Below are 230,686 nucleotides of genomic sequence, written 5' to 3' on the forward strand. Positions count from 1 at the left end.
GGTATTTTAAATAGGTTAGGAAATCAATTTTCTATAGATCCTAAAAATACAAAAAAGGACTATTATATATCGCGATCTTTTGAACCAGGAGGAAGAGCTCCAAAATTTTCCCTTCCTCAATGGAGATCCGCTATTTTAGCTCGTGTTTTTACTAGGAACTATGCTATGAATAAAGTGGTTATGAACTCTAAGCCAGAAGAAGTTCATTTTAAAGCAATGGGTAGTCATGAATTTGTTGAATGGGAAATTAAGGAAGGAGAGGAAGTTGTTTTTCATTTTAAAAATTTTGTTGGGATGAGTGACGGAATTAAAATCGCTGCAGTAGTTAGTCTTAGATTAACATCGTTGTTATTTGGCCGCGTGATTTTTACTACAGCTAAAGGTCCTGGTAAACTGATATTACTTACAAAAGGAGAACCTATTACCACAGGTCAGACAGAAGCCAATACTAGTATAGCCACTAGCCGAATTTTAGCCTGGCAAAAGAATACTAGATTTAATGTAGAATCAGAATTAAACTTGGTAGATGTTTTTATGAGTGGAATCTATCTTAAGAAGAAAGATGATGATTTGATTTTAATTGATGCAGATGTTAAAGGGCCAGCAAAGAATGGAATTATTAGATTTATTAAAAATTTTATATTGCCTGTATAGTCTTATTTCGGTTCTAAACTCATAACATAATCATAACTCTCATTTAAATAGTTAGATACATTATCTAAATCGCTTAACATATGATCAGGAATTAAGATATATCCTTTCATTGTAGCTCCATAAGAGGTGTAATAAGTTGTTTTAAGTTCTTGAATATATTTTTCTTGAACATCCTTTGAGAATCGTATTCCAATCTCTCCTGCCTTATTAAACAATGAAAACATGTATCCATTTGCAGATGTATAAGGCATAGTTTTTCCTTTTCTTTCGAATCTTGTACATTTCGAGACTAAGCTATCGTAAATCTTTAATTTTTCTTCCCACATCGATTTGCATTTTATTTGGTATTAAACGTATTAAAAATTATTGGTAAATCAAATAAAGATTTGATAACCAGTTATTAAAATCTAAAAAATGACTTTAGTATTTGGAAGTCCTTGTTGAATTCGTAATTTTTCTTTGGCATTAAAATTATTACTACTTAATTCTAATACCTTTAATGAATAAAATCCGCTTAAATCTTCAGGCAGATTGGTCAAATCATTATTTCTAAGCAATACGACTTTTATATTGGGGGTATGCATCAATTGTTCTGCTAATGTTGAGATGATAAGATTTGGATTTTGATCTAGAACCAGGCCTTCAATTTGTTTAAGAGAATTTAGGCTCTTTGGCAATTTATGCAATTGATTTTTGGATAGAACAAGGATTTTTAAAGACGAAATTTCAGAAAGCACTTGAAAAGTTTGTTGTAAATCTAGTTTTGGGTTATTACTTAAATGAAGTTCTTTAAGATTTTGATTATCAGTAAAATGTTGAGGTAATTTTGTAAGGTTATTTCCGTTTAAATATAGAAAATCAAGATTTTTGATTTTTGAAAACACATGAGAGGCTTGAGATATATCTAAGTCTATATTATTGGCTAAATCAATTTCTCTTAGTTGTGGTAAATTAGCTAACCAGATTGGTATTTCCCGAAATGAGTTATTTCTAAGGTTTAATACGGTTATTTTATCCAATACAGAAAAATTGTCTGGTAGTGTATCTAAATTATTTCCTTGTAAATTTAGTAAAGCTAATTTTTTTAGGTGTTTGATTTCTGAAGGGACTTGTTCTAAGTTGCATGTAGTTAAATAAAATGAAGTTACATTCTGTAGTTTTTGTGCATGCTTAGAAAATGATGTTACTTCCTTACAATTGATATCTAACCATGTAACTAATTCGGGGTTTTGTAAAGCCTCGGGAATTGAAGTATATTTTTTATGTTGTGTAAATCCAGAAAATTGAAGAAATACAACAAGAAATATTAATATGTATATTCTCACCTTAAATAAATAAATTAATTTGATCTCTGGAAATTAATGAAATTATTCGGGATAGATTTGTTTTTAGATATTTTATATCATACTAGAAACTAAGACATACTTAGTAATGCTTTAGACTGATCTACAATTAAATCATGTAATCTTAAATCAGGAATATCTTCATTGCTAATTTCAAGAAATTTTAAAAGTGAGTTAGAAGCCTCTTCGCTGCAGGAAGTAATATAATTACTATTAAACCTTTTGTATTTTCTATGCAAAGATTTTGTTTCCAAAATCTTTAAAATATTATAGTGTCTATTATCCCTTTGTATCCTTTGAAAAAGAGACATGGTCTTATGATATTCACCCTCTATAATCTGAAAGAAGTTTCGATCTATATAAACTAATATACCTCTTATATTGTTTCTATTATTATTTACTTTGGTATCGATCATTAACATTTCTATATCTTCGATTGTTAATTTTTCTGATGCACTACTCACATAACTTATAGTAAGAAACATAACTTAAAAATATTTTACCCTTTGGATGCATAGCATTCATACGCATTTGTTAAACAAAAACACATTTAGAACAATTCTAGATGAGAGGGGGTAATTGACGATGATATATTTTCTCTAAGATAATGATAATCAATCAACATTGACACTTCTTTTTAAGTATAAATTTTATGGTTTTTAAATTTTGAATATTTTTGGATTAGAAAACAGAAGAATTAATTAAAAAAGAAAAGAGTAGGGTATAAGTTCCTACTCTCTTTTGTTGTGTTATGTTTATTCTTGTTTATAGTGCGACTTCTTGCATGTATTCGTGAAGTCTATCAAAGACTGATCCCCAGCCATTCATGAAGCCCATTTTTTCTTGTTGTTGACAATACTCTGCCGTAGGATGTACAACATTAAATGTGAAATTTGTTTTGTCTCCTGAGGCTTCAAAAATTGCTTGTATTTCTACGCCTTCTGTCATCGGTCTAAAATTAGCAGAAGAACAAATTTTTGCTAATTCTATGATTTCTAAGTATTCTCCTTCGGCAATAAATTCATTTCCATCAGGCATTTCCATAGTGTATTTCCATGTGCCTCCAACATTAAAATTGTGCTCGATCACCTTGGTTTTCATTCCTTTGGGCCCCCACCAGTTAGCTATGTGTTCTGGCTGTGTCCAAGCTTCCCAAACTAATTGTATAGGAGCATTAAATGTTCTTTTTAAAGTTAAAGTGCGATTGTTCGTGTCATCCATTTTGGTCATTGTTTTTATTTTTTGTTTGTAATTCTAGTAAGTAGTTTTCAAAAGAGTCAAGTTTTTCTTCCCACAAAGTTTTGTACTGTTCTATCCATAAAAATGCAGGGATAAGATTTTTTGGTTCAATTTGACAAAAGCGTTCTCGTCCGTCTTGATTGATTGTGATTATTCCACATTCTTTAAGAATTTTTAAATGTTTAGAAACGGCAGGTCTGCTAACTTCAAATTTTTTAGCCACAGCATTAACGGTCATAGGTTGTTTAGCCAATAAGCTTATGATATCTCTTCGTAAAGGGTCGGCTATTGCCTGAAATACATCTCTTCTCATTTTTATTTATGTAACTGAACGGTTACAAATATAAGTGTAACTATTCGGTTACGCAATTGTTTTCTAAACTTTTTAATCTTTAATGATTAAAAATGACATTGTTTAGTTACTTAATCTGTTGCGTTTTTATCATGTAATCTAAGTCCTTTTTGTAATCTATCCATCATCGTTAGAATCCGATTAGCCTTAGTTTCATCACTTTTAGCTTGATATATCCAATCTAGATAAGATTTTTTTTGACCTTCTGTAAATGAGAGAAAAGTTGTGTATGTTATTTTGGGTTCGTTCTTAAAACATTCTATTATTTCTTGAGGAATTTTTAAGGAAGAATCATCAGTATAGAGTATAACCTTGACGTAATCGCCTTTTTCTTTTTTTATTTTCTTTCGTATTTCAGCTTTAACAGGCAAAAACAGCTTTCCATTTCCCATTGGCATTAATTTATATTGATTTAATTCAAAATCATCTATGCTACCTTTTACTTTGACCCACCCAAAAGGATTATTTTTATTTTGAAAAACTTCAGGGATTTCAACATATGTCCATCCACCTTTACCGGGAAATTTTTGTAAGATATATTCAAAATTAACCAAGGGTTTTTCTTTTTTCATTGTTTTTAATGTGAATAAATTGGAAATAATATTTTTTTGCTTACCAAAGTTATGCGTAATTTTATTTTTTTAATAACATAGAGCTACTATTTCATGAAAAGAAGAAAAACAAAATCAAAAGAAGCTGTTCTATCTGTTTTAAAAGAATCTGGCACTGCTTTAAATCATGAAATGATTCAGTCAGAACTTTCTACTAAAGCAGATAGAGCTACGATATACCGCATCTTAAATCAATTTAGTGAAGATGGCGTAGTACATCAGATAATAGGTGATGACGGAAAACAATACTTTGCATTATGCCTAAACTGTCTTGATAAAAATCATAATCATAATCATTTGCATTTTAGATGCGAAAAATGTGGAACAGTCGAATGTCTAAACAATGAAATCGATTTTAAACTCCCTAACGGTTATGTTTCGACAAATTTTAATGGAGTTGTTTCTGGGTTTTGTTTAAACTGTTCGTAATACGAGTAATAATTCACTCATTTTTAAATTCAAGTATAAGAAACTCTTTTTATATTGATTAAATCCATGCGTTAAGGTGATTCTAAAGAAATAGCAGCTTTCAGAATTTAATTAAAAACTGCTATTCATTGTATTTTTTTGATAAGAGCTAATTTACAATGTTTTAACCAAGAATGTAGGTTTATGTTTTACAATAAAGTTCACAGAATTAGCTATAAAACAGAATTTGTTTGCCTTATTATGTAGCTCTTTACCTTTTTGAATCATTGAATGATTAGTAAGCGTAATAATAGGATTTAGAATTACCTCTGTAAATTGTCCACTACCATTGGTTTTCTCTGTCATAGTACCTGTAACATTATCGATATAGTCAACTACAATTACTCCACCTTCAGCGCATAAATGTAGATACCATAACATATGACATGAAGATAGTGAAGCAAGCAATAGATCTTCAGGGTTGTGTTTAGTTTTGTCACCTCTAAAAGCAGGATCTGATGAAGCAAAAATATCTGTTTTATGAGCAACAGATATTGTGTGGCTTCTTTCAAATTCTTTATAGTTCGATGTCCCAGATCCTTTATTTCCAGTCCATTTTATTGTTGCTTGATACTGATGTTCTTTTTTCATAATCTAGATGTCTGTTTTAGAAGTTAGTTCCACCAAGTTTCTGTCCATTTTTTGGATATTTTTTGCGCTTTAATATAGTTGTCTGGCACAATAATCAACTGATTCGAGTGATCGCTGTATTGTACTACTATGTTTATATTATCATTGGCCAATTGCTTGCAAAACTCACCCAATTGTCCTGGTACATCTTGTCTAAGCTTTTGGATTATAACATTATTAATTTTAACTACTGTTATACCTATGTCCTTTAAAACGGTTTTTGCTTTCTCTGCTTCTTCTACCAAAAAATGAGCAATAGCTACATTACCATTTTGAAAAACACCACCACCTTCTAGGCTTATATTATGTTTTCCCAATGTTTCCCCCATAAGTCCTAGGATACCAGGCTTATTTTCTAATATGATTTCTATATCTTTCATTTATTAAAATTTTAGTGAAGTACAAACTAAGGTTAATTTGTATTGTTATATTTCATCTCAGAATGAATAATGGATAGGTATTACTTTATGAAAGAGTAATTTTTAATTTTAAAATATCTTTTGCTTAGTTGCTTAAAACTGTTCTTATTTCAACATGTATTAAAATTCCTATAATAAAAAGTTCAGTAACAAAATAAGCAATGCTTGCAGGCGTAAGTTGCTGAGCAAAATAGATTAATACGACAATAGTACTACAACAATATATGATGTTTGCCAAAGTAATTATTTTCAAGAAAGGTTTCCAGTTTTTTATAAGAAACAAATAACAGAAAAATGAATAAAAAGAAAATAGTAGAGCGATAGAGGATAAGATATATAGCACCTGTTTGGGTATGCCAAAAAAGGTTTCAAACCTAGAAAGTACTAGCCCTAATAAGGTTGCAGTTACTAATGCACCTAAGCTATCTATTAGAAAGAGTTTTGACGGAGCTATCGAGATCTTAAAAAAAGTCATTCTAAATTTAGTTTATAAATAAGTATTTAATACTCTTTTTAGGAATATAAAAATATAAAAAACGCAAGATAGAGTATCTTGCGTATGAGATTTAATTTGAATTGTTATTCAATTTTATTAAGAAAAATATTATAGGCTTTTTGTGCAGAAACTTTGCATCCATTAATTTTTCCGGCTTCGTTTCTTGTAAATTCTATTTCCCCATATATGCTTGATTTGTTCTAAAAACATCTTTACTAATAGGCTCTAATAATAGATCTGGGTTATAATTATGTGTCATTTTAATTTGATTATCTTCGGTTATCAAAGTATATGAAGTCTCGACTTCAGCACTTCTATAAACTCCTGTATATTCTGATATATTTATTTCTTCATATTTTGGAGGATTTAAAAACACCTTTTTCCCTGGATAATAGAAATCAGACAAATGCCATACAAGCCCATCTTTGGTAAATCTAAATTTGCTATGATGGATATACGGAAAAAGAAACTCATTTTCTCCTATAGTAGGTAGTTTTAATTTTTCTTCTGATCCGTAGTTTTTAAAGTATAAGGTATCACTTTTGGCTTCTATCGTTATATAAAATCCATTAAAGATTTTATAATCGCCTTCAAACTTTTTTAAATCTTTAGTTTTATAAACAGGAACCTCTTTTTTCTTTTTCTTTTGTATATTCTTAGAAAGAAATATATCAACTAATCCATATGAGATGTTTAGTGGATTAAAGGACTCGAAATTTCCTGAAATAGCTACAGTTAATTTATGTGAAGGCACTCGTAGTAAATAAGATCTAAAACCTGCATCTCCACCACCGTGAAAAATAACATCCAATCCTTTGTGATTTTTTAACTCTTGACCAAGGGCATAAGGTATGATTTCTCCAGTATTTAAAGAGCTCTTTGTTTTCATCTTTTGAAAAATAGTTTTATTTCCAATTGTCTGGTTTTCAAAATTGTTGGCCCAGAGACCTAAATCATGTATTGTAGTATAAAGGCCTGTTGATCCTACTACAGAACGATTAAGAGGAATGTAGTGAAAGCCATCTTTTTGTTTAATATAGGAGTCGGCTTTATTGGTTACCATAAGAGTTGGATCATCTAAAAACACGCTTTGATGCATTTTAAGTGGCTTGAATATTTTTTCTTGAGTAAATTGAGAAAAGCTTATCCCGGAAACCCGTTTTACAATCTCGGCCAGTAATATGTAGCCCGAATTGCAATATTGAAACCTTGAACCAGGAGTAAAGTTTAAACTTTTTTGTCTAAGTAAAAGTGCTACCACTTCTTCTTGACTAATCAAATCTTCATCGGTTCTACCTTTTAAATTATTCAGGTTAGTATTATCCCTAAAGCCACTAGTATGGTTCATGAGTTGTTTTATTGTTACTTTATGTGGTAAATGATTAAGTTCTGGTAAATAGTTTGTTATGCTGTTGTCAATTGAAAGTAGGCCTTCATTTTCTAATAGTAAAATAGCAAATGCAGTAAATTGTTTAGCGATAGAACCGATTACAAATTTTGTAGAATCTGTTATCAGAATTCGATGCTCTAAATTTGCATATCCTTTGTGCCTTTTAAAAATAGCTTTACCATCTTTAATAACAGCAACAGAAATTCCCGGACCATTACTAATAGGATATTCACTTAATAATGAATCTACTTTTTGGATTGTATTTTCTGATAAATGTTGTCTTGCAAAAAGAGATGCGTTAAGTATTACGGTAGTAAACGCTAGTAAAATAAGATTCTTCATTTTTATATTGTTTGGATTCAAAGCAAAAATGAAAATATGGCAGCAATAAGACGTACAACTAAAAAAAGTAGTACTCTTTTTTAATCAGAAAAAGAGTACTACTTTTTTTTATAAGCGTATTACTTTTTTATAAAGTGCTTGTTATGAAAGTTTTGCGCGGTATTCTGTAGGGGTTAATCCCGTATGTTTTTTAAATGCTTTATTAAAAGGGGATTTTGAGTTAAAACCAACATCATATAGAATTTCCAAAATTGTTAGCTTTTTATTCATTGGATTCTTTAATAAAAGGATAGCTTTTTTGATGCGAAATGAAGTTATAAAATCAAAAAAATGTTGATTTAAATGATGGTTTATAAGAATAGAGAGTTCTCGTGAGGGCATTTGAAATTGATGGGCTAATTTTTGAATGGTAAGTGAAGAATCAAGAAATGGTTCTTCTTCTTCCATGAATTTATTAAGTCTTTGAATGTTAGCTTCAATTGATTCTTGTTGAGATGATTCAGAAACTGTTTTAGAATTGTCTTTTTTAACTAACGTTTTAACCAGTTTGTGACCTGAATCTATTCCTTTAAATAATTCTGGTTGATACATGCTTTTTAGCATAATCCAAGTTAAAAAACCTAATAAAAGTATGATTAGAACTATTCTTAGAATATTAAGTGTCTCAATATCGGTACCTGTGAATTTGTAGAGTTGTTTAAATTGAGAAAAAACAAAAATAGATGAGATCACTATCGTCAATTGATATAACCAATTATAGTTGAAAGAAGTAGTACTGGAATAATTTTCGACGAGCAGGTGTCTATATTTTTTTAGTTCTGAAAACATTAAGATCAAATAGAATAAACTTATTACAGATCCCACAACTACAGAGATTTTAACGATGATTTGTGAATTATAATTTTCTGTAAAAATTACTCTTTCTTCATGATTTACTCCATAAAAATTAGGAATAAATAGTATGATTTCTATAAGAAAGGGGAGTAGATGATATAAATGAATATATCGAAGTTTAAAATCGGAATAAATATTGGCTACTAAATACAAAAATAGTAGGGGACTGGATAATGAGATAATCTGATCTCGCAACATTTCGATAACGAGAGGTAATTCAATATATGAAGTATAGAAGAAAACACTAATATGAATTGAGAATACAATAAAGTATAGCGCTAAAAGTCTATTGGCTATTTTGTTTTGTGTCTTTACGGTTAAAAGAAAAATAGATAAGAGTAAGCCTACAAATACTATAATTAGGGTAATAAAACCTAGTAAAGAATATTTATCCATTTAGTTTAAGAAAAGCAATTTATTTTGTGAATTAATGTTTTAATGATATACTATAAGTATACTAATACATGGTATTAGGGTTTGCAGAATTTTCTGGAATTTGTTGTATCGAATCCCAGTGTTCACAAATTTTGCCATCGTTATTAAATCTAAAAAAATCCATAGTTATATATTGATCATTTCCTGGCCAGGTTTGATGTGTATGTAGCGCTACTAAATTTCCTTCTGCAATACATCTTACAAATTCGATTGACTTACTTGGATATTCACGTTGCATCCTTTCAAAGTAGGTAATAAACCCCTCGAGTCCATCTGCTACATCAGGGTTATGTTGTATGTATTGATCACCAACATATAAATCAATGGCCTTTCTTGGGTTACCCTCATAAGCGATTTTATAAAAAGCAATCGCATTTTCTTTGTTTTTTTGTAAATCCATATACTTTGTCAATGACATTAATGTTTTAAATATATGGAAAGTATAGCAGCTAACAAATGGTAATTTAAATAATAGATTATTTGTGTAAGTAAGTTCTATAAGTCTGTTTTGATTCTTTTATTCAAATTTTGCATCCATTGCTCCCTTTCATTTACTACAAAATCAAAATTTTTACCATCTTTTGTTGTAATTCGAATTCCGTTATCAATAAGTTTAGCGGTTTTTCTTAGTAGTATCTCTTTAATGTTATCATACTGAATATTGGTTTGTCCTTTTTGAATATTCATAGTATGCGATTTAAAGATCACATTTTTATTCGTTAAGAATAACTTTCCTCCAGTGGCCTCTATTCCACGAAATAAATTTGCTGGACCACTAATTTCAATTTCTTCTGTATCGGATAATACTGGAGTAACGTTTCCACCAAGTTTAGAGGTAAATTTTCCTCCAAATTTCTCGGTAATAAGAGGAAAACCTAATCCCGTAGCTATTCCAAAAAATACTCCCTGAAAAATTAGACTATATGTACTATAAAGTTTATCGTTTGAAAAATAATCGAATGCAAATAGAATTGCACTATACAACAATCCAGTTATGATCATTGATCCAAATTTATACTTCCAACTTACTCTATTTGGCTTGGTTCCTATTTCCATAAAACGTGATTTATTATATATGTGTCATAAGAGAATAAAATGTTACCTTGATTAAGTTAACTTATAATATTTATGCTGATTTTATTACTACTTATTGTTGTTTTCTTTTCTTGTAAACCTTAAAATTAATAGTTCTTCTTAAGATCTATTTGAATTTTCGAAAGATAAACAAATTAAAAAGCGTAAACACTTAGTGCCTACGCTTTTTAATTTGTTTATAAAATGACATGAGATCTATTTTTTATCTCTTTTGTAGTACGTTACAATACTAGCTTTTGCCAAAGTGTTATTCCAAAGATAATAGCCAACAACCGCTGGGTTAGTTTCTTTAGTAAGTCCAAGTTTTTCTGTTTTTAAAGCATGTACGGTAATGATGTATTGATGTAGGCCATGTCCTTCTGGGGGACAAGGACCTCCGTATCCATGAGCACCATAATCAGTAATACTTTGAATAGCTTCTTTGGGCATTAAATTAAGAGAAACATCTCCTGAATCTGATTTAAGGGAGGTTGTTGTTGATGGTATGTCAAAAACAACCCAATGCCACCATCCACTTCCTGTAGGAGCATCTGGGTCATACATGGTAACTGCGAAACTTTTAGTTCCTTTAGGAGCGTTATTCCATGATAATTGAGGAGATTGATTATTACCAGTGCATCCAAAACCATTAAATTCTTCATTAATAGTAGCAGAACCTCCTAGATCATTGCTAGATAATGTAAAGGTATTTTGAGCATTAGCGATACTAGTTATCGTCAAGAACACTCCTAAGATTAAATTTATTTTTTTCATAATTATAAGTATTTAAATGTGAATACAAAATTATGAGATACTTAGGCGTAAGTTATGTTTGATTTAGCTCAAAAAGTATTGCTAAACGTTCAATTTAATTGATACTGTTTTGGGGTTACGCCAAACTTAGTTTTAAATGCTTGAATAAAATTAGATAAGTTTTCATAACCCACTTCTTCAAATATATCTGAAGGCCTTTTAGATTTGTTTTTTAATAAAAAAGCAGAATGTTCGAGTCTTTTATCTTGAAACCATTTACTTGGAGTGCTATTAAAGGTTTTTTCAAATTCTCTTTTGAAAGTAGATACACTCATATTTGATAAAAAAGATAGTTCTTTAACTGTAAGCTTGTTTAATTTATTAGTTTCAACTGTATCAATAAAATGTTGAGACCTATCATTAAAACTTGAAATTAACGAGAATATAAAATCAACTCCTTTGATTTCTTTTAGATAGATCATTAATTCTTCAAATTTTAGTTCTAATAATTTTGTTTGAAGCTCAGGTTTAAGCCGATTAATATCGATCAATCCATTTACAAAAGTTTGCAAGAAATTATCATATTCAAAAGAATATATAGATTCTTGATTTTGATTTTTATAGTTCTGGAGGTTATACTTTTTAATGAAGTCTAAAAGTGCTTTGTCAGAAAAGAAGAATAATATACTACGATAATTATCCGAGGTATTAGGAAGTTTTTCTGTCATTAGGCAATGACCGGTTTTCATTAATAAAAAATGTGATTTTCTAATAGAAATGGTTTTAGTATTAGAATGCACTTGTTTACTTCCTTCAATTAAAAAACTGAAGGTGTTCTGTTTTAAGGATACCATTTGGTTGAAACATTCCTTTGATGTTTGATAATCAAAAATTTGAAATGTAGAAGCCTCATTAGTAGTTAAATTATATGGTAAGTTAATTATTTCCACAGTATACTTGTGTTAGTCATGACTTTATCGTTTTTAATGGTTGAAGCACTATTATTTAATAGTAAATGAAAATAAAACTTAAAATTATCAAAAGAATTGGTTTATATGTAATATGAAAAGTATATAAAAATATCTTTTAACTTATTTTTTTCTATTTAAATCTATACTAGTAAGTACCATAGAAAAAATTAATAATACATTGGATATAATCCCTGTAAAATCGATTATTTCCATACTAGCAGTATTTAATCTAGATACATTGATAATTAGTAAAATTATACCTGCAATCAATACAGTATAGGTAATTTTTTTCCCCATAATCGAATTGTTTTTTGAGCCTTTTAATTAAAAATCTTTTCTTTAATATGTCTCTTGGTGATATAAAATGTTACAATAACCATATATCATCAGAAGCGATAGTAGTATCATGAACATTATAAATTTACTTTGGTGATTAAATAATTGAAGTTAAGACCCTTCTGTTAATGCGTATAATCTTTACAATTCATCCTAAATTCTTTTGACATGATTATATAGGTATATTCTTTTTTTAATTCACAAATGTAGGAAGGAAAACATCATTTAAGATTGCAAAAGGTAGTTTGTCTTCTTGAGAATTATAGGCTCCGCCGGTAAATACGGCAACCATATCTAGTTTTGGAAAAACCATAATATATTGTCCCCCATTTCCAGTTGCTATTTTGGAATTTATCACTTTGCCATTTATTTTAAAAGGAATATTCCACCATAAATAACAATAATCGATTCCCGTTATTTTTGTTTTAGGAGAGGTGGACTCCTCTATCCATTTTTTAGAAACAATTTGTGTTTCATTAAAGATTCCGTTGTGTAGTATTAGTCGTCCAATTTTGGCCATGTCTCTAGAGGTCATATACAACCTTTTACCCGATGCAATAACATCTTTATCAGAAGTATGTCCCCAACTTATATTTGAAATCCCCAAAGGACTAAATAAATATTTTTCTGAAAAATTGTCGATAGACATGCCCGAAGCTTGGCTTATTATTTCAGCCAGTATAACTACTCCCATAGAACAATAATTAGAAACAGTTCCAGGTTCATTAATCATCGGAAGATCTAAGGTATACTGGATCCAATCCTTTTTTTTGTAAACCTTATCTTCTTGTCCTTTCGATTTTTTATCCCAATCATTACAATCAAGTCCAGTAGACATAGTTACTAGATGTTTGATTGTGATTTTTTCTTTTCGATCGTCAAGGTTCTTATTCGGAATTTTATTTTTAAGATATTTGGAAATTGGATCATCAATACTATCAATGAACCCTTTATCTATAGCAATTCCAAGTAAAATTGATCGAATACTTTTGGTCGTAGAACGCAGATCATGAGGCTTATCTACAACGTGACCATTAAAATATTCTTCAATAATGATTTGATTATTTTTAACTAACAAAACACTATGCAATTTGTGTTTATTGTTATGCAACTGAGTAAACATTTTATAGATTCTTGTGGTATCTATATGTTGTGATTTTAGATTTTCTGTTTTCCATTCGTCGTTTAAGTCTTTAGGTTCAGAATATTGATATTTGATTTGGCTATGGCAAATTGTACAAAAGAATAAAATGAAAATTACAGAAGTTGCTAGTTTTTTTATCATCATAATACCCTTTTTATTAGTTGTTAATCTTTACCTTTCATAAAAAACCAATCAAATTTGGCTACATTTTTACTCTCTAGACCAGACGACGTAGCATACATTCCAACATAAACGCCATTAAATTTTTGTGCGACGTCATCAGAAACAATAGTATAATCCTGAGCATCTCCAATTGATTTTAAAGCATCTTCATGCTCGCCATACAAGAATTGAATTTTTAAACCATCAACTTTTAGACCAAATATCACTTCTTTATCTTGAAAGGGAACTGTAGCAATAATCTGAGGAGTAAACTTACCTTTATTGTTTTTTTGTAAGGTTTTGATTAATACAATTTCTTTTTTACTTTTTAATAACTGATAGTGATTGCCATGACGACGGTAAACAACTAAACCAGCTTTTTCATTTTTATTTTTAGCAGTAAAAGCAAGTTTTGTATGAACTTGATAATTAAAATTACGAGTACGTTTAGCAATCAGAGAAGGATTTACTAATTGAGTAATTTCTTCTGGGCGCAATTGAATATTCATTTGACCATTACTTTGGGTATACCAGTTAGAACGAGGTGTTCGTAAAAAATTCCATTCTAAATCAAGATCTTTATCATTAAAATCATCACGTTCTTTGATAGCAGGAATGGGAGTCCATGGCAAGTTAGGTCGTTCTTGTTGCTCTTGTAATAAACCAATACCGGGATTATATATAGGAGTAATACCACTTTCTTGAACAGTCATATCTACTTTTGCCAAAAAGGTTTCACGAGCTAAAGTAATAAACCCTTCGTTTTGTCTTTTGGCTAACAACACACTCCACCAATCTTCCTTTTGAGTTTGCACCAGATCTGCGTGTCCTGTTTGACCAATTAAGTGTGTTTTTCCCAGATGACGATGCGTCATAATTGGATTAGCATGATTTGGTATATAAGGTCCCCAAAGACTCTTACTGTTAAAAACCGTAACAGAGTGATATTCTCCGGTTCCGCCTTCGCCGATTAATAATAAATACTCGCCCTTGATTTTATATAAATGTGGTCCTTCGGCCCAACGTGCGTTTGAAGCATGACCATAAGTAAGTTGTTTTTTTGATCCAATTAATACTCCGGTATCGGGGTTTATTTCTTGCATCCAAACACCGTTTTTACCAGGCCATTCACCACCAGATTTATCTATGATTCCAGCACCAGTGTAATAACAACGATCATCATCATCCCAAAAAAGAGAAGGATCAATACCAGGGGCATCTTTGATCCAAACGGGATCACTCCAGGGACCCGAAGGATCTTTCGACGATATAATAAAATTACCTTTTTGACCAACCATGGTCGTAATGATGTAAAATGTTCCTTTATGGTAACGTATCGTGGGAGCGAATATACCATTTGAGTTTTTTAAACCGTCTTTATACACAATTTGATCAGGTCGATGTAATCCATGACCAATTTTTTCCCAGTTTACTAAATCCTTACTTCTGTGAATAGGCAACCCAGGGTACCATTCAAAACTAGAGTTTACCATATAATAGGTGTCATCAACACGACAAATAGAGGGGTCAGGATAAAAACCGGGTAAAATAGGATTTTTAAAGTCTTTTGGCGCCGATTGTCCAAAAACTCCAAAAGAAACTATTAATATCAAATACGTAATTACTGTTTTTAAAGACATTATAAAGTTTTAATTATTGCATTTATTTTTGGTTATCAGTTTTACGAACTTTTTTCTAATGTATCAAAGAATTCTAGATTGCTTCTATACAGTTTATGATATATAAATGCTGGGTTATTTGTGATAATAATTCATGTTATACGAGTCAGTCTCAACATCCCCGAGACTAAGCAATATAATAGTTTAGTTTTTATTTCACCATAAATCTTAGTGAAATTGCTTGCACTTTTAAACAAAAAACTTTGATTAAAACAATAGTTGAACTTTTGCCCATAAAACATTTTTATTTAATAGAGTATAAATTTTAAACTATATATTACATCATATAATTTGTAGGTTTGTTTTGGCAGTATGACTTGAAATAGAATGTCTATGACGAAGAAAAAAAATAGCTCTAAAAAAATAAAAAGACCTTGGCCTACAAAAGATGCTATGGAACAAATTTATGAAATGAAATTGTGGGGGGACAATACAACGGATTTTTATTCGGGAGTAGGATCACATAATCCAGAGATTATTAATCCGTATATCGATGTTTTAACATCATTTTTAACATCATTTAGAAACCCAATTGTAGTGTGTGATTTAGGATGTGGAGACTTTAATGTAGGAAAAGAATTAGTAAAACATACTAAAAAATACGTTGCGGTAGATATTGTAAATGATTTGATAGAATTTAATAAAACAAAGTTTAAAGATGAAAATCTAGAATTTTATTGTTTGGATATAGCAATCGATGATCTACCATCTGGAGACTGCGCTTTATTAAGACAAGTATTGCAACATTTGTCGAATACTGAAGTACAAAAAATACTAGATAAATTAGTTGATTTTAAGTATGTTATTTTAACCGAACATTTACCCGTAGGAGAGTTTGTACCCAATAAAGAAATAATTTCAGGACAAGGAATTAGATTAAAAAAGCAAAGTGGAATTAACTTATTAGCATCACCATTTAATTTCAAAGTAGAAGAAGAAAAACAATTATTATCAATTGTTTTAAATGATAATAAAGGAGTTATAGTAACAACATTGTATCGAGTTTTTTAAATTCTTTTAAAACCTATTTCTGTGCTTTATTTGTTCTAGGGGCTAACTTTGAATGTTGAATTAATTGCAAATTTTTTATAGTTGCATAGCTAATCTTATTAAAAATGAAGTTGGAAAGACTACTAACCCTATATAAAATATGTATTTTCCTTGCTTTCTATCTTTTTCAGAGTAAGAATATACTTTTTGACCATTAGGAAGTGTTTTTTTGGAAGTCCATAAAAAATATCCAATAATTAGCCCTAGCATTCCGCCGATAATCGAGAAAAAGTAACCCGCAAATATCCAAGATTTTTGGTTTTCTTCAGGTTTAGATAATTGTTTTAAACGTTCGGTTTTTAAAGAGTTTAGTAACTCTGTATTTATTGATTTTCCGCGATCTCTTAGTATTTGTTGGGATAGAGTATAATCAAATTCACTCCATTCATCTGACTTCAAAAGTATTTCATAAAGTTCCTCATTAGTAAATTCAAAAAGATAATAATCATTAGCTACTTCGGTAATAAGATTTTGAGCTTGCTTTTCGAGTATTTTCTCAGCTTTTTCAAAATCTATTTGTTTAATCCTTATTTCTATTTCATTATTTAAAGGACTAGCTCCGAATGTTGAATCTATTGTAGGAGCATTGTCTGCAATAATTGATTCTATACCTTCTTTAGATAAAAGTGATTCAATTTGTTTAGCTTGATCTAGGGTAGAGTATTTTCTAAATATCGAGTATTCTTTGCCCATTCAATTTATATTATAGCGTAAGTATAATGATTATTAGTATATCGCACTTTACTTTGATAACATCTTATTTTTTCTCAATTATTACTTTTGAACTATTGGGTTCAAACATTTTGAGAGGTATTTCTTTTTCATTAATAGATATAGCTTCTTGAATAGTTTTAAAAAGAGGAAAGAATTCTGTTTCGTTTCTGATGCTTATCGAATTAGATTCTTTTACAAACAAGTGCCAAAATCCATCTGTGTAGCTTTCGTATAACTTTGGATTTAATTTGTATTTTGGATTGAAATAGTACTTACCCCTAAATGTTTCAAAAAAAGCTTCAGAACCTAATGGTTGATAGTTAATTGTAATTGATTCACACAGCTCACCGAGTACTTTTTTTTGATCATCTAAATTGTGATTAAATTCAAGTAGTTTTTCTTTTTCAAGTCCAAATTTGGTTTTTGTGATTGTATCTTTTTTTTCATACTCAGTGTACGAATATCCTTGATCTAAACGCACTATTATCTTCATCCAACCTAGTTCTCCTTTTCCATGATAAATCATGGCATATCTATCTTCTTTAACAAAAGCAGTAAAAGTATCTCCAAGTTCTGTAGATAAATAATTTTTTGGAATGTTTGGATTTATAGGTTCATAATCAATTTTGTATTCAATTTGACCTTCAAAGTAATTTTGACCCTGAATGCCAGAAATGAATACTAAAAATAATATCGCCTGGACTTTAAGAATTTTGTTCATTTTTATTCTTTAACTATTTAATTCGTATTCTTTTTTTAACCACAAATCTTTTAATTAATTTCAATGTAGAATTATTTGTTTGTGTCTTCACAGAAGAATTTGTTACCAAACGATTGAATAGTAATAATGATTTTGGGTTTTAAAACCTATGTTAGAGAATAAATGTTTGAGGTGTTTTTTAAATAGTTTGACGACTAAATGTCTTTTTTAAGGTGTTTTTTGATAAGAATTACTTGCCCTAGATGATAATACGTATGTTCTATCATAGCATCAATATTTCTTAGATAACTCCCATATTTTTGGTCAACAAAGTTGCTCAATAACTTTTCTTCTGGCATGGTTTGGACTAGATTTATAAATTTTTCTGAATCAGAACAAAACTTATCTACCAAATTTCGCCAATCTTGCTGGTTTTTAATAGGAGGAGCGTCAAAACTAAATTTATCTTTGATATCAAGAGTACCCCCTTCAAATACTTGTATCACTCCCGAAATATAATAGTGAATATGAAATGTTATATCTGCAATAGTATTTAAACTATCTACTTTTTTTAGAGCATCATCCCATTCTAAATCAAAGATTTCTTTTTTGAAATTAGTTCCCGTAACCCATTTTCCTTCGGTAAAAACTTCCTTAAGACGATTGCTTAAATAACTATTTAATTTCATTGTGATTTATGATGAGTATGTAAAGATTAGGTGATTTAACAGTTTGTTTATAAAAAGTAGCGATTTCGAAATGATAAATTCTTATGATATTATAAATATATTAAAAAAGCCCAAGCTTTATAGAGATGGGCTAAGTAAGCACTTTTAAGATATGATAAAGTATAGATTTAGCAACCCATTGTTCCAAAGAAAAATACAAGTTCTTGATCAACTTTTTCTCCTTTCGTATTTTCAGCAGGTTTCCACTTTTCTGGAGCTTTATAGATTAACTCCATCATCTTTTGATCAACAGATGGATGACCAGATGAAGTTCCAAGTTTTACATTTGAAATCACTCCGTTTTTGGTTACCGTAAAAAATAATTTACCTGCTTGTACCTTGTTTTGCCTTATAATACTTACTTCTAATCTGCTATTTTCTTTGAGGTACTGTATGAGTGCATTCTCATCATTACCATATGTGGCAGGTTTTTCTGGTGCAACGGTAAAATGGGGAGTAGCATAACTGTCATATATACCACCTGTACTAGTATACTTTTTTTGATAATCTGCCCTAATCAAAATGTTGGTTGAGTAACCGGCCGATTGCAAAAGTTTAATCTGAGCATTAGTTAAAAGATCACTAGTTCCTGTCTCTCTAATATCTGTTTGCTTATTATCCTTTAGAATAATAACACTCACAGATTTGTAGGATGTAATAGATTTTATATCTTCTAGAGTAATGAAATCATGTATAGATATGGCATTATTGATTTTGTCTTTTTTAATAGCCTGAAATCTTGTGTCTACATGATATAAAAAATCTGGAAAAAAATTAAAATTATAGTTGTCGGTAATTTGCCCTTCTGGAACGAGAGGTTTACTGGTAGTTTTTGTTATGGGGGTGTTTACAGAAACATTTCGGTTGTTAAAACCAAAGATTAACATAGAAATGGTTATAAGTGCTATCGCGAAAATAAGAGTGTTTTTTTTCATACTTGATTTGTATTATTTAGGTGTTATCAAATCTATTCTGAAATGTGGTGCTAATCGCTAAATGAAATGTAAAATAATGTAAATTTTGCGTAAAACGTTATTAATTGTCTCAGATTCGAATAGTTTTGTAAAATGAACTCAAGGTGTCTTAAAATAGTTCCGTTGTTTTTTATATTGTTAGTATTACCTATTTCCAGAAGTGTTGCTCAAGATATTCAGGATGATAGTCATATAGAGGTATCCTTACGCATGATAGGGCATAAGGTTTTGCTTAGTGTAGGAGATAGTATTTCTAGAGTGTTACCAATTATAAAAGAAAACAATCGATACAAAATTCAATTTGAATCTGAGTTTGAATTTACTCCAGAAAAATTGGTTGAAACTGTTGATCATGTTGTTAAAGAAACAGAGCTTGCCAATCATTATATTGTTGAAGTAGAGCAGTGCAAAACTAAAGAGCTTGTTTATAGTTTTAAAATGAATTTTCGAGAACAAGCAGACATCATACCATGCAAAACAAGAACTCAACCTAAATCTTGTTACAACCTAATATTTGTGTTTACTAAGAAAAGAGCAAAGAATGAAACAGCATTTAACAACGTTTCGAATTTCTCAAATGAATCAAATACAGATACTAACACGATATATTATAGTATTTCGATTATAATAATCTTCCTTTTAACAAGTATCTTTTATTTTCTGAAGAAGAAAAAATTGAAACGAGGTGTCGATTCAAATATAGTTTCTTTGGGTGATTACCATTTTGATAAGAGAAATACAGAACTTTTAATTAAAGATCAGATAATAGAGCTAACCAATAAAGAAGCAGATTTACTTATTTTGCTTTATAACGCTGTTAATACAACTGTAAGACGAGAAGTTATTTTAAAAATGGTATGGGAAGACGAAGGCGGCTATGTTGGTAGAACCTTGGATGTTTTTATTTCTAAATTGCGTAAGAAACTAGAATTTGATTCAAAAGTAAAAATAGTAAATGTACGTGGCGTTGGTTACAAACTTGTTCTTGATGTTTAGTCTATCTAAGATGAAATAGAGTAGATATAGAGCAGATAAATTATGCTTTTACTGAAATGTAATTATTATAAGCTATGACTTATTGTTTTAAATATTTTATAATTAGCCCTAATTGTCCTAAATGATAAATATCATGATGAAGCATTCCGTTTAATAAGAATGAATATTCATAATTACCTTTAAAATCAGTGTCATAATATTCTTTTTTCAAAAATGAATCATCTTTTTCTTTCAATAATGTAATTAATTCAGTTAATGTATTGTCATACTCAGTTTTTATTGTATCCCAACCTTTCTCTTGTAACTTAGAATTTGTTAACCAGTTTTCTTCACAATCGTCTGTTTTACTACCAGTACCAGTTTTGATTTTAATAGTGCTTCATTTCTCCACAAAGTAAGATGAGAAATGATCTCGGCTATGCTATGCATATCTTTAATAGGTCTTTTAAAGACCAGACTATTATCGATTGAATTTAATTTACTGGTATAAGAACTTCCTATCCATATTTTACCATTTTGGATATTTTTTAGTTCTTCTATAATATATTTTAATAAAGTGTTCATTGTCTTCAGGTTAAGAGATTTTTCTTCTTTTAAAAGCCTTTCTTACTCTTTATTTTTAACTGCTATGTGTTATTCCTACCAAAATATGAAAAATGGATGGCACATTCTATATTTAAAGTATTAGGTATAACTTTTTTACTTTAATTGTCACACTGGGTCAATGAGAATTGTCTAATTTATAGAAGTTATGAAAGATAAACTGAATATACTCGTAGAAAAAGCAAATTTAGGCGATAGAAAGGCTCTTGAACTGGTTATAATTGAAATCAAGGATTTGGTCTTTAACCTTTCTCTTAAAATGCTATTGTTTCCAGAAGATGCAAAAGATGCAACACAGGAAATATTGATTAAAGTTATTACTCATTTAAGTACGTTTAATAATAAAAGTCAATTTAAGTCGTGGGTGTATAGTGTTGCAACTAATTATTTACTAACACAAAAAGGGAAACGATCTAAAGAATTTGCAATGCCTTTTGAGGATTATGCAGACTTAATTGATTTGGGACAATCTAATGAGGTAAGATATTCCAAAAATGAAGGCGAGCTTTCACTTTTAGAGGAAGAGGTGAAGGTAAGCTGTACACAAGGGTTACTTTTATGTCTTAATGATCTGGATAGGATAGTGTATATACTCACAGATATTCTTGAGTTTAATGGTGTCGAAGGTGCTAAAATTTTAAAGATAACAGCAGAAAACTATAGACAGATACTTTCTAGATCTAGGAAAAAAATTAGAAGTTTTTTAAACAAGAAATGTGGACTTGCTAACCCTAAAAATCCTTGTCGATGTACTAGAAAGATTGATTTTTTAATTGATCAGAAAATTGTTAATCCAAAAAAATTACGGTTTGCAAAATTCTCAAATAGAAGTATTGATTTAGTCCATCAGATTAGTGATTTAGAAAACTCGATTGCAATTTACAGGTCAACTCCTAGTTTTCCTGCTCCTCAAGCTATTTTAAAAGAAATAAAGAAAACCCTTAATATTGATTAGAATGACTACTAGTATATTTAGACCAAAACAATTTGTCTTAATTGTTTTAATAACAAGTGTATGGATTAATATATCCGAGGTTTTTCGCTATTTTGTTTTAGTAATGCCACGAGTTAAACAGTTTTTCGAATATAAAGAAGGTATAGCAGAAATGGATTGGGTTATTTTTACTATTTGGGGTTTTTGGGATACCCTTTTGACAGCCCTTTTAGTACTATTTTTTTGGTTATATGCCAATTCTTTTGGCTTTAATCTAAAGTCTGTTTTAATTTCTAGCACAATTCTATGGTCTGCTGTATTTGTTATTTTTTGGATAGCGACGGCAAATATGGGATTGTCTGATTGGAATATACTACTAATTACACTTCCTTTAAGTTGGTTGGAAATGGTTGTCGGCACATGGATTGTTTATAAGTTATACATTAAGATAAGCGGTAAAAAAATACTAGAAAAAACTATGCCTAATGTTTAAGAGGTATAATTAGTTTTTATATCCCGTTGTAAATAAGTTTCGAGCTCCTTTTATTCCACATTTTTGATATTTATTATATGCTTGTGCAGCTCTTTCGTCTATCTGTTTACCATTTTCATTATTGATCCATCCATCAATTGCCGCTTTTAATGTGTATGCTTCTGGAGCCATTAAATGTGTTGTCCATAAAATAGGATTAGCATTTGCTTTTCTAATTTCAGTTGTGAAATAGTTTCTACTAAAACATGCTAATATGATGACATCTCTTTTCTTTTTATAGGTTTCATTGTAATCGATATCAACTTCAAAATCCATTAACCCATCATGCCCAACGTAGGAGATCAAATCAGAGTCTCCTCCAAAATTAAGTGTTAAATTATTTTCTTTTATTGTAAATCCATTTTGCGAGTTTGAGGCTTTTAGAAAATCTTCAACACAAGTTTTTATCTTTTCACCATCATAAGCATCAGCTAATAAATAAACGTTTTTTGTAGAATGCTTAAATAGTAATCTATCTAGGATAATAGGATTTGATGATTTCAATTGTTTTACTAAAACCCAATCTTTTGTCTTTATTTTGAAAAATGATTTTACACCGTATCCGGCTCCCCAATATAAATTTAATGCAGGATCTTTTCCATTTCCAATTTTTTCGGGTACTGGAACAATTCCTTGAAATGTATTATCACATAATGCTACAAAAACATGAATCGTTCTGGTTTCAGCGTAATTTTTACTAGCTAAAGAAAAGATTAATAAGAGTACTAAATTTTTTATCATAACATTTAGTAATTAATGATGTCGGTTATTCAACATGTTAGCTTATTTGAATTGGTAGTATACAATATCTCTTGTTTACTTGTGGTTACCTTAAACGGTATATATTATTAATTATGTTTTATTTTAAATAAAATCCATCTTCTTCTACAACTATTGTGGTTAATTCTACAATATGTCCATCTGGGTCTTTTGTATAGATTGAATGGAAATAATAATGATCTTGAATATTAAAATCTAGATTTAGCGCTGTATATCGTTTTTTTGCTTTTTCAAAATTTTCATTAGTCACATTAAAAGCAAAATGATCAATTTTTATATTTCTAGAATTAAAATCAAGTTTAGCATCATTTAAGTTGGCAGGAAACAATGCTATTCCTGTTTTTCCTGAAAGTAGAAAGATCGGAAATTCTCCCCATTCAGGGAGCTGGTATTTCTTTAAACCTAAAACTTTTTGATACCATTCTGAGGAAATTTTTAAATCCTTTACACGAATAGCTACATGGTCTAAAAATTCAATTGCTATTCCATCATCCATTATTGGTTATTTCTTAAATTAAATAATTTTTAATATAGGTATATATCAAAGCTGCATAATTTATTACCTAGCTATCAACAACCTATTGATTTTATGATTTTTTAGTCTAAAACCTTTGTGTTATAACAAATATACAAGAATAGGTTTTGTGTATTGATACTACTAATATTTCTCTTTCATGAAAATATGATACTTCATCTAAAAATAAAAACGGTTTGGATAAGCATCCAAACCGTTACAACTTATGTGTGTTTTTGAAACCGTCTTAGTTATTCTACATGAGTAAATATCTTGTTAACGATTTTCCATTGATTATCAATTCTAGCAAGGGATAAATAATCATAATAATTATAACCAAGCATAGGAAGATGTAGTTTTGCCATGGCAATTTTTCCCATAATATCAATTCCTATAATTTTCATTTTTAACCTCTCGTTTAAATCTTTAGGACTTTTTCTGTTTTTAACACCTTCAAGATATTCATTTACACTTTTTAAATATCCCATTCCTTTAAGATCTCCGTAGATATATACGTTTGTATGAAAACAAGTTTCAAGTTTGATTGTATCACCATTAAAAATCCCTTCAAAATACCTGTTAATCAAGTTTTCAATATCTCTTATATGATCTGTATACATAATTACTTTTTTTTTAGATAGCATGACCTACAGTGTGTCCACCGGCTACATTAATTGTTTCTCCTGTTATAAAATTTGATGTTGCTAAATAATATGCGGCTTCTGCAATTTCATTTGTTTCTCCAATTCTGTTTAATAAGTGTAATCCAGCTAAACTATCTGCATCTTTAATCCCTATTTTACTTTGTAACGGACTTCTTATAATTCCTGGAGCAATTGTATTCACCTTAATATTTTGTTTACCAAATTCTGCAGCTAATTGCCTTGTTAAAGCATGAATTGCTCCTTTACTTGTAAGTGGTGCAGTTGCAGGAAACCCATCAATGGCATGATCTACTAAAACAGTTCCTATATTTATTATTGAACCGTTTTGTTGTTCTACCATTTTAGGAATAACTGCTTGAGTAGCAAAGTATGTTCCTTTTAGATTTACATTAAAATAAAGATCTAAATCTTTTTCTTCAACATCTAAAAATGGTTTTGGAGAAAATATTCCTGCATTATTAATAAGAACATCTATAGACTTAAACTTCTTTAAAGCTAAGGCTACAAGTTTTTTACTTGTTTCTTGTTTACTAATATCTCCAGCTAAGTAAATCGTATTAGAAGGAGAACCCAATTCATTGTAAGCTTTTCTTAAATTTTCTTCATTTGACGAGTTCATTACAACATTACTTTTATGAGCTATAAAGTATTTTGCAATTTCTTTCCCAATTCCTGTAGATGCGCCCGTAATGATTACCGTTTTGTTTTTCATTTTCTTTATTTTTTCGTTCCTAAATATTGTTTTCCATCAACTCCCCAATTTTCAATAGGTATTTCGTCAATAATTACATGAGTAGTTTTAGGATCTTTGTTGAGTATATCAACTACCAGTTGAGTTGCTCCCTGTATTAATTGATATTTTTGTTCTTGTGTTACACGTTCATCGGTAACTTTGATATTAATGTATGGCATAACTTATATATTAAATTAATTGTCATACAAAGGTGTCGAGAACTTAATATTTTGGAAAGGAGGGATGTCACTTCTTTGAAGTGATATAGATCACATTGTGTGATAAAAGAAAGTAATTAAGAATTTAATCTGCTAAGTGTTTCTCTAGAAACACCTAAATAAGCTGCAATCATTTTTTTAGGAACGCGTTGAAAAAGTTTTGGATATTGTTCTAGAAGTAGGTCATATCTTTCTTTTGTCGAATTTTTTAATAATGATAAAATCCTATTTTGAAGTGAAATTCTACCAATTTTACTCTTTTTGGCCCAAAACCGCTCCATTTTGTGCATTTGAGCAGTTAGTTTATCTCTATTTTCATAGGATATAAAGAGTAATTCACTATCTTCTATACAATCGATAGAAGTTTTGGATTTGGTTTGTTTTACGAAAGATTCATAATCTGTAATCCACCAATTTTCCATTCCGAATTGAAGTATATGTTCTTTACCGGTAGTATCAACAAAGTAGCTTTTTAAACAACCTTTTATGATCCAGTATTCTTTATTAACTATTTCTCCTTCTTGAACAATATATTGATGTTTACGTTTTTTGATGTGCTCAAAATGGCCTATTACAAAATTAAACTCTTCATCGGTAAGGCTAATTACTTCTTCAATATGTTTTCGTAAAGGGTGTGTCATTCTAATATGTTGCTAACTTTTAATTTAAGAATTGTAATGACCAAATGTCGGTTATTATTTTAAACGTACTATTTATGGTTAGTTATTTCATTTTCTAATACTGGTTACCCTAGATCCATATTTTGATTAGAGTAACTTAACTTATTGTTTTAATTAGTTACCAGATTCTAATAATATCAGATCATTTTACTTCTGGTAAAGAGGATAAAACAAAGATAATAGAATAGAGCCATATTTTAGGTTTGATGTTTTGCTACTATTTTTTATATATAAAGTTGACAGTAGTTATTTATTCTCTAATTCTTTTTGCCAGTTATCTAATAATTCTTCGCAAATTTTATTGAACTTCTTTTTCATAAACGGATGAATTAAAAGGTTATAAATTTTCTTTTTATATGTAAAATTAAAGGTCATAGTTATTTTAGTCTTACTTTTAGAATATTCTTTTACTTTCCAATTGCCTTTTAAGTATTTTAATGGATATGGATAATCCTCTGCATCTGTATTTACTTGAAAAGAGTATTGTTCTCCTTCTTCCCATAAAGTTGCTACTTCTGTCCAACTGTCTGTTTTATGAGAACAACTTCGTACCATACCTTTTCCATGACCAGAAATAATTTCAACACTATCTATATTTGGAGCAACTTTATGATAATTAGAAACATTTGATATTGCTTTCCAAGTATTTTGTTTTGAAGTATTTATTATTCTTTCAAAAGTTAATTGCTTAATATTTTGGTTTTTAATACTATCTGTTTGCGCAAGTCCGATAGATTGTCCTACTCCAAAAACACACACAACAAATGCTACAATACCAATAATTTTATGCCCAATAGGTGATATGTTGAAAGGTTTAATGAAGAGTATCAAAGTACTTGCTAGGACCCAAACGAAGTCTTGAATGATAATATATAATAACTCATCAAGCTTTAGGTTTTTTAATTGCATAAAAATTGAAAAAGAAAAGTATAGCAATCCCAGTCCTATTATTAAGAATACCAGTGATTTTTCTTGTCCAAACCATCGAGCGACTCTATTTCTAAAAAACAATAAGAAGAATCCAGTCGACATAGAAAATATTCCGTTGCCAATTAATGCTATTTGTAAAATGTTCATAGTAGTAAGATTTTTGTTTTTACAAATTTCCTACGATTTATACTATGTTCTCTTGATAATTGTTAAGAAATTGATTTAACTAGGCTTTTTCATTATACTTACTTATTTGGTGGTTGTGCATTGCGTAGTATGATACTTGGTAAAGATGTGTTGTTAAAAAAGGAATTTTTTAAAAAAAAGGAAAGCTATAATCTTGTTTTTATTGTAGTTGACATCCAACTTTTTTCATTGAAAAAACTATATATAGTATTAGAGGCAGTTTTATGATAATCCATCAAGTATCCCACTAATGACATCCCCAATCCCATCAAGTACTCCATCAAAAACATCTCCAAAGTCTAACCAAGAAGTATCAATATCCAAATCAGGGATATCCATCCAATCACTATTTGGAGAAACAGATAATCCGTTTAGCATTTCTGTTTTCATTTGAGTATAATCACAAATTTCTCCTGTTTCTTGATGATATCTGTCAAAATCAGAATGAGAAGAATAAGTGCTCATTGCCCAGCAAGAAAAATCAAGTCCATCGTACCATTTACTTTTTCTATGAGCTTTTTTTACTTCTTCGGGTTCGTAAAATTGTTTTTTTCCATGTTCTTTGACTAATACTTTTCCGATATCAGAAATATATTCTTTTTTGTTGATAGGAGCAGGTGCACAAGATGTTGCCATAGTTTTATTTTATATTTACTTTATTTTACCGAAACGTTTTATATCCAATATATCAAATAAGGTTATTACTAAATCCATCTGGAATTTCATTTAGCTGTGCTAAAGTATATTTATCAAAATCTATGATAAAAGTAGAATGATTAATATTTTGCAAGTTGTATAAAAAATAAGATATCATTTTCAGTTTAATACACGCAGACTTATATATCGTTTAGTTTATCACTATTTTTAATTTGGTCCATTTCTCTTTCCATCTTTTCTTTTCAATTCTGGACGTATACATAGTTAAATCAAATTTTGGTGTTGGTCGTACTAAAAGACTAAACAAATCTTCTAATCCATAAGGTGCTATATATTCGATTTGGTTTTTAAAATTTAGTCTTACCGCTATTGCAGTTGCCGTTTCCGGCCAAAAAGAAATAGCTTCATTACAATTAGCATAAGGCTTGTGTCTATTTCTTAGATGCATTCTTGATTGATTTTTAACAGACCAATTTAGATTTGAGTTAGCACTTTTTAATTTATTTTCAATTTTTATATCAAACGCTTTGGTCGAATTCGATGTGTCAAAGTATATTACATCAATGTCATTAAGTTTTGTTCTATTTATTTTGTGCTTTTCGTCCCAAATCTTATTTCTAACAAAACCTGCTCCAATCCAACAATCCTTTAATTGTAAATCTCTAACAACACTCAAAATATCCATCATCCAGATATCATTTTCGATGATTTTTATAAACTCAGTTTCATATTGTTTAGTCATTTTTAAATCAATTATACTTGTTGTTGATATCTAAGGTTATAACTAGTTTTTTTCTAAGTGTTAAATTGAAAATTTGATGATTTCACAAATAGACATAACTTTATTAAAGGTATAAAAATAGCCTTGTTTTTAGATGATTTTGTGATTCGTTATTTTTTGTTTTTAAAGAGTTCAATGGCTTTTAAGTACTTTATTCCGCCACTCTTTGTTTGGTCATATAAAAAACCGTTTAATTCAGGGTGATTTTTTTCTATCCAGGTTAATAATTTAGTTCTGTTTTCCCCCCAAGTATTTTCATTAAAAGTCACGTTCTTCCTTTCGATACTACTTATTTTATCAACATTAAATCGGATTACTGCACTCCAAACGGTTGGGCCTTCATGAAGAAAACGTATTCTTTTATCTATTTTTGAAACTTTTGCAACAACAACCTCGTTTTCTTGTTTAATTTCAAGGATTTTGTATGTAGGATCAAATACTGAATCCCATTTCAACCATTTATTAATGTATTCATTTTGCGAAAATGTCTGTTCGTAATCATAATCCATCTCTTTGGTCATAAGACTATCAGTCAGTAAAATTTTCATAGCGGTACCATCAGAATTGTCAAGAGCCTTATAATATCGTTTTGCAATCTCAAGTTTATCAACTTTATTTTCAGAAGTTTTGCAGGATATAAATCCAATTATCAAAAAAAATGATAGAATTATAATTTTACGCATTGGTGTGTAGTTTTGCTTAATTTCCTTAAACGTTTAATATATTGGTGTAGGAGGAAAGCAAAATGTTACTAAACTATTCTATTTTTCTGCATTTTGGCTGCTAATTTTCTTTTTTGAACAGATTTAATTAAATCTATCTATACCTAGAACCGTTATGATTGGATATATGGTATTACAATGGTTTTATATAAAAAGAGAGTCTTTATCATAATGAGGTTTTTTTTTGGATGTTATTGTTTTAAAGGTAGGAGGGGACTAAAAAAGATAACCAAATTTAGTTTTTTAGAAGCATCGTTCTTCTTGGGGTTTTCAATCTTGAGTGAGACATTTATCAATAAATTCGTTTAAAATTTCAGTTAGTTTTTTGGGAACGCTTAACATTGGTAAATGACCACTTTCAAGTGCTACAATATTTTCGCAATTCAGGTTTTTTGCCATTCTTTTTTGGACTGATATAGAAAGTTCTTTATCGTTGGTTAGTTTTATATATAACTTCTTTATACTAGGAATTTTGGTATTAGAATTTTGAGTGTATAGATTTCTTGATTCAGCAGTGAATTTCTGTATGATTTTTTTTGTTTGATCTTGTGTTAAATCATTACATAATCCTTTTTCAATTGCTGATTTTGGAGGTTTAGTACCAGCCAATCTCATTAGTAATGGAATTATTATTTTTTGAGGAAATGGAAGACAGGAAACGAATGATTTTCCATTTTTTGGGATTGCCGAACCAATAGCAATAAAGCCAATGGCCTTGTCTTTTAGATGTTCTGCAATTCTCAATCCAATAATTCCTCCAATAGAGTGAGTAATAATAATAATTTTCTGTTTTTCATAATTTTCAATATCAGAAATTGCTTTTGAAACATAATCTTCTAAACTCAAAAAAGAATTTGTTCTGTCCTTTGAATTTCTATTGGGAAATTCGATTGAAATCGATGAATAATTTAAGTTGGCTACAAGGTCATTCCAAATATATTTTCCCAATCCTGCACCATGAATAAATAGTATCCCTAATTCCTCTTTAATCGATTTATTTTTGACAGTAAGCATAACGTTACATATGTTTATAATAGCAGAGTAGAATGTCACTAAATTATTTATAAATCTAGGGCAGTATGTAATTTTTCATGACAGTCTTTTTATAACCTTACGTAAATATGTAAAAATCTATACGTAATCATTTATCTGTTATGATGATATAGTATTGTAGTTGTTTATTAGCTATGTTTTTGGTGGTTAATTATTCTTTTAAAGTCAAGTTTCTGAATCTTCCAGAGGAACCGAAACCTGTCCAAATTCCTATTTTCTTTGATATTGTTGAAGTTAATCTATCAACGATCAAAATAGGTTGAGGCACATCATTGATAAAAACTTTAACTTTTTTTTCGTCTATATGAATTATAGCTTTGAACCAATCATCAGGGTTTGGTGGCATTTTAATTTCATTCTCAAATTCTCCGGTTTTCTCTTTTCTAAGTTTTTTCCAAGTAAATTCAGGGTGATAAATGTATTGAACCATATGTTCTTTTCTTATTTGCTCTTTTGCAACAAAGTTGAAGGGCCTGAAATATATTGCTTCATAAGTTTTATCATCTTGAATATTAAAAGCTATTCCGATAAAGCTTTTACCTGGATTATTTTCACCTAAAAATTCTATTTCGATAATTCCTTTCTCAAATTCTACATCTTTAATTATCCCAATTCCACTTCCGTTCTTTGCATTCATTTCTACAGCATCTTGTTGATCACCGAATAATGATATCGAACGATTTATAGCTTTTATTTGATTGTTTTCCAATTTGCTAGGTAAACTTATCCCTTGTTGACAAAAAGAATTGATAGAAATCATAATAATTGTAACAAGGGCACTAATTTTTTGCATTTCCATATTCTAAAGTTTTAATTACTACCGATAGGTTTTTGTCTTGTTTGTTTCAGAATTTTCTAAAGAAAGATTTTGATGAGTCACTAAGGTAGTAAAATTGCAATAAATTCTAATCGAAAATGCAGTTCTAATACGTTAGACGTTGTGTTGGAAATTATTTTCTTTTTTAATTACAAAACAAAAAAAAATGGTGGACTTGATGAACATACTCTATTTTTGAATGTAGTACTTACCAACTTGTTTATTGTCCTAGTGGTTATTAGTGTTTTTTTGCGGCCATATTGTTTCAAATCTTACGCAAACAATTAGCATATCATCGGTTGGTTTACTTCCGTTTTCCTTTAAAAAGCTTTCAAAAAAATCCCAGTGTGCCTTTTTCCATTTTTTAAGCGATTCGATATTCGTTCCCATATCTAATTCGGCATAATCTTCAGAAATTTTATTGAAAGGAATTGTATCTACGCTTATATTTTCTATTATCGCTTTTGCTTTTCCGTCAAAATCGGTTACAATTTGTTTTGTTCCGACTTTTGGTACATCAACACTATACTGTTTATATAAACTAAGCAATCCGGAAAAAGCTTTCTTTTTTCCATTTAATGTTAATTCTGCTAGTCGCATAGCATCTTCTCTATTATTATGAAAAAAATCAGCTTCAGGAATTTTTTCATCTTTAAAATTAGGATTTGCTTCTACATAGTTGTTCCACATTTCGTAAACTGATTTGTCAGTTTTGTTTTCAGATTCTGCCTGTGCTGCTGTTTCCGTTTGAATCTCGGCTTCGGATTTTTTGTCTTGTTTACAAGAAAAAAGAAAAATTACTAATAAGATAATTGATATGAATTTCATTTTTTTTATCATTATAACTAATGCTCTGAATATGGCATACTTAGTTTTTTGAAATGCTATTTTATTAAAGCTGAGTAAATTGTACCAGAAAGAAGTTTTAAATTTACATTCTTCTTTTTAACTTGTATTGTTACGTTTTGTTCTTTATTGCTTTGATTTGAAAGTATTAAAACAATATTTCCATTCGGATTTTTAAAAGCTAAGGACTGAATACCATCTTTAGTTTTGCATGAAACCCTTTTAGCTTGGGGCTTAACAAACTGAGTAAAATGCCTTACTGCCCAATATTGAGGATGTATTTGATATGTTTTATTAAAAGTATCAACAGTAATCATCGTATTTTGTTTCCACCCCCAAGAGCTCATACCGGTTTCATTTAGTACCATATTCCATTGTAAATAATAGGATGCATTTCTTTCAAGATACCAAACCATTTGATTATAGGTTTCAAAAGCGTATTTCCAATCGTTTGTTCCCCAACCGCATTTGGTTTCGGTTTGCATTATTTTCTTATTAGGAAATTCTTTATTAGTACGTTCAACGGCAGAATCACCATCCCACTGAAATCCTGCTCCTGTTATGTATTTTGCCACTTCAGGATCACCAAAAATTGGTTGTATATATTCTGAAAACTCATCTGTTTCTTTATTACCATTTATGGTTCCTAACCAAATTTCGCAATTTGGCACATGTTTCTTAAAACGGGGCCCCAAGTAATCTTTTATAAATGTCTTTAAGTTTTGCCCACTCCATCCACATGACGGGAAAGCTGGTAAGTGTAATGGTTCATTTTGAGGATGCACTGCTACAATATTAACTCCTTCATTTCTATAGGCTTCAACGTACTTCTGAAAATACAATGCATAAGCTTCTAGGGTCTGGGGATCCATTTTAATTAAGCCTTTGTTATAGCTATTATTCTCTTTCATCCAAGCAGGAGGAGTCCATGGAGATCCCCAGACTTTAAGTTCAGGATTAATTTCTATGGCAGCTTTAATATATGGAAATAAGTATTTACGATCTCTGTCAATCGAGAAATGATTCATTTTATAATCACCATGTGTATCATTTAAAGAATAGTAATCTAAGGCATAATCACTTGCTCCAATGGGCATTCTGCAATATGAAAATGCACAGCCATTATCTGAAAAAAGCTTGGTCATTATCTCTTTTTGCTTTTCACCTGTTAAATATTGTAAGGCTTTCCAACCGCGTTCATTAAAACAGCCTCCCCATCCATCTATCGTTTGGTACGTATTTTCTTCGTTTACAATTATATCAGCTTCTATCTGTTTTTTGGTATTACTCCATTCTAGTGTTTCCGTTTTCCACTGATATTCTTGATTGGATGAAAAAATATTTACCTGTGCTATTAAATAATTACATAGCATTAAATATACAGTTAAGGCAACTGTTTTTTTAATATTCATACTTTTTGAACTTATTGATTTTATCATGTTTCATTGCATACACTATGTATATGTCATTAAACATTAAATATAGGGCAAGTAGGGGAGAAAACAAGTAATTATTTTTGGGGTTATAGCAAGTTGTTTTTCGTTTATGTCTTTATTTAGTTTTTAACATCAAAAGTTTAATAGCTTGTATAAGCAATATCGTTTTTTTTATTTTTAGTATGTTTAATGCATTTATGACAGAGCAGTGGAAAATGTTACCTCGTTTTTTACAGTAATCGCTAACTCTTCTCTGGACAAGCATTGCGCTTTTAGAAAAATGAAGAATAGTTGATCTGTTGCTAAATGAGTTATAACTACCTATAAAGTATGAGAAAGTTATTTATTCCTCAAATAATTGTACTTTTTTTATTTCAGATTTTTCTTTCAATAATCCAAAAAACTCAGCAAGTGGTAGTTCAGCTTCTAAAGTTTTAGAATATAACATTTTCATTAGAGCGAAAAAATTAACCTTTTTACCTAATCCTAATTGAGTAAAGTTGTATTTAGAAAACAAACTGTCAGATTTGGTTATGAATAGGTAATACGTATTTCTGTTAAATTCGAAAACTTTTAAATTTTTAATATCACTAAATTTTGTTTTTTTACCGTTAAAATATACAAAGTCACTAGTGTATTCTACTTTTTTCAAGATTAAACAGAATACAAAAAAAAACATTGATAGTGTCAATCCTAAGAAGAACCAGAAATCGTTAAAATTTGCGACTTTAGAAAAAATATAAAAGAAAAATAAAACAAACCATGACCAAAAATATTTTTTAGTTTTTATTCCAGATGAGATTAATTTTCGTTTCTCCATTTTATATTGGCTAAGAACTTTATATAATTATGGCAACTATTTTTCTGATTACAATATACTTTATTTAGATGAAAAATGATTTAATATTGTATTGCAAACTACTTTTACTTAGATATCACATGAAGTAAATTATTTCATGTACTTTATGGCATATATTAGTAATATATTTTTTTGATCATTCTCTTTTATAACATTGTTTCTATTGCTTCCATCGCAAATGAGGACGTTAACTCTCTACTCCCGAAGTATTCTTTAGATTTAGCCGCGATAAAAAGCCCATTCATAGGCCATCCTCCATCGTGTAATTGAGTTTCTAAGAGTTTTATAAAATCTAATCGATTTATAATTCCGAACTTCTTTAAAGAAATAACTCGCAGTGCACGATCAAGTGGATGCACAGTAGTATCAATACGAGAAATTAAATTACTTTTTAATTCACTAGTCAAACTTTTAAATTGATCAGGGAAATCTGATACTAACCGGGACAGAAAAAAAAGAAAGACATCTGGAGAGGGGTAATATCTCGTTCCTTTTAAATATTCTTGATGTATTAAAAAATCATAAATATAATTTTTTGTAGCTTTTAAATCTTCTTCATTAGCATAACCAATTTGATACATAAGATATAATACATTAACAGCAACCGCTGCATCTATCCTAGGTCTATTTTTATCAAAATACACTTGTATAATTCCCTCTTCGTTACGATTAGAAAGCATTTCATGTACTACTGGCAATATCATTTTCTTTGTTACTTTCTGGTTTTTCAATAGAAACGATAGAATCATTGATGTTGTGTCTAAATCATCTGGAAAATTTTCTGGTCTCGCTTCTTCTTTATAAAAACACCAACGAAAATTATTCTGGTTATGTGCATTAATTTCATGCGTCATAGCTTCAACAATTTCTTTGGGTAATGAAGAATTCGTATGTAGAATAACTATTGTCGAAAAAATTTCTTTAGAGAATTCTTTTCCTTGTGTTAACTCTATATCTTTTGAAATGTAACTTTTACAAAATGGAGATTGTAGTAAATGCCCATGTAGATAAGCATTTCCTTTTTTCTTTCTTTCTAATAAATTTAATAGTTCAGAACTCGTTGACAAATCGGTTGAAATATTGACTTTATTTAATTGATAAGCGTAATTTTTTACATTAAAAGTATGTATTCCTAATTTTCTTGCTATTTCGAGGTTGGATGTTTTATCATCTAAAAAAATGGTTTTATTTGGATCTAGATGAGCATTGTCAATTACATATTGAAAAACCCTAATGTTTGGTTTGCTCATAGATAAAAGTGACGAGACATAAACAAATTCAAAGTACTGCCAAAAATCAAACTCAGAGAATAGATAAAAAAAAGAATTTTTATCCATATTTGTAAGACAAATTAATTTCTTGTTTAATTGCTTAAGTTCTTTTAACAGTCTTACCATTGGTTGATTGACCGTAACACTTTTCATACCTTTGTTAACAAGTCTTTCGAGCGTGATATATGGGATGTTTATTTCACTACTTAAAAGTGTAAATGCATTTTCTTTTTTTAAGATACCTTTTTCATAATCTTTCCAAATAGGGTGCTTAATAATTTGTCTTAAATCGTGAGTCTCATTTTTAGAATTCCAGTTTAAAATAACATCTCCAATATCAAAGATTATATTATCATAATTGGTTAAAATATTTTTTAAATCATCAATTTGATTTAATTCTAATTCTTTCATTTTTTGTGTGTAAATTTTGAAAATTTTGTTTTAAGAGTAATTCGTAAGAAAATAAGTTCTAGTTTGATAAAAAATTTGCTTTCAAGGTTTTTCGAAATATTTCTAATTCTTTTTCTAAGTTTAGATTCTCTTCTTTGTGAACGTTATATATAGCATATGTCTGTAACATTTGAAGCCCGCAAAATTGAAAAATTTTATGTGTACCAATATTAGCATCATCTATACTTTTACCGTCATAAAACCCATTAGTATCGTCAAATTCTATTTTAGGTGATGCATATGTCAGAGATAACATATAAGATTTATCGTTCATCAATCCACCTGTTCCATAGCGGCGACTTGGATCTTCACGAGTTCGTCCGTCTCCAGAGCATGTCACGGTAGTGTATCCTGCAGACCATACTTCATCAAAGTATTTTTTTGTTATCCATGGTACACCAAACCAATATATTGGACTTTGAAAAATAATAAAATCTGCTTTTACTAGTTTCTGGAGTTCATCGTCAATAGAGTAAGGTTGTTCTGTATGCGTATGAATAACGTTAAATTTGTTTTCTTTTAGATAAGCTGTTGCAGTATCAACAAACGCTTTATTCAGTTTACCTTCTGATATTCCATCATATTTTTGATGTGCATTAATAATCAGTATTGTTTTTTTCATTGTGGGTAATTTTTTTCTTAATGATTATATTTTGCATTAAACAGATTTCAAAACTTGATTTGGTCCATGTTCAAAAATTTTCTTGGCATTTTCGATATGATTAGATTTCCCCAACATTTTTAGTCCAATTTTATTTAGAAAAGACAAAGGGAAAGGTAATTTTCTAACAAAATCAAATATTAAAATTACTCGTATACTTTCAGAATTATTCCAAGCTTCATGTTCATTTGTATGATCGAAAATAAATATTTCACCCTCTTTCCAATGGAAAAAATCATCATTCACCCTTATTTTACATTCTTCGGGAGAATCAACTTTTAATCCTAAATGGCAACGTAATAAGCCTGCATATTCGCCCCGATGTGCCTTGATATGAGCTTTTGGTTGTAATATTGAAAATAATGCAGTTTGTATTCCTGGAATTTTTTCAAGTAGTTTTCCGGTGGCCGGAGAGCGCTTAAAGCCACGTTTTATGCGATGACCATAGAGATAAAATTGTTCTATTTTCCAAGAGTCTTTCTTTTTAGTTTTTTCATCACCAGTTTCTCTAGAATATCGCTTATCTACATCTTCATAATAAACAACGGTATCTAATTGGTCCAATAGTAAATCTAATTCCTTACGTATAGTAGTCCAATTCTTTTCTAAAGCATATAGCTCTTTGTAATTTGCAATATCTGTTTCTCCCACCTTGTTCTTTACAGTTTTTATAATCATACGATCTACAAAGCCTAAGTAAGATTTCATAATTTTTGATACAAATCTGTCCTTAAAGGTTGAGGACTTTTTGCCTCCATCTACCAATTTTATTTCTTGATTCTTCATAATTAATTCTATTATATTTTATGGCTGTTTTTGATGCTGGTTATCATCAGAACCTTATAAAGATTCATGATTTTTTTTGATTTTCTGTTAGAGGTTAGTTTTTTTGTACTTTGATTTTATATTGAAGTTTTAGTCGTGTATTTAAGAAATCACTGACATTTTTATGTTTAAGATAATGTAATTTTTAATTTGCTTTAACATACCATAATCGTTAAGTGTATGTACTTTAGAGATTTATATTTTAGGCTCGTTTTAAGGTTTTTTTTGACGTTGGTTATTAACTTTTCAATTGCAAGTAGTACGTTTTAAGAAAAACACGATAACCATTCTATTTGTGAACCATGAGTGCTTATATATTGTTGTACTACATTTATAGTTTATGACTAAGTTTAATAAAACAATCTTTGTCATTTAATTCAGTTCCGATTTGATTTAAAATTTTCTGAGTTAATTCTAGCGTAGGGATAACTATTAAGAGATTTGTTAAATATAAATATTTTTGCTCTTTCCCTTTTCTTTAATAAACCCCAAAACTTTATGTTTACTGAACTTTATTAGTACTTAGTTAACTATGAGTTAAACATAAATGTCTTATGTTTTCTATGGATTGTTAGCCAACGTACTTTTTTAATATTAATGCAGAGCAATGTCCTCCAAATCCAAAACTATTACTTAAAGCGTAATTAATTTTTTTATGAGATTTTGTTCCAAGTGATAAATTCAATTCATTAGGTATGTTTTCATCTATTTTTGTTGTGTTAATTGTAGGGGGTATTAAGTCTTTATTTACAGATAAACAAGTCGCTATTGCTTCGATAGCACCTGTTGCACCCAATAAATGTCCTGTCATAGATTTAGTAGCGCTAATTTGTATGTTATTAATATTGGATTGAAAGAGTTTTTCAATGGCTTTTATTTCAGATAAATCTCCTAATCCTGTAGAAGTAGCGTGTGCATTAATATAGTCGATATCTTTAGGAGTAATTTTCGCTTCTTTTATTCCATTTTCCATAGCAAGATATGCACCTAATCCCTCGGGGTGTGTTCCAGTTATATGATAAGCATCAGATGTTTCTCCACCTCCAATAATTTCTGCATAAATATTTGCATTTCTTTTTAAAGCCGAATCTAAACTTTCTATAATTAAAGTACCAGCACCTTCACCAACAACAAAACCATCTCTATTGGTATCGAATGGTTTTGAAGCAGTAATATAGTTGGTGTTATTTGTAGACATTGCTTTCATAGCATTAAAACCACCGATTGAAGCTTGGGTTATTGGAGCTTCTGAACCCCCGGTAATTATTATGTCAGCTTTTTCTAATCTTATATAGTTAAAGGCTTGAATGATACTTTGTGTTGAAGAAGCACAAGCCGTTACAGGAGTATAATTTACGCCTCTAAGTCCATACTTAATAGAAATCATACCAGAAAGACCGTTAGCTATTATTTTTGGTATGAAAAAAGGATTAAATCTTGGGTTGAAATCATTTTTTGTGTATTCAATAACTTCGTTTTCGAAAGTTTCAAAACCACCAATTCCACTTGAAAAAATAACTCCTATTCTATTAGTGTTTAATGTAGAGAATTCTAATTTAGCATCTTTAATAGCTTCTTCTGTTGATATTAATCCATATTGGCTATATCTATCCAGTTTTCTGGCTTCCTTTCTACCGAAATAGTCTAAAACATCATATTCTTTTATTTCACACGCAAATTGAGTTTTAAAATTAGTGGAATCAAAGCGTGTTATCTTATTGGCTCCTGATATTCCATTTAAAAGATTTTTCCAATAGTGGGTTACATTTTTTCCAATTGGTGTTATTGCCCCTAATCCTGTTATTACAACTCTTTTCATAATTACATTATTTGTATATACCGTACGGTATATGTGTATTTAAATTTTTTTAATCTAATTTTATTTGATGTATTTCTTCTATTAAAAAGTCTATATTATTTATTAAAATTTCGGGTTTATTTAATGTCTTTGCCAATAAAATGCTTCCCTCAATTAAGGAAATCATTCTGTACGAAAATGTTTCGATATCTATATTTTTAAGTTCATTGTTTTTAACACCATCAGCTAGAATTAAGTTGATTTTTTGATGCCAATTATGAATAGTTTTTATTACTTCTTTGTTAAGTAAATCATTACCGTTATCAGCATCTACTGCCGTATTTAATATAGCGCAACCCCCATTATTAAAAATGGGCTTAAATTCTGTTTTATAATGATTTAAAAAAGCAAGTAATTTATTATCAGAGTTATTTTCTTTTTCAATTTTAGATAGTACTTGTTCTGTTTGGAATTTATAGTTATATCTAAAAGCTTCAAGAGCAACTTCGTTTTTATCTTTAAAATTTCCATAGATACTACCTTTTGTTAATCCAGTAGCATTCGTTAAATCAGATAAATAAGTTCCGGTATATCCTTTTTTATTGAATATAGAAGCTGTTTTTTTAATTATTAATTGTCTCGTTTTTTCAGACCTTATCATACTACAAATATACTCTACGGTATATGATGTAGCAAATTTTTTATTTCCTTTAGTGTTTATATTTCAAATTTCAACAGTTCTTTATAAGGATTTCCAGTCAAGCCCAATAATTTTGCAAAAGCAGGCTCTGTCTTTAGTCCTTCTTGTTTCAGCCGTATTATTTCTGCTCTAAATCTATCATCTTCTGAGTTCAGAATTTTATGCTCGATTATCATATGTTTATATGCATCTTGATTTTCAGTTGGGCAATCCTGTCCAAAAATTTCAATTTTAAATTTACCCGATTGAAATATAGCAATAGTTGATTTTAGCTCATTGAAATTACCCGTTTGTATTTCGAAACTGTCCTTATTAGAATATAACGATTTAAGAGTCTTAGTAAACCCAATATGATCTGAGCTTTCGCAAATGATATCTAAGTCACTTTTAGGAAGATCTATCCCAATGGGAATGGTTCCTGTTAATATGGGATTATAGTCTTGGAGGTTTTCAAAAAGTGATAACTTCATCAGTTCTGTATAAGCTCTTTGCTGACGATCATTTCCTGCCCTGAGATATTCAATATTCGTAAAATCTATTGTCAATTTCTTCTAATTGTATACATTATTTAATATAAAAATATAGGGTAGGTGATAAGCACTTTAGTTTCGGCTTACTAATTCGCTAAATACACTATTTTGTGTTTATCGTCAATCATTAAAATACCAAATTTTGTATTGGTCGATATAACAAATAAGCCTAGTCTTTTCGATGGATTTTAGTTCATACTAGGTTTTGATACAGTGTTGTAACCAGTTTTACAACCATTCAGCTTTAATTCCTTTATTATTAAATTCTTCAAATACGTTTTTTTTAGCATAACATAACACCACTTTTTTTAAGTTCGGAAAATGCTTAGTATCTTCAGTTTTCTCTATGTCCCAGTAATCTTCCCAACCCTCGGCAAACCTCAAAAGTTGCATATAAATATCGTTTCCTCCATCTTGATATATTTCGGTTACTTCACTTGCTAATTTTTTTGGTATAGGAAGTTTTTTAAAGTAATTTGTTACCTCTGGTATTGGTTCGTAACCTTCCTTTTCAAGATCAATCTCTCTCTTGGTATACCCTATAACAAATTCAAATAAGTCAAATTTTGGTTGAAGAAGTTCTTTGTTATACATCAATTCCTGAATAATAGATAATTTAAAACCAAAATCTGAAAATTCAATCGTTTCTTCATTTAATTCTTTAATCAGATACTTATCCCGAGGTATTTCTTTAATTGTCGAACCTTTAAAAGTAGCTATTTCAATGGCTACAATGTTGTTATCAATAGAGTCAAACCAGACACTAATATTATTAAGAACTAGTGCACCAGATGAGTCTCCGTCAAAAAGCTTAATTCTTTTGTCTTTATTATTTTTATAATAACTAATGAGTTCTTCATTATCAAAATAAAATTTTCCTTTGAAAATCTGTTTAGGACTAAAATCAAAATCCTCTTTTTTTAATTCAAGTAGTAAACTTTCTGCAACTTTACCATTTTTTGAATAAGCAAGGATTCCTAAATCATCCCAAGTGTAGATTGTGTTATTTTTTCCTTTTTTTGTTCTTTTGGTAACAGAAAGTAATTTGCTTAAAAATTCAATTTCTATTGGAAAACTCAAAGCAACACCATTAATATTAAATTTTTCTTCAGATAAACTTAACTCAATCATATTTTTTTGTCTTATTGGTAACAAGGGTTAGTATATGATGCTTAAAATTTCGCAGGGTAGCCATAGATTTTATAGCTTGTTAATACCAATTTTCACTTCTTTTCTTTACGTAAAATTTTATCCATTTTACGACCTCTTGCCAATTCATCAATTAGCTTTTCCATACGTCTACATTGTCTATACAATTCAAATTCATCCTCTATCTCTTCAATTCGATAACCACAAACGACCCCTTTAATCAGGTGCGCGTTTGGATGTATTTCAGCTTTTTCAAAAAAAGTTCTAAAAGTTGCTTTTTCATCTATAAGAGCTTGTAAAGAATCTTGATCAAAACCTGTAAACCATTTAATTATTTGGTTGAGTTCTTCTTTTGTTCTACCATTTTTTTCCAATCTGTTTAGGTAAAGGGGGTAAATTGATCCAAATATCATATTGGCAACCTTTTCATTTTTTTCGGATGTAACTTTCATTTTTACTTGAATTTGAATTGATGAGTACCAACATTAAATGTAAACATCTGTAGGTACAGAAAGTCAGTCACTTTCAAAAATAAACAAGGTGTTACACTTTTTTTGGTTCTAAATTTTTACTGTTAAAATAATAAAAATTATAACTCTGACATCAGAAATACAAAACTTCCTATGTTCAAAGTACTTAAAAGCATTGTGTTTACATATTGATGTAGTGTTTTATTCTTCATTCCATTGCTCTACATCATTAACCGGGTTTGGTAATCTACCTTCTAACCATTTCATTAAAGTACCGGGTTTAAAATCGGTATTTTTAGTTTCAATTACCCATGATAAAAAATCAGTTGGTCCTCCATTCATATATGGAGGAGGAGAGACAGGATAAAATACAGTAGGTAATCTTTCATCGATTGAGATATAGTTAATTACAAAACCTAATTCTTGCACAACATTCCAAGCTAGTTTATGATTGGTATCAAGAGAGAATTTTAACCACCAATATCCGTCGGTGTCTCCAAAAGAAATTGGCTTTTGAATACTTGGTATCTTTTCTAAAAAATCAGTTAATGTTTTAAATGCTCTTTTATCCATTTATTGTAGTTTGTTTTTTAAATATTCTAGTATTTTTCAATTCCAATAATATTTTTGGGTACTTGTTATTTTTAAATCCGTACATACAATTTTGATAATCATATAGTTAATAAGCGCATTTGTGGGATAACACTTTCATTTTAGGGTTATCAGTAACGAAATCACTTTTGCATTCGGAACAAATGCAAATTATCCTATTCATTTGGATGTTAGAATTAATATTTTAAAAATTATTTTCAAACTTTATACTTCTCTGATATGTGATAACATTTAATATATGTGTCGTAGCAGGGCAAAATATTACCTTGCTTTTCGGTTTTTCTGTGCATTGGTTGCTAATTTTACTTTTGCAATCATTGTGTCTTATCAAAAATACACTTACCATTTGATTGATCATTTAGCTATTTATGATCACATATATAGTATTGTACACTGTTCTATTTTTTTATTTCGGAAAAAAAATGATTAAATTCAATGGTATCTCCATTCAGATCAAACATTTTTTCTTCAAATTGATATTCTAAGAGGGGACCATAAATATTTTTTTCATCTTTATTTAAGTCAATAACATAAAAGTCAGTTTTTGTTGTGTCTACATTCCATTGGTTAGTGTAATAATTTGGATGAGTTTTTACGATTATCATATTTTCATTACTCCCATAAGCGAAAACGTAATCAGGTACAATAGTTTCCCAAATTCCATTTTCAAGTATTGAGTCCGTCTTTTTTCCAACAAACTGAATTCCGTTAAAATCAATCTTTTTTAAGTAGTAATCCTTAGCAATATTTTTTTCATAACCTTTCTGTGTACAGCTTGAAATAGTCGCAAATAATGTTATATAAAGTATTAGTTTTCTCATATTGTATAAAACGTCAAATACATGAATCGGAGTAAGGCAAACAATCCAGAATCAATACATTTATCTGCGCTTTTTTATTTCTTATTTAATTCATAAAAATCTAACGCCATTGCAAAAAGGAAATGACCTTTTGATGTAGCATTAAACTTTGCTCTAATTTCGTATATAATGTTATCAGCTTTTTATTCTTTAAAATTTAGAACATCCAGTTTCATTTCTTTATTCCAAAAATCTACTTTGTCTTTGTAGATTCTTGTAATTGGGTAACCATCAATTTCTTTTTTCGATTTCCAAGTTAGATGAACAACAGCAATTCTTTTATCTTCTAGTTCCAATACAATATCATCATTATTCGTCTTTCTTGCAATTAGTTTAGCGTTATCATTACATAACATATGATCTTTAGGTAATTCAAGTTTGAGTTCGTTCATTAACATTTGAATACTTTTCTCTTCCATTTCGATCGCACTCCAATAGGGTTCAATAAATTTCAATTCAAAAGTTAAGTTGTTTAAATCTGATCCTAGATTTTCTGCTCTATGACATTCTAAACATGCTTTTTTGTGTCCCATAAATATGCTAATTGTAAGTTTATAATATTAGATATTTCTTTAGCTCTATTTACTATCATGAAATGCCCTCCATTCTTAACCCAAATTACACCTCTTAATTTACGATTATTAAAAATTCTGTCACTATCCCCTTGAATATGTGTTAGATCAAGTTTTGAAGCTCTAGAATTTTTCCATTTCATGATTTTGTTAATAGCCCAGACCATAAATTTCTCATCAGTACTATCGATTATTCTATTTAGTAGTTCCGATTCGTCTTTAGATTCAACGCCAAAGAAATAATCAGCAGTCAATTTATTTGACCATTTGAGAATGAATGAAGGGACTATTTTATAAATCTTTGTAAAGCTTACTAGTTTGAGATCAAATCCATACTCTTTGAAGCTTTTTACACTAGATATAATTATCAATTTTTCTATATCAATATGCTTAGATATTTCTTGTGCTACAATCCCTCCAAATGATACTCCTACAAGTATTACATCTTTAGAAAGATCAATTTGTAGAATCAATCTTTGAGAATAAGAGCTTAAAGACTCATTTTTTAAAGGGTCTAACCATTTGATATGCGTTTCAATCACATTATCAATTCTTAAGAAATTAAAAACTCTTTCATCAGCTCCTAATCCGCTTACATAATATATATTTTTTGTCAATTTTTTGAATAATTAGTCACAACAATTTGTGTATGAAAAGTAGCAGATGATAATCTACTACTTTTTACGATATCTAGGCAAAATAATAAAAAAAAATGCAAACCAATTGATCTGTGTTGATCCTACTATTTTTTATATACGTTGTTGTTGGTAAACGTTATTTTTAAGGTTAGATATTCATATTTTAACTATGTTTTCTAGTGTTTCATATTTTCTTTATTTTTTAGCTTCTGCTTTTTAGTTGATTTTTTTGAAATAACATATAAATTGCATGTGGTAACATTAAAAATGTCATTCCAGAAACGGGTATCATATAAACTCCGATTACTATGATAATCAAGTAAGTCAAAATAAATTTTTCAGGTAGTTGTCCTCTTATTTTTTCTACATAATTGACTAAAATTCCAAGAGGAATGAGCAACAGACCATAGTAGACAAACCAAAACGCTTAAAAATTTTCGAAGTTCATTTGTCCATTCAGTAATGGAAATTCAAAAAGTCCCTCACTAATTTTGAAAAAGAAATTGTCTGCAAATTTTACAAATTGTTCACCAAAAGCAAAAGGTGAAATCCCTAAAAGTGTATGGGTAATTCCAAAAAATACTAAAATCTTTCCGTTCATTATTTTCTGTTAATTATTTTATATTACCTACCAGTTTCACCTAGTTTTTGAACTCTTTTCAACCATTTTGTTCTAAATTTTTCTTTGGATAGTCTGATTGGTCCTATGGTTGTAATTCTTACTTTTTTTACTCCAACAAAGTTCATTGTTAATTTTTTCATTGCCTTATGACTAGGATTTCCATAAAACCACTTGTAATACCAACTAGGTTGGTCTAAAGTGCAAATTATACGAGCTGTTTTGCCAATAAAAAGTTTATCCCACCATATTGAGTTTTTCCTTTTGTTAAAAGCAAACCCAGGAAGAAGAACTCTATCTAAAAAACCTTTCATAATTGCAGGTACTGAACCCCACCAAACTGGATAAATCCAAACTAAATGGTTTGCCCATTTCAATATTTCTTGACCCTTTAATAAATCAGGTTCAAGTTCGGTTCGTTTCCTATAACCATATTGAAGGTTAGGATTAAATTCTAAATCTTGTATAACAATTTCTTGAATTTCAAATTCTGATGTCTTTGCACCTTTTTTATAGGCTTCTGCTAAAGCGTAATTATAACTTTCTTTGTCTGGATGCCCTATTATTAATGCTATTCGTTTGTTCATTTGTTTGTTTTAAGTTCCTAGAAAAGTTAAAATACTAATCCCCAATAAAATTATCCACCCAGGGTGTTTGCCTTTTGTTGCTGTAAAAACTAAAATAGATGAACAAAACATTGAAATTGAAATTGAAGCAATTATGAATTTTAATAATTCTTTACTCACTAAATTTTGGTCAAGGGCAATTTTTATAAGTAAAGTACCGATACACCAACCAAAAAATGATGTTAAATGCCAAGTAGCCCAAATAATTCTAAGATGTCTTTCTTTTAGGCCATTAGTGACTAATGTTGGCACTAATTTATTAGTTTTTTTTTTCGTTCTAAAAATTAACAATTCACCGAGTATAGAATGTAACAAGCCTAGAATGAGACAAAGAATACCAGAAATAATTAAATAAATATTCATATTTTTAGAATTAGATTTGTTTTGTGGTGTAGGCTCTTTTGACTATTTGTTTCATAATTAATTTATGAAACGGTTTGACGATTACCATATAGACTTTACCGAAACTTTTATTGTATTGAACTATTGTAGAAACTTTAATATTATAAGTGGGGTCGTGAGAATTGTAAATACTAACTCTAAAATCGAGATGTTTATCATCAGCACCCAAATTAATTTCATCAGTCATTATTTTGTATATCTTAAAAAAACCTATATAACCTCCAATTTTGAATTCTGTGCTATAATCTGATGGTTTTTGGGTTTTTAGTTCAATTTTTTTCGCAATTACATTTCTTAGTTTCATTAGTGTTTTAACCCAATCTGGAAAGTCGGCAAATACCTTATTTGTAATTTTATCTAAACTATCTGAATGATTTGTCGTAGCATAAGTGTCTGAATAATCTACCTTTTTTGAAATGGTATTAATTAAACTGTTGATAGGTATGTTTTCTAAAATAACTTTCATACTTATTTGTTTATTTGATGCTTGATGAATAATTAAAAGTTAGAAGTATTTTTTTATTTTTTGTTCAAATGTGTTGCTTGCAAAATTGTTTTTTGTAAAGAATCTATATAAGGTGAGACAAGTAGGGATTGTCAAATAAAAGGAGCAAATGATGAAAGTAACAATACTTAAAAATACAGCTAAAATTTGTATAATAATTTCCCCTAAATAGTTTTGCTGTTCCATTATAAATTGATGGACGGCTATAGAATAATTGTAAAAACGAATTGAGACTTCATAGAGTAGCCAAGCTGGATAAAACCATTTTCTAATAGGTTCCCACCATTCACCCCAAATTGATTTTAGTTGTTTGTTGTTTTCTTCCATTTTTAAATCTTTTTACAAAAGTCATTTTAATGGAATACTTATCATTTGATATAAATCAAATTCGAATTTTAGGGTTGCGGATCCGGCTTAATGTTTCAAGTGTAATTCCTAAATATGATGCAATGTGTGTAAGTGGTATCCTTTGGGTAATGTCTGGATAAATACCGATTAAGTTCTTATACCTTTCATCTGCTTTTGAAAATTGAATAGTGTGTAGCCTTTCGCAAAGACCTAACATCGTTTCTGTAACAACTTTACTAATAAATCGTTCAAAATCGTGGAATTTGTTAGAAAGTGAGTCTACCGTTTCTTTTGAGAACTCTATGACAATTGATTCTTCTACAAATTCTACATAATGTGGGCTGGGTTGGCTGCTAAAAAAACTTACAATAGAAGCCATAAACTGATTTTCAAAAGTAAACCAGTCTGAAATGTCTTTTCCGTCTTTTAAATAATAAGCTCTGGCACAACCTTGTACAATTAAATAAGCTTTTTTAGAGTATTGTCCTTCTCGGACAACAGTATCACCTTTTCTATAAGTAATAAGTTTTAATTTAGCAATGAATTCTTGCTGACAATCATTAGATAATGGTGAATAAATTTGTCCAATTTTATTTAATATATTTTCAATATCCATTTTTTATTGATTACAGTTTTTTGGTTTAATAAAGAGGTTGATTATAAGATTTGCCAATGTCTCGTAGAGGAAACGTAGGGCAGGTGACAAGCGATACGTTTCGGATTGGTACTAAGCCAAATATAAATATTTTGCTTTTATCATTTTTTGTAAGCGCCAAATTTTATATTTGACGACTTTGGAAATAAACAGAGACCTTTCAATTAAGCTCAAAAGCCCTATGTTTTTTTTATACGTTGTCATCACATGTTTTTTTAAGTTGCATAAATACTGATTTCGTGATTCAGTAATTCCTCTTGAAGAGCTTTTTTATATCCATCCGTTTTTTCAATTTCGGATTTCCATTCAGTTGCATCTCCAAAATCCATCGCCCAAAAGTTAACACTTTCAATTCCGTCAAAATTTTTAGGATCAAAAGTCAATTTAAGTTTAATTTGATAGTATTCTTCTTCTCCGTCAAGTTGTATTTGTCGAGTTAAAGTAAATTCAAACTGCTGGTCTTCTTCAGGATTCCAATTATTCGTTCCATATTCGGCAAGTAATTCGTCTGTTTCTTCGTTTGTTGAGCAATTTTGTATTTCATAATGAGCTTTAAATTCTAGTATAGTGTCAAATGCCCATTCAATCCAAGGCTTAGATTCAGACGTAATATGTTTTTCTAGAATTTTGTTTAAAATTTCCGTTGATTGCTCAAGTTTTATTTTCATATGTTATCTTTCTGAATATGTGCTAACGTTTAATATATGTGTCGTAGCAGGGCAAAATGTTATCTTGCTTTTTTGGTTTTTTTGTGCATTGATAGCTATCTTTTACTTTTTGTAAGTATTGCGCCTTATGAAAAATACAACAACCATTTGATTGATAACTTGATTGCTATGATCATATATATGTTGGCGTAAAACGTTTTTTATTCAAATCATTTTTTGTACTGAAGCTGGTATAGTTCATCTCTATTTGAATTAAAATCCACATCAATGCTAAATTCGTGATTTTGCTTTTCTCTTAATAAAGCTCCTGACAGGTGAAGTATATCCTTCCCTTTATAAGGAGCAATCATAAATCCGAAGAAACGATATTCTTTAATATCTCCAAATTGTGGTTCAAGTTTGATTAAACGTGGTACAAGCTCGTTCTTATCAAAGGGAATTAATTCGTTATTAAGCATGGTTTTTAGATTTTCAAATTTTTTCTCTTTAAGCAAATTCACGGTTTTATCATTCAAAGATATTCTTTGTTCAACTTTTTCAAGTGTTGAAACAGGGTATTTAAATTCTTGTTCAACATTGTTTTTAGAAACAAGAATTACGTGGATGGCATCGTAATTCTTTTTTTCTTCCTTTAGATTCTTGTAGAATATGTATGCTATATTTGAGGAAGGTAATATTGGTTTATCTAATCTTTTCTCAATCTCATCACTTTGACTCATTTCAATTTCGAAGTATTTTTTTGTTCCATCGCTTGTTGAAGCTGATACTCCTATAGAATATTCGCAACGACCTCCATAAAAATTCAGAATTTCTTCAATTCCATTATTTTCATTATCAGTTATGTTAATTAAATTAGATAGTAAGCTAGGTTTTTCTTCTCCTTCATGTTTATTTCCGCAAGAGACAAGTAAAAGGACGCAAATTAGTAGGCTTATAATTTTCTTCATAGGTTTTGTTAAAATGTTTTACAATGGCTTCGACTATGATTAGTAGGGGAGTAGTAGAGCGGTAATTTGCGTACTTACACTTAGTCAAACCTTTTAATTTTGTTTTATTTTTCATTTTAGAAGCCAAATCAAGAAGTTTGGCGGACCTTAACAATTACGCTAAACTTTGGATTAAACACGAACCCGTATTAATTATACCCATTGTTATGTGGTCGTTTTTTATTCAAGGATGTTTTTTATGTCGTTTATGAATTTCAGTGATTCTTTTTCAATTCGTTCAGTTAAATTTCTTTTATTATTAAAATCAGGGTTTTTTAGTATGGTTTGGTCAATTATTGATAAACTATTATCAATTGATTCTGCTAAATGGTACTTGTTCCAATCGCTACCTTTAAAAATTTTCCAATACTTTTTTCGAATACTTTTGTTTTGACCTGATAAACAAATCGAAAAATACAGTTCTTTGTGATTTAAAATGATAACGAATTTAAGCTTTTGCTTTTTTAATTCATCTGTCGTTAAAGAAAAATAAGAAAAATTAGGGGCTCCTTGATAAATCTTTCCGAGTTTAAAAATTGTATCATATTCTTTTTGAAAAAAGAGCCTCAATTCTTTCATATAACTTATCAATTGATGATAATCTAAGTTGCCTTTATATTTCGATAGATCTAAATTGTTGATTTCTCCAAGTTTAATATTTTCAGTCTTTTGTAAAGGAATACAAATGTCTATTATGAATTTTTGTTCAGGATGAGTTTTGTAGTCATTATGATACATCTCAAAATAATCTCCATCTCTAAATTTATAACCATTTTCAATTACCCAAATAGACATACTTTTCCAAGCTTTTGAAATTTCTTCTGCTTTAATTTCAAAATGCCCAATGCTATAAATCCCTTTCTTTAGATTATGTTGGTTAATTTCTCCATCTGTATTTATATTTTCAGATATTGTTACACAAGCGCTAAATCTCACTTTTGAGGTTTGGGTAATATTCGGGTTGTCATGATAAATTGTTATTGCTTTAAAGTTTGAAGTGTCTAAGACTCTTTTTTGATGTCCCCATTCCATCAATTTTTGAAACATACTACCTGCTTTTTCAAAGTTTCCGATATTAGATATACTTGCAAGTTTTAATTCAGGTAATTCTTTAATCGTTATTTGCGCATTCATTTTAGTCCATTGTTTAATATTATCAATGGAACAAATGTATTTTTCTGACGAAAAAGGTTCTATACCAATCTTGCTAAGTAATTCTTTTCCCTCGGATTTAAATTTAGTTGGACTAATACCGTAGTATTTCTTAAATGCTCTTGAAAAAGAATTATCACTATTAAAACCATATTTATATGCTAGGTTTTTTAAAGAAGAATTTGGTTTAACCAATAAAATTGCGGCAATACGTTCAATCCGCTTCCTATTGACGTATTCGTTTAAGCTTTCGTTTACTAATGTCAAAAATACTCTATGGAAATGGTAAGCCGAATAATGGGCTTTCTTAGATAAATATTCAAGTGATAGTTTAGTGTCAAGATTATTCTCTATGAAATCCAAGACGATATTTATTCTTTTAATGTATTCTCGTCTTGTTTCATTCATTTTATTTTCGGTTTTTCAAATGCCGCGCACCGGTTGGTTTATGGTTAGTTGCAGAAAAGGCGTAAGTCATTTTCTGCTATTGGCTAAGATAATTAATGCGTGCTAGTTTCTGTTTAGGAAATTCTGCAGCAATGAACGATACATGTTGTTGGCTGGTCGTTGTTAGTTTCTACAAGCACATTCATGGTGTTCGTTAAGATATGCAATCGTTTCCATACTAAGTTTTTCTAAAATTGGAATATTTATGTCAGTTAGTTTCTTAAAATAAATACAGGCTTTACCCATTTTGAATTTGCCTAAATCCATCAAAAGAGTATCACTTTTTTCTGTTTTCGAATAGATATAGAGTGAAAATTGCGTTTTTCGGGGAGAGAAACCTAACAAAGGAGCATTACCCTCATGACCACTTTCATATTTATAGTGATAGCTTCCAAAACCTATTATTGTTGGCCCCCACATTTTTGGTTCAAAACCTGACCATTCACTCATCAATTCGATTAATTTACGACTATCAGCTTTTTTTTGATCATTGTCTACATATGATTCAATAAAATCAAAGACGTCTACTTCAGTTTCGGTGGTTTTATTTTTAGCCATTTTGTAATTATTTTGAGTGCATTTTCAATACCTACCAACGGTCTTGTGTATGAAACTTAGGGCGTAAAAAGATGCTTAATTTTCGGATAAACATAGAGTCGAATTTTTATATTTTGTTTTTACTTTTTATTATAAAAGCCAAATTTTCAAATTTGGTGGTCTTTACAAATAAGAGCAGAACTATTAGTTTATCGCATGTTAGCTATGTTTTATACGCGTTGTTGGCGGTAGTTATTTTTTATTGTTTAGGCCTTAACCTTTCAATAACCTGAGCATCCACCCAGAACATATCCGTATTCTCGTACTTGTCAGTTGGTTTAACCTTTCCAACATTTCTGTTAAAGAACAGATATTTTCCGTCAGGTGTCACACTTGCACCATATTCAGAAGCTTCAGTGTTTATATTTTCGCCGAGGTTAATAGCTTTACTCCATGAATCATCTTTTTGTCGAAAACTAACATAGATATCAGCATTACCATAGCCACTATCTCGTCTACCATCCCAAAGAATATAAGACTCATCTGGCGCAATAAAAGGATGGGCATTCGATTTTCCAGTATTAATCTCTTTTCCAAATGATCTGGGTTCTTCACGTTCCCCATCTATTAATCTAGAGTAACGGAGATGACCTTCTTCAGACATCTCATCGAAAACATAGGTTCCTTTAGCCGACGTGGTAAGTCTCATAATAGGGATTTTCATAAATACGGTGTCGAGTTTTTTTATCTCCGACCAACCAGTACCAGTACGCTCTTTATACCTTCTTCCCAAGTGCATTTTTTTCCCATCGGGTGATATGAAAGGTTGTCCAACCCTTGATGATATAACAGAATCCTGCCATTGGTTGTTTTTATATTGGAAGACAACAAATTCCATTTTTTTATCTTCCTCTTTTTCTCCAACTTCTCTGATGAAATAAAACTCTTTAAGATCAGGCGTAAAAACACCATCAATTTCCCAATTCAAAGTTGTAACTAATCCAGGGGCAAAAGGTTCTGGTATTAAACCAGGCGGCTTTTGACCAAGGTAAGGACTTTCCGTGGTCGAAAAATCATTCTCTTTTGTTTTCGGTTTTTCAGTTTTGCAAGCATTTAATAATATTATGAATGCTAACACTGAAAATTTAATTATGTGATTTCTCAAAGTTTAATTTGTTTTAATTACCGCAAAGATTTAGTATATGAATCGGAACAAGGCAAGTATGTCTAAACCAATAGATCTATCTGCGCATTTTTGTTTCTTGTTTAATTTATAAAAATCTAGCGCCATTGCAAAAAGAAAAAGACCTTTCGAGCTAACACTAAACTTTACTCTGATTTCATATATGATGTTACACACTTTACTTTTCTTTTACCTCTTGTTTACTAAATCGTTCTCCAGTCTTTTTATCAACTTCACAATTTATAGTAACAGTTTTTACTTTGGTTTTATAAAGAGGTAATCGAATTTTTGGCAGTTCTTTTTTCCATTGCCAATTTTCCATATGAGGCTCATAATCATAAGTGATATTAAACTCAGTGATATACTTTTCAGAATCATTTTTTGTCAAATTCTCGTTCGCTATAATCAAAGTCCTTATTATATCTTTTCGAAAATTATTGGTTTCGTCAATGGGTATTATTTCAATTCCCTTATCATCCCCATTATTAATTAATAATACTCTGACAATTACATCATCCTGATTTTTTCTATAGTCGTAATCAGTATTTATTTTTCTGTGTATTGTTTTTACATAATTATATCCACTATCAATAGTTTTAACCTTTAGAAAATCTTCGTATTTATACTTTTTATATAAATCCGTATTCTGAGCTTTTATTCCACCACAATAAATAAATATAGAGGATATGAGTATTAATAGTTTCATTTTTTGAGGTTTTGTGTGTAACAAAACTGCAACGACCTTTGGTTAAGCCTAAAACAGTAATTATTTTTATACGGTGTTAGCATACGTATTTTGTTTTTTCAAGGTCGATTATCCATAAATGTTATTAGAAATATGATATTTAACTCTTCCCCATGTCTATAATAATAGTCAAAATTGGGTAATTTATTTATAACTTCAACAAGTTTTTTTTCTAAGCTTTTATCGGTAATTCCTTTGACTTTTGAAATAGAAAAATCATTTTTTGACTTGCCAGTTTTTAAATAAATAGAAATCTTTCTATTTTTCAATTCATTTATACTTTTTTGGTCTAAATTATTTTCAATAAAAGCAATTAAGTTTTTCGGACTCTCAGTGTAAATGGATTTATAATAGTTGCCATTTTTAAGTTCCATATTTTCAATTTGTCCTTTTTCGATAATTAATTTCCACTCTGATTCGTAAATTGGGAAACCTGGACTTTGACTCATCCAAATATGTTCTCCTTTTGGAACAAAAAGATTGCCTGAATACCAATCTGCTAAAACCACATTGTTTTTTATTTTATCAGGAAATAGTTTATTTAAGTCAGTTTTTATACTGTCCTTTTTAAAGTTGAAACTGTATATGTTAGATAAATAAAGTTTACTATTTATAATTTTCCATTCGGCAATATAGTTTTTTAAACAACCCCAACATTCAGGTTTTGCTTCTTTGTTATCGAAAAGATTTTTTTGGTCAAATGTAGAGAGGCAGTATAAAGGAAAAGTTTGAATTTGAATTGTATCATTCTCCCATATCAACAAATCAGGTTCGGCATACGGTTGTCCGGCTTTTTGTCGATATTGACAAAAACCAATGTTTATTGACAAAAAGATTATATAAAGGACTGTTCTTTTCATATGTATGCTAACGGCTCGACTATAGTTAGTACGGGAATTAAAAATAGGGAACTTTCGATTAAGTACTTAGCCAAAACTTTTTATTTTAAATCAATTTCTTCGTTGGTTAGCCAACCACTTTTGATAATCAGCTTTACCTTTAGAAAACTCGGTAGCGCTAGGGTAAAAGTGGTGTGACCCGTCATTGGCCTCTACATTAAGCACGTAATAAAGATTTTCCGTTTGTTCCGGATTTAGAGCCGCTTCAATAGCCGTTTTGCTCGGGGAACTTATTGGACCAGGAGGTAAGCCAAGTACTTTTCGAGTATTGTAAGGGTGATTCACTTCAAGATCACTTTTGTGAATTATGCCATCCCAACGGCCGAGTAATTTGGCAATGTATACATTTGTTGCATCAATACCCAAAGGAATCTTGCTCTCAAGGCGATTGTAAATTACGGAAGCAACTAAACCACGTTCGGCATCTATTTTTGACTCATTTTCAATGAGACTAGCAATGATAATAATTTCTCGCTTAGTTCTTCCCATCTCTTGTGCCAACCCACCCCATTCTGTTTGCCAAACTGATTTAAATTGTTGAACCATTTTAGCAATTACATCCTTGGGGTGAGTACCGTATTTAAATTCATAAGTTGTAGGGTAAAGATAGCCTTCAAGATTTTTTGCCTTAGAATCAATCTCTTGAATTAGTCTGGTATCGTCCATCAACGACAGAACTTCTTTTTCAGTCAATAACGATTCTACTGGAAACTCTTTTACAATACGTTTGGCAATCTCAAACCGTGTCCAGCCCTCAGGGATAGTAAGCGTTTTGGTCCGTTTTTTTCCTTGCTTTAGTTGGTTTATTACATCTATAGGGCTGATGGGTGAAGGAAATTTGTAATCACCCGCTTCCATCTTATCATCCATTTTAGAGAATCGCAAATATATCTTTGTTGCCAGAGGAGCTTGTAGTATTTTATTTCTTTCTAATACTTCGAGAATTCTATTCGATGAGGAACCTTGTTCAATTGTAATGTATTTCGTTGCACAATTATGGCTTATTGGGCTATGTAAAGCGTTATATAACCAAAAAGAGAATCCTCCAGTAATTAGGATTACCAATATAAAAATTACCATTATCGGGTGAGTCAATTTCATCTGGAAATATATTTTAGATTTCGAAGTTTAATAAAGGAATTTTTCTATTTTGTTAGTGGTTTAAACTAGTTTCAATCTTTTAATTGAGCTTTATCTATTTTCAAAATGTTTTACGACGTTATAAATATGTGTCGTAGCAAAATAAATTGTTACCTAGCCATCGACAACCTGCGCTGGTTTTATAACTTTTCTCTCTAGAACCTTTGCGCCATAGCAAATATACTAGAACCTTTGGTTTATCACTTAACAGCTATGATCACATATATATATATACCATACGTTTATTATTTCAGGAACTCATAACCTTTGTGTCTCAAGTATGTAGTTCCGCCAATCTTAAATTTCGTTTTGGTCAGTTGATCAATTTTTGTTGTGTCTTGTCCATCTAATGAAACGAATTGCATTTGAACTTCCTTATTTACCTTTATCAAAGTAACAATTGTTGGACAAGATTTATAAGGTAATATTTCCGTTTGCTTTATTTCGTCAGTATAGGGTATAGTTTCCCAGTCGGTTAAATTCTTATTTGATTCAAAATTTAGCCACAGGATTTCTTGTCCGTTTCGGTCATTTTCTGGAATCCAAAATCCATTTAGATTTTCTCGAACAGAGTCCAATTCAGTCAAATCAATTTCATAGTCATTTTCGACTGCTATCAAATTTCGATTTGGATTTAAACAACCAAATAGGAGGAATATCAGAATTATTATTTTCAAACGTTATATTTCTTAGATGTGTGGTAACGGTTCGGCTATGGGTAGTTGATTAACAGTACTAAGTTAGCAAAAAGGCACAGAGCGAGGAATATTCGGAGAATATTCCGATTAGCACTTACTATACTCAAGCAATTATTTACAGCCATTGTTATACAACATTTTTATTTACTTTTTTTAATCCACTTTCCAAATACGATTCCGACTAAAATTGCAGGCAAAAAGCCAATTAATGTTATCCAATAGAATGGTTTAAAAATATAATCCTCAAACGAGTCCCAAAAAGTATCGTAAGGTTCCATTCCCTCTTGTACAAATCCAGTCCATCCAACAAGAAAAGCAGTTATTATCAAAGTCAAAAATCCGTATTTTGCTCCGACTTTATCAGAATCTTTTTTCTTAATCAAAATTTCATACCCAGCATTTTTCCCGAACCAGTATGCAAGTCCGTAAAAAATTCCAATTCCGATTAATATATTTATCCAGTAATTCCAGTCAAACATCCATTGAAAACTACCACCAGCAAGTAAGATCATAAAAAGAAGCGCGATTAAGATTCCAATTGTTGCAGACTGCAAAGCTTTTTTTATTCCAATATTTTTAGCTGTTTCAGGTTTCATTTTATGTTTTTGGCAAATGTCGTGCAACGTTTTTTAATTGTTTTGTTTTTTATCAAACCTTTTTCTATAAATTTTAATCAAATATTCCAATCTTAATGAGCTAATATTTAATTCGTTAATATAAAATTCCGTTTTGTCTTTATTTGTGTTTACAACAAGATATTCCTGTTGAATTGAAGATGAATAATTTGGTTTAACAATCACCTCCATTTTTTTTATTTCAGACCAGTTAATAAAAGATTCGTTTTTTAAAGTCAATCCTTTGTTGGATAGTCTCAACTGAATTTTAGGTTCTTTTTTAGCTTTTTTTACATTTTGATAAACTCCATATAGAAACAAAAAAAATAGTAATAATGCTAAATATCTTAATCCATAAAGGTTAAAGTAAGCAGAATAAAGACAAACAATCATTAAGGTGCTCCATAAAATATTTTCTGTTAACAGTTTTGTTCTTGAAAGTTTAATTATTGTTTCATCTGGAGCATAGCTGTTTCCTTTCATTGATATTAAGAGAATTGGTTTATGTTGTACAACGGTTGAGCTATGAACAGTACGGGAGCAAACTGGAGTTTGCTTTCCGCCACGCACATAGCGAGATCTTTTGGTTTTGATTTATTTTTTCCTGTCCAGAGCAAAATCCCAAAGATTTTGCCCGAACCCGTATTGTTTATAGGTTGTGTTGTACTTAGTTATTCCTTCACGAGCCATTGTTCGAAATATAGTTTTTCAATCAACTTTCTATTAGCAGGATTAACGATTTCCTTTAGAGAATTCTTTTCAGACAAGTCAATTTGATACCAAATGAGCTCATCATCTTTATCAAAATTTAGGTCTGAATCAATGTCCCTACTAGTTCTAAAAATTATTTTGTCCGTTTTTGGAACAATTTTATAACTTTCTAAGTTCTCATTTAATGGTGAAAGTCTAACTAATTCGCTTCCGTCAATTTTTGAAATAAATAAATGCAGGGGGTCTTCATAATTAAGTCTTTTGTCTTTATTATAATCCTTGTCGCCGATTTTATATAAAATACGGTTTCTTAATATTGGACCCGAATTTTTAATGTTACACTCAAAGTCCGCGATACGAATTTTGGAATTTATCAATAAATTGGTTGTATCATTATCGCTATTAAAGAATAGAATATTCCAATACCGAGGGTAATCTTCTGCTTCATATTCATAACTACTATATCTTTTTTCATAATTTTTTTGAGTAGTTATTGGCAATAGTACCTGACTAGTACTATCTATAAACGTCAAATCTGAGTACACAAAATTATACTCATTTAATATAGAGTCAATTTGCGTTTGAGTTAAATCCCTTTCTTCAATTACACCAATTCTGGGTTTATCATTATTACATGAAAAGAAAAATAAAATAATAAATAATAGTTTTTTCATAATTAAGTACAACGTGTTTGTGTATGATTTCATTGCGTGTTTCAGTAATTAAAATAGCAAATACAAACCGAATAGAAAATCCGCGAGGATTTTCTTGAGTAGGCGAGTACTAGCAATGAATTATACATGGTGTTAGTTGTAGTTTTTTTAATATTTTTCAAGCCTTGGTTTATCTCCTGCTAAAAACCAAACCTTATTATATTCAAAAATGGAATTTAATATTAAACGATATGATTTAGTTTTATAATTAAAAATCACATTCAAATCCGTCACTGGAATAGTTTTGCCTTCTTCACTTATTTGCTGTTCACGTGTATTTATCTCGATATCTTTGAATTCAGCAAATTCCAATTCAATTCCAAGCTTAATTCCGTAATCTTTTAGATTTTCAAAACGATTTATGAATTGTTTTACTTCGTTTGGATATTTAGTAAAGAATTCAGTTATCTCTTTTTTATTTCTTTTAATTCCGATACTCTTTGAAAATTCAATCAAGGTTTCAGGCTCAGGAATGATTTTCATAATTTTAGTTGAGTCATTAGACTTTAGAGCATTAAAAAAATCTATTCCAAGTTGTTTCGGACTATTTTGCCCAAAAGATTTCGAAATGGTTATAATTCCAATCGATAGGATGATTATTATTCTGTTTTTCAACGTCATTTTTTAAATTAGAGCTAACGTTTAATGTAACAAACGTTGCTGACCGGAAGGGCAGTTATGTTTTGTTATATAGTGTTATAAGCTTTTTTATTTTTCAGATTCTAACTTTTCAAGCCTAGATTGTAATTCAAGAAACTTTTTGTTTTGTAGTTTTAATTCTTCTATTTCCTTTTGTTGTTGGATTGTGTATAGGGTCAGTTCTTCAATTTTTTGAAGTAATTGGATGTTCATTTTTGCAAGATAAATCCCATCCTTTTCCATCTCATTGGCAGGAGCAATCTCAGGTAAATGATTATATTCTTTAATAAAAGATTCTACATATTCTAAAGTTGGGAGGTTGTAATCGTTAGCAAATACAAAATCGGCACCGCCACCTATTTGAACTTTAACTTCACTACAAGTTAATTTTCCTCTCATTCCAATATTGCCTCCTATTCCAAAAGAAATAACCCTTCCATTATTATAGTCGTTAAAATATACAGCATCATCTGCAGGGTCATAATCAAATCCCCTTGCCTCTGAAAACCTTATCTTATTTCCCTTAGTGGTCAAATTTCCGTTTAATTCAATATTGCCTCCTATTCCAAAAGAAATAACCCTTCCATTATTATAGTCGTTAAAATATAAAGCATCATTTGTAGGGTCATAATCAAATCCCCTTGCTTCCGAAAACCTTATCTTATTTCCTTTAGTGGTCAAATTTCCATTTAATTCAATATTGCCTCCTATTCCAAAAGAAATGACCCTTCCATTATTATAGTCATTAAAGTATACAGCATCTTTTGTGGGGTCATAATCAAACCCTCTTGCTTCTGAAAACCTTATAGCATTTTCTGGGACATTGAGTTGCCCAATTAATTTTATTGATAATGATAGCAGAAATAAAGTGGATACTAATGTCGTTTTTTTCATTTTTCTTGTTTTTATAGTTGTCTTTATATTAATTGTCATACATCTATAAAATGTTACCTCAAAATTTTGAGAAATTGCTTATAACGTTTAATATATGTGTCGTAGAAGGGCAAAATGTTACCTTGCTTTTTGATTTTTCTGCACATTGGTTGCTAACTTTTACTTTCTGCAGGCATTGCGCCTCGCCAAAAATGCAAGAACTATTCGATTAAACACTTAGCTGCGATGATCACATATATAGTGTTAGACACTGGACTTAATTTTCACTGAAAGTTATAATATTCACAGCAAATACTTTATCAAGTTCAGAAATCAGTTTATCAAGTTTTTCTGAGTTAATAATTTCCAATGAGTGTAAATGATAAAACATTGCATATTGAAATTCATAATTCAAATTTGGGTTTACTTTTTCAAATCTCTTTTCTAAGTATTTATCTCTTCGATTGAATAATTCGTTAATAAATAATTCCATTTCTTTTTTTGAAGGTTCATTTTTATAAAATTCAATTCCTTCATAATCTATACACCTAAGAACAGTTGATGCCATTTTAAAATTAAAAACTCCAAAAGCTCCACCAATAAGGAATATTAAAATTGCTCCATAAATTTTCTCTAGGCTTTCTATGTTGTACATCTTTAAAACAAGAAAAGAAAATATTATTAGTACAAAAAGAACAAAGATTAATAAATAATGTATTGGATTGAATTTTAAAGCAACAAACTCATTAGTTATGTTTTCAAAGGGAATATTTCGACTACTATCTCCAAATGAACTATTTTCAGAAATCTTTAATCCATTTTCTTGAATAAGAAATATTCTTTTTTCTCCTCTATGTTTTTGTTCTAATCTCAATTTTCCTTGTCTTGTGTCTAACGTTTAATATATGTGTCGTAGCAAGGCAGTTTGTTACCTTGCTTTTTGATTTTTCTGCGCACTGATTGCTAACTTTTCATTCTGCAAGCATTACGCCTTACCAAGGCTACAACAACCTTTTGATTCATCGCTTTGCTGCTGTAAGCACATATATCGTGTTGTGAGCTTGCTTTTTATTTTACTTTATAAATCTCTTTGTCAATCAGTTTTCTCAATTCCAAAATTGAAATTCCATCCTTCACAGTTTTTTCTTCGTCCAAGTGAAAAAAATCTACATATCCGATTTTTGTAATTGAATTGAATTCACCAAGAATATTATCCAAATATAGCCAAGCCATAGTTTGGTATTTATCTTTATCCAAGTCCATATTTCTTATAAAGACTCGAATATTTATTTTTTCATTTTCTGCATCTAATTCAGGCAAAATTTCAATATCCGAACTTGGATATTCAAGTCCGTCGTATTTAAATTTTAATTCATCTTTTGGCTGTCTAAATTTTTCGACTATCCAATTCTCAATTTCAGGCTTCGAGTTGTAAAGTTTTTCGGTGTGCGGAATCCCGCTTGGTTTTCCATCTGGTGTGATAATCAAAACATACTTTCCGTCATTGTTTTGAGTTATCTCCGGAAAAAGTAATTCAGAAAATTCGTGAATTTCGTCAGTCAGATTATTGTAAGCTGTGTAGTCGGACAAGTCCGAATTGATAAATTCCTCAAGTGACTTTTTATTTTTCGTGAAGTAATTCCAAAATTTCTCTTCTTTGGTTAATTGCTTTTTCTTTCTTAGAAAATCAAACATTCAGATTTGGTTTTTTCAGCTTGCTCACAACGTTTAATATATGTGTAGTAGCAGTGCAAAATGTTACCCTATTTTCGATTTTTCTGTACAGTGGTTGCTAACTTTTACTTTTTGCAAGCATTTCGCCTTATCAAAAATACAACAACCATTCGATTTATCACCTAGCTGCTATGATCACATATATGGTGTTAGCCTACGTTTTTTATCTCCACAATCTTTTCCGTAGAGATTAGTAATTCCGTTATTATGCTAAACGAAAAATTACTTGGTCTTCTATTTTCTTCCAGAGTATAGTGTATAAATGCTATTTGGATTTTGGATTTGTTCTGAAATTCAAGAATTAGTTCTACAAAACGCTCTTCTTTTTCCATTCTCATTGTGTAGTCGACAACATACTCAAATTCCATACTTTTAAAACTGGAATTCACAACATTTAATCCAACATATTTTTTTAATTCAGAGATGTTTTTATTGTCTAGTTGATACAAATTATCTTGTCCGTATATAGTTTCGACAGATTTGTTTTCCATAACATAGCATTCGAGTTTAGAATTCCAAGCTGTGGAAATAATTCCGGAAGGGAATTTCAATTCAATTCCAGCATCGATTATCCAAATACCTTCGTTTGACAATTCAAAAAAGTTGTCATTAACTTGATAGAAGTTTATTTCCTTTAAAGGTCCTGAAAGGATAATCGATTTTAAAGTTTGTTTTAATTCGTCAATACTTTCTGTCATGTTATATATGTAGACTAACGATTCGTGTATAAAACGTAGCGTACAAAAAGACACTAATTTTTCGGATATACACAGAGCCGAATTTTTATATTTTGTTTTAACTTTTTCTATTTAAAGCCAAATTAAAAATTTGGCGGTTTCAGCAAATAAATCCAAACCTTTCGATTTAGCACTTACTAGCTATGTTTTTATACACCTTGTTACCACACGTTTTTATGCTAATTCTTCGGAAACAATTTCAAGTTTAATTTCATTTTCATTAATCGCCCAGATTTGTAATGTGTCAAAACCATTTCGTTTTACTTTTTCGAAATCAATTTTCTTTTCACTTATCAATTCTATTTCTCCATTTGAGTCAACTTCGTCTCTAAATTCATCTTCGTAATCTATTCCGTTATAAGTCGATATAATCAATTCAAATTTGCTGTTTCCTTCTTCGTCAATGTATATTTTGTCGGTAATTCTATTATTTATTTGCTCGTCAGAATATTTGTCACAAAACATAGCGTTATATCCGTGATTACATCCGTCAAATAATAAGTATTCACTTTTATCATTTGTATCAATCGCAATAATTTTAGCAGGAGCAAAGTCAGTTTCTACGATTAAGTTTTTATAATCAGAGTGAAGTTGTCCGTAATACTTGATTTCGAAAAATGTTTCACCAGTTTTTGATTTAAGTTTACGTCTCCATTCGTGAGAATGTAATTTCTTTGGATTAGAAATATGCTCAACATTTCCTTCAAGAAAAGTCGGTCCTAAAACTCCATTTTCAGTTGTAGAGTTTGAGTTTGATTTTTCTTTTTTGAAGATGTCAAATATTCCCATTTTTTCGTTTTTAGTAATGTGTGGTAACGGTTTGTGTATGGCTTGTTGCGGAATTTTCCGAAGGAAGATTCCGATGAAACACTAAGGTAGCAAATCTGCAATGAATTCCGTTAAGGAATTCAGCCGCAATGAGCTATACACGGTGTTGGGCACTGGCTTTTTTTATTTTCAGTTGATATATTATTCCATAAATCATTCCGATTATTCCGCCAAGATAGCTGAAATTGTGCATTGTTCCAGCTGTCAAAAAACTTTTTCGGTCATTCAATTCAGCTGGTAGATTCCAATTCGTATCCAAGTTTGAGATTATAAACTTACCAACCACAATTCCCACGATTCCAATTCCGATTGCGATTCCCAAAGTACGTATTATTGCTCCAATTGAGCTTTTCCACATAATTTTATAATTCTGCTGAAACATTCCCACAATTCCGATTATCAATCCGAGTAAAAGCCCGAACCACCATGTTGAGGCAATTCCAATTAATCCTGCACTCATACGAGGAAAGTCAAGAGTATATTTAACTGACCAAAATTGTTCAAATTTGAATTCAGTAAAATATTCAGTTGAGATTGAATAGGAAATTTGGTTGTGCAAAAATCCGTAAACCGAAGCGAGAATTATCGATAAAAAAATCACTAAAATTAAAATTCCAATTTTTTTCGCCATTTCGATTTTTAGCTTGTGCCCAACGTTTCTTGTATGGTGCGTTTGCATCCCGCAGGGTGCATATGCATTATACAAATTGTTGGGTTTTAGTTTTTTTATTAGTTCAGTTTTCCATTTGATATCAGACCAGTTCCCTTTAAGGTTATTTCAAGTTTAGGATACGTCTCAGTAATTTTTAAGCAACTCATCAATTTCATTATCGAATTCAGAACCCAAAATAACAGATTTCGGCTCTTTTTGGGTAAGCAATTTTATCAATCCTGTTTTTGTTATCGAGGTATTCTCAATATGAATCAATTCCAATTGCTCAATATCCGATAAAAACTCAATACAATCATTTGTCAATTGAGGGTTGTCCTTGAGTCTTAATTCTCGTAATCGCTTCAATGAATTCAAATTTCTAAGACCATTATCAGTTATTTCTGTTAAATCTAAATCAAGTAATTCTAGTGTTTCTAACTGTCCGATAAATATCAAATGTTTATCAAATAAATCAGAGCTTGATATATTCAAATGCTTTAGATTTTTTAACTGAATCAGTTTATTTAATTCAATGGTCTCAATTTCTCCATAAAATGAAAGATTCAGATAATCCGTATTTATGTTTACTTCTTTATCAATTATCAGCATTTTCTCTAGTTGCTCTTAACTAAACCTAACGTCTCTTGTATGTTGCGTTTGCTTCCCGAAGGGAGCATATGCAATATACAAACTGTTGTGTGTATGTTTTATTTAGTTTCGTCCATTATTTCTTCCTCAACATCATCAACTATTTCTATTGGAGTTTTTTCATCCCAATATTTATTATCCTCAAATAAGTCAACTACACGAATTGCTTTTGGTTTTTTATTATAATTTTTAATCACAAAATCAAAATATATAAAACAATCACAAAGTGTCATTGGATACTCTCCATTATCAGAATGAGGTCTGTCCAACTTGACAATCAATGTATCATTCCGTTCAGTAATATTTTTTAAGTATCCTTCTTTCCATGAACAGTTTATGATATATCCTAATTTCACTTTTAAACCGTCATCTATGGTTTTACTTGTCCGAACTCCGATAGAATCAATCCCACAATCTGTTCTGCATTCAGAAACTTGAAATTTCTCGACCCTTTGATTTATAGGTAGCTCTTTTTCTTTAGCACATCCAAATATTAGAAATATTAGTGATATTATTAGTAGGTTTCTCATTCAGATAATTGTCATTTCCTCGAATTACACACAACGTTTAATATATGTGTCTTAGCGGCACAAAATGTTACCTGACCTTGGACACTTCTGCGCAGATTTTATACATTATTTAGCTTTAAAATCACTGCGTCATCATAAATATACAAGAACCATTTGATTTAGTCTTAATCAGCTATGATCACATATATAGTGTTACAGTACGTACTTTTATATTTCAGCCGCTTTAATTAGAGCCAATATAATTGTCATTGACATTCCAAAAATTGAAGCAATAATGTTATAAATAATCAATTTAGATTTAGTAATTCCATATACTTGATTCCTAATTTTTTTTAAACTCATCAGGATTATGAAAAATACAATTATTAGAAACACAACAATGAGGGCTACAAACTGTGTACTGTCAGTTAAATCACTTTTTTCTGTCGGAAAAATCAGATTTGAGATTAAGAAATAGAAATATGCTTGTATTAATATCCAACCAATTTTTTTGTTAATAAAAATTCCAATGAATGGAATTAGTAATATTATAGCTGGTCTGTAAAAAGAAGTTTCTTTTAAAACGTTGAAATAATTTTTTAATCCGCTTCCAGTTTCCGCAACAAAATTCCAATAAATTGAAGTTTCGATATTTCCTTGGATTAGTCTAAAAATAAATAAACATATAATCAACAGCTTTACTGTCAGGATCAGATAATTATTCTTTATGTATTCCGAAGTCAACTTCATAATGTGCTGTAACCGTTAGTATAAGAGTAGTAGCGGGATTAGTATACAACTACTTTTCGGAAAACAATATACTTAATTAAACGCAAAAACGGCTTGGATTAAAACCAAACCGCTATCACTTTTATACATTGTTAGGCACTGGCTTTATTTTACCAATTTGATTATACTTTCAACCATTTCCACTCTTGCCGTTGTTATAAACCCATCAAATTGTTCTTTGGTCATATTTGGATTTTCCATAAAGTCATAACTAGATGTCCAAACAATCATTGATTTATTGTAGCCTAAATCAACAACTTTTATCATATTGTTCATATTTTTTGCTGGTACGCCTTCTATTACCTGATAAGAATAAGTTCTAGTTTTGTCATCGAAAGCTGTTACTTTTTCTTTAAAGTGCCCTTTTCCATCTGTAGAAGTACAAACTCTTTCACCACCAACACCTTTTGGTCCTTTCCATTGCACTTTAGATACAAAAGATGATAACTCATCAATATTGTCCATTTTACGAATTTGTTCCCAGATCTCATCGGCAGAACTTTCTATTTCTGTTACTAGTGGTGTTTGCGCTTGCAACATACTTGTTAAAGAAATTAATAAGGTAAATAAGACTTTTGCTTTTTTCATTGTTTTGATTTTTAGATGTTAATTAAAATTTATTATTTAAGTTTTGATTATTGTAGCTTTCGGATATCTCTTTTTAATTTCTTTGTATTTGTTTGTCCCTCCAGTTACACGTTCTCTAGTCTCTATATAATGTTTCAGTCCAACAAGAGTTCCAGACATTTGTTTTTTGAATCCACCTTTTGCAATTATTGCAAGAAAAGCAGGTTTTGTTCTAAATTGAAATTCATAAGATGCAGTAGATGTACCATCTCCATTATCTTTAACACGATAGAAAGCCTGAGAATTATCAAAGTTTAGGGGAAGTTTTGCTCCATCAATAACTAAATTACGCATTACCATATTTTCGCTATCGATTTCTGCAATACGCTCCTTAGACCATTGTGTTCCTTTTTCATTAAAATTACACTTACGCTCGGCTCCTAATTTTCCATTTAAAGAACCGTTGGTGTACTCAGACGTATATATGTATGGTGAGAAGTTTGATATTTCTCCATAATCTAAAACCATTACTTCCCATACGCGTTCTGCAGGTGCATCTATTTTCATTTCTACTTTAACTGTACGGAATTTTTTCTCCATACTTTGTGCTGTCATTATTGTGCTTACTAGCGTAAACATAGCTAGTGTGACTATTGATTTTATTGTGATTTTCATTTTATCTGTTTTAAAAATTGTTATTTATAAGCTTTCGCGAAAGCTTGTTTGATTTTGTTTTTTTATTATGCAGATTTATTGCCTTTTTTCTTGTTGAATTTTGCATCAGATTTTTTCTTAACGTCTGTTTGTCTTCCTGTTTCGACATAATGTTTTAAATCAATCATCGTTTGATTAATGTCTTTTTTCATCTTTGGCTTAATTAACCATCCCATTAATGCAATTGGAATTTTAGCAAATGCCATATTTAGATTCATTGTGACCTCTGTAGTATTTATACTAGTAGGTTTCAATTTCCATTTAGCTACGCCAGATTTAATCATTGCAGGCATACCATCTAAATGATATTGAAGTGTCATATCTTTTTCATTTACACTATCTACAATCTCACTTACTTCTCCAAAAGAAGAATGACAACTACGACCACCAAACTCATTTACAGTGTCTTTTCTCATTTCTGAAGTATTTACTGTACTTGCCCAATCACAAGCCTTTCCATATTGTCCCCAAAGGACCTCCCAAACTTTAACAGCTGCTGCATCAATTTGTATTGTTTTGTTTATTTCCATTTCTAATAGTTTTGTGCACGCTTTATGAAAACACGCTTGTTTAACTTGCTATGTTTTACTTAGATTCAGAATTGATGTAGCTGTGACAACTTTGCATAAAAAAAGCCCTAACAATTGTTAAGGCTTAAAAGAATTAATAAGTGAAACTACCAGGCAATATAGTCTGGCGCTTTGATTTTATTTAATCGCAAATATAAAATTGCTTGCGCTCTGTGATGCGTAATGTGATCGTTTGTGAGGTTAAGGATTTTTCTTCTGGTCATTCTGCCAGCCCAAAAAGAAACAGACTCTTCAAATTTCGATTCATCTGTATTTTTTAATGCGATTTTTACTGCATTAAATTGACTTTTCAAATAGTCCAAGACTTCTTCTTTACTATTTGTATCTCCTTTGAACTTTGAATGTTCTACATCTATTGCAGATTTTGAATGGTAGGTCATTGCCATTGCAAGGTGTTCTATCTGCTCTCCAAAGGTTCTTATTTCAGTATTCGGTCTAAAACTGTACTTATCCATAGGCATCTTTTCGGCTACCTCAATAGTATAGTTTATAATGTTAGACCATTTTTTAAGGAACTCATTTTTAAATGTTGTTTGTTGTGCTGTCATAGAAAACCAAAAAGTAATTAATAATACGATTAATGATGATAAAGTTTTCATATTAGTTAAGTTTCATTAAATTCTTAATATGATCATTGTTTACAATATCCCGTAAGAATGTCTCTTTATCAAAATCTTGTTTGTACGGTAAGTTGCTATACAATCTTGAATACTTTTCATCTATGATGTCCATCATTTCATCAGTATCAGGTTTTATTCGCTCTTTAAAACTTGCATATTCATCTCTATTAAACAGCAAATTTTTACTATCAATGATTTTATTATCAAGAGCAAATTTTACTTTTTTATGACATCTACACGGATTTGATTTATTGACTAATCCGCACTTATTATTCATAAAATTAAAAAGGTCTTTTCGAGATCTTGATAATCTCTGACGAAAATTATCTTTAGATATTTCTAATATTTCTGAACCTATACTATGGTCTGCATTAAACATTTCTCCCAATATGTAAACCAATCTTTGTTCTCTAGTTAAACACAATAACATACCATTCATACACGAATAGTTCATCTCTTTTATAAAAGCTTTGTTTTCTTTCTTTTCAGTTTCAGACATTTCTGAATCTGGTGTTTGGTCTAGTCCTTTAGCCATAGCATCAAAATTCGTGAATAAGCTCTCACTTGATTTACGTTTGCTTACTAAAAAGTGATTTGCAACTATGCGATATGACCAAGTTCTAAAAGAGCTTTCTCCTCTAAACTGGTTTAACTTCGTAATAACTTTAATGAGTGATTCTTGAGTAAGGTCTTCTGCATCTGATGGATTTCTAACCATCTTCCAAGCAACGTTATATATGAAAGGCTGATGTTTTAATATGAGATTTTCTAACGCCTGCTTATCTCCATTTTTAGCTAATGAAACTAATTCTATATCGGTCTTACCCCCGCTGTATTCTTTTAAAAAAGGATTTTTCATAATCTTGTAGTTTATAACTTAGATTCTAAAACATCTAATGTGTGACAACTTCATAGTAAAATAATGAAATTAAGATTAGTAGAGATTAGTCAGCTTTTTTCCGAAAGATATTTTTTGCTTGTGTCTAACGCCAAATATATGAATGGGAGCAAGGCAAGCAAGCTTGAACCAATCGATCTATCTGCGCATTTTTATTTCTTGATTAATTTATAAAAATCTAGCGCCACCACAAAAAGGGAATGACCTCTCGATCTAACACTAAACTTTGCTCTGATTTTATATATAATGTTACCACACGTTTCATTTTTTTTCCATTAGTGTCATTCCATAGAAGTATTTTCCTTTTGGTAATCGGTCGCGAAATTTGGTGAAATTTTCCCAAAGATCGAATTCAGAGTTAATTGATTTTAAAATTTCTCGAACTTTTAAAACTTCGGGAATTATGTCATCTTTATAATAAAAATCGGATTCAGGCTCCCAATATGAGTAATTCCATTCAGTTCCGCTTTTTATTACGGAAAAAGAGATAGTTGTTCCGTCTAATCCTTGAATGCAATTCTTAGTATCCTTACAGTCTGGAATATTTTCAAAATCCTTTTTCAGTAAATCAGATATTAATTTTTCAACCATCAAGTTCGGGATTTTAATTTTTTGAGTAATTAATTTATTTATGTGATGTTTCCTATTCGCTTTCCATATAGTATTTGTAAGACTTCCATTAAATTTTCCACTTTTAAATTCGGTTAGTTCCACAATTTGATAGTTATCAACTTGAATTCGATAAATTCGTTTGTGTAATATACTATTATACTCGGTCAGTTTCAATTCAGTTTTCCAGTCATTTTGAGCAGTTAAAAAATTTGTGATTAGAAGTACTAAAACCAAAATGTAAAATGACTTTTTCATCGTTATGATTATTTTCTCAAATATATTTATAGTTTAAGTTTTGGAATAATATAAATGAGCAAACGCATAATTTCAATTAGGGAATGATTTGATTTTTTAAATGTGTGGTAACGTTTAGCTATGCGTAGTGCGGAAGCAAAAAATCACTGATTTTCAATCTAACACTTAGCCAAAGTTTATGTTTTGTTTTTATATTTTTTTAAAATACTAAATTTAAATCTTTGGCGACAAACCAAATTAGCAATAACTTTTCGATTAATCACAAAACCCGCATTATCGCATAGGTTTTGTTACCACACGTTTTATTCCCAGAATTCATATTCAAAATATCTTGGCACATATCCGCGAATACTTTTCAAAAGTCCGTTGTCGTAATACTTATAAATTAGTTGGTATTGGTTTATTCGGTCGTTCATAAATTTCGAATAGATATCGGACTTTATAAGTTGGTCTTTTTCGTTGAAAGAATTTGTAATAGTATTGTCGTCGTTAAATTTTTCTAGATCCTTATAATCTTTATAGGAGATTGTGTTTGAAATTCCGTTAATAGTATCCACCATTTTTTTAAGTTTTGGCTCAAAATAATATCCATAAAACCTTTTCACATAAAAGTCATTGTCGTATTCTTTAGTCTTATGATATACGATAATCGAATCATTTTTTCTTGTGGTTGTAGATTCATAAGGTTGATAACTATACGACGTTTCATAGACAAAATTTCCCAAATTCTTTCTGGAAAAAGTCAATTTTTCACTACTCTCATATTTAAAAATTATAGAATCCCGTCCAATCGAATCTGTTATTTTAACCAGTTGATTTTTTTTGTTATAGTCAAACAGATTTATTTTTTCAATCCATTTTCTTTTCCGTGTCTTTCGATTATACGAGGCACTATATTTTGTCGAGCGTATTCTTTTTCCAGTTCGGTCAAATTCTATGATTTCAGATAAGTCTTTTGGTGAATTCATATAGACAAATATTTTCTTTACTTGTCGGTTTGTATAAATACTGTCAGGTTGCCATCTATTTTCAATCTGTCCAAAACTGAATATTGGAATAGAAATAAAGATTAAAAAAAGAATTCTGTTCATTTTATCCAATTCGGTTTTTCAAATGTGTGGTAACGTCTCGGCTATGATTAGTGCGGGAATTAAAAGTAGTAAACTTTCGATTGAGCACTTAGCCAAAACTTTTTATTTTGTTTTAATTTTTTCATTTTAAAAGCCAAATCAAAAGATTTGACGGAAATATACCCATACTTAGCGTTAAGCACCAAAATCCGTATTAATTATAGCTATTGTTACCTGGTGGCTTTTTTCACGTTAATTCCGACAGTATGAATGTTAATCGTTTCAAAAAAGTCAATTACATATCTGTCATCTACCCGAAATAGTTCATTTCCGTTCTGCTCAACTTTTAATTCTACAAGGTTTTCTTTTAAAATAAGAGCTTCGTTTGGGTTTGTCAGAGTAAAATTCAAATCGTGTCCAATCCAAAGTGCTTGTCCGCTTTTCAATTCACACGTAATGATTTTATTTTCAGAATCAGTTTTACGTTCAGTTTTATATTCGAAGGCTTTTTTTATTTCACGAGAATCAAAATCCGAGTCAAATTCCATAATTCTAGGGTCAGTCACGAAAGCTTTTCCATATGGTCCAGATTCATACGTAACAATAATTGGCTTGTCAGTTGTATTGAAAATATAAAAATCAGTGTTGTAAGAACAACTCGTTAAAGTCAATAATAATATTAGTCCGATTATTTTTCGCATTTCTGTTTTCAGATTGCAGGTAACGTTTAATATATGTGTTGTAGCAGGGCAAAATGTTACCCTATTTTTCGGTTTTTCTGCGCATTGGTTGCTAACTTTTACTTTTTGCAAGCATTGTGTCTTACCAAAAATACAAGAACCATTCGATCCATCAATTAGCTGCTATGATCACATATATGGTGTTACCCAACGTTTTTAATTCCAATTTTGTTTTCAATCCAATCGTGGAAATATATTACTAATCCAATTATGAGATGAAAACCAATTAATATTTGTCCAAGTAATTCTGTTGAACCTTTTGAATATATTCCTAATAGTCCAGTAACAATATGATAAACCATCAAAAGGAAAAGTCCTATGTTGGATTTACTATTCATAACCCATAAAATCAGAATTAACTGAACTGCAAGTCGTCCAATTTGATAGGGTAACCTTTCAGTTCCCACTTTATTATATACCAAAATTATTAATACAAGTTCAATAATTATTGTCAGAATGATTGCCGAAGTTAAAACAGGTCTTTCTTTCATTAATTAGCTTGTTTTTTTACGAAAACTACACAAGAAATAGTTGTCAAAATTAAAAGCCCAATTGTACCAAAAAGAATCAGGTTCAACCACATCACAACATCGTGAAAACCTGGGGCTAGCAATTTCAATAATGATTCTGCAGAAAAGAACAAAATTAGGGTTAGGATTATAAATGATATCAGGTGAATTAATATAATTTTTCTTTTCTTCATTCAATTTGATATGTTGGGTAACGTTTAATATATGTGTCTTAGCAGGGCAAAATGTTACCTTGCTTTTTGATTTTTCTGAGCATTGGTTGCTAACTTTTCCATTCTGCAAACATTGCGCCTTACCAAAAATACAACAACCATTCGGTTCATCACTTAGCTGCTATGATCACATATATCGTGTTTTAAACAGTTTTTAACATCCACAATACATATCAATTTTCGTATTGTTTTCCGTTTCTTTTATTTCGTAATAACAGCCAACTCCATTGTCAGTCGGTCCAAATTTGGTTTTATCCGAATTCCATCCGTGTTCTATGTCCATTGGGGAACTTTTGAAAATTAATTCAACACATTGAATTAGGTTTTGTTTGTCGGTTTTCGGTAAAGTTAGTTTTGTTGTTATTCCACCAGCTTCTCTACATTGCTCTTCCGAGTATACAATTCCGTTTTCAAATTTTTGTTTAAAAGCACAAATGTCATAATCGGGATAGTCATACTTTTTAACTTCTAATTTTTTAGATTCCGCCTTGTAATTCCGATTTAGATACAAGTATGTCACGTCTTGCGTATAATTTGTCTTTTTCAATTTCGCATTCAGTTCCGCAACGTTTGGTTTTTTCAGCTCAAAATCTTGTGCGTTACCGAAAATTGGTAAAATCAGAAATATTAATATTGCGAATCTCGATTTCATAATTGTTTACAACGGTAAATATAACAAACCTTGTTGTCCCGAAGAGCAACTATGTTTTGTTATATAATGTTATAAGCTTTACTTTTTAGATTCTAGTAATTGTTTTACCAAAGATTTTAATTCGTTAATTTCCTTAGTTTGTTTTTCCAATATTTTGATTTTTTTCTCTTGAGAAATTGTATAAAGAGTCAGTTCTTCTATTTTTTGAAGTAATTGTATTTGAAACTCTCCAATATTTACACCATTTTTTTCCATTTCTCTGGCAGAAGCTATTTCTGGTAAATGTTTTTTCTCTTTAATGTGATTTTCAATAAATTCAAGCGTTGGTAAATCATAATTATTTTCAAATACGAAATCAGCCGTTGGAGTTAGACTTATTTTTACTTCTTTTGATTCTAACTTGCCATATATGACAACATTTCCATTATCTGCAAAAATTACATTTGGTTCTCCAGTTTGTCCGTGCCTAAAGTATAAGTCTTTATTGGTTTGGTTTCGCGAGTGGTAAATATTCCATCCAGAATATCCCGCACCAAATCCAGCAACTCCACCTGCTATTTCAAGTTTTGCCATTCCAGCATGTTGATTGGTAAAAATTCTAGCGTGAGATAGTCCGTCAAATCTATAAACCTCCAAGTTAGCATTAGGATTTTTTACTCCAATTCCTAAATTACCATTATCGGTAAAAACAATATTGGGGTCTCCAGTTTGTCCATGTCTAAAGTATAGGTCTTTGCTTGTTTGATTTCTTGAATGATAAATATTCCATCCAGAATATCCAGTACCAAATCCAGCAACTCCACCTGCTATTTCAAGTTTTGCTATTCCAGCATGTTGATTGGTAAAAATTCTAGCGTGAGATAGTCCGTCAAATCTATAAACTTCCAAGTTGGCTGTTGGGTTTGTCGTTCCTATTCCTACATTTCCTGTTGATTCAATTTTGTTATTCTGTGCCATAAGTCCAATAGAACTCCCTATAATCATCAGTGATAATATTATTTTCTTCATTTTAATTTTGTTTATGAATGATGTATAAGAGTAAGTGTCTTATTTATATGAAATGTTACCCCCTATATTTTGAGAAATTGCTTATAACGTTTAATATATGTGTCGTAGCAGAGCAAAATGTTACCTGCTTTTCGATTTTTCTGCGTATTGGATGCTTACTTTTACTTTCTGCAAGCACTGCGCCTTACCAAAAATACAACAACCATTGGATTGATCACTTTGCTGCTATGATCACATATATGGTGTTGTGGCCAGTTTATTTATTTAATCTTGTTATCATAATCATAATATTCCAGAGAGAGAATAAGTCATTTCCTTTTTTCGTAATAAAAATCGTTTCTTTCCCGTCAAATTCGATAACTAACAATTCGCGTTCGTTGCGTTTTTTAATTTTTTTGAGCTTAGTTTCGCCAGCTTCTGCTTTTTCGAAATATTCTTTCCGATTTTTAGAATCCACATCTTCAATTGCATCTAATTTTACAGAGTTGAATTTTGTTCCATCATACCCAATAATTCTTTTTGTTCCCAATGCTGTCCAATTATTATTTGAATCCGTAAATAGTAAGATTATTTTTCCGCTATCTTTTTCGTCAAAATGATTTAAGTATTTCATTTTGACTTCGTCAGTCAAGTTCTCAAATAAAAATGCAGTTTTATTCGGCAGATTATGTTGAGAAGCTCTCCACTTAATTCTATCTTCTATAAATTCGACTGTTTTTCGCATTCAGTTTAATTGGCTACAACGTTTAATATATGTGTCGTAGCATAGCAAAATGTTACCTTGCTTTTCGGTTTTTTTTTGCGCATTGGTTGCTAACTTTTACTTTTTACAAGCATTGCGCCTTACCAAATATACAAGAACCATTCGATTCATCACTTTGCTGCTATGATCACATATATGGTGTTGTAGTATGTATTTTGTTATTTTCGATACGCAATCATTTCCATTGGTCCAGTTGGGATTGCATAAAGTTTTAATAATTTAGTCGAAACTTCCTTTATTGCGAAAGAAACATCTCTTTTTCCATTAGAATATATTGACACAAAAAATGTAGAATCAATTTGTTCAATCATTTTTTTCTCACCTTCTTTTCTTTTAAATAATTCTAAACGTTCTTTATCCCAAAGTTCTTTGTTAAATTCAAATTCCGATTCTCGTCCGTTTTCTGTCAGGACGAAAGTCAGTTTTTCAATATCTTCTTTTTTCAGAGTTGTGATTGTCGGTTTAAGTCGATAAAAATCAAACTCAAAAACAGCATTTTTATCGTTTGACTTTCCGTTGACAAACCATTTTATATGATTTTCATTGACAATTTCGTACTTAGAGGTTTTCTCATTGTTGTAGTTCAATAAATCTCCATTTTCCATTTTCAATGTTGATGCTTTTTCGTTGAGCGAAAAATCCATATAAATGTCAACTTTGTTGCCGTTGATTTCCAAAAGTTGAAAACCAGGATAACTCTTTTTTTCATTTCCAGAATCAACGTCTTTCAAAATCCATTTTCCGCTTAAATTTTGTCCAATAACTGAATTAGAAATCATTATTCATATTATGAAGATTGTTGCTTTTCTCATATATGCTACAACGTTTAATATATGTGTCGTAGCAGAGCAAAATGTTACCTTGTTTTTCGATTTTTTTGCGCATTGGTTGCTAACTTTAACTTTCTGCAAGCATTGCGTCTAACCAAAAATACAACAACCATTCGATTGATTATGTAGCTGCTATGATCACATATATAGTGTTGGCAACTGTACTTTTTTTATTTTCAGTTCAGAATTAGAAATTGTCCAAAGTTTTCCAGCCTAAAATGTGATATTTGTCTTTTACTTTGTCGTATTGCAATCTAATTCCGATATTCTTGTAGTCCGTTTTGATTATCAAAATTGCGTCTGCTTGATTATCTCCAAAAGGTTCGTCAAAGTCACCTTCTTTAGTTTGAAATTCAAATTCAGTGGTGTTCTTTTGTAATTCCGTCATTTTTTCTCTCAATCCATTTCCTACAATTATAATATCAGAAATTTGTTTAGAATCCATTTGAGTAAATTCCGTTTGAGTGAGTTTTTTTCCAATTCCGATAATTCTTTCTTTATCCAATTCATTTTGTTGACAGGAAATCAGGGATAATAATATCAGAATTTTAATTATATTCTTCATTTTTTGGTATTGTTGGCAACGGTCTTGTGTATGATTTCGTTGCGTGTTTCAGCAACTAAATTAATAAACTAAAACGAACCAGAGGAAATTCCGAAGGAATTTCCAAGTGGGCGGTAACTAGCAATGAATTATACATGTTGTTGTAGCCAGTTTTTATTTATATAAATTTATATTGATGACATTATCTTTAATATCAAAAAATCCGATTTCCTTTCCATATCCAATTTGAAAATTATTGACATAGTGATTGTCATCTGTAATTTTAATTCCAGTTTCGTAAGTGTAAACTTTAAAGTCCAGTAACTTTTTAATTTTAATCAATTCGGATTCTTTTCTTTCAGTTAGATAAGTTCCGTCTCTGTCAGAAGTTATAAAATAAAGTTTATCCTTATATGGAAAGCTGACGAGTATTGTTCCGCCAATATTTCTGTACAATTCTTTAAGTCCACTATCTGATTTCTTTTTAAAAAATTTATCCTTTTCAGTGTCGTCTTCTTTTAATTCAGTCAGTTTTGTTGGCTCAACAATTTCATAAATTCCAGAAAATCCAGACATATGAGCCAATGAAGTCGTTAGATAATACTTTCCGTCTATTTTGATTAAAGACGATGGACACGTAGCTTTAGAAACGTAGACTTTGTTGGTCTTTTTATTTCTAAATTCAACTGTTCCACCGAATTCGCCTCTACAAGAATCTTTTACTATATAATTCTCATCTTCGTAGAAAAAGTCAAATTTATGTTCAAACGAATTGAAGTCAGATTTGAATTCAACTTTTCCTTTATTGTTTAATTGAACTTTAAATTCAGCTTTTTTCTCTTGTGAAGAAATCAATTGAATAATTAATAAAAAAACGACTGTTAAATTAAATCTCATTAGTTTTCTCAAATTGGCTACAACGTCAAATGTAAAATGCGTTTTAATGCATTTTTACATAGTGTTATATACTTTTTTTATAATTCACCTTGAAGTTTAAGTATTTCCGAGGTTTCTGATTGGAAATCGAAATAAAGACTTAGTGCATGATTTTGCTCCCCTCTTCTTACGAATCCTGAAATATGAATAATATTCATTTGATTTTCAGTTTTATATGTATCATATCCGAAAGAATTGAAGCTAGAAATTTTACCATAAATACTATCCATTCTTTTCAAATCATTAATCAGTTTTCTTTTACTTTTTCCATAGCGTTCATTGCTTAATAGTGATTCTATAAAATCATATTTACTAACTTTCATTGAATCTATTATTTTATTCACTAGAACAGCTTTTTTATGTATGGAATCTAAGGTTTTTATATCGAAAGAGTAGGATTCTTTATAGCTGTCTGTGGTTATAAAAGCTACATCTATCTTACCGTAGGATTTCTTCTCATCTTTAAGATTATTATAGAATCGATATGCGATATTGGATGCGGGGACTTCTAATTTGTCCTCAAGTTGATACAATTTATCACTCTTGCTAATTTTTAATTCAATAAATTTCTTATTGATTTTCCCATCTGAAGTTAAGAAGCCACCAGTATATTCACAATTTCCACCATAAAAATTTAAAATTTCATCTATTGCACGATTCTCATTTTTTGTCAGTTTAATATTGTTACTTATTTGATTGAATTGAGATTGAATATTTCCACTTTGCTTACAGGAAAAGAGAATAGAAATAAAAGGAATTATAATGTAATATTTATTCATTTGATTTATTGTATATAACGTTTAATATATGTATCGTAGCAGGAGAAAATGTTACCAAACCATCGACTTTTTCTGCGCATTGGTTGTTAATTTTTACTTTCTGCAAGCATTGCGCCTTACCAAAAACGCAATAACCTTTCGATTCATCACTTAACTGCTATGATCACATATATAGTGTTGTGCGATCGTTTATTGTTTTCTATAATATTCGTTCAATTCCACTATAAATCTATTTCCTCTTTCATTATCAGCGGTCATTAATTCCTTAAAATCATTTGAATAATGGTGTTTTTTAGTCAAATCCTCATGATCAATAAAGACAATAGGATATTCACTATTTTCTCGTTTTTTCGTTGAATCAAAGCATAAAAGTCCATAATCCTCAAATCCCGCAAAATAAATAAGTCCTTTTTCTATTAAAAGTTCAGGTTCGTAATATTCAAAAAACCATTCTTTAAATCCATTGAGGCTTTTATCTGGTAAATGAGTTGGAAAGTTAACTGTAAAATCAGGAATATCTAATTCATAAAAATGCTTATATTTTAAAAAATGTCGATAGGAGCGAGGTAATTCAATTCCGATCATTTTCTCAAGTCGGTTTAAATCCGAATCATCCAATACGCTAGGAATCGGTTTCCAACCCTTCCAATCACTATCAATTGGAATAGTTGGGTCAAACATTTCTTCGGACATATCTGGGTCAGGAGTAGACATTAAAATTTTTTCCTTTGCCATTTTATCAAAAGTACTATCAATAATATCTTCCAACCACCTCATATTAATTCTTTTTTAATGACGCACAACGGTCTGTGTATGGGCAGTAGGGCAGGTTTGAAGCACTTCACTTTCGGTTTACCACCAAGCCAGAACAAACGTTTTTACTTTTAATTTTCTTTTTTGTTAAACGTCAAAACTTTGTTTTGGCGTTGCCTGCTCAAAGAACAGAACTTTCAATTTACCTTTAAATGCCCTATTGACTATACACCTTGTTGTGTGTAGTTTTTTTAATTCGCCAAAGTCGAAATGTGAGTTCCCGAAAACCATTTTTCTTCTATTTTTTTAAGCTTTCCAATATTTCTTTTTCGTTCAATATGAGATTTTCCTAAAGGTAAATAGACAACAAAATGTACAACATCACGAAAGTCAGACTCTTTATTGCAATTTGGTGCTTGAAATATGATTGTTCCGTCTTCATGACATTCTACAAACTCAATTTGATTAAAAAGATTAGTTTCAATCGGACTTGTTGATTCATTAAATGACTTGACGACCCTATAATATGGCTCTTCACTATTCATTTTCAGATTTAAAGATTTGAGATCTTTCACTGCTTTATAAAATGAGTCAGAGTCTTTTTTGAAGTCAATTTTACAAGATTCCGATTCACAGCTTGTTAAAATATTTATCAAGAGAAAAATTAATACTATTTTTTTCATGTAGCTTTTAATTACACACAACGCTAAATATAACAAACGTTGTTGTCCCTTAGGACAACTATGTTTTGTTATATAATGTTATAAGTTTTTTATTTTTTCGATTCTAGTAATTTTTCCATAAGTATTTTTAATTCCAAAATTTCCTTTGATTGCTTATTTAGTTGTTTTTCTTGTTGAATAGTATAAAGTGTAAGTTCCTCTATCTTTTGAAGCAGTTTAGAATCCATTTCACCTAATAAAATTCCATTTTTTTCAACTTCTTTTGCACTTGGAATACCTTTTAAATGTCCTTTTTCTTTAATATGATTTTCTACTTCACTAAGTGTTGGAAGTTTATAGTTATCATAAAAAACAAAGTCAGACCATCCTGTTTCTACTTTTATTTCTTTTGCTCTTATTTTACCATTTACAGCTAATTTCCAACCATTAGGGTTTGTTGTTCCTATACCAATATTGCCAGTGCTATTTATGAACATACTTGTTAAATAATTTGTTCCGTTGTTATTTGTCAAAAATTTTAAATTGCCCGAACTTGATATAAATCCATCGTGTGTATTTGATATAATTCCAAATACTGATTTTGCACCATTTCCTCTCTCAATTGCATAATGAACATAAGAATCGGATTTAAGTAAAATATTACCCTTAACCTCCAGTTTTTGTGTTGGTGATATTGTGCCAATTCCAATATTACCATTATTAGATAAAAGCAAAGAAGCATACGGTCTATCATCCCAACCATTACCCGTTTGAAATCTTATGTCAGCTCCTTGTCCATACGAAGAAAAAAACATTCCTTTACTACTACTATTTGTGTAAATGAACATTTTATCTTTTAAATGATTGTATTGACTCCAGTTGGATGACATATTTCCATATGCAAGATGTAGGTTATTGACTAAGATGTCATTAGCTGTCACTTTACCAGTTGTTGAATTGTTGCCGTTAGTATTCCATTGTGCATTAATTGGAATAGTGAACCCTAATAATATTATTATTAAAGATGCTTTTTTCATTTTTAATCATTTATTAGTTTGACTTTACTATATAGTGTCTTACTATATTGAAATAGTTACCTTAATATTTTGAGAAATTACTTATAATGGTCTAGGCTATGAGTAGTTGCGTGGATTAGCACTTAACTTTGCCAGTACACACCAAGTTGAAAATTCCGCAGGAATTTCCAAAGTAGGCGAGAAAAAGCAATTACTTATAGCCATTGTTAGCGGTTGTTTATTTCCATCTTAATTTTTTCATATCTTTTTAGTATTGGCCCGACAATTGTTTGTTTTTTCAAAATTTCGATTTGCTTATTTAATGCGTTAAGATGTGTTGTTTTTATAGATTCGGTATTACTGCTAGTGGCTATATTGGGAATTACACCCGTTCCTTCCCAATCTGTTTGAGTTATGGGATGAATATTATGTGATATTGGAAGTTGAATCATAAAATTATCATTTACTTCTATATAATCAATTCCATGCGCTGCGCCAGCAGAGGTTTGTCCAACGATTGTTGCTTTATTAAAATGTTTCATACAATATGCGAATTTTTCTCCAAGAGAAAAAGTTTCCTCACTGACTAAAATAAATATAAGTTTATTAAGATAGCGTTCTCCTCCGACTTCTTTAAAGGTGTATTCGGATTCTGTCTCTTCTGTGGGTCTAGTATAGCTAGATGACCATAATATGGATTCTTTATCAAAAAAATAACTTCCTAAGTAACTATCAGTAGGGCTATATCCGCCTCCGTTTTCAGTTAAATCGATTATTAATGCGTCTGTATTGGCGATGAATTTCATTGTAGCATCAAGAGTAGATTTTGTCCACTCTAAAGGGTACCAAAAGTTATATTTTATATATCCGATATTTCCACCAAGTATTTCAACTTTCTCAAAGCCAAAATTCTCTTTTTTTGCGTACCATAAGTCCCAATCGATTCTTACTTCTTTTTTAGGTTTTTTTTCATTCTCGCGTGCAGCCTGTCGGTTGAGTTGTTCACGACTATTTTTTACATATTCGGGGTGGTATCGAACTTTAAAATGAAGGTCTTTGGTTACTTCTACAAGGTCATCGGTTAAAACCTTTTCGAATTTTTTGTAGTCTATAATATCATTATATTTCCCTGTTAAATTTAAACTATCTAATGAATTATTTATAGACTTAACTTTGTCATTGAAAACATAATTTGAATCGATTAAGACTTTGATGTTTTCAATCACAATATTTTTTTCGCTCTCTGATATGGATTTTTGAGAATAAATTAAAATAGGTTGTAAGATTAATAATATGATTAAAACTTGTTTAAATCGTAGCATACTTGTTTTTTTGAATTTGATTATAAAGTTTAATATTTAGAGCTGTAAATATTTTTGCGTTTTTTTGGTAAAGAAAACTTTTTTGGTCGTAAGATGTTTTGAATTTTCATCATTAAATGTCCTAAACTATAGTTTCAGACTATTTTTTGATTATGTTCTTTCGTTTGACTCTATACTTAGATGAAAAGATCATTATAGCAAAATAGAATGTTAATCTTTAAGGGTGATAAAGTATTAAACTTATTTTTTTGTTAGAATAAATTATAACAATATTTGAACTCAAAAATAAATCTTAATCAAATGCATATATCTCTATATGAGTTTTTCCTTATATTAATTATAGGTCAGTGTATCTTTTTAATTTTTGCAATACAGTATATTCCGAAAAAAAATTCAGGAACAAATAGAATTATACAGTACTTATTAGCTATTTATAGCTTCTACTTACTTGAGAGGGTTATTAGTTCTGAAATAGGATATTATGTTGTCTATAAATATCGATATCTATTTAATGTTTTTTATCTTTTTATTGGTCCTTTGGTGTATACTTATATTCGTCGGTTGTTGTTTTATGAAAATGACAAATACCACTTAGCATACTACCATTATCTACCAGTAATATTTTATTTGATATATGGTTTTTTTCATATTTACAATTATGATTCTATAGAAAACTTAAGTAATTACGCAGACACTTTATATTTAACAATTGAAATCTCATTTTTTATCTCTATTACCGTTTACCTGATTAAATCTTACAGCCTTTTTAATTATTATAAGAAGAATGAAACTAAAGAGTTATCCTTTAGTCCAAATAGTATAGAATACATACAAGTAATGCTCTTTTGCTTGGCAATGTATATGTTTTTTTGGTTACTAGGTGTTTTTGAATTGTTCGATCTTATTACATGGATTAAAAGGCCGTTAATTCATGACATATCCTGTTTAATCTTTGGTGTCCAAATTTATATTGTTAGTTTTTATAACCTAAAATACCCTGAGATATTTAAAATTCGATTTCCCTCCAATAATGAAAATGAGTATAAAAAGAAAACTAAACTTGACAAAAAAGAAATAAATAAGATTCAAAATTTGGTTAAAGCTTACTTCGAAGAAAATAAAGGATATCGTAGATCAGAATTAAGTTTGTCTATTTTAGCGAATGAAATTAATACGACAACGAATAAGTTATCATGGGTTTTAAATAACATCTATAAAAAAAAGTTTTACGAACTGGTTAATGAATATCGTGTTGCCGATTTTTCACAAAGAATCAACGAAAATAAGCATAAAGAATTTACATTAATTTCTATAGCATATGAAGTTGGATTTAATTCTAAATCTACCTTTTACAAAGCGTTTAAAGAGATTACAAAAGTCACTCCTACAGAGTATATAAAAAAGATTGAAAATTCTAAGGAATCAGATAAAAGTGAATAGTTTTCTGAAATGACCGCTAACGGTTTCGTATAACCGTCAGTTACGGGTTAATATGCGTTAACTTTAGGTTTAGCACTGATATTAGCAATTCCGAGTGGATTCGGACGTAGTTGAATCCGCCGTAATTGCGGTTATACATTGTTGTACACAGTACTTTTATTTCCATTTTGCGATTAATTCCGTAATTCCTTTTTCAATTCCGTTGTAATATTCGCTGTTTTTGAATTCAGGAATAATAGTTTGGTCAATTACTTTCTTACAGATTTCGTCGGTCAGTATTTTTTCAGTACCATAACCTGTCGAAATTCTTATTTTTCTCAAGTTTTTACTGAAAACAATTGTCAGTCCGTTATCTTTTTCCTTTTGTCCAACTCCGTTGTAATTCGATAAGTCAATTGCGAATTGGTCAAAATCAGTATGTTTTCCAATTGAGTCTATTGAAACTACAGCAATTTGATTAGTCGTTTCTTTTTCAAATTCACGAATTATTAGGGTCAATTTTTTTAACTGTTCAGGTGTGAAAACAAATTCATAATCATTTACTTCTCGTTTTAGTTTAGGTAAATCACTTTCTCTTAAATCGAATTCCGTAAAATCAACCTTTGGTGCTTTTGGACTTGGTTCGGTTTTATCAATCTGTTTTGATTTACAACCAGAAATGGTTAAAAATGCTAGTAATATTATTTTAGATATGAGTTTCATTCGTATTGTGTACAACGGACTTGTGTATGAAACGTAGCGTGCAAAAAGACACTAACTTTTCGGATAAACACAGAGCCGAATTTTTATATTTTGTTTTTAATTTTTTTCTCTTTTAAAAGCCAAATTAAAAATTTGGCGGTCTTTTCAAATAAGAGCAATCCTTTCGGTTTTGCCATTATCAGCTATGTTTTATACACCGTGTTGTACACAGTTTTTATATGTTTAATTCATCCGATAGATTAGAATATTTACCTATCCAAGTTTCTATTTCTTCAAATAAATCTTTATACTTATTAATATATTCTCTTAAAGTGCAATCATTTCCATTTTCTACTAGCCAAAATTTATCTTCATTTAATTTTTTGGCTCCAACTTTAGAAAAGTATATTCGGGCTCTATAAAGTTCTTTGTTTTCGGTAGGAGATTGCCCTCCTTTTTTTGTCAAGAACTCTAATTTATTTCTAATTGACTTTGGCAATAATGAATGATTTTCAATTATTTCAATTTTCTTGATATAATCATCTTTTTCTCCAATTTGGAACAGTATTTTAGAATCCAGTTGTTCCTTTGTATAAGATGTTAAAAAATTACTTATGTCTTTTTTAGGAAAAAAAGGGCCATTACTAGTACCCTGACTTGTTTTGTTATGAATTCTGAAATAGATGTTTTTAAGTTCTATTAATAAGTCTACGATAATTTCTGTTCTTTTTTCCGCAATTTTTTTGTTTAGACCGAATCTATCATAAATTTTTAAAGCAATTATAAGTGTTATAAATGAGAACCCTAGTCTTAAAATTTCAGATGTTTTACTTAGCGATTTGTCTAAATCGCAATAATAGAAGTAAAGTCCAATAAAAATGGAAAGACTTAAAATTACTATTATTATAATTTTATAATTTTTCATTTACGTAATTGTGTACAACGGCTCCATATATGAAAAGTAGCGCTGAAAATAAGCGATAACTTTTCGAATTAAACACAAGCCGAATTTTTAAATTTTACTATTTATCTATTTTATTGGAAATCGTCAAATTTAAAAATTTAGTGACTTTCCAAAAATGCTCAAGCCTTAATGTTAGCAGAGACTTGCGCTATTTTTTATATACAATGTTGTGTGTAGTGCTACCACGTATTATTTTAGTCTTTCATATAAATCTTGTAATTGACCTCTACCCATATCATCATCCATAATCGATGTATTTCCGTGCGTTATTTGTAAATCAACTACAAATTTGGGATGATTTTTAGCATCAAAATCTTTAATGGTCTTATTAATATCTTCCTCAAGATGAAGGTCAAGTCCATAAAAAATTCTTCTGCAGAATTGTTCTGACATTGTATGAGCTATTCGATTATGATTCCGATTAACTTTTTTTCCATCTGAAACCATATATAAAGGAAAACAAACACATTGAGTAATTAATTGTCGGTTATTGTCATCTCTATACATTCTGCGCCATTCATCAAGATAATAAATTGGTTTCACGTGTTGACTTATCGGTTCATAATCATATAACAAGATTTGTGAATATGGTTTGTTTTCACATATCGTTTTATATTGGTCTTTTCTACTTTGCTTTTGATAATCAAAACTATCTTTTATTCTTTTTTTTGCTTCAAAATTGGCAACTCCTTTAAATTCTAATCCATTATCGAATCGAATATTAGTGAGAAATGCTATGTCGCCAAATTCCGTTTCCGCTTTGCCTTTTAGTTTATAAGCCGAAAATTTGATTTTTGTCTCGCGATTCAGATTATCAGAAAAAGTGTGTTTATTAAAAAATGCTCCTATTGATTTTAATAATTCATTCGTTATCAGGTCTTCTGTCCAACTATGAGGATAAGAGGAATTAATGGCATCACTAATGACTTTCTCTAATTTAATTTCGTAATTTATTATATCCATATTTTTTTTCGCATTACACACAACGTTTAATATATGTGTTGTAGCAGAGCAAAATGTTACCTAACTTTCGACGTTTTCTGCGCATTGGTTGCTAACTTTTACCTTCTGCAAGCATTGCGCCTTACCAAAAATACAATAACCATTCGATAGATCACTTTGCTGCTATGACATCATATATGGTGTTGTGGTTAGTTTTTATTTATTTCGATCCACTTTTTTAGGTCAAACTTTATTTTTTGTTTTTCCAATAAGTAAACCTCATTATTAATTTCGTTACGTTGTTTACTTTGTCTCAACTTGCTTAATTCATTCGGTAATTGGGAGTAATTCATTAACGCTGTTAAGGCTTTTTGATTTTGATAAAACACCTTAATTTGCGTCAATGCCTGTTGAAGTTTATCCTGTTCGATTAGTGATTCTACTTCTGAAACAATTTCCTTGGTTAGATGCTCTGATTCCCAGTTTTTAAGATTTTCAAGATTATTTAAGAGAACAGTCTCAAATTCGGAGTAGGGGATTTCTGCTAATAGGAATAGGATTGAACTTACTCTTTTCTTCAGAATTTTATCATTTACGTTTTCAGTAAGTTTTTTTCTTATAGTTTGTCCTTTATTGAATCCTACACCGAACCCAACTAGCCATTCACCCTTAAGTTTATCATATTCCAAAGTTCTGGTGTGTTCCCATAATATCAAATTCGTATCTAGTCCAATTTTAAGACCTTCAATCTCACCTTTTACTATTGGAGCATATAATCCCATTATTATTTTTAATTAACCACAACGTTTAATGTATGATTTCGTAGCGGGACAATCAACAACTAATATTCCGCAACTGCCCAAATTTAGTAAACCTGCGTGAAATTCCGTTAGGAATTTCCGTCGCTATGAATTATACATCTTGTTATGCACTGGCTTTTTTTATTCAGCCGTTACTTTGTAAAGTTACCTAAGCAAAGCGATGATTGCTTGCGTAACTATTTGCGTTATATTTTTCAAATTCCCGCGATCGCTTTGCGACTTTAGGTTAAACGATGACCATCACAAAATAGCGATGACCTTTATTCCGCCCGATGCCGATAGGAGAGAACTTTTGTGTCAGAAATTACCTTTACAAAAACACTCAGATCTTTGACCATTATCCCGTCCGATTATTCATTTTGCTTTTCAGATTACACATGCTTGTGCATAACGTTTAATATATGTGTCGTAGCAGGGCTAGATGTTACCTTGCTTTTCGATTTTTCTGCGCATTGGTTGCTAACTTTCCTTTTTACCAGCATTGCGCTTAACCAAAAATACAACAACCATTCTCGATTCATCACTTAACTGCTATGATCACATATATAGTGTTATCTATTTTTTTTATGTTGATGAGTCCGTCCAGGTAATCATTTTCCACTTTCCGTCAACTTTTTCGAATTCAAAATCATTATGAATTCCATTGTCTATTCCACGAAGTTCGATTCTCGCTTTAGAACCGTCCAATATAACTTCTTGAGTATATTTGTCATATTCTCTAGTTTCAAAAGATTTATCGTAAGTCAGATCCATTTTTTCATAATCCTGAAGTTCTATTGTTCTTGGTTCAACATCTGACATCTCTCCGTTCATTTCCATTATTTTTAAAGGAAAATTTATTCGACTTATTTGAAAAGCAGAATCTTTATTGAAAAATTCAAAGAAAATCTTAAACTCGGAGTCAACATTACTAGGGATTTCTATTTTTTTCTTAATCTTTTGAACAATTTTAGGTTCCGATTTCGATTCAGGTTCGGATGTCACGTTTTGTTTACAACTAAGTATAGTTAGAATTATTAATAAATATGTTGTGGACGATAGTATTTTCATTTGATCTAATTGTAGATAACGTTTAGCTATGCGTAGTGCGTAAGCAGAAAATCATTGGTTTTCGATCGAGCACTTAGCCAAAGTTTATGTTTTGTTTTTATTTTTTCTAAAATACTAAATTTAAATCTTTGGCGACAAACGAAATAGGTGAGGGCTTTTTGATTAATCCCGAAATCTGCATTATTGCATAGGTGTTGTTATGCTACGTTACTTTTAATGAACTCCAATTCCGTCAAACATTAGCAAACTAATAGCTGTATCAGCATATTTATCTCCTTCATATACCTCAGTAATTTCAAACTTCAATTTTGTTATTGTATTTTTTGGAAACATTATTGTTTCCCCAATTTCTATAGTTTGAATTTCAAATGAGTCAAGGAGATTAATAATTGAGTGTAATTTGTCATTGAGATAAACTTTCAATTGTTTTACTCGAGAGTTGTTTTTCCAAGTCTTTAAACTCTTCTTGTAACCATTTGCAATTAAGAATCTATTAATTCCTAAATTCCCAGAGTATTTTTCAGTTTTTTGATAATCAAAAGTGTACTCAATAAACTCTCCAATCCCATAGTCATTTTTGCCCTCAATCCAAGCAGTGTTTTTATCAAAATCATGTGCGTTTTTAGCAGAATATGTAATTCCATTATTCTCTTCAAGTTCGGATGAAGATGACAATGAGCTAACTCCACCACCGCAATACCAACTACAACCTTTTAGAAATACAAGTTTACCAATAGGCTTGTCAGGAGCTTCATAATCTTCGTATTCAAAAAAATCCGAATCTTTTTTCTGTTCTGCTTTATACTCTTTAATTTCTTGAGAAAAAGAGAAAAAATTAAAGAAGATAAATTGGGATAATATTAGATACTTATATTTCATTTTTTTGATGTAGCATAACGTCTCGGCTATGGTTAGTACGGGAATTAAAAGTAGTGAACTTTCGATTAAGCACTTAGCCAAAACTTTTTATTTTGTTTTATCTTTTTTGTTCTAAAGCCAAATCAAAAGATTTGGCGGACTTGGTTAAAAACACTGAACTTTTGATTAAGTACTAAAACCCGTATTAATTATAGCCATTGTTAGCAAATCGTACCTTATTTAATTCCGTTTTCGGCAAGCAATTTATCTAACGCTTTTCCTCCCCAATCTTCATTCAGATTTTTATTTCGCTTTCTGGTTTTTAGAATTCGCTGGTTGATTTCTTTATTATCATACTCAATTAACGTTTTGACTAAATCTAAATAAATGTGAGCATTCCAAGCGTCCTCTAATCTTTCAAACAATGGTTCAATAAAAATATTCTGCTTGTTTACTTTAGAAGTATATGAAGATAAATTGTGAACGTTTGAATTTAAGATTTGTTCTGCAATTACTTTATTTGCAAGGTCTTTGTCATTTACAGTTAAAACGTTTAACATTGTTTCATAAATACCTTCGGTAAACTCAACTCCATTTGAGGTTGGCACAAAATCAGATTTCTGTGGTTGATAGTTTCCTATCATTTCCTTTTTGGTCAGTTCGTAAGTTTTTGAAGGATTTTCATTAAATAGATATTTGTAAATTTCTGGTGAAATGTTGCCTTCTTCTTCCCAAATTCTCCAATAAAGCTCATTATATATTGGGTCTTGGAATTCTTGGATTGCTCCGTAAACAAATCTTATGTGGTATTTTTTAATGTTTTGATGTTCAACTTTTGAAAAAGGTACTTTAAGCAACTCTACCGCTTTTTTGTTTTTGTAACTAGCAATAGCTTTATATAGTTCGCGCCATTCATTACTAAAATGAGTATTGTCTAATGTCTTTTTCAGGTTGGTTTCTAGTAATGGAATAAATTCGGATCTTGGAAATTGACTTATAGCAACATAGGTATGATAATATCCGCTTTCAATCTTTTCATTTTCTGAACGATTACTTTTAATAATTTCTATGTCTTGTTCTTTCTGATATTTTGCCAATGTGACCAAAGCACTTTGGTTTTTCTCTTCTATTACCAGTTCTCTAATTTTCGGATAAAGGTTTTCTGTTGGTTTTGCTCGATTTATAGCAGAATATCTTGAGGATAAATTGTTTGGTTGGTATATGAGTAAACTATCCAATTCTGTTAATTCTGTTGAATTCATTTTTTCTGAATTTAAATCAACATACTCTGGTGTCAATATATCTATGAAGAAGTCTCCGACTTTATCATTGTTAATTATACATCCAAACATTGTACTTATTTCTTCATCATCGTTTATGTGCCCTTTGACAATGGAAAATAAATCAACATCTTTTATATGAGATAATGCCCAAAAAGAATAACTTCTAACAACTCCATTTGGGTGATTTGTCAGTTCAATTAGTTCCTCTTTTGTTGCAGTTTTTTTCAGTTCTTCAAAATTATTCCATTGTTCAGGACGCATTCCAGCAGCTCCAACCGCTGAACTCATTAATTGATTTACTTCCTCAATATTTTTTACAGCCTTAATGGTTCGTTTTGAAATTGAACTTTCATCAAAAGTGGTTTGAGCACACGAAATAAGTGTAGTAAAAAGAATTATGATGGTAAGCTTTATTTTCATTTTAGTATGTTTGCTAACGTTTAATATATGTGTCGTAGCAGAGCAAAATGTTACCTTGCTTTTCGGTTTTTTCCACGCATTGGTTGCTAACTTTAACCTTTTGCAGGCATTGTGTCTTACCAAAAATACAACAACCATTCGATTGATCACTTAGCTGCTATGATCACATATATAGTGTTACCCAACGTTTTTATTTAGTTATTTAATTTTTTCCAATATTTTCAAGTTCAATAACTAGTTCCGTCATCTCTAATTCATCCAATTCAGATTGACACCAATCAATAAAACTTTTAATAGAGTCAGGAGCAAATTCGGGAATTATTTGAGTAACGTTTTCATTTGTTATATAATACCAAATACAACTAATATTACAATTATGACAAATACCAGAATGATGATCCATTGTTGCAATTTCATTTTGAGTTTTACCACAATTTGCACAATTGATGTTTTTGTAAGTTCCTTTACTGAACCATTTCTTTTCCATTTTACCTCAAGTATTAGTCAATTGTTTTATCTCACTATTTATTTTTCCTATCCAATTTTTGTCAGTTGGGTCTACAATAATCACTTTGAAATCAAATCTCTCGCTTTCAATTCCGACACCTTTTAAATCATCAATATGTAAGTCAAAATCAAATGCTGGCGGATACTTTGAAGAGTTAATATTCCGAGATTTTAGAACTTTTTGGTTTTCTGTCTGGGTTACAATTCGGTTAACTTTTATTCCATAATATTTCAAAGTCCGTCTTATTTTTCCTTTTGTCCGAAATGATGTTGTATAGATATGAACTTTATGTCCTTGACGTTGCAAATCAGAAATCAATTCATCCGTTCCTTTCCGTATTTCTTCAATTCCAAGAAGTTTTGCGATTCCGTTTCTTTTTTCGGTTTCGAATTCTTTTCCATTTGGAATTAACGTGCTATCGAGGTCAAAACTGATATTCATTTCAAATGTTGGGTAACGTTATAAGTATGTGTCGTAGTAATGTAAAATGTTACCTTACCATCGACAAATCTGCGCAGGTTTTATAATTTCCTTACCATAAAATCTTTGCGCCATAGCAAATATACAAGAACCTTTGAGTTATCACTTAACCGCTATGATCACATACTTGGTGTTACCAACATGCTTTATTTAATTTCATTTATTAATTAAGATCCGTTTGTATCTTACTGTTTTTCTCAATTCACCTCTCCTATTCGGATAAAAGAAGACTATACTGTTGTCAGTAATTTTAACAGTCCAAGTATAGTTAGTTTTGTTTCCGTTCCTGTATTCAGTTAAAATGTGAAACTTTCCTTTACGAGTTATACGTCCGCTATCAATTTCAGGTTTGACATCCTTGTAATTTCTCCAATTCTTTTTTGAAGTCTGATAACTTTTGGAAATAAATGTTGAGTCCGATTTTAGGATTAATTCTCCTACTTGATAAGAGTATGTAGTACTATAATTATGGGCTCTATTAAGATAGATCTTATTATTTTCTTGCCCATAAATATTCGACAAATAAAGAAAGAAGATTAATATTAAAATTTTGTATTTCAATTTTCTAGTTTGTTGGTAACGCCAAATATATGAATCGGAGCAAGGCAAAACACCCGAACCAATTGATTTATCTGCGCATTTTTATTTCTTGTTTAATTTATAAAAATCTAGCGCCACTGCAAAAAGGAAATGACCTTCGAGCAAGCACTAAACTTTACTCTGATTTTATATATGATGTTAGCAACTGGCTATTTATTCTGTTAGTTCTTTCGAGAAATATATTCGTCTGTGTCCTTCTGGAAAACCATTCATTTCTCCAATTGGTTTATATCCGTTTTTTAAGTAAAATTCTTCTGCTTGAAAATCAAACGTGTCAAGCATTGAAATTTTCGCTCCTTTTTTAATAGCTATTTTTTCAGCGTGTTTTAAAATCCGTGTACCAACTCCTTTTTTTCGGTATTCTTCTTTTACCCACAAAATATTAATTTCAAGTCCATTCCAATATCCAAGTCCGGCTAATATTCCACCAATTTCGATTCCGTTTTCATCTTTGGCTACAAATTCCAAGCGAGTCCAAATGTCAGCAATTGCTGGAACTTTACTTAAATTATATTCGTTAATTCCGTCGACGATTTTTTTTATATTTTCCTTTTCGCAAGGTTCAATACTAAATTCAGTCTTCATTTCCATTTGAGTGATCAGCTTGTTGCTAACGGTCTTGTGTATGATTAGTTGCGTGTTTCAGCAACCAATTTAGCAAACATTCATGAACTAGAGGAATTTCCGATAGGAAATTCCGAGTAGACATGAACCAAGCAATTAATTATACACGTTGTTGTAACCAGTTTTATATTCCATTATTTTTCTAAAATATAAATCCACTTTTTTACTATCAGGTCCATAAATATTCAAACTTGGTTTGAGTTCATTATTTTCCATTCCAATATTTAATTCATATTTATTTGTATTCCAATTATTCATTTTGAAGTGCCCAAATTCATAAACTTGTTTTCCTTTCCAAAACAATTCAAAAGAGCAATGTCCATATTCGTTTTTAATTCCTTTTCGGTTTTTTCCGTCCACAAAGATTGTCTTTCCGCTATTTTGGTTCACAACTTTAAAATCCGATAAATTCAGAGAAGAGTCAACTATTAAGTTAAACGTATTAAAGTCAAATATTTTAGATGAAATTTGAGTAGCAAGACAATGTTCGTCTTTTATTTTTTCCGCATAGTTTTTAAAACTATAGAAACTTAAAATTCCGATTAATATAACTGCAACTAAAATCAGATTTTTGTTCTTTCGCATTAGGTTTCTCAAATTGGTTACAACGTCTCGTATAAGAAACGTAGGGCAGGTGATAAGCGATACGTTTCGGTTTGGTACTAAGCCAAATATAATATTTTGCTTTTATTTTTTTTTGTAAATGTCGAATTTTATAGTTGGCGACACAGCAAATAAACACTGACCTTTCGATTAAGCCCAAAAGCCCTATGTTTTTTTATACATTGTTGTAAGTCGTTTTTCTATTTTATGAGTTTCAAAACAGATACTGTTTTTCGTTCTTTTTCTGTAAAATAATATTCCAGTTGTTCTACAAATTCAGTCAAATGTTTTTCGGTTAGGCCTAATAAATATGAGGTGCCAGTAGATTTAGGGGCAGACTTTTTAAAATCTAATTTTCCCTCTTTATGATAGTGTTTTTTTAATTCCTTTAAGTCTTGTTCATTTATAATGCCAATCGCAGGTATTCCATAAGTTCTAGAGCCTAGATTCGGTTGAAACTTAATTTGTCCATATATAAATCTATCCATAGCACTTTTTTTTTCATTAAGTAACACAGGTGCAAAAGAATAGTATTTACCGCCTTGACCTTGGTGTATTTCAAATAGCATTAATCCAATCCCAAATTCTCTATTTGAAGAGCAAAAACAATCTCCAAGAAACAAATCGTTATCTAAATCTGAGTCTAATGATGTGGGATAATCTGCTTTTGATTTATCTGATTTCCAAAATTGCCACCATTTTCTATCTTTTGACTTAAATTCATTTGTTGGTTGTTTACCTAATAAATTCTTCTCATCATATTTTTCTCCTTCTTCTCCAAGAACTATAGATTCAAGATCATGAGCAATGGAAATCATTTTTTTAATAATCTTTTCATCTGGATTTTTTACACTTATCCAACCATATTTCTCGTCAAAAGTAAAGGGCACTTCTCCTTTTTCAGTTTTCCATAATCCTGCATTTGGAGTCGGTACTGTTAAAAATTTTCCATCATCAATCTCTGCAGAGAATTCTTCAATCTGTTCAAATTCAGAATCGGATTTTATATAGTCAATCCAATCTTCTTTTGTCAATGTTATTTGATTTTCCTCTCTCTGAATACTTAATTCATATCCCATTTCTAATCAATATAGATAATTTTACCAATGACTTACAACGTGTTTATGTATGGTTTCGTTGCGTGTTTCAGCAACTAATTTAGCAAATACAAACCGAATAGAAAATCCGCGAGGATTTTCGTAAGTAGGCGAGTATTAGCAATGAATTATACATGGTGTTGTGGTGTCGTTTTTTATTCTGTGATTTTATATTTTCGACCAATTAATTCACATTTTTTAGTAACGTTCCAAAAAGCAAAGCCAGGTTCGCCAGTCGGTATTTTTCGAGTTATTATCTCTCCGTTTGTCTTTCGAATTCTAAAATCGGCGAAATGGCCATTTTGCTTAACACTTATTCCATCTTCTCTGTTGGTCACAAAGGCTTTAAATCCGTTATGCCATTCAAATTCAGAGTATTCAATAAATTCAGATTTTGAGTTATCCAATAGAACAAACTTATGAGTTGAGTTTATAATAAATTTAGATTCCGATATTTTTAAAATCAAAACAGGAATTTCATTTTTTTTCAACTTCATTTTTTCAGTAAACTCATTTTTTTCAGATTCAGGAATTAAATCGAACAGAGTAAATAATTCGGTTCCATTAAAATCAGATTTTTTTTTGCCGAAAAACCCAAAAAACCAAAATTCAATTTGGTTTTTTACTTTTTTAGACGATTTTTCTATTATCTCACTCATTTTCTTAAATGCACTACAACGTTGAATATATGGCAGGTAGGGCAGAAAACAAGCGATTATTTTCGTTCTAGCAACAAGCCAAATCTTTTGTGTTTTGTTTTAATTTTTCTCTTTAACACCAAATCAAAAGATTTGGTGACTTTGCAAATTGACAATGACCTTTTGGTTAAATACTAATAGCCCTATTTGCTATATATAGTGTTGTATGGCGTTTATATTTCGTATTCAATCACTCCAAGATATTTAAGAACGATTCCTGTATCTTTTATTGATCTGGGGTTTTTGATCTGATCAGCGTTAATAAAAATCAGAGTATTATATTCAGATTCATTCAATTTGGAATATCTATTTTCAAATTCAGTACCCCAATTGTAAGAATAAGAGTATTTTTTGAATTGATTTTTTATATCCTTAATTGGTTTTTCAAATCCAGATTCCATAAAATCGTGATCAATCCATATTTCTCCTTGGGATTCGGCAAATTTAGAGACAGGGACGTCATCATAATCCTCTAACTCATATCTACTGTCATCTTCACCAACAAAATCATAATATAATTTTTCCGATTCAAATTTACCTATCCAAAAGTGACTTTTTTCAGTTCTCATTTCTTATTTTCAATGGCATACAACGGTTTGTGTATGATTAGTTGCGAGAAAGTACGCGAGTACTTTCCGCCATTGCTAAACATAATTAATGTGAGTGAATTTCCGATTGGGAAATTCCGTAGCAATTAATTATACATCTTGTTAGCATTAGTTATTTTAATTCGTTGTTTTTGTTTTCCGTTGTCAGATATCAAGGTGAGATTGTTGTGTTTGTCTTTTTCTATCTCCCAAAAAAATGAGTTAATACCATACTCAATTATATCAATCTGATTCTTGTCAGTATCGTAAAAAATTAGGTCAGTTTTTGCATCTTGTTTAGAATTCCACTTTTGTAAATAAACTCCGTTGTCAGCTTTATATATCCAATCACCAAAGATTTGCTTTTCAAATATATTTTCAGGTTCCGATTTTAAATAAATATAAGCAGGGCCGAATCTAATCTCTCCAGCATATTTGCTTAATATTTTAACTGTTCCAGAACTTATCAAAATCGACCACTCATTTTTTTTATCAAAATAAGTATCAAGATCCATTTTTTTGGTATAGAACAATTTTCGGATCAATACAATTACCGCTAATGATCCAAAAACTATTAATAAAATTGCTTTGATTTCCATCATTAATGCTAACGTTTAATATATGTGTCGTAGCAGAGCAAAATGTTACCTTGCTTTTCGACTTTATCTGCGCATTGGTTGCTAACTTTTCCATTCTGCAAGCATTGCGCCTTGTCAAAAATACAACAACCTTTTGATTCATCGCTTTGCTGCTATGATCGCATATATAGTGTTGTACAGCGTTTTTTATAATGGTGCAGTAATTTCTAATATAGCACCTAAAGCAATTGCTGAAATTGATATGACTATAGTTTTATTTAATTTGAAATTACCTTTTATAGTTTTAAGACTAAATAAAATCATCAAGAATCCAAGAATTACATTTATCACGAGGACATAGTTTGGTAACATCGTAAAAAATAACAAATCTGTGAAATAATATAAATATGCTTTATAAGAGTAATGTAGTATCCAAAGTATAGCTAAAACTTTAATTATTACTCCGACAATATTATTCTTTTTCATTTATTGTCTTATTTAGTTATTGCTTTTTGAGCACGTTCTATAATTGGTTCATAATCAAAGTGAGAACAACCACTTTCACTCATCACTCTTTTTCCAGTCTTTTTGTATTTTCCTTCTCCCATTTCCCAATTGAAAACAAAAAATTCCTGTTTAAAAACTTGATCGAGTTTTGAGTAATTTAAACCGTCATCCGTTTGTTCAAAGTTTTCTTCTGTTTCGATAACTTTTATAGGGATTTCATTAGTCAAATAAATAGTCGTCCTAATTCGTCCATAAGAAAGTCCAATTTCTTGAACGACTTTATGAATATTGTTGTTACTCTTCCAGACTTTTAAAATTCCACCACCGTCTGTTACAATTCCCGTCAATTCAACCCAATCGAACTCATTTATAGTCAGTTCAGAGTTCAAATCTATTAAATTCACCTTTCGATCAATTTGTTCCAGATTATTTTCTTGCCCAAATGTTAATAGTCCAATTAAAAATAATATTATAAAGAATACGTTTTTCATTTGGTGTACAACGTTTAATATATGTGTTGTAGCAGGGCAAAATGTTACCCTATTTTTCGGTTTTTCTGCGCATTGGTTGCTAACTTTTACTTTTTGCAAGCATTGTGTCTTACCAAAAATACAAGAACCATTCGATCCATCAATTAGCTGCTATGATCACATATATGGTGTTACCCAACGTTTTTAATTCCAATTTTGTTTTCAATCCAATCGTGGAAATATATTACTAATCCAATTATGAGATGAAAACCAATTAATATTTGTCCAAGTAATTCTGTTGAACCTTTTGAATATATTCCTAATAGTCCAGTAACAATATGATAAACCATCAAAAGGAAAAGTCCTATGTTGGATTTACTATTCATAACCCATAAAATCAGAATTAACTGAACTGCAAGTCGTCCAATTTGATAGGGTAACCTTTCAGTTCCCACTTTATTATATACCAAAATTATTAATACAAGTTCAATAATTATTGTCAGAATGATTGCCGAAGTTAAAACAGGTCTTTCTTTCATTAATTAGCTTGTTTTTTTACGAAAACTACACAAGAAATAGTTGTCAAAATTAAAAGCCCAATTGTACCAAAAAGAATCAGGTTCAACCACATCACAACATCGTGAAAACCTGGGGCTAGCAATTTCAATAATGATTCTGCAGAAAAGAACAAAATTAGGGTTAGGATTATAAATGATATCAGGTGAATTAATATAATTTTTCTTTTCTTCATTCAATTTGATATGTTGGGTAACGGACTTGTGTATGAAACGTAGCGTGTAAAAATGTACTAAGTTTCGGTTTAACACAGAGCCGAATTTTTATATTTTGTTTTTAATTTTTCTCATTTTAAAAGCCAAATTAAAAATTTGACGGACTTTCTAAATATACACAAACCTTTCGGTTTAGCATTTATTAGTTATGTTTTATACACCGTGTTGGCAACAGTTTTTATTCTTAATCTCCTTTTCCGACTGGAACTATAACAAAAGCAAAATCAATTTCATTCGGTACTCCATAGTCAGTCAAATATTTTCCTCCAAGTCCACTTACTTGTGATTTTTTGTCCTCAACTTCTAGCCCATAAGTTTCTCCAAACATAAACTTAACTCCATTCTCTAATTTAAGAGTATCAGTGTCTGTAACATTAAATACTTTAAATTCCTTTGGTTTTATAATTAAACCTTCTATTATTCCAATATTTTTAGTCGTTTCATTGTAAAGAAAGACTTTATATTTTTTTCCTGTTTTATCGTATTTCACTGGTATAATTGAAACTTCAGTTCCTTTTTCAATAAATATGTTTCCGTGAGAATCAGTCCACTTTTTTTCTTTTGGCTGTTCCATTGGGTCAAAACCATACATAAATTTATTGAGTTGACCATTCGAGCTTTCCAGTCCGACAATATCCATTAACTCCTCAAAATACATACAAACTCTTTCTCTATCTTCGGTATCTAACTCCTGATAAATGTCTGTAAATCTTGAAAGTCCTATTCCGATTTTTTCTTGATATTTTATATCAGTCGGTTTTTTAGATTGCGCAATAGTTTTAAAATCAGTTGTAACTAGGTCTATTTTTTCCGTGAAAATTGGTCGCATTTTTTCGTTTACAATTCCAGGATAGAAATTCGGATATGGTTGTTCAACAAATTTCTTCTTTGCAATGAATTTCGCAAACATTTCATTCGCATTTTCTGGTGTTTTCATTTCATTCACATTTTGTCCGCAAGCAGATAATGTCAATAGAATTAATGAAATTTGAATGTATTTCGCCATTTGTCAAATTGTTGCCAACGTTTAATATATGTGTCGTAGCCGTGCAAATTGTTACCTTGCTTTTTGATTTTTCTGCGCATTGATTGCTAACTTTCACCTTCTGCAAGCGTTGCGCTCTACCAAAACTACAACAACTATTCGATTGATCTCTTAGCCGCTATGATCACATATATAGTGTTGTGGTTAGTTTTTATTCATTCAATATTTCATTCAGCTTTGGGAATTCTGATTCCATTCGTTTATTATCTCTTTTTCCATCATAATCATTATCTCCGTATTCAAGTCCAACCATAATGAACCCGACAAAACCTTTTCGTTCAGATTTTGGTATTTCGCTAATTATTTTTGCGAAATCTTTTTCACCAATTCGATATATTATTTGAGTCAGAACATAACCTAAATCGTATCCGCTTGCTGCTCCACCATTTGGAAAATCTTTTAGTTCAATAATTGCATTCTTATCTTTCGTTAGAGCTTTGGAAATCAGTTTTTTCATTTTCTGGTTTTCAGAGAAAGATTGGTGAGCAAATAATGTGTCTCCAATAACAACTCCGTTAACTTTGTCAGATTTACAGCTGACTATTGAAATCGATATTAAGAATAGGGATAAGATTTTTTTCACAACTTTAATTCAGAATTAACCACAACGTTTAATATATGTGTCGTAGCAGTGCAAATTGTTACCTGGCTTTTTGATTTTTCTGCGCATTGATTGCTAACTTTCACCTTCTGTAAGCGTTGCGCCTTACCAAAACTACAACAATCATTAGATTGATCTCTTAGCCGTTATGATCACATATATAGTGTTACCTGCTGGCTTTTTATCATTCCATTACTTCTTTAACTTGAGTTTCCAAGTCTTTAATTCCGTTAAACTTTCTAAAATTCAAATCCTTTCCGATTGATTTTAATTCATCCGATAGGTCTATTATTAACTCCAAAGGTTCTGCTTCAAACCCGAACATATTTTGGTCAAATTGGGTTCCAATTAAAAGCCCATCATTTTCCATTCCTACACACCAGTTTTCCATAAACTCAGATAATGGGATTTCAGTTGGCTCATAGTTTTTCCATCCGTCTTTTATACAGGACTTTGCTCTTGCCTTTTCAGCCCAAAAGCAAATCATTCCAATGGGTTCCCCATTTTCGTCATCATAATGAACAGAACTTGATGTTGCAAATCCATCTTTGTTTTTTAATCCGTAAACTATTTCAGTTTCACATACTGTTTTTATGAACTTCGTATGTCGGTTTTTGACTGTTATATGATTTTGAAACATTATTTTTAATTCAGTTTTATTTCCAGCGTTTTACTTTCTGTATCAATTTCAATCCATTCAGTTTGAGATTCCAATTCAGGAATACAATTGGTCAAATCGCTTCCTTTTGCATACTTACTCAATGCTCTACGACCGAAATGGATAGTCGCTTTATATACATCTTGCCCAGTTTCCCCAATCCACGCTTTAGTTTCTATTTTCCGTTTGTCATTCACATGTTTTTTAGTCAACTGATTGTCGGTCGGAAACCAAGAAACTCCGTCACACCAAAAACCTTTTAATTCTGGGTCAGTAGATTTTTCCAATTCGTGACAAATTCGGTATTCAAGTCGAGTGCAGAATTCCTCGTTAAATGGTGTTTCGATATTTTGTCGTGCGTTCGTCATTTCAGCTTGTAGGTAACGTTTAATATATGTGTCGTAGCAGAGCAAAATGTTACCTTGCTTTTCGACTTTATCTGCGCATTGGTTGCTAACTTTTCCATTCTGCAAGCATTACGCCTTACCAAGGCTACAACAACCATTCGATATTGATCTCTTTCTCTTAGTCGCTATGATCACATATATGTTGTTGGCACACGTAATTTTTAGTGTACGTCAATTCCATCAAAATTAATTTCACTAATGACCAAATCCGAGTATTTTTCCCCTTCATAAGATTCTAATATCTCTAAAGTCAGAACTAAATCTTGGTTTTCGATAGTTGATTGTATGGGTTGAATTTCAAACCTTTGGGAAGCAGTCGTATCCTCTAATTCCAAAATTGCAATTGTCTTATTGTCTATTTTTAATTTCAATTTTTTCGCTCTAGAGTTGTTTTTCCAGAGCTTTTTTGTTTTTACATATCCATTATAGATTTCGATCGTATTTATTCTTGGGGAATTTGCTTTAAAATGAAAACTAATAGATTCTCCTATTCCGTTTTTTGATTTAGGAACCCAAGCTGTCAACAAGTCAAAGTCATGAATATTTTGATCAGAATAGTTTATGTTCTTTTTTAAAATACTTGAGGACGAAATCTTGTACGGTCCACCACCGCAATACCAACTACAACCAATCCCTTGAGTCTTTGGTCCGTGACCCATTTCGAGGGAATCAATCGCTTTTTTAGTTCTCTTGGTCATTTCAAAATAATTGATTTCATTCTTACTGTTATCACTTAAAACCAATGAATCAATGGCACTTCTCCAGTATTTAAATTCCGTTTTTGAGTAATTATTTTCATTCCCCAAAATCGGTTTTAAAGTGTTAACATTCTGTCCGTAAGTTAGAATACTAAAAAATAGGAATAGGATTGAAATTATTTTTTGCATAGAGTTTCTCTTATGTGTGCCAACGTTTAATATATGTGTCGTAGCATGGCAAAATGTTACCGAACTATCGACATTATGTACGCATTGGTTGTTAACTTTTCCTTATTGCAAGCATTGCGCCTTACCAAATATACACAGGCCAATCGATTTATTACTTTGCTGCTATGATCACATATATCGTGTTGTACCTATGTACTTTTTTTTCTTTTTTCGAAAAGTGCTTTTGTATAGTTTCGATAAAATTCTTTCCAGACATTTCGTTGTTCATCACTAAATGAGTAAAACTTTTTCTCTTCTACATCATAGAAGAACCCTCCATAACCACTAACTTTAATTCTTCTTGTTTCTCCATTATTAAATTTAGCAATAACTAACCATCCTCCACCTTTCCAAACATATTTTTCCTCAGTAGGCATAGATTGATTAAGAATTTTCTTTGCAGAATTGATATCAACTTCTATAAATTCCATTGAGTTTAAATCTACATTACTTATGGATTCGATCTTTACTTTAGGCAAAGTACTGTTGTCATAAAATCTCAATGAAGATAAGTTGTCCCAAATAATACTATTATCCTCATTCAAGTTTTCATTACTGCAAGATAAAAGAGCAATCAAAATTAGTAGTGTATAAATGTTTTTATTTAGTTTCATTGAGTTCTTTAGCGGTATTAGGTACAACGTTCCTTGTATGTTGTGTTTGCCTGCCAAAGGCGGCATATGCAATATACAAATTGTTGTGTATAGTTTTTTAATAAGCAAATCGATTAAAAACTCCAATCAATTTCCATTCTTCATTCAAGTTTTGATATAGGCTGGAGTAGCCTCCATTATTACCGAATTTAAAACTAATAATGCTGTATTTATTATCGTCAGAAAAAATAGGTCTAGATATTGATAATGGCCAACCTCTCCATTTATTTGGATTATTATTATACTGTCTTATTTTTCTTTTCAGCTCTCTTTGTTGTTCTTTAGATTTCGGTTTAATAGCTTCCAAAGCAGTATTTATAATAATTTTCTGATTCTTTTTTGTCAGATAAACTTCATTTAGTTCGTCCACATTCCATTCCATCAAGTTTTGAGTAGTACTTTTTGAAATTAGTTCAATTAAGATCATCGAATCATTCAAAATCAGCTTACTTTCATTTAACTCATAGAGATAATTATTTATGTTCCATTTGTCCGTTTTTAAATTAGGTTTGTAACCCTCTTTGTTAACAATCTTTGTTTTATCAATTAAAGCTAAATCTAATACATCTTGAGAGGACAGATTATAACTTAAAAGTATTACGAATAAGTAAAGTAGTTTTTTCATTATTTGGTCAGTTTATCCCCAAAACTAAATTCGTTAGCATACACATAAAACTTAAAATGAGTAAACCTACTTTTTTAGAAGATTAACTATCCGGATCATTTAGTTATTAGACTTGATAATTATACACAACGTCTCTTGTATGGTGCGTTTGCTTCCCAAAGGGAGCATATGCATTATACAAATTGTTATCTATAGTTTTTTATATATTTTATTTTCAGATAATCTTGGTGATTCGTAAGAGGTCAGCTTATTATCTTTATATTTAAACTTATGTTCATAATACTGGTTGATCGAATCCGGTGATTGGTTCAATCGGATAATTATATTGTCAACTTTTTCATCAATGGAGAATTGCTCAGAAATAGTATCACTATAAATAACATAATCCATACCAATTACTACTACTTCCTTATCTAAAGATTCAATTTTAAATTTTGGTAACTTAACTATACCTTTGTTATCTGTTTTTACTTCATATTTTGGTAATCCATTAATCAGACTTTCATATTTTATTTTAAAACCTCCTATTGATTCTCCATTAAATGATTTTACATTTATCCTTATGGAATCGCTAGAGTTATCAAAATAATTACGTTCAATTTCGGAAGTTACATCCAAAGTTCTTTTTGTCTCAAATAAGGTGAGTGTAATATCTTCTAATTTCCATTTCCCGGTAAAATCATTCCATAACCAACAACTATCACCTCTTTCTTTATAAGTATAGGTTCCGTTTTTCCTTATCTCTATAGTATCTTCATTAAGGTCATCTATGATTTTAAAAATTCCGATAACTCTTTCCGAATCAGAACTTATCAAAATGAGTAATATAAAAAGTATATAGTGTTTCATTAATTGTAGATAACGTTTAATATATGTGTCGTAGCAAGGTAAATTGTTACCTAGCCATCGATATTTTCTGCGCATTGGTTGCTAACTTTTACTTCGTGCAAGCAATTACGTCTTACCAAAAATACAAAGACCATTCGATTCGTCTATTAGCTGCTATGATCACATATATCTTGTTATGCATAGTGTTTTTATTTTTTCGTCAACTTGACAATCAGATAAGGTGTTAATATTCCTATTCCAACTAATATTGTTGAATATAAATCAAATGGTTCTGCTTTTAGAGAGTTTGGAATTAAAGGACTTGAATGTTTTGCCGAAAAAACCATAATGAAAAGTCCAATTCCAAATACTATTATCACGAAAAAGATAACAGTTAATATATCTGTAATCAACTCTTTTATTTTAAAGTATTCTCTTGTTGAATTGTAGATCATTCCAAACAAAGGAATAGTTGCTAAAGCTAAATAGTCAAGCATATTTGTTGAAATTCCAAAAAAATAGTCAGTAAGCTTTTGTAGGTTTTCAGTCAGTCCAATCTGAAGTTTTGCTCCAAAGCCAAAATTTAGAGCAATAAAAATCAGTCCACAAAGTCCGTAAATCCAAAGTTTTATTTTTCGTGGTGTTTTATTTAAATCAATTTTCATTTTCCAGCATTATGCACAACGTCTCTTGTATGGTGCGTTTGCTTCCCGAAGGGAGCATATGCATTATACAAATTGTTATCGGTTTTATTTTACATTATTCCTGATATTGAAATCGTTTCAGCATCATTATATAATTCCTGTTTTTGTTCTTCTGTCAGTTCTTCAGTTGTTTTGTTCACGATACTTCCTGATACGTCTAGATTTTCTTCAATTAGTTCAATGTTTTTATAAACTTTGAGCTGTCTGGAACAATCAAAATATTCTACATTTAGGCTATCCAAAATAGAAAAGAACTTGTTTTCAGCAATTAAATTAGGATTTGGTGGTGTTAGCCAATTCTTTCTCACTGCTTCATATGCCAAAATCCAATATTCAGAAAACAAAACATTATCGATTAGTTCTGATGTAATTGATGAATAATCAGGTGTTCCATTAACTAGTTTATGTTCCTTATCAATGCATAATAAAATCAAAATTGCCGCAGGGTCTTTTGTTTCTATCACAACATTTGCTATTCTTTCTTCAATTCGTATTTCAAATGATTTTGCAAGCCAAAGAGCCCAAGTAACCTCGAAATTATGATTTATTTGACTATGATTTAATATCACAGATTCAATCAAGTCTTTTATCTTTGATTTGGATGTTGAGTCAACATAACTTTTATAAGTTATTAGTATTCTTGTTGTAATGTCTAATATTGCAGGTTGAATTAATGAAGTTTTGAGTAAAAGGTTCTCAAAAAGTCTCCAGCTTTTATTGGGTATCATTACTGTTCCAAATTCAAATAGTCTGAGAGAATATTTAAATATCCAATCAGTCCTTGATTTGTTTCTTTGACCAATTTCCCAAATTAAACTAAAGTAATGTTTAATACTATTTGAGAGGTTAGTAGACTTAAATTCAAACCTATTTAAATCAGTAACCCAATCATTTTCAAAGGGAATAGGATATTGATCTATTTCTATTTTTTTATCATTTAATTCTAATTGATATTTATTCAATATTTTTTGTAATCCCTTAACAGCTATATCGGCTTCATCATTCGTATTTACAAAAATATAATAGTCATCATAGTATCTACAGCCTTTTGCCTTTGGGGGTATGTAACAGCAAATTCTTCATCTATTTTACAAGCTATAAGTTCAGAGAGTATATGCGAAGTGTCAGGACCTATAGGAATACCTACTGATTGTTTATCTTGACAAGCTCTAATTGCATTATCAAGTTTATTGGAGTATTCATATCCTAGTGCCAAAGGTTCATTAGCCGCAAGCTCTACCTGAAAATCAACTTTGGTCATTTTAAAGTATTTTTTTGACTGCTCCTTTCCGATCCAAGACCAAGGAATAATGTGAGTATAAATTGTTGGATAGAATTTTGAAATATCCAGCTTTACCTGAATTAATTTATTCACTGAGGATTCTAATATTCTTTCTCGCAGATCAGAAACATTCTTGCTAGATGTTTTTACAGCTCTTTTGTTACTATTAGTTTCTTCTATTGGATAACTTGTGCTGAATTTAGAACTTTTAAATATTGTTTGGAAATCGGACCATTTTTCAGATATGAGTTCCGCCACTTTTATAAAATGTTTCGGATTTGGAACTTCAAGAGGTCTTCTTGATAATTTGCCTTTGGATATGTTGAATTTCCAACATTTTGAGGAACTATATTTATTAATAAAATCCCCTTTTCTTAGTTTGAAATCACTTCCCGATTCTCCTGAATTTCGAGTTGTCTCTTGATTGAATATTGTTGTCCATTGTGCCTTAATATCATCTAAATTATCAGCCATTTGTTCAGTATAGAATGGCGGTGGTAATTCTTTTGGGAAATAGCCATTCCTAATAAACTTTTCTTCTTGCATAATATTTCTTTAGGATTACCGATAACGTCTCGTATAAGAAACGTAGGGCAGATGATAAGCACTTTCGTTTCGATTTATTACTTAGCTAAATATAAATATTTTGCTTTTATCTTTTCTTCTATAAACGCCAAATTTTATATTTAGCGGACTTTAATAATATGCACAGAACTTTCGGTTAATTACAAACGCCCTATGTTTTTTATACATTGTTACCTGTAGTGCTTTTTCGCAAACTTGCTAGCGTTGACAGAAGTCATACTCTTTTATAGTTTTGGTGAAGCTTTGATGGCGCGACTGTAAATGTGTATGCTTTTGCGTTGGCTTATTCGAACACATATTCTTTAAAATCAGTTTTAAATTCATTCATTGTATTGTCATTTTTATGGCGAGCTAAAATCAGTTTATTATCAGCTGTCCGAAAACACTTGCCATTGATATTTCTAAAATTAGATTCTACAAAATGTTCTATATCATTTTTCTTGAATTCATAAAATTCAAAATCTGATTTACTCTTATCAGAAAAAAAGTCTATAAAATTTTCTCTAAACCTTGTTTTAGTTTGTTCTCTGAATTTTTCGATTCTTTGTGCGCCAAATTGGGTATATGCTTTTAAAACGTAGAGGAAATTTATTTTATACTGATGAACAAATAATGTGTCTCTATCAAATAGTCTTTCTTCAAAATGAAAAGATTTTACAATGTCGCTTTTTTCATTTAGTTCATCGCTATCAAAATTTTTGTAGTCATCAATATAACCATATATAAAAAAGTTAGGTGTAATATTATAGCCTTCTGTCAATTCATCTCTATATCTTAATTTGTCTGTGTAGTAATTACCAGTTTCATTTAACAGGTCAATATTGTACTGAATGACATTTTTAGCATATGTAAATTGCTTAAATTTAGATACTTTACCTGCTTTACTATCTGACTTATAATATTTTGAATCTCCAATATAAAATATGTCACTCGTATCTAAAAGAGACTGATAGTCGAATATGTGGTCAATTATTTTACCATCATCATTATATTTCAGGTTTTTGAGGGAAATTCCGTCTTTTGTTTTTTTATCGATGATTGGGTCTGAAAATAGTTTGTCAACCATATCTTCAAAAACAAGATTATAATTCTTTACCGAAATGAATTCTTCTTTTCTGTTTCTTACGCTACTTTTATCGGTTTGTGAAAAATAAATTTCGCAAAGATGATACATCTTTTTTAAGGTGTCATTAAAATAACGATACTTGATTTTACGCAATTTTGACAAACCGTTTTCTTGTAGTTGTTTGAATTTACTATCTTTTATTAATTGATAAGATTGGTCAATTTTAAGATATAAATTATGGTCATTATTAAAATGATTAAGAATTGAAAAGAAATAGACTAGTAGTTCTTCTTCCGTATTAACTATTTTCTTTTTGTTTGTATAGACTGTATAAATAGGTTGTTTATTATTGGTAATTAATGGAATAGATTTACGAATTGTTTTATCCCAATTAGGCTTTCTTGCCTGCTGAGATTTAAATTCAATATGCTTGAAAAGTATATTGTTTTTGTTTTTTTTATAAAAGTTGACAAAGCTTAAAAGTAAATCTAAGTAAGAGTATTCCTGTTCGTTTAAATTTGTACTCAAATTGGTTGAAAGAGAGCTTTGCACTATAGTTGATGATTTATTTCTACGTTTAAATTCTAACAAACTATTGTAAAAATATACAGAAATTTGTCGAATCCAATTGTATTCATCTTTATGTTTAAAGGTTTCAGATTCTTCTAAATTTAGAAGATTAGTTTTGTTAATACCAAAAACTGTTTCTTGATTAGTTTTCATAAAAACCTTAGGAAGCATATAAATAAGTTGTGCTTTCTTAGACGTCTGTGAAAAAGAATGATAATAACCAACAGATAAAATTGTCCCATCTAAACCTTCTTGATGATAGAATTTTGGGTCATCAAAAATTTCTTTTAAATCGGTTAATGGATATTTTTCTCCTTCGATTAAAATTTTCATTTATCAGAAGGGATGTTAGAAATATCGATTTTTAGAATATCAAGAACTTCTCTAAGTTTTAGAATACCATTAGGTCTAATAGGGAAGAAGTCTTCATAGGACGTATTGTCCTTAAAAATGTTATGTTCCTCTATCTCATCTTTAAATACGTCGTTCCATAAATAGAATATTGCTTTGTTGATAAATGTGTCAATTTCAATTATATCGTTTTCAGGTTTTAGAAAGTAATTACCTAAGCATTTGTCCATACCCAAATTATCATTTTGTTTAATGACATCATTAACTGATTTGATAAAAGATAACCAAGAAAAACTTTCTGTTTTAGAAATTTGCACTTCAAATTTTGATGAAGCATTATCGTCAGAAAACTCATAATTTATTGGAATATATTCCCAATCCCATCTTCTTTTAAATGCACTATCCATAGGAAATAGTGATTGGTCAGATGTATTCATTGTAGCCAAAATAGTTAAGTTTGACGGTAAAATTAATTTACTTCCATCTGTTTTGTCATTGTCAGAAAAAACCTGTATTAAGTATTCTTTTAACTCTTTTGATGGCGTAATATCATAATTGTTTGACCTGTCTAATAGTTGAAAAATATCTCCAAAAATTTCAGCGCAATTACCTCTATTTATTTCTTCAATTACTAGGTAGTAATCATCATTTAAATTATTCCAAGCTTCTACATAGATGTTTGTAAAAGCTTGTGGAACAAATTCATATCTTATATCATTTTCTAACATTGTTGGTTTGTAACCACCAACGAAAGATGCGTAGTCATATTCTGGATGAAAAGTTACTCTTTCAGTTCTTTGCAGTTTATCATTTATAAGTTGGTTTATCTTATGAGATTTTCCTGTTCCTGGTGCCCCGTAAAAAATTATATTTTTTGCAAGACCTTTGTCTATTGAAATATTTCTTTGAGATTTAGGATAATATTCATCTAAATCAAATTTTGTAAGTAATACAAGTTCTTGAATTGCCATACCTGAGTATAGTGTTTGGATAAATGGTCCTCTGCTCAATTCACTAGGATGGCTTTTTACCAAAAAGTTACTTTCAAAAGAAATGGTTTCATAATCACTAGTCAAATTATGATTTTGTTTATAACTGCTTAAAAGCTCTTTATTTGAATAATCTTCCTCTGATAGTTTAATAATTCTATTTTCATAGTTTAAATCAAAAATTATTTCAATTGCAGATTTTGATATATTTAGTTTATCTAGAACGTCCTTGACTAAAGTTTGAGAATCTGGTGAATTTTCAAATTTGTTGTTTTTGAAGTAGAAAATCGCAAAATCTAGAATATTTGTTTTGCGTTCGCTTAATAAATCTTTAACGGATGTTTCCCATTTTTTAGAAAGTCTATAATACCAAAACTCTTTGTTATTATATTCTCTTAAATCATCTCCAAAATAGAACAAACCTTGCAATTGACTAGACAAATCTGATATGTCAATTCGATAGGTTGTATTAGTCTGTATTTCTTCTATATTATTAGTTGAAACGAATAGAGTTAAAAGTCCAAAAAGTTTATTATTTATAGTTTCGTTTAATTCTAATGTTGATTTAAGAATCTCGTTTTGGTCTATTCTTTTCATAAATGCTTGGTCATTTCTTCAATTATCAATTCAATTACAGGTACAGATACACTGTTACCAAGTTGTTTGTAAGCTTGGTTATCTGAAACAGGAAAATCATACTTATCTGGAAACCCTTGAAGTCTTTGAGCTTCAAGTACAGATAATTTCCTGCCAATATCCCATAATTTAGGCACTCTATTGGCAATGATAGTAGGTGAATATGTATCTAAAGTACAGTAAAATGCTTCTTGTATTTGTGTTTTTGCGTGATCGCCAACGTGAAACCTAAGTGAACCATCTTTTTTTTGAAAGGAAAAAACACCGTGCTTCCCTTTTTTTGTATTTGGTTCGTATTTTGAAGAATCGTGTTCAACTCTCTCGTAGTTATCAGTTACGTTTTGAAAATGATAATCTATTCGTTTTTGTTCAAATTCTGTAAGTTTTAAATTGTCAGAATCTTCATTTGGGTCAATAATACTTCTTAAAGTTACTTGCTCGTTTTTCTTTTCAGGGAATTCAAAATTGATAGGTTTTAAAGAACCTACGCAGTACCATCTTTCTCTTTTTTGAGGAAGTCCAAAGTCGGTACTTTTTAAAACTTCCCAATTTAAATGATAGCCAAGATTTGTTAATGAATCTATTATTATCTGTAATGTTTTACCATTGTTATGTGATTTTAGTCCTTTAACGTTCTCTAAAAGAAACATTTTTGGTTTTTTGGTTTCTAAAATTCGTAGAATATCAAAAAATAAAGTTCCTCGTGTTTTATCCTTGAAACCTTCATTTCTACCAGAATAGCTGAAAGGTTGACAAGGAAAACCTGCAAACAAAATATCGTGATTAGGAATTGAATTTGCATCAATTTTTGTAATGTCGCCAAAAGGAATTTCTCCAAAATTTGACTGGTAAGTTTCCTGCGCGAATTTGTCCCATTCTGAACTAAAAACACATTTACCGTTGTTGTTTTGTGCTCCAATTCTAAATCCACCAATTCCTGCAAATAGGTCGATAAATTTAAAAGTTGGATTTTCCGGTGAAGGAAATCTAGCAGTTTTATTCAAATCGAAAAGTAAATACTGTAGAGCACTTTCAGCAACTTCTGTTGTTATTTGAGTTGAAGGGTACTCTTTTTCGAGGATTCCTTTTACGTAAGATATAGCTTCTGTCTTGTAAAATTTCGAAACTCCATTTTTATGGTTATGCAAGTAGTGAGTAAAAGACGCAGGTTTAGAGTCGTCTGGTTCTATAATTTTTATCTCAAATATCTGTCCATTAATATTTTCTATGTCTATTCTTTCCTTTATCATACCTTGTTCAATTCAATCTCACAAGTTATAAAAGTTAACTTTTGAATTTTGGATTTACTCGTTTTTTTGTTCACATTATTTTGTCGATAAGATTGATCGAGCGCAAAGGCTAAAAAAAGCTCTTTTATTTTTTTCAGCGTTGGCTTTTCGCATTGGAAAAAAAATAAATGTGCTGTTTGCGCATTAGCATTTTTAGAACACTGTTCAATGGTTTGCGCAATTTTCCGCATTACAGGTAACGTCTCGTATAAGAAACGTAGGGCAGGTGATAAGCAATACATTTCGGTTTGGTACTAAGCCAAATATAAATATTTTGCTTTTATCTTTTTCCTACTAAACGCCAAATTTTATAGTTGGCGACTTTCGTAAATAAACACAGACTTTTCGGAAATCGAAATCCGCCCTATGTTTTTTATACCTTGTTACCTGCTGGCTTTATATTACTTTATATTTTAAGCCACCATTTTATAGTTTTCAATTTGTCCGATTCTGTCTCGTTCAGATTTTGAGTTTCATATTCGTTCAATTTATTTTTAACCTGTTCGATTCCGTAATTTTCTTTTATCCAAAAAGGGAACTCCTCAACACTTTTATTCCAATTTTCAATTGTAGATTTTAAAACCTTAAGTAAATCTAAATCAGATTTTGGTTTTAATTTCTCTAATATTTTTCCAGCGTATTTTTGGTCAGTATATTCCGTTTCTGGTCTCATTTTATTTTCAAACACTTTTATAATTCCGCCCACTATTATTTTGTCAGAAACTTTATTAAGCCTATTCATAAATTGCCTAATTCTTAAATCTCCAATTTTGTCAAAAAAATCAATTGACGAATAAAATTCAATTTTAAAATCCTCTGAAGTTTCTGGTATATTCATTTTTTGTGCTTGCAGGTAACGTTTAATGTATGATTTCGTAGCGGGACAATCAACAACTAATATTCCGCGACTGCCCAAATTTAGTAAACCTGCGTGAATTTCCGTTAGGAATTTCCGTCGCTATGAATTATACATCTTGTTATGCACTGGCTTTTTTTATTCAGCCGTTACTTTGTAAAGTTACCTAAGCAAAGCGATAATTGCTTGCGTAACTATTTGCGTTATATTTTTCAAATTCCCGCGATCGCTTTGCGACTTTAGGTTAAACGATGACCATCACAAAATAGCGATGACCTTTATTCCGTCCGATGCTGATAGGAGAGAACTTTTGTGTCAGAAATTACCTTTACAAAAACACTCAGATCTTTGACCATTATCCCGTCCGATTTATTCATTTTGCTTTTCAGATTACACATGCTTGTGCATAACGTTTAGTATAAGAAACGTAGGGCAGGTGATAAGTACTATCGTTTCGATTTATTACTTAGCTAAATATAAATATTTTGCTTTTATCTTTTCTTTTATAAATGCCAAATTTTATAATTTAGCGGACTTTGTTAATATTCACAGAACTTATAGTTTAGCACAAATGCCCTATGTTTTTTATACATTGTTAGCCGTAGTTTTTTATTCTTCATCTTTAAATGGGTCGAAGCTAACGTATTTGGGTTTTTTAAAATATGGGTATTCAATATTTAAGAGTTTTGTTTGGTCTTCTTCCTCAATTACAACTGAAAAAGTTGGGTCTATATGTTTTCCTAAAACAACATTTTCAATTTGATTTATATCATATATTCTGTAAACAGAATTATACATATAAAATGTAGGTGTATTGATAATAAAAATGCCCTCAACAGAATACCCTGATATGTCAATTTTAGGATTTTTATATTTAATCTGTAAATGTTGATTTACTAAAGATAAATTGTCATTAAACCATTTTACCTTTCTTTTTAAAGTTTCATTATATGGCTTTTTACCACCAGTAAAAGCATTGTAGTCGTTTCTTTGATTAGCAATGTCATATCTACCAAGAAGATGTTTACAATCCGCTATATATAATTTCTGTGTTTCCTTTGAAGCAATAATGAAGTCTATTTCTCCTAAATCTTTCACGTCAATACTTGTTTTTCCAGAGTTGTGACTAATGACTTTTACATTTCTATCATAGTAAATATCGTTTTCGGACATTTTTTTTTCAACCGCATCATCTAACCATTTATCATGGTCATCTTCTTTTCTATGAACATATTTTTTGAAACATTTGTTTTTTAGCCAAGTTTCTGGTGCTTTTCCCCAAGGAATTGCATTAGATGCCAACTGAATAAATGTTTCTGCCCAAGCATTTTTACCGAATAAAGCATAATCATTTCCGTCTATATTCCATATTATAATAGGTTTGTAGATATATCTATTTAGCTTATAAGGTTTGCAAGCTAAATCAAGTAATGGCATTTTATTGTTTCTGTCTAAGGTTAAGCCTCTGAAGAATTGTTCTGCTACTTGCTTTTCTACTCCATAAGCTTGAGTTAAATTAATGGGAAGTGTTTCCCAACCAACACCGACAACATCTCCTCCTTTTGATTTATTCATTTCGTGTATTGAAGCTATAAGATGCCCAACATTTCCATATTTTATATTGAAACAATTCTCAAGAGCTTTTTTTAAATCACTCAATCCAGCTAAATCTGTATCATCAACAACCGCCTTTGATAATTGAGGTCCAAACTCTTTAGACATATGTTCAAAAATGAAGTTATAGTGATGTCTTCGACTGAAGACAAATAAATTATCTTTATCAAAGCTTATATCAGCGACATCTTCTATCATAGTTTGTTCAGAATAAAAGCTAACACAAGTAAAAATCATATCACCTAAGTACAAAAGGTCATTTAGTTTTTCTTCGAATCGTTTCTTGAATGCGCCATCCATTTTTTCATTATTGTGCATTGAGACATCACATCCCATTTCAAGAATAAATTTAAGAACCCTTCTATAAATGGCTATATATTTAAAATCTATCTCTTCTGAAATACTTTCATTTGAGAATTTATATACTACTTCGGTAGCTTGTTCGTGAAACCTTAATATTTGCTGATAAAACCTAACAGAAGTTTCATTTAAACATATTTTTTGAAAGTTGTCAATAAAGTATTCTAAGCTAAAATTAAGTATTTCGGTAATTTTTTCCGCATCGTAACTAGGTTTACCAAATTTTGATAAGATTTTCTCTGACAATTCCATTCTAAACTTTTTTTCCGATGAATTATCACCTTTAAAAATCAGATATTTATCTTTCACTTTGTATACTTCCATTTCAGTTTTGTCAAATTACGGCTAACGTCTCTTGTATGTTGCGTTTGCCTGCCGAAGGCGGCATATGCAATATACAAATTGTTATATACAGTTTTTTATTTAATTGCGTCTTCAAACGTTGGTCTTTGTCGCTTTCCAGAAATAACATCCTTGATCAACGACTCTATATTTCTATTTACAGAATCATTAGGCTGTATTTTAATAGCTTTGTCAATTGTTTCTTTAGCTTCTAGGTCTTTTTCGGCGACTAATAAGTTCATAGCATGATTCCCTATTAAAGCAAAGTCATTTGGTTTTCTTTTTAAAGATTCTTCAGAGTAATGTAAAGCTTTATCAAGGTCTTTTAGGTGCATGGCTTCTAAAGAGGCTTCCATTGCAATTGAATGGTTCTCTAACTCTATTTTTAAAGCAGTTTCCAATTGTTCAAGAGCTTCTGAATGTCTTTCTAATCTTTGAAGTGACTTAGCCATTAACATCATGCTTTGCCAATGGTCAGGAACTATATCAAGACATTTTTTAAAATCTTTTATGGACTCTTCAAGTATTGACTTTTCAGATTCATTAAGTTCTTTTATTCTATATCCATCTAGAAAAATCAATCCTTTCTGCCTATTTCCTGCTCGTTCAAATATATTGTTAAACTCTTGATATTTTTTATTTTCTATTTCTTGTTCATCAATCTTATCATAGATTGTCCCATTCAAGAGATTTTCAATTTCTTCAGGCAATAATTCTTTTCCATAGTCAGAATAAGGATTTAGTATAAATGTTGACCCTTTCGCTACTCCAAATAAGTCCTGACCTTTTAAACTCACATAAGCAACTTCTTCTTTTACTATTCCTTTATCAAAAATCCTATTTGTAGAAGTGAAAATTGGAATCTGACCTTCTTCAAAAGTGACAAACTGAACAGTTGTATCCTTCTCTAATGTGTGAATTCCTTCTTCCGAATCCGAATGTCCATCAGTCAACACAAACAATTGATTCCATAATAATTTTTGATAAAATTCTTTTTGAGCAGATATTTCCGATGCAGCTCGCATTAGACTTTTTTCTAATTCATTTTCCGGAAATGTCGAGGCAATTTTCTTTTTTTAAATATATCAAGTATTCCCATTTGTATTGCTCTAATTGTATATAACGTTTAATATATGTGTCGTAGCAGAGCAAAATGTTACCAAGCCATCAACATTATCTGAGCATTGGTTGCTAACTTTTACTTTCTGCAAGCATTGCGCCTTACCAAATATACAAGAACCTTTCGATTCATCACTTAGCTGCTATGATCACATATATGTTGTTGGCAAATCGTTTCTTTAATTTATAATTCGCAATAGTAGAAATAATCCATAAAAGTAAATTCCACCGATTATTAAAATTCCGATAAAATTTGATTTCAATGTTGTGCTTTTTAAATCAGTCCATATTGACTTTAATTTTTCTTTTTCTGATTCTACGACTTCAGTATTTGCTATAAAATCTCCAATTCTTCTTCCGGGATTCATAAATCCCACAACAACTTCCAAAGGCCAAGCAACAAAGATTGTTAAATTACGCACAAAACATTGTAATTCAGTAGCGGGGCTTTTTGTTCTTCGATTAATTACTTGGTAACCTGAAATTCTTTTTGCCGGGCTTTTGCTATTAAAAAAATCTTTATTTAAGTAAACAAAAATCATTAGAAAGAAAGCGTAAAATTCTTTTCCTTCACTAAGTCTCAGTCCAATAAGATCGAAGAATATTGCCAATATAATTGCTAAAGGTATTATTGACATTGATATTATTAAATGATCTAAAAACATACTCGAAACTCTACGAATTCTGGTGTTATTATTTACTTTCTTTTTTTGAAGTCCCATAACTGAAATCTCTTTAATAGTTTATTGTTTCCATTCATTTCGCAAATGTTTGCCAACGGACTTGTGTATGAAACGTAGCGTGTAAAAAAATACTAGCTTTTCGGATAAACACAGAGCCGAATTTTTATATTTTGTTTTTAATTTTTCTCTTTTTAAAAGCCAAATTAAAAATTTGGCGGACTTTCTAATATACACAAACCTTTCGGTTAAGCACTTATTAGCTATGTTTTATACACCGTGTTGTAAGCCGTTTTTATTCGGTTTTTTTAATCAGTTCGATATTATAAAGTTCAATTTCGGTCAAATATTGTTCAACCTTTTCGTGTTGAGCTCTATACCATTCTTGCTTTCTAAAATACTTGGCCATTTCTCCTCCTTTTTTAAAAGTATAACCATATCTAGCAAAAATTTCATTTCTCATTAATTTCAAATCTTCCGAACTCATTTGTTTTAACTCTTCTATATTTAATTTTCTAGAAGATGCTTGATTATATTTTCCATAATAGATGTTCTCAAACTTGAGTTGCGTTTTAGTTCCAATTTCAAATTCACTATCCTGAATCCAACTCGTCCAAGGATTGTCAATCCTAAGTCCCTTTACCAAATCGCCAGATTCTGTTTTATATCTTATGAATTGTCCAGAATGTTGGTCGCTTGTAAACTTTCCTTTTTTATCTATCGATATGTTTGTTAATGTTATGTAATTACTTTTCCAAATTCCAGTATTTTCTTCCCAATATCCATTCTGAACTTGTCCAATTATACAATCTCCTGAGAAAAATAAGTGAAAATCAGATTCGCTTTCACTTTCTCCAAAATGATAAGTCCCAGCGTATTCAATTTCAAATTTTGGTGTCCAATTGGTTAAATCTGATTCATTAATCTCTAATCCTCCCCAATATTGAGCAAAAGTGAATTTTGAAGTAAAGATTAGGATTATTAATAATATTCTCATTTTTTTCTCAAATGGCTTACAACGTTAAATGTAAACGTCTGTGCGTGTAGAAAGTCACTGACTTTCGGAAGGGCACAAGGCGTTACACTTTTTGTTTTTTGAAATTAATTCGATTGTAAAATAATAAAATTTGTAACGCCGACCTCACAAATACAAAACTCCCTTAGCTCAAAACACTAAAAAGCATTGCGATTACATCTTGTTGTGCGTTCGTTATTATTTTTCAAATTCGTAATCTCGTTCTACTTTTGCAATTCTTGTTTTAAAACTCCTATACCATCCATTTCGTCCCTTCTCTCTTGCTATTGAATGTGCTGCGTTATCCTTCCATTTTTTAATTGCATTCAAATCTCTCCAATATGAAACAGTTATTCCAAGTTCATTTCTTGCACTTTCAACTCCAAGGAATCCATCTTGTTCCTTTGCTAAATCAACCATTTTATCAGCCATTTTTGAATAGCCATTATCTCCTTCTGTCCGAGTCGAACTGAAAATTACTGCATAATAAGGTGGAGTTGGTGTTTTTGCTATCATATTTTATTTCCCTTAGCGTTTTTTATTTTTCCAGCAGACCAAAAAATAAAATCAAGTTTTTTAACTTCTGTCAATCCGTGATTCTCAAAGTTTAAATCAAATAACAAATTTGTTTTTGGAATTAAGCCAGAGTTTAATATTTGAGCGTACCCTTTAGTTATTACTTCAAATTGTTCTTTATACTTATTCAATTTTTTGTCAAAATCTGACTGATAAGGACGAGACAAGTTAAACATCCTCGCTACTTCACTATCATATATAGGAAAAGTGTCATCAATAGTGTTAATTAACTTTGTGAAGAATGAAAATTGAAACGTATTTTGCCCCTTTCTATTTGGCAGATAGTAGAGCCTTTTTAAAATCTTATTGAAATCAAATTTCTTTTCATTCCTATTTTCTTCCAATATTTTGAAATATTCACATTTAAATTCAGGCGTTAAACCTGCATTGTCTATTCGATAAAAACTCCTAAATACAAATTGAAATAAGTGATTTTTTAAAATATCAGAATTCTCAAACTCTGTTTTTAGAAAATTATAAACATCAATACTTTCTTGTTCAAGATTACCAATTATCTCACTCGAATGATTTTCAATCCAGTATGATATTTCTTCAATTTTATTCATTGTAATTTATCTTGGCTCTAATGACGCACAACGTTTGATATATGTGTCGTAGCAGGGCAAATTGTTACCTTGCTTTTTGATTTTTCTGCGCATTGGTTGCTAACTTTTTATTTTTGCAATCATTGCACTTTACCAAAAATACAACAACCATTCGGTTCATCACTTTGCTGCTATGATCACATATATAGTGTTGTGGTGCGTTACTTTTTTATTTCTATTTTCCACTTAGTAGTGTCTAATTCCATAATTTCATTTCTACTCCAATTTGTAAACTCTTCACAAGTGAATTCTAGTTTATTTCCATCCCATTTTTTAAATCGGATATCGTCCATTTTAAAAGGGCTTTCAATTTCTCTCATTTCTTTAAGTGATTTTTCCATCTTTTCGATTTCGTAAAAAGTATGAAATATAAAATCCCCATTTGGCGAAACTTCTATATCTTGATATTGAGTTTGGCTTTCCGTTTCGATTATATCCAGTTCCGTTGTGTCAAGTCTGAATATATAATCAGAAGTTAAAACAATAATTTCGTTTCTTGGTTCAGATACTTTCACTTCTTTCGGCATACCGCAAAATTGTCCGACTTTTTCAAACCCGTTTTTATCTGTAAATTTTATCCATGTCCAAGATTGCGAATTCCAGGGACTTTCTACATCATAAATTCGCTCTTCATATTCTCCAGAATAAGGTTGGTTTATTATATCCGCTTTCACAAATTTTGCTTATTTCTTATTTTTTTTGCAATGAACCACAACGTTTAATATATGTGTCGTAGCAGGAGAAAATGTTACCAAGCCATCGACTTTTTCTGCGCATTGGTTGTTAATTTTTACTTTCTGCAAGCATTGCGCCTTACCAAAAACACAATAACCTTTCGATTCATCACTTAACTGCTATGATCACATATATAGTGTTGTGCGATCGTTTATTGTTTTCTATAATATTCGTTCAATTCCACTATAAATCTATTTCCTCTTTCATTATCAGCGGTCATTAATTCCTTAAAATCATTTGAATAATGGTGTTTTTTAGTCAAATCCTCATGATCAATAAAGACAATAGGATATTCACTATTTTCTCGTTTTTTCGTTGAATCAAAGCATAAAAGTCCATAATCCTCAAATCCCGCAAAATAAATAAGTCCTTTTTCTATTAAAAGTTTAGGTTCGTAATATTCAAAAAACCATTCTTTAAATCCATTGAGGCTTTTATCTGGTAAATGAGTTGGAAAGTTAACTGTAAAATCAGGAATATCTAATTCATAAAAATGCTTATATTTTAAAAAATGTCGATAGGAGCGAGGTAATTCAATTCCGATCATTTTCTCAAGTCGGTTTAAATCCGAATCATCCAATACGCTAGGAATCGGTTTCCAACCCTTCCAATCACTATCAATTGGAATAGTTGGGTCAAACATTTCTTCGGACATATCTGGGTCAGGAGTAGACATTAAAATTTTTTCCTTTGCCATTTTATCAAAAGTACTATCAATAATATCTTCCAACCACCTCATATTAATTCTTTTTTAATGACGCACAACGGTTTGGCTATACGCAGTGTCCCGAAGGGCATTGCGTATAGGTGTTGTTGTGCTGCGTTATTTCTTTTTTATTCAACTTCTGTAAATTCTGTTCCTGTCCAAATTTCGTGATTGACTTCACAGTAAGCACATACTTCAATTAAATTTGCTATAGTGTCAATTGCTCCAACATTTCTAATTATCATTTTGCTGTCCTTTCTATATTCTGAACCGAGTGAAGTTCCATATCCACCAAATATTTCACCTGTTTTTCTGTCAACAACAACTCCACTTTGACAAGGCGAACCACAACCCCAAGTCACCAATGTATATTGTCCTGCGAAGTTTATTCCATTGGCACATTCATTTTTAATTTGGGTTATGAATCGTTTTGCATCTGGGTCTGTCGAAAAATCAGGGTCAGCTAATTTTCCGTTATAAATGTCAGCTGGATAATCCTTGAATGCGGTTTTGGGTTGGTATTTTTTATAGATCTTTACATTATCGTAGTCGATATTTTCTCCGATAATCACATCATTATGATATCCGATTAAAATTTCAAATGTCGGGAAGTTGTCAACTTCATTTTCATTCACAACTTTAACCTTCGCTAGCTTGTCTCCAAGTATCAAATAGCCGTCAGTATTCAGTAAAGTGTCAGGTTGATTTTCCTTTTGTTGAGTGTCTGTCTTTGTTGAATCGGAAATATTCAATACTCCTTTTTCTGAGTTGTCCTTATTGGATTGACAAGACAGAATCAAAAAACAAGTTAAATATGTTAGTATTCGTTTCATTTTAAATGCAGCACAACGTGTTTGTGTATGGTTTCGTTGCGTTGAGTACTAAGTTAGCAAATAAACACAAACCCATTGTTCAGCAGCAAGGATTTTCCGAAAGGAAAATCAGACGCAATGAACTATACACGTTGTTGTACCTAGTTTTTTTAACAATAATCATCTATAGAATCTTTTCCAGTCCATCCAAGACCTTGTGCTAAGTAAAACTGTTTTTGTGCTCCGATTAAAGTGAAAAATGAGCCAAGGCTTTCATGAATAAATTTTTCATTCTCAATATATACTTTTGCTAGTGCAAATTGTTTTACGTTGTCACTAGTTGTGATAACTAACAATTCTTTATCGTTTTTAGATGTTTCTGCGTTCTCAATAGTAGATTCTCCATATTGATTCTTTGAAAAAACACTTCCTATCACAAGTTTTTCCTTATACGCTTTAATTGAGTCATCGGTTAATGATGTTGGACAATTTGGAAATTCAGATTGAGTTTTCCAATTTTTTTGAATTGCATTATATGTTAGAGAATCAGTCAGTGGGTTTTCCTCAACATAATTATCAGTTTTTTTATTAAGATTTTTGAATATCCATTCCCCTAATTGACCTCCTTTTGGGATTTTACCTTCTTTAGCCCACTTTTCTAAATTCTTTCTGGTATTGTCCGATTCTTCTTTTGTAACTGTTCTCATCCATTCAAAATTTTGTTCAAGCTCTCCGTTTGTTGGATTGGATGGATCTGCAAGGAAATTGTCAACACTTCCGTACATGAAAATTATTCTTGATAGAGTTATTTGGTTTAGTAGAATGTTTTCTAACCTCGTTATCCACCTTAAGTTGTCAGGTCTATTATTTTTCCTATTAGTGTCAATATGATCGACAACATGTTTTTCTGATGGTTGTTTTCCATGATAAGCAGTTGCTACAATTCTATGAACTTTTTCCGATGCAAAATTCCAATAACCATATTGTTTATCAGGTGTTCCGAAAGTCCATTTTTCGTCTAATGGCCTTTTCCTTTTGTTTCTTCTTTGTAGTCTGAAAATAGAACCATTTTCTCTTACACGATAAGTTTCACCACGATATTCGCAGATTTTTTCAGGTTCATTTATGTCAAATAGATTGTACAAATCTTTCAATAATAACTTGGCTCTAAAATTAGGTACAACGTCTCGTATAAGAAACGTAGGGCAGGTGATAAGCACTTTCGTTTCGGTTTATTACTTAGCTAAATATAAATATTTTGCTTTTATCTTTTTTACTATAAACGCCAAATTTTATATTTAGCGGACTTTGTAAATATTTACAGACCTTTCGATTTAGCACAAACGCCCTATGTTTTTTATACCTTGTTAGCATTAGTTTTTTTAGTCGAATGATCGATAAAATTACCGTCTTCATCAAAGAGGTAATTCCGTTTTCCGTTTTCAATTTCATTCAGTATTTGTTCCTTATTCTCAATATCTCCAATCATATCTTTAACATAATACCTAAGAAATTGACCTGGCGAAGTAAATCTTTCGTTCTCATCTAATAATATTACTTCATCCGGAACTTCAGCTACGATTTTATATTTTCCATCGTACCCAATCAATGAGCGATAAACAGGTCTCTCTTTTAGACTTAAATTGATAAAGTTCATATGAGCAACAATTTCTCTTAATTGAAAACCAGACAAAGAACCATTTAACTTCATCATTTGTTCATTAAAAGCAGTTAGTCCAGCACAAGAATCATTCAAGTTTGCGATTATTGAAATATCTCCAGTTTGTAACATTATAGTTTTTCCAGTTTGACTGTCCAAGTAGTCAAATCCGCCTAAACTATCGTGAACTATTGCTGGTAAAATAAACATTGTTCCGTAAACTCTTTTGTCAATATCCGCTTTAGTATGATGACTTCTTGCTATACAATGTATGTGATGAAAATCTTCCCAGTAGTAATCGTCAGAAATGTAGCCTAGATCTTTTCTCCTGTCTTGACTTGATAAAAGATTTCTATCTTTTAAATGAGTTTTTAAATAAATCAACGAAAGCCACTTAAAAAGTAACTTAACTATTTCAGTGTCCTGTTGAATTTCTTTTATCATTTGCTCATATGGCTTTGATAAAAGTTTGCTAATTGGAGTTTCGTAAACATCACCTAGTTCACTATTGCAATCAACACAGCAAGGCACAACATATTGACCATATCTAAATTTTGTTCCATTAGGTAAAGTCACAAATTGTTTATGAAGACTATGCTTTTTTAGTAACCAATTTGGAATAATGTGTTCGTCATTAAAATCCTTGGAATCAGGACTTGCTCCACAAATAAAACAATTATCGTTTTCGATTATTGATTTAATGAAATCTTGGAGATTATAAAAGACTATTTGTCCTTTAGAATTTAATATCGTTAAGTTTCGTAAGTCTTTTTTCAAAATTAATGCTAACGTTTAATATATGTGTCGTAGCAGAGCTAAATGTTACTGAGCCATCGACTTTATCTGCGCATTGGTTGCTAATTTTTGCTTTCTACAAGTATTGCGCCTTACCAAAAATATAATAACCATTCGATTGATCACTAAGCTGCTATGATCACATATATAGTGTTGTGTATAGTTTTTATATTTCCCGTAATATTTTTCCGTTTTCGAATTCAAATTCCAGGATAATTTTTTGGTCATTTGATTCAGGCAATCTTTTTATAGATTTCGCATCGTCAATTCTAAAAAACTCATTATTTATTTCAAAGTTAAAATCAGTTTTGCCTATCTCACGTTCGAATATCCAGTAATCCTTTAATACAGATATATATGGCATCGCGATTACACTTTTTGAAGTTTCACGAATATGGATTTCATTATCTATTTTTATTGAATCCTGACTAACTATTGCAAATCCAATTGTAGTTAGAAAAGGCACCATCATTGGCAATAAACTCATACCAATCATTATAATCAAAATTCCACCATAAATTTTAGCCCATCTTCTTCTAATGTACTTGAAAACAATATAAAACGTACTAATGAACCAAACCCATAATATAGTTCGATCTATTAAATTTCCTATAAAAGAAATTTCAAAAGTTAGATAAAAAATTAAATCTATCAACAGCAAAGAGGTTAACCCGATATATATCTTAATTTCTTTATTCACTTTTCGATTTATTCAAGAATATTGTACACAACGTTAAATATAACAAACGTTGTTGTCCCGAAGGGCAACTATGTTTTGTTATATAGTGTTAGACACAGTGTTTTTATTTAAAATTTAATACCATTCTTTTCTAAAGACTTCATAAACCAGTCTTCCTCAGCTTTCCAGGAATCGTCTTTTTTTAATTTATTAATTGCGATTTTTTTTAAATCAGAATCTTCACTTTCTACCAAAAAATCAATAAAACCAAGTAAATCATAGATTTCATTTTCAGTCTCAAATTTGGCATCTAAAAATTTAGTTTTAAAATAAGTTCTGAATTGCAAATCGTATTCTTTAGGATAATGTTTGTTTAGATAATTAAAAGCTACAAAATCATTATAGTTTAATAATAATTCCAATATTCTTGAATTATATCCTCTGCTATAAGTTCTGTTGGAAAGGGCTTTTCCATAAAGTAAAGGATCAACTTTGTTTTTTGAGAAAATTATTATACTATCGGTCTTTTTCATTTCGATATCGGCTTTTACTTTCTTCGACATCACCAAATTTTTTATAGAATCGTTGTTGGAGGTACCTTCTAAGGCTTCAAATCTGATTTTGTTCCAATATTCATTATAAATTACAGAAGAAGTGCTTTCATAATCTCCTAAACAACCATCCAACGTTTCAATTAAAGCAGGCTTTGTTAGTTCAAAGTTTAAAATTTTTGACAAAGGATATTTACTTGTTTGGATCAATTCGGTTGCAGCGTAAGTGCGAATTACAGGGTTTTGATGTTTGGATAATTCTACGATTTCATCAGTTGAGAGTTTACTTTTTAATTTTTCCCAATTCAAATATTGTTTTGATTTCCAACATCCAGGACCAGTACACTCCGTATGAAATTCATTGACTTTAATAATAGAATCAATCAATTGAGTTGATGTTTGAGAAAAACAAAAACTAAAAGTTAACACAAAAAGTACATTCAATAATTTTTTCATATTGTGTCTAACGGTCTAGTGTATGGTTTCGTTGCGTGTTTAAGCAATAAAGTTAGCAAATAAATCACAGATAGAAAGTCCGCGAGGACTTTCGTAAGTAGGCTCTAACTAGCAATGAATTATACACATTGTTGGCAGTAGTTATTTTTTCAGTTGCCTATTTTTAATTATAGCAAAAACAAATACTATTAGAACGTGAACCAATAAAGAAACTGCTAATCTAAAAAGGAAGCCTAAACCATATTCATCGTGTTCCCAAATAGATTTACCACAAATTAAAAAAAGTACATATGCTATGATTAGAATTCCATTCGTTACAAAAAATGACTTAAACTTGTTCCAGTCCGAAAGCATATAGATACTTGAAATCCATAAAATGAGTGGCACGAGAATTATTAAAAGTATTTCCATTAATTTTTTAGTGTTTTGTCAAATTCTATTAGCGATACTTTATTTTTCTGTTTTGTGTATTCTCCGTGAGCAATTCTGTTCTCATAATCAACGGTCAGATAATCAGTCCAGCAGGCAAAGAATTCATAATCTCCTTTATTTCCTACATCAGAGTCATTTTCAATTCGCAATGGTGAGATTAAGTAATGTTTTCCGACCTCAAAATTCGAGATATATGGTCTACATAAAATTCCATTGTCTCCCCAAATTTTAATTCGTTTTTTTGATTCAGTTCCTTTATATTTTTTAATTATCTCAACGGTCATTGAAAAAGGCATTTTTTTATCATATCCGTCAATTTCATAGTCCAGAAAATCAGAATATTCAATAACTTTTACAAGAGCAACTAATTCATTTCGGTGTGATATTACACTAAACGAACAATCTCCGTCGCAATCACAGTCACAAGCAAATGAGTTGAAAGAAATCAACATCATTGTCAGTATTGATATTTTCTTTAGATACGGGTTTTTCATAATTATTGCCAACGTCTCGGCTATGGTTAGTATGGGAATTAAAAGTAGTGAACTTTCGATTAAGCACTCAGCCAAAACTTTTTATTTTGTTTTATCTTTTCTTTTACAAAGCCAAATCAAAAGATTTGGCGGACTTAGTTTAAAAGCACTAAACTTTTTGGGTTAAGCACCAAAACCCGTATTAATTATAGCCATTGTTAGCATTTCGTTATTTTTTATTCATTCCAACCTTCAAATTTGTGCATTCTCCATTCAGTTGGTTTTAGAGAGTTCTCATATTCAAGAAGTTCTTTATGAGCATCTTCAACTATTGTTTTATTGTCATACCAAATATCGTCAGCAGGATAGGAACAGATTCCATTTGTCAATTCCGATATTATAGCAGAAGAAAGAGAAGACATTCTTAATTCAAGAGAATTATGCGAACCCCAATTAAATGTCAGAACTAATTTACAATCAGCAAGCTTTGAGTCAATTTCAGTGTTTGCGTATTCCACTTTTTCATTTGATTTATTAATCAACTTTTGGAAGAATGACTTTTTAGGCTGAAGAGATTCAAGTTCTTTTTGTAAATCAAATTCATCTTTGTAAAATTCAAATCCAGAAATGAATTCCTTGTCTTTCAATTCCTCATTTTTGGGGTTTTTAAGTCGAATTTTAAAAGGTAAAAACCCACTATGGTCATTAAATGAAAAGTCAGGATGTATTTCACATTCCATATCAAATTGATTCATTCTTTCAATCCATTTAGGAATAATAGAATCATCAATTTGTTTTACATAAACATTTAAATCTAAACTCATATTTTTAATTTTGTTCTAATGAATGCTAACGTTTAATATATGTGTCGTAGCAGTGCAAAATATTACCTTGCTTTTCGATTTTTCTGCGAATTGGTTGCTAACTTTTGCCTTGTGCAAACATTGCGCCTTCATAAATATACAATAACCTTTGGATTGATCACTTATCTGCTATGACATCATATATGTTGTTGTAGCGGGTTTTATTTTTCTTAGTAAGATGCTCCAGATTTACTCACTCCATATTCGTCAGGAACATACAAATGAAATGTATTTTGTTCGTCATAAAAGTCTGGTTCCGAAATTATTGTTACCGTTTCACCAATATTATCTATCAAAACCTCTTTTAGTTCGTTAACATTCTCAACAGTATTCCATTCCGAATCACCTTTCTCTTGATATTCTCGGTAAGTATTATTTACAATTAAGAATTCAGGTTCAAAATTGTCTTTGACTTGAGATTCCGTTATGGTTTTTATAAAATCCTCAGTTACTAATCCATTATTTAATTCATTAATTGCTTTAAATACAGTTATTGAGTCACTTGTATTACTCTCATTAATAAGTTCACCTATTTGATTTGGATTTTCCAGAAAGAAATAATTCCGATTGTTTCCAGAATTTGGTATTCTAACCAATGCTAAAACTCTATTGTTGTCTTTTAGCAATTCAGTTACAGATTTTATAAAGTCATCTTTCGTCATTTATAGACTTTGATTTAATTAGCTACAATGGTTCGTGTATAAAACGTAGCGTGTAAAAAGATACTACATTTTGGGTTTAGCACAGAGCCAATTTTTTATATTTTGATTTAACGTTACAGTTTAAAAGCCAAATTAAAAACTTAGCGGTCTTAGCAAATAAAACGCAAACCTTTTGGTTAAGCACATATTTAGCTATGTTTTATACATCGTGTTAGCAATAGTTATTTTATTTTTCCAATTATTCCCTCTCCAGTTTTTTTGTCTATAAATCCGCTTTCCAATCCAGATTTATTATCCAAATTTTTATGGTCAATTATGTTTTCTCCAAACGACATTTTATTCCTCATTTTTTTTAAGTCAAATACCTTGTCAAAATAAATCCAATTTGCAGTGTTTTGAGACCAAGCTTTTCCGAAAAACGTAATCTTTGTATTTTCCTTAATCAAACGTTTCGCTAATTTTTTTAAGTCAGGGGAGTCAATCGAATTAGAAAAGTCAGAGAAATAATTTTCAAATTCGATTATTTTCTCTCCGATTTTGAGCTCAAACCCAAGACTGTCAACAACTGTTCGACTTAAAGCTCCGTTTAGTTCAGAAAAAGAGTTATGCGATTTTAAAATCCGATTTAAAGATTTCAAAACTTCGTTATTGGGATTACTAATAATTTCAGAATCCAATTCCAATAATAATCTGTCTTTTTCTATGTTGAAGTCTGTCATTACTAATTATTGCTAACGTTTAATATATGTGTCGTAGCAGAGCAAAATGTTACCTAGCTTTTCGACTTTTCTGCCCATTGGTTGCTAACTTTTCCATTTTGCAAGCATTGCGCCTTCATAAATATACAACAACCAATCGATTGATCACTTTGCTGCTATGATCACATATATGTTGTTGTGGCACGTTTTTATTTTCTTTGTGATAACATTATGTCATCAATATTTTCTAGACATTTAAATCGTATTCGATTACTTCCCCAATGGAAAGAATTCATTTTTTTCTCATTCGTTATGTCGAATTCTATTTTCTCTCCGTTATAACTTTCATCATCATCGGCTCCAATTATTGGAGTTATTTCGATTATTGCGTCAAGGTTTTCCGTAGAATCATTTAATTGAGGCAGAAACCTTTCAGATAGATGTATTTCTTTAATGAATGGCCTCCAACCTTTTTTATATGCCAGACTTCCTTTTATTCGGTAACTAATAAGGGACTTACTGTTGAATAAATTTAGTTTACTGTCAATTATTTTAACCTCAAAAGTGTTCACATTAAGAGCTTCTTGTTTAGACCACCATCCAATTGAGTGAGTTTCCGTTATTTCAATTTTCGGATTTCTTGGTTCTGTCGATAAACTATAAAATAATAATTTAGGTAAAAGAAAGTAATAAGCAAGAGTAAGAGTTATTATAATTACTCCGCTCCATATTAATAATTTTTTCTTTTTTGTCATTTTTTTACTCAATGTGCTACAACGCCAAATATATGAATCGGAGCAAGGCAAACAAGCTTGAACCAATCGATCTATCTGCGCATTTTTATTTCTTGTTTAATTTATAAAAATCTAGCGCCACTGTAAAAAGGAAATGACCCTATGATCTAGCACTAAACTTTGCTCTGATTTCATATATGATGTTACCAGTTTTTTTATTCCGATTGACTAATTATTTCAATTGTCTGCTTTTCCTCAATGGGTTTTTTAATTCGGATATTGATTTTGATATACTTCCATTCTCCGTTTATTCTATTAGCAGAAATATCCATAGAAGCTTTTCTTTTACTTCCTTTAACACGAATAGATAAATCAACCGATTTATTATCTTCAGAATAACGAACTTCACCTTCCAAAATAGCTAAATTATCTATAGGTTCTAATTCACCTAAAAGATCAGTCACTCTTTTATTCCGTTGAGCTTTTTCAAGTGCATTTTCATAAAGTTCCGTATCCGCGTATGCTTGAGCAAAATCAGTCATATGTCCTCCCATTCCAGAAGAGAAAAATAAAACTATAGAAATCAAAGTAAAACTCATAAGCGGCAAAAACCACTTCCAATTCCGTTTCCACCAACTTTTTCTCTCAATTATTTCGTTATTCATTTCACTTTTTTGAATTACTGGTAACAATTGTGTATGTGTAAAAGTAAACATATTTTCATTATAGCAATCTTAATCAAGAGGATTCTTAATGGTGTTAAAAACCGTAGTAGCTACATGAGTATAGATCTCTGTGGTTTTAGTAGAATTATGTCCTAATAATCGCTGGATGTACCTTAAATCAGTACCGCTTTCTAACAAATGAGTTGCAAAACTATGCCTTAAAACATGCGGAGTAATAGTTTTTTTAATCCCAGCTCGATGAGCAGCTTGCATTACTACTTTTACAATACTTGCCCCAGAATATTTTGATCTTTTTTGACCTTCAAATAAATAATGAGTTGGTTTATATTCTCGGTAATACAATCGTAAATCTTTTAGTATAGTTTTAGATAATAAACTAACTCTACTTTTACCTCCTTTTCCATTTGTCACCTTGACTACCATTCGTTTACTGTCAATATCTTCTAGTATGAGATTTTGTAATTCACCTCGCCTCAGACCAGAAGAATATAATAACCCAATAATACATCTATGCTTACTATTATTAGTGAGTCGTATCATCATTAAAACTTCTTCTTTACTTATGACCTTTGGTAGTGTTTCCTTTTTTCTAGGTCGCTCTATACTATAAAACCTGTTGGGCATTCCTAAAACAACTTCATAATAAAACTTTATTGCATTAATAGCTTGATTTATAGATGAATTTGATTTTCCTTGCTGAATTAAATATTGTAAGTATAGCCTAATGTCATTTTCATCTAATTTGATAAGATCAATATTTGGGTAATAGTTTATAAAAGCTTCAAATGCCAGAACATATGTTTTTACAGTACTATTAGAGTATCTTTTTAATTCTAGTTTCTGTAAATAGGATTCTGGACAATAACGATAGGAGCTAGAAGGTGCTCTATTTCTAAACCATTGTGTATCTATATGCAAGTTGTCTGAGTTTATAATCCTGTTTTTGAAAAAGAAACTACTGTTCACCCAAGCCACACCTTTGAATGTATTAAAAATTAAATCCAAATTTTCTTTAGTATTACTAATATATGCCATGGCGTACTTGGTACTCCATTTTGGATCAGGAAGTTCCTTAATTAATGCCTGTATGACCTTGTCAGGGTGAAATTGCAAGCCAATTTTTTTCTGACTACCAATTAGTAAGTGTTTTAATGTAATGTTTTTAAGATGACTCATAGAAGTAAAAATGAATAAATTAAAAATAGTAATCGAATTTTATTCGTATAATATTCGGATATTATGCGAATAAATATTAAAATATGAGTGAGTGCCTTTCTTGTGGAAATATAATTATAGGTAGATCAGATAAAAAATACTGTTCTGTATATTGTAAATCAGCACATCAATATCAAAGGCGTAAGTCAGAAGAAGAACAATATTATAGTATAGATAGACAATTAAAAACCAACCGAAAAATATTAAAAGCGTATAATAAATCGGGTTTGTCAACCGTGCGAAAAGAAAAGTTGATTGCAGAAGGATTTGATCCAAAATATTTCACGCACTATTGGAAAAATAACAAGGGTCAGGTGTATCTTTTTTGCTATTAATATGGGTATTTGTCGTTAAAAGAAAATCAAAAAGAGAAATATGTACTTATAACTTGGCAAAAGTATATGGACAAATAAAAGCAGTATTCATTCTGGTTTATGATTTAGCAACCGCAAAGAGTAAATGAGTTCCCGAATTAGTAGCGGTATCTAATTTTATGGCTATTGTACTAGTTTGAGAATCAAAAACATGAGTAACGGATAGTGTTCCTTTTTTTTTGGATTCTACAAGTGAATAGTCAGAAATAAATCGTGATAGTAATTTTAAAACATAGTTTTGGTCATTAGTCATATACGTTACCTGACCTGATTTGTTGTTAACCCGTATACCGTAAAAAATACCTTTAGTTTCTTTCCATTGATAAAAAGTATATTTTTCATTGGATTCATCAGATTTTATAAAACTCTTCTGCTTTATAAAAGATTCAAAACTTGTATTATCCTTTGCTTTTACATATTCGGATAGTGCAGACCAATCTTTTTCATTTAAAAATTGTCCAAAAATTGTAGTAGAATAGAGTAGGAGTAGAACACAGATAACAAAAGAATACTTCATGAAACTATATTTGGTGTGTATTTCATAACGAATAATGTAAGTATTTATGATGTATTAGTCGATATAATTTTGGGTAATTATGTTTGATTCATTGTTTTCAAATAGCTTAAATAGCAGCTAATTATAAGATTTTTTATTTGATACCTTATTTTTAGAGTTTTATACCAAAATTTCTAGGCTTTATTACATTTTTTTGGATGTTGATAGTTATTTCATTGTTCCTTTACAAAAGAATTACTGGTACTTATACACTAGTAGTTCGATAGCACTAAATAATAACTTTTAAACCTTATACTACAATGGAAAATACTATTTCAAACGGAAAAATTGAGAATCTAGAACTTGAAGGGTTCCCTCCACAACAACTAATGACTTATCAATCAATTCAACTGACTAAAATCTGTTGCTCTGAAGAAATCTCTTTTAACAATATTTCATCAAACGAAATAATACCTCCAGTTGTTAAAGCATATTTTTCTGAAAAGAAAGACCAGATTATAGTTGAAGCAAAACTTTTCATAATTTCTTCATTCATTCCTAGTGAAATCACAATGACTTATCAATATACTACTTGTACTACAGGAGTGCCTCAGATAACTATTTATTTTATTTATAATACAGGTGTTGTAACGGAATCATTAGCTCTTAATGGTCCAAATGGAAAATCATCAACTTCTATTTATAACCTTTATTCCTGTAAGCCATTTACATTAAAAGCGCAGAACCCTATTACGGGACCAATTATAAACATACAAAGTTTTCTTAGAGATATAGATCCTGTAACCTCAAGAGGTACTGTGACAACAGTGCAACCTAGCTAATAGTAACGTATTCTTATTTTACTTCACAAACTTTGGTTAAAAGCAGGGATTTTTCCCTGCTTTTTGTATATTGTATTAGTAGTACTTTATGAAGAATACTAATGCGACCAACTTTTATAATAGCCCTTCTATTTTTTTGTTTTACAATAGAAAACAACCTATTTGCACAACAAAAAAAAGATCCAATCCTTTTTGAAAAGGAAATAAGAATTAAAAGTGACCCGTTTATCGGGGAAACTAATTTTTATAAGGCACGATCATTCTTTTTACAAAAAGAGTGGGACTCTACCTTGGTTTACTCTGCGCAACAACTCAATCAACCCGTTAAAGATTCCAAAATTCAAGATTTTTGTCATTTTTTTAGAGCCTATAGTTTCAATAAAAAGAAATTGTTTCAAGAAGCTAAAAAAGAGTTTTCTAAAATTTCTTATGACTTTGAGTTTTACATTCAAACCAACATTTATTTAGGAGAAATTGCTATAGAACAAAGAGAATTTCAGAAGGCTATTGATTATTTTAAAATTATTGAGAAATCAAATGACCACAAGTTAATCAGTAAGGTAAAAGTGAATATAGAACATAATTTAGGGATTTGTTATTTACACCTGAAGCAATATGATAAATCAGAGGCGTATTTATTAAAAAGTATTGAAGCTCCAGAAGTAAAAAAAGATACCTTAAAATTAGCACGTTTCTATGGTGATATGGGGGTTTTATATTATGAACAATATAATGATGAACTGGCGATATCATACTTTCAAAAAGCATATCAATTATCTAAATCTACAAAAGACTATAAAGTAAAACAAAATATGGCGCTTAATATGGCTGTTGTAGAGGAAAACAGGAAAAAGTTTTCAGAATCATTACGATATCGAAAAGAATACGAAAAGTGGAAAGATTCACTAAATAATCAAAGTAAAATTTGGGAAGTCGCGCGGATAGAAAAAGAATTTGCAATAAAACAAAAACAAAAAGAAGTTAGCTTGCTAAAGTCAGAGAACAAAGCTAAGGTAGCAGAGCGAAATGGCTTCTTGTATACGGCTATAGCATTGTTATTACTGTTACTTACGACTATTTATTTTTATAGAGAAAAAGTAAAGTCTACTAGGATCATCACAACCCAAAAAGAAGACCTTGATGCTTTAAACGCAACAAAAGATCAAATTTTATCAATTTTAAGTCACGACTTACGCTCATCAATAATAGCTTTAAAATATAGTAATAGACTGTTGTCTGATGAGCTGGCTCCTAACAATCTTGATAACGTAAATAGCTTACTTGATCAAAACAGTACGATGGTGAATAGTTTATATAATTTATTAGATAATCTATTACATTGGGCATTATCACAAACTAAAAATTCATATTTTGAGATCACTTCATTGCGGTTACTTTCTATAACAGAACAAGTAGTGTATAATTACCTACCGCTCATGAAAGAAAAAAATATCATATTTACCAATAACGTATTAAAAAGTGATATGATTCAAGCAGATCAAGAGTCTTTTAAAATTGTGCTTCGCAATTTAATTGATAATGCCATTAAGTTTTCTGATCAAGATGGTACCATAACCTTGTATACTCAAAATACTCATGATATGTATTGTGACCTTGTGATACAAGATACAGGTGCTGGTATGACAGAAGAGACAAGATTAGAACTTCTTAAAGATTCTGTTTTATTGGCTAAAAAAGAGCACGAAGATAAAATTGGTACCGGTTTAGGGGTGCAGTTGTGTAAAACCATGATCAAAAAGAATCAAGGGATGTTTGCTATCGAAAGCACTTTGGGAAAAGGGACAAAAATGATTGTATCTTTACCTAAAGCATTAACCAATGGATAATATAAACGTACTTATTGTAGAAGATAACCCTAACGAGAGTGAACCTCTAGTCGCATTGCTTAAAACCCATGGGTATACTATTGCGGGTGTTGCGACAAATTTAAAAGATGCGTTAAATATATTTTACAATAGCAATACTATTGATATTGTAATTCTTGATATTTTTTTGAACCAGATACCCGACGGTATTGCCTTTGCAGAAACAATTAATGCGGTACCTAATGCTTCAAAACCCTTTGTGTTTTTAACCAGTGCTACAGATCGTACGATATTCGAAAGAGCTAAATTAACTCAACCTTTTAGTTATTTATTAAAACCGTTTAACGAGTTAGAATTACTATACGCTATAGAAATGGCATTAGAACGATTTTATGCGCAAAAGAACGTCTTTTTAAGTGAGGATCAGGATACAGTTATTAGCGATACCTATTTATACATAAAGAAAGGAAAGGGATTAAAAAAAGTATTTCTTGAAGATATTATCTATATCGAAGTAGAAGAGAAGTATTGTAATATAATTACTAAAAAAGAAAAGTTCGTTATTTTAATTTCGTTAACCAAAATATTAAATTTACTAGATGCCAATATGTTTAGTAGAACACATAGAAACTTTGTAGTTAATATGCAAAAAATAGAAGAAATAATACCTGCCGATAATCTTATTATATTATCAGATAATCATCAAGTTACTTTAAGTGAAACCTATAAAGGGATTATCAAAAAAGTGCGAACATTAAAATAAATAGCTTTTCTGTAGTATCTAGGTATGGATATTATCAATTAGTTTTATAACATGAGAAGATATCTAGATTCCCTATTTATCTGATTTTATGAATAAAATACCTCGTCTTATTCCATTTTTTCTACTCTGCACGGTATTTAAGTGTAACTTCATAATAGAAATCACAGCAATAGAATACCTGTTTTACAGGATGTTTTATCGTCATTTCAAAGTCTAATTTTAAGTTGTATTAGGTATTTTGTTACTTTTTAAATAAATACATTAAAAATAATAAGGTGTAACCCGAAAAACCATCAATAAATAGAGTAGGGATAATCAAACTTGGAACAATGAAAACTTTTGAAGGAAAATGGGTGGATTTTGCTGACCAAATTATTTTGGTAACAGAAAATAAGAGAAGTTTAGAAGTTAGATATCATAACGGTCCGGGTCCGTTTTATGGGCAAACGTTAAACCTATATTCATTTGTGATTAATGTGGATTTTGAAGAGTTGTCACCATCCACAGGAGTTTTATCTGATGATGAAAATATTATTTTTTGGAGTAATGAGACAAAATGGACAAGGGTTGATTGTATTTTATGATAAATGAATTGAAAATATATACAATAGGGGGCTCTGAAAACCTATACTATGCAAATGTCTTTTTTAATCATAACTTTTCTTGACGTTTTCTTAAGGTTTTTAGAAAGGAAAGGTTGTCCGTTTATGGCAACCTTTTTCTTTTTATAAAATAGCAATATAGTTATGTGCATACATTAACTAATATAATTCCAAATATTCTTATGCTTTGCTAATTGTTGATAGGTATACAGTATCACTTTATTTTTTTCTGAGGCTAACGAGGGGTCATCACCTAGTATTTTCATAGCATAATATCGAGCCGTTTTAAGAATATCATTATCTCGAACAATATCGGCTATTTTTAGATTTAATACCCCACTTTGTTGCGTACCCATAATGTCCCCAGGACCCCTAAGTTTTAAATCAACTTCTGCAATATCAAACCCATCATTAGTCCGTACCATAGTTTCTAATCGGGTTTTACTATCTGCCGAAAGTTTAAAGCTTGTCATAAGTATACAAAAACTCTGTTCAGCCCCACGTCCTACACGTCCTCTTAATTGGTGTAATTGCGATAAACCAAAACGTTCTGCACTTTCTATAATCATGACACTTGCATTAGGAACGTTGACACCAACCTCAATTACTGTTGTAGCTACCATGATTTGCGTTTCTCCTTTTACAAAACGCTCCATTTCATAATCTTTATCCTTAGGCTTCATTTGGCCATGTACTATCGATATTTGATAATCAGGCATAGGGAAGGAGCGCGCTATACTTTCATAACCATCCATCAAATCTTTGTAATCCATAGCTTCAGATTCTTGAATCAAAGGATATACAATGTAAATTTGCCTTCCTTTGTTAATTTCATCTGCGATAAACTTAAATACTTTTAAACGATTACTATCATATCGATGTACCGTTTTAATCGCTTTACGACCAGGGGGTAACTCATCAATAACCGAAATATCTAAGTCCCCATATAAACTCATTGCCAATGTTCTGGGGATAGGAGTAGCCGTCATCACCAAAATATGTGGTGGATAGGTGTTTTTATGCCATAATTTTGAACGTTGTGCAACGCCAAATCTATGTTGTTCGTCAATGATAGCTAAGCCTAAGTTTTTAAATTTTACTTTATCCTCAAGAACAGCATGTGTGCCGATTAATATATGTAATGTACCTTCTTCAAGTTCTTTATGAATTTCTCGCCTTTGCTTAGTCGTAGAGCTTCCCATTAATAATTTAACGTTGATATCCAACTCTTGTGTTAGCTCTAAAATTCCCATATAGTGCTGATTAGCTAAAATGGCCGTAGGAGCCATTAAACAAGCCTGAAAACCATTATCAATAGCCAATAGCATAGTCATTAATCCTACTATAGTTTTCCCAGAGCCTACATCTCCTTGTAACAAGCGATTCATTTGAGCGCTACTCCCAATATCATTTCTAATTTCTTTAATTACCCTTTTTTGTGCATTGGTAAGATCAAAAGGAAGGTGGTTCTTATAAAAATCATTAAAGTGTTCACCTACCTCTGTAAACGGAAAGCCCTTGATTTTTTGTTTACGAATCAGTTTTTTGGTAATGAGTTGCAATTGAATATAAAATAACTCTTCGAATTTAAGTCTATATTGAGCTTTGGATAATAATTCCTGACTTTTCGGAAAATGAATATTGAAAACAGCTTCACTTTTCGAAATTAGCTTTAGTTCCTCCAGAATTTCAGAAGAAAGAGTATCATAAAACCTAACTTTGGTTTCTATAAAGAGTTGTTGCATCATCTTCATAATAACCCGATTGGTGATGCCCTTGTTTGATAATTTCTCTGTAGACGGGTAGATGGGTTGCATTACAGTCCTTAGGTTTTTCTCGTGTTCTGTGAGTAATTCCATTTCAGGATGTGGCATGCTAAAACCATTATAATACTTTGGTTTACCAAAAATCACATAAGGTGTATTTAGTTTTAGGTTTTCTCGTATCCATTTATGACCTCTAAACCATACTAATTCTAAAGAACCAGTATCATCCATAAATTTAGCTACAAGACGTTTTCCTCTTTTTTGCTCAACAGTTTTAATGTTGACAATTTTACCCATAATCTGCACTTCAGAAGAATTGCGTTGTAGCTGATTAATCTTATAATATTGAGTTTTATCGAGATATCGGTTAGGAAAGAAGTTTACCAAATCTTGATAGGTATGAATCCCTAATTCTGATCGCAACAAGTCAGCTCTAGAAGGGCCTACGCCTTTTAGATAGTCTATAGGTGTTTGTAAAACTGAAGGGTTCATAAGAACGAATATAGCACTTATTCAAAAATAGTTCAACCAATATTTATAAACCATGTTTGGTTCGTTACTAATTATTATAAACTTTAAACCAAAAACTTCTTAAATACTATTTAGTAATGCATAATGTAGATTGATAAAAATGAGAATAATAGCTCTCAAATATATCCATACCGTATAGGTGTTTATATACGATATGATAAGCCATGTTTAAAAATTGCCACATTCCAAGAGTAAATTCGTTATTTTGGCAGAACATTTGATTAAAAAAAGATATGCGTATAATCTTATATTTAATAATACTATTAATTCCCGGTGTAGGGATAACAAAGCAAATTGATGCTGTTGACTTTTTAACCGGAAATGTAAATATTTCTGTACATCCCGATACTAAGGAAGTTAGTGGGAAAGTAATATATACTTTTACGATGTTGCAATCAACAACCTCAGTATATATAGATGCTCAAAAAATGAATATTAAGACCGTTATGCTTGACGGAAATAAGATAAACATAAACTATGATGATAAGAAAATTGTTATTGCGTCTGATTTCAAAGAAAAAACCAACCATACTGTAGAGATAGAGTATACTGCTACCCCTAAAAAAGCACTGTATTTTGTTAAGGATTATCAAAATAATGATCAAATTTGGACACAAGGTCAAGGAAAATACACCTCAAATTGGTTGCCAAGTTTTGATGATATGAATGAAAAAGTAGAGTTTGATCTCACCATTAATTATCACAAAGGTTATGAAGTGATTGCTAATGGAAAATTGATCAAAAATGATGCGGTTAATGATTCTATTCAGAGTTGGCAATACGATATGAAGCAACCTATGAGTAGTTATTTGTTAGCACTGGCCATAGGCAAATATGATAAAGTCGTTGAAACCTCTGCAGAAGGAATACCTTTAGAAATGTATTTTTATCCAGAAGATAAAGATAAATTTGAAACGACATATAGACACAGTAAACGCATATTTGACTTTTTAGAAAAAGAAATAGGATATGCTTTTCCCTGGCAAAATTATAAACAAATACCTGTGAAAGATTTTTTATATGCAGGTATGGAAAACACAGGTGCCACAATTTTTTCTGATGCCTTTGTAGTTGATGAAACGGCATTTGTAGATCGAAATTATATCAACGTTAATGCTCATGAATTAGCCCATCAATGGTTTGGAGATTTGGTAACAGAAACCGAAGGTACTCATCATTGGTTACAAGAAGGTTTTGCAACATACTATGCACTTTTAGCAGAGAAAGAGATTTTTGGTGAAGATTACTTTTTATATAAACTGTATGAAAGTGCGGAACAACTTACACAATTATCAAAAACACCCAAAGCCACTTCATTATTAGATCCAAAAGCTAGTTCTCTAACCTTTTATCAAAGAGGAGCATGGGCAATTTATGCACTACGAAAAAAAATAGGAGAAACTAGTTTTAAAATCACCATTCATAACTTTTTAGAAAAATATAAATTCAAAAATGCAACAACAGATAATTTTATCGCAGTAGCAGAAGAGGTAAGTAATACCGATTTAGGAGAATTTAAAAAACTGTGGTTAGAAAGTGTTACTTTTCCTTCACAAGAAGCTTTAGACTTATTAACAACATCGACATTTATAAAAAAATATTTGGGATTGGCACAAGAACGAACACAACCTTTAGCCGGCAAATGGGGGACTTTAGCTAAAGCATTAGATTTTCCTGTTAATGATTATATTGGACAAGAAGTGATTTACCAATTAGGAGGAAAAACATCTCCCGAAATTATTGCTTTGTACGATAAGGCTTTTGAGACTAACAATATTTTTGTTCGACAGGCTATTGCCAATGTGCTTAGTAATATTCCTTCAGAGTTACGAACACAATATGAATCTTTGTTAAAGGATAAATCATATGCAACTATAGAACCAGCTTTATATCATTTATGGTCTAGTTTTCCAAAGAACAGAAAACAGTACTTAGAAGATACCAAGAATATTACAGGATTTAATGATAAAAATATAAGGATATTATGGCTGGTATTGGCATTAAGTACCAAGGACTATGAAATCGAAAATCATCAAAAATTCTACTTTGAACTGTCTGGTTATACCTCTTCTAAGTATCATTTTAGCACACGCGAAAATGCGTTTACCTATTTAGAAAGTTTACAAGCTTTTTCCGACGAATCTCTAAAGAACTTAGTTGATGGAGCAACACACCATAATTGGCGTTTTAGAAATACATGTAGAAAAATTCTTGATAAATTACTGAAAGATGAAAAATATAAAAAGAAATACGTAGTTTTAAAGAATAATTTACCTAAAAATCAACAAGATTTTTTATCCAAAAAATTAACCCCATAAAATAGAATATGCGTGCATTAGTAATTTCTGGAGGCGGTAGCAAAGGAGCTTTTGCAGGAGGAGTTGCTCAACACCTAATACAAGATCTAGAGCGAAAATATGATATGTTTATAGGAACTTCTACAGGTAGCCTATTAGTGTCTCATCTAGCATTATCAAAGATTAGTGAGATAAAAGAATTCTATACCTCGGTTAATCAATCTTCGATATTTAAAAATTGCCCGTTTATCATTAAAAAGAAAAGAGGATATACCAATATAAGTATTAATCATTTCAATGTACTTCGCAATCTTATCGGAGGAAAAAAATCTTTTGGAAATAGCGAAAATCTTAGAGATTTGGTAGGTAATGCTATTTCTATCAAGGATTTTGAAAAACTAAAAGCTTCAAATACCGAAGTTATAGTAACAGTAACAAATTTATCGGCTAATGTAGTAGAATATAAATCGTTAAAAGATTGTAGTTATACTGATTTTTTAGATTGGATTTGGATATCATGTAATTATCCTCCTTTTATGAGTTTGGTAAGAAAAAACTCATGTGATTATGTTGATGGAGGCTTAGGATCGATGGTGCCAATTCGCGAAGCTATACGCAGAGGAGCAAAAGAGCTGGATGTAATCGTTTTAGAAACGGAAGTAAACTATCTAAATCGTATGCCAACAAAAAACCCTTTCTCATTAATCACAAATATGGTTGATTTTATGATGGATAAAATAGAACATCAGAATATTCAGATAGGTAAATTTGAAGCTAAAGAAAAAGATGTGTCTATGGATTTATATTATACACCTACGGTACTCACTACTAATTCACTAGTGTTTGATAAAGATAAAATGACAGAGTGGTGGGCTAAAGGTTATGAATTTGCGAAACAAAAAAATATTTCTAATCCAATATAGATGCGAGCATTAGTAATTTCAGGAGGAGGTAGTAAAGGAGCGTATGCTGGTGGTGTAGCGCAATATTTAATGGAGGAAGAAGGTAAAAAATATGACCTCTTTTTAGGTACATCTACGGGTAGTTTGTTAATATCTCAATTGGCACTAGGTAATATCGGAAAGATGTATGATATCTATACCAATGTAAATCAACATACTATTTTTAATGTAAATCCATTTATAGTCAGAAAAAAAGGTAATAGAGAATTTGTGTCCATTAACTTTTTCTCATCTTTATGGCAGTTTATTAAAAAGAAACGAACATTTGGTGAAAGTAAAAATCTAAGACGTGCTATACGAAGGAATTTTACCGAAGCAGAATTTAGATTAGCACGAAGAAAAGTAGAAGATATTGTTGTTACCGTATCTAATCTTACCAAAAATAGGACAGAGTATAAATCTATTAATGATTTCTCCTATGAAGATTTTTGTGATTGGATATGGATGTCCTGTAATTATGTCCCTTTTATGAGTTTAGCCACAAAAGATGGTTGCGAATATGCAGATGGTGGTTTTGGATGCATGGTACCTATAAGAGAGGCGATTAGAAGAGGTGCCACAGAGGTAGATGCTATCATATTAGAATCTGAAAATATGGAGCACAATAAAGTTTTGGGAAAAAATCCATTTTCTCTTATGGTAAACTTATTTGGGTATATGCTAGATCAGGTAGAGGGACATGATACCGTAGTAGGTAAATTGGCAGCAACACATAAAGATGTTGCACTTAATTTGTATTATACACCTTCTAAATTAACAGAAAACTCGTTGATTTTTAATAAAAAGTTGATGGGTAACTGGTGGAGACAAGGTTTTGAATATGCTGCACAAAAGGCAAAACAAGCCGAAGAGAATAAACTAAAAGATATAGATTTAGCAGGATAATACATTTACCGATGTATTATTCATTTATTATAGTTTATAAACCATATTTTGCTTTAAAATATGGGTTTCTTTGTTTTCTTGCATAATAAAAACACTTATGATGAAGAAAATAATACGAAGGATACATTTTGTAGCCTTTTTTCTAGCAACTTTACTTGCTAACTCCCAAACACTACCTGAACCCAATACACCTTGGGTTAAAATATTTTCTGAAGAATTTGATGGAAATGCAGTTGATACGAACGATTGGATTGTACGAAATAATGAAAGACAAGGGTTTAGTACAAATTCTCTTGATGTTAGCAATGGTACTTTAAAAATTAACAATACATATCCAACCGGAGGTAGACCTGTTGGTGGATGGATCGAATCAAGAAGAAAACCAATAGGGGATGAACGATACGGATATTATGAAGCCAGAGTAAGAATTACTGCAGATCCTAACGGTAAAATATGGCCAACATGGTGGATTTGGGGTAAAAATTTTAGAAATGGCGCTCCAGGTCCTACAGCTACAGAATTTGATCTAATGGAGTATAGTGGTTTTGCAAAAAAGTTTTTTGAAAATAAAGCTACAACTTCTCATCATTATAGTGAAAAAAGAGTACTTAACGGTAAAACTAAAATAGACGCAAGTATAGAAAGCGTTCGTACCAGAAATGCTTTTGAATGGCATACTTGGGGTATGTATTGGAGCCCTACAGAAGTGTCTTTTTATTACGATGGCGTAAAGTACCTTACCTCAGATCAACCTATCGATGCAGCAAACGATCCGTATGATATGAGTTTGATTTTATCGTGCTCTCCTCATACAATAGATGTAGTTGATTATAATAGTGGAGCGGGTGGTTTTCAACCAAATAATGTAGATCAAGCCACAGCGGCGCAACCAAGTCAGACATTACCAAGTTTTGAAATAGATTGGGTACGTGTTTGGAGTCTGGGCTCAACAGTAGGAACAAATGATTGTCAAGGATTACCTAATGAAGTTTGTCAAAGAATCAATATTGCCAATACAAACTTTAAAGTACAAACTGTAGGCGAAAGTTGCGATGGAAATACAAATGGAAAAATAAATATAGAAGCTACAGAACAATTGGCTTATACAGCAACTATCGAAGGTACTTCAAACTCAAAGAATTTTGAAACAAGTACTTCTTTTGATGGACTTGAAAATGGAGCATATATAGTATGTATTACAGCAGATGGTTTAGCCGATTTTAAACAATGTTTTGAAGTGGTTATTAAAGAATCAAATGCAGCAAACATAGATTTGTCTATTTATAATGTAAGTGAAAATTAGTGCCCTAAAATTGTAAAGAAATAGAAATGAAAAAAGTCAAAATAATATTTTCAATATTTAGCATAGTGTCTCTATTAAGTTGTAGCAATTCTGATGATAATGCTGAAACTCCCCAAGTTGTAACACCTGGAGAAGCTTTGTTATTAGCACCTGCAAAAGATGATACATGTATTATGGGAACTATAGTAAATGCTACAGAAAGTGAATTTGAATTCGCATGGAATGCGGGACAAAATGCAACAGGTTATACAATAAATTTAACAGATTTAAAATCAGGAAACACCACAACAATAACTGCTACAGAAACAAAAAGAACAGTAAGGTTATTACAAAACAATCCGTATTCATGGTCAGTGACTTCTAGAGCATCAGGAAGTGAAGAAACAAGTACAAGTCCAGTTTGGAAATTTTATAATGTGGGGGAGGGGATAGCAAATTATGCTCCTTATCCCGCTGCAATAAAATCTCCTCAAAACCTTGAGACATTGACAGGATTAACAACAACTATAGAGTGGGTTGGAACAGATGCAGATAATGATATAGCTTCTTATGATGTGTTTTTAGGAACTACAAATCCTCCTACAGATACTCTAGGTAATACAACCAACATGTCTATATCGAGCGGAAATTTATCATTAGGCACTACTTATTATCTTCAAGTCGTAACAAATGATACTTTTGGAAATAAAACAAAATCGGTAGTAACAAAATTTACTACGCCCTAGGTATAATTACCTTTTTTTGTCCTTAATTTAGAAATATAAATAGCAATTTAGATACAGTACTTAAATTGCTATTTATATTTACATATACGGATTATATCATGCCATTATTGTGAGCCATTTTTTCAGGAATGGGTTGATCTATAGACCAATGTTCCTCAATCATTAAGTTCTGTAATCGATAGATATCATAAATAACGCTAGGTTTAGAATCTACTATGCCACTAGATTGAGTAAGTACAAAGTTTCCTTCTCCAATGATTTTATGAACTTTAGTAATAAAAACATTAGAGTAGTATTGAGTTAAACTTTGGAGTCCGTTTTTTATTTTAGGATGATGTTGAATGATATCCTTACTTACATAATTTGAAATTAAACTAAAATCCCTATTCAATAAAATAGCTTTGGAATATTGATCAATAACAGATTTGTTACTGGAGGTGTTTTCCAGATTCTTGATGGTTATTGTTCCTTCTACCTCTGGATTACCGTTGACACTAGATACAGATTTGGTTTTTATGGCATCCCAATGTTCCGCAATAAGACCATTTTCTATTCTAAAAAGATCTAATACTACTTTTTGTTCATCGGCTATGGCGACCTGTAAGTGAGCCGCAACGTATTCGTTATCCGAAAGTATTCTAATAAAGGGTTTAACAGGGTTCTCTGGTTTAGGAAGTTGCTTTAAAAAAGAAATTGCTTCTAAAAAACCTTTCTTACCCGTTTTTACCATTGGGTTATGTTGAATATAATTTTCGGTTACTATTTTATCAGCATAATCAAGATCTATTAGACCAATTACATTTTTATAAAAATCTAATATTATTTGTTTATTATTTTTGCTTTGTGTCATTTTTAATAAGTTTTAACGTCCTCTTGTTCAAGAGTAATATGTTTTCTTGCGTGAACATGTAGAGGGATTGAATTTTCTTCAATCTTGTAATTTTAAAAAATAAATTGAGTGATAAAGCCAGTAATGAGTAAACATAATTATCCCTTTACACTACATTTTTAGAATAATCTAGTGGTATGTTTATCCCAAAAAGACAGGCGTCTTTTGAATTGGCTTTGATGCTATGTTAAAACTATTATACAGATTTTAAAAATAGTAAAAAAAAGAGAATGATACTTGTTTTTAATATAATATTAGGACCATATTGAAAGTATAAGACAATGTAAATAATATGCTGTTAATAGCTTCTTCAGAAGTTCAAATTTTTTGATATAATTGTTAGACAGGTAGTATCAATCAAAACTTGTTGTAAAAAATGTTTGACTATTGTTATTCAGTCTATTATAGCATTCTTCTTTGGTATATATTAACTAGTTATAATGACTTTTTAAAATCAATTTAATAGTTCTGTTTTTAATTTTTTATCGTTACAATTGCCTTATTTTTTAATTCCGTTTAATGTTATATCGTAGGATGATAAGTAAAGTTCTATTTTGTTTTTTTCTTCTTTTTCCTTTATTATTTTTAAAGTCATTGTGCCATCTATTGAAGTAAAACTATTCTTATCGATAGGTAAAAGAAAGGAATTAATACCGGTATTTAAAAGATCAAACATAAGAACGCCTTCTTTTTTAGTAAGAATTAGCGTAATAGGAAATTTTTCCAATTTATAACTACCAAGTATAGTGGTATCTAGATTTAACTTTTTGTATCGATATGATAAAGGTGGATAAAAGTTGTCTGACTCATTAAAATCAGGAAAATCTGAATTGATTACTATAGATTCTACTTTTTTAAAATTAGGAATTTTAATAGTATGGGTGCGATTGTTGTTTTTCCAAATGTCTGCTCCTAAAATAGATGAGTAGTTTTGTAGGGATTTTTTATTTATACTATCATAAGCTACTTTTAAACTAATGGGTACAGGTCTTTCTCCTATTCTTTTTACAATAAGATTCCCTTCATCAAACGATTCAATTTTTAGATCAGGATATCCCATTTTAAAATACCAAGAATTCCAAAAGAAACTTAGATCTTCACCGCTAACATTCTCAAAAGTATAGAAAAAATCATATGGGGTTGGTGATTTTTTTGCCCAACGTTCAATATATGTTTTTAAACATTTAAGAAATTTTTTTTCACCTAAATGCTGGTAGAGTAAGGCATAAGTAAATGATGGAAGGGAATAGGCCTGATAACCATAATTATCAGTGGTGTATACGGTAGAAGTAACTGCCGGCAGACTACTAATGCTGCCAATTTTTCTTTGTACTCCAAGCTTAAATTTAGAATAAAACGAATGATCTTCTTTTTTATCATTAAAAAACTTATGCATGGTCAATATTTCAATAAAATCTGCCCAACCTTCATCCATCCATGCAAAGCGCCTTTCGTTAATTCTTACATACATAGGGAAATATGAATGGAATAATTCATGAATTGTAAGAGGTTTACCTGGACCTCCATTGTTCGCCATCATAGGAAATTCCATACCACTACCTCTATTTTTAAGCCCAATAAAGGTTGTAAATTGTGGATACGGATATGGAACCCCGGGAACATCATAGGTAAAGTGTTTAATTATTTTTTGTTGAATGTGAGTTACTTCTTTATATTTTTCAATTTCTTGAACGGGAAAAGCAGTGTTGATAAGAACATTGTTCTCTTTTACTTTCTCAACAGCGGCATCCCATAAATAATGATCACTCATTGCAAAAGCAAAGTCGGTAACTTCTTTTGCCTTATAGTTCCAGGTTCCGCTTTTTAATTTTAAATTTTTAAGCTCTTCAGGAGTAACGATATTTATTACATCTTTTGAAGATTGAGCTTTTAGGTACTTTTTATGAATACTAGTAGGAAGAATATCTGCACTATTTTGTAAGGTACCTGTTGCCCAAACAAGAAAATTATCTGGTGCGGTAATGTTTACATCAAAACTTGATAGATTATTGTAAAACTCAGTAGTAAAAGTATAATCTATTTTATCCCAACCAAAAATATCATCATATACAGCTACTTGGGGATACCAATATCCAATAAAAAATGAAGTCTCATCTACAGCACCTGTTCTTCTAAGTGTTAATGGTACTTTTTGCTGCCATTCAAATTGTAATGTTATTTTCTTTCCTGTTTTTAAGGGCTCAGCTAAAAGGATACTCATGTTTGTGCCAATACGGCGTATTTGTTTGCGGTCAGAGAGCTCATACTTTACACCTTCAACTATAACACTTTTGATAATTGTACCTTCACCAATATCTTTTTCATTAACTTGAATACTCCTAGCATTGCCTTTTTTAAAGACATCATAGTACAATCTTATTACAACTTCAGATAGATCATCAGGACTGTTATTAGTAAACTCAACAACTTCTTTTCCATCGATTAATCTAGTCGAAGGAGTAACCGCAACATCTATTTTATAATTGACTTCATTTTGCCAATATTTTTCTCCGGGTTTTCCGTCTTTAGATCTAGTTTGTTTTTCATAAGCTGATTGAATTTCTCTAGGAATATGCAGATCGCTTTGTGCATTTATACTATTCGATAATATTATAAAAGAAAATGAAAGGATAAATATTTTTAATTTCATTGGGAATGAATTGTTTTTACATAGTTAATGTCTAAAAACAGTAGTATGTTACTCTTAAGAAAAATATATAATTGTATATGTAGTCTTCTTGTTACTTATTAGAGTAATTTAAAACATTAGTGTAAGTACTATTATAAAAGCTTTATGATTAGCTAAGTTTAGCTACTACTATATACTAAACAAGTCATTTACATCACTCTTTACGGCAGCTAAAGCAATTTCACTAGGAGATCCTTTTTCTATTACAGTAGTTAGAATTATTTCTCTCATTCGATCAGTTGAGTCTACGGTTTCATCCAATGTTACTTTTCTAATTAATGAGATGATCGCATTTTTTGCTGTTTTAACTGTATTCCAACATTCGTCAGATATATAGATTTGTTGAGTTAGATTGTGCTCATATTCTTGATCAATAGCATGAATTAAGAGTACTTCATAGTTCTTTTTATTATCCCCAACAGGCTCCATTCTTTGCAATAGTTTTCCTGGAGAAATTCTTTCTAAAAATAAGGCTATACGTTCGTAAGCCTGAAGTTTAAGAGGTAATGCTTCCTTCTGGTTTTCTCGATACAAAAGAAATCTACGTCTTTTTTCTTCATTTGAGGTATGTAGTTTGAAAAAATACACAGACACTAAGGTTATTAGTATTGCAGGAATCAAAGATATAACTAAAGGTATTACTTCAATATTCATGAGAAAATATAGATTGTTAGTGTTAATTATTTTTTTAAATGACTATTTTGAATTATAAGAACCACCAAGATACGTACATTCTTTTAAATCCGTTGCACAGTTATACGCTACAGGAGTCTTGGTATACTTAAAAGATTCTTCTAATGTTTTTGTAAGTTCACCATCATCTACATTAAGGTCAATGTCTTGCATCGAAAATTGACAGGGGTGTTCATAACCCGATGCATGTGTAATTTCTATAAATTCTTTTCTAAATGTTTTAAAATATTGTGCTAAACGATCTGACTTAAGAGGAACATCGATACCTTTTTGTAACCATTTACTTTGCGTAGCTATTCCACTTGGACAGCGATTTGTATGACACACTTGAGCTTGTATACAGCCAATACTCATCATAGCTTCACGAGCGACATTAATACAATCTACCCCCATAGCAAATGCCATAGCTGCTTTGGCAGGAAATCCAAGTTTACCACTTCCTATAAAAACAACTCTATCGGTAAGATTGTATTTTTGAAATATTTTATAAATGGCTGTAAATCCATAAATCCAAGGCAAGGAAACATGATCAGCAAAACTTGGTGGAGCCGCACCAGTACCACCTTCACCGCCATCTATTGTGATAAAATCAGGCCCTCTGTTAGACTCAGACATTAACTTAGCTAAGAGTTCCCATTGTTCAGTTTTTCCAATAGCCGCTTTGATACCTACCGGAAGTCCCGTTTCTTCAGCAATATCCTCGATAAATTGTAAAAGTTCAGGAACACTCGTAAATGCAGTATGAGATGATGGCGATAATACATCTTTACCAACTTGTACGCCTCGAATCTCTGCAATCTCGGGAGTTATTTTTGCACCGGGCAAAACACCGCCTTTGCCTGGTTTAGCCCCTTGCGATAATTTAATTTCAATAGCACGAATGAAAGGGTTTTTATCTACCAATTCTTTCATTTTTTTCATTGAAAATTTACCATCATCACCACGAACACCAAAATAACCCGTACCAAAATGAAAAATAACATCACCACCATTGCTATGATAGGGGGAAAGACCACCTTCTCCTGTATTATGATAAGAATGTGATTTTTGGATTCCTATGTTAAGAGATTCTACTGCGCGTGCTGATAAGGAACCGAAACTCATTGCAGATACATTTATTACAGATCCTGGACGATATGGTTTTTTACGTTGGTTGTAAAGCCCCATAACTTTTGCACAAGGTAAAAATGATTTATCATCTTTGTTGGGATGATCCTTATCCATTTGAAAAGGGATCATACAATTTTTTATAAAAATATGTTGATGCTCGTAAATATCTCTATCTGTACCAAAACCTTCATAATTATTCTCGTTTTTAGAAGAGGCATATACCCAACTTCTTTCAATTCTATTAAATGGAAGTTCTTCTCTATTATTAGCCACAAAATATTGCCTAATTTCGGGACCGATACTTTCTAATAGATATCTAAGATGACCTACAATAGGGAAATTATGACTGATTGTATGTCTTTTATTAAAAAAAACGTCTCGAATAGCAATTAAAGCAAAGGCAATAATGATCCATATCCACCAAGATATCGAAGCTAAAAAACCAAGTATACTTTCCATGTTACACTAAATCTATTTTATTGGGCGTTGAGATAATCTAAAGTTAACTGTGACATCACTTTAACCCCTAATAATAAACCACTTTCATCAATGTAAAAATCAGGTGTATGATGTGAAGGAGCGTTCTTTGTTGAAGGAGACTTACCACCTAAAAAGAAATAAAAGCCAGGCACTACTTCTTGAAAATAAGAAAAATCTTCACCTCCAGTAGTTGCTTTTGACAAAAGTACATTTTCTTTACCTGCAATACTTTGAATAGTAGGTAACATTTGTTTTACCAAATCTGGATCATTATAAGTGATGGATGTATTGTTTTGAAAATTGATTGTTGCTTCAGCTCCGTAGGCTTTGGCAATTGCAGGTACCATTTCATTCATTCTACGAATAATAAGAGCTCTCATTTTAGGGTCTAAAGTTCTTACAGTACCAATCATTTCAGCACTTTCAGGAATAATATTAAATCGAACTCCACTGGTAATTTTTCCAACAGTAATAACAGCTGCTTCATTAACTAAAGGGGATTCTCTACTAATAATAGTTTGTAATCCGTCAATAATTTTTGCTGAGATAAGAATTGGATCAACTCCTGTCCAAGGTGCAGATCCGTGAGTTTGTTTTCCTTTTACATTAATGACAAAACGTTCTACAGCTGCCATTGTTCCTCCAGGTTTGTAACGGATTTTTCCTACATCGGTTCCAGAATTGATATGTAGTCCGAAAATTGCGTCTACATCAGGGTTTTTTAACACTCCTTCTTTAATCATTAATTTAGCACCACCTTCTTCTCCGGGTGGCGGTCCTTCTTCTGCCGGTTGGAAAATAAACTTTACAGTACCGTTTATTTTACTTTTGTTTTTCGCAAGAATTTCAGCTACTCCCATTAATATTGCAGTATGGGTATCGTGCCCACAGGCATGACTAACACCAACCTCGGTATCTAAAAAAGTAGTTTTTACCTTTGATTTAAAGGGTACATCTGCTCTTTCGGTAACAGGTAAAGCATCAATATCTGCTCTTAAAGCGACTGTTTTTCCCTTTTTATCCCCTTTTAATATAGCTACAACGCCTGTTTTACCAACCTTTTCAGTTACTTCAAGCCCTAAGCTATTAAGGTGTTTAGCAATCTTTTTTGCAGTTTCAAATTCTCGATTAGAAAGTTCAGGATTTTCATGAAAATCTCTTCTCCATTCTATAACTTTTGATTCTAATTTTATTGCCATTGATTCTACTTCAGGATCTATTTTTTGAGCCTGAACTGTACAAATAGCCATTAAAAAAAGTACTAGTAGCGTTTGTGTATTCATTATATTAAAAATTAATAAGTCTGTAGTTTTTATTCTGTAATTGAACCAAAGCAGTCATTGCAGACAATGCATATTGTACTTCTGGTAAAGTATTTTCTTTTAATATCTTACGGTAGGCTGCGGTTTGCCCACAAAGAATAATTTGCACGCCTTTCTTTGATAAATCAGCAATAAGCTTCGTGTTTGGGTTATTGATACCGTATTTAGCCTTATACTCGGAATCAATTAGGATATCATTAGCAGCAGAACCGTGAATAACTAATGCAACTTTAAGTTTTTCTAGTGCTATGCCAGCATCTGCATGCATATTTAAATATCGCGCCGCCGTGTTAAATAAAGGATTTACTTTTGAACTATCCTTAAAGGTGCGGCCAATATCAAATACTGCTTTTAACTCATTTTCTTTATCGGTTTTAAAGTCTGGTTTTTTCACTTCATAGGTTTTACCATAATCTGTTATGATTTTACCTTCTTTTTGTGAAAAAATGAATAACGGAAATAGAATAAGACTAAACGTAAATAGAAGAATATTTTTCAAAAGCTATTTTTTTGGCTTCTAAAGATATTCAAAAATCTATTAAAGGAAAGTTAAAATACCACTTAAGATATGTTAGTTACTAAAAAAGCCTATCTGCTTTATGAGCAGATAGGCTTTGTAATGAACTCAAAGTGAGTGTATTTTAAACTATTGTTTTACTAATTTTCCTATATATTTATTATCAATGAGTATCATATACAATCCTTTTGATAATTCAGAAACATCTAATTCAGGAGTAGGCATGGTTCGCAGTACGACTTCGCCAAGTACATTTACGATACTTATATTAAAATCATTAGCAGTAATACCATCTATTAATAAAAGTTTATCGTCGCTAACGGGGTTAGGGTAGTAGGTATATGTTTTACTATTAAGACTTAAATTAAGTTGAGATTGATCTACAGCAAATTCTGCAGAAAGAGCAGTACAACCAGCTTGATTAGCTACCTGTAATGTATATGTTCCTGTTTCTTCAGGAAGATATGTTGATCCATTAGCATCAGCTAATACTTCTCCATCCAAAAACCATTGGTATGAGGTAAACTCTGTATCTATGGCAAGTCTTTGATTTTGATTGACTGCTATAGTTGGAGAAGTAGGTATTTCAAGAACTATAGCGCTTACCTCTGTTCTGGTAGCCGTTGTGCAATCTCCAATAATTCCCGAAACATAATACGTTTGTGATGCATCTAAAGCAGGTGTGTTATATGTTGCACCTGTAGCAATTACAATACCACCAGTTGGTTCTGAATACCATCGGTATTCACTATTTCCGGAGATTGTGATATTGGCTGATTCTCCAGGACAGATATTTTGATCACTTGCAACAGGTTGTTCAGGAAGATTTATAGTTACATAATCCTTTTTTTCATTTTTGTTTTCTCCTATATCATTAACTGCAGTTAAGGATACAGTATATGACCCATTAGTGGTATAAGTATGTGTTGGGCTTTGCTCTGTAGATGTTGTTCCATCTCCAAAATCCCATAGATATGAGTTTACTTTGTTTATTGTAGTGCTTTTAAAAGTAATATCAGAACAGTCATTTCCAGATATTTCGAAATTTGCAACAGGAGGTTGTCTGTTATCTCCAGGCGTATATTTTCCAGAGATAAAATAATTACCCAATGATGAGTAATCCGAATATCCGTTTATAGGAGTTCCTTCACCAACACCATCAATTTCAATAAAGTACGTTCCTGCGGCTAAAGTTTCATTAATAGATGCAGATAAACCATCAGGGTCAGAAGATACAATCTCTTCGCCAAGTGCATTAATAAGTCTGGCTTGTATATTCAAATTCGGATAATCGGGGTCAGGATTAAAATCAAAAGATACATCGCCAGCCTCTGCTATAAAGGAAAATACATCTTTATCATCTCTTTTACCAATAAAACCAAAATTTTGACTAGCACTAACATTTCCATCAGAGTCAACTTTAATTTCTGTTACCTCATTGTTTATAACATTACTATGATCATCATCTCGAAAACCAACACCATTGTTATTATCAGCCATTACTGCTATATCGTCTTGTGTTTGATTAGCGTTTTCAAATTCTCCTTGACTCCATTGCCCAATAGCTCTACTAGCACTCCATCCCATTATTGGACTCCATTTTCCATGTCCGGCATAATACTCTGTACTGCCTTGGCTATCATGTTGTAAACCTAGTGTATGGCCTACTTCATGTGAACCAGTTTCTCCAGCAACTCTACTGCCGCTTATATTATAAACCCAACAAGGGTTGTCATTACTTCTTCCAAAAGATCTTAAAAAAGCTACACCTCCAGAACCTGGAGCTGCATCATCTGTAGAAGTGAAAATACACATCATTCTACGATTTCTTGGGGCTGCTTCAAAAATGTCTCTTCTTGTTGTAATATTGATATTAAAAGGTCTAAAGTCTTCAGCCATTATTTTCCAAATCCTTAAAATTTGTTCGTCAGAAAAACTTGTAGCTCTAGCATTTATTGTAGCACCACCTTTCCAACTAGTACCTGTTACAACTTCACCATCAAAATCTAAGTATACCACACCTGTTGCTCCAGGAAGACTCTCTAACTCAAGTGCCATTTTTGTAATGGGTGTATTTTTACTAGAAGTCTTACCGCTTACTTTTTCATAATCTATACATAGAACACTATGGATATCAGTTTCTTCGATATATACTTTATTATCTGATGCTACGAAAATTTTATATGCTTTCTTAGAATCTTGTAGAACAATATTACCTTCTAACTTTCCAGCTACTTTTGATAAAGAAAGTATTGATGTTTTTTGATTATCGACTTTACCTATAATTGTAAATTCTTGATCGGTTTGCTTTTTTAGCGTAATAGAGCATAATAATGTTTCATCTTTAGATATTTTAATAGCCATAGGTTGGTTGCTTTTTTGGCTTATTAAATCATTGATAAAACTTTGTTGATCTTGGGCGATTAGATGTTTTGTAGATGATTGTGAATGAGTTATAAAACTACTTATTGTAAATAGAGTAAGTAGAAAAATGTTTACTAGTTTCTTATTCATTATGAGACGGGTATAATATGGTAGATATTGAATGCATTTTTGTAGTACAACTGAAAAAAAACAATTTTAGTATGTTAAACACGTATTTAGTATAATTGTTAAATATATAATTCTTTGTTCGGATCTGCTTTATTTTAAGAAAGTAAGACGTATTTTGAAAACAAAATACGCCGTTACCATAATCTAAAAACATAGATTAAAAAAAACTCGATGATTATCTATATCTAAGATTTAGAAATATCATGGTTATATTAAAACTTATGAGATGCTTATAATTCTTTCTAGAGGTATGATAGTAGATTGCTTTAAAATAACTTCTCGGTCAGTTATTCCCCAAATTGTAGTTTCTACTTTTTTAAATCCAGTATCGTCTACAAAGACTATTTTAACTTTTTGACGTTCAAGGTTGCCTAAAGATAAAGCTCTTTGTAACTCTAAAAATCGGTCAATTTGATCTTTTCTTTTATCCAGGACATCTTTTTTGGGAAACTTCAAAAATTTAATTTGCTCTTTTTCTATAAACTGTACATTCACATTTGGGGCCATAGTGTGTTAGATTAAGGTTGGGATTTAGTTGAGTAAAAATGGGTAAATTTTAAAAATTTCTTAAATATAATACATTTTAACTTAAAACAATGTATTTTGTCTATTAAATTTACTAACAATTAGTTTTTATGTAGGAAAAATCTTTGTTAATAATTGGATTTGCACTATCGTTTTTGTGTTTAAATTAACTTTTAAGAGTTCGAGTTTAGTACTGTTTACGATGGTATTGTAATCACGGTAAAATTATAAAAGTTATTGACGATGATTTGTTTACAAAAAGAGCCAAGAGTGTTTTTATAACCGTTATTCTTTCCTTAAATTTCCATCTTTAAAATTGTTACGTTGGAAGAATATTTAGCAGAGTTGAATGATGCACAAAGAGCCCCTGTACTTCAGAAAGATGGGCCTATGATTGTTATTGCCGGTGCAGGGTCAGGAAAAACGCGTGTATTAACTTATCGAATTGCTTATTTGATGCATCAGGGAGTAGATTCATTTAATATTTTATCGTTGACTTTTACCAATAAGGCAGCGCGTGAAATGAAAAAACGTATTTCTACTATAGTAGGAGCTAGTGAAGCCAAAAATCTATGGATGGGAACATTTCATTCGATATTTGCTAAAATTTTAAGGTTTGAAGCAGATAAATTAGGATACCCTTCTAATTTTACCATCTATGATACTCAAGATTCTCAACGTTTAGTTGCCTCTGTGATTAAAGAGATGGGGCTTGACAAAGATATTTATAAATACAAACAGGTTTATTCAAGGATTTCATCGTATAAAAACAGTTTGATTACCGTAAAAGCTTATTTTCAAAATGGCGAATTGGTAGAAGCAGATGCAATGGCAAAGCGCCCTAGAATGGGTGAAATTTATCAGCATTATGTAGATCGTTGTTTTAAAGCCGGAGCTATGGATTTTGATGATTTATTGCTTAAAACTAATGAATTATTAAACAGGTTTCCTGAAGTATTATCTAAATATCAAAATCGATTTAGATATATATTAGTAGATGAGTACCAAGATACAAATCACTCTCAATATCTTATTGTTAGAGCTTTGTCAGATAAATTTCAGAATATCTGTGTAGTAGGTGATGATGCACAGAGTATTTATGCTTTTAGAGGTGCTAACATCAACAATATCCTTAATTTTCAAAGGGATTATGATAATGTGCAGCAATACCGTTTAGAGCAAAATTATAGATCTACAAAAAATATCGTAGAGGCTGCAAACTCAATTATTGATAAGAATAAAACCAAATTAGATAAAGTAGTATGGACCGCAAATGATCCTGGCCCTAAAATTATAGTAAATAGGTTATTAACCGATGCCGATGAGGGTAGATATGTCGCAAGTTCTATATTTGAAAATCAAATGAACCATCAATTAGATAATGGTAATTTTGCAATACTGTATCGAACAAATGCGCAATCACGATCTATAGAGGATGCATTACGTAAAAGAGATATAAAATATAGGATTTATGGTGGACTCTCGTTTTATCAACGTAAAGAAATAAAAGATGTTCTTGGCTATTTGCGATTGATCATTAATCCTAAAGATGAGGAAGCATTAAAAAGAGTAATTAATTATCCCGCTAGAGGTATTGGTGGTACCACGGTAGATAAACTTATTGTGGCTGCTAATCATTATGATCGGTCAATATTTGAGGTAATTGAAAATTTAGATCGTATTAATCTTAAAATTAATAGTGGTACTAAGACCAGACTAGAAAATTTTATGAATATGATCAAGAGTTTTCAAGTCACTAATAAAACTTCAGATGCTTTTGTTTTGTCTGAAATAGTTGCAAAGAAAACAGGATTATTACAAGAGTTAAAGAAAGATGGTACTCCAGAAGGTATTGCTAGAATTGAAAATATTGAAGAATTATTAAACGGTATTCGTGATTTTGTAGAAGGGCAGAAAGAAGTAGTAGATTCAAAAGGATCATTAGCAGAGTTTCTTGAAGATGTAGCACTAGCAACAGATTTGGATCAAGATACTGGTGATGATGATAGGGTTGCACTAATGACTATTCATTTAGCAAAAGGACTAGAGTTTCCATATGTATACATTGTGGGTATGGAAGAAGACCTTTTTCCTTCGGGAATGAGTATGAATACAAGAAGTGAGTTAGAAGAAGAAAGACGTTTGTTTTATGTGGCATTGACCAGGGCTGAAAAACAAGCTTACTTGACATATACACAATCTCGATATCGATGGGGAAAACTCGTTGATGCAGAACCAAGTAGGTTTATAGAAGAAATCGATGATAAATTTCTTGAATACCTAACACCTGTAGAAGGCTACAGATATAAGCCTTTAATAGATGCTGATATATTTGGAGAAGTAGATAAAAGTAAATTGCGACTCAAAAAACCGGTGTCTGGTGCGCCACCATTAGCACATAAACCAAACGAAGAACAGCTACGAAAGTTGAGAAAATTGCGTCCCGTTTCTAACGGTTCAACAAATACAGATAATAACACTAATTTATTTGATCAAGAATTAATTCCTGGTAGTGTTGTAGAGCATATGCGTTTCGGAATTGGAAAAATTATTAAAATTGAAGGAGTAGGGCAAGACAAAAAAGCAGAGATTAATTTTGAAAAAGGAGGGATTAAAAAATTGTTGCTTCGTTTTGCAAAATTAAAAGTAATAGGTTAGCTGCTGATGTATAAGTAATAGTATACTTCTTTGTATTATTAGTAAGAGGAACCTTTAATTTTGAGAGATATACACAAGAAGAATTATCTTTGAATAGCATTAACTTCGTTATGGCAGAGTTTATAAAAATATATAATGAAAATCCAAATCCTCGAGAAATACAACGAGTAGTGGATTGTTTGCGAGATGGGGGATTGATTATTTACCCTACAGATACGGTTTATGGTTTAGGTTGTGATATTACAAATACACGAGCATTAGAAAAAATTGCTAAAATCAAAGGGATTAAGTTAGCGAAGGCAAACTTTTCATTTATCTGTAAAGATCTTAGTAATTTATCTGATTATGTAAAACAAATCGACAATGCTACTTTTAAGTTATTAAAGAGAACACTTCCTGGTCCTTATACATTTATATTACCAGGTAATAATAATTTGCCAACCGTTTTTAAAAAAAAGAAAACAGTTGGTATCAGAGTACCAGAAAATAATGTATGTCTAGCTATTGTTGAAGGTTTGGGAAATCCAATTGTCTCTACTTCAATTTATGATGAGGATGAAGTTATAGAATATACTACCGATCCAGAGTTAATTCTCGAAAAATGGGATAAACTAGTTGATATTGTAATAGATGGTGGTTTTGGAGATAATATACCTTCTACTATTATAGATTTAACTAGCCATGAACCTGTTCTCGTTAGAGAAGGTAAAGGGAGTATAGATATTATCTAGGTTTTAATTTGTTGTGTTATAATGGGTAATTGTGATTAAGAAATCACATAATTTAATTCTGTCCTATACATACTGGGGGTTTTTCCTGTAAATTGTTTAAATAATTTACTAAAATGAGAGAAATTACTAAAGCCACTTTCATAACAAATATCTGTGATACTGGTTTGTTTTTCATGTAATAACTTTGCGGCATGTACCAATCTGTATTCATTTACAAATTGAGTAAATGTTTTTCCTGTAATTTTTTTGAAATACCTACAAAACCCCGGAACGCTCATACTTACTTTATCCGCGATTTCATCTAGAGATATTGGTCTGCTAAATTCCTGTTGTACAAAATTAAATATCAGGTTAATCCTATTATTATCTTGTAATGAAGTTTCTACGATAAAACCTTCTGCATTAAGTATGGTATAATCATTAGTTTTTTGCATTTCTCTTAGCACTTCTAAAAAACCAAGTAGTTTTTCAAAAGACTCTAGATCTTTTAGCGCTTCGATTTGTGCTCCAATCCTTCTTTTAGTATCACCATGATATACAATACCTTTTTTTGCTTGCTCAAGAAGTTGACCAATGGCATTCATCTCGGGGACATCAAAAAATGTAGAACCAAGAAAATCGGGTAGCATTTGAATTATAGTTTCACTACTGTTCCCTGTAGTATGATCTGTAAATCCGCAATGGGGTAGGTTAGAGCCTATAAGCATTAATGCACCCTTTCTATAATAAGACATATGACTCCCTATTTGTCTTTTCCCTGTACCTCCGTTTACATATACAATTTCAATTTCAGGATGATAATGCCATATGGGATTTTTATTTTTGTTTTCTTTTGAAAATCTCTCGTAATAAAGTGAGCTCCCAAATTCTGGAACTATTTTTTCTAATGATGGTTTTACAATTTTCATAAATGATGTCTTGTTTTCAGGATACTCTAATCGACTACTAATATTGCATTTCTAACGTTAAATTAATGTAAATTTAAATTAAAAAATATGTTAATTTGATATTAAAATGTGTTTATAAGTGTTTTTGGGTTAAAATAGCATAGATATGTGCAAATATTGTTGTGTTTCTACAGATATATCTGGATTACATTTGTACCGACAAAAGATATTAACAACTAAAACTAGAACGTTATGAAAAGAGTAATTAACCTAAGCTTACTAATATGTGTTATCTTATTTAGTACAGCTGTAAAAGCAGCAGATTTTTTATCTGTTAGAATAGAGAACTCTTCTACAATTAATGTTTCACTATCTAACATTAGCAAAGGACAAAAATTGTATCTTAAGGATTACACAGGAACTATTCTGTTTAATGCCACTTTGAAAGCAATGCCATCATATAGAAAGTATTTCAATTTTAATTCTGTAGCAGATGGTATTTATTTTGTAGAAACAGAAACAGAATTTGATGTTAAAGTAACTCCAGTATTAAAGAACTCTAAAGGAATAGCATTAATCGAAGATTCTTCGATAACTATTTTTAAGCCTAAAGTTCTTGTACAAAATTCTTTGGTAAAAGTTATGCTTACTAGATCTAAGAAGTCACCTCTAAGTATTTCGATTTCAGATGAGAATGGAGAAACCTTATTAACAGAAAAAGTTGAAGAAGAAAACTTAATTTTTGAAAGACTGTATAAGTTTTCTGAAGTACCTTCGGGAAGATATATAATCTCTTTTGATCTAGGCGATAGAAGCTTTACAAAAGAGGTTAATATGTAATTATTACCACAACCACAAAGAAAAAGGCGATACGTGAGTATTGCCTTTTTTTTGTCAAATCCTATAGTATGATATATAAATTAAAGTTAGTGATCGGCTTGTGTCGCAACGATCTTATGTCTTAATGAGAAATACTGTTTATAACTCATTACATAGTTTGTAAGTATATGAATTGGCATAACTATGATATCAACTTTACTTAAGTCAAACTCATGTTATTAACTACTATTAATAAAGTTTCTTTAGAGAAGTACAGAGTCTATTAATTTAGGATGTATATTAATGGCTTAAGGATCTTTTATATTATATAGGCATAAAAAAAGGCCATCAGAAATGATGGCCTTTTTATATAGAGAATCTCTATGTTTTTCTAGTTTCCTCCTTGTCCTTGAGATGCTTTTTTCATACCATCTTCAATCATGTTATAAAATTGGTCAAGTTTAGGTAGTACAACAATTCTTGTACGTCTGTTCTTTGCTCTATTTGCTTCAGAACCATTGTCTGCAACTGGTACATAGTAACTACGTCCCGCAGCAGTCATACGCTTAGGATCTACTTTAAAGTCTTTTTGTAAAACTCGAACAACTGCTGTTGCACGTTTTACACTTAGATCCCAGTTGTCAAGAATAGCCTTGTTACTCTTATACGGTTTACTATCAGTATGACCTTCTACCAAGAATTCGATATCTGGTTTGTCATTAACTACTTTAGCCACTTTACCTAACACTTCACGTGCTCTGGTAGATACATTATAGCTTCCACTTTTAAATAGAAGTTTATCAGAAATAGATACATAAACTACACCTTTTTCTACATTAACCTCTATATCTTCATCAGCCAAGTTTCCTAATGCACCTTTTAGACTTGTAACCAATGCTAAGGTTACAGAATCTTTTTTGGTAAGTGCATCTTGCATTGTCTTGATCTGAAGATCTTTTTCTTTAATACTTTCAAGAGACTTCTCTAAGTTTTCTGCTTCTTTAGTTGAAAGTGTTGCTAAATTACCAACATTGTTTAACAAAGCAGAATTCTGATTTTTAAGATTAGATACTTGGTCTTGTAAAACTTTTAATTGTGACGATGAGCTTGCTTTTTCTTCAAGGCAGCTGTTTAACTTAACTGTAGCTGTATTTAGTAGGTCTTCTGTTTTCTTGTTTTTGGCTTCTAGTTCAGAAAATTTCTTCTGTGAAACACATGAAGATAATAATACTGCCATAGAGGCTCCAATAATCATTGCTTTTTTCATTAGAAAATTTGTTTTTAGTCTTGTAATGGTTATATAACTCAAAATTATTAAAAATGTGACGTAATACTAATCCGTTAACATTAATTTATTATATAACCCTATAATTGTTTAAAATGTTTATGTTTCAAAATAAAATACTGCCATACAACGGAAAAAATGGTATAATATTTCCCCGACTTTGAAAGTTTTTTTCGTTTTTTTATAAAGTAAATAAAATTAGCGTAAAAGCTTAAATGTGCCTTTAGAATTGAAAATAAGTGAGATAATTTCCCCGAAAGTAAAAATTTAACCCCAGCCAACCCATCAAGAATTAATCTGCTAAACAATATAAACCAAATTATATTTCCTGGTACATTTTTGATGAGTAGATATAAATTATTTCTAAAATTTAGAAAAGTTTTTTGCGGATTCATTGTATCTAAAGTTGCACCGCCTAAATGATAGATTGTCGAAGTGCCAACATAGACTATTTTATATCCATAGTTATGGATACGCCAACATAGATCTATTTCTTCTTGATGTGCAAAAAAGTCTTCATCGAGTTTGCCTACTTCTTCAAAAACTTCTTTTCTTATAAATAAACAAGCTCCGCTAGCCCAGAAAATTGAAGTAGTATCATCAAACTGCCCATTGTCCTCTTCAAGAGTATCAAAAATTCGACCTCTACAATACGGATATCCAAATTTATCTATAAAACCGCCTCCTGCACCTGCATATTCGAAATGTGTTTTCTTTTTATAATCTAAGATTTTTGGTTGGATTACTGCTATTTTATCAGAATCTTTAAAAGTTTGTATTATAGGTATTAGCCAATCTTTAGTAACTTCTACATCACTATTAAGTAAACAGTAAATATCAGCATCAATTTTTGCAAGTGCTTCATTATACCCTTTGGCATAACCACCATTAGTATCATTTTTGACGATATTTACATCTGGAAATGTCTTCTCAAGAAAATGAATAGAGTCGTCTGTAGAGGCATTATCTGCTACATAAATAGTTGCTTCGTTTGAATAATTTATAATAGAAGGTAAAAACTGTTCTAATAAAGACCTTCCATTCCAATTAAGTATGACTACTGCTATTTTCACGGCTGCAAAGTAATGAGTTTAATTGGAAATTTAAGTTGAACTTTAAAAATAATTTGTAATCTATTTTTGACCTCGACTTTTGGGAAATAACAAAATCAAAAGGATAATTTTAATCTTAGATTAATGATTATTTAAATTTTAGCTTTGTTTCGATAAGAAAAAGATCAAAATTAAGACCTATTCTTATTTATAGCTTGGGATATCTTTTAAAAAGGAGTATTGTTTTTCTTTATAATTCATTTGACAATAATAATGATCCATTCCATTAGTGATCATTAAATATTCTGCATTCAAAGCTAAATTGTAACGAGCAATTTGATCAAATACTTCTTGAGTGATCTTTACTTTATGGGATTTACATTCTACAATAAGATGTATATCACCGTTTGGCTTATAGATAATAATATCATAACGTTTATTTAAATCGTTTACTTTAACAAGTTTTTCTACATTGATCAGGCTTTCTGGATATTTTTTTTCTTCAATTAGATATTGAACTGTATGTTGTCTTACCCATTCTTCTGGTGTAAGAATGATAAATTTTTTACGAATTCGGTCAAAAATAGAAACTTTATTTTCGCTACTTTTGAACCTGAACTTATATGCTGGAAAGTTTAACTCTTGCATTTTAACTCTTAATAAAGGTTCGAGCAAATTTGACGATTTTTTTTGAATGGACGAAGTAAAACAAATTGTAAGTAATATAAAGAAAGGGGATATTAAGCCCATATACTTTTTAATGGGCGAAGAACCTTATTATATTGATCGTATTGCCGAGTTTATTGATAAAAATGTTCTTGCAGAAGAAGAAAAAGGGTTCAATCAAATGGTGTTGTATGGTCGTGATGTGACTATAGATGATATTGTAGCCAATGCTAAACGTTTTCCAATGATGGCAGAAAGACAAGTTGTTATTGTTAAAGAAGCACAAGATTTATCCAGAACTATAGAAAAATTAGGAGACTATGCCGAGAACCCACAACCGTCTACTGTTCTTGTGATGTGTTATAAGTATAAGAAAATAGATAAGCGAAAAAAACTTTATAAAACGGTTGCTAAAACCGGAGTTATATATGAAAGTAAAAAACTATATGAAAATCAAGTCTCTGATTGGATAAGACGTGTTTTAGCGGGAGCAAAATATAATATAGAACCAAAGGCTGCTCAAATGTTAGTTGAGTTTCTAGGTACTGATTTAAGTAAAATTAATAATGAACTAGAAAAATTGAAGCTTATTATTCCTGCTGGATCTCAAATAACAGCAACTCAAATAGAAGAAAATATAGGTATTAGTAAAGATTTCAATAATTTTGAACTTAGAAAAGCAATCGGCTCCCGTAATGAGATAAAAGCGTATAGAATTATTAAGTATTTCTCTCAAAACCCTAAGGATAACCCCTTGGTTGTTACAATCTCGTTATTATACAGTTTTTTTTCGCAAGTTTTACAGTACCATGGATTATCGGATAAATCGCAACGTAGTGTAGCTAGTGCATTAAAAATAAACCCATATTTTGTAAAAGACTATTCTGAAGCTGCACAAAATTATCCTATGAAAAAAGTAAGTCAAATAGTCGGTTTACTTAGAGATGCCGATGTTAAAAGCAAAGGAGTTGGTGCATCAAACTTACCTCAAGGTGATATTCTAAAAGAACTTCTCGTCAAGATCATGAGATAATTTTTTCTCAGTTATATAGACTCATACCTTAGAATGTTTTTTTTAATTAGTAATTGTTTAACAAGCTTTTAGGGTGATGCATCTTATTTTTAGATTATGAAAGGATTTAGTTTTCTTAATCAAGCAATTTTTCCAATTCTATTAGTCAATTTTATAGGGATTTTGGGGTATAGTATCGTTATTCCTATTTTAATATTTATCGTTACAGATTTAGGCGGTAATGGTTTTGTTTATGGTGTTTTAGGAGCGATGTATCCTTTTTTTCAATTAATAGGCGCTCCTATTTTGGGGAAACTATCAGATAAAATAGGAAGAAAAAAAGTATTGATCATCAGTCAAGTAGGTACTTTTGTTGCCTGGCTATTGTTTTTATTGGCCTTTATCATTCCCGAAACCATAATTTGGAATACAGATTCTAAATATACGGGAAGTTACATAATGACATTGCCCTTGCTCTTGTTGTTTGTTGCTAGAATTTTTGATGGGTTTACCGGGGGAAATGTTTCGGTCGCTAATGCATACTTATCCGATATTTCTACGGATAAAGATAGAGATAAAAATTTTGGAATAATGGGGGCTTCTACAAGCCTTGGTTTTGTACTAGGACCTGCAATAGCGGGTGTATTAGCTTCTACTTTTTTAGAAGAAAAATTGCCAATTATTCTAGCTGCTTTGATTTCTTTGATTGCAATTTTTGTAATCATATTAAAATTACCCGAAAGTAATCCGTGTGTAGTAGATACAGGTAGATTAAAATTTACTTCTTTTCGACGTTTTTTTCAAGTTGAACATAAAGATTGCTATAACGATAGGGATAGTAGTGATGATGGTACTTCGAATTCGTTGTTTAAAATTCTGAAACTAGATTCGTTACCTTTACTATATAGTGTGTATTTCTTTACATTTTTAGCTTTTAGTCTTTTTTATGCGGGACTACCAATATATGCACTTACAATACTTAAGTGGTCTGCAGTAGAACTGGGCATTTTTTTAGCATATTCTAGTTTGGTAATGATTTTGGTGCAAGGTCCTTTACTATCTTATTTATCTGGAAAAATATCTAATATCGCATGTGTAGCGATTGGTTCGATATTACTATCAATAAGTTTTTATTTCCTTTCTTTTTCTGATCTTGTTATAATGTATTGTGCAAATACTTTATTGTCTATTGGAAATGGTTTAATGTGGCCAAATTTTTTGTCTTTATTGTCAAAAACAGGAACCCCCCAAATGCAAGGAGCTATTCAAGGTTACGGGAATAGCATGGGTAGTTTTGCAAGTATTTTTGGATTAATTTTAGGCGGAGTGCTCTTTGATAAGATACAAACTTTAATTTTTGTAATAGGAGCAGGGATTTTTTTATTCATATTTTTAATAGTAGTCATTAATCATTATAGAAATAAAGAAGCTATTATAGATCTTCAATCAAAAATGAACTAAACTTTTACTTATAAGATGGCTAATTTTATGATTAATTTCTTTTGATTGTCATATGTAATAACCAGATTTGCTTGCTTGTTATTTTGTAAAGTACTAGCAGTGATGGTAATATCTTGTTTGGTGCTAGACTTGATTAGGTGATGAGAAATAGATTTTTGTATTTTAAAACTCGAAGCATCAACCCCTATAATTTCAATCTTACTTATGAAATTACCTGCATTGCCACCAGATGAAATAATAGGAATATTTTTGGTTTGGTTGGGTTCGAAATCAATTTTATTACTAGCTGTAAGTATACTTGCTTCTATAGCAACTCCAACAGGCTTATCATTATTATATACCTCCATATTATGCATTCTTCCGCCAGCTTGTACCGGAGATCCACCAGCAATAAATATCCCCGGCCCAGAAACTATAGCTTGTGTACCATGTCTACCAAAATTTAAATCTGTTTTTGTAGTCCATTGGTTTGTTGAAGGATTGTATGCTTCTACTTTTTTAAATGCAGGACCCGATTGTTCACCTTCACCACCGATTACGAACAGTTCATTATTAAAATTAACACAGCTAGCTCCAGCTCTTGGAGTTGGTAAATTTTGACCATTCTCTAATGTAGACCACCTTTTCGTTTTTAAATCATAAATATCAACTTGTGGAATCAGGGGAGCAAATGTACCTCCAGGACCTCCGGATTTTCGACCACTTGCAGCATAAATTTTATCATTGATAACTACCGCGCTAAAGTGATCTCTTGATCTAGGAGCATCATTAAGTTGTTTCCATGTATTATTTAATGGATCATATTGATCAAACCAAGAAACAAAACCTCCGTTATGACCTTTTGTATTTCCTGCAACTAAATAAAATTTATCATTGTGCATAACAAGTCCGGCACCACCTCTTTTTCTATTCTTTGGAATTTCGGGACCTTTCAACCATGCATTTAGTGCAGGGTTATACATATAAACATGATCAGCTGGAACTTCATTAGGGAAATTATTACTTTTAAAAGCACCTACAATCCATATCAATCCATCATATTCTATAGCCTGAAAATGATTAAACTCGATTGGAGCAGAAGCACCTAGAGTCCATTTGTTTTCTTTATAATTATATACATCAAGTCTTTTGGCTTGTTCTCGACCTCCAAATAGTATAAATGTATTGCCAGATTGTACAAAAGAACATTCATGCCTTGCAACATAATCTTGATTTTCATTTTTATCTATCCAGACATTTTGAGCAATTATCACATTAATACATCCTATGAAGTAAATAGAAAAAAAGCAGATAATATATTTGTTTAAATTGTACATAGTGTGTTTAAATAATAGGTCTGTATTTAATTAAATAGAGAAAACAGGAAAATTTATAAACTATCCTGTTTTCTCTTTAAGATTAAGCTATTCAACAAATATTTTTTTCATGATATTGTTTCCATCAAAACTTATATTCACTAAATAAAGTCCAGAGCTCATAGTGTTTCTTATTTTATCTAGAGCAACCATCATATTCCCTTTAGTTACTGTTCCTAATTTCTTACTTAAAATTAGTTTTCCAAAAACATCTATGATTTCTACAGATGCAGAACTTAGGTTTTTAGATGAACTAATTTGTAAATTGTAATTGCCTGTTGTTAGTGGGTTAGGGGATAAAACAATTTCATTTTTAAAATTTAATTCTTTTAGAGATACATTTTCTTTTGCTCTATTGGAAGTAAGTCCATTGATAACAAATTTTTCCCATGAGCCGATAGCAGTTCGATTGCAAGTAATTCCATTATTACTACCATTCTCATGGCTAACATATCTACCATTACTTCCTTTAATCGCATATACATTACCTCCTTGAGGCACTAGAGTGAATTTTTCCCAACCTTGGGCTACATTACGATTACAATTCATAGCTTTATTACCATTTTCATGACTTACAAATTTACCATTACTACCTTTAAAACTTACCATTCCATTTCCTTCTGATCTTACAGTGAACCTTTCTTGTGTTCCAGCACTATTTCTATTTGCACGCATAGATCTACTACCATTTTCAGAACTGATGTATTTATTGATACTTTGGGCTTTTATGGTTACGGTACCTCCGGTACCACCATTTCCACCGTCACCTCCGCCTGGCGCACTTCTCATTAAATTATTAAGTTTGGTTGTATTACCGTTTTGATCGCCAGTAAAAAGATAATATGCGATACCTGCATCAGAAGCATCTCCTGGGGTTCTAACGGCTACTACACGAGAATAAGTCCATTCATAAGCTCTGTCATATTGGCCATTAAGGTTATTAAGAAAATTCCAGGCAGCATCACTTCCAGGGGAGAACTTATTTTCATTTTGATCAGATATTTGAACCCATTTTACACCTAGAGGTTCAATATGCCTCCTTTGATGAGATCCAGGGTGGCATTCTGTCCAATTTAAACCATCATCACAATCTCCATGAAAGTTATTCCATAGTGAATGAGAAATAACGGTTACAAATTTTCTTTTGTTGGGATTTGCAGCAAGGATCCCTTGATACGGAATTTCCATTGGTCCTGCAGCAATTAGAAATAAAGGATTATTTGCTGAAGATGCATTAACCGCATTTTTTAAACTATTTATGGCTATATTTTTATTTCTAAAACCATTATGAAACTTTGATTTATCAAAACCGAAACGGTCTGCTGCCCCTAATGCACTTTCTGTAATTTGATTTTCAAAAAATTGTCGTTATTCCAAACGTGATTTGCATAGTCATAATGAACTACTTTATTCTGTAATCCTCGATTGGCAATAATAGCTAGTGTTACTGCCGTTGCTCCCCAATCGTCACTATCATGTTGATTTCCGTCAGAACTTATGGCAATTCTACCTTTACCTTGCCATAGTTGAGCGTTTATTGTGGGTATAAAACCAAGACATAAAATAAAGGAAAGTAAGAAGAGCTTACCTGCCATGTTGTTAAAATTTTTCATTGTTAATTAGGTTTTAAGAGTTAGATTATTAATATATTGAATTGTTTATGTTTAGAACGAAATTCATATTCTTAATCCTATATCATATTTCCAAAACCTTATGTCAAATGGTTTTACTGTTAATTCTTTAAATTACATCTGTATTTTGCACGTTTCTTTTTAGATATTAATTTTAACTATGTTTTTGGGTTTGTTGCAAAAACAGTCGCTTCTGTAATAAAACCTCTATCATCCATTTCTAATAAACTACTAATTGTGTGAGCAATTTCTTCACCACGTAGTTTTGTTTGCTGTTCGGCTTCGGTGTATTTTTTTTCGGATAAGTTAACATCTACACGATTATTAGCAAACCCAGTCATTACTTCACTTGGGTTTACTTGCATCACTCTTATATTATGAGGTCTTAGTTCATTTCTCCAACTTTCGGTCATACCTCGTAAAGCAAATTTAGTAGCTACGTATGGTGAAGCATTTGGTGAACCTTTTAATGAAGATGTAGAGCCTATATTTATAATATTGCCATATGCCTGAGAAACAAAAAGTTTAGCAGATTCTTTCGCACATAAAGTTGCTCCTAAAATATTGGTTTTAAATTGGTCGGTAAACTTACTGGGATCAATATCTATTAGTTTTGAAATATATCCATATCCAGCATTATTGATAAGTACATTAAGTCCGGTCATCTTGTCTTTTGCCTCTTTAACCATTGTTTTTACTTGATTCTCATCGGTAACATCAGCTTTTATATATGCTACTCCTAATTCATTTGCTGTAGTTTTAAGAGTTAATTCATTACGTCCAGAAATGACTACTTGAGCGCCTTTTTCTTTTAGTAATTTTGCAGTGGCTTTTCCTATACCAGAGTTACCTCCTGTGATTAATACTTTTGCGTCTGTTAAATTCATTTTTATGTCTTTTGATTTTTGTTAGTGCTAATACTAAGATTTATATTCAAAACAAATATAAATCTCGAATTCTAAATTTTTTGTTAAGCTCTTTTGATAAACTTAAATGTGGGCTTTTGTGAATTACTTATGGTTTAACAGGATAAATTAGTTTGTACGAAACACATGTAAGAGATAAAACTCATCATTTATTTTGTTTAAATACTTGTAAATAAAATAATTACATGCAAATGGACTAATATTTTTAAATCATCTGATCAAAACCATTTGTTGCAGGCTTGAAAAGATTTGTTGTAGTCTAAAAAAGATTTGTTCCGTCGATACAACTACCTCGGATATACTTTTACGTTAAAATTTTACAAATAACACACACTAATCAATTAAAACTTATGAAATTAACTGTAATTAACGTAAAACATCGTCAATATCGCAAGTGGTTGCTGGTATTGTTGGTTTTACTTATTCCTGTGATATGCGTGCATGCACAGACAAACACTATTACCGGAAAGGTTTTTGATAACGGAATACCTTTGCCCGGAGTAAACGTATTCATAAAGAATTCAACAAGTGGAACTCAAACTGATTTTGATGGAAATTTTGTATTAAACAACGTCCCAATAAATTCAGTCCTTGTTTTTTCTTATATCGGATTTGAACCACAAGAAGTAACCATTGGCACTCAAACTTCACTTTCAATTACAATGAAAGAAGATTCTCAAAGTCTTGAAGAAGTAATTGTTGTTGGATATGGTGCACAAAGAAAAAGTGACCTTACTGGAGCGATTAGTTCTATCAGCGCTGATGAAATTGTAAGAGCTCCAGTGGTTTCTACAACTCAGGCACTTCAAGGAAGAGCACCCGGAGTTAGTGTAATAGCTAATTCAGGGCAGCCAGGTGCTGCACCATTAATTCGTATTCGTGGTACAGGTACTATTAACAATACGGCACCTTATGTGATTATAGATGGCGTGCCAGGTGACCTAAACAACATTAATCCATCAGATGTTAAATCTATCGAAGTACTTAAAGATGCTTCTGCTACAGCAATTTATGGTTCTAATGGGGCAAATGGTGTAATTTTAGTTACCACAAAGGCCGGAAGAGTAGGGAAACTAAAAATAAATATCAATAGTAGTATTGGTACACGTAATCAAATTAGAGAACTTGATGTTCTTAATTCTCAAGAATATGCGGGCTTAATAAACGAGGGATTAACAAACTCTGGTGAACCGGCACGTTTTACAAATGCCGAAGCTGCAGCGTTACCTACTTTTGAATGGGGGACACTAAACTTACAAACAGGTTTTTTTCAGAATCAACAAGTATCACTATCAGGAGGAACAGAAAAAGTAAACTACTTTGTATCTTATGGATATGTTAATGAAGAAGGAACTTTAAGAGACTCAAATTTTGATAGACATAACCTTAGAATTAATAATGAGTATAAGGTAAATGATAATATAAAGTTTGGTCATAGAATTACATATTCAATTACTGATCAAAATACAAGACGTTCTTTTGGTGCCTTTTTAGAAAGTCAATCGGCAATTAATGGTTGGGCTTGGGAACCATATCTTCCGTTTTTTGATCAAAATGGTGGATTTACAGCTCCCGTTAATAGAACAGCAATACATCCTTTAGCCGAAGTTCGATTTGATACAAACAATGATATAAGAAGGAATTTTGGTTTAAATGCTTATGTTAATGTTGACTTTCTAAAGGATTTTAACTTTGTGAGTACATATGCTCCAGGTTTTGGTACTCGTGAAGCTTATGATTTTGATTTACCTACAGGTACTACATTTGCAGAAAATGGAGGTGTTGTTCAAAACCAAAGACGATTACAGACAAGGTCAGATAGATTTACTGGGTATACTTGGTCCAATGTATTAACCTATGCTAAAGAAATAGGTAGGCATAATATTACTGCCTTGATAGGTCATGAACAACAGGAATCAGAATCGTTTATAAGTACAACCACTACTGTAGATATACCAGATATTATTAATGATCCTGATATTAGTAGTGGTACGACTTCTGCCGCTGGTAGTAGAACTCCTTTGGCTGTATTATCCTATTTTTCTAGAGTAAGTTACAATTTTGCCGATAGATATCTACTTACAGGTACTATGAGATGGGATGGAGCAAGCGTTTTTGGAGAAAATGAAAGATTTGGTAGGTTTCCAGCAATATCAGCTGCATGGAATGTGCATAATGAAAAATTTTTAGAGAATAGTTCGTTTATAAATCAGTTAAAGTTAAGAGGAGGGTATGGAGAAGTAGGAAATCGTAATATAGGTACTTTTGGATATCTTCCGCGTTTGCAAGCTGGTCCGACTTCTGGTTTTGATGTGGTTTTTGATGGTGCACGTTCTGGTGGAGCTGCAGCAAGACAAATTGCTAATCAATCTTTAAAATGGGAACGTGCTGTAAGTACAAATTTTGGTATTGACATATCTTTTTTAAATGATTTTTCAATAACCGTAGATTATTTTGATAAGGATACAGATGGAGCAATTCTCCCTATATTACCATTAACACAAACATCTGGACTAAGTGATACTACCAATTTTAACATTGCAGAAATAAATAATAAAGGTTGGGAGTTTTCTGTAAGTTATAAAAAACGTTTTGGAGATTTTGGGATTCGAGCTACCGGTTATATGGATATGATCGATAATGAAGTTACTTCTTTGGATAGAGATAGTGGTTTTATTGCTAGTGGTACAGCTGCGATTCTTGAAGACTTTGCAAGAACTGAAGCTGGTTTTCCAATTAGCTATTTTTATGGATTACAAACTAATGGTATTTATCAAAATGCTGCAGAAGTTGCTGCGGGACCAACAAACCCGGGAGATCAGACAAATCCAAACATAGTTAATCAACCTGGGGATATTCGATATGTTGATCAAAATGGTGATAATGTTATTGATGGTGATGATAGAGTACAAATAGGATCTCCACACCCAGATTTTACCTATAGTATTAATTTAGATTTTGATTATAAACAATTTGATTTAAGTTTATTTTTCCAAGGAGTAGAAGGGAATGATATTTTTACAGCCTTACCTTATTTCTTTGAAGCTGAATTATCATCTAACTTTACTAGAAGTGCTTTAGGAAGATGGACAGGTCCAGGCACCTCTAACACTTTACCACGGTTAACAGTAGATAATACAAAAAATGTAAGAACGTCTGATAGGTATGTATATGATGGATCTTACTTAAGACTTAAAACAGTTCAATTAGGATATAATTTCCCAAAAGAAGTTATTGATCGACTGCATGTAGACAAACTTAGAGTCTATTTTTCTGGTCAAAACTTAATAACATGGGATAATTATGATATTGGACTTGATCCAGAAATTGGGACTACTTTCTTTGAAGATGCTACAGGTCCTAATAATCGTACTTTAGGATTGGATAGAGGGGTTTACCCACAACCAAGAACGCTTCTATTCGGAATTAACTTAACATTATAAAAAATTATGAAAAAAGGAATTTATATACTCGGCATGCTACTTATACTTATAGGAGCATGTAAATCTGATGAATTCTTGGATACTACACCTTATGGTGTAGCGGTGGATACACCGGGAGCTTTTTTTAGAAACCAAGATGATGCACTTTTAGCTATTAATGCTACGTATCGAAATCTAAGACAACGTTACGCTGCCTTTGCAGGAGATTATGGATACGGTAACATCGGTACCGATGATGCATGGAAAGGGGGAGGAAATCCCGCTGATAACGAAAGTTTGGCTCAAAAAGAAAACTATACAATAACGCCGACTATCGGAGAAATTACAGATAGATGGGGACAATCTTATCAAGGAATATTAAATGCTAATAAAGTGTTAGAGAATGTTCCAGGTATTGATATGGATGAAGCTTTAAAAACAAGAATAATTGGGGAAGCTTATTTTTTAAGAGCTGTATATTATATGGATTTGGCAAAATGGTTTGGAGGCGTACCTATTTACCCAAAAAATCTGGCAACTCCTGCCGAATATCTTGATGTACCCAGAAGTACTGAAGAGGAAACATGGGCATTTGTAGAAGAGAATCTTTTAGAAGCATTGTCTAGGCTTCCTAAAAAATCAGAATATGAAGCAGCAGATATTGGTAGAGCAACACAAGGTGCAGCTTTAGGTTTTTTGGTTAGGGCTAATGCTTTACAAAATGATCTACCACAGGTTAAGCAGTATTCTGAACAATTATTTGACTTAGGTGAATATTCTTTAGCGCCAACCTATAAAGAAATTTGGCAATCTACGGGAGAGAATGGACCAGGATCTATTTTTGAAGTGCAATTTACAGAAGCAGGCCAAGGATGGGGTAGTATAACCTTAGGATCAGCATCAGGAACAGCTTTTGGACCGAGACAAGGTAACGACAATTATGCAGGATGGGGATTTGTACAAGCAAGGCAAGAATTATTGGATGAATTCGAAACAGACGATCCAAGACTAGATCATAGTTTATTTTTTGTACCAAATCAAGAATATGGCCCCTTAGATGCTGATAATAATGCTTATTTTGGTAAGAAAGTTGCCTATGCACCTTTTACGGATTATCCAATTCCAGCAGTACCAACAGATGGATCAAATAATTGGAGGGTACTACGGTTAGCAGATATTTATTTAATGTATGCAGAATCAATATATCAATCAGACCCTAATACAGCGATGGAATATGTGAACAGAATTAGACAAAGAGCAAGAGAAGGTAATAATGCTTTGTTACCAGATATAACAGGGTTAAGCGGGCAAGTTTTATTAGATGCTATTTATCATGAGCGTCGAGTAGAATTAAATCTCGAAGGTTTAAGGTTTCATGATTTGATAAGAACTAATAGAAAGAGCATATTAGAGCAATACGGTTTCCAGGTAGGTAAAAATGAAAAAATGCCTATACCACAGGCAGAAATTGATAATTATGGAGGAAGATTGCCTCAAAATGAAGGCTATTCAAATTAACAACACATTAATTTAGCCTAAGAACGATTCTCTTTATTTTAAGGGAATCGTTCTTTTATTAACGAAAAGAATAATATTCAGGTATTTTAAGTTGAGTATATGAGTAATGAAATCTATAAAAAACAAAAAATCAGTTGGGTAAATTGGTTGGATAATGAAGAAATAATAAAAGCGGTCTTTTTTCTTCTGGTTTTAATAAGTATAAGTTCTTGCAATAACAACACAGATAAACAATTCGAATTAATAGGTCCTAAAGATTCTAATATTGATTTCGTGAATATGGTTTTTGGCGAAGAAGAATTGGATATTATGGAGAATAGTTTTTATCATAGCGGGGCAGGAGTTATGGTTGCTGATTTTGACAATGATGGTTTAGAAGATATTTTTTTCTCCGGAAATCAAGTTCCCTCAAAACTCTATAAAAACTTAGGTAATTTTAAATTTCAGGATATAACAAAAGAGAGCGGTTTATTAAGTGATTCTTGGGCAACAGGAGCAACCTTTGCAGACATTAATGGAGATGGTTTTAAAGATATTTATATATGTACAGTAGGTAAAGGAGAACCTAATTTGTTTTACGAGCATCAAGGATTAAATAAGGAAGGAATACCAATTTTTAAAGAAAAAGCAGCACTTTATGGTATAGGAGTTACAAATGTATCAACACAAGCTGCCTTTTTTGATTATGACAAAGATGATGATTTGGATCTTATAGTAGCGGTCAATTCTCAAATAATGAATTACCGCAACCAAATATATCTAGATACTACTGTTACAACTTCACAAAAAACTCAAGAGTTTTTATTTAAGAATAATGCAGATGGTTCTTTTTCTAATGTTTCAAAAGAAGCAGGTATTACAAAAGAAGGTTCTTCATTAGGTATAGCGATTAATGATTTAAATAATGACGGTTGGCCTGATATTTATATAGCTAATGACTTTCTATCTAATGATTTAATGTACATTAATAATCAAGATGGGACATTTACAAATAAAGCCAAAGAATATTTAAGACACACAACTTTTCATGGTATGGGAGTGGATATCGCAGATATTAACTCTGATGGATTAATGGATATAACTGTATTAGATATGTTACCTTCTTTAGATGAACGAAAAAAGAGAATGCAAATGCCTATTAACTATGATCTTTATGAAGAACGTGTTAAGGTTGGATACCTTCCGCAATTTGTAAGAAATACATTGCAGATTAATAGAGGTAAAAATACTCAGGGAACTCAGAGTTTTAGTGAAATTGGCTGCATGTCAGGAATTTATGCGACAGATTGGAGCTGGGCTCCTTTATGGGCAGATTATAATAATGACGGTAATCGGGATTTATACATTACAAACGGTTACCCGAAAGATATTAACGATTTAGATCATGTTTTTGGATTAGATGCGCATATAAATATAGGTACGTCAGAAGCATATAAAGCACTTAAAATTAAGGCGCAAAATGCAACAAAACCAGTATTAGAAAGTAATTACCTGTATCAAAACTTGGGTAATATGGAGATGTTAGACATTTCTAAGGAAGCAGGGGTAAAGAAACCTTCCATTTCTTATGGTGTGGCATTTGCAGATTTTGATAATGATGGTGATTTAGAACTAGTAACAAATAATTTTAAAGAAGATGCCTTGTTGTATAAGAATAATTCAATACAAAATGATAAAATTCATAAAGCCAATTATATCAAGGTAAAGTTAAAGTATAAAGGAAAAAATAAAGAAGGTCTAGGAACTACATTAAAACTGCATACAAAGAATAAAATACAGACCTATTTTCATTCATATGTAAGAGGTTATATGTCTAGTATGGGAGAAATTATTCATTTTGGTTTAGGAGCTTTAAAAACTGTCGATAGTCTCGAGATATTATGGCCAGATAACCAGAGCCAAATGGTGTATACTATTGATATAAACAAAGTTCTCGATATTACGTATAAAAAGGTAGATAATAAAGAAGTAAAAGTAACCGCCAATAATTACCTTTTCAAAAATAACACGGATACTTTAGGGCTTAGGTATATGCATAAAGAAAATAGATATGTGGACTTTAAGAATGAACCGTTACTTTTTAAAATGTATTCTAAAGAAGGTCCGGGGCAATCAATAGGAGATGTAAATGGAGATGGAAAAGATGATATAATCCTGGGTGGATCTATAGGAAACACGACTTCTTTTTTTATACAACAGGACAATGATTTTTCGCGTTCAGAACCTATAAATGATAAAGAGTATGAGGATATGGGGTGTCTGCTATTCGATGTTGATAATGATAAGGACCTAGATCTTTATATGGTAAGTGGTGGGTCAGAGTATGGTGCACAGTCTAAACATTATCAGGATAGATTATATATAAATGATGGAAATGGAAATTTTACTACATCTCATAATTTACCAAAGATAGAATCCAGTGGAGGAGCAGTAAAAGGGGCAGATTATGATAAAGATGGAGATATCGATCTATTTGTAGGAGGAAAGGTAAAAATGGGCGAATATCCCACAGCTCCTAGAAGCTATCTTTTAGAAAATAAAGAAAGTGTATTAGTTGATAGTACACCAGAAATTTTGCAATTTCCAGGAATGGTATCTGATGCTATTTGGACTGATTTTGATAATGATAGTTGGGTAGATTTAATTCTAGTAGGAGAATGGATGGAGATTAGCATGTTTAAAAATAATAAAGGGAAGTTTGAAAACTATGAGAAAAATGGATTAGAAGGCACATCTGGATGGTGGAATAGTATTGCTGGTGGTGATTTTGATAAAGATGGAGATATAGATTATATAATTGGTAATTTAGGAACAAATACTATTTTTGAAGCGACCACTACCGAACCTCTTAGATTATATGCGGGAGATTATGATAAAAACGATAAAATAGACCCTGTTTTAACTTATTATAACACCACTAAAGAAGGAGAACGTAAAGAAATGGTATTTCATAATAGAGATGCTATGAACGATCAAATTGTTGGCTTTAAAAGAAGATTTAGAGATTATGTAACATATTCTACAGCTTCATTTCGACATGTATTAACAGAAGAAGAAACTAAAGATGCATTAATTTTAGATACCAAATACCTGACATCAAGTTTTGTAGAAAATTTAGGAGATGGTACTTTTAAAATAAAAGAATTGCCTTGGCAATGTCAAGTAGCACCCATTAATGGTATATTGATAGAGGATCTAAATATGGATGGTAATCTTGATGCATTACTAGTTGGAAACTCTCATACGATCGAGCCTATACACGGTAAATTAGATGCCTCTCTTGGTGTTTTGATGCTAGGAGATGGTAAAGGTAATCTAAGTGTTTCTAAACCTATAGAAAGTGGTTTGTTTCTTGATGGAGATCAAAAAAGTGTTGCAAGTGTTACAATGAATACAAAAACTATAGTTACAGTAGGTAGTAACTCAGGAGAGTTTAAAGCTTTGGAAATAAACGACAAAATTCCAGGACAAATTATTAAGTTAGCACCATTAGATCAGTATGCTCAAATTAGCTTTGTTAATGGTACAACTATTAAAAAAGAATTCTATTATGGACATTCTTATCTTTCTCAAAATGCAAGACAACTGGAGATTACATCAGATATGAGCGAAGTTATTATTTATGATTCAAAAGGTATATCACGTAAAATAAAATAAAGATATGAGAGTATTGGTGATATTTTCTTTGAGTATTTTGATATTTAGTACTATCGGTTGTAGTCCTAAGGCTTATGATGATGAGGCCTTCAAAATTTATTCAAAAGAACAATTAAATATTTGGAACAAGATCGTTACTGATATTATGGTAAAAGATATATTTTCTCCACCGGTTGCAAGTAGAATTTATGCCTATCCAAATATTACAGCTCATGAAATTCTAACAAATACAGATACTTCTTTAGTATCATTATCAAATACTATAAAACATTTAAAAGATATACCTGAGCCGCAAAAAGAAAAAAAGTACAATTTTGAAATTGCCGCTATTATTGGATTTTCAATGGTGGCAGAAGATCTGGTATATAGTTATGATATAGTTGCCCATAAAAGGAAAGTATATCTAGAAAAGATCAAAACTTTTGGAATTTCGCAAGAAGTAATAAACAATTCTGTTGAATACGGTGTTTTAGTTGCTGATCATATTAAAAAATGGGCAAATAATGATGGCTATAAAAGTAGAAATAATCATTCACAGATTATAAACGATAAAGGTGAAGGAACATGGAAACCTACGCCACCGGATTTTTTAGAGCCAATAGAACCCAATTGGCATAGATTAAGAACATTTGTTATAGATTCTGCAGGACAATTTTCATCAGGAGAACCGACAGATTTTGATATAGATAAGCTATCTCCATTCTATAAGGAATCTATAGAAGTTTATGATGCTGTAAGAAATGCTTCTACAGAGCAATTAGAGATTGCGAAATTTTGGGATTGTAATCCCAACGCTTCTACACATACCGGTCATATTATGAAATTTGAACAAAAAATTTCTCCTGGGGCGCATTGGATGTTGATAGCGTCTCATGTTTCTAAAAAACAAGATTTAGGTTTTATAGAGCGTGCTAGAGTATTTACGTTTTTATCTGTAACTCTTGCCGATAGTTTTATTAGTTGTTGGAATGATAAGTATAAGACCGTAGTTATTCGTCCAGAAACATATATAAACAGATACATTGATAAAAGTTGGAGACCAGTCTTACAAACTCCTGCTTTTCCTGAGTATACCAGTGGTCACAGTGTTGCTTCTGCAGCATCGGCAGCAATGTTATCTGAAATGTTAGGGCATCAGACTGCTTTTACAGATTCAACAGAAGTCGAGTACGGACTTCCTATACGATCTTTTGTATCTTTTAAAGCTGCGGCTGAAGAAGCTGCTATAAGTAGACTCTACGGAGGTATTCATTATATGCCTGCCATAACCAATGGTGTAAAACAAGGTAATCAGATAGGTAATTACATATCGAAACAACTCATTAAAAAGAACTAATTGATTAAGATTTATTCATGAAGAAATATATACTGGGACTTGCTATTTTATGTTTGGTAGCAATATTGGCTTTTGTTTTTTGGCCTAAAGAAAAAGATTTTGAAGCAAATAGCTGGGAAAAAGAGATAAAAGAAATTGGGTTTACTTCTTCACCTAGAGCAACAGACCTTAATAATGATGGTATCAAAGATATTATCTTAGGAGGTGCAGGAACAGAATTTGATTCTATTCAACATGGTGTTATCGCTTTAGATGGCAGAAATGGAGAATTATTATGGAAAGTACCCGCAAGAAATCAGGTAATAAGCTCGGCAATACTAAAAGATATTAATAATGATGGAGTAGATGATGTATTTATAGGTGGTAGATCAGCAATTTTGTATGCTATTAATGGAGCTACAGGAAAACTTTTTTGGGAGTATTTGCCTAATTTAAAAGATATGGATTTAGTAAATGATCCTAAACTACTTAATTTTTATAGTCCACAATTTTTACCTGATGTCGATAATGATAATGTGCATGATATTCTTGTATCATTTGGAGGATTTGTAAAAGCAATGCCATATGATGATACAGTGAGACCTTCTGGTAAATTAATGATAGTAAGTGGTAAAACCGGAAAACTATTGCATAGTATAGATATGCCAGACGGAAAAGAAACATATATGTCTCCAATAGTACACAAATTTAAAAATGATAATGATATTTCAATAATTTTTGGATCTGGAGGAGAGACAATTCGAGGTAATTTATATAAAATATATCTTAGAGATTTATTAACGAACAGTGGCAGTAAAGCGCAGATTTTAGCAAAGGGAATAAAAAAAGGTTTTATTGCGCCTCCTGTTTTAGTCGATGTAAATAAAGATGGAATTAAAGATATTATAGCTAATGCGGTAGAGGGTAAAACGTTTTGTATTAACGGAAAAACAAATGAAGAACTTTGGGTAGTAAGTTTAGATGATAAATTTCATGTATATACTGTACCAGCAATTGGTTACTTTGTAGGAGATGATAAAGTTCCAGATTTTTACAGTGGTTTTAGTTTTGCTCCCTGGTCAGAAGAAAGACAAGCTGTTCATATTTTAATCGATGGAAAAGAAGGAAAGTTAGTTTCTGCAGATACTATTGGTGTTTTTCAGTATGCATCGTCTACTGTCTATAATTTTATAAATAATGATTTTGATGAAGCACTAGTTGCAACAAATGAATATGGAGTAATACCAAACTCTGGTTTTGATGCTAAATTTTATTTAAATGGTCTTAAAGTTCTTAATTTTAAGGATAAATCATCCGTATCCTTAAGACCATTAAAGGTTGGATCTAATTTAGGGACTACACCCCTGATAACAGATATTGATAACGATGGCTGGTTAGATATCATTAGTTGTTATTCAAAGGACGGGCAAAATTTATATTCTTTTAAAAACGGAATCATAGAACGCACAGAACTCAAGGTAAAAAAAAGAGCTCCTATTGATTGGGGAGAATACATGGGACCACAGTATAACGGGATTTGGAGATAAATTATGGAATAGGTAAGTAGGTAGAATCTTTTACTTCGGTCATTACAAATGAACTTTGGACTTTAGAAATATTTTCTAATGAAGCAAGTTTATTGGATAAAAAGTCTTGATAACGCTCCATATCTTCAGCATAGATTTTAATCAAATAATCAAACATCCCGGCAACGTGATAACATTCTACGACTTCTGGAAATTGTTGAATATCTTTTTCGAATTTTTTTAAATAATCTGTTTGGTGAAGGTTTAACGTTACATTACAAAATACCATCAATTGCAGGCCTATTTTTTTACGATCAAGTATGGCTTTATATGACTTAATATAGCCTTCACGTTCTAGTTTCTTAACTCGCTCAAAAATTGGAGTAGTTGTTAAATTAAGTCTTTCTGCAATTTCTTTAATTGTAATTTTTCCGTCTTTCTGAAGTAAATATACAATTGACCGATCTATCTTATCCATATTATTTTTCTAAAATAAATTAATAATTTAAACTAAAATAGAATAATATTCTTTAAAAATAAATTTAAACTAAAATAATTCTAAAAATAGATGTTTTTGTGGTTTTTAATTCTTTGATAAGTATTTTTATGAAGTGAAAAATAATCAATGATAGTATATAATACTTCAATTTTTTTCTAAATAACTTCTATAACAAAAAAGACATATGAAAGAACACGATTTTAATCCAGAGAGTTTAATGATGACGTATGGTTATAAACCAGAATTATCTGAAGGAGCGATAAAATGTCCAATATTTCAAACATCTACTTTTGTTTTTAAAACAGCAGAAGAAGGAAAAGCTTTTTTTGAATTAGCATATGGGTTAAGAGAAAAATCTCCTAAAGAAGAATTAGGACTTATATATAGTAGAATTAACAACCCTAATCTTGAAATATTAGAAAATAGACTTTGTCTTTGGGACAAAGCTGATGATTGTGCAGTCTTTGAAAGTGGAATGTCCGCAATTAGTACAGTATTGTTAGAGTTTTTAAAACCAGGTGATCTATTAGTGTATAGTAACCCTTTGTATGGGGGTACAGATCATTTTATACATCATTTTTTAGATAAAATAGGAGTACATACCATAGGAGTGATGCCGGACCAGAGTATGGATGAGGTTACTCAAATGATTAAAGATTCTGGCAAAGCAGATAAATTAGCCATGATTTTTATGGAAACTCCAGCCAATCCAACCAATGATATAGTCGATATTGAAAGTTTTAGCCAAATCGCGAAACAATTTAGTACAGACGAGAAAAAAGTTTTGGTAGCAGTAGATAATACCTATATGGGGCCATTATGGCAACACCCATTACAATGTGGTGCAGATTTGGTGATGTATTCTGCAACCAAATATATTGGAGGACATAGTGATTTGATTGCTGGTGCTGTTCTTGGAAATGCAGAATTGATGATACGTGTAAAAACATTACGTACTTTCTTGGGTAATATGGTAAGCCCACACACAGCATGGTTATTATTAAGGAGTTTAGAAACATTGAAAATACGAATGGATCAACAAACTCAAAATGCTCAGGTTGTTGCTAACTATCTTAATAATCACTCTAAGGTTGAAAATGTATATTATTTAGGATTATTAGAAGAAGGTACAGAAGCACATATAATATACAAAAAACAGTGTTCTGCGCCAGGCGCAATGGTATCTTTTGATATTGTAGGAGGAGAGAAAGAAGCATTTGCTTTTTTGAATAATTTAAAGCTAATGAAACTTGCTGTAAGTCTAGGAGGAACAGAAAGTTTAGCAGAGCATCCTAAAACAATGACACATGCAGGAGTTGATCTAGGACAGATGCAACAGATGAATATTACAGATCAATTAGTGAGATTGTCGATAGGAGTAGAGAATGCTAAGGATCTAATATGGGATCTCGAACAAGCATTATCAAAAATAGAAATAGGTGCTACACTAGAACTTACTGAAGTTTAAATAGGAGTAATAGATGGTTTAAATAGAAAGCACAGTTAACTCTGTTAACTGTGCTTTTTATTATATTAAATTTAGTATTGAATCCTATTTTATATCCTAGTTTTCACATAGATTCTTCAGTTTTTCTAATCCCTTATTCCAATCCTTACCCATCAATGACTCCATATCAGTAAAAAGATTCATGAGATTAAAAGGGTAAGACATTTCACTTTCAAAACCCCAAGTAACTTCAGTTGCATTACTATCTTTTTTTAATTTAATATACCCTTTGGCTTCACTTTCATAAGGTTCGTAAAATTTAAGGTCAGTTTCAAGAAGATTAGGAACCTCAATTTTGGCAATGGTTTGGCTACCTTTCCCAACTTCTTCAACGTCACTATCCCAACTAGCTTTTGCTCCAATAGCACCATCTGTGCCAGTCAATTCTTTTTTCATATTAGGATCATATTCATTCCAGGGGCTCCATGCATCTAAATCAGATAAACTATTTACATGTTCCCATACTACATCAATAGGTGCATTGATACGAATTGTTTTTTCATAGACAACCTCTTTAGAAACAAAAATGGCTGCAACAAGTGCAATAATAATAATTCCAATAAGTGCAATAATTACTTTTTTCAAAATTTTCATGTTGTTGTTTATTTACGGTTAAAAATTAGATTGTATTATGTTTTTTAACAATAAAGATTTGATTAAGAACATGTTATTTTAGAAAAGAGGCATCTACAAATTTAAGAGTTTTTTAATTATAGGCCTTTTTACATAATATTTGGTAGATAAGAACTCGGGATTTAATAAGCCTAAAAAATAAACATTGTTTGTTTTTTTAATAAATAATAAGAGTTTGAAAATAAGCTAATTTATAACTCTAACCGCCTTAAATGTTTTGAATAGGATGCTTTTATATGCTCTTATATAACATAAGTTAGTGTCATCTTGATTAATCCAAACTTTTACAGCATAACTTTTCCCACTATCAGCATTGTATATTGTGCCTCCTGATAGTACACCATCTTGATAACTAAGGTTATCTAAAATGACCATTCCTAATAAAGGTCGATTTTGAAGTTCTTTTTTAGGGTTTTTATTATCCAAACCATTAAAATTAGATAATGGTTTTTCTGCTCGTTTATCAATCTTTCCGTAGAAGTGATCTCCTTCTTTGTAAATTTCGATAATAGAACCTCCAGTAATTTTCCATTTTCCTATATAGGTGTTTGAAGTAACCGAAGAAGACACACAAAGTAAGGCAATAGCAATACCGATAATAAATTTCATTGATATAAATTTATCAATAATATTAAATTTATAGTAAAGAAACTATAATAATATCATCAATTATTAAACGAATTAACGTTTTTGTTTGTAAATACTAATAAAGTCAGGAGGTTACCTAAAATTATAAAAAGAGTATAAAATTTATATTATAGTATAAGTTAGGAATAAATATACGTAGTTCCTCTTATTTTATAATCTAGACTCATTACATAATTTTGTATAAATTAATAAGCTTGCTTTTTAAATAGAGTATCAATGTAAAAAATCTACAATTATGAAAATATTAGGTGTCAACTTCAGATTTATATTAGATTTTCTTAAAGAACTGCCTAAGGCTTGTAGCCATGCAATTCATAGATAGTTTTACTTAGGGGGGAAATATATCTTTAAAGTTTGGGGTTTTTCCCCCTTGTGAGGTTTGTACCTTCACAATATCTTTACATCAGAATTAAAAAACAAAATATGAACAAATTTTTACACATAAACATCATGAATTTACTAGGCATTAATTTTCGTTTTATTTTAGAATTTGTTAAAGAATTACCTAAGGCTTCAAGCCACGCTATTCATAGATAAAAATATTAACAATTAGAGTAAGTAATCAGTTTTATCATTTGGGGGAATTATAAAACTAATTATTAAAGGGAAGAAAAAAGCCTCATCAAATTTGATGAGGCTTTTTTTATATTTTTTAAAAGAAGGTTATTTTTTACTTCAATGCACCAACCATGTCTTCTGGTTTTACCCATTGGTCAAATTCTTCTTCAGTAACGTATCCAAGAGCAACTGCCTCATGTTTTAAGGTAGTACCGTTTTTGTGAGCAGTATTTGCAATTTCGGCCGCTTTATAATATCCAATTTTTGTATTTAACGCAGTCACTAACATTAAAGAATTATTTAGCAACTCTGTAATTCTTTTCTGGTTAGGTTCAATACCTTTAGCACAATGCTCATCAAAAGATACACATGCATCACCAATTAATTGAGCACTTTGTAATAGATTTGCTGCCATTACAGGTTTAAAAACATTCAATTCAAAATGTCCTTGCATGCCGCCAACATTAATTGCAACATCGTTACCTAGAACTTGTGCACAAACCATTGTTAATGCTTCACATTGTGTAGGATTAACTTTTCCTGGCATAATAGAACTCCCTGGTTCATTTGCTGGTATAATTAATTCTCCGATACCACTCCTTGGTCCAGAAGCTAACATACGAATATCATTTCCTATTTTATTTAATGAAACCGCTAATTGTTTTAATGCACCATGAGTTTCTACAAATGCATCGTGTGCCGCTAAAGCTTCAAATTTATTTTCGGCAGTAATAAATGGAAGACTTGTAAACTGAGCGATAAATTCTGATACTCTTTTAGCATAACCTTTTGGAGTGTTAAGTCCTGTACCTACAGCAGTTCCTCCTAGAGCAAGTTCTGCCATATGAGGTAATGTGTTTTCTAATGCTTTTATACCATGATCTAACTGAGATACATATCCAGACAATTCTTGACCTATAGTAAGGGGAGTAGCATCCATAAAGTGCGTACGTCCAATTTTTACAACGTCTTTAAATTCTTTAGATTTATTATCAAGCGTATTTCTTAATTGTAAAACTCCAGGGATTGTTACTTCTACAATTTTCTTGTAAGCAGCAATATGCATTCCTGTCGGAAACGTGTCATTTGAAGATTGAGATTTATTTACATCATCATTAGGTTGTAATGTTTTTTCTCCTTCCCCTATAGTATTACCTGCTAATTGATGTGCTCTATTTGCAATAACTTCATTTAGGTTCATGTTACTTTGTGTTCCCGAACCTGTTTGCCAGATTACTAAAGGAAATTGATCGTCATGTTTTCCTTCTAGAATTTCATCGCATACTTGTGCAATAAGATCTCTTTTCTCTATAGGTAATACTCCTAATTCACAATTGGTATATGCTGCAGATTTTTTAAGATATGCAAAACCATAAACAACTTCTAATGGCATTGATGCTGGAGCACCTATTTTAAAATTATTTCTTGACCGCTCTGTCTGTGCACCCCATAGCTTATCTGATGGCACTTTAACCTCGCCCATGGTATCCTTCTCTATTCTATATTGCATAACTTGTGATGATTTGTTTTTTTTGAAGGGCAAATTTAAGCATTTGAACCGCTATTTCGGAATAAAGAAGCTAATTTTTGAGATATAAATTTTTTAAGAAAAAGCCAATTTCAAAATAAATGATATTTATGTTATGACATGTACATAAGACTTATTATCTTTGTCAAAATTGAAAATTATATTATCGTTATGTTCGAATTTGATCAATATCTTGGTTTTTTAGCTTTTTTAACTATCCTTACAATAGGATTTTGGTTGATGATCTTTTTATTAACTTTTGTAGTTCCTTATTGGATTATTGGAGCTAATATTGAAAACTTTAAAATGTGGAGAGAATCAAAGCGTAAAGATAAATAGGCATAACGAAATCAAAATATATAAAAGGGAGTCAATAAGACTCCCTTTTTTTATTCTCTTTTATAGCTATACTAACCTTCAAAATCATCTTGTCCATTAAGATCTCGTTGAGGTCGCTTCTTTTTCTTCTTTTGATTGAATCTATACGTGAACGATAGGTTAAAGCTACGCTCTCTCCATTGAAATTCACTATCTGATATAAACGTAGATGTAGTTGCGGTACTCATTCGTTTTCTAGAATTAAATACATCGTTTACATTAAAAGTAACAGAGGCCTTTTCTTTAAACAAATCTTTGCTAAAGGCAAGAGTAGTACTAAAAATTCCATCGCTTTTGGTTTGAGCATTCTCATTTGGACCTCGATAAAAAATACTAGTTTGCCAATCAATTTTTGCTGGCAAAGTAATTTTATTATTTAATCTCGCAAACCAACTAAAATTATCTGCATCTAGACTCTCCCCATTATTTTCTCCTCTAACATTGTTTTGAAATGCATTAAAATTGCCATTTATTCTCCATTTTCTACTAGGGTTATAAATTAGGGTGAATTCAAAACCATATCGATCTGCACTAGTTAAATTAATAGGAGTTCTGCGTATAACTGGTACAATAACAGGGACATCATTTTCATCAACTCCTATTGTAGCGGTATCCCCTGTATCTTCAGAAATAAAGTTAAAAACTTGAGTTGATCTATTGTAATATACAGAGCTATTTAAAGTTAGTTTTCCAAACTTGTGCAGGTAGCCTAAATCAAATGTATTAGCATAACTAGGATCTAAATCAGGATTACCTTGAAATAAATTTGTAGCACTTGACCTTGATGGGAAAGGATTAATAAATCTTGATCTAGGTCTTCTAATTCTTCTATTGTATCCAAGAGTTATACTTTGTTTTTCAGAGATTTCTAATCCAAGATTAACTGTTGGAAATACATCTGTATAGTTCTTTTTGCTTAAGTCATTAGTAGTTTGCTGATCTATTGTGATTCTTGTACTTTCTATTCTTAACCCCAGCAAGTATGAAAGCTTACCGGTTTTACTACCATATTGAGAGTAAACTGCATTTACATATTCTTTGTATAGTAGTGTATTTGATAAATCAGTATCTGTAGTTATAATTCCGTTATCTTCAATTTGAACAAGATAATCTGTATCAAGAGTATTAAAATTGCCACGATAACCTAACTCAAACTGCGACTTCTTTTTAAGAGGTAGCACATAATCAGCTTGTAATAATATTCTATCCTGATCTTCATTTGTGTTTACAAGTTCGATAGCACTTTGATTGTCTTGTGTTATTCTTGAATCTTCTTCTTCATTACTTTTTTCTTTTTGAAAGTCAAATGTTAACTTATGACCACTAGTATTAAAATTTTTGGTATAGTTTAAAGAAAATTGTTTTGTGACATCATCTTCAATTTCTGGGTCAAATCTTATATTTTGACTTAAAATTGTACCATTGGCGTCAGGTTCTGAGATAATATTTGTAGTGTTACTTTCATTGTCACTTGATCGAAATAAAAATGAAGTGGTTAAAGAGGAACTATCATTAATATACCATTCTACTCCAAAATTTGTGTTTAGTCCTTTACGAATTCTATCAAAATCACGTTTTTCGTTTAAGAAAGTATCGGGGTTATCTAGGCCATTATCGTCAATATTTAAAAACCGTGTTTCGGACAATGAATTACCCGGAATTTCTCTATAATTATATCCTGAAGTTGTGAAAAAATTAAAATCTCCTGTTCTATAATTAATATTTCCTGATATACCTGCTCTTAAGGGATAACCGCTGTTTATAGTTATGGCACCATTTAACCCTTGTAATTTACTTCTTCGTAAAATTATGTTTAAAATTCCTGCTGTACCTTCAGCATCATAACGGGCCGAAGGAGAGGTAATGACTTCAACTCTTTCTATAGATTCGGCAGGTAATTGTCGTAGCGCATCTGTGCTATTTAGTCCTACTAACCCAGATGGCTTACCGTTAATTAAAATTCGAACATTATCATTGCCACGAAGCGCTACATTACCCTCTACATCTACAGAAACAGAAGGAACATTATCAAGTACATCACTTACTGTTCCTCCGCTCACAGTAAGATCCTTACCAACATTGTAGATTTTTTTATCTAATCTAACTTCTACTGTAGTTTTTTCTGCAATTATTACCACATCATCAAGAGATTCTCTATCTAATGCAAGTGTGATTGTTCCTAAATCTGTGTTTTTAAATAATTTTTGTTTAGATATTTTTTTAGTCTCAAAAGAAATATATTCGATAGAAATATCATATACACCAGCATCGATTTCTATATTAAACAGTCCATTACCATCTGTTATACCACCTGTTACTACTTTTTGTAATCTTGGGTTAAAAAAAGACAGTGTTGCATATTCTAAAGGAGTGTTAGTGTCCTGGTCTAGAATTATGCCTTTAATATTTATGGGACCAGTAGGAAAATTTCTTTGTTGTGCTTGAATGGTATACAAAACAAAAAGAGGTAGAACGAATAAAAATTTCTTCATTATATAAAATATATGTCGGCCAAAAGTATTAAAGGCCTTTATTGATAGTGGTTAATAGCCTGTTAAATGTTTTACAATTAAAATAAGCAATGTATACCTGGGTATACATTGCTTATGTTAGACTACTTATTTTATAAATGGTTTAATGCAGAAAGATTTTTTTTTAAAAATTAAAGAATAGTAATAACCTGTTGTGGTGGCCTCCCTAAAATTGCTTTATTTCCTTTAACTACTATAGGTCTTTCAATAAGTTTTGGATGGTTAAGCATTGCATTAATTATTTCATCATCACTTAATTTTTCGTTTTTATACTTTTCCTTCCATATGGTTTCATTTTTTCTAACCAAGTCAATAGGAGGAATACCTAAAAGATCTATAAGTTCTATTAAAATATCTTTAGTAATAGGAGTATCTAAATATTTTATAATAGTTACATCTTCTTTTTGTTCTTCAAGTAATGCAAGTGTTTCTCTTGATTTACTACATCTTGGATTGTGATAAATTGTGGTCATAGTGATTCGTATTATTACACTTTTATATCAAATTAATCTTCTTGTTTTTGCCCCATCATCATTAAGTAGGCCTTTAGAAATTTGTCGATACTTCCATCCATAACAGCATCTACATTTCCAGTTTCTTCTGCTGTTCTAACATCTTTTACAAGTTTATAAGGATGCATCACATAATTTCTAATCTGAGAACCCCACTCGATCTTCATTTTAGAAGCTTCGATCTCATCACGTTGCGCTCTTTGTTTTTGAAGTTCTATTTCAAATAATTGTGATTTAAGCATTTGTAGCGCTTTGATTCTATTTTCTTGTTGTGAACGAGTATCAGAACATGAAATTTGAATACCAGTAGGGAAGTGGGTAAGTTGTACTTTGGTTTCTACTTTATTTACATTTTGTCCCCCTGCACCACTAGATCTTGATGTGATAATTTCATAATCTGCTGGATTGATATCGATTTCAATACTATCGTCAGCTAATGGGTACACATAAATTGAAGCAAAAGAGGTATGCCTTTTTGCATTGCTATCAAAAGGAGAAATTCTAACCAAGCGATGTACGCCATTTTCACCTTTAAGCCAGCCAAAGGCATATTCACCTTCGATTTCTAAAGTAACCGTTTTTATTCCGGCAACATCACCACCTTGATAGTTCAGTTCTTTTACTTTATATCCTTGTTTTTCTGCCCACATCAAGTACATACGCATAAGCATACTGGCCCAATCACAGCTTTCGGTACCACCAGCACCTGCCGTTATTTGAAGCACGGCACTCATATTATCTCCCTCATCACTAAGCATGTTTTTGAATTCTAAATCTTCGATTAAAGATTTAGTTTCTTCATAGCGTTCAGATACTTCTGTTTCTGTAGCGTCACCTTCTTTATAAAATTCGTAAAGCACTTCAAGGTCTTCAACTAAAGAATCTGCTTTTTCGTAATCCGAAACCCATTTTTTTTCAGCATTTAGAGTACGCATAAGGTTTTCGGCTTCTTGGGCATTATCCCAAAAATCAGGAGCATAAGTTTTTTCTTCCTGATTCGCTATTTCAATAAGCTTGGCATCAATGTCAAAGATACCTCCTTAACGCAACCAGGCGCTTTCTGAGATCAAGCAAAGTCTCGGTAGTAATCATAGTTATATATATTTCTTGCAAAAATAGGATTTAACAGTTCAGAAGGAAATATTTTTGGCATTATTTTATAGCTTTCATACTTTTATCAACCTTATCACATAAATCATCCTTCATGAAAATTTATATTACTTGTTTACTCTTTATTTTTACACAAATACTTAATGCTCAGTTTTTAGAAAAACAAAAAGATTTGCTTCTTAACAAGGGCTACTTTAATTTTTATTACAGTGAAGATAAAGACGAAATTTATTTAGAAGTTGATAATCTTGATTCTGAATTTTTGTACGTACATTCTTTGGCTACAGGTCTAGGATCGAATGATATAGGTTTAGATAGAGGGCAAATAGGAGATGGTGTTGTTGTTAAATTTCAGCGTGCAGGAAATAAATTATTATTAGTACAACCCAATCAAAGGTATAGAGCTATTACAGATAATTCATTAGAAAAGAGAAGCGTAGAACAGGCTTTTGCCAAATCAGTTTTATTTGGTTTTCCGATCAAGGAAGAAAAATCAGGAAAATTTATTATTGATTTAACCCCATTCTTATTACAAGATACTCATGGCATTATAAATAGATTAAAAAATCAAAAAGAAGGAACATACAGTATTGATAAGTCCAAAAGTGCCTTAAGTATGGATAGGACTAAAGCTTTTCCTAAAAATATAGAGTTTGAAGCATTAATAACATATAAAGGAATACCAAAAGGGAATACTATTGGTTCTGTAGCGCCCAATTCTCAATTATTAACTGTTATACAACATCACTCATTTGTCGAGCTACCAGATGACGGTTACAAGAAAAGAGAATTTGATCCTCGTGGCGGAAGTATCTATATATCTTATATGGATTATGCAACTCCGGTTCAGGAACCGATAATGAAACGATACAGTATTAGACATAGATTAGAGAAGAAAGATCCTACAAAAGAAATAAGCGAAGCTAAAGAGCCAATTATTTATTATTTAGACCCGGGAACACCCGAACCTGTTCGAACTGCACTGCTAGAAGGAGCAAGATGGTGGAATCAAGCATACGAAGCAATTGGTTTTAAAGATGCTTTTCAGGTCAAAATGTTGCCACCAGATGCGGACCCTATGGATTTAAGATATAATGTAATTCAATGGGTTCATCGTTCTACAAGAGGATGGAGTTATGGTGCTAGTGTAGTAGATCCAAGAACTGGCGAAATACTTAAGGGACATGTTAGTTTAGGTAGTTTAAGGATACGCCAGGATTTTTTGATAGCTCAAGCTCTTTTAAACCAACCTTTTAAAGATAATGATGAAGCATACGACTCCATGCTCGGTATGGCTTTAGCACGTATTCGTCAATTATCTGCTCATGAAGTAGGACACACAATAGGTTTTGCTCATAATTTTGCCGCTAGCACAAGTGGTAGAGCATCGGTTATGGATTACCCACATCCGACAATAAGACTTAAAGATGGTAAAATAGATATTTCAGATGCGTATGATACTAAAATCGGATCTTGGGACAAAGTTACCGTCGCATATAGTTATTCAGAATTTGAAAAGAATACTAATGAAAAACAAGAGTTAAATAAAATTTTAGATAAGGCATATCAATCTGGTCTTCGTTTTATTTCGGATAGTGATGCAAGACCACAAGGAGGAGCACACGAATTAGCCCATTTATGGGATAATGGTAAAAGTGCTACTCAAGAATTAGATAACGTACTAAAAGTTAGAGAAACTGCAATTCGTAACTTTTCGATAGATAATATAAGGACTAATGAACCTTACTCTGTTTTAGAAGACGTTTTTGTGCCTCTATATTTCTTTCATAGATACCAAACAGAAGCGGCGGTTAAACTTATAGGGGGACTCAATTATAACTATGCTATAAAAGGAGATGATCAAAATATTGTAGAAATAGTAGCTGCAAATAAACAAAAAGACGCACTTAAACAGATACTACAAACCTTAACGCCAGAAACATTAGCTATACCAGAAGATAAGTTAAAGTTATTTCCGCCTAGGGCCTTTGGATACCATAGAACAAGAGAATCTTTTAAAGGAAAAACAGGAGTAGGTTTTGATGCCATAAGTGCAGCGTCCACCGCAAGTGATATGACTTTGTCTTTGTTATTACATCCAGAAAGAGCATCTAGATTAATACAACAAAAAGCACTTAACCAAAATCAATTAGGGCTTATTGAAGTACTAGATGAATTGATTACACTTACTTTTAAGACTAAAACAAAAAATAATTATCATAAAGAAATTCAAAATACTATAGGGAATAATATGTTGAAACATTTGATATCTCTTAATATCAATAAAAATACGTATCCTCAGGTTAATGCCATATCTTACATGAAAATTATAGAGATCAAAGAGTATCTAAATGGGTTGTCAATAGGGGATCCACAAATGAAATCATATAAAAATTATTATATCAAACAAATAAATGATTTTCTAGAACACCCTGATCAATTTAAGGTTTTATCTTCTCCAAAAATACCTGATGGTTCACCGATAGGTAGTTTTAGATGTGGATTGTAATACTTAATACTTTGTATAATCTGTTGTGTAAAGGTTTTTGAGAAATTCTAGAATTTAGATAAGTATATTTGTTAATGGTGTAGATAGCTTTTTATCTTTACCTAAATAAAAAATACCTTATAATAATCGACTTAAGTAGTGAAACTACATTAAATACTAAATATTAGATGAATATTGAGATTGAATTTAAAAAGAAATTAAAACAAATAAGCGAAATTATTGATGCAAAAGCTCATGAAAATAAGGAGATAGGAGTTTTGTCTGGTATTTCGGGAGTTGCATTATTTCAATTTTATTATTCAAAGTATATAGAAGATGATAGTCATGCTGATAAAGGGGCCGAAACTATTACAAGAGCAATAGACTTGATTAATGAGGGAGTTATTTATCCTACTTTTTGTACCGGAATTGCTGGCGCTTGTTGGGTCTTGGAAGTTTTAAAAGAAGAAGAATTTGTAGAATTAGATGAGGACTTTCTTTCATCTGATCTTGATGCGTATTTGTTACAGGCAATGAAAGCAGATATTGAAACAGAAAATTACGATTTTTTACACGGTGCTATGGGATATGGTTATTACTTTTTAAAACGATATCAAAATGTAACAAATTCAGAATCAAAAAAAGCATATAAAGAGTATTTAGACCTATTGATTAATGCCTTAAAAAACTCATCTTTAAATAAAGACGATAATGTATGGTGGGAAACAGAGTTGATAAAAGATGAAGGTACAATGGGATGCAATTTAAGTTTGTCTCATGGTATGTCCAGTAATATCAACTTTTTATCAAGAATTGCAGAACATAGTGAGTTTTACGATGATGTAAAAGAATTATTAAAAAATGCCTCACACTATATTTTAAGCTGTAAAAATAAGGATACAACGTTAACAGCCACTTTTCCTAATTGGGTAGTCGAAGAAAACGCTGATGAATCTGGTTCTAGACTAGCATGGTGTTACGGTGACTTAGGAATAGGATTATCTTTATTACGTGTGGGAAAGCAATTAAATGATACTAAACTTTATAATGGAGCCTTAAGTGCATTAAAATATTCTACCAAAAGAAGGGATATTGATGAAGCAGGAGTTATGGATGCCGGTTTATGCCATGGAGCATATGGAATCATGCATATTTATCATTACTTGTACAAAACAACAAATGAAGTTGTTTTCAAGGAAACCGCAGATTTCTGGGCAGAAAAGTCACTTGAGCTCGCTATCCATACTGAAGGATATGCTGGATATATGATGTGGAGAGGAGGACAAAAAGATAATAATTGGAAACCATCTGTAGATCTATTAGAAGGTATTGCAGGTATAGGATTGTCAATGATATCATATTTAGCTTCTTTTGATACGAAATGGGATGAATGTCTTTTAATAGGCTAGTTTAAAAATGGTTTTTTCTCAAAAGTGGTGATTTACTTTCTAAGTACATCGGAATTCTAGAAAATCGATCGAAATTCTTGAATATTCAATATAACTAGTTGCATTTAATTTCTTCATAGACTTACGTTTGTATAATTCAAATCGTATTCGTTAACTAATGATTTAATATTATGAAGAATAAAAAGAAGCTATATCTAAAAAAAATGAATATTGCACAACTAGATTCTATTAAAGCAGGAAATCTTGGACCTTTACCTCTGCCAACAGTTACAACAATTAATTCTATTTGTGATCATCTTACAACAACAAATACTAATCAAGGATGTATATATCCAGAAAGTTTAGATATATGTGTAATCAATAAGATTAAATAAAAATCATTTTTTTTACTAAATGTCCACCAATATAATAGGTTTAGGATACTGTTAGTTAGGTTAAATCGTTTGAAACTAGTTTTAGACGATTTTTTTTGTGAGTAATTAGTCGAAATTCTTGAATATCGATCGAAATTCTAGAATTCTTAAAATAACATTTTGTTGAACACCTGATTATGATACTATGTTTGCCATCATATAGCGTTTTGATCACAAATAATGTATAACAAAATCTAATACAATGAAAAGTAAAAAAACATTAAGTTTAAAAAAAGTAGACATAGCAAAGTTAGACACGATTAAAGGAGGCAATTTAGTATTTACATCTCCGAATCTTCCTACAGCTAATCCAAATGGATGTGGAAATGGAACCCAAGGACTTGCATGTCAATATTCACAAACACCTATGAGTTGTGTTGTTTGCGTGCATGTCGAAAAATAAAAATAAGTGAAGTGATTCTCAATAATTTTTTGATCGCACATTTTTAGCTGATTTGTGAGGGTATTACTTTTTTGAGAGTTTGAGTTGAAAACGTCTAAACCTAGTTTAGACGTTTTTTTGCTATACCAAACTCAAAAACTTTATTTAAGATAAATAATCAAAAGTCTATTAATATTTTGACTTTTTAAAGCCCACTTATTAGGGTTTGTTACCTGATTTACTCCTTTTAATATTTAATAATTAGAACTTGAAATTTTATTTTAGTGTTTTATCGGTTATCTATCAAAATTCATTGATTTAAATTTATTAACAAGCAGTAAATATTCAAAACGGTTAACTACAAAACCGAATATAATTGTCCTAAGAGTACACAATCAAATCTCCTTGATACATTCTTATTAAAACAAAACGAAATTCTGGAATATCGGTCGAAATTCTAGAATACCTCATGCAAACTGTTGCAATACAGTTGGTTGTTCTGCTATGTTTGTTGAAGTCAAAGCGCTTTGATAGAAAATAAGTTTAACAATTAAATTTTACAAAAATGAGAGATTTAAAATTTGAGGAAGTACAAGAAGTAAACGGCGGGGATGCTGCAAGTGGGGCAGCCACAGGGGCATTAATTGGATCTGCATTTGGACCAGTAGGAATTGTTATCGGTGCTGCTATTGGTGCGGTAGTAGGTGCTATTAGTGAAGAATAATTAATATTTAACAATTTAAAATTTTATAAAAATGAGAAATTTAACAGTAAATGAAATATCATATGTTTCAGCAGGAGATGGTACTAATCACTATGCAGTAATAGGTGGTGCAATAGGAGGTGGTTTAGCAGGAGCAGGAGCAGGAGCAAAACTAGGTTCTTTTGGTGGACCGGCTGGTTCAGCTATAGGAGCAGCTTTAGGTTTTGGTATAGGAGCTTTGGCAGGAATGATTTGGGCCGATTAGTATTGAATTAATTATATAAATCATAAAATATAATCAAATGAGAAGTTTAACAAGTAATGAATTAGATATTGTAAATGGAGGGTGTACTGGAGCAACCGTTGGAGGTGTTTTGGCTGGTGCAGTAGGAGGTGCCCTTAGTGGAATGTCGACAGGAGGCTTAATCGGGACTGGACCTGCTCCAGGAGTAGGAAGCGCTATAGGTGCTGTTGTAGGAGGTCTTTTTGGGGCTATTGCAGGAGGTTTTATTGCCGCAAGTCAATGTAGTGAAGAATAATTAAATAGTAATCAGGGTAATCTATATGGTTATCCTGATTAATTTCTAATCTTAAAGAAAACTATTATGAATAATAACATAGATACCTTATTTAGAGATTTATCACTAGCCTACGAGGAAAGAAATTTAGATACAATATTCAATCTTCATCATCCATATAATGATCTATTTAATATGGGTAAAGACCAATTAAGAAATGTTTTATCTAATTATGAATTACAAGTGAATTTTGAGGATGTAACAATATTACAGCAAGATAAGGACACTCAAGTTATCAGAATTTCTCAAACCACAAAAAAGAAAGTAGGGCCAGAATTTAGAGATAATATTATAGATATGGTCATGGTTTTGAAACCACATAATAATACACTCAAAATATTATCAACAGCATCAATAAGCACAGAATTTTTACAATAATATTCAAATTACTTGAAAGTTATCTTTCAGTATGAAACCAAGTTTTAAAAAATCAAATATATAATCATGAAAAATAAAAAAATAGTAAAATTAAATCTTAAGAAGAACATAATTTCAAAACTTCAATTAAAAAAAATACAAGGAGGATATCATGGATCATGTACTCCAGATTGTAATATTACTAAAAGTAATTTGGTGTGTTTACCAACCCAAGAACAAATGCAATAAATTAAATATAGTAAGTCATGAGTTCACCATTATTTCGTAAAGAAGCAATAGAAAATAATACCCAAAGATTATTAGGGGATGTTTTACTTATAAGACCTATATCTTTTTGGATTTTTACGTTCGCTATGGTGTTATTGGTTGCTATAGTCAGTTTATTTTTAGTATTTGGTAAGTTTGCCCGCCGCGAGACTGTGGCGGGTTTTTTAGTGCCAGATAAAGGAGTAGTGCGCGTATATGCTCCGTTTAATGGAATCATAGATCAAAAACATACTATCGATGGTTCTAAAGTAACTAAAGGGCAGAATTTATTAGAAGTTACTACAGAACGAGGTTCAAAAGATAGTATAAGTATCAATCAACAGTTAATAATAAGGCTAGAAACACAGAAAACAAATTTAACCCAACGCATAGATGACGAAATATTAGTACTTGATAGTGAAGGTAACCGTTTATCGGTCGTTTTATCAAATCATAAGAGTGAATATTATCAAATCACGAGGCAAATAAAAAGTCAACAAGAAGAATTAAAATTATTAAAAGAAGAGTGGGATAAATATATAAAACTAATGAAAAAAGGGTTGATTTCTGAAGATATATTAAACTCAAAGAGGAATGCATATTTTAATAGTAAAGCATCACTAGATGCAACAAAAAGATTTAGAATACAAAAGAAAACAGAAATAGCCAATACAGAAAAGCAGTTAGAGCAATCTCCTTTACGAAAAAACAATCGTCTGCAAGAATTGCAACATCAATATGCACAATTAGAAGAACGGTTGATAGAACTAAAAAACAGTCGTTCTTATATCATTAAAGCTCCTGTGAATGGAAGAGTGACCTCATCACAAATCACTATCGGACAAAATGTTTCTCCTGCAGTTCCTATACTAACAATTATTCCAGAAAATACAGTTATGCACGCAGAACTGTTTTTACCATCGAGAGCGATTGGTTTTATTAAGAAAAACCAAGAAGTATTAATGCGTTATGATGCATTTCCATACCAACGATATGGTTTATATAAAGGAAAAATCATTCAAATAGCAGAAGCGGTTATATCACCCAATGAAGTTATAATACCAATTGCTTCACAAGAACCAGTATATCGAATAAAAGTTGCATTAGATATGCAAGCTATAAATGCGTATGGCAAAAGGATGCCTCTGCAATCAGGAATGTCTGTTGTAGCAGATATTATTTTAGAAGAACGCAGTTTGGGACAATGGTTGTTAGAACCTATTTATAGTTTAAAAGGAAAATTATAATTTATGCAGAATCCTATTCATTTATTACAGTACGGCTGGGGTAAAAGATTACCAGTAATTATACAAACTGAGGTTGCAGAATGTGGTTTAGCTTCTATAGCTATGGTAGCTAATTATTATGGTCATAAATTAGACCTAAATGCTTTAAGAAGAAAATATTCAATCTCATCTAAAGGAGCCACTTTGCAAGGGCTTATAAAATTAGCAGATGGTTTACAGCTTAGCTCTAGACCATTACGATTAGAATTAGAAGAACTCTCACAATTAAAAAAACCATGCATTCTACATTGGGATTTGAATCATTTCGTGGTGCTAAAATCTGTAAAAGGCAATAAAATAACCATACATGATCCTGCGGTTGGTCTAAGAACTCTAAAATTAGAAGAAGTATCTAAACATTTTACAGGAGTAGCTTTAGAATTAACACCCACACCAGATTTTAAGCCTAAAAAAATAGCTAAAAAAGCAAGATTATCTGATTTTTGGACTAGAATTACAGGCTTGAAAAGAGTACTTATACAAATCCTAGTTTTATCCATATTATTACAACTATTTGCCATTGCAACACCATTTTATATGCAGTTGGTTGTCGACGATGTTATTATAAGTCGAGATCTAGATTTACTTATCGTATTAGCATTGGGGTTTGGTCTTATGAAACTTGTCAATTTAGCAGTAACGGCATTGCGAGGTGTAGTAATATTATATATGGGTACACAACTTAATATCCAAATGGCTGCAAATCTATTACGGCATTTATTAAAGTTACCTATGGATTATTTTGAAAAGAGACATATAGGAGATATCATTTCGAGGTTTGGATCTTTAGAAGATGTAAAACAATTATTAACCACAGGGCTTATAGAGACCATTGTTGATGGTATCATGGCGATTGGACTTCTGGTAATGATGTTTATATATAATATTACATTGGGTTTTATCGTATTAGGAGCCGTTATACTTTATATTATTGTAAGGCTGGCACTATATCACCCATACAGGCAATTAAAAGAAGAGGCTATTGTAGCAGATGCTAAACAGAATTCTAATTTTATGGAAACTGTTCGAGGAATACAAAGTATTAAGTTATTCGGTAATGAAAGTCAACGTCAAACCATATGGCATAACTATTATGCAGATGCTATGAATACTAGTATCCGAATAGGGAAGTTAGATTTAGGATATAACTTTATAAACGGCTTCTTATTTGGTTTAGAAAATATTATTGTGATTTACTTGGCTGCCTCTTTAGTAATGGATAGTTTAATGACTATTGGGATGTTATATGCTTTTATGTCTTATAAACGACAATTCACAGAAAAGGCTTCAGCCTTAGTCAATAAGTTTATACAGTTTAAGATGTTGTCATTACATATGGAGCGTTTAGGAGACATCATTTTAACACATAAAGAAAAAGATATAGATAGTCACAGACAATTACATGATGTAAAAGGCGAACTTAGTCTGGAGAATATTAGTTTTCGATACTCGGATAATGAACCATATTTATTTAAAGACCTTAATTTTAGCATAAAAAAAGGAAGTTCAGTTGCGATTGTAGGCGCTTCAGGTTGCGGAAAAACAACGATGATGAAATTGATGTTAGGGTTACTGAAACCAGAAACTGGTAATGTATTTATAGACGGATATGATATAAGAAAAGTTGGTTTAAGAACATATCGAAATTTAATCGGTACCGTGATGCAAAATGATCAATTATTATCAGGAAGTATAGCAGATAATATATGTTTTTTTGATCCAGAGTTTGATCAATCTTGGATAGAACAATGTGCACAAATGGCAGCAATACACCAAGATGTTATAACTATGCCCATGGGGTATCACACTTTGATAGGGGATATGGGTAGTAGTTTATCTGGGGGACAAAAACAGCGTTTATTATTGGCAAGAGCCTTATACAAAAAACCTAAAATATTGTTTTTAGATGAAGCAACTTCACATCTTGATGTTGGATTAGAGTCGGTAGTAAATGATACTGTAAAAACGTTAAATATTACTCGTGTCATTATTGCGCATCGACCTGATACCATTGCTATGGCAGATAGGGTAATTGTGTTAAAGAATGGACAACTTATTCAAGATAATATGTGCGCCTCTTCAATAGCAGTTTAATAATTGACCGTAAATACAATCAATTTGTTTTAGTAAAATTTAAAGCTAATTAACATAGTATTTTATTCCTCATTATGCACACATGTAATACTCGCTGTTCCGCAAAATATTCCTCTTATCGTATGAAAAGGTATATATCCCCCAGATATAGTATTTAAATTTTCTAGTTGTGATACTTTAATCTTTTTAAGTGCTAGTTTTTTATTTGGTTGTTTTTTCATTGTGATTATGATGTTTTAAATTTATTTTTTATGGATTAAGAATCCAGTCTCTTTTTTTGATTGATCTATTTGATGTCATTTATGCATCCAGACTCTCCCAAAAAACTAGCTGTTCCTCCGCAAATTAAGCCTGCAAGACTTCGAAAATTAATACCCCCAGATATTGCATTCAAATTTTCAAGTTTTGATATTTCAGTTTTATTTAAGATTAATTTTTTATTTGTGCTCTTTTTCATAGTTATTTTTCAGGTTAAAAATAAAGCGATTTATAAGTGATTATTTTACTTGAACAGTACATTCAGATACACTAGCAGTTCCACCACATTTATTTAGTGCATAAGTATCAAGGGGATTACCTCCACCTTGTATTGATGAGGGAAGAGTAAGTTTAGACACTTTAATTTTTTTTAATTCTATTTTCTTTTTTCTGTTTTGACTTTTCATTGTGCTTAAGTTTTAATTTGATAATACGGTAACGAATGTATTTAAAAACGTTTGCTTTTCGTTAAAAAAGTTAAAAAAGCACACGAAATTCTAGAATTTCGTGTGCTTTTTTAACTAATAATCAGGGATGTAACTATTCGTTGTTATTTAACTTTGCTCAATTCTTTTATGTAATATGAAGGTTTAATTTTTACTTGTTTATAAAAAGCATTAGAAAATGTTTCAGCAGTGCTATAACCAAACTCATTTGCAATAGCTTTGATGGTAAATTTGCGTAACATGGTATTTTCTTGTAACTCTTTTACAGCATAATCTATTCGTAATTGATTCAAATAACTAGTAAAACTTTTATTTTTATAATGATTGATGATTAGGGATAGATATTTAACATTAGTTTCCATATTATCAGCTAAAGACTGAGCGCTTAGTCCTACAGTAAGATAACCTTGTTCATTTTCAAATTCAACAAGTTTTTCCAAAATATAAGTAACATGCTTCTCAGGAACTTTTAGTTCTTTATTTTTAACGACAGTTTTAGCCTCTGTAATAGTTTTATTTTGAGAGGAAGATTTATTACCTTCAGAAATAAGATTTTCAAAACGTATGCGATATCTTTGTTTTTTCTTGTATTGATAGTACAGTAACCCTGCACAAAGAAACAAAAGAATGCCAAGGATGAAAATACCTTTTATATATGCATTATTGTTTTGGTTCAATTTCTTTATAAGTAGTTCTTTTTCTTCTAACAAAAGTGGAATATCATAGTCTTCTTTTATTTTTTTACTTATAAATATTTGGTCGTTTAAATAATTATTCAAAACAGAGTTCAACTTGTCTAAATATTTATTTTGATTGTTTAGATCTCCTGTTTCTTTGAAATATTCTTTAAGATATTCATAAGTCTTAATGTGTTTATATTGAGGTATTGATTTAAGAGTTTCAAGTATCGAATCTGTCTTTTTTAAATAATAAATAGATTTTTCATTATTCTTTAGTTCATAATAGGATTTTCCTAAATAGAAATAACTATCAATAGTATTAGATTTATCTTTAAACTCAAGTATTTTAGGTAAAGCCCTAGTAATACTATCAATAGCTGATAAATATCTATTTTGCTCATATTGATTAATACCTTCACATAAAGTGAAATAGGTTTTCATTTCTAATTGGTTAAGATCATTACTTTTAGATGCTCTTTGGTAACCTATTGTATTGTAATGTGTTGCTGAATCATTTTGTTTTAGTCCAATATAGGTTTCTGCAATTGCGTGAAGTGTATATAGGTATCTAATTGGGTAATTATTCTCGGGCGTACTTTTATAAAAATTAGCACATTTTTTAAATATTTCTACAGCTTTTTGTTTTTCACCTAAATGTTCACTTCGTACAATGCCCAAATAATAGTCTATACGATATAATAAACGCGTATTTTGATTTTTTTCAGCAAGTTTTTGAGCTTTGTTTAGGTGTTCCAGAGTTTTTTTTATATTTCTTTTCTCAAATAAAAAAAACTGAGCTTTTCTAAAGTATGCCCTAGCCGGAAAATCTTTATTTTGCTTGTGTTTGGTTAAATTGATAATACTATCAGTATAACTTAATTTGGAATGGTCTTTTGCTACGTTATAAAAATGATAGTATGCTCTGGCAATTTTAAAAGTATCCTGTTCAAATTTTGCTTTGTCAAGGTACAATGATATTATTTTTCTAGCTTTTATACTGTCAATTTCCTCATACTTTAGAAATAGTTTTTCCAGTTCGTCATAATTTTTATTTTGCAAAACATCGGTAAAACTTTGAGCATTTGTTGTGAATGGTAAAAGAATGAGTTTTATAATAAAAAGATGTATAAGTGCTCTATGCATGTTTGATAAATAAATGAAAATTTGTTCAGAATTATTACTTATCTCAAAAGTAGTATTATTTTATTTGATGCTTTTGAGTGCATACTGTGTTATTAGTTTTCTACTAAGTAAAAAAAGAACCACTACTTATTTCTGTACCAAATAATATTATTTGTAGTCATTTGTTGGCCTTCTCGATGTTGTTTAAAGAAGAACTGTTAATGTTTTTTAAGAAACTTTGATTTTGGATTGCTTTATTTTTTTAATTATAAAAGTAATATTATTTTTATAAGTCGTGTAGAGCGAATTATAAATCATGTTTTTTAACATTAGTAATAAATGAAAATAGACCTTAGAAGTGATACAGTCACTAAACCAACACCAGAAATGCTTCAAGCAATGATGACTGCTGACGTAGGAGATGATGTATATAAAGAAGATCCAACAGTAAACGCTTTAGAGGAAAAAATCGCGAATATGTTTGGAAAAGAACAAGCGTTGTTTTTTCCGTCAGGTAGTATGGCCAATCAAGCAGCAATTAAACTACATACCCAACCAGGAGAGCAATTAATTGCAGATAAATATGCGCATGTATATAATTATGAAGGAGGTGGAGTGTCTTTTAATAGCGGAGTTTCTTGCAAACTATTAGAGGGTAATAGAGGTATGATTACATCATCGCAGGTTGAGGCCGCAATAAACCCTCCTGATTTCTATCATAGCCCTTTAACAAGTCTGGTATGTATAGAAAATACAACAAATAAAGGAGGAGGAGCATGTTATGATTTCGAAGAAATTAGGAACATTAAGCGGGTATGTAATAATCACAATCTAGGATATCACCTAGACGGTGCAAGATTATGGAATGCCTTGATTACAAAAGAAGAAAGTGCTGTAGACTATGGAGAAGCTTTTGATACCATATCCGTGTGTTTGAGCAAGGGGTTAGGGGCACCAATTGGATCTGTGTTAATTGGTAATGCAGAAATTATGGAAAATGCCATTCGAGTAAGAAAAATTTTAGGAGGAGGCATGCGGCAAGTAGGGTATTTAGCTGCTGCCGGAATTTATGCATTAGATCATCATTTTGATCGACTTAAAGAAGATCATAGAAGAGCAAAGGAAATAGGAAGCGTTCTTCAAAACTTATCCTTTGTAAAACAGGTCGAACCCATAGATACAAATATTATAATATTTACTATTGATGGTAATGAAGAAAACTTTATATCAGAAATGGAAGCAAAGAATATATACTTTTATGGTATGGGGCAAGGAAAATTAAGATTTGTAACACATTTAGATTATACGCAAGAAATGCATGAGTATTTCTTGAACCTTCTGGCATCTTTTAAACTAAATAAAGCTGTTTATGAACTATAAACAGCTTTATTTATTCTAATTTTTATAAAAACACTTAAAAATTATACTTCCTTAGTTTTTGCATCTGGAGCATTTTCTCTAACAGAATTAATTCCATTTTCCATTCCAGATTCAGAAGAATACATTTGACTGCTTCCTATTACTTGACCGTTACCGGCTTTTAGGTTAAAAAAGAATTTACCATTTTTTGCTGTTTTACGCTCATATCGTCCATCTTCTGAAGCATTTTTCTTTACAGACTCAATACCGTTTTCTGCAGCTGCTTTACTATTATAAACTTCACTACTTAAAATGACTTGACCATTCTTAGCTTTTAATGTGAAATGATAACTAGACCCTTCCTTATTTTTGAGTTCAAACATAGTATTAATTGTTTTAGTTAATTTTTAGCTTTTGCTAAAATTATAGAATTAAAAGGAAAAAGAAAAATGTATTCCATCAGAAAGGTTGTCAATACTCTAAAAAAATCATCTTTTAAATGATAGATACATTATTATGTATTTGTTAAGTCTAAGATTTTATAAAATAATAGTAATTAGAGTTGCAGTCTAAATAAAGCTTTATTTGATGAGTTAAGGATTAGTTTTAAAACAATATAATAAAAAATATTAAAGTTATACTATGGTTTTCCGTAAGGAGAGGACTAGTATTAATTTATAAATTAGTAATTCAAGATACAGAAATTCTGAAATGTGTACTATTCATTTTGATATGGTATTTTATCGAAAAAAGGAACAAATCGTCGAAAATGTTAAAATAATGTGAACGTGAATTATTTATGTTCGCATGGTCAGTTCTTAGTTTTGTATACTATTAATAATTAAATATTTACATTCTAAACCATCAATTATGAATAAAGTTATCTTAGGGGGAGTTCTTATTTTTCTCGGCGCAAACGTATATGCTCAACAAGATTTGCCGCAAAACCCAGAACCAGGGAAATGTTATGTGCGTTGTACAACACCTGATGTATATGAAAATCAGACAGTACAAGTTAAAATTACACCCGAGTATAAGAAATTAAAAACATTTCCGGCAACTTATGAAACCGTTACCGAAAAAGTGATCGTAAAAGAAGCATCAAAAAAACTAACAGTGGTGGCTGCTAAGTACAAAACAGAAACAGTTACATTTATGAAAAAACAGGGGGCTTCTACTTTAAAAGTTATTCCTGCTAAACTGGGTCCAAGTTCAGAAAGTGTAGAAATTAAGCCCGCTTATGCTCAATGGGAACTAGGATCTCCTGCTCCTGATTGTGCATCTAGTAATCCCGATGATTGTAGGTATTGGTGTTATAAAGGTTATCCAGCAGAATTTACTACTATACCTGTAAAGGTCTTAGGTTCGGATGCAACAACAACCAGTTCATCTATTGCAGAACAATCTGCAACATATACAAAAAGAGTATTAGTAGAACCAGCAAGAGTAATAGAAGAAGAAATTCCTGCAGAGTATGGGACTATTACTAAAACTGTATTGGTAAAAGATGCATACACTGAAGAAGTGATTGTGCCGGCAACATTTAAAGATGTTACTAAAGAAGTATTAACACAAAAAGGTGGTTTGACTACATGGAAAGAAGTAGAATGTTCTCTTGTTGAGTATTCTGCGTTACCTATTAATTGGAACCTAGGAAGCGCAACACTAACTGCACAAGCTAAAAGTATTATTGATACAAGATTAATGCCTGTATTAGCAAATAATCCAGGTGCTAAAATGGAAATTGCGTCTCATACAGATGCAAGAGGTTCAAAATCAAACAACAAAGCACTTTCTGATAGAAGAGCACAATCTGTTGTAAGTTATCTTATTACTAAAGGTGTTAATGCTAGTAGATTAGTAGCTAATGGTTATGGCGAAACTAGACTTAAAAATAGATGCGCAGATGGCGTTACTTGTACAGAGAGACAACATGCATCAAACAGAAGAACAGAATTTAGATTAATTCAATAATTCATTTCAATCATAAAAAAAAGCCTGATAGATGATATCAGGCTTTTTTTTATTTGTTATTCTCTAACAATTCAAAATAATATTTTGGATCTCTAAGAGAGCTATATCCAGAGGCTTTATCTAAAACTTTACCTTTATGATTTAGTATATTAACTAAAGGAAATACTTTACCTGGGTTATATGAGTCAAGGAGTTTATAGTTTTCTGTTTTTTGATTTTCTGTAAGTAAATCAGCGTTTCGTGGTATATCGATTTTTAGGAATACAAAAGAAGATTTATAAGCATCTAACTTTTCATTTTCAAAAAAATCTTCTTTAAGAAGCATGCAAGGTTTACACCAATCACTACCTGTAAAGTATAAAACAATTGGTCTTTTTTCTTTTTTTGAAATGGTAATGGCTTTTTCAAAATCCGTAGCCCAAAATCCGCTATCTGTTTTTTCCTGAGAAAAACCTAGAAGACTAATAAAGCAAAAAATCAAATAAATAGACTTCATATTAGAATATTAAGATTTAGAATACTTGTAAAATACCAAAAACTATTCCATAAAATTACTTAACCCAGGAATATTTGGCATTCCTTCTTTTGCAACAGCTGCTAGTTCAGTTTCATTTACTTTAGTAGCTTTAGCAATAGCTTTATTAAGTGTAATAATTAAGTAGTCTTCTAATTGTTCTTTGTCGTTAAATAACTCATCTGCAATAGTTATACTTTTTACTTCTCTGTTTGCGGTTAGTGTAATTTTTAACAAATTATCAGAACTACTCTCGTCAACTAATACAGTATCTAGGCGTTTTTTTGTTTCTTCAACTTTTTGTTGGGTCTCTTTGAGTTTACCCATCATTCCCATCATATCTCCAAACATATCTTTGGTTTTTTAAAATTTACATCAACAAAATTAGTATTTTGGATTTTAATAAACTAATAATATATAAGTGTATCAAATGACCATATTTTGAGTTATATTTCGAATAAATATCATGACTAATTAATGAATTAACAGAAATTGATGAAAACTTCGCACATTATATTCTTACTTTCAATTACTTTTGCAACTTCTTGTAAAAATAATACCAGTAAAACCTTGGAAACAAAAACGAAACACCCAATAGCAGATAAGAAACCAACAAATCTAGAAAAACATGATGATGTAAGGGTTGATAATTATTTTTGGTTAAATGATAGAGAAGATCCAGAAGTAATTGATTACTTAGAGCAAGAAAATGAGTATAATGATATAATAACGGGGCATACCAAAGATTTTCAAAAGGATATTTTTGAAGAAATGAAAGGTAGAATTAAAGAAGATGATTCTTCTGTTCCTTATAAACTTAATGGGTATTGGTATATAACAAAATACGAAAAGGGTAAGGATTACCCGATTTACTCAAGAAAAAAAGAAACGTTAGAAGCTTCTGAGGAGATCATATTTGATTGTAATGAAGAGGCAAAGGGGCATAACTATTTTAGAATGGTTGGTTTAAGTGTAAGTCCAGACAATAAACTTGTTGCATTTGGCGTAGACACAGTAAGTAGACGTAAGTATACAATACGAATTAAAAACCTGGAAACAGGAGAAATTTATCCTGAAACACTAGAAACTACCTCAGGAGGTAGTACTTGGGCTGCTGATAGTAAAACCTTGTTTTATACTAAGAAAGATGATGAAACACTAAGGTCTGATAGGATTTATAGACATGTTTTAGGTACTAATGTATCAGAAGATGTAGAGATCTATAATGAAAAAGATGATACTTTTTATACGTTTGTATATAAAACCAAGTCTAAAAAATATCTTGTTATCGGTTCGGGAAGTACTCTTACATCAGAATATAGAATTTTGAGAGCAGACGATCCTATGGGAGAATTTAAAATTTTTCAACCAAGACAAAGAGGATTAGAATATGGCATAGCACACTATGATGATCATTTTTATGTGTTAACAAATGCCGACGAAGCTAAAAACTTCAAATTAATGAAAGTCTCTGAAGAGAACACATTAAAAGAAAATTGGAAAGATGTGATACCACATAGAGAAGATGTTCTACTTGAAGATATCGAGATTTTTAAAGAATATTACGTGATTAGTGAACGTAGTAACGGCTTAAACCTCATTAATGTGAAACGTTGGGATAAAAAGGCCGATTACTATTTACCTTTTGATAATGAAACATATACAGCATATGTAAGTACCAATCCTGATTTTGACACAAAAACACTTCGGTATTCTTATAATTCATTAACAACGCCTAATTCTGTTATAGATTTTGATATGGAGACAAAGGCGAAGGATGTCAAAAAAGAACAAGAGGTTTTAGGTGGAAAATTTGATAAAAATAATTACACATCAGATCGAGTATGGGCAACAGCCAAGGATGGTACAAAAGTACCCATGTCTTTGGTATACAAAAAAGGTATTGTAAAAGACGGTAGTAATCCCGTATTGCAATATGCTTATGGTTCATATGGTTCGACAATAGATCCTTATTTTTCTACCGCTAGGTTAAGTCTATTAGATAGAGGTTTTATTTATGCAATTGCACATATTAGAGGAGGAGAGTATTTGGGGAGAGCCTGGTATGAAGAAGGAAAACTCTTTAATAAGAAAAATACATTTACAGATTTTATTGATTGCTCAAAATACTTAATTGCAGAAGGGTATACGTCTAAAGATCATCTTTATGCAATGGGGGGATCTGCAGGAGGTCTATTAATGGGAGCAATTGTAAATATTGCTCCAGAATTGTATAATGGTGTTGTAGCCGCTGTTCCATTTGTAGATGTAGTTACAACAATGTTGGATGATAGTATTCCTTTAACAACAGGTGAATATGATGAATGGGGTAATCCAAATGAAAAAGAATACTATGAGTATATGAAATCATATTCTCCATACGATAATGTTGTGGCTCAGGACTATCCAAATATGCTTGTAACTACAGGCTTACATGATTCTCAAGTACAGTATTGGGAGCCAGCAAAATGGGTAGCAAAGTTAAGAGAGTTAAAAACTGATGATAACATATTATTATTACATACCAATATGGAAGCTGGTCATGGTGGAGCATCAGGTAGATTCGAAGCTTTAAAAGAAGTTGCCGAAGAATACGTGTTTTTATTAGATTTAGAAGGTATAAAGAAGTAATTAAAAAAAATAATGTAACTTCGTACCGTTTTTGTAACATTTTGTGGATACTTATTAAATTCTACAAACTTGTTTAATACAACTATATGAGAGAAGAAATAAGGGCTTATAATAATGTTCTGGAGCTTATCGGTGATACACCATTAGTAAAGCTAAACAGAATTATAAAAGGCTTACCGGGTAATTACTATGCCAAAGTAGAATCTTTTAACCCGGGGCACTCTACCAAAGATAGAATTGCACTTTATATTATTGAAGAAGCTGAAAGAAAAGGAATTCTTAAACCCGGTGATACAATAATAGAAACTACTAGTGGTAATACTGGTTTTAGTTTAGCTATGGTAAGTGTTATCAAAGGTTATGATTGTATTCTTGCAGTAAGTTCTAAATCATCAAATGATAAAATAGCAATGCTCAAGAATATGGGCGCTAAAGTTTATGTATGTCCTGCGCATGTATCGGCAGATGATTCAAGATCTTATTATCAAGTGGCTAAGCGATTACATGAAGAAATTAAAGGTTCAGTATACATAAATCAATATTTTAATGAATTAAATATTGATGCGCATTATAATTCTACAGGCCCGGAAATTTGGGAACAAACCAATGGAAAACTAACACATTTCGTAGCTTGTTGTGGAACTGGAGGAACTATTTCTGGTACAGCAAGATTTTTGAAAGAAAAAAATAGTGAAATTCGTGTTTTAGGAGTAGATGCATACGGATCGGTAATTAAAAAATATCATGAGACACGAGAATTTGATGAAAATGAGATCTACCCTTATAGGATAGAAGGACTAGGCAAAAATTTAATTCCTACGGCTACAGATTTTGATGTTATTGACAAATTTGAAAAGGTTAGTGATGAAGATAGTGCACATACAGCAAGAGAACTTGCAAAAAAAGAAGGTCTGTTTTTAGGATATACTAGTGGAGCAGCTTTACAAGGCATCAAACAATTCGCAGAACAAGGAGAATTTGATGAAAACAGTAATGTCATTGTCATTTTACCTGATCATGGTTCTAAATATATGAGTAAAGTATTTAGTGATGAGTGGATGTCCGAACAAGGATTCTTTGATAGCAAGAATGAAATTGATGCACAAAAAGTAGAGTTTATTAAGTAAAACTTCTTTAAAATATAAGATTTATAAGCATCCCAATTCTTTGGGATGCTTTTTTTATAGTTGTTTGATCATCGTAATGTGCTATTTCCCCAATTGTTGGAGTCAATTATATTTACTAAATTACAGGAAATCAATAAAATAATTACTGTAGAATACTTTTGCAAAATTGTGATTTGTTAAAATTAAACTTTGTAAAAGTGAATTTCAATATAATTATGCCATCAAATCAATTTTCCGTATTTTCGCAAACTTATAAGAAACAATTTTTTGATAAATGAGAGATTTATTTGATAAAATTTACAAAGACAAAGGGCCATTAGGAAAGTGGGCAGATAGAGCTGAAGGATATTTTGTTTTTCCTAAGTTAGAAGGTCCAATATCAAATAGAATGAGGTTTCAAGGGAGAGAAGTTATTACCTGGAGTATCAATGACTATTTGGGATTAGCTAATAAAGAAGAAGTACGTAAAGTAGATGCAGAAGCTGCAGCTGCTTACGGTTCTGCATATCCTATGGGAGCAAGAATGATGAGTGGTCATACCGATCTTCATGAACAATTACAGGATGAACTTGCCGAATTTGTAAATAAAGAAGCTTCTTACTTATTAAATTTTGGGTACCAAGGTATGGTGTCAACAATAGATGCCTTGGTTAGCAAAGACGATATTATTGTATATGATGTAGATGCTCATGCGTGTATTATTGATGGAGTTAGATTACATCAAGGGCAACGATATACCTATAGACATAATGATATTGAGAGTATAGATAAAAACTTGATGAGAGCCACTAAAATGGCCGAAAAAACTGGAGGAGGAATTTTGTTAATTTCTGAAGGTGTTTTTGGTATGCGTGGAGAGCAAGGTAGGTTAAAAGAAATAGTTGCTTTAAAAGAAAAATATAATTTTAGATTATTTGTAGATGATGCTCATGGTTTTGGAACATTAGGAGTTACAGGAGCAGGAACAGGAGAGGAGCAAGGGGTTCAAGATGACATAGATGTATATTTTGCAACTTTTGCAAAATCTATGGCAAGTACAGGAGCTTTTATAGCAGCAGATCAAGAAATTATAGATTATTTAAAATATAATTTGCGTTCGCAAATGTTTGCAAAATCATTGCAAATGCAACTTGTGGTAGGTGCTCTTAAACGTTTAGATATGTTAAGAACTATGCCTGAGTTAAAAGCAAAACTATGGGAAAATGTTAATGCATTGCAGAATGGATTAAGAGACCGTGGTTTTGATTTAGGAACTACACAAAGTTGTGTTACACCTGTTTACTTAAAAGGAAGTATTCCTGAAGCAATGGCGTTGGTTAAAGATTTGAGAGAGAATCATAGAATTTTTTGTTCTATAGTAGTATATCCTGTTATTCCTAAAGGATTAATCTTATTAAGACTAATCCCTACAGCCTCACATACTATGGAAGATATTGAAGAAACACTTGTTGCTTTTTCTGCGATTCGTGAACGATTAGAAAACGGAACGTACAAACGTATGTCTGCATCTGTTGCTGCTGCGATGGGAGAATAGTGACACATAAATATAAATAGAAAAAAACCGCTAAGTATTTTTAGCGGTTTTTTTTATTGGGTCATTTTCTATCTGCAATGTGTGCTAGGACCTTTTACACATTTTCCATTGATACATGTACACCGTCCATCTGCATTTGTTGAACAATCTAATTTAAATGGTCCAACGAAGCAAACAGGACCTTGTGATCCATTATCTGGAAATGTTGCATCACCTCCATGGATATTCTTTTGTTGCCGTTTTGCTAGTTTTTGAACTCCTTGTAATTTTAAAATTTCTTTTAACATTGGAATGGGTTTTAAGATTTATTGCTTTTACGAGACTCTTGGTATTTAAATCTCAATAATTACTTTTTAAATATACTAACATATCTAAATGCACTTCGTTAAATATAAGTTATATAATATGTGTATACTGATAAACTTATAACAAAAAAATAGCGTTCAACTATTCCAATAGAATTTAAGCTAGTTTGTTTTTGAAGAACAAATAATTGTTGAGAGTAGTTCGAATTTAAAGATTATAAGCTTTTTCTAAAAGTCCTTCTTATCTTATGTTGTTCGTGCTCATAATCGCTCCAAAGTGCCTGAATAGCCTTGTTTTCTTCTAATTCTGGATTTGTTTCTACCATTTCAATTCCATTTCGAAGAAAAGCTTCGTTCATTTCCTTGAAAATAAGAGCGGTAACACCTTTGTTTTGGTACTCAGGATCAATCCCGATAAGATAAAAAGCAGCAGTATCATTTCTGCGTTGTGCTTTTAAGATGTGTAAAAATCTAAGTGGATATACTTTTCCGTTCATTTTTTTCAGAGCCTTAGAAAATGAAGGCATTACAATAGAAAAAGCAATAAGCTTATCGTTTTTGTCAACGATACAGGTAATATATTCAGGATTCAAATAGGGTAGGTATTTCTTCTTATACATGTCTATTTGATACTGTTGTATCGGAACAAAAGTTTGTAAACTACTATATGTTTTATTAAGTAAATCAAACATATCGTCGGCATACTTAAGAATCTCTTTACTTTTCTTAAATTTTAGAAGTTTAAGTTGATAACGTTCCTTAATTACTCTTGAAAATTTAATAACTTTTTCTTTAGTCTGTTTAGGAATCTTAATTTTATACTCTACCCAAGTAGCGGCAGGTTCAAAATTAAGTTGCTCCATATGTTCGGCATAGTAAGGAAAATTATACCAAGTGATCATTGTATTAAGCTCATCAAATCCTTTAATTAGAATTCCAGCTTTATCCATGTTGGAAAACCCAACAGGCCCTTCCATATATTCTAAATTATGCTGGGCTCCGTATTCAGAAACTTTACTTAAGAGTGCTTTGGTGACTTCGATATCGTCAATTACATCAAACCATCCAAAACGTATTTTAGATTTCTTTTGTTCTTTTACCTCTATCCAATTGATAATAGCAGCAATACGACCAACAATATTATTGTCTTTATAGGCTAAAAAATACCTCGCTTCTGCATTTCTAAAGACAGGGTTTTTTTTAGGATTCATTACATCCACCTCTTCTTTAATGATGGATGGAACATAATATGGGGAATTTTTATATAATTCAAAAGGAAACTTAACAAACGTGGTTAAATCTCCTTTAGATGTAATTTCTTTAATCGTAATCATATATCATCTCTAATTCATAGCAAATATATAACCCTTTTATTAAATATTAAGAATGGACACAGATCATTTTGTTAACTATGATCGAGTTTTTGATATAAATATTTCTGAAATTTCTAATTTACACCTTATCAAAATAATTATATGTCGAATTTTTCTAATTCTTTCTCTATTTCACTATCGTCACTTTCTTGCTCTTTCTTTTTGTCTTTTTTGCCTTGAGCTTTACGTTTACTTTCTTCTTTCTTTCGTTTCTTCTCTTCTTTTAAACGTTTTTTATCCTCTTTCTTTCTTCGTTTTTCTTCGTCTTTCTTTTTCTTTTCCTGCTCTTTTTGATACTTGTCATACTCGGCATCTACATCGACTTCCTCAGCTTTTTCTACTTCTTTTTTCTTAACTTCTTTCTCTTTTTGTTCTTCGGCATTTAGGTCATTTTCCATTTTTTCAAGCTCCTTGAGTTGTTTGTCTAAATCCTCAAGTTCTTGGTCAACACCTTTGTCTTCCTCCATTTTGTCAAGTTCGGCATCTATATCTTCAATCATTTTAGCCTTTTCTTTTTCGGCTTTTAGTGCAGCTTTTTCAGCAGCTCTAGCTTCTTTAGCTTCACGTTTCAGACGTCTCGCTTCTTCTTTTTTGAATTTTTTACCTTGTTTTTTGTCAACTTTTTCTTGCTCGATACGCTCACGTTCTAATCGTTCGTCTGTTCGTCTTTGATCAAGATCTTGTTCCATTTCATCTCTAAAACTATCATCTTCGAAATCATTGATAAATGACGTTTTTCTAGGTTTAATACTATCATTTTCTTCTTCTCCTTCTTCAAGCTCTCCTTCAAGACCTTCTTCACCTTCTAGTTCTTCTTCATCCTCTTCCTTATCTTTTACACCACCTTCAAGGCCTGGTTGTTCAATAATTTCATCTTTCTTGTGCCAATCAAATCGATAAGATGCTCCAAAGCTACAGGTGAAAATAGAAGGAGTATCTTTAAAATTAAATGCAATATTAGCATCGAATTGTAAATCTTGGTCAAATAAATAAGCACCACCAAGTCTCATGATATTATCACTATAAAAATCACTCTTTTGAACTTCATATTCTATAAAACCGGCCCAAGTCTCATTTATAGTATGCGTAGCGGTTAATATAAGGCCAAAAGCAGGGTTGTCGGTTGTGACTTTATCTACAATAAGATTGGTAACAAAAGCCCAATCTCCACCATAATTTGTAGTCCAGTTATTTTGTGCAGCAATTACAAATTTAGGACTTATTGAGGCGTCACCTGGGAAAGTAAAGGGATTATCAGATGCTATAAAATTTACTCCCGCATATGCAGATACAGCAGGAATTAAAGTTTTCCATCTAAATTTATAGTGTTCTTTCCAACTTTTTAGTTTCTCGTAATTAAGAGAATCATTTTCTTTAGGTCTCTTATAAGGATCGTAAATGAGATATTTAGCACCAATTGTATTAATCTCAAAATTACTTCTATTTATTTTTTGTTGATTAGCTCCAATAGTTTGCGTTACCCCATCGGCTCTATATCGACCATTTAACCTGATTTCAAGTTGCTCTATAAGAAGGCCATAACGTACAGAGTAGTCGAAGTTAAAAACATTAGTTTTAGTGTCTAAAATTTTGTGCTTTTCTTTCCCAAAGCCAAAGCCACCTTCTAATTGTAAAACATTATTACCAACCGAAAAAGCCCCTTGTGAAGTACCAGGTCTATTTGAATTAATTTTTTCGGTATATTGTGCGTTAGCCAATACTCCCAATAAAAAAAAGGAGACTAACAGCAGAATAGATTTAGGGCTCATATTCGATATATTTGGTTCAAATATAGCAGATTTTATCATTTTTTTAGGATTGAATGGGGGTAATTGTATATAGAGTTCCTTATTTTTGAAAAAAATTAATATGCAAGAAGCTTCTGTGACAGGGGTGTTAAAGGTAATTTTCATTCTTGTTCTTATATATTATGGACTAAAAGTACTAACGCGTTTATTTGGTCCTGTATTGCTTAGATATGTAACAAAGAAAGCTGGAGAGAAATTTCAACAGCAATTTAACCAGCAAACACCACCACGTCAATCTACAGATGGCGAAGTTACAATTGATAAGAAACCAAAACAAAATTCTTCTAATAAAGATGTAGGAGAATATATCGATTTTGAAGAAATTGATTAATTTGGCGCTTCAATACGTAAACTTGCACAAATCATGTCTCACATCAAAAGAATAGTACCACACATTCTTGTTATTTTAGGTTTTATTATTGCCTCGTTGGCCTATTTCACTCCTGTGCTTAGTGGTAAGATGTTGTACCAAAATGATATTAAGCTGTATGAAGGTATGGCGAAACAACAAAAAGATCATAGGGCATCTACCGGAGAAGAGACATACTGGAATAATTCTGCATTTGGTGGTATGCCAACATATCAAATAGGAGCTCGATTTCCACATGATTATATGGATAAATTAGATCGCTTGATCCGTTTTCTACCAAGACCTGCAGATTATTTATTTTTATACCTAACTTGTTTTTATATTTTAATGCTTGTTATGCGTGTTCCTTGGAAAATAGCAATTTTAGGAGCATTAGCTTTTGGGTTTTCAGCCTATTTAATTATTATCATAGGAGTAGGGCATAATTCTAAGGCACATGCTATTGCATATTTTCCATTGGTGCTTTCAGGTATTTTATTAGTATTTCAAAAACGATATATAGTAGGCTTTTTGTTAACCGCTATAGCCATGGGGCTAGAGATACAAGCCAATCATTATCAAATGACATATTATCTTGGATTATTAACATTAGTGATGGGAATAGTCTATTTTATTGATGCTTTCAAGAAAAAAGAAATTCCGCATTTCTTTAAATCTGTTGGTATATTAGTTGTTGCCGTGGCTTTTGGGTTAGCTACTAACGCAACTACATTATTGTCAACTTCAGAATATGTAGACACTAGTATACGTGGTAAGAACTTATTAGCTGATGCAGGCGCAACTTCGTCTGAAAAAAATGGCTTAGATTATGAGTATATAACAGAATATAGTTATGGGGTACTAGAATCACTCAACCTTTTTGTTCCCAAGTTAATGGGATTAGGACGAGCATCAGATTTAGGTGAAGAGTCAGCGTTTTACCAGCAATTGTTAGCTATGGGGCAACCAAGAGAACAAGCTGATTACTACGCCAACGTCACAGGTTTATATTGGGGAGCACAACCTTTTGTAGAAGCACCTCCTTACTTAGGGATTACAGTAGTATTTTTAGCATTATTAGGATTGCTATTGATTAAAGGAAGACTTAGGTGGTGGCTTTTGGCAGGAATGATTTTGTCTCTAACATTAAGTTGGGGTAAAAACTTAGAGTTTCTAACACGCTTTTTTATAGATTATGTACCACTGTATAATAAGTTTAGAGCAGTTTCAAGTATTCAGGTTATTTTAGAATTATTGATTCCTATTGCTGCAGTTCTTGGTATTCATAGTTTTTTTAATGATAAAATTTCATTTGAAGAACGAAAGAAGAAGTTTTTAATTACCATTGGTACTTTTGGAGGATTGTGTTTGATTTTTTGGCTTTTTGGAGGAAGTTTATTTTCTTTTAAATCTCCTTCAGAATTGCAATTAGCAATAGAACAACCTACTATTTTTGATGCGATAAAAGAAGATCGAATAACTATTATGAAAAGTGATAGTTTAAGGTCTCTACTATTTATTATTTTAATTGGAGGAGTGCTATGGTTTACATTAAAGAAAAAGGTTTCTGAAAATATAGCATTGATAGGAGTTGGGTTACTAATTTTAATAGACTTAGTTGCGGTAGATAAACGAAGTGTTAATGATGAAGGTTTTATCTCAAAAAGAGAATACAAAAATTATTTTCAAGCGACAGCTGTTGATAAAGAAATATTAAAAGATAAATCATATTATAGGGTTTTAGATCAAGCTCGAGGTTTTAATAATTCACATACGAATTATTTCTTTAATTCTATAAATGGATATACTGCGGTAAGACCAAGAAAAATGGAAGATTTATACTTTGGCCATATTGCAAAAGGTAATTTGGAAGTAATCAATATGCTTAATGTAAAGTATGTGATTCAACAAAATAAAGATCGAAAGTTAGAAGTGCAGCAAAACCCATCGGCTAATGGAGCAGCTTGGTTCGTAGAAAAATTACAATTTGTAAATGGATATAAAGAAGAATTTGAATCACTTAATACTATTGATACCAAAAAAACTGCTGTTATTCGAAAAGATTTCCAAAAAGATCTAGAAGGTTATAAACTGTTAAAAGATAGTGTATCCACAGCTGCTATCTCTAAAACTTTACCAGACCATTTAGCATATAATGTGTATGCTGCTAATCCTGGTTTTCTTGTTTTTTCTGAAACTTATTATAAGGATGGGTGGAATGCTTATATAGATGGGGAGATACAAACTATATATCCTGTAAATTATATGCTTAGAGGATTAAAAGTACCTGCAGGGAAACATAACATAGAGTTTAAGTTTGAACCTAAAGTAGTACAAACAGGAAGCGCCATTACTCTTACGAGTTCTATTATTCTTCTCATACTTATTATAGGAGCCTTGTTTTTTCAGTACAAAAAGACTGGTAGTTTATTATCTTTATCACAAGTTGATAAGTAAGATGATAGTTTGAAGGTTTTAATTATTACATATTATTGGCCACCGGCAGGAGGCCCAGGGGTTCAACGCTGGCTTAAATTTGTTAAGTACTTTAGAGAATTTGATATAGAACCAATTGTATATGTACCTGAGAATCCAACATATCCTATGAATGATGATTCTTTGTTGACCGATATTCCTAAAGATATTACAATAGTTAAACACAAAATATTTGAGCCTTATCGTTTTGCAGAATTTTTTTCAAAAAAAGAAGCTAAAACGATTAGTAAGGGTATTATAACGGCTAAGAAGAAACAGTCATTTATCCAAAGAGTATTACTATATATTCGTGGAAATTTTTTTATTCCTGATGCCCGAAAATTCTGGGTAAAACCTTCTGTAAGCTATCTAAAAAATATCATTTTAGAACATGATATTACTACAGTTATAACAACAGGCCCCCCTCATAGTGTACACTTAATAGGTCTTGCGCTGCAAAAACAAATTAAAGTTAAATGGGTTGCAGATTTTAGAGACCCTTGGACGACTATTGGATATCATGATAAGCTTAAATTAACAAATAGATCAATTAAGCGACATAAATTTCTAGAAAAAGAGGTTTTAAAACAAGCAGACAAGATAGTAGTCACTAGTTATACTACAGCAAAAGAGTTTCGTGAGATCACAAGCAAACCGATTGATGTAATTACTAATGGATTTGATATTGAAACTATCTCAGAAGTAATTTTGGATTCAGACTTTACAATATCTCATATCGGTTCATTACTATCTGGACGTAACCCTAAAAATCTATGGAAAGCGTTATATGAACTAACACAAGAAAATAGTTCCTTTGCCGAATTGTTTAAACTACAACTTGTTGGTGCTGTAAGTGATGAAGTGCTGTTAACTATAAAAGAAGCAGGATTATCAGATTTTGTAACTCTAAAAGGATATGTTTCACATAAAGATGCTATTTTAATACAAAGAAGTTCTCAAGTGTTATTACTTATAGAGATTAATAGTGCCGAGACACAATGTATAATTCCGGGTAAATTGTTTGAATATATGGTTTCAAAGAGACCAATTGTTGCGCTTGGTCCAAAAAATGCTGATATCCAAAAGCTTATATCAGAAACAAATTCAGGGTATTTTTTTGAATATCATGAATACGAAGAGCTTAAAAAACAAATCTTAGCGTATTTTAAAATGTTTCAACAAGGTAAATTAACCTCAAATGTTCGTAATATTGATAAGTATAGTCGCAAAGAACTTACAAAAGTAATGGCGGATTTACTTAAAGAATCTAAATAGTAATGTATCAAGTTAAAACTTTTTACATTTATAATTTACTTAATGAATGGGAGTTGTAGTTAATCAATCTATAAAAAATGTAATAATTACTTGTCTGGGCTTTGGTGTGGGTGCAGTAAATACGTTGTTTTTGTTTACCAATTTTATGGATGAGAAGTATTATGGTATGATTACCTACCTGATTTCTGCTTCTAACCTTATATGGCCATTAATGGCTTTTGGAGTGCATAACACACTGATAAAGTTTTTTTCGTCATATATAAATAAGGACCAACAAGACAGGTTTTTGAGTCAAATGTTGTTGCTTCCTTTTTTTATAGCCATTTTTCTGGGACTTTTGGGAATACTGTTTTATAGCACTATTCTTGATTTTGTAAGTGATGAAGATGCTATTGCAAAACCATATATATGGACAATTTTTGTTTTAGCTATCGCTATGTCATATTTTGAGGTGTTTTTTGCATGGTGTAAAGTAAAACTTAAAAGTGTCTTTGGAAACTTAATGAAAGAATTATTTGTTAGAGTTTTAACTTTTATTCTTTTGTTCTTTGTCTATTATCAAGTGATAAGTGTAGAGCAATTTATTTATGCTTTAATTACTGTATATGTCTTAAGAATGTTAATCATGATGTACTATGCATTGAGTTTGCATTCTGTTACTTTTAAACTTGCTTTACCGAACAATTATATATCGGTGCTAAAGTATTCTTTTCTTATACTTATAGCTGGTTCTGTTGCTTCGATGCTTATAGATCTAGATAAAGTTATGATAAAGCAGTTTCTTGCGATAGAGAATGTGGCTAAATATGGTATTTGTGCATATATAGCCAGTGTTATAATTATTCCTTCTCGTGCGATGCACCAAATAACATATCCGTTAACGGCAAAATTAATTAATGAACGAATTTATGATCAACTAAGAGAATTGTATAAAAAGAGCTCTCTAAACCTTTTAATTATTAGTGGCTTACTATTTATTCTTATTATTTGTAATGTCACCGCTTTATTCAATGTCATTCCTGATAATTATGAATTACTTATTTGGGTAATTATATTGATAGGAAGTTCTAAGTTATTTGATAATTTTTTGGGTAATAATAATTCCATATTATATAATTCTGATCATTATAGACTTGTATTGTATATTGGGGTAGGGATGGCGTTACTATCATTTGTGTTAAATATAGTATGTATTCGACAATTTGGTATAACCGGTGCTGCTATTGCCACTTTTATTGCAGTATTTTGTTATAATGTTGCAAAATTATTGATAGTAAAAAGTAAGTTCAAAATGCATCCGTTTTCAAATCATACTTTTTTCACAGCTTTTATAATTATAGCTTTTGTATTTGCATTTTATTTTTGGGAATTTCATTTTCATCCTATAATAAATATAATTTTAAAAAGTATTCTAATAGGGATTACCTATGGTTTCGTAGTCTATGTTACTAAAATGTCAACAGATTTAAATAAATTGATCAATAACATATTTAAAAGATAGGTTATAACCATAAAGAAAATCCCCCGAGGTGCTTAAGCATACAACTCTAGGGGATTTTCCAACTAACCAACCAAAAAATTAAATGTTGTTATATATTTTCTAGCTTCTACTTCTTGATGTACGAGATCTACTTGTACTTGAAGATCTTGCTGATCTATTTGAAGTATTACTTCTTTGTTTATTTGCATTTGATCTAGAAGAACTTGTTCCTCTACTTCTATATTGACTGTTATTAGAACGTTTTGTTACATTACCAGCGTAATTTCTATTTGAAGTTCTAGCTTTTTGTGTCTGACTTCTGCTTGGACTCTGTGACCTTCTAGCTGTTGTACTTCTTGTTCTAGTTGTATTTGGTTTATTATATCCAGAAGATGATGTACTTCTTGGCTTAGACTGTACTCTTGATCTTGCAGGAGAACTTGTTCTGGTTCTAGTATTATTAGAGGTTACAGAACGGGTTCTTGTATAATTTCTTGAGTTATCATTGTTAGCTCTACTTCTGGTAGTATTTCTCGTACCATAAGTACTATTATTACCTCTACTTCTTGTAGTGCTTCTTGATCCATAAGAATTTGATCTACTTGAGTTTCTTGTTCCATAAGCATTGTTTCCTCTACTTCTAGTCGCATTTCCTGATGCATAAGAATTTGATCTACTTCTATATGTCTTACTATAGTTACGATCATTTCTTTGATACATTGCCGCTCTATGATCTCTGTTTCTATAACTAAGATTTCTAGCAGAATTACCTCTGTACCCTCTATGGTAACTAGTTACTCTGTTGTACGGTCTGTAATAATCACGACTTCTGTACGGTCTGTTATAGTATCCATTATAATAATTAGATCTATACACACTATATGAACATCTGTAAGGAGAATAATATCTTCTGTATGGTCTATCATATACGATACATCTGCTAACTACAGGTACTGTAAAGTAAGCGTGGAAAGGTCTATAAACGTAATGCCTATTGTAACGATTAATAAACCCAGTACAGTTTAAAAAATTACCATAACGGTTGTAGTGAACATATAAACCTCCAACTCTAGAAATACGACCATAATTGTTATAGTTTATAAATACATCACCCGCCTGTATGATCCTTCCATAATGATCATAAAAAATAGGAGTTTCTTCAACTTGCACAACAGCTCCATAATCATCATATTGTACATAAGCATCATAGTCATAACCAGAATTAAAACTAATATTTACTCCAGGTGTATTTACGCCAACACTAATTCCTCCTCTTCGTCCATTAAGATAGAAATCAAATTGGCCATCTGCATAAATAGAGAAATCAACTCCCCCTTCAGAGAAAATAAATGATTTTCCGTAGTTATACCGAGTATAAGACTCGTTAGTTGTTGATGCATTAGCAGTAAACGTTGCTAATAATAAACCTGTAAAAAGTAAAACAAAATTTTTCATAATTCTTGATTTTAAGTGAGGATATCAATTTGTGATTTGATACTCACTTGTATAATATCAAGCAACGTGCCAAAATTGCTACGCATTAAAAAATAATACTTAAAAAGAGTTGTAGGGAATATTTAAATAGCTGTTAATTAGTTGTTTGTTGGTTTTTTTTAAAAATTTTAGAGTTTTTGCTCTTGACTAAATATGATCTTTAGGATTGAATTAATATCCTTATTTAAAAATATTTGAGCTTTTTTTAAAAATTTGGTAGGGTATTTATTCATTGGTTTGTTTTAGGGGTGTAAAGTTTATTGTGATATAATAAATAGGAGTGTATGAAAAAAATTACGCTAAGTATAATTACAATGTTAATGGTTTTATCGATCAAAGCACAAAATAGAGGTGTTGTAGAATTGGAAAACCATGAATTTATATCAAAAAATAACATTAAGTTTTCACCCATTAATGCATTGGTAGGCGAAATAAGTTTTAGTTATGAAAGAGTAATACATCCAAAAAGAACATTGAATTTTACCTTGTCACAAGCGTATACCAAATCTAATTTGGTAACTAATGAAAGAGGTTTTATGTCAGAATATAATGTATTGTTAGAATCTGAAATTAGATTTTACCTTTTAAAAGCGAAGAAAGCACCTCAAGGCTGGTTTGCAGGTGTAGGAGTTTTGAAATTTTATGATTACTTAAAATATAAAGATATCATATTGAAAATAGATAAAACTATTGAAGTTTTTGGAACAGGAGGGTTAGTTATGACTGGGTATCAATGGGTATTTATACAAAGCTTAAAAGGCTTTATTATAGAAGTAGCAGGAGGAATAGATAGTAGAATTTCTATTTCTAAAGTTAAATATAGAGATGAAATAGTTAACCCAAGATTAAAATTCTTAATAGGATATTCTTGGTAATAGTTGTAAATTAATCAAAAGAAATTAGATTTTTACGTAAATATGCACAACTTAAATATTTAAAATGCCAGAAAAAGAGATCAGCGTTTGTGAAGAAAAGGTATATGAACAATTATATAGAGAGCATGCAGAAAAAATATGCTATTACCTTTATTATAAATATGGTGATATGGAAAAAGCACAAGATATAGTTCAGGATAGTTTTGCTAAACTATGGGTGAATTGCTCAAATATTATATTTGGAGCGGCAAAAAGTTTCTTGTATAAAATAGCAAAAAATGCATCTATTAATGCTGTACTTCATCAAAAAACAGTTTTAAAGTATCAATCTATTGAGCAAAAAACATACACTAATGAATCTCCAGAATTTCAAATGGAAGAAAATGAGTTTATGGAGAAGTTAAACAATGCCATTAGTGAATTAAGAGAAGGACAGCGAGAAGTATTTCTTTTAAATCGTATAGAAAAGAAAACGTATAGAGAAATTGCTGAAATGCTAGATATATCAGTAAAAGCTGTAGAAAAAAGAATGCATTTAGCATTAGTGTCATTACGAACAAAATTAAAAACCTCTAACTTATAATTTTATGGTTTTATTAAAAATATACCCCCAAAATAAATCAGTAGACCAATTTTTAAAGAAAAGTTTATGAAAAAAGATATGAATGAAGATGATTTCTTAGGAAGATGGTTGGCAGATGATCTTTCTAGTGAAGAAAAAGATATGTTTGAAGATTCAGACGATTATCTTGCATATAAAGATATTGTAAAAGCTGTAGATCGTTTTGATCGACCCGTATTTGATATTGATAAAGGTTTAAAAAACCAAAAAGAGTTTAATAAGACCTATAAAGAGCCTAGTGCACCTAAAGTGATTAAACTAAGAACATGGTTGTATAGTGCTGCTGCTGTTGTGGTTGTTTTATTTGGTTTACGTGTCATGTTTTTTGATGCTTCAGAAATAAGTACTGATATGGCGCAAACAAGAATTATCAATTTGCCGGATAATTCTATAGTTACCTTAAATGCCGATTCTGCTATTACATATGATAAAGATACATTTGAAGAAGATAGAGTGCTTACACTAAAAGGAGAGGCATTTTTTGATGTAGCTAAAGGGTCAAAATTTACAGTACAAACTAAAAATGGGAATATAGCTGTTTTAGGTACAGAATTTGATGTCTATGCAAGAGATAAAAAGCTAGAGGTACATTGTTTCGAAGGAAAAGTTCAGGTAACAAAAGATAAAAGTGTAGTTGTGCTTACCGCAGGTAAAGGAACAAAATCTATTGGACAAGAATCGTTACTACTTTTTGATGTTACGAGATTGAAACCGGATTGGCTAAATGGAACAAGTAGTTTTGATCAAGTTCCTATATCCGAAGTCATACAAGAATTACAAAGACAGTATAATGTTAAAATAAATACTCAGGATATAGACTTAAATCGATTATTTACCGGATTCTTTGGTCATGACGATCTTAAGAAAGCTTTAAAAACTAGTTTTGAACCTATGAATATTCGTTATACCTTTAAAAATAAAAAGACTATAGAGTTACAAAATAAGTGATAGATTTTAAATTCATTTTTTTTTTAATAGTTTTTGGTAAATTTTCTTGTTATGCACAACAGGAGAACAGAAGTATCGATGTCAATAGTGAAGAGTCTATATCAAATCTATTTGAGGCATTTAAAAATCAATATGGATTTAGTTTTTCTTTTGATGTTGAGTTGATTAAAGAGATCAATGTTAAAACAGAAAGAAACAAAATTTCTATAGATCAACTAAAAACGATAATAAAAAAACAAACCAAATTTTTATTACAAGAAGTAGATACATCCAGTTATATCTTGGTTGAAAACCCAACTGTAATAGATGTTTGTGGGGTGGTTATCGATAACACTTCAACATTTGAACTTATACAGGCAGATATCATAAAGAGCAATAAAACAATAGATGTCACCAACGAAAAAGGGATTTTTAAACTACAATTAAAGCCTTGGGACTCTATTGCTATATCATATTTAGGGTATAAGACTAGAAAGATGAGTGTTTCTGATTTTAGATCTGGTGCATGTGATACGATTCGATTAATTCCAGAAATCCAGAGCTTAGACAAAGTAGTTATCCAAGAATATTTAACTACCGGGGTTCAAAAAAATGAAGATGCCTCTATAAATGTATCGACTAAGAAACTTCGTATTTTACCAGGATTAGTAGAACCTGATGTCTTACAGAGTTTACAACTCTTACCTGGTATCAGTAGTCCATCTGAAGATCCTGCAGGTTTACATATTAGAGGAGGTACACCAGACCAGAATTTAGTATTATGGGATGGTATAAAGATGTATCATAATGGCCACTTGTTTAATCAAATATCCACGTTTAACCCTTTCATTGTTAAAAACGTAACGGTCTATAGAGGAGGTACAAGTGCACGTTATGGAGATCGAATATCGGGTGCCGTAATAATAGAGTCTGATGATGATCTATTTGATCGAGTTAAAGTGGGTGGAGGAGCTAATTTCACTCATGGGGATCTTTTTGCTAAAGTGCCTATATCAGATAAAGTTGGTATCATGCTAGCAGGTCGAAGATCGACTACAGATATATATCAAAATATTACCTACAATAATTTAGTTAGAAAAGTATTTCAAAATACTCGTGGTGATATTCCAGATATTAATGAAGAAGTAATTGATGAAAATGAAACGAGAGAAGATAATTTTTCTTTTTCAGATACTAATTTTAAGTTGATATGGAAACCTGATGACAAGAACGAGGTTAAGTTTAGTACAATATTTGCAGAAAACAGATTAAACAATACGAGAAATACAACAGGGATTACAGCAATTTCAGGAGCAAATTTGGATGAAGTAAATGATATATTTAAGATACGTAATGCAGGTGCTAGTTTTAATTGGGTTAATAAATATTCCACAAATGTAATTCAAAAAGCTAATGTATATTTTTCTTCGTATGATACTAGATATGTGAATACAGCTAGTGGTGTGGATACAGCTAGTGGTGTGAATACTACTTTTGATTTTTCCGAAAATAACATTGTAAAAGATATAGGGGCAGAGTTTTCTCTTGATATACCTATAGCAAAAAAACATGCTATAGGAGTAGGATATCAATTTGTTTATAATGAAGCAAAGTATAAATTGAAGGAGTTTTTTCTTTCTGAAGATGGGGTTTCGGTAGATCTTGTCGAAAGTGAAAGCGATATTAATGGTAGTGGTAATAACCATACTTTTTATTCGGAGTATACCTATACATCTTCTAAATCATATATCAATCTTGGTATTAGGAATTCATATTTAAGTAATACAGATCAATTTTTTATTGAACCAAGAATTTTTGCTTCAAAAGAAGTTTTTAAAAATTTTAGACTTACGACTTCAGTCGAGTTAAAAAATCAACAACTTAACCGTTTTCAAACTTTTGGTACACTCTTAAACGAGGTGAGTAGTTTACCGGTAGCAGATAATGCATGGGTACTATCTGGCAAAATAGGAGATGATTTTGATTTTGAACTCCCTGTTATTAAAAGTAGGCAATTTACTATAGGTTCTTTATATACTTACAAAGGATGGAATTTTGATTTAGAAGCGTATTATAAAAAACTTGTTGATATTACATCAGTCAATAATTTTTTTTTAGGTCTAATAGACGATGACAATGAAGTTGATTTTCAAACGGGAAAAGAAGAACGAATAGGTTTTGATCTTTTGATAAAGAAAAGAATTAAAAATTATAGATTCTGGGTAGGCTATTCACTTAGCAAGACTTTAGTTACGTTTCCTGGTATACAAGAAACTTCTTTTCCAGGGAATTTTGATCAACGTCATGTATTTAATATTTCTCAAACTTTAAAATTAAATAAGCTGGAACTTGCTCTAGGGTGGAACTACGCCTCTGGAGTTCCTTTTACAGGACTTATTCGCACTATAGGTGAGGAAGATGGCGTTAGCATAGATTCAAAAGGAATTAATGCTAATAGGTTTAAAGATTATCATAGATTAGATGCATCTGCTTTATATCGTTTTAATTTAAATAAGAAAAAAGATTGGAAAGGTATGGTAGGCTTATCTTTTAGAAATATTTATAACAGAAAAAATATAATTTCCCAAGGATTATCAAGAGATCAAGATGTTGATGGAAACTTTGTGAGAACTTCTCAAAATAGGTCTTTAACATTTACTCCAGATGTTATCATGCGTTTTAATTTTTAAATTTTTTATGTCGTGTTGATTTTACTTCGGAAACAGACTTTTATCTATATTAGGAATTAGTTTTAAAGCATTTTGATAGTATAATTTTTTTAAAACCTGATCGTCAAGATCAAGTCCATACATTTTCCAGAAAGCATGGTACCTTTTATAATAAGGGAAATATTCATCACTAGATTCTAATACTCTAAAATAAGTGTAGTATTCTTTGGGTTTCCATGAATCTTTCCCAAACATTACTCGATCCTGATATTTGGTAAGAAAAGCTTTTGCATTTCTTGGTTGGCGGCCTAATTCGGCTATAACAGCTCCTATTTCGGTATACATATTTGGTATTTCATCCATCAGTTTAGCTAATTTGGCTAGATCATTTCCATACCACCCTAAATGTGCATTAATAAACTTAGTGTTTTTATGTCTTTTAAAAATGTTATGTTGTTCACTAATAATTGTTTCCCAAGATCCCGTAACATTGGCATCTCTTTTTCGCCTTGAGCGTAATTTAAGTTCTAACCAACGTTCATTTTGATTGTCATGGGCATCCCAAAATGGCTTAGGGTCTGCTGCATGAATAAGTACCGGTATACCTAACTCACCACATTTTTCCCAGACGGGACCAATTCTAGGATCATCAATTTTAATACGGTTTCCTTTACTGTCTTTATTATCCATACCTTGACTTTTGTAGATCTTAAGTCCATTGGCACCCATGGCGACATCTTTTTCGATTTGAGCCACTGTTTTTGATGTCCAATCAGGTTCGTCTATACCATTAAGGTTGATGTTTGTGAAAACAATAAAACGATTAGGATGATTGGTTTTTACATTTTCTAAGGATTTTATAAGATGTTCATCAGATCCACGTCCTCTTCCTGAAAGATTCACCATCACTGCCATATTCAATTTATCCATCTCGGATACTACTTCTTGAAGATTCTGAGTAGGCATACTAAATTGATGATTGTGAACATCAATGAAAGGAAATTTTGCTTTTTTAATTTCGGTACCAGGTACAACTAGGGTAGAAGGTGGGTCATAATCTTCAAACTCCATTTTTTGTGCAGTTGCTTGTAAAGAAAAAAGGATAAGAAGAAGTAAAATTATCTTATAGGACTTCATGTCTTTTAGAATTAACCATTATTTTATAAATATATAATAATGGTTAATTCAAATAGAATCGTTAACAACAATTTATAATGAATTGTATAGAGGCAGTGTATTACCGAGCCACAAAAAGCGATTGAGTCGTAAATATGGTTGAAAAGAGAATATTATAATATTGCAAAATAAAATCCCGTTACCAGGGGATTAGGTAACGGGATTTAAACAACTAACCAACAACTAATTTATGTCTTAATCATTATCATCGTCATCATCATAATCGTCATCATCATAATCGTCGTCATCATCATCGTCATTATGGTGATATCTCTTTTTTCTTTTTCTATTCTTGTAATAATGATCTCTATAAGGTTTTTCAAAACTTCTTGGTTTCCAGTTTTGGTTGTAATACGGGGCATGAGTAATTGTACAACCATTAATTCCACAATATCCACATCCATCATAGTGAACATTACCTTCAACGTGCTTTATAGTGTTGTATCTATTGTAATAGATATGTAATCCTCCAACCTGATACAACAAACCTCTTCGGTTATATCTTATATTAACACTTCCAATTCTTCGTACTCTATCATATCGGTCATAAGAAATGTAGTTTGACCCTACTTTCTTTAACCTACCATAATAATCATACTGTACAAATCGGTTGTTTGATCTGGAATATCCATAGTAGCCTCCTGGCGTATTAATTGCGCCATGACTACTCCAATTTCTGTAGGGACTGGTTCTTGATCTAAGAATTTTGTAATCAATACCACCTTCTGGATATACAAAGAATTTAATACCACCTTGTATAAAGATGATCGGCTGTCCGTGTTGATAGCGTTTTGTAACCCTATCATGGTGATCTGAATGCTTATGATCGGTTGCTTGTGCAGCTATTCCTGTAAGGAATATCACTGCGAAAAAAAGTACCATTTTTTTCATAACTCAATAATTTATGGGTTAAAAGAAGTTTAAAACTTCTATACCTACTCATTAGCTTTTCGGCTTCCGCTATTGGTGTAGTAGTAACCAAATGGTGTGCCAAAAATTATTGAGTTATGAAATATATTATGTAACTATTTGTTTTTTAAAAACTTAAGTATTCCTTCTGGATCTGCTCTTTCTTTGTAATCTTCTTTAATAAAATCATAAAGTATAGTTCCGTCTTTGTCAATAATGTATGTTGCAGATAGTGGTAGTTCTTGATTTGTGTTTCCATTACTCGAATTTAAATCAATACCAAAACCATTATATACTTCGATTAAGTCTTTAGGTAAGGTGAAAACCAAGTTAAATTTTTTCGCAATTGCATTATTGGTATCAGAAAGAACTTCAAAACTAAGATTATTCTTTTCTGATGTACTTAGAGAGTTATCTGGAGTTTCTGGGCTAATAGCAACTAATGTTGCTCCATTCTTTTCAAATTCTGGTAGTGCTTGTTGTAGGGCTTTTAATTCTAAATTACAATACGGGCACCATCCTCCTCTATAAAAAGACAATACCACTTTATTTTCTAATAGTAATTCTTGTAATGAAATAGTTTTATTAGCTGCATTTGGCAAAGTAACTTCGGGTATTTTATCTCCAGTCTTTAAAGCCTTTTTT

242 protein-coding genes (2 of these 242 running past the window's edge) are annotated in these 230,686 nt (G+C 30.9%); 51 read left to right on the plus strand and 191 right to left on the minus strand.

Going from position 1 to position 230,686, the window contains the following annotated elements; translation table 11 throughout:
- Positions 1-654, plus strand: partial view of an AIM24 family protein gene (locus D1816_RS01890; RefSeq protein ID WP_118500958.1) — the final stretch only. 1,308 nt of this gene lie to the left of the window's left edge; only the last 654 of its 1,962 coding nucleotides appear in the window; the start codon falls outside the window, past its left edge; it ends in the stop codon at positions 652-654.
- Between the two features lie 2 nt (positions 655-656).
- Here D1816_RS01890 and D1816_RS01895 read toward each other — a convergent pair whose 3' ends face one another.
- From D1816_RS01895 to D1816_RS01920, 6 genes are all read right to left on the minus strand, one after another.
- Complete coding sequence (locus tag D1816_RS01895) at positions 657-980, minus strand: hypothetical protein (RefSeq protein WP_066312953.1); 324 nt, start codon at positions 978-980, stop codon at positions 657-659.
- A gap of 81 nt (positions 981-1,061) precedes the next feature.
- A complete protein-coding gene (locus D1816_RS01900) occupies positions 1,062-1,979 on the minus strand; it encodes a leucine-rich repeat domain-containing protein (protein WP_158597781.1) in 918 nt (305 codons plus the stop codon).
- Positions 1,980-2,068: 89 nt separating this feature from the next.
- Positions 2,069-2,482 (minus strand): BLUF domain-containing protein, encoded by a 414-nt coding sequence (locus D1816_RS01905; protein ID WP_118500960.1) that lies wholly within the window; start codon positions 2,480-2,482, stop codon positions 2,069-2,071.
- A gap of 280 nt (positions 2,483-2,762) precedes the next feature.
- Complete coding sequence (locus tag D1816_RS01910; RefSeq protein ID WP_066312944.1) at positions 2,763-3,227, minus strand: SRPBCC domain-containing protein; 465 nt, start codon at positions 3,225-3,227, stop codon at positions 2,763-2,765.
- The gene (locus tag D1816_RS01915; protein WP_118500961.1) at positions 3,211-3,549 is read right to left on the minus strand and encodes a helix-turn-helix transcriptional regulator; all 339 of its coding nucleotides are present in this window, start codon (positions 3,547-3,549) and stop codon (positions 3,211-3,213) included. Before D1816_RS01915 ends, D1816_RS01910 begins: the two co-directional genes overlap by 17 nt.
- Positions 3,550-3,659: 110 nt before the next feature.
- On the minus strand, positions 3,660-4,160 hold the full coding sequence (locus D1816_RS01920; protein ID WP_066312939.1) for a YdeI/OmpD-associated family protein: 501 nt from the start codon (positions 4,158-4,160) through the stop codon (positions 3,660-3,662).
- Positions 4,161-4,253: 93 nt separating this feature from the next.
- Here D1816_RS01920 and D1816_RS01925 point away from each other — a divergent pair, with 93 nt between their 5' ends.
- On the plus strand, positions 4,254-4,628 hold the full coding sequence (locus D1816_RS01925; protein WP_066312935.1) for a Fur family transcriptional regulator: 375 nt from the start codon (positions 4,254-4,256) through the stop codon (positions 4,626-4,628).
- A 153-nt stretch (positions 4,629-4,781) separates the two neighbouring features.
- Here D1816_RS01925 and D1816_RS01930 read toward each other — a convergent pair whose 3' ends face one another.
- From D1816_RS01930 to D1816_RS01975, 12 genes are all read right to left on the minus strand, one after another.
- Positions 4,782-5,258 carry an OsmC family protein gene (locus D1816_RS01930; protein WP_118500962.1) on the minus strand — a complete coding sequence of 159 codons (477 nt, stop codon included), beginning with the start codon at positions 5,256-5,258 and terminating at the stop codon, positions 4,782-4,784.
- A gap of 23 nt (positions 5,259-5,281) precedes the next feature.
- The gene (locus D1816_RS01935) at positions 5,282-5,677 is read right to left on the minus strand and encodes an amino acid-binding ACT domain-containing protein (protein WP_118500963.1); all 396 of its coding nucleotides are present in this window, start codon (positions 5,675-5,677) and stop codon (positions 5,282-5,284) included.
- 124 nt (positions 5,678-5,801) lie between these two features.
- Positions 5,802-6,191 carry a hypothetical protein gene (locus D1816_RS25520; RefSeq protein WP_147405102.1) on the minus strand — a complete coding sequence of 130 codons (390 nt, stop codon included), beginning with the start codon at positions 6,189-6,191 and terminating at the stop codon, positions 5,802-5,804.
- A gap of 193 nt (positions 6,192-6,384) precedes the next feature.
- The gene (locus tag D1816_RS01940; protein ID WP_118500964.1) at positions 6,385-7,944 is read right to left on the minus strand and encodes a serine hydrolase; all 1,560 of its coding nucleotides are present in this window, start codon (positions 7,942-7,944) and stop codon (positions 6,385-6,387) included.
- Between the two features lie 141 nt (positions 7,945-8,085).
- Positions 8,086-9,234 carry an AraC family transcriptional regulator gene (locus D1816_RS01945; RefSeq protein ID WP_118500965.1) on the minus strand — a complete coding sequence of 383 codons (1,149 nt, stop codon included), beginning with the start codon at positions 9,232-9,234 and terminating at the stop codon, positions 8,086-8,088.
- Between the two features lie 61 nt (positions 9,235-9,295).
- Positions 9,296-9,673, minus strand: a complete 378-nt coding sequence (locus D1816_RS01950) for a nuclear transport factor 2 family protein (RefSeq protein ID WP_118506187.1) — start codon at positions 9,671-9,673, stop codon at positions 9,296-9,298.
- 95 nt (positions 9,674-9,768) lie between these two features.
- Positions 9,769-10,329, minus strand: coding sequence for a GRAM domain-containing protein (locus D1816_RS01955; protein WP_199729965.1), 561 nt, complete (start codon positions 10,327-10,329; stop codon positions 9,769-9,771).
- A gap of 234 nt (positions 10,330-10,563) precedes the next feature.
- A complete protein-coding gene (locus D1816_RS01960) occupies positions 10,564-11,121 on the minus strand; it encodes a YbhB/YbcL family Raf kinase inhibitor-like protein (RefSeq protein WP_118500966.1) in 558 nt (185 codons plus the stop codon).
- 89 nt (positions 11,122-11,210) lie between these two features.
- On the minus strand, positions 11,211-12,050 hold the full coding sequence (locus D1816_RS01965) for an AraC family transcriptional regulator (protein WP_118500967.1): 840 nt from the start codon (positions 12,048-12,050) through the stop codon (positions 11,211-11,213).
- Between the two features lie 141 nt (positions 12,051-12,191).
- A complete protein-coding gene (locus D1816_RS25525; RefSeq protein WP_158597782.1) occupies positions 12,192-12,368 on the minus strand; it encodes a hypothetical protein in 177 nt (58 codons plus the stop codon).
- 232 nt (positions 12,369-12,600) lie between these two features.
- On the minus strand, positions 12,601-13,695 hold the full coding sequence (locus tag D1816_RS01970) for a serine hydrolase (protein ID WP_118500968.1): 1,095 nt from the start codon (positions 13,693-13,695) through the stop codon (positions 12,601-12,603).
- A 20-nt stretch (positions 13,696-13,715) separates the two neighbouring features.
- Positions 13,716-15,353: a glycoside hydrolase family 43 protein gene (locus D1816_RS01975; RefSeq protein ID WP_118500969.1), complete on the minus strand. Its 1,638-nt coding sequence runs from the start codon at positions 15,351-15,353 to the stop codon at positions 13,716-13,718.
- A 372-nt stretch (positions 15,354-15,725) separates the two neighbouring features.
- Between D1816_RS01975 and D1816_RS01980 the strand changes: the two genes are divergently transcribed.
- The gene (locus tag D1816_RS01980) at positions 15,726-16,403 is read left to right on the plus strand and encodes a class I SAM-dependent methyltransferase (protein WP_118506189.1); all 678 of its coding nucleotides are present in this window, start codon (positions 15,726-15,728) and stop codon (positions 16,401-16,403) included.
- A gap of 75 nt (positions 16,404-16,478) precedes the next feature.
- Here D1816_RS01980 and D1816_RS01985 read toward each other — a convergent pair whose 3' ends face one another.
- From D1816_RS01985 to D1816_RS02000, 4 genes are all read right to left on the minus strand, one after another.
- Positions 16,479-17,135: a DUF2007 domain-containing protein gene (locus D1816_RS01985; protein ID WP_118500970.1), complete on the minus strand. Its 657-nt coding sequence runs from the start codon at positions 17,133-17,135 to the stop codon at positions 16,479-16,481.
- 64 nt (positions 17,136-17,199) lie between these two features.
- Positions 17,200-17,877 carry a hypothetical protein gene (locus D1816_RS01990; protein ID WP_118500971.1) on the minus strand — a complete coding sequence of 226 codons (678 nt, stop codon included), beginning with the start codon at positions 17,875-17,877 and terminating at the stop codon, positions 17,200-17,202.
- Between the two features lie 194 nt (positions 17,878-18,071).
- Positions 18,072-18,545, minus strand: coding sequence for a DUF1572 domain-containing protein (locus D1816_RS01995; RefSeq protein WP_118500972.1), 474 nt, complete (start codon positions 18,543-18,545; stop codon positions 18,072-18,074).
- Between the two features lie 167 nt (positions 18,546-18,712).
- Positions 18,713-19,519 (minus strand): energy transducer TonB, encoded by an 807-nt coding sequence (locus D1816_RS02000; RefSeq protein WP_118500973.1) that lies wholly within the window; start codon positions 19,517-19,519, stop codon positions 18,713-18,715.
- 132 nt (positions 19,520-19,651) lie between these two features.
- Here D1816_RS02000 and D1816_RS02005 point away from each other — a divergent pair, with 132 nt between their 5' ends.
- On the plus strand, positions 19,652-20,554 hold the full coding sequence (locus D1816_RS02005; RefSeq protein ID WP_233565305.1) for a winged helix-turn-helix domain-containing protein: 903 nt from the start codon (positions 19,652-19,654) through the stop codon (positions 20,552-20,554).
- Positions 20,555-20,633: 79 nt separating this feature from the next.
- Here the strand turns inward: D1816_RS02005 and D1816_RS26185 are convergent, their stop codons facing one another.
- Positions 20,634-20,765 carry a hypothetical protein gene (locus tag D1816_RS26185; protein WP_255420549.1) on the minus strand — a complete coding sequence of 44 codons (132 nt, stop codon included), beginning with the start codon at positions 20,763-20,765 and terminating at the stop codon, positions 20,634-20,636.
- A gap of 104 nt (positions 20,766-20,869) precedes the next feature.
- A complete protein-coding gene (locus D1816_RS02010) occupies positions 20,870-21,118 on the minus strand; it encodes a hypothetical protein (RefSeq protein ID WP_118500974.1) in 249 nt (82 codons plus the stop codon).
- A gap of 187 nt (positions 21,119-21,305) precedes the next feature.
- On the opposite strand from D1816_RS02010, the gene D1816_RS02015 reads away from it, so the two are divergent.
- Both D1816_RS02015 and D1816_RS02020 read left to right on the plus strand, forming a co-directional pair.
- Positions 21,306-22,112 carry an RNA polymerase sigma factor gene (locus tag D1816_RS02015; RefSeq protein WP_118500975.1) on the plus strand — a complete coding sequence of 269 codons (807 nt, stop codon included), beginning with the start codon at positions 21,306-21,308 and terminating at the stop codon, positions 22,110-22,112.
- A gap of 1 nt (position 22,113) precedes the next feature.
- Positions 22,114-22,584 (plus strand): hypothetical protein, encoded by a 471-nt coding sequence (locus tag D1816_RS02020; RefSeq protein ID WP_118500976.1) that lies wholly within the window; start codon positions 22,114-22,116, stop codon positions 22,582-22,584.
- Between the two features lie 9 nt (positions 22,585-22,593).
- Here D1816_RS02020 and D1816_RS02025 read toward each other — a convergent pair whose 3' ends face one another.
- The 75 genes from D1816_RS02025 to D1816_RS02395 all read right to left on the minus strand — a co-directional run bounded on the left by D1816_RS02025 (position 22,594) and on the right by D1816_RS02395 (position 82,166).
- Positions 22,594-23,364 carry a hypothetical protein gene (locus tag D1816_RS02025; protein WP_118500977.1) on the minus strand — a complete coding sequence of 257 codons (771 nt, stop codon included), beginning with the start codon at positions 23,362-23,364 and terminating at the stop codon, positions 22,594-22,596.
- 118 nt (positions 23,365-23,482) lie between these two features.
- The gene (locus tag D1816_RS02030; protein WP_118500978.1) at positions 23,483-23,899 is read right to left on the minus strand and encodes a VOC family protein; all 417 of its coding nucleotides are present in this window, start codon (positions 23,897-23,899) and stop codon (positions 23,483-23,485) included.
- 269 nt (positions 23,900-24,168) lie between these two features.
- Positions 24,169-24,537: a nuclear transport factor 2 family protein gene (locus D1816_RS02035; protein ID WP_118506191.1), complete on the minus strand. Its 369-nt coding sequence runs from the start codon at positions 24,535-24,537 to the stop codon at positions 24,169-24,171.
- A gap of 13 nt (positions 24,538-24,550) precedes the next feature.
- Entirely contained in the window at positions 24,551-25,294 is a 744-nt protein-coding gene (locus D1816_RS02040; protein ID WP_118500979.1) for an SDR family NAD(P)-dependent oxidoreductase, read from the minus strand.
- Between the two features lie 5 nt (positions 25,295-25,299).
- Entirely contained in the window at positions 25,300-25,494 is a 195-nt protein-coding gene (locus tag D1816_RS02045) for a 4-oxalocrotonate tautomerase family protein (protein WP_066312881.1), read from the minus strand.
- 116 nt (positions 25,495-25,610) lie between these two features.
- A complete protein-coding gene (locus tag D1816_RS02050; protein WP_118500980.1) occupies positions 25,611-26,174 on the minus strand; it encodes a Crp/Fnr family transcriptional regulator in 564 nt (187 codons plus the stop codon).
- A 285-nt stretch (positions 26,175-26,459) separates the two neighbouring features.
- Positions 26,460-27,290 (minus strand): type II toxin-antitoxin system RatA family toxin, encoded by an 831-nt coding sequence (locus D1816_RS02055; RefSeq protein ID WP_118500981.1) that lies wholly within the window; start codon positions 27,288-27,290, stop codon positions 26,460-26,462.
- A gap of 261 nt (positions 27,291-27,551) precedes the next feature.
- On the minus strand, positions 27,552-27,965 hold the full coding sequence (locus tag D1816_RS02060; RefSeq protein WP_066312872.1) for a hypothetical protein: 414 nt from the start codon (positions 27,963-27,965) through the stop codon (positions 27,552-27,554).
- Positions 27,966-28,176: 211 nt separating this feature from the next.
- Positions 28,177-28,728, minus strand: coding sequence for a nucleotidyltransferase family protein (locus D1816_RS02065; RefSeq protein ID WP_118500982.1), 552 nt, complete (start codon positions 28,726-28,728; stop codon positions 28,177-28,179).
- Between the two features lie 149 nt (positions 28,729-28,877).
- A complete protein-coding gene (locus tag D1816_RS02070) occupies positions 28,878-29,450 on the minus strand; it encodes a hypothetical protein (protein ID WP_066312867.1) in 573 nt (190 codons plus the stop codon).
- A 309-nt stretch (positions 29,451-29,759) separates the two neighbouring features.
- A complete protein-coding gene (locus D1816_RS02075; protein ID WP_118500983.1) occupies positions 29,760-30,503 on the minus strand; it encodes an alpha/beta fold hydrolase in 744 nt (247 codons plus the stop codon).
- 190 nt (positions 30,504-30,693) lie between these two features.
- Entirely contained in the window at positions 30,694-31,341 is a 648-nt protein-coding gene (locus tag D1816_RS02080; protein WP_118500984.1) for a hypothetical protein, read from the minus strand.
- Positions 31,342-31,587: 246 nt separating this feature from the next.
- On the minus strand, positions 31,588-32,187 hold the full coding sequence (locus D1816_RS02085; protein WP_118506192.1) for an ASCH domain-containing protein: 600 nt from the start codon (positions 32,185-32,187) through the stop codon (positions 31,588-31,590).
- A gap of 56 nt (positions 32,188-32,243) precedes the next feature.
- Positions 32,244-33,617, minus strand: a complete 1,374-nt coding sequence (locus D1816_RS02090; protein ID WP_158597783.1) for a glycoside hydrolase family 30 beta sandwich domain-containing protein — start codon at positions 33,615-33,617, stop codon at positions 32,244-32,246.
- A gap of 367 nt (positions 33,618-33,984) precedes the next feature.
- Positions 33,985-34,293, minus strand: a complete 309-nt coding sequence (locus D1816_RS25530; RefSeq protein WP_147405103.1) for a hypothetical protein — start codon at positions 34,291-34,293, stop codon at positions 33,985-33,987.
- A 353-nt stretch (positions 34,294-34,646) separates the two neighbouring features.
- The gene (locus D1816_RS02100; RefSeq protein WP_118500987.1) at positions 34,647-36,182 is read right to left on the minus strand and encodes an HAD-IA family hydrolase; all 1,536 of its coding nucleotides are present in this window, start codon (positions 36,180-36,182) and stop codon (positions 34,647-34,649) included.
- Between the two features lie 58 nt (positions 36,183-36,240).
- Complete coding sequence (locus D1816_RS02105; RefSeq protein ID WP_118500988.1) at positions 36,241-36,843, minus strand: NAD(P)H-dependent oxidoreductase; 603 nt, start codon at positions 36,841-36,843, stop codon at positions 36,241-36,243.
- Between the two features lie 36 nt (positions 36,844-36,879).
- The gene (locus D1816_RS02110) at positions 36,880-37,668 is read right to left on the minus strand and encodes an aspartyl/asparaginyl beta-hydroxylase domain-containing protein (RefSeq protein ID WP_066312839.1); all 789 of its coding nucleotides are present in this window, start codon (positions 37,666-37,668) and stop codon (positions 36,880-36,882) included.
- A gap of 610 nt (positions 37,669-38,278) precedes the next feature.
- Entirely contained in the window at positions 38,279-39,526 is a 1,248-nt protein-coding gene (gene fabF, locus D1816_RS02115) for a beta-ketoacyl-ACP synthase II (protein ID WP_199729966.1), read from the minus strand.
- Between the two features lie 49 nt (positions 39,527-39,575).
- Entirely contained in the window at positions 39,576-40,166 is a 591-nt protein-coding gene (locus D1816_RS02120) for a TetR/AcrR family transcriptional regulator (protein ID WP_118500990.1), read from the minus strand.
- A 56-nt stretch (positions 40,167-40,222) separates the two neighbouring features.
- A complete protein-coding gene (locus D1816_RS02125) occupies positions 40,223-40,750 on the minus strand; it encodes a DUF4269 domain-containing protein (protein ID WP_233565315.1) in 528 nt (175 codons plus the stop codon).
- 213 nt (positions 40,751-40,963) lie between these two features.
- Positions 40,964-41,866: a hypothetical protein gene (locus tag D1816_RS02130; RefSeq protein ID WP_118500991.1), complete on the minus strand. Its 903-nt coding sequence runs from the start codon at positions 41,864-41,866 to the stop codon at positions 40,964-40,966.
- A 92-nt stretch (positions 41,867-41,958) separates the two neighbouring features.
- A complete protein-coding gene (locus D1816_RS02135; protein WP_118500992.1) occupies positions 41,959-42,336 on the minus strand; it encodes a DUF2200 domain-containing protein in 378 nt (125 codons plus the stop codon).
- Positions 42,337-42,555: 219 nt separating this feature from the next.
- Positions 42,556-42,927 (minus strand): hypothetical protein, encoded by a 372-nt coding sequence (locus D1816_RS02140; protein ID WP_118500993.1) that lies wholly within the window; start codon positions 42,925-42,927, stop codon positions 42,556-42,558.
- Positions 42,928-43,364: 437 nt separating this feature from the next.
- Positions 43,365-43,787 (minus strand): hypothetical protein, encoded by a 423-nt coding sequence (locus tag D1816_RS02145; RefSeq protein ID WP_066312820.1) that lies wholly within the window; start codon positions 43,785-43,787, stop codon positions 43,365-43,367.
- A 182-nt stretch (positions 43,788-43,969) separates the two neighbouring features.
- Positions 43,970-44,359, minus strand: a complete 390-nt coding sequence (locus tag D1816_RS02150) for a hypothetical protein (RefSeq protein WP_118500994.1) — start codon at positions 44,357-44,359, stop codon at positions 43,970-43,972.
- The gene (locus tag D1816_RS02155) at positions 44,335-45,015 is read right to left on the minus strand and encodes an alpha/beta hydrolase (protein WP_118500995.1); all 681 of its coding nucleotides are present in this window, start codon (positions 45,013-45,015) and stop codon (positions 44,335-44,337) included. Before D1816_RS02155 ends, D1816_RS02150 begins: the two co-directional genes overlap by 25 nt.
- Positions 45,016-45,238: 223 nt before the next feature.
- Positions 45,239-45,436 (minus strand): DUF6463 family protein, encoded by a 198-nt coding sequence (locus tag D1816_RS26260; protein WP_369887124.1) that lies wholly within the window; start codon positions 45,434-45,436, stop codon positions 45,239-45,241.
- 27 nt (positions 45,437-45,463) lie between these two features.
- A complete protein-coding gene (locus D1816_RS25535; RefSeq protein WP_158597794.1) occupies positions 45,464-45,637 on the minus strand; it encodes a hypothetical protein in 174 nt (57 codons plus the stop codon).
- A gap of 23 nt (positions 45,638-45,660) precedes the next feature.
- Positions 45,661-46,242, minus strand: a complete 582-nt coding sequence (locus tag D1816_RS02160) for an NAD(P)H-dependent oxidoreductase (protein ID WP_066312812.1) — start codon at positions 46,240-46,242, stop codon at positions 45,661-45,663.
- 9 nt (positions 46,243-46,251) lie between these two features.
- Positions 46,252-46,644, minus strand: coding sequence for a hypothetical protein (locus D1816_RS02165; RefSeq protein ID WP_147405111.1), 393 nt, complete (start codon positions 46,642-46,644; stop codon positions 46,252-46,254).
- A 10-nt stretch (positions 46,645-46,654) separates the two neighbouring features.
- Entirely contained in the window at positions 46,655-47,149 is a 495-nt protein-coding gene (locus tag D1816_RS02170) for a DUF2867 domain-containing protein (RefSeq protein WP_118500997.1), read from the minus strand.
- A gap of 39 nt (positions 47,150-47,188) precedes the next feature.
- Positions 47,189-47,515 (minus strand): hypothetical protein, encoded by a 327-nt coding sequence (locus tag D1816_RS02175; protein WP_118500998.1) that lies wholly within the window; start codon positions 47,513-47,515, stop codon positions 47,189-47,191.
- Positions 47,516-47,570: 55 nt separating this feature from the next.
- Entirely contained in the window at positions 47,571-48,152 is a 582-nt protein-coding gene (locus D1816_RS02180) for a Crp/Fnr family transcriptional regulator (RefSeq protein ID WP_066312802.1), read from the minus strand.
- A gap of 254 nt (positions 48,153-48,406) precedes the next feature.
- Positions 48,407-48,859 (minus strand): hypothetical protein, encoded by a 453-nt coding sequence (locus tag D1816_RS02185; protein WP_118500999.1) that lies wholly within the window; start codon positions 48,857-48,859, stop codon positions 48,407-48,409.
- Between the two features lie 209 nt (positions 48,860-49,068).
- A complete protein-coding gene (locus tag D1816_RS02190; RefSeq protein ID WP_118501000.1) occupies positions 49,069-49,806 on the minus strand; it encodes a hypothetical protein in 738 nt (245 codons plus the stop codon).
- A gap of 219 nt (positions 49,807-50,025) precedes the next feature.
- Entirely contained in the window at positions 50,026-51,405 is a 1,380-nt protein-coding gene (locus tag D1816_RS02195) for a GyrI-like domain-containing protein (protein WP_118501001.1), read from the minus strand.
- A gap of 162 nt (positions 51,406-51,567) precedes the next feature.
- Complete coding sequence (locus D1816_RS02200; RefSeq protein ID WP_118501002.1) at positions 51,568-52,002, minus strand: DUF1801 domain-containing protein; 435 nt, start codon at positions 52,000-52,002, stop codon at positions 51,568-51,570.
- 238 nt (positions 52,003-52,240) lie between these two features.
- Positions 52,241-53,146, minus strand: a complete 906-nt coding sequence (locus D1816_RS02205) for a PD40 domain-containing protein (protein ID WP_118501003.1) — start codon at positions 53,144-53,146, stop codon at positions 52,241-52,243.
- A gap of 196 nt (positions 53,147-53,342) precedes the next feature.
- Positions 53,343-53,870 (minus strand): hypothetical protein, encoded by a 528-nt coding sequence (locus D1816_RS02210; protein WP_066312772.1) that lies wholly within the window; start codon positions 53,868-53,870, stop codon positions 53,343-53,345.
- 98 nt (positions 53,871-53,968) lie between these two features.
- Positions 53,969-54,769 carry a hypothetical protein gene (locus D1816_RS02215; protein ID WP_118501004.1) on the minus strand — a complete coding sequence of 267 codons (801 nt, stop codon included), beginning with the start codon at positions 54,767-54,769 and terminating at the stop codon, positions 53,969-53,971.
- A 90-nt stretch (positions 54,770-54,859) separates the two neighbouring features.
- Positions 54,860-55,909, minus strand: a complete 1,050-nt coding sequence (gene mltG / locus D1816_RS02220; RefSeq protein WP_118501005.1) for an endolytic transglycosylase MltG — start codon at positions 55,907-55,909, stop codon at positions 54,860-54,862.
- 284 nt (positions 55,910-56,193) lie between these two features.
- A complete protein-coding gene (locus D1816_RS02225; protein WP_118501006.1) occupies positions 56,194-56,568 on the minus strand; it encodes a hypothetical protein in 375 nt (124 codons plus the stop codon).
- A gap of 218 nt (positions 56,569-56,786) precedes the next feature.
- A complete protein-coding gene (locus D1816_RS02230) occupies positions 56,787-57,242 on the minus strand; it encodes a hypothetical protein (protein ID WP_118501007.1) in 456 nt (151 codons plus the stop codon).
- A gap of 33 nt (positions 57,243-57,275) precedes the next feature.
- Positions 57,276-57,743, minus strand: a complete 468-nt coding sequence (locus tag D1816_RS02235) for a hypothetical protein (RefSeq protein ID WP_118501008.1) — start codon at positions 57,741-57,743, stop codon at positions 57,276-57,278.
- 188 nt (positions 57,744-57,931) lie between these two features.
- Positions 57,932-58,645: a hypothetical protein gene (locus D1816_RS02240; RefSeq protein WP_118501009.1), complete on the minus strand. Its 714-nt coding sequence runs from the start codon at positions 58,643-58,645 to the stop codon at positions 57,932-57,934.
- A 147-nt stretch (positions 58,646-58,792) separates the two neighbouring features.
- On the minus strand, positions 58,793-59,299 hold the full coding sequence (locus D1816_RS02245; RefSeq protein WP_147405112.1) for a hypothetical protein: 507 nt from the start codon (positions 59,297-59,299) through the stop codon (positions 58,793-58,795).
- A 93-nt stretch (positions 59,300-59,392) separates the two neighbouring features.
- Positions 59,393-60,217: a hypothetical protein gene (locus D1816_RS02250; RefSeq protein WP_147405113.1), complete on the minus strand. Its 825-nt coding sequence runs from the start codon at positions 60,215-60,217 to the stop codon at positions 59,393-59,395.
- 256 nt (positions 60,218-60,473) lie between these two features.
- Positions 60,474-61,070 carry a hypothetical protein gene (locus tag D1816_RS02255; protein ID WP_118501012.1) on the minus strand — a complete coding sequence of 199 codons (597 nt, stop codon included), beginning with the start codon at positions 61,068-61,070 and terminating at the stop codon, positions 60,474-60,476.
- Positions 61,071-61,264: 194 nt separating this feature from the next.
- Complete coding sequence (locus tag D1816_RS02260; protein ID WP_118501013.1) at positions 61,265-61,891, minus strand: hypothetical protein; 627 nt, start codon at positions 61,889-61,891, stop codon at positions 61,265-61,267.
- Between the two features lie 188 nt (positions 61,892-62,079).
- Entirely contained in the window at positions 62,080-62,628 is a 549-nt protein-coding gene (locus D1816_RS02265; protein WP_118501014.1) for a hypothetical protein, read from the minus strand.
- Positions 62,629-62,841: 213 nt separating this feature from the next.
- Positions 62,842-63,456 carry a hypothetical protein gene (locus tag D1816_RS02270; RefSeq protein ID WP_118501015.1) on the minus strand — a complete coding sequence of 205 codons (615 nt, stop codon included), beginning with the start codon at positions 63,454-63,456 and terminating at the stop codon, positions 62,842-62,844.
- Between the two features lie 133 nt (positions 63,457-63,589).
- Positions 63,590-64,126, minus strand: a complete 537-nt coding sequence (locus D1816_RS02275) for a hypothetical protein (protein ID WP_118506194.1) — start codon at positions 64,124-64,126, stop codon at positions 63,590-63,592.
- 165 nt (positions 64,127-64,291) lie between these two features.
- Positions 64,292-64,756, minus strand: coding sequence for a hypothetical protein (locus D1816_RS02280; RefSeq protein ID WP_118501016.1), 465 nt, complete (start codon positions 64,754-64,756; stop codon positions 64,292-64,294).
- A gap of 98 nt (positions 64,757-64,854) precedes the next feature.
- Complete coding sequence (locus D1816_RS02285; protein ID WP_118501017.1) at positions 64,855-65,325, minus strand: hypothetical protein; 471 nt, start codon at positions 65,323-65,325, stop codon at positions 64,855-64,857.
- An 873-nt stretch (positions 65,326-66,198) separates the two neighbouring features.
- Positions 66,199-66,681: an SRPBCC family protein gene (locus D1816_RS02295; RefSeq protein WP_118501019.1), complete on the minus strand. Its 483-nt coding sequence runs from the start codon at positions 66,679-66,681 to the stop codon at positions 66,199-66,201.
- Positions 66,682-66,717: 36 nt separating this feature from the next.
- Positions 66,718-67,335: an SRPBCC family protein gene (locus tag D1816_RS02300; protein ID WP_118501020.1), complete on the minus strand. Its 618-nt coding sequence runs from the start codon at positions 67,333-67,335 to the stop codon at positions 66,718-66,720.
- A gap of 65 nt (positions 67,336-67,400) precedes the next feature.
- Positions 67,401-67,904 (minus strand): SRPBCC family protein, encoded by a 504-nt coding sequence (locus tag D1816_RS02305; RefSeq protein ID WP_118501021.1) that lies wholly within the window; start codon positions 67,902-67,904, stop codon positions 67,401-67,403.
- A 146-nt stretch (positions 67,905-68,050) separates the two neighbouring features.
- Positions 68,051-68,563: a DinB family protein gene (locus D1816_RS02310; protein WP_118501022.1), complete on the minus strand. Its 513-nt coding sequence runs from the start codon at positions 68,561-68,563 to the stop codon at positions 68,051-68,053.
- Between the two features lies 1 nt (position 68,564).
- Positions 68,565-69,443 carry an RNA polymerase sigma factor gene (locus tag D1816_RS02315; protein ID WP_118501023.1) on the minus strand — a complete coding sequence of 293 codons (879 nt, stop codon included), beginning with the start codon at positions 69,441-69,443 and terminating at the stop codon, positions 68,565-68,567.
- A gap of 300 nt (positions 69,444-69,743) precedes the next feature.
- Positions 69,744-70,349 carry a hypothetical protein gene (locus D1816_RS02320; RefSeq protein ID WP_118501024.1) on the minus strand — a complete coding sequence of 202 codons (606 nt, stop codon included), beginning with the start codon at positions 70,347-70,349 and terminating at the stop codon, positions 69,744-69,746.
- A gap of 302 nt (positions 70,350-70,651) precedes the next feature.
- A complete protein-coding gene (locus tag D1816_RS02325; RefSeq protein WP_147405115.1) occupies positions 70,652-71,317 on the minus strand; it encodes a hypothetical protein in 666 nt (221 codons plus the stop codon).
- 332 nt (positions 71,318-71,649) lie between these two features.
- Positions 71,650-72,090, minus strand: coding sequence for a hypothetical protein (locus tag D1816_RS02330; protein WP_147405116.1), 441 nt, complete (start codon positions 72,088-72,090; stop codon positions 71,650-71,652).
- A gap of 212 nt (positions 72,091-72,302) precedes the next feature.
- Positions 72,303-72,650 (minus strand): hypothetical protein, encoded by a 348-nt coding sequence (locus D1816_RS02335; RefSeq protein ID WP_118501027.1) that lies wholly within the window; start codon positions 72,648-72,650, stop codon positions 72,303-72,305.
- 405 nt (positions 72,651-73,055) lie between these two features.
- Entirely contained in the window at positions 73,056-73,421 is a 366-nt protein-coding gene (locus tag D1816_RS02345; protein WP_147405123.1) for a hypothetical protein, read from the minus strand.
- A 210-nt stretch (positions 73,422-73,631) separates the two neighbouring features.
- Entirely contained in the window at positions 73,632-74,561 is a 930-nt protein-coding gene (locus tag D1816_RS02350; RefSeq protein WP_120702484.1) for a hypothetical protein, read from the minus strand.
- A gap of 256 nt (positions 74,562-74,817) precedes the next feature.
- Positions 74,818-75,285 (minus strand): hypothetical protein, encoded by a 468-nt coding sequence (locus D1816_RS02355; RefSeq protein WP_066316420.1) that lies wholly within the window; start codon positions 75,283-75,285, stop codon positions 74,818-74,820.
- A 197-nt stretch (positions 75,286-75,482) separates the two neighbouring features.
- Positions 75,483-76,103 carry a hypothetical protein gene (locus tag D1816_RS02360; protein WP_118501031.1) on the minus strand — a complete coding sequence of 207 codons (621 nt, stop codon included), beginning with the start codon at positions 76,101-76,103 and terminating at the stop codon, positions 75,483-75,485.
- A gap of 238 nt (positions 76,104-76,341) precedes the next feature.
- Positions 76,342-76,719, minus strand: a complete 378-nt coding sequence (locus D1816_RS02365; protein WP_118501032.1) for a hypothetical protein — start codon at positions 76,717-76,719, stop codon at positions 76,342-76,344.
- 153 nt (positions 76,720-76,872) lie between these two features.
- Positions 76,873-77,595 (minus strand): hypothetical protein, encoded by a 723-nt coding sequence (locus D1816_RS02370; protein ID WP_118501033.1) that lies wholly within the window; start codon positions 77,593-77,595, stop codon positions 76,873-76,875.
- Positions 77,596-77,672: 77 nt separating this feature from the next.
- Positions 77,673-78,413 (minus strand): hypothetical protein, encoded by a 741-nt coding sequence (locus tag D1816_RS02375; protein WP_118501034.1) that lies wholly within the window; start codon positions 78,411-78,413, stop codon positions 77,673-77,675.
- 189 nt (positions 78,414-78,602) lie between these two features.
- A complete protein-coding gene (locus tag D1816_RS02380; protein ID WP_118501035.1) occupies positions 78,603-79,190 on the minus strand; it encodes an SMI1/KNR4 family protein in 588 nt (195 codons plus the stop codon).
- A 227-nt stretch (positions 79,191-79,417) separates the two neighbouring features.
- A complete protein-coding gene (locus tag D1816_RS02385; protein WP_147405125.1) occupies positions 79,418-79,711 on the minus strand; it encodes a hypothetical protein in 294 nt (97 codons plus the stop codon).
- A 227-nt stretch (positions 79,712-79,938) separates the two neighbouring features.
- Positions 79,939-80,865 (minus strand): hypothetical protein, encoded by a 927-nt coding sequence (locus D1816_RS02390; RefSeq protein WP_118501037.1) that lies wholly within the window; start codon positions 80,863-80,865, stop codon positions 79,939-79,941.
- Between the two features lie 206 nt (positions 80,866-81,071).
- Positions 81,072-82,166 carry a S41 family peptidase gene (locus tag D1816_RS02395; protein WP_118501038.1) on the minus strand — a complete coding sequence of 365 codons (1,095 nt, stop codon included), beginning with the start codon at positions 82,164-82,166 and terminating at the stop codon, positions 81,072-81,074.
- Positions 82,167-82,466: 300 nt separating this feature from the next.
- Here D1816_RS02395 and D1816_RS02400 point away from each other — a divergent pair, with 300 nt between their 5' ends.
- Positions 82,467-83,606, plus strand: coding sequence for an AraC family transcriptional regulator (locus D1816_RS02400; RefSeq protein ID WP_118501039.1), 1,140 nt, complete (start codon positions 82,467-82,469; stop codon positions 83,604-83,606).
- A gap of 156 nt (positions 83,607-83,762) precedes the next feature.
- Here D1816_RS02400 and D1816_RS02405 read toward each other — a convergent pair whose 3' ends face one another.
- The 53 genes from D1816_RS02405 to D1816_RS02680 all read right to left on the minus strand — a co-directional run bounded on the left by D1816_RS02405 (position 83,763) and on the right by D1816_RS02680 (position 130,668).
- Positions 83,763-84,308: a YgcG family protein gene (locus tag D1816_RS02405; RefSeq protein WP_118501040.1), complete on the minus strand. Its 546-nt coding sequence runs from the start codon at positions 84,306-84,308 to the stop codon at positions 83,763-83,765.
- A gap of 214 nt (positions 84,309-84,522) precedes the next feature.
- Positions 84,523-85,212 carry a hypothetical protein gene (locus tag D1816_RS02410; RefSeq protein WP_118501041.1) on the minus strand — a complete coding sequence of 230 codons (690 nt, stop codon included), beginning with the start codon at positions 85,210-85,212 and terminating at the stop codon, positions 84,523-84,525.
- Between the two features lie 228 nt (positions 85,213-85,440).
- Positions 85,441-86,214, minus strand: a complete 774-nt coding sequence (locus D1816_RS02415; protein WP_118501042.1) for a hypothetical protein — start codon at positions 86,212-86,214, stop codon at positions 85,441-85,443.
- Between the two features lie 188 nt (positions 86,215-86,402).
- Entirely contained in the window at positions 86,403-86,975 is a 573-nt protein-coding gene (locus D1816_RS02420; RefSeq protein WP_118501043.1) for a hypothetical protein, read from the minus strand.
- Between the two features lie 603 nt (positions 86,976-87,578).
- Positions 87,579-87,998, minus strand: a complete 420-nt coding sequence (locus D1816_RS02425; RefSeq protein WP_162900331.1) for a DUF4348 domain-containing protein — start codon at positions 87,996-87,998, stop codon at positions 87,579-87,581.
- 279 nt (positions 87,999-88,277) lie between these two features.
- Positions 88,278-89,024: a hypothetical protein gene (locus tag D1816_RS02430; protein WP_147405120.1), complete on the minus strand. Its 747-nt coding sequence runs from the start codon at positions 89,022-89,024 to the stop codon at positions 88,278-88,280.
- 134 nt (positions 89,025-89,158) lie between these two features.
- A complete protein-coding gene (locus tag D1816_RS02435) occupies positions 89,159-90,625 on the minus strand; it encodes a hypothetical protein (RefSeq protein ID WP_120702480.1) in 1,467 nt (488 codons plus the stop codon).
- Positions 90,626-90,827: 202 nt separating this feature from the next.
- Complete coding sequence (locus D1816_RS02440) at positions 90,828-91,112, minus strand: hypothetical protein (protein WP_118501047.1); 285 nt, start codon at positions 91,110-91,112, stop codon at positions 90,828-90,830.
- 6 nt (positions 91,113-91,118) lie between these two features.
- Positions 91,119-91,574: an HAD family hydrolase gene (locus D1816_RS02445; RefSeq protein WP_118501048.1), complete on the minus strand. Its 456-nt coding sequence runs from the start codon at positions 91,572-91,574 to the stop codon at positions 91,119-91,121.
- Between the two features lie 792 nt (positions 91,575-92,366).
- Positions 92,367-92,804, minus strand: coding sequence for a GNAT family N-acetyltransferase (locus D1816_RS02450; RefSeq protein ID WP_240338679.1), 438 nt, complete (start codon positions 92,802-92,804; stop codon positions 92,367-92,369).
- Between the two features lie 129 nt (positions 92,805-92,933).
- A complete protein-coding gene (locus tag D1816_RS02455) occupies positions 92,934-93,422 on the minus strand; it encodes a hypothetical protein (RefSeq protein WP_118501049.1) in 489 nt (162 codons plus the stop codon).
- 218 nt (positions 93,423-93,640) lie between these two features.
- A complete protein-coding gene (locus tag D1816_RS02460) occupies positions 93,641-94,519 on the minus strand; it encodes a hypothetical protein (protein WP_118501050.1) in 879 nt (292 codons plus the stop codon).
- Positions 94,520-94,692: 173 nt separating this feature from the next.
- A complete protein-coding gene (locus D1816_RS02465) occupies positions 94,693-95,196 on the minus strand; it encodes a hypothetical protein (protein WP_118501051.1) in 504 nt (167 codons plus the stop codon).
- A gap of 212 nt (positions 95,197-95,408) precedes the next feature.
- The gene (locus tag D1816_RS02470) at positions 95,409-95,804 is read right to left on the minus strand and encodes an immunity 22 family protein (protein WP_118501052.1); all 396 of its coding nucleotides are present in this window, start codon (positions 95,802-95,804) and stop codon (positions 95,409-95,411) included.
- 125 nt (positions 95,805-95,929) lie between these two features.
- A complete protein-coding gene (locus tag D1816_RS02475; protein WP_118501053.1) occupies positions 95,930-96,424 on the minus strand; it encodes a hypothetical protein in 495 nt (164 codons plus the stop codon).
- A gap of 183 nt (positions 96,425-96,607) precedes the next feature.
- Positions 96,608-96,886 carry a hypothetical protein gene (locus D1816_RS02480; RefSeq protein WP_118501054.1) on the minus strand — a complete coding sequence of 93 codons (279 nt, stop codon included), beginning with the start codon at positions 96,884-96,886 and terminating at the stop codon, positions 96,608-96,610.
- An 8-nt stretch (positions 96,887-96,894) separates the two neighbouring features.
- Positions 96,895-97,497 carry a hypothetical protein gene (locus D1816_RS02485; protein ID WP_240338680.1) on the minus strand — a complete coding sequence of 201 codons (603 nt, stop codon included), beginning with the start codon at positions 97,495-97,497 and terminating at the stop codon, positions 96,895-96,897.
- A gap of 71 nt (positions 97,498-97,568) precedes the next feature.
- A complete protein-coding gene (locus D1816_RS02490; protein WP_118501027.1) occupies positions 97,569-97,916 on the minus strand; it encodes a hypothetical protein in 348 nt (115 codons plus the stop codon).
- Positions 97,917-98,352: 436 nt separating this feature from the next.
- The gene (locus D1816_RS02500) at positions 98,353-99,105 is read right to left on the minus strand and encodes a DUF4844 domain-containing protein (RefSeq protein ID WP_233565318.1); all 753 of its coding nucleotides are present in this window, start codon (positions 99,103-99,105) and stop codon (positions 98,353-98,355) included.
- Between the two features lie 259 nt (positions 99,106-99,364).
- The gene (locus D1816_RS02505) at positions 99,365-99,796 is read right to left on the minus strand and encodes a hypothetical protein (protein ID WP_120702470.1); all 432 of its coding nucleotides are present in this window, start codon (positions 99,794-99,796) and stop codon (positions 99,365-99,367) included.
- Positions 99,797-99,998: 202 nt separating this feature from the next.
- On the minus strand, positions 99,999-100,454 hold the full coding sequence (locus D1816_RS02510; RefSeq protein WP_118501057.1) for a DUF2750 domain-containing protein: 456 nt from the start codon (positions 100,452-100,454) through the stop codon (positions 99,999-100,001).
- A 5-nt stretch (positions 100,455-100,459) separates the two neighbouring features.
- Complete coding sequence (locus D1816_RS02515; protein ID WP_118501058.1) at positions 100,460-100,945, minus strand: hypothetical protein; 486 nt, start codon at positions 100,943-100,945, stop codon at positions 100,460-100,462.
- 95 nt (positions 100,946-101,040) lie between these two features.
- On the minus strand, positions 101,041-101,766 hold the full coding sequence (locus D1816_RS02520) for a hypothetical protein (protein WP_118501059.1): 726 nt from the start codon (positions 101,764-101,766) through the stop codon (positions 101,041-101,043).
- A gap of 188 nt (positions 101,767-101,954) precedes the next feature.
- Positions 101,955-102,419, minus strand: a complete 465-nt coding sequence (locus tag D1816_RS02525; RefSeq protein WP_118501060.1) for a hypothetical protein — start codon at positions 102,417-102,419, stop codon at positions 101,955-101,957.
- 97 nt (positions 102,420-102,516) lie between these two features.
- Positions 102,517-103,083, minus strand: coding sequence for a hypothetical protein (locus D1816_RS02530; protein ID WP_118501061.1), 567 nt, complete (start codon positions 103,081-103,083; stop codon positions 102,517-102,519).
- 189 nt (positions 103,084-103,272) lie between these two features.
- Positions 103,273-103,932 carry a hypothetical protein gene (locus D1816_RS02535; protein WP_118501062.1) on the minus strand — a complete coding sequence of 220 codons (660 nt, stop codon included), beginning with the start codon at positions 103,930-103,932 and terminating at the stop codon, positions 103,273-103,275.
- A gap of 188 nt (positions 103,933-104,120) precedes the next feature.
- Positions 104,121-104,576 (minus strand): hypothetical protein, encoded by a 456-nt coding sequence (locus D1816_RS02540; RefSeq protein WP_118501063.1) that lies wholly within the window; start codon positions 104,574-104,576, stop codon positions 104,121-104,123.
- Positions 104,577-104,665: 89 nt separating this feature from the next.
- On the minus strand, positions 104,666-105,577 hold the full coding sequence (locus D1816_RS02545; protein WP_118501064.1) for a hypothetical protein: 912 nt from the start codon (positions 105,575-105,577) through the stop codon (positions 104,666-104,668).
- Between the two features lie 47 nt (positions 105,578-105,624).
- Positions 105,625-106,443, minus strand: a complete 819-nt coding sequence (locus D1816_RS02550) for an RNA-directed DNA polymerase (protein WP_118501065.1) — start codon at positions 106,441-106,443, stop codon at positions 105,625-105,627.
- Between the two features lie 322 nt (positions 106,444-106,765).
- Entirely contained in the window at positions 106,766-108,451 is a 1,686-nt protein-coding gene (locus D1816_RS02555) for a hypothetical protein (protein WP_118501066.1), read from the minus strand.
- Positions 108,448-110,055, minus strand: coding sequence for an McrB family protein (locus tag D1816_RS02560; RefSeq protein WP_118501067.1), 1,608 nt, complete (start codon positions 110,053-110,055; stop codon positions 108,448-108,450). Before D1816_RS02560 ends, D1816_RS02555 begins: the two co-directional genes overlap by 4 nt.
- Positions 110,052-111,344 carry a DNA cytosine methyltransferase gene (locus tag D1816_RS02565; RefSeq protein ID WP_118501068.1) on the minus strand — a complete coding sequence of 431 codons (1,293 nt, stop codon included), beginning with the start codon at positions 111,342-111,344 and terminating at the stop codon, positions 110,052-110,054. Before D1816_RS02565 ends, D1816_RS02560 begins: the two co-directional genes overlap by 4 nt.
- 445 nt (positions 111,345-111,789) lie before the next feature.
- On the minus strand, positions 111,790-112,221 hold the full coding sequence (locus D1816_RS02575; protein WP_118501070.1) for a hypothetical protein: 432 nt from the start codon (positions 112,219-112,221) through the stop codon (positions 111,790-111,792).
- 627 nt (positions 112,222-112,848) lie between these two features.
- Positions 112,849-114,537, minus strand: coding sequence for a hypothetical protein (locus D1816_RS02580; RefSeq protein WP_118501071.1), 1,689 nt, complete (start codon positions 114,535-114,537; stop codon positions 112,849-112,851).
- 95 nt (positions 114,538-114,632) lie between these two features.
- Entirely contained in the window at positions 114,633-115,580 is a 948-nt protein-coding gene (locus tag D1816_RS02585; RefSeq protein ID WP_240338681.1) for an SseB family protein, read from the minus strand.
- A gap of 273 nt (positions 115,581-115,853) precedes the next feature.
- Positions 115,854-116,396, minus strand: a complete 543-nt coding sequence (locus D1816_RS02590) for an RDD family protein (RefSeq protein ID WP_118501072.1) — start codon at positions 116,394-116,396, stop codon at positions 115,854-115,856.
- Positions 116,397-116,649: 253 nt separating this feature from the next.
- The gene (locus D1816_RS02595) at positions 116,650-117,351 is read right to left on the minus strand and encodes a YARHG domain-containing protein (protein ID WP_118501073.1); all 702 of its coding nucleotides are present in this window, start codon (positions 117,349-117,351) and stop codon (positions 116,650-116,652) included.
- A gap of 216 nt (positions 117,352-117,567) precedes the next feature.
- The gene (locus D1816_RS02600) at positions 117,568-117,885 is read right to left on the minus strand and encodes an antibiotic biosynthesis monooxygenase (protein WP_118501074.1); all 318 of its coding nucleotides are present in this window, start codon (positions 117,883-117,885) and stop codon (positions 117,568-117,570) included.
- Complete coding sequence (locus tag D1816_RS02605) at positions 117,882-118,511, minus strand: hypothetical protein (protein WP_118501075.1); 630 nt, start codon at positions 118,509-118,511, stop codon at positions 117,882-117,884. Before D1816_RS02605 ends, D1816_RS02600 begins: the two co-directional genes overlap by 4 nt.
- 200 nt (positions 118,512-118,711) lie before the next feature.
- The gene (locus tag D1816_RS02610) at positions 118,712-119,224 is read right to left on the minus strand and encodes a hypothetical protein (RefSeq protein WP_118501076.1); all 513 of its coding nucleotides are present in this window, start codon (positions 119,222-119,224) and stop codon (positions 118,712-118,714) included.
- A gap of 212 nt (positions 119,225-119,436) precedes the next feature.
- Positions 119,437-120,024 carry an SMI1/KNR4 family protein gene (locus D1816_RS02615; protein ID WP_118501077.1) on the minus strand — a complete coding sequence of 196 codons (588 nt, stop codon included), beginning with the start codon at positions 120,022-120,024 and terminating at the stop codon, positions 119,437-119,439.
- A gap of 95 nt (positions 120,025-120,119) precedes the next feature.
- Complete coding sequence (locus tag D1816_RS02620) at positions 120,120-120,824, minus strand: hypothetical protein (protein ID WP_118501078.1); 705 nt, start codon at positions 120,822-120,824, stop codon at positions 120,120-120,122.
- 149 nt (positions 120,825-120,973) lie between these two features.
- Positions 120,974-122,023 (minus strand): HNH endonuclease signature motif containing protein, encoded by a 1,050-nt coding sequence (locus tag D1816_RS02625; RefSeq protein ID WP_199729964.1) that lies wholly within the window; start codon positions 122,021-122,023, stop codon positions 120,974-120,976.
- A gap of 137 nt (positions 122,024-122,160) precedes the next feature.
- Positions 122,161-123,240 (minus strand): hypothetical protein, encoded by a 1,080-nt coding sequence (locus D1816_RS02630; RefSeq protein WP_118501079.1) that lies wholly within the window; start codon positions 123,238-123,240, stop codon positions 122,161-122,163.
- Between the two features lie 184 nt (positions 123,241-123,424).
- Positions 123,425-123,958: a hypothetical protein gene (locus D1816_RS02635; RefSeq protein ID WP_118501080.1), complete on the minus strand. Its 534-nt coding sequence runs from the start codon at positions 123,956-123,958 to the stop codon at positions 123,425-123,427.
- 107 nt (positions 123,959-124,065) lie between these two features.
- Complete coding sequence (locus D1816_RS02640; protein ID WP_118501081.1) at positions 124,066-124,944, minus strand: hypothetical protein; 879 nt, start codon at positions 124,942-124,944, stop codon at positions 124,066-124,068.
- A 410-nt stretch (positions 124,945-125,354) separates the two neighbouring features.
- Positions 125,355-125,945 carry a hypothetical protein gene (locus D1816_RS02650; RefSeq protein WP_233565295.1) on the minus strand — a complete coding sequence of 197 codons (591 nt, stop codon included), beginning with the start codon at positions 125,943-125,945 and terminating at the stop codon, positions 125,355-125,357.
- A 140-nt stretch (positions 125,946-126,085) separates the two neighbouring features.
- Positions 126,086-126,673 carry a hypothetical protein gene (locus D1816_RS02655; RefSeq protein ID WP_118501083.1) on the minus strand — a complete coding sequence of 196 codons (588 nt, stop codon included), beginning with the start codon at positions 126,671-126,673 and terminating at the stop codon, positions 126,086-126,088.
- A 209-nt stretch (positions 126,674-126,882) separates the two neighbouring features.
- Positions 126,883-127,374, minus strand: coding sequence for a hypothetical protein (locus D1816_RS02660; RefSeq protein WP_118501084.1), 492 nt, complete (start codon positions 127,372-127,374; stop codon positions 126,883-126,885).
- 221 nt (positions 127,375-127,595) lie between these two features.
- Positions 127,596-128,093, minus strand: coding sequence for a hypothetical protein (locus D1816_RS02665; protein WP_118501085.1), 498 nt, complete (start codon positions 128,091-128,093; stop codon positions 127,596-127,598).
- Positions 128,094-128,281: 188 nt separating this feature from the next.
- Complete coding sequence (locus tag D1816_RS02670; RefSeq protein WP_147405090.1) at positions 128,282-128,839, minus strand: hypothetical protein; 558 nt, start codon at positions 128,837-128,839, stop codon at positions 128,282-128,284.
- Positions 128,840-129,021: 182 nt separating this feature from the next.
- Entirely contained in the window at positions 129,022-129,471 is a 450-nt protein-coding gene (locus D1816_RS02675) for a cytochrome c oxidase assembly factor Coa1 family protein (protein ID WP_118506199.1), read from the minus strand.
- 69 nt (positions 129,472-129,540) lie between these two features.
- Entirely contained in the window at positions 129,541-130,668 is a 1,128-nt protein-coding gene (locus D1816_RS02680; RefSeq protein ID WP_118501087.1) for a tyrosine-type recombinase/integrase, read from the minus strand.
- 83 nt (positions 130,669-130,751) lie between these two features.
- Here D1816_RS02680 and D1816_RS02685 point away from each other — a divergent pair, with 83 nt between their 5' ends.
- Positions 130,752-131,042, plus strand: coding sequence for a hypothetical protein (locus tag D1816_RS02685; protein WP_369887175.1), 291 nt, complete (start codon positions 130,752-130,754; stop codon positions 131,040-131,042).
- Positions 131,043-131,139: 97 nt separating this feature from the next.
- Here the strand turns inward: D1816_RS02685 and D1816_RS02690 are convergent, their stop codons facing one another.
- Entirely contained in the window at positions 131,140-131,598 is a 459-nt protein-coding gene (locus D1816_RS02690) for a hypothetical protein (RefSeq protein ID WP_118501088.1), read from the minus strand.
- A 299-nt stretch (positions 131,599-131,897) separates the two neighbouring features.
- Here D1816_RS02690 and D1816_RS02695 point away from each other — a divergent pair, with 299 nt between their 5' ends.
- The 4 genes from D1816_RS02695 to D1816_RS02710 all read left to right on the plus strand — a co-directional run bounded on the left by D1816_RS02695 (position 131,898) and on the right by D1816_RS02710 (position 135,592).
- Positions 131,898-132,419 carry a hypothetical protein gene (locus D1816_RS02695; protein ID WP_118501089.1) on the plus strand — a complete coding sequence of 174 codons (522 nt, stop codon included), beginning with the start codon at positions 131,898-131,900 and terminating at the stop codon, positions 132,417-132,419.
- Between the two features lie 101 nt (positions 132,420-132,520).
- Positions 132,521-134,266 (plus strand): tetratricopeptide repeat-containing sensor histidine kinase, encoded by a 1,746-nt coding sequence (locus D1816_RS02700; protein WP_118501090.1) that lies wholly within the window; start codon positions 132,521-132,523, stop codon positions 134,264-134,266.
- Positions 134,259-135,008, plus strand: coding sequence for a LytTR family DNA-binding domain-containing protein (locus D1816_RS02705; RefSeq protein ID WP_118501091.1), 750 nt, complete (start codon positions 134,259-134,261; stop codon positions 135,006-135,008). The genes D1816_RS02700 and D1816_RS02705 overlap by 8 nt, the downstream gene beginning before the upstream one ends.
- Before the next feature lie 329 nt (positions 135,009-135,337).
- Positions 135,338-135,592, plus strand: coding sequence for a hypothetical protein (locus D1816_RS02710; RefSeq protein WP_118501092.1), 255 nt, complete (start codon positions 135,338-135,340; stop codon positions 135,590-135,592).
- A 173-nt stretch (positions 135,593-135,765) separates the two neighbouring features.
- On the opposite strand, the gene recG is transcribed toward D1816_RS02710, so the two are convergent.
- Positions 135,766-137,868 carry an ATP-dependent DNA helicase RecG gene (gene recG / locus D1816_RS02715; RefSeq protein WP_118501093.1) on the minus strand — a complete coding sequence of 701 codons (2,103 nt, stop codon included), beginning with the start codon at positions 137,866-137,868 and terminating at the stop codon, positions 135,766-135,768.
- Between the two features lie 272 nt (positions 137,869-138,140).
- Between recG and D1816_RS02720 the strand changes: the two genes are divergently transcribed.
- The 5 genes from D1816_RS02720 to D1816_RS02740 all read left to right on the plus strand — a co-directional run bounded on the left by D1816_RS02720 (position 138,141) and on the right by D1816_RS02740 (position 144,079).
- Positions 138,141-140,225: a M1 family metallopeptidase gene (locus tag D1816_RS02720; RefSeq protein WP_118501094.1), complete on the plus strand. Its 2,085-nt coding sequence runs from the start codon at positions 138,141-138,143 to the stop codon at positions 140,223-140,225.
- 8 nt (positions 140,226-140,233) lie between these two features.
- On the plus strand, positions 140,234-141,127 hold the full coding sequence (locus D1816_RS02725) for a patatin family protein (RefSeq protein ID WP_118501095.1): 894 nt from the start codon (positions 140,234-140,236) through the stop codon (positions 141,125-141,127).
- Positions 141,128-142,051 (plus strand): patatin family protein, encoded by a 924-nt coding sequence (locus tag D1816_RS02730; RefSeq protein WP_066310882.1) that lies wholly within the window; start codon positions 141,128-141,130, stop codon positions 142,049-142,051.
- Between the two features lie 100 nt (positions 142,052-142,151).
- A complete protein-coding gene (locus D1816_RS02735) occupies positions 142,152-143,354 on the plus strand; it encodes a family 16 glycosylhydrolase (protein WP_158597771.1) in 1,203 nt (400 codons plus the stop codon).
- Between the two features lie 26 nt (positions 143,355-143,380).
- Entirely contained in the window at positions 143,381-144,079 is a 699-nt protein-coding gene (locus D1816_RS02740; RefSeq protein ID WP_118501097.1) for a hypothetical protein, read from the plus strand.
- Positions 144,080-144,170: 91 nt separating this feature from the next.
- On the opposite strand, the gene D1816_RS02745 is transcribed toward D1816_RS02740, so the two are convergent.
- The 8 genes from D1816_RS02745 to D1816_RS02780 form a co-directional block, all read right to left on the minus strand.
- Complete coding sequence (locus tag D1816_RS02745; protein ID WP_118501098.1) at positions 144,171-144,929, minus strand: hypothetical protein; 759 nt, start codon at positions 144,927-144,929, stop codon at positions 144,171-144,173.
- 538 nt (positions 144,930-145,467) lie between these two features.
- Positions 145,468-147,618 carry a M1 family metallopeptidase gene (locus tag D1816_RS02750; protein WP_118501099.1) on the minus strand — a complete coding sequence of 717 codons (2,151 nt, stop codon included), beginning with the start codon at positions 147,616-147,618 and terminating at the stop codon, positions 145,468-145,470.
- Between the two features lie 168 nt (positions 147,619-147,786).
- The gene (locus D1816_RS02755; RefSeq protein ID WP_066310869.1) at positions 147,787-148,311 is read right to left on the minus strand and encodes a hypothetical protein; all 525 of its coding nucleotides are present in this window, start codon (positions 148,309-148,311) and stop codon (positions 147,787-147,789) included.
- Between the two features lie 42 nt (positions 148,312-148,353).
- The gene (locus D1816_RS02760) at positions 148,354-149,919 is read right to left on the minus strand and encodes an FMN-binding glutamate synthase family protein (RefSeq protein WP_118501100.1); all 1,566 of its coding nucleotides are present in this window, start codon (positions 149,917-149,919) and stop codon (positions 148,354-148,356) included.
- Between the two features lie 17 nt (positions 149,920-149,936).
- Positions 149,937-151,223, minus strand: coding sequence for an amidohydrolase (locus D1816_RS02765; RefSeq protein ID WP_066310862.1), 1,287 nt, complete (start codon positions 151,221-151,223; stop codon positions 149,937-149,939).
- 4 nt (positions 151,224-151,227) lie between these two features.
- Positions 151,228-151,761, minus strand: a complete 534-nt coding sequence (locus D1816_RS02770; protein ID WP_118501101.1) for a DsrE family protein — start codon at positions 151,759-151,761, stop codon at positions 151,228-151,230.
- 147 nt (positions 151,762-151,908) lie between these two features.
- Positions 151,909-154,293: a PKD domain-containing protein gene (locus D1816_RS26230; RefSeq protein ID WP_066310857.1), complete on the minus strand. Its 2,385-nt coding sequence runs from the start codon at positions 154,291-154,293 to the stop codon at positions 151,909-151,911.
- Positions 154,294-154,551: 258 nt separating this feature from the next.
- The gene (locus D1816_RS02780; protein ID WP_066310854.1) at positions 154,552-154,839 is read right to left on the minus strand and encodes a hypothetical protein; all 288 of its coding nucleotides are present in this window, start codon (positions 154,837-154,839) and stop codon (positions 154,552-154,554) included.
- 342 nt (positions 154,840-155,181) lie between these two features.
- On the opposite strand from D1816_RS02780, the gene D1816_RS02785 reads away from it, so the two are divergent.
- Both D1816_RS02785 and D1816_RS02790 read left to right on the plus strand, forming a co-directional pair.
- Positions 155,182-157,515, plus strand: a complete 2,334-nt coding sequence (locus D1816_RS02785; RefSeq protein WP_118501102.1) for an ATP-dependent helicase — start codon at positions 155,182-155,184, stop codon at positions 157,513-157,515.
- A 110-nt stretch (positions 157,516-157,625) separates the two neighbouring features.
- Positions 157,626-158,246, plus strand: coding sequence for an L-threonylcarbamoyladenylate synthase (locus tag D1816_RS02790; RefSeq protein WP_066310849.1), 621 nt, complete (start codon positions 157,626-157,628; stop codon positions 158,244-158,246).
- 35 nt (positions 158,247-158,281) lie between these two features.
- Here the strand turns inward: D1816_RS02790 and D1816_RS02795 are convergent, their stop codons facing one another.
- On the minus strand, positions 158,282-159,154 hold the full coding sequence (locus tag D1816_RS02795) for an AraC family transcriptional regulator (protein WP_118501103.1): 873 nt from the start codon (positions 159,152-159,154) through the stop codon (positions 158,282-158,284).
- Between the two features lie 231 nt (positions 159,155-159,385).
- On the opposite strand from D1816_RS02795, the gene D1816_RS02800 reads away from it, so the two are divergent.
- Positions 159,386-159,973 (plus strand): PPC domain-containing protein, encoded by a 588-nt coding sequence (locus D1816_RS02800; protein ID WP_118501104.1) that lies wholly within the window; start codon positions 159,386-159,388, stop codon positions 159,971-159,973.
- Positions 159,974-160,343: 370 nt separating this feature from the next.
- Here D1816_RS02800 and D1816_RS02805 read toward each other — a convergent pair whose 3' ends face one another.
- The 3 genes from D1816_RS02805 to D1816_RS02815 form a co-directional block, all read right to left on the minus strand.
- The gene (locus D1816_RS02805) at positions 160,344-161,219 is read right to left on the minus strand and encodes a flagellar motor protein MotB (RefSeq protein ID WP_118501105.1); all 876 of its coding nucleotides are present in this window, start codon (positions 161,217-161,219) and stop codon (positions 160,344-160,346) included.
- A 98-nt stretch (positions 161,220-161,317) separates the two neighbouring features.
- Positions 161,318-162,310 (minus strand): glycosyltransferase family 2 protein, encoded by a 993-nt coding sequence (locus D1816_RS02810; RefSeq protein ID WP_118501106.1) that lies wholly within the window; start codon positions 162,308-162,310, stop codon positions 161,318-161,320.
- A 183-nt stretch (positions 162,311-162,493) separates the two neighbouring features.
- The gene (locus D1816_RS02815; RefSeq protein WP_233565296.1) at positions 162,494-162,937 is read right to left on the minus strand and encodes a type I restriction enzyme HsdR N-terminal domain-containing protein; all 444 of its coding nucleotides are present in this window, start codon (positions 162,935-162,937) and stop codon (positions 162,494-162,496) included.
- Positions 162,938-162,983: 46 nt separating this feature from the next.
- Between D1816_RS02815 and holA the strand changes: the two genes are divergently transcribed.
- Together holA and D1816_RS02825 are read left to right on the plus strand one after the other, a co-directional pair.
- Positions 162,984-163,988 (plus strand): DNA polymerase III subunit delta, encoded by a 1,005-nt coding sequence (gene holA, locus D1816_RS02820; protein WP_118501108.1) that lies wholly within the window; start codon positions 162,984-162,986, stop codon positions 163,986-163,988.
- Positions 163,989-164,084: 96 nt separating this feature from the next.
- On the plus strand, positions 164,085-165,428 hold the full coding sequence (locus D1816_RS02825) for an MFS transporter (RefSeq protein ID WP_118501109.1): 1,344 nt from the start codon (positions 164,085-164,087) through the stop codon (positions 165,426-165,428).
- Positions 165,429-165,436: 8 nt separating this feature from the next.
- Here the strand turns inward: D1816_RS02825 and D1816_RS02830 are convergent, their stop codons facing one another.
- The 4 genes from D1816_RS02830 to D1816_RS02845 all read right to left on the minus strand — a co-directional run bounded on the left by D1816_RS02830 (position 165,437) and on the right by D1816_RS02845 (position 169,301).
- Complete coding sequence (locus tag D1816_RS02830) at positions 165,437-166,744, minus strand: kelch repeat-containing protein (protein ID WP_118501110.1); 1,308 nt, start codon at positions 166,742-166,744, stop codon at positions 165,437-165,439.
- Between the two features lie 87 nt (positions 166,745-166,831).
- Positions 166,832-167,971 (minus strand): T9SS type A sorting domain-containing protein, encoded by a 1,140-nt coding sequence (locus D1816_RS02835; protein ID WP_118501111.1) that lies wholly within the window; start codon positions 167,969-167,971, stop codon positions 166,832-166,834.
- 140 nt (positions 167,972-168,111) lie between these two features.
- Entirely contained in the window at positions 168,112-168,396 is a 285-nt protein-coding gene (locus tag D1816_RS02840) for a hypothetical protein (protein ID WP_118501112.1), read from the minus strand.
- Between the two features lie 176 nt (positions 168,397-168,572).
- Positions 168,573-169,301, minus strand: a complete 729-nt coding sequence (locus D1816_RS02845) for an SDR family oxidoreductase (RefSeq protein WP_118501113.1) — start codon at positions 169,299-169,301, stop codon at positions 168,573-168,575.
- Between the two features lie 389 nt (positions 169,302-169,690).
- Here D1816_RS02845 and D1816_RS02850 point away from each other — a divergent pair, with 389 nt between their 5' ends.
- From D1816_RS02850 to D1816_RS02870, 5 genes are all read left to right on the plus strand, one after another.
- A complete protein-coding gene (locus D1816_RS02850; RefSeq protein WP_066310824.1) occupies positions 169,691-172,783 on the plus strand; it encodes a TonB-dependent receptor in 3,093 nt (1,030 codons plus the stop codon).
- 6 nt (positions 172,784-172,789) lie between these two features.
- A complete protein-coding gene (locus D1816_RS02855) occupies positions 172,790-174,280 on the plus strand; it encodes a RagB/SusD family nutrient uptake outer membrane protein (RefSeq protein WP_066310822.1) in 1,491 nt (496 codons plus the stop codon).
- A gap of 99 nt (positions 174,281-174,379) precedes the next feature.
- Complete coding sequence (locus D1816_RS02860) at positions 174,380-177,937, plus strand: VCBS repeat-containing protein (protein WP_118501114.1); 3,558 nt, start codon at positions 174,380-174,382, stop codon at positions 177,935-177,937.
- Between the two features lie 4 nt (positions 177,938-177,941).
- On the plus strand, positions 177,942-179,273 hold the full coding sequence (locus D1816_RS02865) for a vanadium-dependent haloperoxidase (RefSeq protein ID WP_118501115.1): 1,332 nt from the start codon (positions 177,942-177,944) through the stop codon (positions 179,271-179,273).
- 17 nt (positions 179,274-179,290) lie between these two features.
- The gene (locus D1816_RS02870; protein WP_118501116.1) at positions 179,291-180,799 is read left to right on the plus strand and encodes a hypothetical protein; all 1,509 of its coding nucleotides are present in this window, start codon (positions 179,291-179,293) and stop codon (positions 180,797-180,799) included.
- A gap of 1 nt (position 180,800) precedes the next feature.
- Here D1816_RS02870 and D1816_RS02875 read toward each other — a convergent pair whose 3' ends face one another.
- Positions 180,801-181,256 (minus strand): Lrp/AsnC family transcriptional regulator, encoded by a 456-nt coding sequence (locus D1816_RS02875; protein ID WP_066310817.1) that lies wholly within the window; start codon positions 181,254-181,256, stop codon positions 180,801-180,803.
- Positions 181,257-181,461: 205 nt separating this feature from the next.
- Here D1816_RS02875 and D1816_RS02880 point away from each other — a divergent pair, with 205 nt between their 5' ends.
- Positions 181,462-182,745, plus strand: coding sequence for a cystathionine gamma-synthase family protein (locus tag D1816_RS02880; RefSeq protein ID WP_118501117.1), 1,284 nt, complete (start codon positions 181,462-181,464; stop codon positions 182,743-182,745).
- 96 nt (positions 182,746-182,841) lie between these two features.
- Here D1816_RS02880 and D1816_RS02885 read toward each other — a convergent pair whose 3' ends face one another.
- From D1816_RS02885 to prfB, 6 genes are all read right to left on the minus strand, one after another.
- Positions 182,842-183,378, minus strand: a complete 537-nt coding sequence (locus D1816_RS02885) for an SRPBCC family protein (RefSeq protein ID WP_066310812.1) — start codon at positions 183,376-183,378, stop codon at positions 182,842-182,844.
- 225 nt (positions 183,379-183,603) lie between these two features.
- Positions 183,604-184,026 (minus strand): DUF2147 domain-containing protein, encoded by a 423-nt coding sequence (locus D1816_RS02890; RefSeq protein ID WP_066310810.1) that lies wholly within the window; start codon positions 184,024-184,026, stop codon positions 183,604-183,606.
- Between the two features lie 709 nt (positions 184,027-184,735).
- Positions 184,736-186,133 carry a class II fumarate hydratase gene (gene fumC / locus D1816_RS02895; protein WP_066310809.1) on the minus strand — a complete coding sequence of 466 codons (1,398 nt, stop codon included), beginning with the start codon at positions 186,131-186,133 and terminating at the stop codon, positions 184,736-184,738.
- Between the two features lie 428 nt (positions 186,134-186,561).
- The gene (locus tag D1816_RS02900; RefSeq protein ID WP_118501118.1) at positions 186,562-189,021 is read right to left on the minus strand and encodes a TonB-dependent receptor domain-containing protein; all 2,460 of its coding nucleotides are present in this window, start codon (positions 189,019-189,021) and stop codon (positions 186,562-186,564) included.
- Between the two features lie 170 nt (positions 189,022-189,191).
- Complete coding sequence (arsC, locus tag D1816_RS02905; protein WP_066310802.1) at positions 189,192-189,533, minus strand: arsenate reductase (glutaredoxin); 342 nt, start codon at positions 189,531-189,533, stop codon at positions 189,192-189,194.
- A 32-nt stretch (positions 189,534-189,565) separates the two neighbouring features.
- A protein-coding gene (gene prfB, locus D1816_RS02910; protein WP_099098763.1) for a peptide chain release factor 2 occupies positions 189,566-190,664 on the minus strand; the annotation gives its coding sequence in 2 pieces (ribosomal slippage) (positions 189,566-190,600 and positions 190,602-190,664; 1,098 coding nt in all).
- Positions 190,665-190,776: 112 nt separating this feature from the next.
- Here prfB and D1816_RS02915 point away from each other — a divergent pair.
- From D1816_RS02915 to D1816_RS02960, 10 genes are all read left to right on the plus strand, one after another.
- Entirely contained in the window at positions 190,777-193,191 is a 2,415-nt protein-coding gene (locus D1816_RS02915; RefSeq protein ID WP_118501119.1) for a zinc-dependent metalloprotease, read from the plus strand.
- Positions 193,192-193,358: 167 nt separating this feature from the next.
- Complete coding sequence (locus D1816_RS02920) at positions 193,359-194,579, plus strand: lanthionine synthetase C family protein (protein ID WP_118501120.1); 1,221 nt, start codon at positions 193,359-193,361, stop codon at positions 194,577-194,579.
- A 170-nt stretch (positions 194,580-194,749) separates the two neighbouring features.
- Positions 194,750-194,953 carry a hypothetical protein gene (locus tag D1816_RS02925; protein ID WP_118501121.1) on the plus strand — a complete coding sequence of 68 codons (204 nt, stop codon included), beginning with the start codon at positions 194,750-194,752 and terminating at the stop codon, positions 194,951-194,953.
- A 241-nt stretch (positions 194,954-195,194) separates the two neighbouring features.
- Positions 195,195-195,395: a hypothetical protein gene (locus tag D1816_RS02930; protein ID WP_066310792.1), complete on the plus strand. Its 201-nt coding sequence runs from the start codon at positions 195,195-195,197 to the stop codon at positions 195,393-195,395.
- Positions 195,396-195,939: 544 nt separating this feature from the next.
- Positions 195,940-196,098 (plus strand): Blp family class II bacteriocin, encoded by a 159-nt coding sequence (locus D1816_RS02935; RefSeq protein WP_118501122.1) that lies wholly within the window; start codon positions 195,940-195,942, stop codon positions 196,096-196,098.
- A gap of 31 nt (positions 196,099-196,129) precedes the next feature.
- Positions 196,130-196,342, plus strand: coding sequence for a hypothetical protein (locus D1816_RS02940; protein ID WP_118501123.1), 213 nt, complete (start codon positions 196,130-196,132; stop codon positions 196,340-196,342).
- Positions 196,343-196,379: 37 nt separating this feature from the next.
- Positions 196,380-196,616, plus strand: coding sequence for a hypothetical protein (locus D1816_RS02945; RefSeq protein WP_118501124.1), 237 nt, complete (start codon positions 196,380-196,382; stop codon positions 196,614-196,616).
- 66 nt (positions 196,617-196,682) lie between these two features.
- Positions 196,683-197,033 (plus strand): hypothetical protein, encoded by a 351-nt coding sequence (locus D1816_RS02950; RefSeq protein ID WP_118501125.1) that lies wholly within the window; start codon positions 196,683-196,685, stop codon positions 197,031-197,033.
- Between the two features lie 245 nt (positions 197,034-197,278).
- A complete protein-coding gene (locus tag D1816_RS02955) occupies positions 197,279-198,526 on the plus strand; it encodes an HlyD family secretion protein (RefSeq protein WP_118501126.1) in 1,248 nt (415 codons plus the stop codon).
- Between the two features lie 3 nt (positions 198,527-198,529).
- Positions 198,530-200,659, plus strand: a complete 2,130-nt coding sequence (locus D1816_RS02960; protein WP_118501127.1) for a peptidase domain-containing ABC transporter — start codon at positions 198,530-198,532, stop codon at positions 200,657-200,659.
- A 62-nt stretch (positions 200,660-200,721) separates the two neighbouring features.
- Here D1816_RS02960 and D1816_RS25540 read toward each other — a convergent pair whose 3' ends face one another.
- From D1816_RS25540 to D1816_RS02970, 4 genes are all read right to left on the minus strand, one after another.
- Positions 200,722-200,880, minus strand: a complete 159-nt coding sequence (locus D1816_RS25540) for a hypothetical protein (protein WP_158597796.1) — start codon at positions 200,878-200,880, stop codon at positions 200,722-200,724.
- Between the two features lie 65 nt (positions 200,881-200,945).
- Positions 200,946-201,116, minus strand: coding sequence for a hypothetical protein (locus D1816_RS25545; protein ID WP_157766027.1), 171 nt, complete (start codon positions 201,114-201,116; stop codon positions 200,946-200,948).
- 40 nt (positions 201,117-201,156) lie between these two features.
- The gene (locus D1816_RS25550) at positions 201,157-201,324 is read right to left on the minus strand and encodes a hypothetical protein (protein ID WP_157766026.1); all 168 of its coding nucleotides are present in this window, start codon (positions 201,322-201,324) and stop codon (positions 201,157-201,159) included.
- Positions 201,325-201,467: 143 nt separating this feature from the next.
- Complete coding sequence (locus D1816_RS02970; protein WP_118501129.1) at positions 201,468-203,186, minus strand: helix-turn-helix domain-containing protein; 1,719 nt, start codon at positions 203,184-203,186, stop codon at positions 201,468-201,470.
- Between the two features lie 318 nt (positions 203,187-203,504).
- On the opposite strand from D1816_RS02970, the gene D1816_RS02975 reads away from it, so the two are divergent.
- Entirely contained in the window at positions 203,505-204,545 is a 1,041-nt protein-coding gene (locus D1816_RS02975) for a low specificity L-threonine aldolase (RefSeq protein WP_118501130.1), read from the plus strand.
- Positions 204,546-204,586: 41 nt separating this feature from the next.
- Here the strand turns inward: D1816_RS02975 and D1816_RS02980 are convergent, their stop codons facing one another.
- Positions 204,587-204,907, minus strand: a complete 321-nt coding sequence (locus D1816_RS02980) for a YegP family protein (RefSeq protein WP_066310776.1) — start codon at positions 204,905-204,907, stop codon at positions 204,587-204,589.
- A gap of 487 nt (positions 204,908-205,394) precedes the next feature.
- Here D1816_RS02980 and D1816_RS02985 point away from each other — a divergent pair, with 487 nt between their 5' ends.
- The gene (locus tag D1816_RS02985; protein WP_118501131.1) at positions 205,395-206,498 is read left to right on the plus strand and encodes an OmpA family protein; all 1,104 of its coding nucleotides are present in this window, start codon (positions 205,395-205,397) and stop codon (positions 206,496-206,498) included.
- A gap of 49 nt (positions 206,499-206,547) precedes the next feature.
- Here the strand turns inward: D1816_RS02985 and D1816_RS02990 are convergent, their stop codons facing one another.
- Together D1816_RS02990 and D1816_RS02995 are read right to left on the minus strand one after the other, a co-directional pair.
- Entirely contained in the window at positions 206,548-206,994 is a 447-nt protein-coding gene (locus D1816_RS02990) for a thioredoxin family protein (RefSeq protein ID WP_118501132.1), read from the minus strand.
- A gap of 42 nt (positions 206,995-207,036) precedes the next feature.
- Entirely contained in the window at positions 207,037-207,363 is a 327-nt protein-coding gene (locus D1816_RS02995; protein WP_066310767.1) for a YbaB/EbfC family nucleoid-associated protein, read from the minus strand.
- A gap of 144 nt (positions 207,364-207,507) precedes the next feature.
- Here D1816_RS02995 and D1816_RS03000 point away from each other — a divergent pair, with 144 nt between their 5' ends.
- The 3 genes from D1816_RS03000 (at position 207,508) to D1816_RS03010 (ending at position 212,304) form a co-directional block, all read left to right on the plus strand.
- On the plus strand, positions 207,508-209,643 hold the full coding sequence (locus tag D1816_RS03000) for a S9 family peptidase (RefSeq protein ID WP_118501133.1): 2,136 nt from the start codon (positions 207,508-207,510) through the stop codon (positions 209,641-209,643).
- An 86-nt stretch (positions 209,644-209,729) separates the two neighbouring features.
- On the plus strand, positions 209,730-210,770 hold the full coding sequence (locus D1816_RS03005) for a PLP-dependent cysteine synthase family protein (protein ID WP_118501134.1): 1,041 nt from the start codon (positions 209,730-209,732) through the stop codon (positions 210,768-210,770).
- A gap of 274 nt (positions 210,771-211,044) precedes the next feature.
- Positions 211,045-212,304, plus strand: a complete 1,260-nt coding sequence (locus D1816_RS03010; RefSeq protein ID WP_118501135.1) for an aminotransferase class I/II-fold pyridoxal phosphate-dependent enzyme — start codon at positions 211,045-211,047, stop codon at positions 212,302-212,304.
- 68 nt (positions 212,305-212,372) lie between these two features.
- On the opposite strand, the gene D1816_RS03015 is transcribed toward D1816_RS03010, so the two are convergent.
- The 3 genes from D1816_RS03015 to D1816_RS03025 all read right to left on the minus strand — a co-directional run bounded on the left by D1816_RS03015 (position 212,373) and on the right by D1816_RS03025 (position 215,751).
- Positions 212,373-212,591, minus strand: a complete 219-nt coding sequence (locus tag D1816_RS03015; protein ID WP_066310757.1) for a hypothetical protein — start codon at positions 212,589-212,591, stop codon at positions 212,373-212,375.
- Positions 212,592-212,824: 233 nt separating this feature from the next.
- The gene (locus D1816_RS03020; RefSeq protein ID WP_066310754.1) at positions 212,825-213,943 is read right to left on the minus strand and encodes a GTP cyclohydrolase; all 1,119 of its coding nucleotides are present in this window, start codon (positions 213,941-213,943) and stop codon (positions 212,825-212,827) included.
- A 137-nt stretch (positions 213,944-214,080) separates the two neighbouring features.
- Entirely contained in the window at positions 214,081-215,751 is a 1,671-nt protein-coding gene (locus tag D1816_RS03025) for a transporter (RefSeq protein ID WP_158597779.1), read from the minus strand.
- Between the two features lie 100 nt (positions 215,752-215,851).
- On the opposite strand from D1816_RS03025, the gene D1816_RS03030 reads away from it, so the two are divergent.
- From D1816_RS03030 to D1816_RS03045, 4 genes are read left to right on the plus strand one after another with little or no spacing between them, the layout of a single operon-like run.
- The gene (locus D1816_RS03030; protein WP_066310746.1) at positions 215,852-216,121 is read left to right on the plus strand and encodes a DUF4834 family protein; all 270 of its coding nucleotides are present in this window, start codon (positions 215,852-215,854) and stop codon (positions 216,119-216,121) included.
- A gap of 33 nt (positions 216,122-216,154) precedes the next feature.
- Positions 216,155-218,596 carry a YfhO family protein gene (locus D1816_RS03035; RefSeq protein WP_118501137.1) on the plus strand — a complete coding sequence of 814 codons (2,442 nt, stop codon included), beginning with the start codon at positions 216,155-216,157 and terminating at the stop codon, positions 218,594-218,596.
- 9 nt (positions 218,597-218,605) lie between these two features.
- Complete coding sequence (locus D1816_RS03040) at positions 218,606-219,889, plus strand: glycosyltransferase family 4 protein (protein WP_118501138.1); 1,284 nt, start codon at positions 218,606-218,608, stop codon at positions 219,887-219,889.
- Positions 219,890-219,935: 46 nt separating this feature from the next.
- Positions 219,936-221,390 (plus strand): polysaccharide biosynthesis C-terminal domain-containing protein, encoded by a 1,455-nt coding sequence (locus tag D1816_RS03045; protein WP_118501139.1) that lies wholly within the window; start codon positions 219,936-219,938, stop codon positions 221,388-221,390.
- 99 nt (positions 221,391-221,489) lie between these two features.
- Here the strand turns inward: D1816_RS03045 and D1816_RS03050 are convergent, their stop codons facing one another.
- Positions 221,490-222,824 (minus strand): hypothetical protein, encoded by a 1,335-nt coding sequence (locus D1816_RS03050; RefSeq protein WP_118501140.1) that lies wholly within the window; start codon positions 222,822-222,824, stop codon positions 221,490-221,492.
- Between the two features lie 323 nt (positions 222,825-223,147).
- On the opposite strand from D1816_RS03050, the gene D1816_RS03055 reads away from it, so the two are divergent.
- The 4 genes from D1816_RS03055 to D1816_RS03070 all read left to right on the plus strand — a co-directional run bounded on the left by D1816_RS03055 (position 223,148) and on the right by D1816_RS03070 (position 227,977).
- On the plus strand, positions 223,148-223,738 hold the full coding sequence (locus D1816_RS03055; protein ID WP_118501141.1) for a hypothetical protein: 591 nt from the start codon (positions 223,148-223,150) through the stop codon (positions 223,736-223,738).
- Between the two features lie 64 nt (positions 223,739-223,802).
- Positions 223,803-224,321 (plus strand): RNA polymerase sigma factor, encoded by a 519-nt coding sequence (locus tag D1816_RS03060; protein ID WP_066310718.1) that lies wholly within the window; start codon positions 223,803-223,805, stop codon positions 224,319-224,321.
- Positions 224,322-224,387: 66 nt separating this feature from the next.
- Positions 224,388-225,308, plus strand: coding sequence for a FecR family protein (locus D1816_RS03065; RefSeq protein WP_118501142.1), 921 nt, complete (start codon positions 224,388-224,390; stop codon positions 225,306-225,308).
- Positions 225,305-227,977, plus strand: coding sequence for a TonB-dependent receptor plug domain-containing protein (locus D1816_RS03070; protein ID WP_118501143.1), 2,673 nt, complete (start codon positions 225,305-225,307; stop codon positions 227,975-227,977). Before D1816_RS03065 ends, D1816_RS03070 begins: the two co-directional genes overlap by 4 nt.
- Before the next feature lie 21 nt (positions 227,978-227,998).
- Here D1816_RS03070 and D1816_RS03075 read toward each other — a convergent pair whose 3' ends face one another.
- The 3 genes from D1816_RS03075 to D1816_RS03085 form a co-directional block, all read right to left on the minus strand.
- Complete coding sequence (locus D1816_RS03075) at positions 227,999-229,093, minus strand: amidohydrolase family protein (RefSeq protein WP_118501144.1); 1,095 nt, start codon at positions 229,091-229,093, stop codon at positions 227,999-228,001.
- 234 nt (positions 229,094-229,327) lie between these two features.
- A complete protein-coding gene (locus tag D1816_RS03080) occupies positions 229,328-230,023 on the minus strand; it encodes a hypothetical protein (protein WP_118501145.1) in 696 nt (231 codons plus the stop codon).
- A gap of 134 nt (positions 230,024-230,157) precedes the next feature.
- Positions 230,158-230,686, minus strand: the 3' portion of a protein-coding gene (locus tag D1816_RS03085) for a peroxiredoxin-like family protein (protein ID WP_118501146.1). 116 nt of this gene lie beyond the right edge of the window; only the last 529 of its 645 coding nucleotides appear in the window; the start codon falls outside the window, past its right edge — the gene reads right to left on this strand; the stop codon is at positions 230,158-230,160.

The organism is Aquimarina sp. AD10, from assembly GCF_003443715.1.
Taxonomy (GTDB): Bacteria; Bacteroidota; Bacteroidia; order Flavobacteriales; family Flavobacteriaceae; genus Aquimarina; species Aquimarina aggregata.

What these genes read in the sequence shown, in the direction of transcription:
- D1816_RS02975 (WP_118501130.1), top strand. Translation starts at nt 203,505, where the DNA reads ATGAAAATAGACCTTAGAAGTGATACAGTCACTAAACCAACACCAGAA.
- D1816_RS01910 (WP_066312944.1), bottom strand. Translation starts at nt 3,227, where the DNA reads ATGACCAAAATGGATGACACGAACAATCGCACTTTAACTTTAAAAAGA.
- D1816_RS02580 (WP_118501071.1), bottom strand. Translation starts at nt 114,537, where the DNA reads ATGGAAGTATACAAAGTGAAAGATAAATATCTGATTTTTAAAGGTGAT.
- D1816_RS02800 (WP_118501104.1), top strand. Translation starts at nt 159,386, where the DNA reads ATGAAAAGAGTAATTAACCTAAGCTTACTAATATGTGTTATCTTATTT.
- D1816_RS02395 (WP_118501038.1), bottom strand. Translation starts at nt 82,166, where the DNA reads ATGCTACGATTTAAACAAGTTTTAATCATATTATTAATCTTACAACCT.
- D1816_RS02845 (WP_118501113.1), bottom strand. Translation starts at nt 169,301, where the DNA reads ATGAATTTAACAGACGCAAAAGTATTAATCACAGGAGGTAACTCTGGT.
- D1816_RS02375 (WP_118501034.1), bottom strand. Translation starts at nt 78,413, where the DNA reads ATGAATAAATATTACATTATAATTCCTTTTATTTCTATTCTCTTTTCC.
- D1816_RS02750 (WP_118501099.1), bottom strand. Translation starts at nt 147,618, where the DNA reads ATGAAATTAAAAATATTTATCCTTTCATTTTCTTTTATAATATTATCG.
- D1816_RS02510 (WP_118501057.1), bottom strand. Translation starts at nt 100,454, where the DNA reads ATGTTTCAAAATCATATAACAGTCAAAAACCGACATACGAAGTTCATA.
- D1816_RS03065 (WP_118501142.1), top strand. Translation starts at nt 224,388, where the DNA reads ATGAAAAAAGATATGAATGAAGATGATTTCTTAGGAAGATGGTTGGCA.
- D1816_RS01935 (WP_118500963.1), bottom strand. Translation starts at nt 5,677, where the DNA reads ATGAAAGATATAGAAATCATATTAGAAAATAAGCCTGGTATCCTAGGA.
- D1816_RS02320 (WP_118501024.1), bottom strand. Translation starts at nt 70,349, where the DNA reads ATGAAAAAGTCATTTTACATTTTGGTTTTAGTACTTCTAATCACAAAT.
- D1816_RS02215 (WP_118501004.1), bottom strand. Translation starts at nt 54,769, where the DNA reads ATGAAAAGAACAGTCCTTTATATAATCTTTTTGTCAATAAACATTGGT.
- D1816_RS02535 (WP_118501062.1), bottom strand. Translation starts at nt 103,932, where the DNA reads ATGAAACACTATATACTTTTTATATTACTCATTTTGATAAGTTCTGAT.
- D1816_RS02850 (WP_066310824.1), top strand. Translation starts at nt 169,691, where the DNA reads ATGAAATTAACTGTAATTAACGTAAAACATCGTCAATATCGCAAGTGG.
- D1816_RS02015 (WP_118500975.1), top strand. Translation starts at nt 21,306, where the DNA reads ATGAAAGATAAACTGAATATACTCGTAGAAAAAGCAAATTTAGGCGAT.
- D1816_RS02685 (WP_369887175.1), top strand. Translation starts at nt 130,752, where the DNA reads ATGAGTGAGTGCCTTTCTTGTGGAAATATAATTATAGGTAGATCAGAT.
- D1816_RS02960 (WP_118501127.1), top strand. Translation starts at nt 198,530, where the DNA reads ATGCAGAATCCTATTCATTTATTACAGTACGGCTGGGGTAAAAGATTA.
- D1816_RS02480 (WP_118501054.1), bottom strand. Translation starts at nt 96,886, where the DNA reads ATGAAAAAGAATAATATTGTCGGAGTAATAATTAAAGTTTTAGCTATA.
- D1816_RS01925 (WP_066312935.1), top strand. Translation starts at nt 4,254, where the DNA reads ATGAAAAGAAGAAAAACAAAATCAAAAGAAGCTGTTCTATCTGTTTTA.
- D1816_RS02445 (WP_118501048.1), bottom strand. Translation starts at nt 91,574, where the DNA reads ATGAATATCAGTTTTGACCTCGATAGCACGTTAATTCCAAATGGAAAA.
- D1816_RS02520 (WP_118501059.1), bottom strand. Translation starts at nt 101,766, where the DNA reads ATGCAAAAAATAATTTCAATCCTATTCCTATTTTTTAGTATTCTAACT.
- D1816_RS02065 (WP_118500982.1), bottom strand. Translation starts at nt 28,728, where the DNA reads ATGACTAAACAATATGAAACTGAGTTTATAAAAATCATCGAAAATGAT.
- D1816_RS01895 (WP_066312953.1), bottom strand. Translation starts at nt 980, where the DNA reads ATGTGGGAAGAAAAATTAAAGATTTACGATAGCTTAGTCTCGAAATGT.
- D1816_RS02605 (WP_118501075.1), bottom strand. Translation starts at nt 118,511, where the DNA reads ATGAATAAAATTGAAGAAATATCATACTGGATTGAAAATCATTCGAGT.
- D1816_RS02915 (WP_118501119.1), top strand. Translation starts at nt 190,777, where the DNA reads ATGAAAATTTATATTACTTGTTTACTCTTTATTTTTACACAAATACTT.
- D1816_RS01915 (WP_118500961.1), bottom strand. Translation starts at nt 3,549, where the DNA reads ATGAGAAGAGATGTATTTCAGGCAATAGCCGACCCTTTACGAAGAGAT.
- D1816_RS25545 (WP_157766027.1), bottom strand. Translation starts at nt 201,116, where the DNA reads ATGAAAAAGAGCACAAATAAAAAATTAATCTTAAATAAAACTGAAATA.
- D1816_RS02530 (WP_118501061.1), bottom strand. Translation starts at nt 103,083, where the DNA reads ATGAAAAAACTACTTTACTTATTCGTAATACTTTTAAGTTATAATCTG.
- D1816_RS02930 (WP_066310792.1), top strand. Translation starts at nt 195,195, where the DNA reads ATGAAAAGTAAAAAAACATTAAGTTTAAAAAAAGTAGACATAGCAAAG.
- D1816_RS02160 (WP_066312812.1), bottom strand. Translation starts at nt 46,242, where the DNA reads ATGAACAAACGAATAGCATTAATAATAGGGCATCCAGACAAAGAAAGT.
- D1816_RS02310 (WP_118501022.1), bottom strand. Translation starts at nt 68,563, where the DNA reads ATGAAAACTTTATCATCATTAATCGTATTATTAATTACTTTTTGGTTT.
- D1816_RS02380 (WP_118501035.1), bottom strand. Translation starts at nt 79,190, where the DNA reads ATGAGGTGGTTGGAAGATATTATTGATAGTACTTTTGATAAAATGGCA.
- D1816_RS02940 (WP_118501123.1), top strand. Translation starts at nt 196,130, where the DNA reads ATGAGAAATTTAACAGTAAATGAAATATCATATGTTTCAGCAGGAGAT.
- D1816_RS02045 (WP_066312881.1), bottom strand. Translation starts at nt 25,494, where the DNA reads ATGCCATACATTAATATCAAAGTTACCGATGAACGTGTAACACAAGAA.
- D1816_RS02735 (WP_158597771.1), top strand. Translation starts at nt 142,152, where the DNA reads ATGAAGAAAATAATACGAAGGATACATTTTGTAGCCTTTTTTCTAGCA.
- D1816_RS02950 (WP_118501125.1), top strand. Translation starts at nt 196,683, where the DNA reads ATGAATAATAACATAGATACCTTATTTAGAGATTTATCACTAGCCTAC.
- D1816_RS02920 (WP_118501120.1), top strand. Translation starts at nt 193,359, where the DNA reads ATGAATATTGAGATTGAATTTAAAAAGAAATTAAAACAAATAAGCGAA.
- D1816_RS02260 (WP_118501013.1), bottom strand. Translation starts at nt 61,891, where the DNA reads ATGTTTGATTTTCTAAGAAAGAAAAAGCAATTAACCAAAGAAGAGAAA.
- D1816_RS02870 (WP_118501116.1), top strand. Translation starts at nt 179,291, where the DNA reads ATGAAGAAATATATACTGGGACTTGCTATTTTATGTTTGGTAGCAATA.
- D1816_RS02585 (WP_240338681.1), bottom strand. Translation starts at nt 115,580, where the DNA reads ATGCGAGCTGCATCGGAAATATCTGCTCAAAAAGAATTTTATCAAAAA.
- D1816_RS02235 (WP_118501008.1), bottom strand. Translation starts at nt 57,743, where the DNA reads ATGAAAGGAAACAGCTATGCTCCAGATGAAACAATAATTAAACTTTCA.
- D1816_RS02070 (WP_066312867.1), bottom strand. Translation starts at nt 29,450, where the DNA reads ATGCGTAAAATTATAATTCTATCATTTTTTTTGATAATTGGATTTATA.
- D1816_RS02105 (WP_118500988.1), bottom strand. Translation starts at nt 36,843, where the DNA reads ATGAAAAAAACAATACTGATTATTAATGCACATCAAAAATATGATGGA.
- D1816_RS02525 (WP_118501060.1), bottom strand. Translation starts at nt 102,419, where the DNA reads ATGAAACTAAATAAAAACATTTATACACTACTAATTTTGATTGCTCTT.
- D1816_RS02135 (WP_118500992.1), bottom strand. Translation starts at nt 42,336, where the DNA reads ATGAAAGTTACATCCGAAAAAAATGAAAAGGTTGCCAATATGATATTT.
- D1816_RS02465 (WP_118501051.1), bottom strand. Translation starts at nt 95,196, where the DNA reads ATGAGTGAGATAATAGAAAAATCGTCTAAAAAAGTAAAAAACCAAATT.
- D1816_RS02945 (WP_118501124.1), top strand. Translation starts at nt 196,380, where the DNA reads ATGAGAAGTTTAACAAGTAATGAATTAGATATTGTAAATGGAGGGTGT.
- D1816_RS02985 (WP_118501131.1), top strand. Translation starts at nt 205,395, where the DNA reads ATGAATAAAGTTATCTTAGGGGGAGTTCTTATTTTTCTCGGCGCAAAC.
- D1816_RS02315 (WP_118501023.1), bottom strand. Translation starts at nt 69,443, where the DNA reads ATGAAAAATCCTTTTTTAAAAGAATACAGCGGGGGTAAGACCGATATA.
- D1816_RS01960 (WP_118500966.1), bottom strand. Translation starts at nt 11,121, where the DNA reads ATGAAAAAAATAAATTTAATCTTAGGAGTGTTCTTGACGATAACTAGT.
- D1816_RS01970 (WP_118500968.1), bottom strand. Translation starts at nt 13,695, where the DNA reads ATGATGATAAAAAAACTAGCAACTTCTGTAATTTTCATTTTATTCTTT.
- D1816_RS02075 (WP_118500983.1), bottom strand. Translation starts at nt 30,503, where the DNA reads ATGCTTACTGTCAAAAATAAATCGATTAAAGAGGAATTAGGGATACTA.
- mltG (WP_118501005.1), bottom strand. Translation starts at nt 55,909, where the DNA reads ATGAAATTGACTCACCCGATAATGGTAATTTTTATATTGGTAATCCTA.
- D1816_RS02900 (WP_118501118.1), bottom strand. Translation starts at nt 189,021, where the DNA reads ATGAAGAAATTTTTATTCGTTCTACCTCTTTTTGTTTTGTATACCATT.
- D1816_RS02595 (WP_118501073.1), bottom strand. Translation starts at nt 117,351, where the DNA reads ATGAGAATATTATTAATAATCCTAATCTTTACTTCAAAATTCACTTTT.
- D1816_RS02080 (WP_118500984.1), bottom strand. Translation starts at nt 31,341, where the DNA reads ATGGAAATGCAAAAAATTAGTGCCCTTGTTACAATTATTATGATTTCT.
- D1816_RS02270 (WP_118501015.1), bottom strand. Translation starts at nt 63,456, where the DNA reads ATGGGAATATTTGACATCTTCAAAAAAGAAAAATCAAACTCAAACTCT.
- D1816_RS02010 (WP_118500974.1), bottom strand. Translation starts at nt 21,118, where the DNA reads ATGAACACTTTATTAAAATATATTATAGAAGAACTAAAAAATATCCAA.
- D1816_RS03050 (WP_118501140.1), bottom strand. Translation starts at nt 222,824, where the DNA reads ATGAAAAATTTTGTTTTACTTTTTACAGGTTTATTATTAGCAACGTTT.
- D1816_RS02680 (WP_118501087.1), bottom strand. Translation starts at nt 130,668, where the DNA reads ATGAGTCATCTTAAAAACATTACATTAAAACACTTACTAATTGGTAGT.
- D1816_RS03030 (WP_066310746.1), top strand. Translation starts at nt 215,852, where the DNA reads ATGCAAGAAGCTTCTGTGACAGGGGTGTTAAAGGTAATTTTCATTCTT.
- D1816_RS02420 (WP_118501043.1), bottom strand. Translation starts at nt 86,975, where the DNA reads ATGGGATTATATGCTCCAATAGTAAAAGGTGAGATTGAAGGTCTTAAA.
- D1816_RS02060 (WP_066312872.1), bottom strand. Translation starts at nt 27,965, where the DNA reads ATGGCAACATCTTGTGCACCTGCTCCTATCAACAAAAAAGAATATATT.
- D1816_RS03055 (WP_118501141.1), top strand. Translation starts at nt 223,148, where the DNA reads ATGAAAAAAATTACGCTAAGTATAATTACAATGTTAATGGTTTTATCG.
- D1816_RS01975 (WP_118500969.1), bottom strand. Translation starts at nt 15,353, where the DNA reads ATGTCTTTAAAAACAGTAATTACGTATTTGATATTAATAGTTTCTTTT.
- D1816_RS02710 (WP_118501092.1), top strand. Translation starts at nt 135,338, where the DNA reads ATGAAAACTTTTGAAGGAAAATGGGTGGATTTTGCTGACCAAATTATT.
- D1816_RS02755 (WP_066310869.1), bottom strand. Translation starts at nt 148,311, where the DNA reads ATGAATATTGAAGTAATACCTTTAGTTATATCTTTGATTCCTGCAATA.
- D1816_RS25520 (WP_147405102.1), bottom strand. Translation starts at nt 6,191, where the DNA reads ATGACTTTTTTTAAGATCTCGATAGCTCCGTCAAAACTCTTTCTAATA.
- D1816_RS02840 (WP_118501112.1), bottom strand. Translation starts at nt 168,396, where the DNA reads ATGAAAAATTTTAACAACATGGCAGGTAAGCTCTTCTTACTTTCCTTT.
- D1816_RS02855 (WP_066310822.1), top strand. Translation starts at nt 172,790, where the DNA reads ATGAAAAAAGGAATTTATATACTCGGCATGCTACTTATACTTATAGGA.
- D1816_RS02120 (WP_118500990.1), bottom strand. Translation starts at nt 40,166, where the DNA reads ATGATAAGGTCTGAAAAAACGAGACAATTAATAATTAAAAAAACAGCT.
- D1816_RS02100 (WP_118500987.1), bottom strand. Translation starts at nt 36,182, where the DNA reads ATGAAAGAATTAGAATTAAATCAAATTGATGATTTAAAAAATATTTTA.
- D1816_RS02995 (WP_066310767.1), bottom strand. Translation starts at nt 207,363, where the DNA reads ATGTTTGGAGATATGATGGGAATGATGGGTAAACTCAAAGAGACCCAA.
- D1816_RS02830 (WP_118501110.1), bottom strand. Translation starts at nt 166,744, where the DNA reads ATGTACAATTTAAACAAATATATTATCTGCTTTTTTTCTATTTACTTC.
- D1816_RS02540 (WP_118501063.1), bottom strand. Translation starts at nt 104,576, where the DNA reads ATGAAAATTGATTTAAATAAAACACCACGAAAAATAAAACTTTGGATT.
- D1816_RS02935 (WP_118501122.1), top strand. Translation starts at nt 195,940, where the DNA reads ATGAGAGATTTAAAATTTGAGGAAGTACAAGAAGTAAACGGCGGGGAT.
- D1816_RS02660 (WP_118501084.1), bottom strand. Translation starts at nt 127,374, where the DNA reads ATGACGAAAGATGACTTTATAAAATCTGTAACTGAATTGCTAAAAGAC.
- D1816_RS02055 (WP_118500981.1), bottom strand. Translation starts at nt 27,290, where the DNA reads ATGAACATTTTACAAATAGCATTAATTGGCAACGGAATATTTTCTATG.
- D1816_RS25535 (WP_158597794.1), bottom strand. Translation starts at nt 45,637, where the DNA reads ATGAACGGAAAGATTTTAGTATTTTTTGGAATTACCCATACACTTTTA.
- D1816_RS02500 (WP_233565318.1), bottom strand. Translation starts at nt 99,105, where the DNA reads ATGAAAACACCAGAAAATGCGAATGAAATGTTTGCGAAATTCATTGCA.
- D1816_RS02025 (WP_118500977.1), bottom strand. Translation starts at nt 23,364, where the DNA reads ATGATAAAAAATTTAGTACTCTTATTAATCTTTTCTTTAGCTAGTAAA.
- arsC (WP_066310802.1), bottom strand. Translation starts at nt 189,533, where the DNA reads ATGACCACAATTTATCACAATCCAAGATGTAGTAAATCAAGAGAAACA.
- D1816_RS02795 (WP_118501103.1), bottom strand. Translation starts at nt 159,154, where the DNA reads ATGAAAATTGTAAAACCATCATTAGAAAAAATAGTTCCAGAATTTGGG.
- fabF (WP_199729966.1), bottom strand. Translation starts at nt 39,526, where the DNA reads ATGAAAAGAGTTGTAATAACAGGATTAGGGGCAATAACACCAATTGGA.
- D1816_RS02240 (WP_118501009.1), bottom strand. Translation starts at nt 58,645, where the DNA reads ATGAAAAAACTATTATTTATTATTTTATTTTTCTTTTCATGTAATAAT.
- D1816_RS02110 (WP_066312839.1), bottom strand. Translation starts at nt 37,668, where the DNA reads ATGAAGAATCAAGAAATAAAATTGGTAGATGGAGGCAAAAAGTCCTCA.
- D1816_RS02655 (WP_118501083.1), bottom strand. Translation starts at nt 126,673, where the DNA reads ATGAGTTTAGATTTAAATGTTTATGTAAAACAAATTGATGATTCTATT.
- D1816_RS02325 (WP_147405115.1), bottom strand. Translation starts at nt 71,317, where the DNA reads ATGAATTCACCAAAAGACTTATCTGAAATCATAGAATTTGACCGAACT.
- D1816_RS02560 (WP_118501067.1), bottom strand. Translation starts at nt 110,055, where the DNA reads ATGAAAAGAATAGACCAAAACGAGATTCTTAAATCAACATTAGAATTA.
- D1816_RS02040 (WP_118500979.1), bottom strand. Translation starts at nt 25,294, where the DNA reads ATGAAAAACAAAACGGTAATCATTACGGGCGCATCTACAGGAATTGGG.
- D1816_RS02600 (WP_118501074.1), bottom strand. Translation starts at nt 117,885, where the DNA reads ATGATAGCAAAAACACCAACTCCACCTTATTATGCAGTAATTTTCAGT.
- D1816_RS01945 (WP_118500965.1), bottom strand. Translation starts at nt 9,234, where the DNA reads ATGGATAAATATTCTTTACTAGGTTTTATTACCCTAATTATAGTATTT.
- D1816_RS02385 (WP_147405125.1), bottom strand. Translation starts at nt 79,711, where the DNA reads ATGAATAGTGAAGAGCCATATTATAGGGTCGTCAAGTCATTTAATGAA.
- D1816_RS02170 (WP_118500997.1), bottom strand. Translation starts at nt 47,149, where the DNA reads ATGAAAGTTATTTTAGAAAACATACCTATCAACAGTTTAATTAATACC.
- D1816_RS02150 (WP_118500994.1), bottom strand. Translation starts at nt 44,359, where the DNA reads ATGGGACACAAAAAAGCATGTTTAGAATGTCATAGAGCAGAAAATCTA.
- D1816_RS02165 (WP_147405111.1), bottom strand. Translation starts at nt 46,644, where the DNA reads ATGAATATTTATTTAATTATTTCTGGTATTCTTTGTCTCATTCTAGGC.
- D1816_RS02000 (WP_118500973.1), bottom strand. Translation starts at nt 19,519, where the DNA reads ATGAAAAAAAACACTCTTATTTTCGCGATAGCACTTATAACCATTTCT.
- D1816_RS01905 (WP_118500960.1), bottom strand. Translation starts at nt 2,482, where the DNA reads ATGTTTCTTACTATAAGTTATGTGAGTAGTGCATCAGAAAAATTAACA.
- recG (WP_118501093.1), bottom strand. Translation starts at nt 137,868, where the DNA reads ATGAACCCTTCAGTTTTACAAACACCTATAGACTATCTAAAAGGCGTA.
- D1816_RS02435 (WP_120702480.1), bottom strand. Translation starts at nt 90,625, where the DNA reads ATGAAAATAAAGCTTACCATCATAATTCTTTTTACTACACTTATTTCG.
- D1816_RS03045 (WP_118501139.1), top strand. Translation starts at nt 219,936, where the DNA reads ATGGGAGTTGTAGTTAATCAATCTATAAAAAATGTAATAATTACTTGT.
- D1816_RS02455 (WP_118501049.1), bottom strand. Translation starts at nt 93,422, where the DNA reads ATGCGAAAGAACAAAAATCTGATTTTAGTTGCAGTTATATTAATCGGA.
- D1816_RS03010 (WP_118501135.1), top strand. Translation starts at nt 211,045, where the DNA reads ATGAGAGATTTATTTGATAAAATTTACAAAGACAAAGGGCCATTAGGA.
- D1816_RS03025 (WP_158597779.1), bottom strand. Translation starts at nt 215,751, where the DNA reads ATGAGCCCTAAATCTATTCTGCTGTTAGTCTCCTTTTTTTTATTGGGA.
- D1816_RS02440 (WP_118501047.1), bottom strand. Translation starts at nt 91,112, where the DNA reads ATGGAAAAGAAATGGTTCAGTAAAGGAACTTACAAAAACATCAATTGT.
- D1816_RS02180 (WP_066312802.1), bottom strand. Translation starts at nt 48,152, where the DNA reads ATGGATATTGAAAATATATTAAATAAAATTGGACAAATTTATTCACCA.
- D1816_RS02050 (WP_118500980.1), bottom strand. Translation starts at nt 26,174, where the DNA reads ATGACACACCCTTTACGAAAACATATTGAAGAAGTAATTAGCCTTACC.
- D1816_RS02725 (WP_118501095.1), top strand. Translation starts at nt 140,234, where the DNA reads ATGCGTGCATTAGTAATTTCTGGAGGCGGTAGCAAAGGAGCTTTTGCA.
- D1816_RS02295 (WP_118501019.1), bottom strand. Translation starts at nt 66,681, where the DNA reads ATGAAAAAAGCAAAAGTCTTATTTACCTTATTAATTTCTTTAACAAGT.
- D1816_RS02190 (WP_118501000.1), bottom strand. Translation starts at nt 49,806, where the DNA reads ATGAAGAAAATTATAAGCCTACTAATTTGCGTCCTTTTACTTGTCTCT.
- D1816_RS02230 (WP_118501007.1), bottom strand. Translation starts at nt 57,242, where the DNA reads ATGAAACCTGAAACAGCTAAAAATATTGGAATAAAAAAAGCTTTGCAG.
- D1816_RS02740 (WP_118501097.1), top strand. Translation starts at nt 143,381, where the DNA reads ATGAAAAAAGTCAAAATAATATTTTCAATATTTAGCATAGTGTCTCTA.
- D1816_RS01940 (WP_118500964.1), bottom strand. Translation starts at nt 7,944, where the DNA reads ATGAAGAATCTTATTTTACTAGCGTTTACTACCGTAATACTTAACGCA.
- D1816_RS02490 (WP_118501027.1), bottom strand. Translation starts at nt 97,916, where the DNA reads ATGAAAGAAAGACCTGTTTTAACTTCGGCAATCATTCTGACAATAATT.
- D1816_RS01955 (WP_199729965.1), bottom strand. Translation starts at nt 10,329, where the DNA reads ATGGAAATAGGAACCAAGCCAAATAGAGTAAGTTGGAAGTATAAATTT.
- D1816_RS02640 (WP_118501081.1), bottom strand. Translation starts at nt 124,944, where the DNA reads ATGAAAAAATTATTGAATGTACTTTTTGTGTTAACTTTTAGTTTTTGT.
- D1816_RS02145 (WP_066312820.1), bottom strand. Translation starts at nt 43,787, where the DNA reads ATGAGAAAACTAATACTTTATATAACATTATTTGCGACTATTTCAAGC.
- D1816_RS03000 (WP_118501133.1), top strand. Translation starts at nt 207,508, where the DNA reads ATGAAAACTTCGCACATTATATTCTTACTTTCAATTACTTTTGCAACT.
- D1816_RS01930 (WP_118500962.1), bottom strand. Translation starts at nt 5,258, where the DNA reads ATGAAAAAAGAACATCAGTATCAAGCAACAATAAAATGGACTGGAAAT.
- D1816_RS02090 (WP_158597783.1), bottom strand. Translation starts at nt 33,617, where the DNA reads ATGAATATTAAAAAAACAGTTGCCTTAACTGTATATTTAATGCTATGT.
- D1816_RS03080 (WP_118501145.1), bottom strand. Translation starts at nt 230,023, where the DNA reads ATGAAAAAAATGGTACTTTTTTTCGCAGTGATATTCCTTACAGGAATA.
- D1816_RS02925 (WP_118501121.1), top strand. Translation starts at nt 194,750, where the DNA reads ATGAAGAATAAAAAGAAGCTATATCTAAAAAAAATGAATATTGCACAA.
- D1816_RS02970 (WP_118501129.1), bottom strand. Translation starts at nt 203,186, where the DNA reads ATGCATAGAGCACTTATACATCTTTTTATTATAAAACTCATTCTTTTA.
- D1816_RS02590 (WP_118501072.1), bottom strand. Translation starts at nt 116,396, where the DNA reads ATGGGACTTCAAAAAAAGAAAGTAAATAATAACACCAGAATTCGTAGA.
- D1816_RS01995 (WP_118500972.1), bottom strand. Translation starts at nt 18,545, where the DNA reads ATGAAATTAAATAGTTATTTAAGCAATCGTCTTAAGGAAGTTTTTACC.
- D1816_RS02250 (WP_147405113.1), bottom strand. Translation starts at nt 60,217, where the DNA reads ATGAAAAAAACGACATTAGTATCCACTTTATTTCTGCTATCATTATCA.
- D1816_RS02365 (WP_118501032.1), bottom strand. Translation starts at nt 76,719, where the DNA reads ATGAAGAATATAATTAAAATTCTGATATTATTATCCCTGATTTCCTGT.
- D1816_RS02300 (WP_118501020.1), bottom strand. Translation starts at nt 67,335, where the DNA reads ATGAAAATCACAATAAAATCAATAGTCACACTAGCTATGTTTACGCTA.
- D1816_RS02885 (WP_066310812.1), bottom strand. Translation starts at nt 183,378, where the DNA reads ATGAAAATTTTGAAAAAAGTAATTATTGCACTTATTGGAATTATTATT.
- D1816_RS02275 (WP_118506194.1), bottom strand. Translation starts at nt 64,126, where the DNA reads ATGGCGAAAAAAATTGGAATTTTAATTTTAGTGATTTTTTTATCGATA.
- D1816_RS01980 (WP_118506189.1), top strand. Translation starts at nt 15,726, where the DNA reads ATGACGAAGAAAAAAAATAGCTCTAAAAAAATAAAAAGACCTTGGCCT.
- D1816_RS02865 (WP_118501115.1), top strand. Translation starts at nt 177,942, where the DNA reads ATGAGAGTATTGGTGATATTTTCTTTGAGTATTTTGATATTTAGTACT.
- D1816_RS02990 (WP_118501132.1), bottom strand. Translation starts at nt 206,994, where the DNA reads ATGAAGTCTATTTATTTGATTTTTTGCTTTATTAGTCTTCTAGGTTTT.
- D1816_RS02765 (WP_066310862.1), bottom strand. Translation starts at nt 151,223, where the DNA reads ATGAATACACAAACGCTACTAGTACTTTTTTTAATGGCTATTTGTACA.
- D1816_RS03035 (WP_118501137.1), top strand. Translation starts at nt 216,155, where the DNA reads ATGTCTCACATCAAAAGAATAGTACCACACATTCTTGTTATTTTAGGT.
- D1816_RS02665 (WP_118501085.1), bottom strand. Translation starts at nt 128,093, where the DNA reads ATGACAGACTTCAACATAGAAAAAGACAGATTATTATTGGAATTGGAT.
- D1816_RS02690 (WP_118501088.1), bottom strand. Translation starts at nt 131,598, where the DNA reads ATGAAGTATTCTTTTGTTATCTGTGTTCTACTCCTACTCTATTCTACT.
- D1816_RS02020 (WP_118500976.1), top strand. Translation starts at nt 22,114, where the DNA reads ATGACTACTAGTATATTTAGACCAAAACAATTTGTCTTAATTGTTTTA.
- D1816_RS02140 (WP_118500993.1), bottom strand. Translation starts at nt 42,927, where the DNA reads ATGGATAAAAGAGCATTTAAAACATTAACTGATTTTTTAGAAAAGATA.
- D1816_RS02700 (WP_118501090.1), top strand. Translation starts at nt 132,521, where the DNA reads ATGCGACCAACTTTTATAATAGCCCTTCTATTTTTTTGTTTTACAATA.
- D1816_RS03075 (WP_118501144.1), bottom strand. Translation starts at nt 229,093, where the DNA reads ATGAAGTCCTATAAGATAATTTTACTTCTTCTTATCCTTTTTTCTTTA.
- D1816_RS02405 (WP_118501040.1), bottom strand. Translation starts at nt 84,308, where the DNA reads ATGAAACTCATATCTAAAATAATATTACTAGCATTTTTAACCATTTCT.
- D1816_RS02285 (WP_118501017.1), bottom strand. Translation starts at nt 65,325, where the DNA reads ATGAGAAACCTACTAATAATATCACTAATATTTCTAATATTTGGATGT.
- D1816_RS02280 (WP_118501016.1), bottom strand. Translation starts at nt 64,756, where the DNA reads ATGCTGATAATTGATAAAGAAGTAAACATAAATACGGATTATCTGAAT.
- D1816_RS02210 (WP_066312772.1), bottom strand. Translation starts at nt 53,870, where the DNA reads ATGAAACTATTAATACTCATATCCTCTATATTTATTTATTGTGGTGGA.
- D1816_RS02195 (WP_118501001.1), bottom strand. Translation starts at nt 51,405, where the DNA reads ATGAATGAAACAAGACGAGAATACATTAAAAGAATAAATATCGTCTTG.
- D1816_RS02835 (WP_118501111.1), bottom strand. Translation starts at nt 167,971, where the DNA reads ATGGAAATTCCGTATCAAGGGATCCTTGCTGCAAATCCCAACAAAAGA.
- D1816_RS03060 (WP_066310718.1), top strand. Translation starts at nt 223,803, where the DNA reads ATGCCAGAAAAAGAGATCAGCGTTTGTGAAGAAAAGGTATATGAACAA.
- D1816_RS02815 (WP_233565296.1), bottom strand. Translation starts at nt 162,937, where the DNA reads ATGCAAGAGTTAAACTTTCCAGCATATAAGTTCAGGTTCAAAAGTAGC.
- D1816_RS02390 (WP_118501037.1), bottom strand. Translation starts at nt 80,865, where the DNA reads ATGAAAAAAGCATCTTTAATAATAATATTATTAGGGTTCACTATTCCA.
- D1816_RS02890 (WP_066310810.1), bottom strand. Translation starts at nt 184,026, where the DNA reads ATGAAATTTATTATCGGTATTGCTATTGCCTTACTTTGTGTGTCTTCT.
- D1816_RS02415 (WP_118501042.1), bottom strand. Translation starts at nt 86,214, where the DNA reads ATGGATATAATAAATTACGAAATTAAATTAGAGAAAGTCATTAGTGAT.
- D1816_RS02085 (WP_118506192.1), bottom strand. Translation starts at nt 32,187, where the DNA reads ATGAAATTCATATCAATTATCTTATTAGTAATTTTTCTTTTTTCTTGT.
- D1816_RS02860 (WP_118501114.1), top strand. Translation starts at nt 174,380, where the DNA reads ATGAGTAATGAAATCTATAAAAAACAAAAAATCAGTTGGGTAAATTGG.
- D1816_RS02550 (WP_118501065.1), bottom strand. Translation starts at nt 106,443, where the DNA reads ATGCAAGAAGAAAAGTTTATTAGGAATGGCTATTTCCCAAAAGAATTA.
- D1816_RS02745 (WP_118501098.1), bottom strand. Translation starts at nt 144,929, where the DNA reads ATGACACAAAGCAAAAATAATAAACAAATAATATTAGATTTTTATAAA.
- D1816_RS02620 (WP_118501078.1), bottom strand. Translation starts at nt 120,824, where the DNA reads ATGAAACGAATACTAACATATTTAACTTGTTTTTTGATTCTGTCTTGT.
- fumC (WP_066310809.1), bottom strand. Translation starts at nt 186,133, where the DNA reads ATGCAATATAGAATAGAGAAGGATACCATGGGCGAGGTTAAAGTGCCA.
- D1816_RS02720 (WP_118501094.1), top strand. Translation starts at nt 138,141, where the DNA reads ATGCGTATAATCTTATATTTAATAATACTATTAATTCCCGGTGTAGGG.
- D1816_RS02705 (WP_118501091.1), top strand. Translation starts at nt 134,259, where the DNA reads ATGGATAATATAAACGTACTTATTGTAGAAGATAACCCTAACGAGAGT.
- D1816_RS03005 (WP_118501134.1), top strand. Translation starts at nt 209,730, where the DNA reads ATGAGAGAAGAAATAAGGGCTTATAATAATGTTCTGGAGCTTATCGGT.
- D1816_RS01950 (WP_118506187.1), bottom strand. Translation starts at nt 9,673, where the DNA reads ATGGATTTACAAAAAAACAAAGAAAATGCGATTGCTTTTTATAAAATC.
- D1816_RS02035 (WP_118506191.1), bottom strand. Translation starts at nt 24,537, where the DNA reads ATGTATACAGATCATATAAGAGATATTGAAAACTTGATTAACAGGTAT.
- D1816_RS02335 (WP_118501027.1), bottom strand. Translation starts at nt 72,650, where the DNA reads ATGAAAGAAAGACCTGTTTTAACTTCGGCAATCATTCTGACAATAATT.
- D1816_RS02880 (WP_118501117.1), top strand. Translation starts at nt 181,462, where the DNA reads ATGAAAGAACACGATTTTAATCCAGAGAGTTTAATGATGACGTATGGT.
- D1816_RS02615 (WP_118501077.1), bottom strand. Translation starts at nt 120,024, where the DNA reads ATGAGGTGGTTGGAAGATATTATTGATAGTACTTTTGATAAAATGGCA.
- D1816_RS02400 (WP_118501039.1), top strand. Translation starts at nt 82,467, where the DNA reads ATGCATATATCTCTATATGAGTTTTTCCTTATATTAATTATAGGTCAG.
- D1816_RS02185 (WP_118500999.1), bottom strand. Translation starts at nt 48,859, where the DNA reads ATGAAAATAAAACTTGAGCAATCAACGGAAATTTTAAACAAAATTCTA.
- D1816_RS02370 (WP_118501033.1), bottom strand. Translation starts at nt 77,595, where the DNA reads ATGAGATTTAATTTAACAGTCGTTTTTTTATTAATTATTCAATTGATT.
- D1816_RS02355 (WP_066316420.1), bottom strand. Translation starts at nt 75,285, where the DNA reads ATGCGAAAAACAGTCGAATTTATAGAAGATAGAATTAAGTGGAGAGCT.
- holA (WP_118501108.1), top strand. Translation starts at nt 162,984, where the DNA reads ATGGACGAAGTAAAACAAATTGTAAGTAATATAAAGAAAGGGGATATT.
- D1816_RS02350 (WP_120702484.1), bottom strand. Translation starts at nt 74,561, where the DNA reads ATGAAGAAAATAATATTATCACTGATGATTATAGGGAGTTCTATTGGA.
- D1816_RS02875 (WP_066310817.1), bottom strand. Translation starts at nt 181,256, where the DNA reads ATGGATAAGATAGATCGGTCAATTGTATATTTACTTCAGAAAGACGGA.
- D1816_RS25525 (WP_158597782.1), bottom strand. Translation starts at nt 12,368, where the DNA reads ATGGGGAAAAAAATTACCTATACTGTATTGATTGCAGGTATAATTTTA.
- D1816_RS01985 (WP_118500970.1), bottom strand. Translation starts at nt 17,135, where the DNA reads ATGGGCAAAGAATACTCGATATTTAGAAAATACTCTACCCTAGATCAA.
- D1816_RS02410 (WP_118501041.1), bottom strand. Translation starts at nt 85,212, where the DNA reads ATGAAAAATTATAAAATTATAATAATAGTAATTTTAAGTCTTTCCATT.
- D1816_RS02175 (WP_118500998.1), bottom strand. Translation starts at nt 47,515, where the DNA reads ATGGAAGAAAACAACAAACAACTAAAATCAATTTGGGGTGAATGGTGG.
- D1816_RS26230 (WP_066310857.1), bottom strand. Translation starts at nt 154,293, where the DNA reads ATGAATAAGAAACTAGTAAACATTTTTCTACTTACTCTATTTACAATA.
- D1816_RS02460 (WP_118501050.1), bottom strand. Translation starts at nt 94,519, where the DNA reads ATGGGATATGAATTAAGTATTCAGAGAGAGGAAAATCAAATAACATTG.
- D1816_RS02575 (WP_118501070.1), bottom strand. Translation starts at nt 112,221, where the DNA reads ATGAATATACCAGAAACTTCAGAGGATTTTAAAATTGAATTTTATTCG.
- D1816_RS02130 (WP_118500991.1), bottom strand. Translation starts at nt 41,866, where the DNA reads ATGATTGAGTTAAGTTTATCTGAAGAAAAATTTAATATTAATGGTGTT.
- D1816_RS02805 (WP_118501105.1), bottom strand. Translation starts at nt 161,219, where the DNA reads ATGAAAAAAGCAATGATTATTGGAGCCTCTATGGCAGTATTATTATCT.
- D1816_RS02555 (WP_118501066.1), bottom strand. Translation starts at nt 108,451, where the DNA reads ATGAAAATTTTAATCGAAGGAGAAAAATATCCATTAACCGATTTAAAA.
- D1816_RS02470 (WP_118501052.1), bottom strand. Translation starts at nt 95,804, where the DNA reads ATGAGAACTGAAAAAAGTCACTTTTGGATAGGTAAATTTGAATCGGAA.
- D1816_RS02695 (WP_118501089.1), top strand. Translation starts at nt 131,898, where the DNA reads ATGGAAAATACTATTTCAAACGGAAAAATTGAGAATCTAGAACTTGAA.
- D1816_RS25540 (WP_158597796.1), bottom strand. Translation starts at nt 200,880, where the DNA reads ATGAAAAAACAACCAAATAAAAAACTAGCACTTAAAAAGATTAAAGTA.
- D1816_RS02265 (WP_118501014.1), bottom strand. Translation starts at nt 62,628, where the DNA reads ATGACAGAAAGTATTGACGAATTAAAACAAACTTTAAAATCGATTATC.
- D1816_RS02955 (WP_118501126.1), top strand. Translation starts at nt 197,279, where the DNA reads ATGAGTTCACCATTATTTCGTAAAGAAGCAATAGAAAATAATACCCAA.
- D1816_RS02360 (WP_118501031.1), bottom strand. Translation starts at nt 76,103, where the DNA reads ATGATTTCTAATTCAGTTATTGGACAAAATTTAAGCGGAAAATGGATT.
- D1816_RS02675 (WP_118506199.1), bottom strand. Translation starts at nt 129,471, where the DNA reads ATGAATAACGAAATAATTGAGAGAAAAAGTTGGTGGAAACGGAATTGG.
- D1816_RS02200 (WP_118501002.1), bottom strand. Translation starts at nt 52,002, where the DNA reads ATGGCTAAAAATAAAACCACCGAAACTGAAGTAGACGTCTTTGATTTT.
- D1816_RS03015 (WP_066310757.1), bottom strand. Translation starts at nt 212,591, where the DNA reads ATGTTAAAAGAAATTTTAAAATTACAAGGAGTTCAAAAACTAGCAAAA.
- D1816_RS01920 (WP_066312939.1), bottom strand. Translation starts at nt 4,160, where the DNA reads ATGAAAAAAGAAAAACCCTTGGTTAATTTTGAATATATCTTACAAAAA.
- D1816_RS02030 (WP_118500978.1), bottom strand. Translation starts at nt 23,899, where the DNA reads ATGGATGATGGAATAGCAATTGAATTTTTAGACCATGTAGCTATTCGT.
- D1816_RS02825 (WP_118501109.1), top strand. Translation starts at nt 164,085, where the DNA reads ATGAAAGGATTTAGTTTTCTTAATCAAGCAATTTTTCCAATTCTATTA.
- D1816_RS02980 (WP_066310776.1), bottom strand. Translation starts at nt 204,907, where the DNA reads ATGTTTGAACTCAAAAATAAGGAAGGGTCTAGTTATCATTTCACATTA.
- D1816_RS02790 (WP_066310849.1), top strand. Translation starts at nt 157,626, where the DNA reads ATGGCAGAGTTTATAAAAATATATAATGAAAATCCAAATCCTCGAGAA.
- D1816_RS02565 (WP_118501068.1), bottom strand. Translation starts at nt 111,344, where the DNA reads ATGATAAAGGAAAGAATAGACATAGAAAATATTAATGGACAGATATTT.
- D1816_RS02730 (WP_066310882.1), top strand. Translation starts at nt 141,128, where the DNA reads ATGCGAGCATTAGTAATTTCAGGAGGAGGTAGTAAAGGAGCGTATGCT.
- D1816_RS02005 (WP_233565305.1), top strand. Translation starts at nt 19,652, where the DNA reads ATGAACTCAAGGTGTCTTAAAATAGTTCCGTTGTTTTTTATATTGTTA.
- D1816_RS25550 (WP_157766026.1), bottom strand. Translation starts at nt 201,324, where the DNA reads ATGAAAAGTCAAAACAGAAAAAAGAAAATAGAATTAAAAAAAATTAAA.
- D1816_RS02760 (WP_118501100.1), bottom strand. Translation starts at nt 149,919, where the DNA reads ATGGAAAGTATACTTGGTTTTTTAGCTTCGATATCTTGGTGGATATGG.
- D1816_RS01990 (WP_118500971.1), bottom strand. Translation starts at nt 17,877, where the DNA reads ATGAACAAAATTCTTAAAGTCCAGGCGATATTATTTTTAGTATTCATT.
- D1816_RS03020 (WP_066310754.1), bottom strand. Translation starts at nt 213,943, where the DNA reads ATGATTACGATTAAAGAAATTACATCTAAAGGAGATTTAACCACGTTT.
- D1816_RS02305 (WP_118501021.1), bottom strand. Translation starts at nt 67,904, where the DNA reads ATGGAAATAAACAAAACAATACAAATTGATGCAGCAGCTGTTAAAGTT.
- D1816_RS02450 (WP_240338679.1), bottom strand. Translation starts at nt 92,804, where the DNA reads ATGGAAATGAAGACTGAATTTAGTATTGAACCTTGCGAAAAGGAAAAT.
- D1816_RS02780 (WP_066310854.1), bottom strand. Translation starts at nt 154,839, where the DNA reads ATGGCCCCAAATGTGAATGTACAGTTTATAGAAAAAGAGCAAATTAAA.
- D1816_RS02475 (WP_118501053.1), bottom strand. Translation starts at nt 96,424, where the DNA reads ATGATGGAAATCAAAGCAATTTTATTAATAGTTTTTGGATCATTAGCG.